At 70.7% G+C, this 230,686-nt stretch carries 187 protein-coding genes and 1 riboswitch (1 of these 188 cut by a window edge); of the genes, 84 read left to right on the forward strand and 103 right to left on the reverse strand.

Annotation, left to right across the window (positions count from 1 at the left end):
* Positions 1–579 (forward strand): aldehyde dehydrogenase family protein (locus AACH11_RS07445; protein ID WP_341373577.1); only part of this gene is annotated, 579 nt, incomplete at its 5' end.
* 61 nt (positions 580–640) lie between these two features.
* Here the strand turns inward: AACH11_RS07445 and AACH11_RS07450 are convergent.
* Positions 641–1,765, reverse strand: coding sequence for a lactonase family protein (locus AACH11_RS07450; RefSeq protein WP_341373578.1), 1,125 nt, complete (start codon positions 1,763–1,765; stop codon positions 641–643).
* Between the two features lie 159 nt (positions 1,766–1,924).
* Between AACH11_RS07450 and AACH11_RS07455 the strand changes: the two genes are divergently transcribed.
* Together AACH11_RS07455 and AACH11_RS07460 are read left to right on the forward strand one after the other, a co-directional pair.
* Positions 1,925–2,938, forward strand: coding sequence for a tripartite tricarboxylate transporter substrate binding protein (locus AACH11_RS07455; RefSeq protein WP_341373579.1), 1,014 nt, complete (start codon positions 1,925–1,927; stop codon positions 2,936–2,938).
* 124 nt (positions 2,939–3,062) lie between these two features.
* The gene (locus tag AACH11_RS07460; protein ID WP_341373580.1) at positions 3,063–4,079 is read left to right on the forward strand and encodes a Bug family tripartite tricarboxylate transporter substrate binding protein; all 1,017 of its coding nucleotides are present in this window, start codon (positions 3,063–3,065) and stop codon (positions 4,077–4,079) included.
* Positions 4,080–4,129: 50 nt separating this feature from the next.
* Here the strand turns inward: AACH11_RS07460 and AACH11_RS07465 are convergent, their stop codons facing one another.
* The 3 genes from AACH11_RS07465 to AACH11_RS07475 all read right to left on the reverse strand — a co-directional run bounded on the left by AACH11_RS07465 (position 4,130) and on the right by AACH11_RS07475 (position 6,969).
* Positions 4,130–4,801, reverse strand: coding sequence for an aspartate/glutamate racemase family protein (locus AACH11_RS07465; protein ID WP_341373581.1), 672 nt, complete (start codon positions 4,799–4,801; stop codon positions 4,130–4,132).
* Positions 4,798–5,865: an isocitrate/isopropylmalate dehydrogenase family protein gene (locus AACH11_RS07470; RefSeq protein ID WP_341373582.1), complete on the reverse strand. Its 1,068-nt coding sequence runs from the start codon at positions 5,863–5,865 to the stop codon at positions 4,798–4,800. The genes AACH11_RS07465 and AACH11_RS07470 overlap by 4 nt, the downstream gene beginning before the upstream one ends.
* Before the next feature lie 96 nt (positions 5,866–5,961).
* A complete protein-coding gene (locus AACH11_RS07475) occupies positions 5,962–6,969 on the reverse strand; it encodes a GntR family transcriptional regulator (RefSeq protein ID WP_341373583.1) in 1,008 nt (335 codons plus the stop codon).
* A gap of 172 nt (positions 6,970–7,141) precedes the next feature.
* On the opposite strand from AACH11_RS07475, the gene AACH11_RS07480 reads away from it, so the two are divergent.
* Positions 7,142–8,491 (forward strand): ferredoxin reductase family protein, encoded by a 1,350-nt coding sequence (locus tag AACH11_RS07480; RefSeq protein WP_341373584.1) that lies wholly within the window; start codon positions 7,142–7,144, stop codon positions 8,489–8,491.
* Here AACH11_RS07480 and AACH11_RS07485 read toward each other — a convergent pair.
* From AACH11_RS07485 to AACH11_RS07500, 4 genes are all read right to left on the reverse strand, one after another.
* Positions 8,467–9,852, reverse strand: a complete 1,386-nt coding sequence (locus AACH11_RS07485; protein WP_341373585.1) for a leucine-rich repeat domain-containing protein — start codon at positions 9,850–9,852, stop codon at positions 8,467–8,469. The two genes, AACH11_RS07480 and AACH11_RS07485, sit on opposite strands and share 25 nt — an antisense overlap.
* 80 nt (positions 9,853–9,932) lie before the next feature.
* The gene (locus AACH11_RS07490; protein WP_341373586.1) at positions 9,933–11,105 is read right to left on the reverse strand and encodes a Gfo/Idh/MocA family protein; all 1,173 of its coding nucleotides are present in this window, start codon (positions 11,103–11,105) and stop codon (positions 9,933–9,935) included.
* 40 nt (positions 11,106–11,145) lie between these two features.
* Positions 11,146–12,084, reverse strand: a complete 939-nt coding sequence (locus AACH11_RS07495; protein ID WP_341373587.1) for a sugar phosphate isomerase/epimerase family protein — start codon at positions 12,082–12,084, stop codon at positions 11,146–11,148.
* A 6-nt stretch (positions 12,085–12,090) separates the two neighbouring features.
* A complete protein-coding gene (locus tag AACH11_RS07500) occupies positions 12,091–13,029 on the reverse strand; it encodes a sugar phosphate isomerase/epimerase family protein (RefSeq protein ID WP_341373588.1) in 939 nt (312 codons plus the stop codon).
* Between the two features lie 188 nt (positions 13,030–13,217).
* On the opposite strand from AACH11_RS07500, the gene AACH11_RS07505 reads away from it, so the two are divergent.
* Positions 13,218–14,225 carry a LacI family DNA-binding transcriptional regulator gene (locus tag AACH11_RS07505; RefSeq protein WP_341373589.1) on the forward strand — a complete coding sequence of 336 codons (1,008 nt, stop codon included), beginning with the start codon at positions 13,218–13,220 and terminating at the stop codon, positions 14,223–14,225.
* A gap of 71 nt (positions 14,226–14,296) precedes the next feature.
* On the opposite strand, the gene AACH11_RS07510 is transcribed toward AACH11_RS07505, so the two are convergent.
* Genes AACH11_RS07510 through AACH11_RS07520 form a run of 3 tightly spaced genes read right to left on the reverse strand, consistent with a single transcriptional unit; the run spans position 14,297 to position 19,013 of the window.
* Positions 14,297–16,510: an acetyl/propionyl/methylcrotonyl-CoA carboxylase subunit alpha gene (locus tag AACH11_RS07510; protein WP_341373590.1), complete on the reverse strand. Its 2,214-nt coding sequence runs from the start codon at positions 16,508–16,510 to the stop codon at positions 14,297–14,299.
* A gap of 32 nt (positions 16,511–16,542) precedes the next feature.
* Positions 16,543–17,358, reverse strand: coding sequence for an enoyl-CoA hydratase-related protein (locus tag AACH11_RS07515; RefSeq protein ID WP_341373591.1), 816 nt, complete (start codon positions 17,356–17,358; stop codon positions 16,543–16,545).
* A gap of 47 nt (positions 17,359–17,405) precedes the next feature.
* Entirely contained in the window at positions 17,406–19,013 is a 1,608-nt protein-coding gene (locus tag AACH11_RS07520) for a carboxyl transferase domain-containing protein (RefSeq protein ID WP_341373592.1), read from the reverse strand.
* 212 nt (positions 19,014–19,225) lie between these two features.
* Here AACH11_RS07520 and AACH11_RS07525 point away from each other — a divergent pair, with 212 nt between their 5' ends.
* The 5 genes from AACH11_RS07525 (at position 19,226) to leuB (ending at position 25,387) form a co-directional block, all read left to right on the forward strand.
* The gene (locus tag AACH11_RS07525; RefSeq protein ID WP_341373593.1) at positions 19,226–20,008 is read left to right on the forward strand and encodes a TetR/AcrR family transcriptional regulator; all 783 of its coding nucleotides are present in this window, start codon (positions 19,226–19,228) and stop codon (positions 20,006–20,008) included.
* 199 nt (positions 20,009–20,207) lie between these two features.
* Positions 20,208–21,095, forward strand: coding sequence for a LysR family transcriptional regulator (locus AACH11_RS07530; protein ID WP_341373594.1), 888 nt, complete (start codon positions 20,208–20,210; stop codon positions 21,093–21,095).
* Positions 21,096–21,293: 198 nt separating this feature from the next.
* Positions 21,294–23,255, forward strand: a complete 1,962-nt coding sequence (locus AACH11_RS07535; RefSeq protein ID WP_341373595.1) for an aconitase family protein — start codon at positions 21,294–21,296, stop codon at positions 23,253–23,255.
* A 37-nt stretch (positions 23,256–23,292) separates the two neighbouring features.
* The gene (locus AACH11_RS07540; protein ID WP_341373596.1) at positions 23,293–24,276 is read left to right on the forward strand and encodes a Bug family tripartite tricarboxylate transporter substrate binding protein; all 984 of its coding nucleotides are present in this window, start codon (positions 23,293–23,295) and stop codon (positions 24,274–24,276) included.
* Positions 24,277–24,289: 13 nt separating this feature from the next.
* Complete coding sequence (leuB, locus tag AACH11_RS07545; RefSeq protein ID WP_341373597.1) at positions 24,290–25,387, forward strand: 3-isopropylmalate dehydrogenase; 1,098 nt, start codon at positions 24,290–24,292, stop codon at positions 25,385–25,387.
* Between the two features lie 7 nt (positions 25,388–25,394).
* Here the strand turns inward: leuB and AACH11_RS07550 are convergent, their stop codons facing one another.
* A complete protein-coding gene (locus AACH11_RS07550) occupies positions 25,395–26,285 on the reverse strand; it encodes a LysR substrate-binding domain-containing protein (RefSeq protein WP_341373598.1) in 891 nt (296 codons plus the stop codon).
* A gap of 113 nt (positions 26,286–26,398) precedes the next feature.
* Between AACH11_RS07550 and AACH11_RS07555 the strand changes: the two genes are divergently transcribed.
* The 9 genes from AACH11_RS07555 to AACH11_RS07595 all read left to right on the forward strand — a co-directional run bounded on the left by AACH11_RS07555 (position 26,399) and on the right by AACH11_RS07595 (position 39,071).
* Entirely contained in the window at positions 26,399–30,031 is a 3,633-nt protein-coding gene (locus tag AACH11_RS07555; RefSeq protein WP_341373599.1) for an indolepyruvate ferredoxin oxidoreductase family protein, read from the forward strand.
* Positions 30,032–30,056: 25 nt separating this feature from the next.
* Positions 30,057–31,232: an isovaleryl-CoA dehydrogenase gene (locus tag AACH11_RS07560; protein WP_341373600.1), complete on the forward strand. Its 1,176-nt coding sequence runs from the start codon at positions 30,057–30,059 to the stop codon at positions 31,230–31,232.
* A gap of 11 nt (positions 31,233–31,243) precedes the next feature.
* Positions 31,244–31,906 (forward strand): carbonate dehydratase, encoded by a 663-nt coding sequence (gene can, locus AACH11_RS07565; protein ID WP_341373601.1) that lies wholly within the window; start codon positions 31,244–31,246, stop codon positions 31,904–31,906.
* 64 nt (positions 31,907–31,970) lie between these two features.
* Positions 31,971–33,515 carry a carboxyl transferase domain-containing protein gene (locus AACH11_RS07570; RefSeq protein WP_423228709.1) on the forward strand — a complete coding sequence of 515 codons (1,545 nt, stop codon included), beginning with the start codon at positions 31,971–31,973 and terminating at the stop codon, positions 33,513–33,515.
* A gap of 7 nt (positions 33,516–33,522) precedes the next feature.
* Positions 33,523–34,317, forward strand: a complete 795-nt coding sequence (locus AACH11_RS07575) for an enoyl-CoA hydratase/isomerase family protein (RefSeq protein ID WP_341373603.1) — start codon at positions 33,523–33,525, stop codon at positions 34,315–34,317.
* 11 nt (positions 34,318–34,328) lie between these two features.
* Positions 34,329–36,329 carry an acetyl/propionyl/methylcrotonyl-CoA carboxylase subunit alpha gene (locus tag AACH11_RS07580; RefSeq protein ID WP_341373604.1) on the forward strand — a complete coding sequence of 667 codons (2,001 nt, stop codon included), beginning with the start codon at positions 34,329–34,331 and terminating at the stop codon, positions 36,327–36,329.
* Positions 36,329–37,279: a hydroxymethylglutaryl-CoA lyase gene (locus AACH11_RS07585; RefSeq protein WP_341373605.1), complete on the forward strand. Its 951-nt coding sequence runs from the start codon at positions 36,329–36,331 to the stop codon at positions 37,277–37,279. The genes AACH11_RS07580 and AACH11_RS07585 overlap by 1 nt, the downstream gene beginning before the upstream one ends.
* 101 nt (positions 37,280–37,380) lie before the next feature.
* Positions 37,381–38,130, forward strand: coding sequence for an electron transfer flavoprotein subunit beta/FixA family protein (locus tag AACH11_RS07590; protein WP_341373606.1), 750 nt, complete (start codon positions 37,381–37,383; stop codon positions 38,128–38,130).
* 2 nt (positions 38,131–38,132) lie between these two features.
* On the forward strand, positions 38,133–39,071 hold the full coding sequence (locus tag AACH11_RS07595; RefSeq protein WP_341373607.1) for an electron transfer flavoprotein subunit alpha/FixB family protein: 939 nt from the start codon (positions 38,133–38,135) through the stop codon (positions 39,069–39,071).
* Positions 39,072–39,210: 139 nt separating this feature from the next.
* On the opposite strand, the gene AACH11_RS07600 is transcribed toward AACH11_RS07595, so the two are convergent.
* Genes AACH11_RS07600 through AACH11_RS07615 form a run of 4 tightly spaced genes read right to left on the reverse strand, consistent with a single transcriptional unit; the run spans position 39,211 to position 44,026 of the window.
* A complete protein-coding gene (locus AACH11_RS07600) occupies positions 39,211–40,191 on the reverse strand; it encodes a VOC family protein (RefSeq protein WP_341373608.1) in 981 nt (326 codons plus the stop codon).
* 43 nt (positions 40,192–40,234) lie between these two features.
* The gene (locus tag AACH11_RS07605; protein ID WP_341373609.1) at positions 40,235–41,185 is read right to left on the reverse strand and encodes a fumarylacetoacetate hydrolase family protein; all 951 of its coding nucleotides are present in this window, start codon (positions 41,183–41,185) and stop codon (positions 40,235–40,237) included.
* 54 nt (positions 41,186–41,239) lie between these two features.
* Positions 41,240–42,952: an FAD-dependent monooxygenase gene (locus AACH11_RS07610; protein WP_341373610.1), complete on the reverse strand. Its 1,713-nt coding sequence runs from the start codon at positions 42,950–42,952 to the stop codon at positions 41,240–41,242.
* Between the two features lie 54 nt (positions 42,953–43,006).
* Positions 43,007–44,026 carry a Bug family tripartite tricarboxylate transporter substrate binding protein gene (locus AACH11_RS07615; RefSeq protein WP_341373611.1) on the reverse strand — a complete coding sequence of 340 codons (1,020 nt, stop codon included), beginning with the start codon at positions 44,024–44,026 and terminating at the stop codon, positions 43,007–43,009.
* A 115-nt stretch (positions 44,027–44,141) separates the two neighbouring features.
* Here AACH11_RS07615 and AACH11_RS07620 point away from each other — a divergent pair, with 115 nt between their 5' ends.
* From AACH11_RS07620 to AACH11_RS07665, 10 genes are all read left to right on the forward strand, one after another.
* Entirely contained in the window at positions 44,142–45,035 is an 894-nt protein-coding gene (locus tag AACH11_RS07620; RefSeq protein ID WP_341373612.1) for a LysR substrate-binding domain-containing protein, read from the forward strand.
* Between the two features lie 105 nt (positions 45,036–45,140).
* Positions 45,141–46,217 carry a Gfo/Idh/MocA family oxidoreductase gene (locus AACH11_RS07625; RefSeq protein ID WP_341373613.1) on the forward strand — a complete coding sequence of 359 codons (1,077 nt, stop codon included), beginning with the start codon at positions 45,141–45,143 and terminating at the stop codon, positions 46,215–46,217.
* A 147-nt stretch (positions 46,218–46,364) separates the two neighbouring features.
* On the forward strand, positions 46,365–48,698 hold the full coding sequence (locus tag AACH11_RS07630; RefSeq protein ID WP_341373614.1) for a TonB-dependent receptor domain-containing protein: 2,334 nt from the start codon (positions 46,365–46,367) through the stop codon (positions 48,696–48,698).
* 25 nt (positions 48,699–48,723) lie between these two features.
* The gene (locus AACH11_RS07635) at positions 48,724–49,293 is read left to right on the forward strand and encodes an EF-hand domain-containing protein (RefSeq protein ID WP_341373615.1); all 570 of its coding nucleotides are present in this window, start codon (positions 48,724–48,726) and stop codon (positions 49,291–49,293) included.
* Positions 49,294–49,298: 5 nt separating this feature from the next.
* On the forward strand, positions 49,299–49,943 hold the full coding sequence (locus tag AACH11_RS07640) for a PepSY-associated TM helix domain-containing protein (RefSeq protein ID WP_341373616.1): 645 nt from the start codon (positions 49,299–49,301) through the stop codon (positions 49,941–49,943).
* Between the two features lie 28 nt (positions 49,944–49,971).
* Positions 49,972–50,502 carry a DUF2271 domain-containing protein gene (locus tag AACH11_RS07645; protein WP_341373617.1) on the forward strand — a complete coding sequence of 177 codons (531 nt, stop codon included), beginning with the start codon at positions 49,972–49,974 and terminating at the stop codon, positions 50,500–50,502.
* A 47-nt stretch (positions 50,503–50,549) separates the two neighbouring features.
* Positions 50,550–51,404, forward strand: a complete 855-nt coding sequence (locus AACH11_RS07650; RefSeq protein ID WP_341373618.1) for a DUF4198 domain-containing protein — start codon at positions 50,550–50,552, stop codon at positions 51,402–51,404.
* A gap of 7 nt (positions 51,405–51,411) precedes the next feature.
* Positions 51,412–52,491, forward strand: a complete 1,080-nt coding sequence (locus AACH11_RS07655; RefSeq protein ID WP_341373619.1) for an FAD:protein FMN transferase — start codon at positions 51,412–51,414, stop codon at positions 52,489–52,491.
* A complete protein-coding gene (locus tag AACH11_RS07660; protein ID WP_341373620.1) occupies positions 52,488–53,912 on the forward strand; it encodes a sulfite reductase subunit alpha in 1,425 nt (474 codons plus the stop codon). The genes AACH11_RS07655 and AACH11_RS07660 overlap by 4 nt, the downstream gene beginning before the upstream one ends.
* A gap of 239 nt (positions 53,913–54,151) precedes the next feature.
* A complete protein-coding gene (locus AACH11_RS07665; protein WP_341373621.1) occupies positions 54,152–54,787 on the forward strand; it encodes an NAD(P)H-dependent oxidoreductase in 636 nt (211 codons plus the stop codon).
* Positions 54,788–54,817: 30 nt separating this feature from the next.
* On the opposite strand, the gene AACH11_RS07670 is transcribed toward AACH11_RS07665, so the two are convergent.
* The 8 genes from AACH11_RS07670 to AACH11_RS07705 all read right to left on the reverse strand — a co-directional run bounded on the left by AACH11_RS07670 (position 54,818) and on the right by AACH11_RS07705 (position 64,223).
* Complete coding sequence (locus AACH11_RS07670; protein WP_341373622.1) at positions 54,818–55,102, reverse strand: hypothetical protein; 285 nt, start codon at positions 55,100–55,102, stop codon at positions 54,818–54,820.
* Positions 55,103–55,141: 39 nt separating this feature from the next.
* Positions 55,142–55,654 carry a hypothetical protein gene (locus tag AACH11_RS07675; protein WP_341373623.1) on the reverse strand — a complete coding sequence of 171 codons (513 nt, stop codon included), beginning with the start codon at positions 55,652–55,654 and terminating at the stop codon, positions 55,142–55,144.
* Positions 55,636–56,343: a hypothetical protein gene (locus AACH11_RS07680; protein ID WP_341373624.1), complete on the reverse strand. Its 708-nt coding sequence runs from the start codon at positions 56,341–56,343 to the stop codon at positions 55,636–55,638. The genes AACH11_RS07675 and AACH11_RS07680 overlap by 19 nt, the downstream gene beginning before the upstream one ends.
* A gap of 488 nt (positions 56,344–56,831) precedes the next feature.
* A protein-coding gene (locus tag AACH11_RS07685) for an IS5 family transposase (RefSeq protein ID WP_341373625.1) occupies positions 56,832–57,631 on the reverse strand; the annotation gives its coding sequence in 2 pieces (ribosomal slippage) (positions 56,832–57,304 and positions 57,304–57,631; 801 coding nt in all).
* A gap of 6 nt (positions 57,632–57,637) precedes the next feature.
* Complete coding sequence (locus AACH11_RS07690; RefSeq protein WP_341373626.1) at positions 57,638–61,735, reverse strand: PIN domain-containing protein; 4,098 nt, start codon at positions 61,733–61,735, stop codon at positions 57,638–57,640.
* Positions 61,736–62,109: 374 nt separating this feature from the next.
* Complete coding sequence (locus AACH11_RS07695; RefSeq protein ID WP_341373627.1) at positions 62,110–62,721, reverse strand: DUF2145 domain-containing protein; 612 nt, start codon at positions 62,719–62,721, stop codon at positions 62,110–62,112.
* A gap of 22 nt (positions 62,722–62,743) precedes the next feature.
* Positions 62,744–63,661, reverse strand: coding sequence for an SPFH domain-containing protein (locus tag AACH11_RS07700; RefSeq protein ID WP_341373628.1), 918 nt, complete (start codon positions 63,659–63,661; stop codon positions 62,744–62,746).
* A gap of 100 nt (positions 63,662–63,761) precedes the next feature.
* Complete coding sequence (locus AACH11_RS07705) at positions 63,762–64,223, reverse strand: NfeD family protein (protein WP_341373629.1); 462 nt, start codon at positions 64,221–64,223, stop codon at positions 63,762–63,764.
* A gap of 248 nt (positions 64,224–64,471) precedes the next feature.
* Between AACH11_RS07705 and AACH11_RS07710 the strand changes: the two genes are divergently transcribed.
* Positions 64,472–64,993 (forward strand): DUF2867 domain-containing protein, encoded by a 522-nt coding sequence (locus AACH11_RS07710; RefSeq protein ID WP_341373630.1) that lies wholly within the window; start codon positions 64,472–64,474, stop codon positions 64,991–64,993.
* Between the two features lie 40 nt (positions 64,994–65,033).
* Here the strand turns inward: AACH11_RS07710 and AACH11_RS07715 are convergent, their stop codons facing one another.
* From AACH11_RS07715 to AACH11_RS07730, 4 genes are all read right to left on the reverse strand, one after another.
* A complete protein-coding gene (locus AACH11_RS07715; RefSeq protein ID WP_341373631.1) occupies positions 65,034–66,155 on the reverse strand; it encodes a substrate-binding domain-containing protein in 1,122 nt (373 codons plus the stop codon).
* A gap of 9 nt (positions 66,156–66,164) precedes the next feature.
* Positions 66,165–67,277, reverse strand: a complete 1,113-nt coding sequence (locus AACH11_RS07720) for an ABC transporter permease (RefSeq protein WP_341373632.1) — start codon at positions 67,275–67,277, stop codon at positions 66,165–66,167.
* On the reverse strand, positions 67,274–68,803 hold the full coding sequence (locus AACH11_RS07725) for a sugar ABC transporter ATP-binding protein (protein ID WP_341373633.1): 1,530 nt from the start codon (positions 68,801–68,803) through the stop codon (positions 67,274–67,276). Before AACH11_RS07725 ends, AACH11_RS07720 begins: the two co-directional genes overlap by 4 nt.
* Before the next feature lie 85 nt (positions 68,804–68,888).
* Positions 68,889–69,812, reverse strand: a complete 924-nt coding sequence (locus AACH11_RS07730; RefSeq protein WP_341373634.1) for an SMP-30/gluconolactonase/LRE family protein — start codon at positions 69,810–69,812, stop codon at positions 68,889–68,891.
* A 336-nt stretch (positions 69,813–70,148) separates the two neighbouring features.
* On the opposite strand from AACH11_RS07730, the gene AACH11_RS07735 reads away from it, so the two are divergent.
* Complete coding sequence (locus AACH11_RS07735; protein ID WP_423228710.1) at positions 70,149–71,159, forward strand: LacI family DNA-binding transcriptional regulator; 1,011 nt, start codon at positions 70,149–70,151, stop codon at positions 71,157–71,159.
* 173 nt (positions 71,160–71,332) lie between these two features.
* Here the strand turns inward: AACH11_RS07735 and AACH11_RS07740 are convergent, their stop codons facing one another.
* The 7 genes from AACH11_RS07740 to AACH11_RS07770 all read right to left on the reverse strand — a co-directional run bounded on the left by AACH11_RS07740 (position 71,333) and on the right by AACH11_RS07770 (position 79,911).
* Complete coding sequence (locus AACH11_RS07740) at positions 71,333–73,294, reverse strand: helix-hairpin-helix domain-containing protein (protein WP_341373636.1); 1,962 nt, start codon at positions 73,292–73,294, stop codon at positions 71,333–71,335.
* Complete coding sequence (locus AACH11_RS07745) at positions 73,282–74,043, reverse strand: PP2C family serine/threonine-protein phosphatase (protein ID WP_341373637.1); 762 nt, start codon at positions 74,041–74,043, stop codon at positions 73,282–73,284. The genes AACH11_RS07740 and AACH11_RS07745 overlap by 13 nt, the downstream gene beginning before the upstream one ends.
* Positions 74,040–74,699 (reverse strand): vWA domain-containing protein, encoded by a 660-nt coding sequence (locus tag AACH11_RS07750; protein ID WP_341373638.1) that lies wholly within the window; start codon positions 74,697–74,699, stop codon positions 74,040–74,042. Before AACH11_RS07750 ends, AACH11_RS07745 begins: the two co-directional genes overlap by 4 nt.
* Positions 74,700–74,927: 228 nt before the next feature.
* Entirely contained in the window at positions 74,928–76,163 is a 1,236-nt protein-coding gene (locus tag AACH11_RS07755) for a cystathionine gamma-synthase family protein (protein ID WP_341373639.1), read from the reverse strand.
* Positions 76,164–76,310: 147 nt separating this feature from the next.
* The gene (gene gndA / locus AACH11_RS07760; protein ID WP_341373640.1) at positions 76,311–77,744 is read right to left on the reverse strand and encodes an NADP-dependent phosphogluconate dehydrogenase; all 1,434 of its coding nucleotides are present in this window, start codon (positions 77,742–77,744) and stop codon (positions 76,311–76,313) included.
* Positions 77,745–77,787: 43 nt separating this feature from the next.
* On the reverse strand, positions 77,788–78,855 hold the full coding sequence (locus tag AACH11_RS07765) for an L-idonate 5-dehydrogenase (RefSeq protein ID WP_341373844.1): 1,068 nt from the start codon (positions 78,853–78,855) through the stop codon (positions 77,788–77,790).
* Positions 78,856–78,960: 105 nt separating this feature from the next.
* Positions 78,961–79,911, reverse strand: a complete 951-nt coding sequence (locus AACH11_RS07770; RefSeq protein ID WP_341373641.1) for a 2-hydroxyacid dehydrogenase — start codon at positions 79,909–79,911, stop codon at positions 78,961–78,963.
* A gap of 161 nt (positions 79,912–80,072) precedes the next feature.
* Here AACH11_RS07770 and AACH11_RS07775 point away from each other — a divergent pair, with 161 nt between their 5' ends.
* The 5 genes from AACH11_RS07775 (at position 80,073) to AACH11_RS07795 (ending at position 83,842) form a co-directional block, all read left to right on the forward strand.
* Positions 80,073–80,861 (forward strand): glucose 1-dehydrogenase, encoded by a 789-nt coding sequence (locus AACH11_RS07775; protein ID WP_341373642.1) that lies wholly within the window; start codon positions 80,073–80,075, stop codon positions 80,859–80,861.
* Positions 80,862–80,866: 5 nt separating this feature from the next.
* The gene (locus tag AACH11_RS07780) at positions 80,867–81,388 is read left to right on the forward strand and encodes a gluconokinase (RefSeq protein ID WP_341373643.1); all 522 of its coding nucleotides are present in this window, start codon (positions 80,867–80,869) and stop codon (positions 81,386–81,388) included.
* Between the two features lie 72 nt (positions 81,389–81,460).
* The gene (locus AACH11_RS07785; RefSeq protein ID WP_341373644.1) at positions 81,461–82,375 is read left to right on the forward strand and encodes an NAD(P)-dependent oxidoreductase; all 915 of its coding nucleotides are present in this window, start codon (positions 81,461–81,463) and stop codon (positions 82,373–82,375) included.
* 96 nt (positions 82,376–82,471) lie between these two features.
* The gene (locus AACH11_RS07790; RefSeq protein ID WP_341373645.1) at positions 82,472–82,813 is read left to right on the forward strand and encodes an antibiotic biosynthesis monooxygenase; all 342 of its coding nucleotides are present in this window, start codon (positions 82,472–82,474) and stop codon (positions 82,811–82,813) included.
* Positions 82,814–82,993: 180 nt separating this feature from the next.
* The gene (locus tag AACH11_RS07795; RefSeq protein WP_341373646.1) at positions 82,994–83,842 is read left to right on the forward strand and encodes an SIR2 family NAD-dependent protein deacylase; all 849 of its coding nucleotides are present in this window, start codon (positions 82,994–82,996) and stop codon (positions 83,840–83,842) included.
* An 89-nt stretch (positions 83,843–83,931) separates the two neighbouring features.
* On the opposite strand, the gene AACH11_RS07800 is transcribed toward AACH11_RS07795, so the two are convergent.
* From AACH11_RS07800 to AACH11_RS07820, 5 genes are read right to left on the reverse strand one after another with little or no spacing between them, the layout of a single operon-like run.
* Positions 83,932–85,449: an aldehyde dehydrogenase family protein gene (locus tag AACH11_RS07800; RefSeq protein WP_341373647.1), complete on the reverse strand. Its 1,518-nt coding sequence runs from the start codon at positions 85,447–85,449 to the stop codon at positions 83,932–83,934.
* A complete protein-coding gene (locus AACH11_RS07805) occupies positions 85,446–85,904 on the reverse strand; it encodes a YybH family protein (RefSeq protein WP_341373648.1) in 459 nt (152 codons plus the stop codon). Before AACH11_RS07805 ends, AACH11_RS07800 begins: the two co-directional genes overlap by 4 nt.
* A complete protein-coding gene (locus tag AACH11_RS07810; protein ID WP_341373649.1) occupies positions 85,904–87,403 on the reverse strand; it encodes a purine-cytosine permease family protein in 1,500 nt (499 codons plus the stop codon). Before AACH11_RS07810 ends, AACH11_RS07805 begins: the two co-directional genes overlap by 1 nt.
* Positions 87,403–88,428 (reverse strand): agmatinase, encoded by a 1,026-nt coding sequence (gene speB / locus AACH11_RS07815; RefSeq protein WP_341373650.1) that lies wholly within the window; start codon positions 88,426–88,428, stop codon positions 87,403–87,405. The genes AACH11_RS07810 and speB overlap by 1 nt, the downstream gene beginning before the upstream one ends.
* Positions 88,429–88,483: 55 nt before the next feature.
* On the reverse strand, positions 88,484–88,678 hold the full coding sequence (locus tag AACH11_RS07820) for a hypothetical protein (protein WP_341373651.1): 195 nt from the start codon (positions 88,676–88,678) through the stop codon (positions 88,484–88,486).
* On the opposite strand from AACH11_RS07820, the gene AACH11_RS07825 reads away from it, so the two are divergent.
* The gene (locus AACH11_RS07825) at positions 88,665–89,600 is read left to right on the forward strand and encodes a LysR family transcriptional regulator (protein ID WP_341373652.1); all 936 of its coding nucleotides are present in this window, start codon (positions 88,665–88,667) and stop codon (positions 89,598–89,600) included. The two genes, AACH11_RS07820 and AACH11_RS07825, sit on opposite strands and share 14 nt — an antisense overlap.
* Before the next feature lie 25 nt (positions 89,601–89,625).
* Here AACH11_RS07825 and AACH11_RS07830 read toward each other — a convergent pair whose 3' ends face one another.
* From AACH11_RS07830 to AACH11_RS07850, 5 genes are all read right to left on the reverse strand, one after another.
* Complete coding sequence (locus AACH11_RS07830) at positions 89,626–90,087, reverse strand: methyltransferase family protein (RefSeq protein ID WP_341373653.1); 462 nt, start codon at positions 90,085–90,087, stop codon at positions 89,626–89,628.
* 120 nt (positions 90,088–90,207) lie between these two features.
* Positions 90,208–91,971: a tannase/feruloyl esterase family alpha/beta hydrolase gene (locus AACH11_RS07835; protein ID WP_341373654.1), complete on the reverse strand. Its 1,764-nt coding sequence runs from the start codon at positions 91,969–91,971 to the stop codon at positions 90,208–90,210.
* 253 nt (positions 91,972–92,224) lie between these two features.
* A complete protein-coding gene (locus AACH11_RS07840) occupies positions 92,225–94,813 on the reverse strand; it encodes a fused MFS/spermidine synthase (RefSeq protein ID WP_341373655.1) in 2,589 nt (862 codons plus the stop codon).
* 103 nt (positions 94,814–94,916) lie between these two features.
* Entirely contained in the window at positions 94,917–95,570 is a 654-nt protein-coding gene (locus AACH11_RS07845) for a TIGR02466 family protein (RefSeq protein ID WP_341373656.1), read from the reverse strand.
* Between the two features lie 35 nt (positions 95,571–95,605).
* The gene (locus AACH11_RS07850; RefSeq protein WP_341373657.1) at positions 95,606–96,262 is read right to left on the reverse strand and encodes a hypothetical protein; all 657 of its coding nucleotides are present in this window, start codon (positions 96,260–96,262) and stop codon (positions 95,606–95,608) included.
* Between the two features lie 351 nt (positions 96,263–96,613).
* Here AACH11_RS07850 and AACH11_RS07855 point away from each other — a divergent pair, with 351 nt between their 5' ends.
* The 5 genes from AACH11_RS07855 (at position 96,614) to AACH11_RS07875 (ending at position 102,163) form a co-directional block, all read left to right on the forward strand.
* Positions 96,614–97,072 (forward strand): copper chaperone PCu(A)C, encoded by a 459-nt coding sequence (locus AACH11_RS07855; RefSeq protein WP_341373658.1) that lies wholly within the window; start codon positions 96,614–96,616, stop codon positions 97,070–97,072.
* A 67-nt stretch (positions 97,073–97,139) separates the two neighbouring features.
* On the forward strand, positions 97,140–99,398 hold the full coding sequence (locus tag AACH11_RS07860; RefSeq protein WP_341373659.1) for a hypothetical protein: 2,259 nt from the start codon (positions 97,140–97,142) through the stop codon (positions 99,396–99,398).
* Positions 99,399–99,407: 9 nt separating this feature from the next.
* On the forward strand, positions 99,408–100,391 hold the full coding sequence (locus AACH11_RS07865) for a peptidyl-prolyl cis-trans isomerase (protein WP_341373660.1): 984 nt from the start codon (positions 99,408–99,410) through the stop codon (positions 100,389–100,391).
* Positions 100,388–101,419 (forward strand): HupE/UreJ family protein, encoded by a 1,032-nt coding sequence (locus AACH11_RS07870; protein WP_341373661.1) that lies wholly within the window; start codon positions 100,388–100,390, stop codon positions 101,417–101,419. Before AACH11_RS07865 ends, AACH11_RS07870 begins: the two co-directional genes overlap by 4 nt.
* Positions 101,420–101,476: 57 nt before the next feature.
* Positions 101,477–102,163, forward strand: a complete 687-nt coding sequence (locus AACH11_RS07875; protein ID WP_341373662.1) for a DsbA family oxidoreductase — start codon at positions 101,477–101,479, stop codon at positions 102,161–102,163.
* Between the two features lie 18 nt (positions 102,164–102,181).
* Here AACH11_RS07875 and AACH11_RS07880 read toward each other — a convergent pair whose 3' ends face one another.
* Positions 102,182–105,832: a DUF6701 domain-containing protein gene (locus AACH11_RS07880; RefSeq protein ID WP_341373663.1), complete on the reverse strand. Its 3,651-nt coding sequence runs from the start codon at positions 105,830–105,832 to the stop codon at positions 102,182–102,184.
* Positions 105,833–105,977: 145 nt separating this feature from the next.
* Between AACH11_RS07880 and AACH11_RS07885 the strand changes: the two genes are divergently transcribed.
* Complete coding sequence (locus tag AACH11_RS07885) at positions 105,978–107,177, forward strand: DUF3616 domain-containing protein (protein ID WP_341373664.1); 1,200 nt, start codon at positions 105,978–105,980, stop codon at positions 107,175–107,177.
* On the opposite strand, the gene AACH11_RS07890 is transcribed toward AACH11_RS07885, so the two are convergent.
* The 4 genes from AACH11_RS07890 to AACH11_RS07905 are packed head-to-tail and all read right to left on the reverse strand — an operon-like array spanning position 107,174 to position 114,248.
* On the reverse strand, positions 107,174–108,103 hold the full coding sequence (locus tag AACH11_RS07890) for a formylglycine-generating enzyme family protein (RefSeq protein ID WP_341373665.1): 930 nt from the start codon (positions 108,101–108,103) through the stop codon (positions 107,174–107,176). The genes AACH11_RS07885 and AACH11_RS07890 overlap by 4 nt on opposite strands.
* A 30-nt stretch (positions 108,104–108,133) precedes the next feature.
* Positions 108,134–111,709 (reverse strand): SUMF1/EgtB/PvdO family nonheme iron enzyme, encoded by a 3,576-nt coding sequence (locus tag AACH11_RS07895; protein ID WP_341373666.1) that lies wholly within the window; start codon positions 111,707–111,709, stop codon positions 108,134–108,136.
* Entirely contained in the window at positions 111,706–112,716 is a 1,011-nt protein-coding gene (locus AACH11_RS07900; RefSeq protein WP_341373667.1) for an AAA family ATPase, read from the reverse strand. Before AACH11_RS07900 ends, AACH11_RS07895 begins: the two co-directional genes overlap by 4 nt.
* A 20-nt stretch (positions 112,717–112,736) precedes the next feature.
* Positions 112,737–114,248, reverse strand: coding sequence for a toll/interleukin-1 receptor domain-containing protein (locus AACH11_RS07905; RefSeq protein WP_341373668.1), 1,512 nt, complete (start codon positions 114,246–114,248; stop codon positions 112,737–112,739).
* A 106-nt stretch (positions 114,249–114,354) separates the two neighbouring features.
* Between AACH11_RS07905 and AACH11_RS07910 the strand changes: the two genes are divergently transcribed.
* Together AACH11_RS07910 and AACH11_RS07915 are read left to right on the forward strand one after the other, a co-directional pair.
* The gene (locus tag AACH11_RS07910) at positions 114,355–114,750 is read left to right on the forward strand and encodes a MerR family transcriptional regulator (RefSeq protein WP_341373669.1); all 396 of its coding nucleotides are present in this window, start codon (positions 114,355–114,357) and stop codon (positions 114,748–114,750) included.
* 89 nt (positions 114,751–114,839) lie between these two features.
* A complete protein-coding gene (locus AACH11_RS07915) occupies positions 114,840–115,268 on the forward strand; it encodes a carboxymuconolactone decarboxylase family protein (protein WP_341373670.1) in 429 nt (142 codons plus the stop codon).
* Positions 115,269–115,292: 24 nt separating this feature from the next.
* Here the strand turns inward: AACH11_RS07915 and AACH11_RS07920 are convergent, their stop codons facing one another.
* Positions 115,293–116,192, reverse strand: coding sequence for a LysR family transcriptional regulator (locus AACH11_RS07920; RefSeq protein WP_341373671.1), 900 nt, complete (start codon positions 116,190–116,192; stop codon positions 115,293–115,295).
* Between the two features lie 122 nt (positions 116,193–116,314).
* On the opposite strand from AACH11_RS07920, the gene AACH11_RS07925 reads away from it, so the two are divergent.
* From AACH11_RS07925 to AACH11_RS07940, 4 genes are all read left to right on the forward strand, one after another.
* Positions 116,315–116,947 carry an NADPH-dependent F420 reductase gene (locus tag AACH11_RS07925; protein WP_341373672.1) on the forward strand — a complete coding sequence of 211 codons (633 nt, stop codon included), beginning with the start codon at positions 116,315–116,317 and terminating at the stop codon, positions 116,945–116,947.
* A gap of 34 nt (positions 116,948–116,981) precedes the next feature.
* Positions 116,982–117,575, forward strand: a complete 594-nt coding sequence (locus AACH11_RS07930) for an ester cyclase (RefSeq protein WP_341373673.1) — start codon at positions 116,982–116,984, stop codon at positions 117,573–117,575.
* Positions 117,576–117,810: 235 nt separating this feature from the next.
* Positions 117,811–117,916, forward strand: a riboswitch (glycine riboswitch).
* Positions 117,917–118,075: 159 nt separating this feature from the next.
* Positions 118,076–119,338, forward strand: a complete 1,263-nt coding sequence (locus AACH11_RS07935; protein WP_341373674.1) for a D-amino acid dehydrogenase — start codon at positions 118,076–118,078, stop codon at positions 119,336–119,338.
* Between the two features lie 258 nt (positions 119,339–119,596).
* Entirely contained in the window at positions 119,597–121,477 is a 1,881-nt protein-coding gene (locus AACH11_RS07940) for a sensor histidine kinase (RefSeq protein ID WP_341373675.1), read from the forward strand.
* A gap of 5 nt (positions 121,478–121,482) precedes the next feature.
* Here AACH11_RS07940 and AACH11_RS07945 read toward each other — a convergent pair whose 3' ends face one another.
* The 10 genes from AACH11_RS07945 to AACH11_RS07990 all read right to left on the reverse strand — a co-directional run bounded on the left by AACH11_RS07945 (position 121,483) and on the right by AACH11_RS07990 (position 135,790).
* Complete coding sequence (locus AACH11_RS07945) at positions 121,483–122,508, reverse strand: lactonase family protein (RefSeq protein WP_341373676.1); 1,026 nt, start codon at positions 122,506–122,508, stop codon at positions 121,483–121,485.
* Between the two features lie 68 nt (positions 122,509–122,576).
* Positions 122,577–123,386 carry an SDR family NAD(P)-dependent oxidoreductase gene (locus AACH11_RS07950; protein WP_341373677.1) on the reverse strand — a complete coding sequence of 270 codons (810 nt, stop codon included), beginning with the start codon at positions 123,384–123,386 and terminating at the stop codon, positions 122,577–122,579.
* 148 nt (positions 123,387–123,534) lie between these two features.
* A complete protein-coding gene (locus tag AACH11_RS07955) occupies positions 123,535–125,001 on the reverse strand; it encodes an aldehyde dehydrogenase family protein (protein ID WP_341373678.1) in 1,467 nt (488 codons plus the stop codon).
* A gap of 38 nt (positions 125,002–125,039) precedes the next feature.
* The gene (locus AACH11_RS07960) at positions 125,040–125,783 is read right to left on the reverse strand and encodes an OmpW/AlkL family protein (RefSeq protein WP_341373679.1); all 744 of its coding nucleotides are present in this window, start codon (positions 125,781–125,783) and stop codon (positions 125,040–125,042) included.
* A gap of 223 nt (positions 125,784–126,006) precedes the next feature.
* Complete coding sequence (locus AACH11_RS07965; RefSeq protein WP_341373680.1) at positions 126,007–127,884, reverse strand: enoyl-CoA hydratase-related protein; 1,878 nt, start codon at positions 127,882–127,884, stop codon at positions 126,007–126,009.
* 10 nt (positions 127,885–127,894) lie between these two features.
* Positions 127,895–129,103, reverse strand: a complete 1,209-nt coding sequence (locus AACH11_RS07970; protein WP_341373681.1) for an acetyl-CoA C-acetyltransferase — start codon at positions 129,101–129,103, stop codon at positions 127,895–127,897.
* On the reverse strand, positions 129,100–130,197 hold the full coding sequence (locus AACH11_RS07975; protein ID WP_341373682.1) for a 2Fe-2S iron-sulfur cluster-binding protein: 1,098 nt from the start codon (positions 130,195–130,197) through the stop codon (positions 129,100–129,102). Before AACH11_RS07975 ends, AACH11_RS07970 begins: the two co-directional genes overlap by 4 nt.
* Before the next feature lie 2 nt (positions 130,198–130,199).
* Positions 130,200–131,306 (reverse strand): fatty acid desaturase, encoded by a 1,107-nt coding sequence (locus tag AACH11_RS07980; protein WP_341373683.1) that lies wholly within the window; start codon positions 131,304–131,306, stop codon positions 130,200–130,202.
* Positions 131,307–131,424: 118 nt separating this feature from the next.
* On the reverse strand, positions 131,425–134,193 hold the full coding sequence (locus tag AACH11_RS07985) for a winged helix-turn-helix domain-containing protein (protein ID WP_341373684.1): 2,769 nt from the start codon (positions 134,191–134,193) through the stop codon (positions 131,425–131,427).
* A 61-nt stretch (positions 134,194–134,254) separates the two neighbouring features.
* Positions 134,255–135,790, reverse strand: a complete 1,536-nt coding sequence (locus AACH11_RS07990; protein WP_341373685.1) for an AMP-binding protein — start codon at positions 135,788–135,790, stop codon at positions 134,255–134,257.
* Positions 135,791–136,012: 222 nt separating this feature from the next.
* Here AACH11_RS07990 and AACH11_RS07995 point away from each other — a divergent pair, with 222 nt between their 5' ends.
* The 6 genes from AACH11_RS07995 (at position 136,013) to AACH11_RS08020 (ending at position 142,059) form a co-directional block, all read left to right on the forward strand.
* Positions 136,013–136,801 (forward strand): enoyl-CoA hydratase/isomerase family protein, encoded by a 789-nt coding sequence (locus AACH11_RS07995; protein ID WP_341373686.1) that lies wholly within the window; start codon positions 136,013–136,015, stop codon positions 136,799–136,801.
* A gap of 62 nt (positions 136,802–136,863) precedes the next feature.
* On the forward strand, positions 136,864–137,637 hold the full coding sequence (locus AACH11_RS08000) for a 3-hydroxyacyl-CoA dehydrogenase (protein ID WP_341373687.1): 774 nt from the start codon (positions 136,864–136,866) through the stop codon (positions 137,635–137,637).
* A gap of 32 nt (positions 137,638–137,669) precedes the next feature.
* Positions 137,670–138,662, forward strand: a complete 993-nt coding sequence (locus AACH11_RS08005; RefSeq protein WP_341373845.1) for an NAD(P)H-dependent flavin oxidoreductase — start codon at positions 137,670–137,672, stop codon at positions 138,660–138,662.
* On the forward strand, positions 138,659–139,795 hold the full coding sequence (locus tag AACH11_RS08010; protein WP_341373688.1) for an acyl-CoA dehydrogenase family protein: 1,137 nt from the start codon (positions 138,659–138,661) through the stop codon (positions 139,793–139,795). Before AACH11_RS08005 ends, AACH11_RS08010 begins: the two co-directional genes overlap by 4 nt.
* A gap of 10 nt (positions 139,796–139,805) precedes the next feature.
* Positions 139,806–141,011, forward strand: coding sequence for an acetyl-CoA C-acyltransferase (locus AACH11_RS08015; RefSeq protein WP_341373689.1), 1,206 nt, complete (start codon positions 139,806–139,808; stop codon positions 141,009–141,011).
* A 94-nt stretch (positions 141,012–141,105) separates the two neighbouring features.
* Positions 141,106–142,059: an SGNH/GDSL hydrolase family protein gene (locus AACH11_RS08020; RefSeq protein ID WP_341373690.1), complete on the forward strand. Its 954-nt coding sequence runs from the start codon at positions 141,106–141,108 to the stop codon at positions 142,057–142,059.
* A gap of 75 nt (positions 142,060–142,134) precedes the next feature.
* Here AACH11_RS08020 and AACH11_RS08025 read toward each other — a convergent pair whose 3' ends face one another.
* The gene (locus AACH11_RS08025; protein ID WP_341373691.1) at positions 142,135–143,298 is read right to left on the reverse strand and encodes an HPP family protein; all 1,164 of its coding nucleotides are present in this window, start codon (positions 143,296–143,298) and stop codon (positions 142,135–142,137) included.
* A 151-nt stretch (positions 143,299–143,449) separates the two neighbouring features.
* Here AACH11_RS08025 and AACH11_RS08030 point away from each other — a divergent pair, with 151 nt between their 5' ends.
* Genes AACH11_RS08030 through AACH11_RS08040 form a run of 3 tightly spaced genes read left to right on the forward strand, consistent with a single transcriptional unit; the run spans position 143,450 to position 145,407 of the window.
* On the forward strand, positions 143,450–143,710 hold the full coding sequence (locus tag AACH11_RS08030; RefSeq protein WP_341373692.1) for a DUF2249 domain-containing protein: 261 nt from the start codon (positions 143,450–143,452) through the stop codon (positions 143,708–143,710).
* Between the two features lie 14 nt (positions 143,711–143,724).
* The gene (locus tag AACH11_RS08035; RefSeq protein WP_341373693.1) at positions 143,725–144,921 is read left to right on the forward strand and encodes an NnrS family protein; all 1,197 of its coding nucleotides are present in this window, start codon (positions 143,725–143,727) and stop codon (positions 144,919–144,921) included.
* Positions 144,922–144,945: 24 nt separating this feature from the next.
* On the forward strand, positions 144,946–145,407 hold the full coding sequence (locus tag AACH11_RS08040) for an RrF2 family transcriptional regulator (protein ID WP_341373694.1): 462 nt from the start codon (positions 144,946–144,948) through the stop codon (positions 145,405–145,407).
* A 27-nt stretch (positions 145,408–145,434) separates the two neighbouring features.
* Here the strand turns inward: AACH11_RS08040 and AACH11_RS08045 are convergent, their stop codons facing one another.
* On the reverse strand, positions 145,435–146,751 hold the full coding sequence (locus AACH11_RS08045; RefSeq protein ID WP_341373695.1) for a serine hydroxymethyltransferase: 1,317 nt from the start codon (positions 146,749–146,751) through the stop codon (positions 145,435–145,437).
* 152 nt (positions 146,752–146,903) lie between these two features.
* Here AACH11_RS08045 and AACH11_RS08050 point away from each other — a divergent pair, with 152 nt between their 5' ends.
* Positions 146,904–147,842: a LysR family transcriptional regulator gene (locus AACH11_RS08050; RefSeq protein WP_341373696.1), complete on the forward strand. Its 939-nt coding sequence runs from the start codon at positions 146,904–146,906 to the stop codon at positions 147,840–147,842.
* Here the strand turns inward: AACH11_RS08050 and AACH11_RS08055 are convergent.
* Positions 147,818–148,747 carry a LysR family transcriptional regulator gene (locus AACH11_RS08055; protein ID WP_341373697.1) on the reverse strand — a complete coding sequence of 310 codons (930 nt, stop codon included), beginning with the start codon at positions 148,745–148,747 and terminating at the stop codon, positions 147,818–147,820. The genes AACH11_RS08050 and AACH11_RS08055 overlap by 25 nt on opposite strands.
* A 136-nt stretch (positions 148,748–148,883) precedes the next feature.
* Here AACH11_RS08055 and AACH11_RS08060 point away from each other — a divergent pair, with 136 nt between their 5' ends.
* On the forward strand, positions 148,884–149,825 hold the full coding sequence (locus AACH11_RS08060) for an MBL fold metallo-hydrolase (protein ID WP_341373698.1): 942 nt from the start codon (positions 148,884–148,886) through the stop codon (positions 149,823–149,825).
* Positions 149,822–150,523, forward strand: a complete 702-nt coding sequence (locus tag AACH11_RS08065) for a DsbA family protein (RefSeq protein ID WP_341373699.1) — start codon at positions 149,822–149,824, stop codon at positions 150,521–150,523. The genes AACH11_RS08060 and AACH11_RS08065 overlap by 4 nt, the downstream gene beginning before the upstream one ends.
* A gap of 29 nt (positions 150,524–150,552) precedes the next feature.
* Here AACH11_RS08065 and AACH11_RS08070 read toward each other — a convergent pair whose 3' ends face one another.
* Together AACH11_RS08070 and AACH11_RS08075 are read right to left on the reverse strand one after the other, a co-directional pair.
* Complete coding sequence (locus tag AACH11_RS08070) at positions 150,553–153,828, reverse strand: DEAD/DEAH box helicase (protein ID WP_341373700.1); 3,276 nt, start codon at positions 153,826–153,828, stop codon at positions 150,553–150,555.
* Positions 153,829–153,880: 52 nt separating this feature from the next.
* Positions 153,881–154,615: a LysE family translocator gene (locus AACH11_RS08075; RefSeq protein WP_341373701.1), complete on the reverse strand. Its 735-nt coding sequence runs from the start codon at positions 154,613–154,615 to the stop codon at positions 153,881–153,883.
* 154 nt (positions 154,616–154,769) lie between these two features.
* Here AACH11_RS08075 and AACH11_RS08080 point away from each other — a divergent pair, with 154 nt between their 5' ends.
* Positions 154,770–155,225, forward strand: coding sequence for an Lrp/AsnC family transcriptional regulator (locus AACH11_RS08080; protein ID WP_341373702.1), 456 nt, complete (start codon positions 154,770–154,772; stop codon positions 155,223–155,225).
* Positions 155,226–155,244: 19 nt separating this feature from the next.
* Here AACH11_RS08080 and AACH11_RS08085 read toward each other — a convergent pair whose 3' ends face one another.
* Positions 155,245–156,261, reverse strand: a complete 1,017-nt coding sequence (locus AACH11_RS08085) for a patatin-like phospholipase family protein (RefSeq protein WP_341373703.1) — start codon at positions 156,259–156,261, stop codon at positions 155,245–155,247.
* 185 nt (positions 156,262–156,446) lie between these two features.
* Between AACH11_RS08085 and AACH11_RS08090 the strand changes: the two genes are divergently transcribed.
* Positions 156,447–158,687, forward strand: coding sequence for a PhoX family protein (locus AACH11_RS08090; protein WP_341373704.1), 2,241 nt, complete (start codon positions 156,447–156,449; stop codon positions 158,685–158,687).
* A gap of 27 nt (positions 158,688–158,714) precedes the next feature.
* Here AACH11_RS08090 and AACH11_RS08095 read toward each other — a convergent pair whose 3' ends face one another.
* The 8 genes from AACH11_RS08095 to AACH11_RS08130 form a co-directional block, all read right to left on the reverse strand.
* A complete protein-coding gene (locus AACH11_RS08095; protein WP_341373705.1) occupies positions 158,715–159,047 on the reverse strand; it encodes an SMR family transporter in 333 nt (110 codons plus the stop codon).
* Positions 159,044–159,631 (reverse strand): TetR/AcrR family transcriptional regulator, encoded by a 588-nt coding sequence (locus AACH11_RS08100; RefSeq protein WP_341373706.1) that lies wholly within the window; start codon positions 159,629–159,631, stop codon positions 159,044–159,046. Before AACH11_RS08100 ends, AACH11_RS08095 begins: the two co-directional genes overlap by 4 nt.
* Positions 159,632–159,817: 186 nt before the next feature.
* Positions 159,818–160,969: a hypothetical protein gene (locus AACH11_RS08105; protein WP_341373707.1), complete on the reverse strand. Its 1,152-nt coding sequence runs from the start codon at positions 160,967–160,969 to the stop codon at positions 159,818–159,820.
* A gap of 55 nt (positions 160,970–161,024) precedes the next feature.
* The gene (locus AACH11_RS08110; protein WP_341373708.1) at positions 161,025–164,702 is read right to left on the reverse strand and encodes an SbcC/MukB-like Walker B domain-containing protein; all 3,678 of its coding nucleotides are present in this window, start codon (positions 164,700–164,702) and stop codon (positions 161,025–161,027) included.
* Positions 164,699–165,418 (reverse strand): DUF4194 domain-containing protein, encoded by a 720-nt coding sequence (locus AACH11_RS08115; protein WP_341373709.1) that lies wholly within the window; start codon positions 165,416–165,418, stop codon positions 164,699–164,701. The genes AACH11_RS08110 and AACH11_RS08115 overlap by 4 nt, the downstream gene beginning before the upstream one ends.
* 13 nt (positions 165,419–165,431) lie before the next feature.
* A complete protein-coding gene (locus AACH11_RS08120) occupies positions 165,432–166,868 on the reverse strand; it encodes a Wadjet anti-phage system protein JetA family protein (protein ID WP_341373710.1) in 1,437 nt (478 codons plus the stop codon).
* 195 nt (positions 166,869–167,063) lie between these two features.
* Positions 167,064–168,161, reverse strand: a complete 1,098-nt coding sequence (locus AACH11_RS08125) for a 2-dehydropantoate 2-reductase (RefSeq protein ID WP_341373711.1) — start codon at positions 168,159–168,161, stop codon at positions 167,064–167,066.
* A 41-nt stretch (positions 168,162–168,202) separates the two neighbouring features.
* Entirely contained in the window at positions 168,203–168,895 is a 693-nt protein-coding gene (locus tag AACH11_RS08130) for a dienelactone hydrolase family protein (RefSeq protein WP_341373712.1), read from the reverse strand.
* Between the two features lie 387 nt (positions 168,896–169,282).
* Here AACH11_RS08130 and AACH11_RS08135 point away from each other — a divergent pair, with 387 nt between their 5' ends.
* On the forward strand, positions 169,283–171,445 hold the full coding sequence (locus AACH11_RS08135; protein WP_341373713.1) for a phage integrase family protein: 2,163 nt from the start codon (positions 169,283–169,285) through the stop codon (positions 171,443–171,445).
* A 2,678-nt stretch (positions 171,446–174,123) separates the two neighbouring features.
* Here the strand turns inward: AACH11_RS08135 and AACH11_RS08140 are convergent.
* Positions 174,124–175,221, reverse strand: coding sequence for a ParB/RepB/Spo0J family partition protein (locus AACH11_RS08140; RefSeq protein ID WP_341373714.1), 1,098 nt, complete (start codon positions 175,219–175,221; stop codon positions 174,124–174,126).
* Between the two features lie 73 nt (positions 175,222–175,294).
* Positions 175,295–176,539 carry an AAA family ATPase gene (locus AACH11_RS08145; protein ID WP_341373715.1) on the reverse strand — a complete coding sequence of 415 codons (1,245 nt, stop codon included), beginning with the start codon at positions 176,537–176,539 and terminating at the stop codon, positions 175,295–175,297.
* Positions 176,540–177,272: 733 nt separating this feature from the next.
* Here AACH11_RS08145 and AACH11_RS08150 point away from each other — a divergent pair.
* Positions 177,273–178,907 (forward strand): RepB family plasmid replication initiator protein, encoded by a 1,635-nt coding sequence (locus AACH11_RS08150; protein ID WP_341373716.1) that lies wholly within the window; start codon positions 177,273–177,275, stop codon positions 178,905–178,907.
* A gap of 9 nt (positions 178,908–178,916) precedes the next feature.
* Here AACH11_RS08150 and AACH11_RS08155 read toward each other — a convergent pair whose 3' ends face one another.
* Positions 178,917–181,295 carry a heavy metal translocating P-type ATPase gene (locus AACH11_RS08155; RefSeq protein ID WP_341373717.1) on the reverse strand — a complete coding sequence of 793 codons (2,379 nt, stop codon included), beginning with the start codon at positions 181,293–181,295 and terminating at the stop codon, positions 178,917–178,919.
* Positions 181,296–181,727: 432 nt separating this feature from the next.
* Between AACH11_RS08155 and cadR the strand changes: the two genes are divergently transcribed.
* Positions 181,728–182,267, forward strand: a complete 540-nt coding sequence (cadR, locus tag AACH11_RS08160) for a Cd(II)/Pb(II)-responsive transcriptional regulator (RefSeq protein WP_341373718.1) — start codon at positions 181,728–181,730, stop codon at positions 182,265–182,267.
* Between the two features lie 27 nt (positions 182,268–182,294).
* Here cadR and AACH11_RS08165 read toward each other — a convergent pair whose 3' ends face one another.
* On the reverse strand, positions 182,295–184,340 hold the full coding sequence (locus AACH11_RS08165) for a glycoside hydrolase family 3 protein (protein ID WP_341373719.1): 2,046 nt from the start codon (positions 184,338–184,340) through the stop codon (positions 182,295–182,297).
* Positions 184,341–184,526: 186 nt separating this feature from the next.
* On the opposite strand from AACH11_RS08165, the gene AACH11_RS08170 reads away from it, so the two are divergent.
* On the forward strand, positions 184,527–185,639 hold the full coding sequence (locus AACH11_RS08170; RefSeq protein WP_341373720.1) for a helix-turn-helix transcriptional regulator: 1,113 nt from the start codon (positions 184,527–184,529) through the stop codon (positions 185,637–185,639).
* Positions 185,640–185,671: 32 nt separating this feature from the next.
* Here the strand turns inward: AACH11_RS08170 and AACH11_RS08175 are convergent, their stop codons facing one another.
* The 7 genes from AACH11_RS08175 to AACH11_RS08205 all read right to left on the reverse strand — a co-directional run bounded on the left by AACH11_RS08175 (position 185,672) and on the right by AACH11_RS08205 (position 192,162).
* A complete protein-coding gene (locus AACH11_RS08175; RefSeq protein ID WP_341373721.1) occupies positions 185,672–186,511 on the reverse strand; it encodes a sugar phosphate isomerase/epimerase family protein in 840 nt (279 codons plus the stop codon).
* A 59-nt stretch (positions 186,512–186,570) separates the two neighbouring features.
* The gene (locus tag AACH11_RS08180; RefSeq protein ID WP_341373722.1) at positions 186,571–187,449 is read right to left on the reverse strand and encodes a shikimate dehydrogenase family protein; all 879 of its coding nucleotides are present in this window, start codon (positions 187,447–187,449) and stop codon (positions 186,571–186,573) included.
* A gap of 116 nt (positions 187,450–187,565) precedes the next feature.
* On the reverse strand, positions 187,566–188,588 hold the full coding sequence (locus tag AACH11_RS08185; RefSeq protein WP_341373723.1) for a proline racemase family protein: 1,023 nt from the start codon (positions 188,586–188,588) through the stop codon (positions 187,566–187,568).
* A gap of 45 nt (positions 188,589–188,633) precedes the next feature.
* On the reverse strand, positions 188,634–189,884 hold the full coding sequence (locus tag AACH11_RS08190) for an NAD(P)/FAD-dependent oxidoreductase (RefSeq protein ID WP_341373724.1): 1,251 nt from the start codon (positions 189,882–189,884) through the stop codon (positions 188,634–188,636).
* A 96-nt stretch (positions 189,885–189,980) separates the two neighbouring features.
* A complete protein-coding gene (locus AACH11_RS08195) occupies positions 189,981–190,646 on the reverse strand; it encodes an amino acid ABC transporter permease (protein WP_341373725.1) in 666 nt (221 codons plus the stop codon).
* 12 nt (positions 190,647–190,658) lie between these two features.
* Positions 190,659–191,330 carry an amino acid ABC transporter permease gene (locus tag AACH11_RS08200; RefSeq protein ID WP_341373726.1) on the reverse strand — a complete coding sequence of 224 codons (672 nt, stop codon included), beginning with the start codon at positions 191,328–191,330 and terminating at the stop codon, positions 190,659–190,661.
* A gap of 10 nt (positions 191,331–191,340) precedes the next feature.
* On the reverse strand, positions 191,341–192,162 hold the full coding sequence (locus AACH11_RS08205) for an amino acid ABC transporter ATP-binding protein (RefSeq protein ID WP_423228706.1): 822 nt from the start codon (positions 192,160–192,162) through the stop codon (positions 191,341–191,343).
* Positions 192,163–192,778: 616 nt separating this feature from the next.
* Between AACH11_RS08205 and AACH11_RS08210 the strand changes: the two genes are divergently transcribed.
* Positions 192,779–193,534 (forward strand): GntR family transcriptional regulator, encoded by a 756-nt coding sequence (locus AACH11_RS08210; RefSeq protein WP_341373728.1) that lies wholly within the window; start codon positions 192,779–192,781, stop codon positions 193,532–193,534.
* 135 nt (positions 193,535–193,669) lie between these two features.
* Here the strand turns inward: AACH11_RS08210 and AACH11_RS08215 are convergent, their stop codons facing one another.
* Entirely contained in the window at positions 193,670–193,870 is a 201-nt protein-coding gene (locus AACH11_RS08215; RefSeq protein WP_341373729.1) for a tautomerase family protein, read from the reverse strand.
* Positions 193,871–194,260: 390 nt separating this feature from the next.
* On the opposite strand from AACH11_RS08215, the gene AACH11_RS08220 reads away from it, so the two are divergent.
* From AACH11_RS08220 to AACH11_RS08240, 5 genes are all read left to right on the forward strand, one after another.
* A complete protein-coding gene (locus AACH11_RS08220) occupies positions 194,261–196,354 on the forward strand; it encodes a hydantoinase/oxoprolinase family protein (protein ID WP_341373730.1) in 2,094 nt (697 codons plus the stop codon).
* A gap of 19 nt (positions 196,355–196,373) precedes the next feature.
* The gene (locus AACH11_RS08225) at positions 196,374–198,101 is read left to right on the forward strand and encodes a hydantoinase B/oxoprolinase family protein (protein ID WP_341373731.1); all 1,728 of its coding nucleotides are present in this window, start codon (positions 196,374–196,376) and stop codon (positions 198,099–198,101) included.
* A 53-nt stretch (positions 198,102–198,154) separates the two neighbouring features.
* Entirely contained in the window at positions 198,155–198,940 is a 786-nt protein-coding gene (locus AACH11_RS08230) for an SDR family NAD(P)-dependent oxidoreductase (RefSeq protein ID WP_341373732.1), read from the forward strand.
* A gap of 161 nt (positions 198,941–199,101) precedes the next feature.
* Positions 199,102–199,935, forward strand: a complete 834-nt coding sequence (locus tag AACH11_RS08235) for a substrate-binding periplasmic protein (RefSeq protein ID WP_341373733.1) — start codon at positions 199,102–199,104, stop codon at positions 199,933–199,935.
* A 101-nt stretch (positions 199,936–200,036) separates the two neighbouring features.
* Positions 200,037–201,053 (forward strand): 4-hydroxyproline epimerase, encoded by a 1,017-nt coding sequence (locus AACH11_RS08240; RefSeq protein WP_341373734.1) that lies wholly within the window; start codon positions 200,037–200,039, stop codon positions 201,051–201,053.
* An 85-nt stretch (positions 201,054–201,138) separates the two neighbouring features.
* Here the strand turns inward: AACH11_RS08240 and AACH11_RS08245 are convergent, their stop codons facing one another.
* On the reverse strand, positions 201,139–202,095 hold the full coding sequence (locus AACH11_RS08245) for a LysR family transcriptional regulator (protein WP_341373735.1): 957 nt from the start codon (positions 202,093–202,095) through the stop codon (positions 201,139–201,141).
* A gap of 101 nt (positions 202,096–202,196) precedes the next feature.
* Here AACH11_RS08245 and AACH11_RS08250 point away from each other — a divergent pair, with 101 nt between their 5' ends.
* Complete coding sequence (locus AACH11_RS08250) at positions 202,197–202,688, forward strand: GNAT family N-acetyltransferase (protein WP_341373736.1); 492 nt, start codon at positions 202,197–202,199, stop codon at positions 202,686–202,688.
* Between the two features lie 67 nt (positions 202,689–202,755).
* Here AACH11_RS08250 and AACH11_RS08255 read toward each other — a convergent pair whose 3' ends face one another.
* The 7 genes from AACH11_RS08255 to AACH11_RS08285 form a co-directional block, all read right to left on the reverse strand.
* Entirely contained in the window at positions 202,756–204,099 is a 1,344-nt protein-coding gene (locus AACH11_RS08255; protein WP_341373737.1) for a type II toxin-antitoxin system HipA family toxin, read from the reverse strand.
* A 2-nt stretch (positions 204,100–204,101) separates the two neighbouring features.
* A complete protein-coding gene (locus AACH11_RS08260; RefSeq protein ID WP_341373738.1) occupies positions 204,102–204,392 on the reverse strand; it encodes a helix-turn-helix domain-containing protein in 291 nt (96 codons plus the stop codon).
* A gap of 150 nt (positions 204,393–204,542) precedes the next feature.
* Positions 204,543–205,841, reverse strand: coding sequence for a Glu/Leu/Phe/Val family dehydrogenase (locus AACH11_RS08265; protein ID WP_341373739.1), 1,299 nt, complete (start codon positions 205,839–205,841; stop codon positions 204,543–204,545).
* Between the two features lie 12 nt (positions 205,842–205,853).
* A complete protein-coding gene (locus AACH11_RS08270) occupies positions 205,854–206,975 on the reverse strand; it encodes a tyramine oxidase subunit B (protein ID WP_341373740.1) in 1,122 nt (373 codons plus the stop codon).
* Positions 206,976–207,030: 55 nt separating this feature from the next.
* Positions 207,031–208,323, reverse strand: coding sequence for a phosphopyruvate hydratase (gene eno / locus AACH11_RS08275; RefSeq protein WP_341373741.1), 1,293 nt, complete (start codon positions 208,321–208,323; stop codon positions 207,031–207,033).
* The gene (locus tag AACH11_RS08280; RefSeq protein ID WP_341373742.1) at positions 208,320–209,744 is read right to left on the reverse strand and encodes a glycerate kinase type-2 family protein; all 1,425 of its coding nucleotides are present in this window, start codon (positions 209,742–209,744) and stop codon (positions 208,320–208,322) included. Before AACH11_RS08280 ends, eno begins: the two co-directional genes overlap by 4 nt.
* A 39-nt stretch (positions 209,745–209,783) precedes the next feature.
* The gene (locus AACH11_RS08285) at positions 209,784–210,254 is read right to left on the reverse strand and encodes a RidA family protein (RefSeq protein ID WP_341373743.1); all 471 of its coding nucleotides are present in this window, start codon (positions 210,252–210,254) and stop codon (positions 209,784–209,786) included.
* A 253-nt stretch (positions 210,255–210,507) separates the two neighbouring features.
* On the opposite strand from AACH11_RS08285, the gene AACH11_RS08290 reads away from it, so the two are divergent.
* Complete coding sequence (locus AACH11_RS08290; protein WP_341373744.1) at positions 210,508–211,278, forward strand: GntR family transcriptional regulator; 771 nt, start codon at positions 210,508–210,510, stop codon at positions 211,276–211,278.
* A 22-nt stretch (positions 211,279–211,300) separates the two neighbouring features.
* Here AACH11_RS08290 and mdeB read toward each other — a convergent pair whose 3' ends face one another.
* Positions 211,301–214,042 carry an alpha-ketoglutarate dehydrogenase gene (mdeB, locus tag AACH11_RS08295; RefSeq protein WP_341373745.1) on the reverse strand — a complete coding sequence of 914 codons (2,742 nt, stop codon included), beginning with the start codon at positions 214,040–214,042 and terminating at the stop codon, positions 211,301–211,303.
* A 289-nt stretch (positions 214,043–214,331) separates the two neighbouring features.
* On the opposite strand from mdeB, the gene AACH11_RS08300 reads away from it, so the two are divergent.
* From AACH11_RS08300 to AACH11_RS08335, 8 genes are all read left to right on the forward strand, one after another.
* Positions 214,332–215,639, forward strand: coding sequence for an ABC transporter substrate-binding protein (locus tag AACH11_RS08300; protein WP_341373746.1), 1,308 nt, complete (start codon positions 214,332–214,334; stop codon positions 215,637–215,639).
* 87 nt (positions 215,640–215,726) lie between these two features.
* Positions 215,727–216,587 (forward strand): carbohydrate ABC transporter permease, encoded by an 861-nt coding sequence (locus AACH11_RS08305; protein WP_341373747.1) that lies wholly within the window; start codon positions 215,727–215,729, stop codon positions 216,585–216,587.
* 12 nt (positions 216,588–216,599) lie between these two features.
* On the forward strand, positions 216,600–217,430 hold the full coding sequence (locus AACH11_RS08310; protein WP_341373748.1) for a carbohydrate ABC transporter permease: 831 nt from the start codon (positions 216,600–216,602) through the stop codon (positions 217,428–217,430).
* A 186-nt stretch (positions 217,431–217,616) separates the two neighbouring features.
* Positions 217,617–218,657, forward strand: a complete 1,041-nt coding sequence (locus tag AACH11_RS08315) for an ABC transporter ATP-binding protein (RefSeq protein ID WP_341373749.1) — start codon at positions 217,617–217,619, stop codon at positions 218,655–218,657.
* A gap of 37 nt (positions 218,658–218,694) precedes the next feature.
* Positions 218,695–219,519, forward strand: a complete 825-nt coding sequence (locus AACH11_RS08320) for an L-iditol 2-dehydrogenase (protein ID WP_341373750.1) — start codon at positions 218,695–218,697, stop codon at positions 219,517–219,519.
* Between the two features lie 22 nt (positions 219,520–219,541).
* Positions 219,542–220,513, forward strand: coding sequence for a tagatose kinase (locus AACH11_RS08325; RefSeq protein WP_341373751.1), 972 nt, complete (start codon positions 219,542–219,544; stop codon positions 220,511–220,513).
* Complete coding sequence (locus tag AACH11_RS08330) at positions 220,510–221,799, forward strand: D-tagatose-bisphosphate aldolase, class II, non-catalytic subunit (protein ID WP_341373752.1); 1,290 nt, start codon at positions 220,510–220,512, stop codon at positions 221,797–221,799. Before AACH11_RS08325 ends, AACH11_RS08330 begins: the two co-directional genes overlap by 4 nt.
* Before the next feature lie 13 nt (positions 221,800–221,812).
* Positions 221,813–222,814, forward strand: coding sequence for an AraC family transcriptional regulator (locus AACH11_RS08335; protein WP_341373753.1), 1,002 nt, complete (start codon positions 221,813–221,815; stop codon positions 222,812–222,814).
* An 11-nt stretch (positions 222,815–222,825) separates the two neighbouring features.
* Here AACH11_RS08335 and pdxR read toward each other — a convergent pair whose 3' ends face one another.
* The gene (gene pdxR / locus AACH11_RS08340; protein WP_341373754.1) at positions 222,826–224,277 is read right to left on the reverse strand and encodes a MocR-like pyridoxine biosynthesis transcription factor PdxR; all 1,452 of its coding nucleotides are present in this window, start codon (positions 224,275–224,277) and stop codon (positions 222,826–222,828) included.
* A 119-nt stretch (positions 224,278–224,396) separates the two neighbouring features.
* Here pdxR and AACH11_RS08345 point away from each other — a divergent pair, with 119 nt between their 5' ends.
* The gene (locus AACH11_RS08345; protein WP_341373755.1) at positions 224,397–225,023 is read left to right on the forward strand and encodes an FMN-dependent NADH-azoreductase; all 627 of its coding nucleotides are present in this window, start codon (positions 224,397–224,399) and stop codon (positions 225,021–225,023) included.
* A gap of 43 nt (positions 225,024–225,066) precedes the next feature.
* Here AACH11_RS08345 and AACH11_RS08350 read toward each other — a convergent pair whose 3' ends face one another.
* From AACH11_RS08350 to AACH11_RS08375, 6 genes are all read right to left on the reverse strand, one after another.
* Positions 225,067–225,651 (reverse strand): DUF2242 domain-containing protein, encoded by a 585-nt coding sequence (locus AACH11_RS08350; protein WP_341373846.1) that lies wholly within the window; start codon positions 225,649–225,651, stop codon positions 225,067–225,069.
* A gap of 107 nt (positions 225,652–225,758) precedes the next feature.
* Positions 225,759–226,721, reverse strand: coding sequence for an Ldh family oxidoreductase (locus AACH11_RS08355; protein WP_341373756.1), 963 nt, complete (start codon positions 226,719–226,721; stop codon positions 225,759–225,761).
* 51 nt (positions 226,722–226,772) lie between these two features.
* Positions 226,773–227,825 carry a proline racemase family protein gene (locus AACH11_RS08360; RefSeq protein ID WP_341373757.1) on the reverse strand — a complete coding sequence of 351 codons (1,053 nt, stop codon included), beginning with the start codon at positions 227,823–227,825 and terminating at the stop codon, positions 226,773–226,775.
* 99 nt (positions 227,826–227,924) lie between these two features.
* Positions 227,925–228,884, reverse strand: coding sequence for a porin (locus AACH11_RS08365; protein WP_341373758.1), 960 nt, complete (start codon positions 228,882–228,884; stop codon positions 227,925–227,927).
* An 83-nt stretch (positions 228,885–228,967) separates the two neighbouring features.
* Positions 228,968–230,029, reverse strand: a complete 1,062-nt coding sequence (locus AACH11_RS08370) for an ABC transporter substrate-binding protein (protein ID WP_341373759.1) — start codon at positions 230,027–230,029, stop codon at positions 228,968–228,970.
* Between the two features lie 273 nt (positions 230,030–230,302).
* Positions 230,303–230,686, reverse strand: the end of a protein-coding gene (locus AACH11_RS08375; RefSeq protein WP_341373760.1) for a LysR family transcriptional regulator. The gene runs 633 nt beyond the window's last position; 384 of the gene's 1,017 nt are visible here — the last part of the coding sequence; its start codon lies beyond the right edge, outside the window; it ends in the stop codon at positions 230,303–230,305.

Raw genomic sequence — 230,686 nt, forward strand, 5'->3', positions numbered from 1 at the left:
AAGCGCTTCATCGTCTCGGCCGCGATCGCCGAGGCCTTCAGCGCGCGCTTCGTCGAGCGCGTGCAGGCCCTGGTCGTCGGCGACCCGACCGCGGCCACCACCCAGATCGGCCCGCTGGCGCGCGCCGACCTGCGCCAGGCGCTGCAGTCCCAGGTCGAGCGCAGCGTGGCTGCCGGTGCGCGGCTGCTGTGCGGCGGCCATCCGCTGCCCGGCCCCGGCGCCTACTACGCACCCACCGTGCTGGCCGACGTGCGCCCGGGCATGGCCGCCTTCGACGAGGAGACCTTCGGCCCCGTGGCCACGATCAGCGTGGCCCGCGACGACGCCGACGCGGTGCGCCTGGCCGATGCCACGGCCTTCGGCCTGTCGGTCAGCCTGTGGTCGGCCGCACCCGAGCGGGCCCGCCACGTGGCCCGCCAGCTGACCACCGGCGCCGTCTTCATCAACGCCGTCACCGCCTCGGATGCCCGCCTGCCCTTCGGCGGCACCCGCCAGTCCGGCCACGGCCGCGAGCTGGCCGCCGCCGGCCTGCGCGAGTTCTGCAACCAGCGCACCTGGTGGGTCTGCCGGCCGGACTGAGCGGCGGGCCTCGGCAGCCGGACCGGACGGCCGCGTTCAAACCGCCGGCTTGAGCGTCCGGTCACGGTGCCGGCGCGAACACCAGACAGGTCGGGCTGCCGGTGGCCAGCACCGGCTGTGCCGGCCCCAGACGGCCATCGTGCGGATCCACCGCCAGGCGGCTGATGCCGTGGCTGTCCTCGTGCAGCGCGTACAGCCAGCGCCCGCAGGGCGACAGGCTGAAGGCGCGCGGCGTGCGCCCGCCGCTGGCCTGGACCTGGACGCGGCGCAGGCCGCCATCGGTCACCTCGACATCGAACACGGAGATGCTGTCATGCCCCCGGTTGGACGTGTAGAGCCGCCGCCCGTCGGCCGCCACGGCGATGGCCGCCGCCCGGCTGTGGCCCATGAAGTCGTCGGGCAGGGTCGACAGGCACTGCAGCGGCTGCAAGCGCAGGCCGCCGTCGGCCGTCGGCACGCGCGCGAAGCGCACGAGCGTCGAATCCAGCTCGTTGAGCACCACCGTCCACGGCCCGTGCGGCAGATGGGCCAGATGGCGCGGGCCGCTGCCCTCGCGCAGCAGGGCCGCGGGCTCCACGGCGGCATCCGCCAGGCAGGTCGGATCGCCACGCCAGCGCCGCACGTGGATCCGGTCGCAGCCCTTGTCGGGCACCAGCAGGTGCCGGCCGTCGGGCGTCCAGGCGATGAAGTGCGGCTTGGGCTGGGTCTGCTCGCTGCGGTGCGGGCCGATCGGCCCGTCCAGCGGCCACAGCGCCTGCAGCGGCGCCAGCGCGCCATCGTCGCGCAGCGGCAGCCAGGCCAGGCTGGCGCCCAGGTGGTTGACGACGACCAGGGCCGTTTCGTCCGGCGTCAACGCCAGATGCACCGGATTGCGGCCCTGCGTCGACCGGGTGCCCAGCGGCCGCAGCCGGCCGGACGCGCCGTCGACGGCGAAGGCCGACACCTCATGTCCGTCGCCATGCACCGCATACAGGCGGCTGCCGGCGCGGTTGAGCAGCAGATACGACGGGTTGACCAGGCCGCGCAGCAGTTGCAGCGGCTGCAGGCCGCCGTCGGCGTCCTGGGCCAGCACGCTCAGGCCTTCGCCCTGCGCCTGGCGCTCACGCGTGGTGCGGCAGCCCAGATAGGCGATGCGGGTGCGCGGCGACGGCCGCCCGGGGACGGGCACCGGAAGGGGCGAGGTCATGGATCGGCAGGCCGGAAGAAGCGCCAGGGCCGCAGGTCCGGGGCGGGGCCGGACGGGCGGCGGCGGCAGGCCCGGCGCCGGGCACCGGGGGGAAACCCCAGCAATGTATCAGATGCTTTGTTAGAACAATCAAGGCCTTTCCCCAGCCGGACCCTGACCATGACGTCTGCCGTCGATCCCCGCTCCCGCCGCCGTGCCCTGCGCGGCCTGGCCGCCCTGGCGCTGCCGCCGCTGGCCCCGACCCTGTTGAGCGCGCCAGCGCGCGCCGAGGCCGTGTGGCCGACCCGGCCGGTGACGCTGGTGGTGGCCTTCGCACCCGGCGGGCCCAATGACGTGATGGCCCGCATCCTGGCGGCACGCCTGAGCACGCAGCTCGGCCAGCAGGTGCTGGTGGAGAACCGGCCCGGGGCCGGCGGCACCATCGGCACGGCGGCCGTGGCCAAGGCCCCGGCGGACGGCCACACGCTGCTGTTCAACAGCGCGCCCTTCGTCACCGCACCGGCGCTCTACGGCAGCAAGCTCACCTTCGACACGCTCAACGACTTCACCGGCATCACCCGCGTGGCCCAGTCGCCGATCGTGGCGCTGGCGCCGGTGGGCTCGCGGCACGCATCGCTCAAGGCCCTGGTGGCTGCGGCCCGGGCCGAACCGGACCGCTACAACTTCGGCAGCGGCGGCGCGGCCAGCACCTCCCATCTGGCGGCCGCGTTGCTGGAGAGCCAGGCCGGCATCCGCCTGCAGCACATCCCCTACAAGGGCGGTGGCCAGGCCATCACCGCGCTGCTGGGCGGCGAGATCGATCTGCTGATCGACAGCATCGCCACCGGCGGCAGCTTCCTGGCCGCGGGCAAGGTGCGGGCGCTCGCCGTCAGCGGCACGCGCCGCCTGGCCCGGCTGCCCGACGTGCCCACCTTCGCCGAGGCCGGCCTGCCCGACTACCTGATGGTGCACTGGGTCGGCCTGTCGGCGCCGGCCCGCACGCCGGTGGCCGTGCTCGACCGGCTGCACCGCGAGGTCACGCGTGCGCTCGGCCATGACGAGGTCAAGGCCCGCCTGGCCGACATCGGTGCCGAGCCGGCCCCCACCTCGCGCGAGCAGTTCGACGCCTTCCTGCACCAGGAGGTCGCGCGCTGGAGCCGCGTGATCCGCGACGCGCGCATCACGCCCGACTGATGCCACCGGCGCCGTGCCCCGTCGGCCGACGGGGCACCCGGACAGCCCCCCTTCCCCACCGCGGCGCCCCTGCCCACCGGGCCAGGGCACCGCGGACCTGCCCCCCGTCCTCAGGAGACACCCGATGACCCCCATCCCGACCCGTCGCGCCGCCCTGGCCCGTGCGGCCGCCCTGGCGCTGACGCTGGCCGCCACGCTGCCGGGCACGGCACGGGCCCAGGCCGCACCCGCGGCCTGGCCGACCAAGACCGTCAGCATCATCGTGCCCTACGCGGCCGGTGGCAGCTCGGACACCCGGGCCCGCCAGCTGGCCGACAAACTCAGCACCCTGCTGGGCAAGAGCGTGATCGTCGAGAACAAGCCCGGCGGCAATGGCAACGTGGGCACCGACGCGATCGCCCGCGCGACGCCGGACGGCCACACCATCGGCATCGGCAACCTGGCGCCGCTGGCCGTCAACCAGTCGCTGTTCGCCAAGCTGACCTTCGATCCGCAGCGCGACCTGATCCCGGTGGCGCTGATCGAGCGCGGCCCGCTGGTGCTGGTGGTCGGCGCCGACAAGTCGCCGCACAAGACGCTGAAGGACCTGCTGGCCGCCTCCAAGGCCGCGCCGGGCAAGCTCAGCTACGCCTCGGCCGGTTCGGGCGGCTCCTTCCACCTGGCCGCCGAGATGCTCAACGACATCAGCGGCACCGATGCCGTGCACATCCCCTACCGTGGCGGCGGCCCGGCCGCCACCGATCTGCTGGGCGGCACGGTCGACTACATGTTCGAGATGGTGCCCGCCTCGCTCGGCTATCTGAAGGCCAGCCCGCCGCGCATGCGTGCGCTGGCCATCGCGCACGACAAGCGCCTGGCCTCGCTGCCCGAGGTGCCGACCTTCGCCGAGCTGGGCTTCCCCGACATGGTGATCTCGAACTGGTTCGGCATCGTCGCGCCCAAGGGCACGCCGCCGGCCATCGTCGCCCAGCTCAACCAGGCGATCAACAAGGCGCTGCAGGAGCCGGACCTGGCCCAGCGCATCAGCAGCACGGGCAATGTGGTGGGTGGCGGCACGCCCGAGGACTTCGGCCGGCTGATCCAGAGCGAGCGGACGCGCTGGTCCAGGCTGGTCAAGGCGCGCAACATCACGCCGGACTGAGGTCCGGCCGCCGGGCCGGGGCAACCCCGGCCCGGCGGTCTCAGGCCATCTCAGGCCGGCTGCAGCCGCGTGCGCAGCGCCTGCACGGCGGCCTGAGGGGCCGCCAGCACCGGCAGATCGAGCCGGGCCTGCAGCAGCGGCTGCACCCGGGCGTTCGAGAAGTGGGCCAGCATCAGCACGTCGCAGCCGGCGGCGAAGTCCGGCACGGCCTGCAGATGACGCGCATCATGCGCCTCCATGCGCCCGGCCTGGGCATCGGCCAGGGCCTCGGGCAGACACAGCGTGCGCAGCGTGATGTCGCCACGGCCGCGGGCCGCGCACAGCGCGTGGAACTCGGCTTCCATCGGCGCGCAGGCACTGGCGAAGGTCGCCACCAGGCCCACGCGCGGGCCGGCCTGCAGCGCGGCCTCGAACATCGCCTCGTTCGGCCGCAGGACGGGCTGCGGATGCGCGGCCGCCACCTCGGCGATCGCCTCGCCGAAGGCCGAGCAGGTGTAGAGCACGCCCTCCGCGCCATTGGCCAGCGCATGCTCGGCCAGACGGCGGATGCGGGCCTTGAGCTGCGGCGTCAGCGCGCCAGCGGCGGCCAGGGCCGGGCCCAGACCGTCGTCCCACAGATGTTCGGCCCGCGCCTCGGGCCACAGCGCGCGCAGCGCGTCGGCCACCGGGGCGATGGCGACCTGCACGGCGTGGATCAGCGTGATGCGCGGGCCCGGGCTCATGCCAGTGCCTGCACCACCGCCGCGCCGAAGGCCGCGCAGCCCAGCGTGCCGCCGAGGTCGGCGGTACGGGTGGCGGGGTTCTCCAGCACACGGTCGACCGCGGCATGGATGGCGTCACCGGCCTGGGCCAGCGCCGGCCGGCCGTGGTGGCCACCCAGCCACTGCAGCAGCATGGCCACCGACAGGATCATCGACACCGGATTGGCCTTGTCCTGGCCCGCGATGTCAGGGGCCGAGCCGTGCTGGGCCTGCGCGCAGCAGTGGGTGTCGCTGGCCATCACCGAGCCGGCCAGGCCCAGGCTGCCACTCAGTTCGCTGGCCAGGTCCGACAGGATGTCGCCGTAGAAGTTGGTCGCCACCAGCACGTCGAAGCGCTCGGGGTTGCGCACCAGGTGGGCGGTGCTGGCGTCCACCAGCAGGTCATCGAGCTGCACCGCGGGGAAGTCGCGCGCCACGTGGCGCACCGCCTCCAGGAACAGCCCGTCGGTCATGTGGAAGCTGTTGGCCTTGTGGATGGCGGTGACCTTGCGGCGGCGGGTCATCGCCAGCTCGAAGGCGCGGCGGGCGATGCGCTCGCTGCAGTGGCGGGTGATCTTGCGGGTGGACAGCGCCATGTCGGGGCTGGGCATCACCTCGCCCCAGCCGCGGGCCATGTTGCGGTCGGGATAGAAGCCCTCGGTGGCCTCGCGCATGATGACCAGGTCCATGGTCTTGCCCGGCTTCATGTTCGAGCTCAGGAAGGGCCGGGTGCGCGCAGGTCGCACGTTGGCATACAGGTCCAGGCCGATGCGGAAGCCCGCCGAGACATTGCGCCCACCCTGCTCGGGCGCCGGATAGTCGGCATGGGACTGGGTGCCCAGGATCACGCCGTCGCACTGGCGGGCACGCTGCAGCACCTCGTCGCGCAGCGTGGTGCCGTGGCGGGCCAGGCTGGCGAAGCCGACCTCGTCGTGTTCGAGCGCGAGGCCCAGGCCGTGGCGGCGGTCGGCCGCCTCCAGGACGGCCAGCGCGGCCGTGACGATTTCGGGGCCGATGCCATCACCGGGCAGGACCAGGATCTTCATGCGTGTCTCCAGCACAGGGGAAAGGTTGCCGGGCGTGCACCGCCCGTGCCCGCAGTGTAGGGACAGTTATGTACTAATTCAAGTATTGGTACAAAATTAGAGGTGAACCCGGATCGGCTCCTCGCCCGGTGCGCCACGCGCCGCGGCCTGCGGCGTGCGGGACTGGGCCTGCGCCTTGATCGCGCTGACCACGTCCAGGTGCTGGCGCAGCTGGTGCGCCGCCTCCACCCGCTCGCCGGCCTCCAGCAGGTCCAGCAGTGCCAGGTGCTCCTGGCACTGGCGTTCGAGCCGGGCCACGTCCTGCGGCGCACGGGTGTGGGTGTGGTACTCGAAGATGCGCCGCTGCTGGTTCACGCTGCGCAGCGCATCCAGCAGGAAGGTGTTGTGGGCGCAGGCCACCAGCGTCTCGTGGAACTCGGCGCCGGCCAGGAAGCGCTCGCCCGGCGTCCAGCGGGCGATGCCGCCGTCCAGCAGCCGGTGCTGCTGGGCCCGCACCCGGTCGAAGGCCGGCGCATCGATGCGATAGCCCGGCTCCAGCAGCGCCGCCGGCTCGATGATCATGCGGAAGCGGTAGCTGGCGCGGTGGGATTCCAGCGTCTGCAGCACCGGGCGGAACTGCCAGCCGCGACCGGGCTTGCGCTCGGCCAGCCCCTCGCGGGCCATGCGGTTGAGCGCGCGCTGCACCTGCAGGCGGCTGATCTGGTGGCGCTCCATCAGCTCGGCCTCCGACACCTCCTGGCCGATGGCGTCGGCCAGCCGGTCCTCGACGATGCGCATGTAGACCGCCTCGTCGGAGGCGCTGTCCTCGATGCGCAGCGCCCGCAGGTCGTCACCGGCCAGCGCCAGCTGGTAGCCCCGGTTGGGCTCGGAGCGCACCGCACCCAAGGTCTCCAGGAACTGCAGCGCCTTGCGGATCGGCGAGCGCGACACGCCCAGGGCATCGGCCAGCGCCTGCTCCTTGAGCCGCTCGCCGACCGGGTGGTCCTGCCGCACGATCTGTTCGAGGAGACGGGCGGCGACGGTGGTGGTCAGACCGCCGGGCGCCTCGGCGGCAACGGGGGCGGACGGGCGGGCAGCGGCCCGACGGGCAGGCGGAGACGTCATGAACGGCAGAACCGGGCGGAGGATGCGCGACTGTAGCGGCAGCCCCACCACCGCCCGGGACGGGTCCCGCTCTTGACGGGCCTCAATCCCGGTCGGGCCGGGCTGCACACTGGCTGCACATTCCCCCCGCATCATCGGGTTTCCCCTGATCGTTTCTGTCCAGGCAAAACCCATGACACCGACCTCCGTCCGCCGCGGCCTGTGGCTCTCGCTGCTGGCCCTGACCGCCCTGTGGCTGCTGGCCGAGCCCGACTGGGCGAAGGTCCCCGGCTACTTCGCCTTCCGCACGCTCTACATGCAGTACAGCGGTGTGCTGGCCATCGGCGTGATGAGCCTGACGATGATGCTGGCCGCGCGCCCGCGCATCGTCGAGCGCGCCTTCGGCGGGCTGGACAAGATGTACCGGCTGCACAAGTGGCTGGGCATCGCCGCCCTCGTCACCTCGGTCGTGCACTGGTGGCTGGGCCAGGGCACGAAGTGGATGGTGGGCTGGGGCTGGCTGGAGCGCCCGCAGCGTGGTCCCCGTCCGCCACAGGCCGCTGTCGAGGGCTTCGACCTGGAAGCCACCTTGCATGGCCTGCGCGGGGTGGCCGAATCGGTCGGTGAATGGGCGTTCTACCTGGCGGCCATCCTGATGGTGCTGGCGCTGATCAAGCGCTTTCCCTATCGCTGGTTCGCCAAGACGCACCAGTTCATCGCGGTCGGCTATCTGGTACTGGTCTTCCACACGGTGGTGCTGTTCAAGTTCAGCTACTGGGCGCAGCCGCTGGGCCTGCTGATGGCGCTGCTGCTGGCCGGCGGCACCGTCTCGGCGGTGCTGGTGCTCACGCGCCAGGTCGGCGCGCGGCGCAAGGTGGCCGCCACGGTCGAGCGCAGCGAGGTCTTCCCGGCCATCGCCACGCTGTCGACCGAGCTGACGCTGGCCGCCGGCTGGCCCGGCCATGCCGCCGGCCAGTTCGCCTTCGTCACCGTCGACCGCGCCGAGGGCGCGCACCCGTACACGATGGCCTCGGCCTGGGACCCGGCCACGCGCCGCATCCGCTTCGTCACCAAGGCGCTCGGCGACCACACCCGGCAACTGCCGCAACTGCTGCAGCCGGGCACGGCGGTGACGGTCGAAGGCCCCTACGGCTGCTTCGACTTCGAGGACGGCCACACGCACCAGGTGTGGATCGGCGCAGGCATCGGCATCACGCCCTTCATCGCGCGGCTGGAGCAGCTGGCCCGTGCGCCGAAGCCGGTGCAGGTGGACCTGATCCACCCGACCGCGGTCGAGGAGCCGGCGGCGCTGGCCAAGCTGACGGCAGCCGCCCGCGCCGCCGGCGTGCGCCTGCACGTGCTGGTGGATGCGCGTGACGGCCGGCTGGACGCGCAGCGCCTGCAGACGCTGGTGCCGCACTGGGCCCAGGCCAGCGTCTGGTTCTGCGGGCCGGCCGGCTTCGGCCAGGCGCTGTGGGAAGGCCTCTCGCGCGCCGGTCTGGCGCGCCGGGCCTTCCATCAGGAGCTGTTCGAGATGCGATGAGCGGGCGGCCGGGCCGGGTCCGCCCCGCCCTGCACGCAGGCCTGCAGCTCGGCGCGCAGGATGTCGAGCGCCCGAGCGTCCATCGCCCGCAGCGCGGCCGCCCGGCCCGGATCCTGCGGCAGCAGCGCGGCGGCGCCCAGATCGCTCAGGCGGCAGCTGTCGGGATCACCGTCGTCGATCAGGGTGTTGTGGGCGTACAGATCGCCATGACCCAGGCCGCGGTCGTGCAGATGGGCCAGTGCCGCGGCCACCGCATCGGTGATGGCGCGGGCCCGGGCGGCCGGCAGCGTCCAGCCCGGGGCATAGACATCGCGGCTGCAACTGGCCATCGACGGCGGCCCGGCCAGCGCCCGGCAGCCGGCCGGCAGGCGGCGCATCACCAGGCCCTGGCGGCCGTCCGGATGGCCGCTGATGCGGCCGGCAACACCGACCAGATGCGGATGCTCGCCGGCGATCAGGCCGGCGGCCATCTCGCTGTCGGGCAGGCCGTCGCTGGTCATGCCGCCCTTGAACAGCTTGACGGCCACCGCGCGCGGCGGCGCATGCGCGCCAGGCCCGTCGCCCTGCGCACCGGCCTCCTGCGGCCACAGCGCCGCATGGATGTGGCCGGACGCCCCCTCGCCCAGCAGCGCGCCGATCTGCAGCGCCGCCCAGGGCACCGACGGCACGTCCGGGCGCGCCAGCGCCTGCTGCTCACGCGGTCGGTTGTACGGATTGCCGGCATGCGCCAGCCAGGCGAGTGCCGGCAGGCCCAGCACCTCGGGCGTCAGGGCCTGCGCCTCATCCTGGAAGTCATTGGCCGACAGGCGCAGCAGCTCCAGCCGCTGCAGCCGGCCGACGCCGGCCGGCAGCGTACGCAGCCGGTTGCCGGCCAGCATCAGCTTCTGCATCCTCAGGCAGCGCGTCAGCGATGCGGGCAGCGTGGCGATGCGGTTGTCGGTCAGGATCAGCCAGCGCAGGCGGGGTGACAGCGCGGCGTCCGGCACCTCGACGAGGCGGTTGCTCTTGAAGCCGAGCGTGTCGAGCCGCGGCAGCTGGCCGAGCACGGCCGGCAGGACCTCGAACGGGTTCTGCGAGGCGAAGAAGGTGTGCAGATGCTGCAGCCGCTCGAAGCCGGGCGGCAGCGCCGACAGGCCGGTGCCGGAGACGTCGAGCCGCTCCAGCGTGCCGGCCAGATCCAGCACCTCGGGCGGCAGGGCATCGAGCCGGCAGCCGCGCAGGTCCAGCGTGGTGGCGCCGTGCAGCTCGCCACGGCGCAGCGCGGCCAGCGCCGCGGGGCCGCTCAGGTTGGCGGCCGGGGGCTGCGGCGGATTCGGTACGGGCGCGCCCGCGGGCGGCGGCGGGGGAAGGGCATCGGACACGGGCGGCTCGGCGGCCGCAGCCGCAAGTGGAGAACGGGGGCGATTGTGGCGCCCGGCCGCCGCCCCGCCTCCCCACCACCTCAGACGTAATCGACCCAGACCGCGCCCGCATCGGCCGAGCGCACGCAGTGCTCGACCCAGCGCACGCCCTCGACACCCGCATCGATGCCCGGGTAGTGCAGTGCGGCCAACGCCGCGGCATCACCGCGATCGGTGGCGACCATGGCCTGGGCGTAACGCAGGTAGAGGTTGGACCAGGCCTCGAACAGGCCCTCGGGATGGCCGCCGCCGATGCGGTCGTCGGCCAGGGCCTGCGGATGCAGATAGCCCATGCCGCGCTCCAGGATGCGCACCGGCTGGCCCTGGACCTCGAAGCGCATCTGGTTGGGCTGCTCGTCCCACCATTCCAGGCTGGCCTTGCTGCCGATGACGCGGATCTTCTGGCCATGCATGGAGCCGGCATTGACCGCGCAGGACCAGACATAGCCGACCGCCCCGCCCTCGTACTCCATGAGGGTGAAGGCGTTGTCCTCCAGCGGCGCGCGGCTCGGCACGAAGCTCTGGCGCGAGCACATCAGGCGCTTGATCCGCAGCTCGGGCAGCATCACCTCGCTGAGGTAGAGCGGATGGGTGCCGATGTCGCCCAGCACATAGCTGGGGCCGGCCATCTTCGGATCGACACGCCACTTCGTGGCCGGGTTGGCGGCCTCGACCGCCTCGCTGTGGAAGCCGTGGGCGAACTGCATCTGCACGATGCGGATCTCGCCCAGCTCGCCGGCCGCGATCATCGCGCGCGCCTGCTCGATCAGCTGGTGGCCGGCATAGCCGTAGGTGACGCCGACGACGCGGCGGCGCTCGGCAGCGAGCGCGCGCAGCGCCTGCGCCTCGGCCGTGGTGAAGCACAGCGGCTTCTCGCAGACCACGTGCAGGCCGGCCTCCAGCGCCGCCCGGGTGATCGCGTAGTGGGTGCCGTTGGGCGTGGCGATCGACACCGCCTGGATGCCGTCGGGGCGTCGCGCCTCGGCCTCGAACATCGCCCGGTAGTCGGCATAACACCGATCCAGCGCGACGCCGAGAGCGGTGCCGAAATCACGCCCGCGCGCCGCATCGATGTCGAAGGCGCCGGCCACCAGCGTGAAGACCCGGTCGCGCTCGGCCGCCGAGCGGTGGATGTAGCCGATCTGGCTGCCGCGGCCGCCGCCGACCATGCCCCAGCGGATGGGGGCGGGGACGCGCTGTTCACCGTTGATCATGAAGGGTTCCTGGAGTTCGGAATGAGGGGTGGCGGCCGGCTCAGAGAAAGCCGACGCCGCGCAGGAAGTCCCGGCTGGCCTGGACATCGGCCAGCACCGAACCGGTGTGGCGCGGATCGCGCTCCTGCTCGACGGTGATGTAGCCCTGGTAGCCGATGTCGGTCAGGGTCTGGCGGATGCCGTCGTAGTCCAGCGTGCCGCGGCCGATCGGGCACATCACGCCCTGGCCGCAGGCCTCGAAGAAGCGGATGCGCTGGCCCAGCACGCGGTCGAAGACCGCCGCGTCGATGTCCTTGAAATGCACGTAGTCGATGCGATCGGCGTACTGGCGCAGCGTGGCCACCGGGTCCATGCCGGCGTAGTGGGCGTGGCCGGTGTCGATGCACAGGCCGGCGACGGCGGCCGGGATGTCGGCCGCGATGCGCGCCACCTCGTCGGCGAACTCGATGTGGCCACCGGCGTGCGGATGGATCACGGTGCGCACGCCGTAGGTCGCCCACGACAGTTCGGCGATCTCGCGGATGTGGCCGACCATCGTCCGCCAGTCGGCATCGGGCAGGCGCACGGCGCGGTCGCCATGGCCGGCCGCATAGTCGCGGGCCACGTGGCGCGCATCGCCGCCCCAGTCGATGACGACCAGGTAGGGCGCGGCATGACGCTGGCCGGTCTCGGTGGGCAGCGGCGGCAGCTGGCGCAGCAGGCCGCAGATCTCGTGCGTCTGGCGCAGCAGCGCCGGCCGGTTGGCGGGGCTGACCAGGTCATCGAAGATGGTGCCCGCCACCACGCGCAGGCCGTGGGCATCCAGCTCGGCCGAGACGGTGGCCACGTCCAATGGCAGGTAGCCATAGGGTCCGAGCTCGATGCCGCGGTAGCCGGCGGCCGCCGCCTCGCGCAGCACGGTGGTCCAGGCCGGCAGGTGCGGGTTCTTCGGGTCGTCGACGCCCCAGCTGCAGGGGGCTCCGGTGATGTGGATGGCCATCGCGGGTCAGCTCCGGTTCGAGGGGGTGCCGTGGGCCGGGCCGTGGCGCCCGATCAGCGCGCCGATCTGCGTGCGCATCGCGCGGCTGGACTCGGCCGCCCGCTCCTCCCAGGCGAACACGCAGGCCGACACCAGCCCGTCGAAGCCGATCGCCCCCATCGCCGCGAACAGCGCGTCGAAGTCCACCTCGCCCTGGCCGATGTCCAGGTGCTGGTGCACCCGCACCTGGCTGGAGCCCGGCGGGTTCACGATGTAGCGCAGCTGGCCGCTCTTGCGGTGGTCGAAGGTGTCGGCCACCCGCACATGGGCCAGCAGATCGCCCGCCTCGCGCACCATCGCCCCGATCTCGCCGCCGTAGAAGAACGCGTGCGGCGCGATGAAGCTGAGCTTGAGCGCCTGAGATCCGATGTTGCGCACGATGTCGCAGGCCGGCTGGTACTGCTCGATCCAGTCCTCCGGATGCGGCTCGACGCTGAGCGTGATCCCCTCACGTTCGAGGATGGGCAGCAGCTCGTCCATCGAGCGGAACCAGGCGGCCTCGCAGGCTTCCCGGGTGTTGAGGTTCGTCGCCAGGCCGTTGCGCTCGGCCACCGTGCGCTCGGGCGAGGCGCCGCGGCCGAACTCGCTGACCATCAACTGGCAGTCCATCTCGACGGCCACCTCGATGGCCTTCTTCCAGCAGCGCACGGCCCACTGGCGCTCGTCCTCGAAGGGGCTGGCCCAGCGGTACATCGGCTGCACCGAGGCCAGACCGACGCCGGCCGCACGCATCGCGGCCTTGAAGCCGGCCATGCGCGCTCCGGTGGCGCGCGGCATCACCCACCAGTCGAGGAAGTCGCTGCGCGGCGACAGCTCGATCTGGTCGTAGCCGAGTTCGGCCACGGCCGCCGGCAGCTCGGTCAGCGGCAGCTGCCGGATCATGTAGGGGTCGAGCGCGATCTTCATCGAGGGTCTCCTGCGGCGGACGTCTATCATTCCTGTGAGCGTTCCAGAACCCTGGAACCGGGCTGGATTCTGGAATTCCAGCCTGCAGAACCGCAATGACCGCCAGCCACCGCCCATCAGACCTATCAGGCAACGACCTCTCTTTTGATAGATCCATCATGCGCAAGACACCGCCTGCCGGCCCCACGATGACCGACGTCGCCCGCGCCGCCGGCGTGGGCGTGGCCACCGTCGACCGGGTCATCAACCGGCGCGCCCCGGTGCGCCCGGCCACGGCCCAGCGCGTGCTGGAGGCGGCCGAGGCCGTGGGCTTCCGCCGCGCCGGCCTGATCCGCCACCGGGTCGACGAGACGCTGCGGCCGGTGACCCTCGGCGTGGTGCTGCAGAGCGCGCAATCCCCGTTCTACCGCGGCCTGGCCGAGGCGCTGCGGCAGGCGGCCGCTGGCCTGGCCGCACCCGGCGCCCGCATGGTCATCGCCCACCTGGACGACCTGACCCCCCGCCACGTCGCCGCCCGCATCACCGAGCTGGGCGCCAGCTGCGACGCGGTGGCTGTGGTGGCCGCCGACCACCCGCAGATCACCCAGGCCGTCGACGGCCTGGGCGCGCAGGGCGTGCCCGTCTTCGCCCTGGTGTCCGACCTGAGCGCCCCGACGCTGGCCGGCCATGTGGGCGTGGACAACCGCAAGGTCGGCCACATGGCGGCCTGGACGCTGTCACGCCTGTGCCGCCCCGGCAAGCTGGGCCTGATCCTGGGCAGCCACCGCTACCAGTGCCAGGAACAGTGCGAGGTCAGCTTCCGCGCCTGGCTGCGCGAGAGCGCACCCGGCTTCCAGGTGCTGGAGTCCCTGGTCAGCCTGGAGGACGCCGGCCTGGCCCGCGCCACCACCGAGGAGCTGCTGCACCTGCACCCCGACCTGAAGGGCGTCTACGTCGCCGGCGGTGGCGTCGAGGGCGTGATCGAGGCGCTGCGCGAGGCGGCCCGCCCCGACCTCGTCGTCATCGCCCACGACCTGACGGACGTGACCCGCGCCGCCCTGCTCGACGGCAGCGTGACGCTGCTGCTGTCCCACCCCTGCGACTGGATGGCGCTGCGGCTGTGCGAGGCCATGACCGCGGCGGTGCGCACACCGGCCGAGGGCGGCCGGCAGCAGATGCTGCTGCCTTTCGTCAGCTATGGGGTGGCGAATGTCTGAGGCCGGCACCGCCCCATGAGCCTGCGGGCCTGCGCGCGCTGCGGCACGTCGGGCCGTGCATCGCTGCGGACTCAGCCCGGCGTGCCCCCGACCTCCACATCCACCAGCACCGCCCCCTCCGCCACCGGATCACCGACCGCCTGCGCATAGCCGCGCAGCACGCCGTCGGCCGGCGCGGTCACGCTGTGCTCCATCTTCATCGCCTCCAGCACCACCAGCGCCTGGCCACGCCGCACCGCCGTGCCCGGCGCCACCAGCTGGGCGACGATGCGGCCGGGCATCGGCGCGCGCAGGCTGCCGGGGTCGTCGGTGCGGGCGGTGGTGGCGGGGTCGTCCGTCATCCGCTCCAGCCGCCAGGAGCGGCCCTCGGCATCGACATGGCAGGCCTCATCCAGCAGGACGACACGCGCCTGCAGGCCCTGATCGCCCAGGCGCAGATGCAGATCCAGCGGCAGCGCGGCGCCGGGCCCGGACGGCAGGGCCGGGGCGGCGGCCGAGCGGCCGATGCGGACCTCGACGGACTGCGGCTGCGGCTGCGGCTGCGACCCGGCCGCCGCCGCCGGATCCTCGATCCGCAGACTGCACACCCGGCCGTCATCGGCGAAGCCGAGCACGGCGGTGCGGTCGACGGGCTCCGCGGCGTGCCCCTGAACCGGGCCGTCAGGTCCATCGGCTGCCGCGGCCTGGGCTGTGCCCTGGGGTGGCGACCACCGCAGGCGCACCCGCACGCAGGCCGGGGCGTTCAGGCGCCAGCCATCGTCGCGCTGCCAGGCACTGGTAGCCGCCACGGCAGCCGAAGCTGCGGCCGCGCCCAGGGCCGGGCCGGCAAGGCCCTGGCCGGCGCCGCGGCCGGCCGCCGCCGCCCCCGCCCGCCCGGCCTGCACCGCCACGGCGGCCAGCGCCCAGACCGCCATCGGCGGCGGATCGCACGGCGGCTGCAACGCCGCCTGCTCGCGCGGGATCAGCGCGGTGTCCAGATCGGCCTCGGTGAACGCGCGCGTGGCCACCAGGCGCTGCAGGAAGGCCACGTTGTGGCCCACGCCCAGCAACTGCCAGTCGGCCAGCGCGCGGCGCAGGCGGGCCAGCGCGCGCGGCCGGTCCTCGTCCCAGACGATGAGCTTGGCCAGCATCGGGTCGTAGTGGGCGCCGATCTCGTCGCCCAGGCCCAGGCCGTGGTCCACGCGCACGTGGGGGCCGGTCGCCGGCAGCGCCAGGTGGCGGATGCGGCCGGTGCAGGGCAGGAAGCCACGGTCCGGGTCCTCGGCGCAGATGCGCGCCTCGATCGCGTGGCCGTGCAGCCGGATCTGGTCCTGGGTCAGCGGCAGCGGCTGGCCGGCGGCCACGCGCAACTGCCATTCGACGAGGTCCAGCCCGGTCACCATCTCGGTCACCGGGTGCTCGACCTGCAGCCGGGTGTTCATCTCCATGAAGTGGAAATCACCGGCCGCATCCAGGATGAACTCGACCGTGCCCGCCCCCACATAACCGACGGCCCGCGCTGCCTCGACCGCGGCCCGGCCCATGGCCGCCCGGCGCTCGGGCGTCATGCCGGGCGCGGGGGACTCCTCCAGCACCTTCTGGTGGCGGCGCTGCACCGAGCAGTCGCGCTCGCCCAGATGGACGACATGGCCGTGGCGGTCGGCGAAGACCTGGATCTCGACATGGCGCGGGCGCGCCACGCAGCGCTCGACCAGCACCCGCGCATCGCCGAAGGACTGGGCCGCCTCACGCTGGCAGGAGGCGAGCGCGGCGGCGAAGTCCTCGGGCGCATCGACGCGGCGCATGCCCTTGCCGCCGCCACCGGCCGAGGCCTTGATCAGCACCGGCCAGCCGATGCGCCGGGCTTCCTCGGCCAGACGCTCGACCTGCTGGTCCTCACCGTGGTAGCCGGGGATCAGGGGCACGCCAGCCGCGGCCATCAGCGCCTTGGCGGCCGACTTCGATCCCATCGCCCGGATGGCCGCTGCCGGCGGGCCGATGAAGACCAGACCGGCGGCCTCGCAGGCCTCGGCGAAATCGGCGTTCTCGGACAGGAAGCCGTAGCCGGGATGCACCGCTTGCGCGCCGCTGGCCCGTGCGGCGGCGATCAGGCGGTCGATGGCCAGATAGCTCTGGCGCGCCGGCGCCGGGCCGATGGCCTGTGCGGCATCGGCCAGGCGCACATGGCGGGCGCCGGCATCGACGTCCGAGTGCACGGCCACGGTGGCGATGCCCAGGCGGCGGGCGGTGGCGATCACGCGGCAGGCGATCTCGCCGCGGTTGGCGATCAGGATGCGCTCGAACATGGGGCGGGTCCTTTCACGGGCGCGCGTGCGGCTCAGGCCCGGCCCGGCGGCAGCCAGGCGGGTGCGCGATGGTCGAGAAATGCGGTGATGCCTTCGGCGGCCTCCGCTGCGGCGCGCACGCGGGCGATGCAGCCGGCCGTCTCGTCGAGCAGGGCCGCATCGACCGCCTGTCCGGCGACCCGGCGCAGCAGCGCGATGGTGGTGGCCTGGGCCTGCGGCGCGCCGGCCAGCAGGTGCTCGACCAGCGACTGTACGGTGGCGTCCAGCGCCTCGGCCTCGCACAGCTCGTGGACCAGGCCGAGCGCCTGCGCGCGCTCGGCACTGAAGCGCTCGCCGCTGAGCGCATAACGCAGCGCCTGACGCTCACCGAGGGCGCGCGTCACCCAGGGCGAGATCACCGCCGGCACCAGACCCAGCCGCACCTCCGACATCGCGAAGCGGGCCGGGCGGCTGGCGATGCAGACCTGGCAGGCCGCCGCCAGCCCCAGCCCGCCGCCGATGGCCGCCCCCTGCACCCGCGCGACCACCGGCTTGGGGCTGTGGGCCAGGGCGTGGAACAGGCCCGCCATGCGCCGGGCCGCGGCGAGGTTGACGACAGGATCGCCCTCGCCCAGCCGGCGCATCGCCGCCAGATCCGCGCCGGCACTGAAGCTGCGGCCACGCCCGCCCAGCACGATGACGCGCAGCGCCGGGTCAGCGTGGCAGTCGGCCAGCGCCTGGATCAGCGCCTCGACCAGCCGCTCATCGAAGGCGTTGTGGGTGTCGGGCCGGTCCATCCACAGGCGGGCCACCGGGCCGTCACGCTCCAGCTGGACGGGGGCGTCATGGGGATCACGGGGATCGGTCATCGACGGGCTCTCCGTTGAACCGGGCCCGCGGGCCCGGCGGGGCGCACTCACATGCGGAAGACGCCGAAGCGCGTTGGCGGCACGCCCGCGCCCTGTGTGGCCTCCAGCGACAGCGCCAGCACGCGGCGGGTCTGTGCCGGGTCGATCACGCCGTCGTCCCACAGCCGGGCGCTGGCGTACCAGGGGTGGCCCTGGGTCTCGTACTGGGCGCGGATCGGGGCCTTGAAGGCGGCCTCCGCCTCGGCCGGCCAGTCCTGGCCGCGGGCGGCCAGCGCGTCGCGCCGCACCGTGGCCAGCACGCTGGCGGCCTGCTCGCCGCCCATCACCGAGATGCGGCTGTTGGGCCAGGTCCAGAGCAGGCGCGGGCCGTAGGCGCGGCCGCACATGCCGTAGTTGCCGGCGCCGAAGGAGCCGCCGATGATGAGCGTCAGCTTGGGCACCGCCGCCGTGGCCACGGCCGTCACCAGCTTGGCGCCGTCCTTGGCGATGCCGGCGTTCTCGTACTTGCGGCCGACCATGAAGCCGGTGATGTTCTGCAGGAACAGCAGCGCGATGCCGCGCTGGCAGCACAACTCGATGAAGTGCGCGCCCTTGAGCGCCGACTCACCGAACAGGATGCCGTTGTTGGCCACGATGCCCACGTCGCGGCCCCACAGCCGCGCGAAGCCGGTGACCAGCGTCGCGCCGTAGCGGGCCTTGAACTCGTCGAAGCGCGAGCCGTCGACCAGGCGCACGATCACCTCGCGCACATCGAAGGGCTTGCGCGGATCGACCGGCACGATGCCGTGCAGCTCGGCCGGGTCGTGGCGCGGCGGCTCGACGTCGCCGACCTCGGCCAGCGGCGGCCCGGCGCGGCCCAGCCGGGCGACGATGTCGCGCGTGATCCGCAGCGCGTGGGCATCGTCGTCGGCCAGGTGATCGGCCACGCCGGACAGGCGGGTGTGGACATCGCCGCCGCCCAGGTCCTCGACGCTGACGTCCTCGCCGGTGGCGGCCTTCACCAGCGGCGGGCCGCCGAGGAAGATGGTGCCCTGGCCCCTCACGATGACCGTCTCGTCGCACATCGCCGGCACGTAGGCGCCGCCGGCCGTGCACGAGCCCATGACGACGGCGATCTGCGCGATGCCGTCCGCGCTCATGCGGGCCTGGTTGAAGAAGATGCGGCCGAAGTGGTCGCGGTCGGGAAAGACCTCGTCCTGCAGCGGCAGGAAGGCGCCGCCGGAGTCGACCAGGTAGATGCAGGGCAGGCGGTTCTCGTGCGCGATCTCCTGCGCCCGCAGGTGCTTCTTGACGGTCAGCGGGTAGTAGGTGCCGCCCTTCACCGTGGCATCGTTGGCCACCACCATGCAGGCCCGGCCCTGCACGCGGCCGATGCCGGCCACCAGGCCGGCGCCCGGCGCCTCGTCGCCGTACAGGCCGTGGGCGGCCAGCTGACCGATCTCCAGGAAGGGCGCGCCGGGATCGAGCAGGCGCTCGACGCGCTCGCGCACCGGCAGCTTGCCGCGCGCCACGTGGCGGGCGCGGGCCTCGGCGCCGCCGCCCTCGGCCACGCGCGCGGCCTGGGCGCGCAGCGCCTCGACCAGCGCCTGCATGTGGCGCGCGTTGTCGCGGAAGTCCGCGCTGCGGGGATCGATCCTGCTCTCGAAGGCCGGCATGCCTGCGCTCCCGGATCCGCCGGCCGCCACGGGATCACCGCGGACGGCCAGCGCTGGCGGCCGCTGCGGCCGTCAGAATTGATGGTGACTCAACTTCAACACAGCCAAGGCCCGGACGACACCGGTGAATCCCGGATCCATCGCCAGGCTCAACGCTGGCTCATCCAGGCTGATTGATCGACGGTGATGCTGATCTGAGCCACACTCAAGTCATGCCCGGAAAAGACCGCCGCCCACCCACCATCCCGGCCGATGCCCCGGTCGGCACGGCAGGTGCCGCGCGGCCCGCACGCCGCACCCTGGCCGGCCCGCGGGCCGAGCAGCGGCGGCGGGATCTGCTGCGGATCGCCCGCGCCGTGTTCGCCGAACGCGGCTACGAACACACCACCACGGCCGAGATCGCCCAGCGCCTGGGCAGCTCCGAGGCCACGGTGTTCACCTACTTCCCCGGCAAGCGGGCGCTGTGCCTGCAGGTGATCGCCGACTGGTACGCCGAGGTCACCACCGCGATGGACGCCGCGCTGCAGGCCGCCCTGGCCGAGGGCCGCCCGCTGCGCGCGCAGTTCGACGCGCTGGTGCGCACCCATCTGCGGCTGTTCCTGGCGCAGGAGCCGGGCATGTGCGCACTGGTGCTGTCCGAGGGCCGCGCCAAGGACCATGTGCTGGCTGCCGCCCTGCCACCGCTGCAGCGCCGCTACACCGCCCCGCTGATGGACGTGCTGGCCCGCGGCCAGACCAGCGGCGAGCTGCGCACCGATCTGCCGCTGCGCCTGCTGCGCAACCTGGTGCTGGGCCCGATCGAGCACCTGCTGTGGGATGCGGTGGCCGCCGGCCGGCCGGTCGATCCGCAGGAGATCGGCCCGCCGCTGGTCGAGGCGCTGTGGGGGCTGGTGCGGGCACCGGAGGCCGAGCTGGCGGCGCTGCGGCGGCTGCGTGAGGAGCTGGTGGCCAGCCTGGCGCGGGTGGGGCACGGGACCGTTGACCCCGAGCCTTGAGCATGGCCCTCATCCTCAGGCGCTTGAGTCGCGCGCCGCCCGGTGACCGACCGAGGACAGGATTCGTGGGTGGACCTGTCATGCTGCGGCGCAACAGGCCAGCCTCGCATGGACACATGGCAGACCAGCCCGCTCACGATGCCTCGACTCGCGGCAGCCTTCCAGCGGCCTGCAGGACCTCGATTGGTACATTGGAGTGATGTCGCGCCGCCTTGACCCCTACAGCCTCCAGCTCTTCATCACGGCCGCGCGGGAGGGTTCCATCGCCCGTGCCGCGGCCAAGGAGAACATCGCGGCATCGGCCATCAGTCGGCGACTGGCAGACTTGGAGTTCACGTTCGGTGTGCCCTTGATCGTCCGGTCAGCTCACGGGATTTCGCTGACCGATGCCGGGCGGGCGGCATACGACCGTGCACGAGAGTTCGAGACCAGCCTGGAACATCTGCTTCGGGACGTCCAGGAGCGCGGCGGAATGGTCACGGGGCGGGTTCGCCTGTTCGCCAACGCATCGTCCGTCGTCGGTTTCCTGCCGGAAAGACTGAAGGCTTTCAACGCTGCCTATCCACGGGTGCAGATCGAACTGCAGGAGCGGCTGAGCGGCGAAGTCGTGCGCGCCTGTCTGGACGACGTGGCGGATCTGGGCGTCTGCGCGGTCGAGGACATTCCTGCAGGACTGGCCGCCTGGCATTTCGCCAGCGACCCTTTGATGGTCGTGCTGCCGGTGGGCCACGATCTCGCCGACAACGCATCCCTGTCCTTCAGCCAGGTGCTGAACTTCCCGCTCGTCTGCATCCAGACCGGGGGCTCGCTGGATCGAACCCTGCGCGAACGAGCCGCCGCGGCGAGACTGGAAATCCAGATCGCCGTCAGCGTCAACAGCTTCGACAGCGTGTGCCGGATGGTCGAGGCAGGCCTGGGCATCGCGATCGTGACCCGGAGTGCCGCCGCCGCCTATGCCGGCGCCAGCCAGTTCGCAAGACGCCCCCTCGACGAACCGTGGGCACACCGGAGCCTGCAGGTCCTGGCCTTGCACAAGACGCCACGCCCGGTCGCCGTGCAGGCCCTGATCGACGCCATCAAGGGCTAGACGCCCTCGCGCGGGCCGGGCAACTTCTGTGCCTGGCCCAAGGCATCTGGATGAGGTGCCCCTCAAGAACGGGCGCCATGCGCTACGGTTCCCGCTCCGCCGGCCATCTCGATCCGCGATGGCCCAGGTGCCGCAATAGCACTGGCGCCAGCCAGGCCGACCGCCTAGATTGCAGACAAGCTTACACACCCGCTTGTCATGCCGACGCTCGATCTCCCCGGCCGCGTACTGTTCCTCTGCGAGGATCCCGCGTCAGTCCGTGCCCAGATGGCCGGACAGGTGCTCTGCCGCGAAGCGGCAGGCAAGCTTCGCGATGACGTCTCCACGGACGAGATCACGCCGGTGCCGATCCTCACGCACTATGACGACGCACTGGGCCGGTATCCGTACACCGGATTCAAGGCCGGCGCGGAGCGGCCGATCGGCCCGGGATCGGTACAGAAGGAACGATTCTCAGTGACCGTCGCTGGACGTCGCTATGGAAAGGGCTCGTCTCGCGAACACAGCCCCACAGCGGAGAAACTGGCTGGCATCCGCCTCGTGATCGCCGAAAGCTTCGAACGCATCTATCGGCAGAACGCGGACAACATAGGCCTCTTCACGTCGACCGACTTCGGACTGCTCGAGCGGATCGAGCGCGGCGATCCGATCGACGTCGAGGAACTGGTGGCCGATCGGGAGCCGCTGGCTGCGAGGATCCTGCGCAATGGTGGTCTGCTGCGTTTCGGCCAGCGCTTCATGCGCGACGTCGTGCCGGTACCGCCACCGGCGGAGGATCGACCCCGCACGCTGTTCGAGAAGATCGTGGCGCGGCACGCGCTCTCCACGGAATTCACGCCTGCCGCACCGATGCCGGGTGAAGGTGCCTTCGTACGGGCCGACCTGCGCTTCATCCACGAGTACTACACCGGCATGTGTGCGCACATGCTGCACGCCACGTTCGGGCGTCCGCTGCTTCTGAAGGAACCTGCGTCCATCGTCGTCTTCGAGGACCACACGTCCTACGTCGAGCAAAGTCCTGCCCATGTACGCGGCGGCCTGGTGACGAACGTCGCCGCGATGTGCCGTGCCCAGCGCCAGTTCGTGGCTGAGTACGGCCTGCGCGCGCACCGCACCTTGACGGACGAGGAGGCGGCGGCTGACGGCGGAAGCAACGCCGCCGGCATCTCGCACGCGATGGTCGCCGAGCACTACGCCCTGCCAGGATCCGTGGTCGTGGGAACGGACTCGCACACACCGCACAGCGGTGCGCTGGGCTGTGTGGCCTTCGGTGTCGGAACGACCGACATGGCGAACGCCTTCATCACAGGGGCCGTCCGCATGACTCTGCCCCACGTGCTGCGTGTCCAGCTCGAGGGTGAGCTCCCACGGGGTCTCACGGCGAAGGACGTCGTGCTCCACCTGCTGGCTCTGCCGTCGATGCGCGACGGTACCGGCATGGGCAAGGTCTTCGAGTTCGGCGGACCGGTCGTACGCGGGATGTCTGTGGATGAGCGCGCCACCTTGACCAACATGACCGCGGAACTGGGGGGCTTCACCGGCATCGTCGAACCGGACGAGGAGACCGTACGCTTTCTCAGAGAGCGCCGCGGCCTGGTCTTCGAGCTGGAGTCCTGGATGCACAGCGACGCGGGCGCCGCCTACGCCGAGGTGATCTCGGTCGACTGCTCGACGCTCACGCCGATGGTCGCCCGCCCTGGCGATCCCGGCAACGGCCTGGCCATGGCCAGCCTCGCCGAGCGCCCTGTCCTGGACATCGCCTACGGTGGATCCTGCACGGCCGGCAAGCGCGAGGACTTCGACCGCTATCACGAGGTTCTGGCCTGGGCGGCCGAACGAGGCTTGCGTGTGGCCGAGGGCGTCCAGCTCTTTCTGCAGTTCGGCACCACCGCGGTCCGGGACTACTGCATCTCCAAAGGCTACCTCGATGCCTTCGAGAAGGTCGGCGCCCAGCTGCTGCAGCCGTCATGCGGCGCATGCGCGAACTGCGGCCCCGGCTCCTCGCTGACCGCACGGCAGGTGACGGTCAGCGCCATCAATCGGAACTTCCCCGGCCGTTCCGGCCCTGGTGACGTCTGGCTCGCAAGCCCGCCCACCGTTGCGGCGAGCGCCATTGCCGGTCGCCTGACATCGTTCGACGAGCTGCGGGCCGGCACGTAGACCTGCACACGCACACACGAAAGACAGGAGACAACGAATGAGGTTCAAGGACAACGGCCGCCGAGCCGCACTCGCTTCACTGGCTGCCACGATGTTCATGGCCGGCGGCCACGCACAGGCACAGGCCTCGTCCGACAAGCCGCTCCGGGTGATCGTCCCGTTGTCCGCCGGGTCGACCGTGGACGTGGTCGCACGCGCGATGAGCGCCCAGATGGCGAAAGTGATGGGCCATCCGATCGTGATCGAGAACCTGGCCGGTGCCGGCGGCATGACCGGCACGGTCCAGGTGGTCAATGCACCGAAGGACGGACTGACGATCGGCATGGTCTCCTCGAATCACGTCATCAATCCGAGCATCTACAGGAAGGTCCCGTTCGACTCGCTCAACGACATCACCCCGATCACCGTCATCGGCACCGTGCCGCTCGTGCTGGTGGGCTCCAGCGTGGTGCCGGCCCGGAGCCTGAAGGAGCTGATCGCTCTGCTCAAGTCGAAGCCGGGTACTTTGAACATCGGATCCGCAGGCAACGGGAGCGTTCTCCATCTGGCGGCCGAACTGCTGATGAGCGAGGGCGGCGTCGATGTCAAGCACATCCCTTACAAGGGCACCGGCCCGCTCGCGGCGGACCTGCTGGGCGGTCAGGTGGAACTCGGCTTCCTGTCCGTGACGGCAGCGGCACCGCACATCAAGGCCGGCAAGCTCCGCGCCTTCGGCGTCTCGACCCGGCAGCGCTCGGCGATCCTGCCGGATGTACCGACGCTTGCGGAGTCCGGTCTCCCGAACTATGTCTTCGATGCGTGGATCGCGGTCATCGGACCGGCCGGCCTCCCCAGGCCGGTCGTCCAGAAATACTACGCGGACGTGAAGACGGTGCTGTCGATGAAGGACGTGCAGGACGCGATGGCGAATCAGGGCATCGCCATCATCGCCAGCCCGCCCGAACAAGCGGCCCCCTTCTTCAAGGCGGAGTTCGACAAGCATGCTGTACTGGTGAAGAAGTCGGGCGCCACCGCCGACTGAGTTCAGATACGTCATGAACCGGATGGCCCGGATCGCGGTGCTGGCAGGAGACGGCATCGGCCCGGAAATCATTGACCAGGCACTCAAGGTCCTGGACGCGTTGCGCAGCCGAGGATTCACCTTCTCCGCGACACGGGCGCCGGTCGGCGGCGCAGCCATCGACGCTCTGGGACATCCTCTACCCGCCGAAACGCTGGCCTTGGCGCGGCAATCGGATGCGGTGCTCTTTGGTGCGGTAGGTGCACCCGAGTACGACACGCTGCCTCCCCCCTCGCGTCCGGAGCAGGCCATCCTCGGCCTGCGGCGCGAACTCGGTCTGTTCGCCGCCGTCAAGCGTGTCGCCATTCCCGCAGCACTGACGCATCTGTCGCCACTCAAGAACGGCCGGGCCTCTGGCGTGGACCTGATGGTCGTGCGAGAACTCAACGGCGACGTCTACACGGGCCAGCCCAAGGGAGAGAGACCCGCGCCCGATGGCCCGTTCGCCGGCCAGCGGGAGGGGTTCGACACGATGCGCTATGCCGAAGGCGAGGTGCGTCGCATCGCGCATGTCGCCTTCCGGATGGCCGAGAGACGATCGGGCCGTCTGTGCAGCGTCGACAAATCGAACGTGCTGGCCACCTCACGCCTGTGGCGCGAGGTGGTGACGGATGTCGGACGCGACTACCCCCGGGTGAAGCTGGAACACCTGTACGCCGACAACGCGGTCATCCGGCTGATCAGTTCGCCTGCATGCTTCGACGTGATCCTGACGGCCAACCTGTTCGGCGACATCCTGTCGGACGCGGCAGCCATCCTCACCGGATCGATCGGCCTGCCGGCATCCGCACTGCTCGGGGATGGCACCCAGGGCCTGTACGAGGCAGGGCATGGAACCGCGATGGACCTGGCCGGCCGCGACATGGCCAATCCCGTCGCTTGTATTCGAGCCGCCGCGCTCATGCTGCGTCACTCCCTGGCCAGACCTGATCTGGCCGACGTCGTGGACCAGGCAACGGATGCCGCGTTGATGGACGGGGTGCGCACACCGGATCTCGCGGGAACGCGTGCCGCGGTGGGCACGCGCGCGATGGGCGATGCGGTGGTCGCCAGACTGGGAACGCGAGCCTGAGTGGTGGTCAGTCCTCAGACCGTGCGCCGACCGCGACCTGAAGGTAGCGCCGGAAGGCATCAGCGACCGGGCTCAGCCGATGGCCCTTCCGCCAGATCAATCCGACTTCCATGGTCGGTATGGGTTGCTTCAAGGGCACGGCCCTGATGCGGCGGCCCTCGAGTGACCACGGACGAAAGACCATGTCGGACAGGATCGTGACGCCCAGGTCCAGGGCCACCATCTCCCGGACGGCCTCCATCGACGAGGTGCGGATGAAGGTGGCCGGGAGCAGGCCCGCATCCGTCCAGTAGCGCATGGCGCTGACATCTCCTTCATCGACGGCCGGCACGATGTAGGGGTAGTCCACCACATCGGCCATCGCCACCTGGCTGAGCTCCGCGAGCGGGTTGGACGCTGACACCCAGAGTTGGCGCCTGGAACGCGCAAGGACCACCCGGTGGAAGCGTCTGGGCTCGATCATGTTGGAAGTGAGTGCCACAGCCAGTTCGACCTCGCCCGAGGCCACCGCCTCTTCGATGTGCTCGCGTCCCTGCTCGACCGGCACGATCGCCGCCTGCGGATGCAGCTTGCGGAAGCTGGCGACGAAGGGCAGCAGGAAGTATCCGAGCACCGTGTAGCTGGCCGCAAGCTCCAGCGAGCCACCCACCACACTGCGCTCCCGGAACGGATGTCGTGCGGCGTCCTCCGCCGCTTCGAGCACGCGCTGCGCATGCTGAAGAAACAGGTGACCGTGATGCGTCAACGCCACACCGGTGCGCTGTCTCTCGAACAGCAGCGTGTCCAGTGCCTTCTCGAGCTCTGCGATGGCTGCGGTCATGGCCGACTGGGAGACGTTGGACTCGGCAGCGGCCAGCGAGATCTGCCCCGTGCGGGCCACCGTGGCGAAGTACTGCAACTGTCGGAGCGTGAAGCGAATGCCTGGTCCGGCCTGTACCATCGATTTCCTCGATACATTGAAGCGACTATATGCGTTTTACATGACAACGCCCCGCGCACAAACTGTCCGGCATGACAGCACATGCACACGCTCAAGGTTCCTTGACCGCGTCACCGCAGAGCACGCCGTGCGCGTCGGGCGGCGGCCCGACCGATGATGGATCCGGCGCGCAGTCCCCTCAGGTCGACGCGATGCATGTCATCGATCGTGCTCCGGTGAGCCTGGATGACAAGTATCTGAAGCCACGGGGGCGCGTCTACATGACCGGCACCCAGGCGCTGGTCCGCATGCTGCTGGCGCAGAGACAGCGCGATGCCGCGGCCGGACTCAATACCGGCGGGTTCGTCTCCGGCTATCGCGGCTCGCCCCTTGGCGCTGTCGATCAGGAGTTGTGGAAGGCGCGCAAGCACCTCGATGCGCACCAGATCCAGTTCGTCCCGGGCCTGAACGAGGAACTGGCAGCCACCGCCGTGTGGGGCTCACAGATGGTGGCGCTGGACGCCAACGCCCAGGTCGACGGCGTCTTCGGCCTCTGGTACGGCAAGGGACCTGGCGTGGACCGGTGTGGTGACGTGTTCAAGCACGGCAACATCGCCGGCTGCAGCCGGCAAGGTGGCGTGCTGCTGATCGCCGGCGATGACCACTCCTGCAAGTCATCCAGTCTGCCGCACCAGAGTGAGCACGCGTTCATCGCCGCCATGATCCCGGTGCTGAATCCGTCCGGGGTACGGGAGTTCATCGAGTTCGGACTGCATGGCTACGCCATGTCGCGCTATTCCGGATGTTGGGTCGGCTTCAAGTCGATCAGTGACACGATCGAGTCGTCCTCGTCCGTTGACATCGACCCGATGGCCGTCGAGATACGTGTGCCCGACACCTATCCCGTGCCGACCGAAGGCTTCCACATCCGCTGGCCAGACCCACCGTTGGAGCAGGAGAACCGGCTCCAGCGCGAGCGTCTGTACGCATTGCTCGAATACGTACGGCTGAACCGGCTCAACCGCCAGGACTGGTCTGCACCACAGGCCAGACTCGGCATCGTCACGACCGGCAAGAGCTATCTGGACGTCCGAGAAGCGCTGGCCATGATGGGGATCGACGAGGAAGGTGCCCGTGCACTCGGCCTGCGCCTGCTCAAGATCGGTGTGTCCTGGCCGCTCGAACCGCAGTGCATTCGAGACTTCGCAGAGGGGCTCGACGAGATCCTGGTGGTGGAGGAAAAGCGGCAGATCATCGAGTACCAGATCAAGGAGCAGCTCTACAACTCGCCGCCCGCCTCCCGTCCACGGGTCGTCGGCAAGTACGACGAGACCGGTGAGTGGGTCAAGGTTCCGCACGACGGCATCCTGCTGTCTCCCAACGGCGAACTGACGCCGGCGATCATTGCCAGTGTCATCGCCTCCCGCTTGGCCAAGGTCCTCGGCTCCCACGAGCTGCCCGAACAGGCCCGACGATTTCTGGTCGCATGTCCGGCCGCAGGCGGCCTGACGCGCATCGACGCAGCTGGCCAGCAACGTCTGCCGTACTTCTGCGCCGGCTGCCCGCACAACACCAGTACGAAGGTGCCGGAGGGGTCGCGTGCGACGGCAGGCATCGGCTGCCACTACATGGCGCAATGGATGAATCGCCATACCGAGACCTTCACCCAGATGGGCGGTGAGGGCGCGACGTGGATCGGCCAGGCAAGGTTCACGGCCACACCGCACGTCTTCGCGAATCTCGGCGACGGAACGTACATGCACTCCGGTTCGCTCGCGATCCGCGCAGCGATCGCCGCGGGCGTGAACATCACTTACAAGATCCTCGTCAACGATGCCGTCGCCATGACCGGCGGCCAACCCGTCGAAGGCTCTCCGACGGTGCCGCAGATCCTTCAGCAGCTTGCAGCAGAAGGCGTTCGGCACCTGCATCTGGTCAGCGACGAGCCGCATCTCTATGAGGGGATGCCAGGGCTTCCCGCCGGCATCAAGGCTGCCCACCGCGAGACGATGGACGATCTGCAGCGCCGTCTGCGCGAGACCCGTGGAGTCTCGGTCATCGTCTACGCACAGACCTGTGCCGCGGAGAAGAGGCGTCGCCGCAAGAAGGGCGCGCTCGTGGATCCGCCTCGCCGAGTCCTCATCAACGAAGAGGTGTGTGAAGGCTGCGGGGACTGTGGCGTTCAGAGCAACTGCGTGTCTCTGCTTCCGCTCGAGACACCCTTGGGACGCAAGCGCACGATCGACCAGAGCGCCTGCAACAAGGACTTCTCGTGCATCGGCGGCTTCTGCCCGAGCTTCGTCACGGTCGAAGGGGGAGCACTGCGCAAGCCGGCCGCGGTCAAGGGCAACGTACCTGACGACCTTCCCGAGCCCGTGCTGCCCGGGCTGGAGCAGCCGTACAACCTGATCGTCACCGGCGTGGGTGGAACGGGCGTGGTCACGATCGGGGCGCTGCTGGGCATGGCCGCACACATTGAAGGCAAGGGTGCCCTGATCCTGGACATGGCTGGCCTGGCGCAGAAGGGCGGCGCCGTGATGTCGCACGTCCGTCTGGCCGCGCGGCCTGACAGCCTGCACGCCGCACGGGTGGCAGAGCGCCAGGCCGACGTGGTGCTGGGGTGCGATCTCATGACCGGATCCGGCAAGGACGCCATCAGCGCCATGGATCCGCAGCGCACGCGGACGGTGATGAACACCGACGTCGCTCCGACCGGCGCATTCGCACAGGATCCCGATTGGCAGACCTCGCCCGAGGCCATGCTGCAGCGGGTCCGGTCCACGACGCTGACCAGCGATGCGCTGGACGCCACCTCGATCGCCGTGGCCCTGCTCGGTGACGCCGTCGCCACGAACGTCCTGATGCTCGGTTTTGCCTGGCAGCGCGGCTGGATTCCGCTCGGAGTGAGCGCGCTGCAACGGGCCATCGAGCTCAACGGCACGGCGGTCGCGATGAACAAGGCAGCCCTTGCCTGGGGTCGCCTGGCGGCGATCGATCTCGCCTCGGTACGTGAGGCGGCCGGCCTGGACCGACGCGCCGTCATCGCGATGCCGCAGCGGACGCCTTCGCTGGAGGCACTGCTGACCGATCGGACGCAGCGGCTGCGCGACTACCAGAATCAGAGCTATGCCCATCGCTATGACCGCTTTGTCCGCGAGATCGCGGCAATCGAGCAGCACCGCACGGGCAGCGACTGCTTCGCGCGCGAAGTGGCGGTGAGCCTGCACAAGCTCATGGCCTACAAGGACGAGTACGAGGTGGCACGGCTGTACGCCGAGACAGGCTTCGTCGACCGCATCGCCAGGCAGTTCGAAGGGGACTACAAGCTGCGGTTCCACCTCGCTCCACCACTGTTCTCCAGGCGCGATGCCGACGGCCACCTGGTCAAGCGCTCCTATGGGGCATGGATCCTCGGTGCGTGTCGGCTGCTGGCCCGCGCCCGACATCTGCGCGGAACGCCGCTCGACCTCTTCGGCTACACCGCCGAGCGGCGGGACGAGCGCGCCGCCATCGCAGCCTTCGAGACGCTCGCACGCCGCCTGGCCAACGAACTCGATGCGGAGCGCCTTCCGATCGCGCTGGACCTGGCACGCCTGCCGCAGACCGTGCGCGGCTTCGGCCACGTCAAGGAGCGTCATGCCGCCGCCGCGGCGGCAAGGCAGGAGGAGCTTCTGGCCCAGTTCGCACGACCGTCGTCGCCCAAGCCCTCGCTGGCTGCCGCCTGATTCCCGCTCGACAAGGAGACACACCATGAGCCCAATGCCGGGACTGACCTTCGACCTCGGAGACACCATCGACATGCTGCGCGACACCGTGCGCAGCTTCGCCGCCACGGAGATCGCGCCACGCGCCGCCCGGATCGACCACGACAACCTCTTCCCCGTCGACCTGTGGAAGAAGCTGGGCGATCTGGGCCTGCACGGAATGACCGTCGCGGAGGAGTACGGCGGCACCCAGATGGGCTATCTGGCCCACATGGTGGCGATGGAGGAGATCTCCCGCGCATCTGCCTCGGTCGGCCTGTCCTACGGCGCCCATTCCAACCTGTGCATCAACCAGCTGCACCGCAACGGCACCACGCAACAGAAGGCGACCTATCTTCCCAAGCTCGTGTCGGGTGAGCATGTCGGCGCGCTGGCGATGAGCGAACCAGGTGCCGGCTCCGACGTGGTCAGCATGCGCCTGCGCGCCGACAAGCGTGGTGACCGATACGTGCTGAACGGCTCGAAGATGTGGATCACCAACGGGGGCGACGCGGACACCCTCATCGTCTACGCCAAGACGTCGCCCGAAGCAGGATCGAAAGGCATCACGGCCTTCATTGTCGAGAAGGGATTCAAGGGTCTGTCCTTCGGATCCAAGCTGGACAAGCTGGGGATGCGTGGTTCGAACACCTATCCCCTGTTCTTCGACGACTGCGAGGTGCCCGAGGAGAACGCGCTGGGTGGCGTCGGCCACGGCGTGAAGGTCCTGATGTCCGGTCTCGACTACGAACGCGCCGTGCTCTCGGGCGGGCCGCTGGGCATCATGGCCGCCTGCATGGATGTCGTGCTGCCCTACGTGCACGAGCGCAAGCAGTTCGGACAGAGCATCGGCGAGTTCCAGCTGATGCAGGGCAAGCTGGCGGACCTCTACACGACCTGGCAGGCCTGCCGCGCCTATGTGTACGCCGTCGGTCAGGCCTGCGACCGCGCAGACCATGCGCGATCTCTTCGCAAGGATGCCGCGGCGGCGATCCTGTACGCCGCCGAGAAGGCCACCTGGATGGCCGGTGAGGCCATCCAGGTGCTGGGCGGCAACGGCTACATCAACGAGTACCCGACACCGCGACTGTGGCGCGATGCAAAGCTGTACGAGATCGGCGCGGGCACCAGCGAGATCCGTCGCATGCTGATCGGGCGCGAGCTGTACGCAGAGTCGATGTGAACGGCAGCGCCATGTGCACCCTCGACGGTCTCTTCACGAACAACCGGGCCTGGGCCCGGCAGCGCGCAGCGGCTGACCCGGACTTCTTCACGCGCATCGCGGCCCAGCAGTCACCGAAGTACCTCTGGATCGGCTGCTCGGACAGCCGCGTCCCGGCCAACGAGATCTTGGGGCTGGATCCGGGCGAGGTGTTCGTGCATCGAAACATCGCCAACGTGGTCGTGCACTCGGACCTGAACTGCCTGTCGGTCCTTCAGTACGCCGTCGAGGCGCTGAAGGTCGAGCACATCATGGTCGTCGGCCACCACGGCTGCGGGGGCGTTCGCGCGGTCTCCGATCGCAGCTCTGCCGGCCTCGCGGACAACTGGCTGCGCCACATCGAGGACGTCGCGATCAAGCATGACGCGCGTCTTGCCGGCACACAGGATGAGGAGCGGGCGCGCAGGCTCGTCGAACTCAACGTGGTCGAGCAGGTCGCCAACGTCTGCCGCACGACGATCCTGCGTCGGGCCTGGTACCGCGGACAACGGGTCGAAGTGCACGGCATGGTCTACGGACTGACCGACGGACTGCTGCGCCGTGTCGGCATGAGTGTCACAGGAAGCCAGGCCTGGGACGAGCGCTACCGGGAATCGCTGGCGTCGCTCGAACGATCGAAACAAGCAGGAGACTGACGTGGAAGTCATCAAGAGCCGGATCAACCCCCGCTCGGCCGAGTTCAAGGCCAATGCGGATGTGATGCAGGCGCTGGTTCAGGATCTGCGTACGAAGGTGGCGCAGGTGGAGCAAGGAGGCGGCGAGACGGCTCGCGCCAGGCACATCGCGCGCGGAAAGTTGCTGCCGCGTGACCGGGTGGCCCATCTGCTCGACCCCGGAGCCCCCTTCCTGGAGATCGGACAGCTCGCGGCGAACGGGATGTATGACGGTGATGCGCCATCGGCCGGTGTCATCGCCGGCATCGGCCGCATCCAGGGAGTGGACTGCATGGTGGTCGCGAACGATGCCACCGTGAAGGGCGGTACCTACTACCCGATGACGGTGAAGAAGCATCTGCGGGCACAGGAGATCGCGGCACAGAACCTCTTGCCATGCGTCTACCTCGTCGACTCTGGTGGTGCGTTCCTGCCCAGGCAGGATGAGGTGTTCCCGGACCGCGAGCACTTTGGTCGCATCTTCTACAACCAGGCCAACCTGTCGGCCCAGGGCGTTCCTCAGGTCGCCGTCGTGATGGGATCGTGCACGGCCGGTGGCGCCTATGTGCCCGCGATGAGCGACGAGACCGTCATCGTTCGCGATCAGGGTACGATCTTTCTGGGCGGGCCGCCCTTGGTGAAGGCCGCAACCGGCGAACTCGTCAGTGCGGAGGATCTGGGCGGAGGGGACGTCCACACGCGCGTCTCCGGCGTCGCTGACCATCTGGCCGACAACGACGCGCATGCGCTCCACATCGCGCGGCGCATCGTCGCCAACTTCAATCGCCGCAAGCCGGTGACCGTGACGCTGGAGGCGAGCGAGGAGCCCCTGTACGACCCGGCAGAGCTGTACGGGGTGATCCCTCAGGACACACGCAAGCCGTACGACGTGCGCGAAGTCATCGCCCGCGTGGTGGACGGCTCCCGCTTCGACGAGTTCAAGGCACGCTACGGAACCACCCTGGTCTGCGGCTTCGCCCGCGTCTTCGGCATGCCGGTGGGCATCGTCGCCAACAACGGCATCCTGTTCGGCGAGAGCGCATTGAAGGGCGCCCATTTCATCGAACTGTGTTCCCAGCGTGGCGTGCCCCTGGTCTTCCTGCAGAACATCACCGGCTTCATGGTCGGCCGCAGGTACGAGAACGAAGGCATCGCCAAGCATGGCGCCAAGCTGGTCACCGCGGTCGCGACCACCCAGGTGCCGAAGATCACGATGCTGATCGGCGGCAGCTTCGGCGCAGGCAACTACGGCATGTGCGGCCGCGCCTATTCACCCCGCTTTCTGTGGATGTGGCCCAACGCCAGGATCAGCGTGATGGGTGGCGAGCAGGCGGCAGGCGTGCTCTCGACCGTTCGCCGTGAAGGCATCGAGAGCAAGGGGGGCCACTGGAGTGCCGAGGAGGAGGAAGCGTTCAAGGCACCGATCCGGGCTCAGTACGAAGTGCAGGGCCACCCCTACTACGCGACGGCGCGACTGTGGGACGACGGCGTGGTCGACCCTGCGCAGACACGGCGTGTCCTGGGGCTGTCCTTGTCGGCTGCGCTGAACGCACCGATTCAGCCGACGAAGTTCGGCATCTTCCGGATGTGAGCGCGCGATGACCTGCACGACGCTGAAGATCGACCGCCGTGGTGCGGTGGCCTGGGTGTGGATGAACCGCCCCGAACTGCACAACGCCTTCGACGAGACGCTGATCGCGGAGCTGACCGCGGCGTTCACCACCCTGGACGACGACCCCACGGTACGCGTGATCGTGCTGGCGGGCGAAGGACGGAGCTTCTCCGCAGGCGCCGACCTGAACTGGATGAAGCGGCAAGGCGCCGCGCCACCGGAGACCAATCTGGCCGATGCGCAGGCGCTGGCCATGCTGTTCCGCACCATCTCCATGTGCCACACGCCCACGCTCGCACGGGTGCACGGCGCGGCGCTGGGGGGTGGCATGGGACTGGTGGCGGCCTGCGACATCTGTGTCGCTTCAACCCAGGCGCTGTTCGCGACGTCGGAGGTACGGCTGGGCATCATCCCGGCGGCCATCGGGCCCTATGTCGTGCGCGCCATCGGACAGCGGCAGGCCTACCGGTACTTCCAGACCGGCGAGCGGATCGATGGCGCGAGGGCCCGCGAGATCGGTCTGGCGCACGAGGTGGTGGAACCCGGGGCACTCGATGCCAAGGTCGACGACGTCGTGTCCGCACTGCAGGCCGGCGGTCCACTGGCACAGGCCGCGGCGACGTCGCTGATCCGTGCCGTGGCCCACGGGGTGATCGACGAGGCGACCGTCCAGGACACCGCCTCACGCATCGCCCTGCTGCGAGCGACCCCCGAGGCGAAGGAGGGTCTGGAGGCCTTTCTGCAGAAGCGCCCTGCCGCCTGGGTACCGGCCAAGAACTGACGGAGACGCGTATGTTCAAGAAGATCCTCATCGCCAATCGCGGCGAGATCGCCTGTCGGGTGATCAAGACCGCACGACGCATGGGCGTGTCGACGGTCGCCGTGTACTCGGAGGCCGATGCCGATGCTCGCCACGTGCGCCTCGCCGACGAAGCCGTCCTGATCGGCCCTGCTGCCGCACGGGATTCGTACCTGGTCGCCGAACGCATCCTCCAGGTCGCCCGACAGACCGGCGCCGAAGCGATCCATCCAGGCTACGGATTCCTGTCGGAGAACGAGTATTTCGCCGAAGCGTGTGCGCAGGCGGGCATCACCTTCATCGGCCCGCCGGCCTCCGCCATTCGTGCCATGGGCCTGAAGTCGGCGTCCAAGGCGCTCATGGAGAAGGCCGGTGTGCCGCTGACACCGGGCTACCACGGCGCGGACCAGGATCCGGTCCTGCTGGCACAGGAGGCGCAGCGGATCGGCTATCCGGTGCTGATCAAGGCAAGCGCTGGCGGCGGCGGCAAGGGCATGCGTCGCGTCGACACGGCGGCGGACTTCGAGGCGGCTCTGGGCTCGTGCAAGCGCGAGGCCAGGAACGCCTTCGGCGACGATGACGTGCTGATCGAGAAGTACATCCTGAAGCCGCGCCACATCGAGTTCCAGGTGTTCGGTGACACGCAGGGCAACTGCGTCTACCTGTTCGAGCGCGACTGCTCCGTACAGCGTCGCCATCAGAAGGTGCTGGAGGAGGCGCCGGCACCGGGCATGACGCCCGAGCGTCGGGCCGCGATGGGCAGGGCCGCGGTGGAGGCGGCCAAGGCGGTGGCCTACGTGGGCGCAGGAACCGTCGAGTTCATCGTGAACCAGGACGGCAGCTTCTACTTCATGGAGATGAACACGCGTCTGCAGGTCGAACACCCGGTGACGGAGATGGTCACGGGGCTCGATCTCGTCGAGTGGCAGCTGCGCATCGCCAGCGGGGAGCCGCTGCCCCTGACCCAGTCGCAGCTGCAGATCGACGGCCACGCCATCGAGGCTCGCATCTACGCGGAGGACCCGGACAAGGGCTTCCTGCCGTCGACGGGCCGGCTCGTGCGCCTGGTTCCCCCTGCACAGAGCGATCATGTACGCGTGGACACCGGGGTCGAACAGGGCGACGAGATCACGCCCCACTATGACCCGATGATCGCCAAGCTGATCGTCCACGGCGCGGACCGCCGTCAGGCGCTGTCGCGTATGCGTCAGGCGCTGTCGCAGTACCGCATCGCCGGCGTGGCGAACAACGTCGACTTCCTGACCCGTCTGGTGACGGTGCCCTCCTTCGCCGATGCGGACCTCGACACGGGCCTGATCGAACGTGAGCAGGCCCTGCTGTTCCCGGAGGAGCCACCTGTGCCCGCCGAGGTCTGGCAGCTGGTGACGCTCGCGGAGATGCTGCGTGAGCAGCGCCTGGCTGACGCGTGCGCGCGGTCGGCCGCCGATCGGCACTCACCCTGGCGGGCACTCGACGGCTGGCGGCTCAACGGGCGCAGCACGCGGACACTGACGTGGCGCGTCGGGGAGCTTGCCCAGGCGATGACCGTCGAGGTGTCCGGTGCCGGCTACCAGCTGGGCATGGACGGCGCACAGGTGCCGGCGCAAGGCACGATCGATGCCGACGATGAGCTGCATGCCCGGCTGGGTGAGCGGCGCATCAAGGCCACGGTCGTGGCCGTCGGCGACCGGCGGCAGCTCTTCTTCGCCGGCCGCTCATGGGCGTTGCGACTGGCCGATCGTCTGCCTGTCGGGCACACGGGCGACGAGGTCGAGAGTGGGCTGCGCGCGCCGATGCCTGGCAAGGTGATCGCACTCGTCGCCCCTGTCGGCGTCCCTGTCGACAAGGGGATGCCGCTGCTCGTGCTCGAGGCGATGAAGATGGAGCACACCATCACGGCCCCGAGGCAGGGCGTTGTCAAGGCATTCCGCTACGCGCCGGGAGACCAGGTGCCGGACGGCGCGGAACTGCTCGACTTCGAAGGTGCACCGTGATGGAGCCGGTACGCATCGTCGAGGTCGGGCCGCGCGACGGCCTGCAGAATGAACGACAGCTGGTTCCGACGCCGACCAAGCTGCGCCTGATCGAACGCCTGGTGATGGCCGGACTTCGTGACATCGAAGCCACCTCGTTCGTCTCGCCGAAATGGGTGCCGCAGATGGCCGACCAGGCCGAGGTCATGCGGGGGCTGACCCGCCATCCAGGCATCAGCTACCCCGTGCTGACACCGAACATGAAGGGCTTCGACGCCGCGATGGCCGTGGGCGCGACCGAAGTCGCGGTGTTCGCCGCGGCATCGGAAGCCTTCTCGCACAGGAACATCAACTGTTCCATCGCCGAGTCGATCGACCGCTTCCGGCCGGTGTTCGAGGCCGCCGCCCGCTCAGGCACGAAGGTGCGCGGCTACGTCTCCTGTGCCGTCGCATGCCCCTACGACGGTCCGACCTCACCGGAGCAGGTGGCCGCCGTGGCGCAGCGCCTGCACGAGCTCGGCTGTCACGAGGTATCGCTCGGCGACACGACGGGCGAAGGGACCCCGGACTCCGTGCGCCGCATGCTCGATGCTGTTGCAGCGAAGGTGCCCATGGCACGACTGGCCGGGCACTATCACGACACCTACGGCATGGCTGTCGCCAATGTCCACGCCTCGTACCAGGCCGGGATGCGGGTCTTTGACAGCTCGATCGCCGGCCTCGGAGGGTGCCCCTACGCCTGCGGCTCCAGCGGCAACGTCGCGACCGAGGATGTCGTGTATCTGCTGCATGGACTGGGCGCGAACACCGGAATTGACCTCCGGGCCCTGGTGGACTGTGGCGGATGGATCTCCGATGTCCTGGGCAGAGCCAACGGGTCCCGCGTCGGTCGTGCCCTACTGGCCCGGCGTGACGCGTCGCGGGAAGACCCGTCCACTTCAGGCAGGGACCGGAGCGGCCCGGCAGCCTGAGCCCTTCAGGCTGGGCCGGACGCCCCGCGACACCGCTCAAGGTCCGCCCCGAATGCATGATCCCGGATGTCCCGGGTCGGCAGAACACGATGGAAACGCTGATGAAGATCCTGGTCCCCGTCAAGCGGGTGGTCGACTACAACGTCAAGGTGCGCGTCAAGAGCGACGGCACGGGCGTGGACATCGCCAACGTGAAGATGAGCATGAACCCCTTCGACGAGATCGCCATCGAGGAGGCGGTCCGGCTGAAGGAGAAGGGCGTGGCCACCGAGGTCATCGCCGTGTCCTGCGGCGTCGCGCAGTGCCAGGAGACGCTGCGCACCGCGCTCGCCATCGGCGCCGACCGCGCGGTGCTGGTCGAGACCGATGTCGAGCTGCAGCCGCTGGCCGTGGCCAAGCTGCTCAAGGCGCTGGTCGACCAGGAGCAGCCCGGCCTCGTCATCCTCGGCAAGCAGGCCATCGATGACGACTGCAACCAGACCGGCCAGATGCTGGCCGCGCTCGCCAAGCTGCCGCAGGCCACCTTCGCCAGCAAGGTCGAGGTGGCCGATGGCGCCGTGGCCGTCACCCGCGAGATCGACGGTGGCCTGGAGACGCTCAAGCTCGCGCTGCCGGCCGTGGTCACCACCGACCTGCGCCTGAACGAGCCGCGCTACGTCACCCTGCCCAACATCATGAAGGCCAAGAAGAAGCCGCTGGCCGTGGTCAAGCCGGCGGACCTCGGCGTGGACGTGGCCCCGCGCCTGAGCACGCTGTCGGTGACCGAGCCGCCCAGGCGCGGCGCCGGCATCCAGGTGCCCGACGTCGCCACGCTGGTCGACAAGCTCAAGAACGACGCCAAGGTGATCTGAACATGCCCGTCCTCGTCATTGCCGAACACGACCACGCCAGCCTGAAGCCGGCCACGCTGAACACGGTGACGGCGGCCGCGGCCTGCGGCGCCGAGGTCCATGTGCTGGTGGCTGGATCGAACGCCGGTGCCGCCGCCGCCGCGGCCGCGCAGATCGCCGGTGTGGCCCGCGTGCTGCACGCCGACGACGCCAGCCTGGCCCACGGCCTGGCCGAGAGCGTCGCCGCCACCGTGCTGAGCGTCGCCCGCGACTACAGCCATGTGCTGTTCGCGGCGACCGCCGGCGGCAAGAACGCCGCCCCGCGCGTGGCCGCGCTGCTGGACGTCGCCCAGATCAGCGAGATCACCAAGGTGGTGGCCACCGACACCTTCGAGCGCCCGATCTATGCCGGCAACGCGATCGCCACCGTGCGCAGCGCGGATGCGGTCAAGGTCATCACCGTGCGCACGACGGCCTTCGACGCGGCGGCTGCCACCGGCGGCACCGCTGCCGTGACGACGGTGCCTGCCGCCGCGGCCGACGCCCGCTCGGCCTGGGTCAGCGCCGAGCTGGCCAAGAGCGACCGGCCCGAGCTGACGGCCGCCAAGGTCATCGTCTCCGGTGGTCGGGCGCTGGGCTCCAGCGAGCAGTTCAACGCCGTGCTCACGCCGCTGGCCGACAAGCTGGGCGCCGCACTCGGCGCCAGCCGGGCGGCGGTGGATGCCGGTTATGCACCCAACGACTGGCAGGTCGGCCAGACCGGCAAGGTCGTCGCCCCGCAGCTCTACGTGGCCGCCGGCATCTCCGGCGCCATCCAGCACCTGGCCGGCATGAAGGACTCCAAGGTGATCGTCGCGATCAACAAGGATCCCGAGGCGCCGATCTTCAGCGTCGCCGACTACGGGCTGCAGGCCGATCTGTTCGTGGCCGTGCCCGAGCTGGTGGCCGCGCTGCGGGGGTGACTGCGGCCGTGCCGGCACCGTCGGCAACGGAGTCCATCACATCCTCCAGGACGACGACAGCACGTGCCGACACGGCCATGCTCCAGCCAGAACGGGGCGGCAGGCGGACCGAGGCCAGCGATTCCACCAGGCAGGGCGGTCACCGCGCGGTGCTCGTGGCAGCCTCCGGATGGGTGACGAAGTCCGGCGGCAGCGCAGGCCCCCAGACATAGAAGGCATCCTCAGGCGCATGGTCGGCCGCCGGCCAGTCCAGGTCGGCCGGGATGTGGTCCATGTCGAAGCTGTACTCGACCCAGCCGCCCCAGGGGTCTCGCACGTAGTGGAAGTAGTTCGAGCCCAGCACGTGGCGCCCCAGCCCCCAACCGTCGACATGACCGGCCTGCCGCATGCCCTCGGCACCCAGACCCAGCTCATGGATGCTGCCGACCTCCCAGCTGCTGTGGTGCAGGCCCGGCGCCGACGAACGGGCCAGCGCGATCAGGTGGTGATCGCTGCCGTGGGCACCGTGCAGGAAGGCGATGCCGTCGCCGGCATGGTCCGACAGGCGCAGGCCCAGCACACCGGTGTAGAAGCCGCGCGCACGGCCAACGTCGGGGGTGAACAGCAGCAGATGGGACAGCCGCCGCGGCCGCACCCGGCCGGCCCGGCTGCGCGCCGGCGCGGCGCCCTGCCCCGGCGCCACGGCCACCCGGCTGGGCGGCGCCTTGACCGAGGGCGAGACCTTGTCGGCCACGCGCAGCTGCAGGTGCAGGCCGTCGGGCGCCTGCAGCCACCAGCCGCCGGCGTCGCGTGCCAGCGGATGCGGAGCGGCATGCAGCCGCCGCTCGTCGAGCCGGCGGGCGAAGGCGGCCTCATCCTCGGCGAACAGCCCCAGGCTCAGGTACTGCAGCCGCTGCGGGCCGGGCGCCTGCACCAGGCTGGCCCAGGCCTGGGGATGGCCGTGGGTGTACAGATCCAGGCAGGGCCGGCCAGCCTGCTCGCCGCAGGCCACGCGCAGGCCGAAGGCCTCGTAGAAGTCCCGCGCCTGGGCCAGGTCGGGCACGGTAAGGGTGTAGTGGTCGATCGAATGCACGGCGCACACGCCAGGGCGCTTGCTGACCGGCTCGGGTAGATGGGCCATCGCGGCAGACTCCTGCGGCAAGGCGGACACGGCGGGCACGCGCTCAGGCGACGGTCGGCCGGACATCGTCGCAGGCCTCCTCGGCCACGATCGGGTTGCGCAGCAGGCCGATGCGCTCGATCTCGACCTCGCACACGTCGCCGGGCTGCATCCACACCGGCGGCTGGCGCGCCAGGCCGACGCCGGACGGCGTCCCGGCGACGATCAGATCGCCCGGCTCCAGCGTGTGGGCCACGCTGAGCAGGCTGACCAGCGCGGCCACGTCGAAGATCATGTCGCTGGTGGTGACGCTCTGCAGCAGCTGGCCGTTCAGGCGGGTCTGCAGGCGCAGGCCACGGGCGCCGGGCGGCAGCTCATCGGCGGTCACCAGCGCCGGCCCGAAGGCGCCGCTGTCGTCGAAGTTCTTGCCCAGGGTCCATTGCGCGGACTTGAACTGGTAGTCGCGCACCGACGCGTCGTTGAACACCGAATAGCCGAGCACATGGTCCAGCGCGCGGGCCAGCGGGATGTGGCGGCCGCGCTTGCCGATGACGGCCACCAGCTCACCCTCGTAGTCGAGCTGGGGCGACACGCGGGGCCGCACGATCGGTGCTCCAGCGCCGATCAGGCTGGACGCATAACGCGAGAACACGGCCGGATAGGACGGCGGCTCGAAGCCGCTTTCCAGCGAGTGGTCGATGTAGTTCAGGCCGATGCAGATGATCTTGCCGGGCTGGCGCAGCGGCGGCAGCAGGGTCACCGCCTGCAACGGCAGCCGCTCGCCATGGGTCAGCAGACGGTCGGCGGCGCTGCGCAGGGCCGCGTCGCCCGCGGCCACCAGAACGTCGAGCGTGCCCGGGAAGGCCGCGGCATCGGCCCACAGCACGTGGGCGCTGGCGCCGTCGTCGTCGGCGCACAGCAGGCCCAGGCCGTCGACGGGCGTGGTCGGATGGGTGGCCGGATGGGTGGCGGTTGCGGGATCGTGCGCGGCGCGGCGGACGGTGATGAAACGCATCGAAGGTCTCCGTTCGGTTCGGATGGCGGGAAGAAGGGCGGCCGCCCGGGCCACTCAGGCCGGGAAGGCCGGCAAGGCCGATGGCAGGGCGGCGGGCGGCTCGGCCGCCGCCTGCACGCCAGTGGCCCGGGCCAGCACCGCGGCCGCGGGTGCATGGGCCGCACCGCGCCAGGCGATGTGGTGGTCCGGGCGCACCAGCACCGCCGGGGCGCCGTAGCGCTCGCGCGCGCCGGCATGGGGCCAGCGCAGCACCTTCAGCGGCAGGCCACAGTCCAAGGCCGCCTGCTCCCAGGGCAGCGACGGCGCGTCGTCCAGCAGCAGCAACGTGAAGTCGCGGCCGAAGTGGTCGAGCAGCGAGTTGCCGTCGGCCAGCGGCCAGTGCGGCGCCCGGGCCCCCGGATAGCCCGAGGGCTGGTAGCGGTTGGGATCGTCGGGCGGCGGCGGGCCGTCCTCGGCCGCGACGACGGGGCTGCCCGCATAGCACACGCCCAGCTGCAGGCCGGGGATGTTGAACTCGCGCGCGCCGTGGGCGGCCAAGGCCAGGGCCAGGGCCTCGCGCGCCTGCACCCCGGCGGCGCCGTCGGCCGTCACCTCGGCGGCCACCAGCAGGCGGCCGATGCTGTCGGCCATCGCCCGGGCGAAGCCGGTGTTGCGCAGCGCCATCGGGCGGCGCTCGGCCTCGTAACTGTCCAGCAGGGTCTCGGGCGCCCGGCCCTGCAGCACCAGGGCCAGCTTCCAGCCCAGGTTGACCACGTCGTCGATCGCGGTGTTGTAGCCCATGCCACCGGTGGGCGTGAACAGATGGGCCGCGTCGCCGGCCACCAGCAGACGGCCGGCGCGGTAGCGCTCGGCCACCAGCGCATAACCGGCCGTCCACGGCGTCAGGGCCAGCACTTCGGGCGCCAGGTCGTGCACCGCGGCAGCGCCGATCACGGCGGCCATTACCTGCGCCACGTCCACCCGCTCCACCGATTCGCCCTCGGCCAGCTGGATCAGCAGCACGAAGGTGTCGATGCCGTTGATCGCACACAGCAGGCCGCGCCGCTGCGGGTTGACAGCCCAGTACATCCAGGCCTGGGGCTTGCCCAGGCGGGCATACAGGCCCGGCGCCCGGAAGTAGATCGACAGCATCTGCCCGCCGAGGAACTCGCGCTTCTCGCCGCCCTGGCCGACGTAGCCCACGCCCATGGTCTGGCGCACCAGGCTGCGCGGGCCGTCACAGCCCACCACGTGGCGCGCGCGCAGGGTGAAGTCGCGGCCGTCGGCCAGCGCGCAGACGTCGACCTCGGCGCCGTGCGCCCCGTCGCGCACCGCCAGCGCCCGGTGGCCGAAGCGCACCTGCACCGACGGATGGCTCTCGGCCTGGGCCTTGAGCACCGGCTCGATGTACATCTGCTGGGCGCGGTGGGGCAGCTCGGGCGTGGCCCAGTCCTGGGCGCCGTAGTCGCCCAGCGTGGCCTGGGCAGCGGCGTCGGCCGCGCACGGGATCTGGAAGCGGGTCAGCTCGTGGCCGGCCAGCTGCGTGCAGTAGACGACGTCCTGCGGATGACGCGGCGGCAGGCCCAGTGCGCGGATCTGGTCGGCGAAGCCGCGCCGGCGGTAGTGCTCCATCGTGCGGGCTGAGGTGGCGTTGGCCTTGGGCAGCACCGGGGAGGAGGCATCCTCCTCCAGCACGGTGCAGGCCACGCCGCGGCAGCCCAGCTCGATGGCCAGCATCAGGCCGGCCGGGCCGCCGCCGATGATGGCGACGTCGGTGTCGAAGTCCATGGCAGGCTCCGGAAGATTGGAAATGACGGTGGACATGAGGTGCCGGTGCGCGCTTCAGTCGAGCGTGAGCTTGAGCCGCTTGATCACTTCGGCATAGCGCGCGCCATCGGCGCGCATCAGCTCGCTGACCTGGCTGGCCGGGCCGGGGCTGGCGACGAAGCCGAAGCCGGCATAGGCGGCCCGGGCCTCCGGCTGGGCCAGCACCTCGTTGACGGCGCGGTTGATCTCGTCGACCACCGCCGCGGGCGTGCCGGCCGGCGCCATCAAGGCCACCCAGGTCTGGGCCTCCAGGCCCTTGGGACCGCCGGCCTCCTCCAGCGTGGGCACATCGGGCTGGGCCGGTGAGCGCACCTTGTCGGCCACGGCCAGATAGCGCAGCCTGCCAGCCTTGACCAGCGGCCCGGTGGTGGCCAGCGAGCCCAGCGCCCAGTCCACCTCCTGCGTGGCCACCGCGCTGTAGAGCGCGGCCGTCTCCTTGAACGGCACATGCAGCATGCGGGTGCCGAGCGCCGCATCCAGCCGGGCCGAACCCAGCTGGATCGGCCCGCCCACCGCGTTGGAGCCGTAGCTGAAGCGCCCGCCCCGCGCCGCATCGGCCAGATCGCGCCCGCTGCGCAGCGGGCTCTGGCTGGAGACGGTGACGAAGAAGGCCGCCTTGTAGAGCACGGCCACCGGCACCAGCTCGGTCTGCGGGTCGTAGGCCAGGTTGCGGAACACCAGCGGATTGATGGCGAGGTTGCCCACATCCACCACCACCAGCTCATTGCCACTGGGCGACAGGCGCTTCATCGCGTTGATCGCCAGCACGCCGGCCGCACCGGGCTTGGGCTCGACCAGCACCGGCTGGCCCCAGCGCGCGCCCAGCCGGGCCGCCAGCAGCCGGGCCACGGCATCGGGCCCGCTGCCAGCCGGAAACGCGCTGGTGATGCGCGTCGGCGCGCTGCGCACCGTCTGGGCGCTGAGCGGCGCGGCAGCGGCCCACAGGCCGAGGGCACAGACGGCGATCCGGGTCGCCGCCCGCCGGCGGCTGGGCCGTGTGCTGCGCCGGTTCAGGGGCGGATTGAGGGCGGTCATCGTGTCTCCATCGGATGTCTCTGGCATCGGTCTGATGCGGTGACACCCATGCTAGGAAGCCGAAGCGATGACGGGGAGAATGCAGTTTTCACCCAGCGATGCCTGAGACTCATCAGTGCCCAAGCTTCACCACCTGCGCGACTTCGTTGCCATCGCCCGCACCCGCAGTGCGCGCGCCGCCGCCCGCAGCCTGGGTCTGACCCAGCCCGCCCTCACCCGCAGCCTGCAGGAACTGGAGGCCGAGATCGGCAGCCCGCTGTTCGAGCGCCATGCGCGCGGCATGCGGCTGACCCCCACCGGCGAGCGCTTCCTGCTGCGCGCCCAGACCGCACTGGAGGAGGTGAGGCGCGGCCTGGAAGAAGCCCGACAGGGTCGCGGCGAGATGGACGGCCAGGTCAGCGTGGCCCTGTCCAGCGCGCCGGTGCTCGGGGAGCTGGCCGCGGCCTGCGCCGACTTCCGGCGCGAATGCCCGCGCATCAAGCTGCGCATCGTCGAAGGCCTGTTCCCGGCGGTTGAGCCCGCGCTGCGCGACGGCCGGCTCGACTTCTACCTCGGCCCACGACCCGAGCGCGAACTCGGCCACGCCTACCGGGTGGACCTGGTCTACCGCAACGAGCGCGTGGTGATGGCCCGCCGCGGCCACCCGCTGGGTGGGACCCGCCGTCTGGCCGATCTGCTGGACGCACAGTGGATCGTCACCGGCCTGCGCGAACGGCTGGAACAGGAGTTCGAGGAGCAGTTCGCCGCCCTTGGCTTGCGCAGCCCGGCGGTGCACACGGTGGTGGAATCGATGCTGGCCTTGCTGGCTCTGCTGGAGAGCTCGGACGCGCTGGCCTTCTTGCCGCGCCAGTGGGCCGAGTCACCGTACTTCAGCAGGCTGCTGGCGCCCCTGCCGGTAGAAGACCGGCTGATGGGCCCGGACATCGTCCAGGTCAGCCGCGCTGCCCTGCCGCTGACCCCGGCGGCCGAGCGGCTGTCGCTGCTGCTGCAGCGGGCAGCCGCCACGTGATGGAAATTAATTTCCTCATATCAATCAATAGAAATCATTTTTCAACTTGGTAGACTGCCGTACGATCCACGATCAGGCTTGGCCCGACAGGCCCGAGGCATCCACATGACCGCTCTACCATTGGCTGACCCACCGGACCACCGCCCCTCTCGCCCCCTGCGCATCGGCGTCGTCGGCTACGGCGTCGGCGGGCGCCTGTTCCACACGCCCTACATCGCGGCCGTGCCGGGCTTGACGCTGGTGGGCGTGGTGACGGCCAACCCTGACCGCCAAACCGAGGTGCGCAGCGACTGGCCCGGTGTGCCGACCTTCGACGACCTGGCCGCGCTGCTGGCCCACGGGGTCGATCTCGTCACCATCACCACGCCGCCGCACACCCGCCGCGCGCTGGTGCTGCAGGCCCTGGCCGCCGGCGTCCACGTCATCGCCGACAAGCCCTTCGCGCCCAGCGCGGCCGTGGCCCACGAGATGGCCGCGGCCGCCCGCCAGGCCGGCCGCCTGCTCGGCGTCTTCCACAACCGCCGCTGGGACAGCGATGCGCGCACCGTGCAGGCCGTGCTGGCCAGCGGCCGCCTGGGCGAGATCTGGCGCGTGGAATCGCGCTTCGAGCTGGACCAGCCCGAGACGCTGGAGGCCGGCCCCGACGGCGGCCTGCTGCGCGACCTCGGCACCCACCTGGTCGACCAGATGATGTGGCTGCTGGGCCCGGTCCACAGCGTGCACGCCGAGCTGGACCATGTGGACCGGCCCGCCGGCCGCACCGACGCCGGCTTCTCGATCCATCTGCAGCACCGCAGCGGCGTGCGCTCGCACGTGAGCGCCGGCAAGCTCAACCGCCACGTCGAGAAGTCCTGGCGCGTCTACGGCAGCGGCGGCAGCTACATCGCCAGCGGCACCGACGTGCAGACCCAGGCCCTGCTCAGCGGCCGCCGCCCGGCCGACGAGGGCCCGCGCTGGGGCCACGAGGACGCCCGGCTGTGGGGCACATTGAACACCGCGGACGGCCGCGAGACCGTGCCCTCGGCCCGCGGCGCCTACCAGGACTACTACGCGGCCTTCGCCGCCGCCGTGCGGGGCGAGGGCCCGCTGCCCGTGACCGCCGAGGAGGGCGCCGCGCTGCTGGCGGTGCTGGACGCGGCGCGGGTGTCGGCACGGGAGGGACGGGTGGTCACGCTGGGCTGATGGGCTGATGGGCAGGGTCACGCCCGGCTGACCCCCCACGATCGTCGGGAGAAACCCAGGGTCTTCCTGCGGTCATTGGATGTATTGCGAATCATTCGCACTTACGATCCGCGACCTCATCCGTCACCGCATCCGACCCGCCGTCCCATGAACCAGGATCCACAAGGGCGCCTCGCCCTGGGCCGTCTCACGCTCGCCATCAGCATGGCCCTCGGCAGCACGCTGGCTGCCGCCCAGACGGAGGGCACGGCCGCGGCCGGCACCCCGGCCGCCGTGCCCGAGCAGACCCTGCCCACGCTGCAGGTGCGCGCCCGCACGGACCAGGCCGCCGCCCCCGCCGACCGCAGGACGATCGCGCTCGACGCCCAGGCCCACGCCCGCACGCTGCAGGACGTGGTCGCCGAGCAGCCGCTGGTCAGCGCGCCGGGCGTCGGCGTCGGCGCCTCGCGCAACAAGAGCCGCTTCGACCGCGGCGGCAGCACCGGCTACAACGTGCGGGGCCTCGAAGGCAACCGCGTGGGCATGGACCTCGACGGGGTCGAGCTGCCCGCGGCCAGCACCCGGCCCTACGTCAGCCGGGCCGGGCTGGGCAGCTTCGGCGTCGGCCGCGACCAGATCGATCCGGAGCTCTACACCCGCATCGAGATCGATCCCGGCGTCAGCGGCGCAGCCCGTGAGAGCGCCGGCCTGGGCGGCTCGGTGAGCTTGCGCACCAAGTCGGCCGAACCCTTCCTGCAGGGCGACCGGACGCGCCACCTCAGCGTCAAGCTGGGTGGCGACACGGTCGACGGCTCGACCCAGGCCGCCATCACCGCGGCCGGCCGCTCCGGGCCCTGGGACGGGCTGCTGGTGTACTCGCGACGTGAGGGGCGCGAGACGGACAACCACTCGGCGACCACGCCCGCCAACCCGGACGACTGGCGCTCCCATGCGCTGCTGCTCAAGGGCGGCCTGAAGGCGGGCCAGGACCACCGTCTGGTGCTGTCGGCCGATCTCTACCAGCGCGCCAACGCCTCGGCCTGGGACACGCTGGGCACCACCGGCACCGCGGTGGCCAGCCAGTCGACGCAGGACAGCGACACGCGCCGCGCCACGCTGCAGCTGCAGCACCAGTGGACGCTGCCCGAAGGCCACCTGATCGACGGCCTGCAGACCCGGCTGTACGTGCAAGGCGCCCGCACGCAGGACGCGACGGACACGCTGACGCTGTCCTCGGCCCTGAGCACGCACGATGACACCGGCACCCGGTCGCGCATGCGCGGCCTGTCGTCCACGGCGGACAAGCGCATCGGCGCGCACCGGCTCAGCATCGGCCTGAGTGCTGCCGCCGAAGATGCGGAGCGTCCCTGGACGGTCAGCGGCGTGGTCACGCCGCAGCCCGACAGCCGCACGCGCCGGGTCGGCGTCTTCGTGCAGGACGAGATCAGCCTGCTGGATGGCGGCCGCCTGCGCCTGACGCCGGGTCTGCGCGTCGACCATGTGGAGACCGAGGCCCGCAACCTGGAGGCCTTCGCGTCCAGCGGCCTGTCCGCCAGCGGCGCGCAGGCGCTCTACGGCCGTCCGTCGCGCCACACGCTGGTAAGCCCCAGCCTGAGCCTGGTCTACGACCTGACGCCCGGACTGAAGGCCCATGCCGGCATCCGCCAGAGCCACCGGGCACCGGGCGCAGGCGAGCTCTACGGCTCCTGGAACAATGGCTCCAGCACCGCCTCCTACCACCTGGTGGGCAACACGGCGCTGCAGCCCGAGAGCGGACGCACCGTCGATGTCGGCCTCGCCGGCCATCCGGCGGCCGGCGTCACGCTGTCGGCATCCGCCTTCCACAGCCAGTACGAGGACTTCATCGCCTACACCCGCTACACGCGGGCGGGCCAGCCGGCCCTGTTCACCGGCCTGCCCTCGACCATCACCATCCTGTACCAGGCCGAGAACCGCGACGAGGCCACGATCTACGGCGTGGAGACCGCGCTGCGCCTGGACCACGGCACCTGGACACCCGCACTGGCCGGCGTCTACACCACCTGGGCCATGGGCCTGAGCCGCGGCAGCTCCAGGTCCAGCTATGCCGGCGACCAGGACGTGGCCCTGGACAGCGTGCAGCCCGACAAGGCGGTGATCGGCGTCGGCTACGACGCCCCCGAGAAGACCTGGGGCCTGCGCCTGAGCGGCACGCTGGCCCGCGCCAAACAGGCCGTGGCGACCAACCGCGAAGCCTATGCCAACAGCGGCACGGACCTGACCGCATCGACCACCGCCTTGTTCCGCACGCCGGGCTACGGCGTCTTCCACCTGGCCGGCCACTGGCAGATCGACCGCCAGTGGCGGATCGATGCCTCGGTGCGCAACCTCGGCGACAAGCGCTACTGGGATTACGCCAGCGTGCGCTCCCTGCAGCCCTCGGTGGCGGCCGACCAGCGCGACATCGAGCTGCTGACGGCGCCCGGCCGCAGCGTGGCCCTGTCGCTGAGCGGCGTGTTCTGACGCCCGGACCGAGGAGACCCCCATCATGCATGAAGCCCCCCTGCGCCGGCCGGCCCGCACCGTGACCCGACCCCTGATGATGTCCGTCATGCTGGCGGCCGCCGGCCTGATGCTGGGCGCCTGCGGCACCCCGGCATCGACCGCCGGCCACACCGCCACCGCGACGGACGGCCACAGCCGCGCCGCCTTCATGGCCGCCCATGACACCGACCGCGACGGCACCGTCACGCGGGCCGAGTACGACGCGGTGCGCCACCAGCGCTTCGCCGCCGGCGACCGCGACGGCAACGGCGTGCTCGACGAAGCCGAGTACGTCGCCGAGTTCGAGGCCCGCCTCAAGCGCCAGTACCTGGACGAGCAGCGCGAGCCCGACGCGCGCTACGAACGGGCGATCCGGCAGGCCCATGTGCGCTTCGCGCTGGTCGACCGCGACCGCGACGGCCACTACACCCGCGAGGAAGACCAGGCCGCCGCCGCCCGCACCTTCCGCGGCCACGACACGAACGCCGACCAACGGGTCGACCGCCTGGACCCGCTGCCGCCGCCGCGCCGACCGGCAGCGGCCGATGCGGACGCGGACGCTGGACGCCGCTGAGCCCGATGCCTCCCTCCTCGGCCCCCGGGCGGGCGCGCTGGCTGCGCACGCTGCACCAGTGGCACTGGATCAGCTCGGCGGTGTGCCTGATCGGCATGCTGCTGTTCGCGCTGACCGGCATCACCTTGAACCATGCGGCGGACATCCCGGCGCGTGCCGACGTGCAGCTGCGCCAGGCCCGCCTGCCGGACGATCTGAGGCGCACATTGAGCCGCGCGGCCACGCAGGATGAGGGTGACGACAGCCGCCCGCTGCCACCGGCCCTGCGCGACTGGCTGGCCACGCAGCTGCAGCTGAGCGCGGAGGCGCTGTCCGCGCAGGAGGCCGACTGGTCGCCGCAGGAGATCCAGCTCTCGCTGCCGCGGCCAGGCGGGGATGCGTGGCTGCGCATCTCGCTGGACGACGGCGCCGTCGTCCACGAGCGCACCGACCGCGGCTGGATCGCGCTGCTCAACGACCTGCACAAGGGCCGCCATGCCGGGCCGGTCTGGCGCGGCTTCATCGACGTCTTCGGCGTCGCCTGCCTGGTGTTCTCGGTCAGCGGCCTGCTGATCCTGCAGCACCACGCCGGCCACCGTGCGGGCACCTGGCCGCTGGTCGGCCTGGGCCTGGTGCTGCCGCTGCTGCTCGTCATCCTGTTCATCCACTGACCTGGCGGCCTGCCGCCGCCCGACCCTCATGAGCCTTCCGACCTGGTCCCGCCGCCTTCCCGTGGCCCTGGCCGCCGCCGGCACCGCCTGGCCGGCCCTGGCTGCGGATCTGACGCTCAAGCTCGAACTGCCGCGGCTGGACGTGGCCGAATATCACCGCCCCTACGTGGCCATCTGGCTGGAGCGGCCCGACCAGAGCTTCGCCGGCAACCTGGCCGTCTGGTACGACATCAAGCTGCGCAACCAGGGCGGCACCAAGTGGCTGAAGGATCTGCGCAGCTGGTGGCGCCAGAGCGGACGCGAGCTCACCCTGCCGCTGGACGGCCTGAGCACCGCCACACGCGCCCCCGGCGAGCACAGCCTGACGTTCGCCGGCACGCGCGCGCCACTGGCCGGCCTGCCCGACGGCGACTACCAGCTGGTGGTCGAAGCGGCCCGCGAGACCGGCGGGCGCGAGCGCGTGAAAGTGCCGTTCCAGTGGCCGCCCAAGGCCGCCGCCACCGCCCAGGCCCGCGGCCGCGAGGAGCTGGGCGGCGTCAGCCTGCAGCTCAAGCCATGAGCCTGTACGCCCGCCCCGCCGCCCTTCCCTGTCCGACGCACCGATCGATGATGCCCCTGCCCGCTCCCCGACCCCGATCCCTCCGTGGCCGCCACTTCGCCCTCGCGGCCTTGCTGGCCCTCGGCCTGCCGCTGTCCGGCCACGCCCACCGCGTGTGGCTGCTGCCCTCGGCCACCGTCCACGCCGGCCAGGATCCCTGGCTGACGGTCGACGCGGCCGTCTCCAACGAGCTGTTCTCCTTCGAGCACGTGGCGCTGCGCCTGGACGGCCTGAGCATCACCGCCCCCGACGGCCGACCGCAGACCGTGACCCACACCGCCCAGGGCGCGCTGCGCAACACCTTCGACCTGAAACTCACCCAGCCCGGTACCTATCGCATCGCGGTGCTCAGCGACCAGCTGATCGCCAGCTTCAGGTCGCAGGGCGAGCCGCGCCGGCTGCGCGGCACGGCCGAGAGCCTGGCCCGCGAGATCCCCGCCGACGCCCAGCAGCTGAACGTGACGCGCTCGCTCAGCCGCGTCGAGACCTTCGTCACCGCCGGCCGGCCGTCGACCCAGGCGCTGCAGCCGGTGGCCACCGGGCTGGACCTGCAGACCCGCCCACACCCCAACGATCTGCAGGCCGGCAGCCCCGCCACGCTGCGCTTCACGCTCGATGGCCGACCGGCGGCCGGCCTGAACGTGACCGTGGCCCTGGGCGGCAAGCGCTATCGCGACCAGCCGGTCGAGATGCAGCTGACGACGGACGCCCAAGGTGAGGTGCAACTGACCTGGCCGCAGGCCGGCATGTACTGGGTGCAGGCCCTGCCGCCGCGCGACGAGAAGAACGCGCCGGTCGGCACGCTGGCCGCGCCCGTGCGCCGCGCCAGTTATGCCGCCACGCTGGAAGTCCTGCCCCCGTGACCGGCCCATGGCGCTGACCGAGACCCGGGCCGCCGCACACCGCCCGGCGGCCCCCCCCCGCGTGCTGCTGCCCCTGCAGGCCACGCCGATGGCGCCACCCGCGCTGGGCCTGGTGCGCCAGCAGCGGGGCGGCCACACCATGGGCACCCACTGGCAGGTGCAGTGGTACGGGCCGGAGCACGCACCCGCCGGCCCGCACCTGACCGCGGCCCTGCAGCAGGTGCTCGACACGGTGATCGCCCAGATGAGCCCCTGGCAGGCCGACACCGTCATCAGCCACTACAACCGCGCGCCGGCCGGCCGCTGGGTCGAGCTGCCCGAGGACTTCCTGACGGTGCTGCGCTGCGCCCTCACCATCGCCGAGGACAGCGACGGCGCCTTCGACCCCTGCGCCGGCCCGCTGGTCGATGCCTGGGGCTTCGGCCCCGGACCACGCCACGACGCCCCCGGCTTCCGCCCGCCGGATGCCCGCGACCGGGCCCGCGCACAGGCCGCCGCGCCGCACGGCAGCTGGCGCCGCCTGCGCCTGGACGGCACGCGCCTGCTGCAACCCGGCGGCATCCGGCTGGACTTCTCGGCCATCGCCAAGGGCCATGCGGTGGACCGTCTGGTGCAGACCCTGCAGGCGGCCGGCATCGCCCACGCCCTGGTGGACATCGGCGGCGAGCTGCGCGGCATCGGCCTGCGCGGCGACGGCCAGCCCTGGTGGGTCGGCCTGGAGGCACCGCCCGCGGCACACGCCGATGCCGGCGGGCCCACACCCACCCGCATCGGCCTGCACGGCCTGGCCGTGGCCACCTCGGGCGACTACCGCCGCTGCTACACCGACGCCGACGGCCGCCACCGCGCCCACACCCTCGACCTGCGCACCGGCCAGCCGGCCGACCACGGCGTGGCCTCGGTGAGCGTGGTCCATGCCTCGTGCATGCAGGCCGATGCCTGGTCGACCGCGCTGATGGCCCTGCCCTGGCCCGAAGGCCTGGCACTGGCCCGGCTGTACGGCCTGGCCGCGCTGTGGCGGCTGCGCGATCCTGCCGGCGGGCTGCATGAACAGCTCAGCCCCGCCCTGGCGGCGCTGGCCGCATGAGCCCCGACCGGCTGGCCGCCGCGGCCGCGGTCCTGGTCAGCTATGGCCTGATGTGTGCGGCCATCCTGCGGGCCCACCGACAGCGCGCCCGAGCGGCCGAGGCCCGGGCCCGATCGCTGGCCCGATCCCCAGACCCGGTGTCGACCACAGCCCCCGCGGCCCCCGTGCAGCCGCCACTGCGCGTGGCCCATGCGGGCCAGAGCGGCCAGGCCGAGGCCCTGGCCACGCAGGCCGCACAGGCCCTGCATGCGGCCGGACGACCGGTCACGCTGCTGACGCTCGGCGCGCTGCAGGCCCCGGCGTTGCGCGACGGCGGCCCGCTGCTGATCGTCGCCAGCACCGCCGGCGAGGGCGATCCACCCGACAACGCGGCAGCCTTCGCCCAGGACGTGATGGCCCACCGCCCCCGGCCCGACCTGCAGGGCCTGGACTACGCGGTACTGGCGCTCGGCGACCGCCGCTACGCCCGGTACTGCGCCTTCGGCCACGCGCTCGACACCTGGCTGGCCGAATGCGGTGCCCACCGCCTGTTCCCGCGCATCGATGTCGATGCCGGCGATCCGTCGGCGCTGGCCGCCTGGCAGCGCCAGCTGCAGACCCTGGGGGCCGCGCCGGCGGACCCGGCACACCCGTCTCCCACCGCCGCCCCCTTCCAGCCCTGGCGCATCGTGCAACGCCGGCACCTGAACCCCGGCAGCGCGGGCGGCCCCTGCTTCCACCTGGAGCTGGAGCCGGCCGAGGGCCCCCCGCCCCACTGGGAGCCCGGCGACCTGCTGCAGCTGCACGTGCCCGAAGAACCGGGCCGCCCGCGCGACTACACCATCGCCTCCGTGCCCGCGGACGGCCGCGTGCATCTGCTGGTCCGCCAGCAAGGCCGGGCGGACGGCCGCAGCGGCCTGGCCTCCGGCTGGCTGACCCGCCACACCGCCCCCGGCGACACCCTGCCGATGCGTGTGCGCGCCCATGCGGGCTTCCGCATCGGCGGCAACCGCACGCGCCCGCTGGTGCTGATCGGCAACGGCACCGGCCTGGCCGGCCTGCGCGCCCACCTCCGGGCCCGGGCCGGCCACCCGGCAAGCGGCCAGCTCGCCGCACCGGCCTGGCTGCTGTACGGCGAACGCAGCGCCGCCCATGATGACCATTACGCCGAGGAGCTGGCGCAGTGGCAGGCCAGCGGCCTGCTGCGCGAGCTCGACCGCGTCTACTCCCGCGACACGCCCCAGCAGCCCTATGTGCAGCACCGCCTGCGCGAACGCGCGCCACGGCTGCGCCAGTGGCTGGAAGCCGGGGCCGCGATCTACGTCTGCGGCAGCCGCCAGGGCATGGGCCAGGCGGTGCACGGGGTGCTGGAAGAGCTGCTCGGCCACGCCGGCCTGCAGGCCCTGAGCGCGGCCGGGCGTTACCGGAGGGATCTGTACTGAGGCCGGAAGCGCCGCTGGCTCGGCGCACCGGCCGCCGTGCCGGCCCGCGATCAGCCCTGGACCGTTCCGGTCGCGTCTGCAACACGCCCGACGGATGGCCCTTGCGCGCCAAGGTCTTGCGCGGCGACAGGACCCCGATGACGCCGGAACGAAACAATGCCGGCGAGGGCTGGCACCCATGCCGGCCCGTGGTGTTCCATCGCCCGCCGCGGCGGGCCTGCCCTTTCGATGACTGCCCCATGGATCTGCTGAACCTGCTGAACTGGCGCTACGCCACCAAGAAATTCGACCCCACCCGCGCCGTGCCCGAGGCGGCGGTGGAACGCATCACCGAGGCGGTGCGGCTGACGGCCTCGTCGTCCGGCCTGCAGCCCTACCAGCTGCTCGTGGTCACCAACCCCGAACTGCGCGAACGCATCCGCGCCGTGGCCTGGAACCAGGCGCAGGTGACCGAAGCCTCCCACCTGCTGGTCTTCGCGGCCTGGGACAACTACACCGCCGAGCGCATCAACCGCGCCTTCGACCTCGTCAACGAACAGCGGGGCTTCCGCAACGAGGGCTGGGAGGCGTATCGCCAACAGGTCCTGGCCAGCTACGTGCCGCGCGACCCCGAAGTCAACCACGCCCACGCCGCCCGCCAGGCCTACATCGGCCTGGGCAGCGCGCTGATCGCCGCCGCCGCCGAGCAGGTGGACGCCACGCCGATGGAGGGCTTCGACCCCGCACAGGTCGACGAGATCCTGGGCCTGAAGGCCGAGGGCCTGCGCAGCGTGATCCTGCTGCCGCTGGGCTACCGTGCCGCCGAAGGCGACTGGCTGGTGAACCTGAAGAAGGTGCGGCCGGCGCGGGCGGATTTCGTCAGCGAGCGGTGTTGAGGGTCAGCAGGCCCTGCCATCCGCCGCCGTTCACCGCCCGCAGCCGTCGCGCCGGCACGCGCCCAGCGCCTGCGTCTGGCTCGATGGCTGAAAGAAACTGACGGCGGTGGTCACCACGTTTCCATCGCGGGTGGTGAAGTTCAGGCCGATCTCCGCATGGACGGGGGTGACCAGGCTGGCGCCCGGCGTGAGGGCGGGCAGCTGCGCCCGGGTCGCGCCGCGGTCGGGATAGCCCCAGCGGATGCTGCCGCTGGACGGGAAGCGCCGGCCCTGCGCGTTGGCCTGGCCCTGGACGATGGCGTAGGCCTCGGACAAGCCGAGCACACCACCGTTGGGCAGGACGCCCGGAGCGGACTAGGTGGCGTCGACGGCCAGGGCCGACTTCGACCGCACGGCGCTGGCGATGTCCTCGGGCGGGCTGGACAGGGCCGTGAAGGACGGGAAGCCGGCGGCCAGCGCGGCCGCGCTGTAGGGCAGATGCTTCAAGGTGGCGGTGTAGGTGGCGATCGGCACCTTGCCGGCCTGGCCATTGACGGTCTTCCAGCCGTCATCGGCATACACCGTGAAGGTGTAGATCCCGCCGGCCACCAGTCCGATGCTGTCGAAAGCCGCATCCGCATCGCCGACCGCGAGATAGCCGTGGGCGCCCCAGGTGCTGCCTGAAGCGCCGTTGCGCACGCAATCGGCCTGGCTGGCCTCGGCATAGCCGCCAGCGGCGGTGCGACAGACCCGGAAGGCATCGGTGTCCTGCGCGTCCACCTCATGGCCGGTCTTGCCGTCCAGCAGCGGGTCATCGCGCAGGATCCGCGGCGACAGCAGCTTGAAGACCGCCGGCTGACCATTGACGGTCAGCCCGGGGCCGGACACGGTGGCATAGTGGCCACACGCCCCGGATCGGAAACCAGCAGACCGATGTACCTGGAATAGCCCACGCCCGGAGACAAGGAGGCCCCCGTGTCCAGAGCGTGGTACTCGGTCCGGACGTTGCGCGCATGGACCGACACCCGCACCACCCGGCGGTTGCCGTGGAAGCGCCACTCGGCACGGCTCTCCGGCGTGGCGCAGGGCGCGCCGTTCAGCAGCGTGCTGCCGGCGCTGCTGCCGTGGATGAGCGTCTCGCGGTTGGCCACGTTCACCGTGCCGTCGGCATGGTGGATGTCGTACTGGACATCGACCTCGTGCCGGCTGCTGCCATCGCCGTTGGTCAGCGTACGTTGGGCCAGCACCACCAGGTTGTGCCGGGTGCTGCCGATGAGGTAGCCCCGACCGTCCACCGCCTGTGGGTCGGCATCGAAACCCGCGACGAACGCGGCCTTGGTCCAGCCGTCATTCAGATAGCACGCATCGTGGTGGGCGTACATGGCCGCTCCGCTGGACGGCAAGGCCGTGGCTCGGTCCGCGTCCAGGCGGGCGATGAATGCGCTGACCTCGGCGACCAGGGCCGCGTTCTGCCCCGGGTCGACGGTCATATCGCCGGTGCCGCCCCCACCGCCGCCGCAGGCCACCAAGGCCGTGCAGACGCCCACCGTCCACAGCCGCTTCGTGTCGATCCGCATGGCTGTTCCCTCCCTGTGTCCGAGCCATTGCTGCCGCGCCCCCCGGCGCGGGTCTTCCGGCACCCTAGCATCGGGGCCCCGGAAGCCAGACGATCACGCGCAAACCGTGCGGCTCACGGCCTCGGGACGTCATCCGTCGAGAGGATGGCAGCGCCTGACCTGATGGACCTGCACCCGCCCAGCCCGGCCGCCGTTCGTCAGGGCCGCGGCGGTGGGGGGGCTGACGGCTGTCATGGGGAGAAAGACTCACGCACGGGATGTCTTTGGCTGCTTCAGACTGATGGCGGTCGCTCGCTTGCTCGGCTATCAGTGACCACTAACGACCCTGAAGCGACATCCAGATTCCAGATCGCGCAGTCTCGAACCGGACCGTCAGGCCGCTGCGCTTTGCGGCGACTCCGGTTCAGTTTTTGCCTCCTCAGCGCGTTCATCCGCTTCGTAGGCGAGGGGCAACATCAATGCTTGACTGCTGCTTAGAGCCGCTAACATTACCCAGAAAGCGAACGCATGCAGATGATGCAGCAAGCAAGCGACAGAAGCGCCACATGAGTGGCGATTTGACGCTCGAACCGGATCCGCAGCTTGCCGAAGGCTGCCAGCCAGGCATGCGTGCGTTCCACCACCCAGCGATGCTTGCCCAGTCGATCGTTGCGTTCGATACCCTTGCGGGCGATCCGCGCCTGGATGCCGATCTTGCGCAGGTGCTGCCGACATCGCATGAAGTCGTAGCCCTTGTCAGCATGCAATTTTCGCGGCCATCGCCTTGGTCGTCCGCGCTTTCCCGGGACAGCCGGTAGCGCGTCAACCAGCGGCTCGAAGACGATCGAATCGTGGCGATTGGCTCCGGTGACGCAGAACGTCAATGGGATGCCGTTGACGTCCGTGATGAGGTGCCTCTTGCTGCCGAGCTTGCCCCGATCGGTCGGGTTGCGCCCCGTGTACTGCCCCCCCGGGGGCTGGAGACCGAGGCTCCATCAATGCTGACTCGACTCAGGTCCAGTCGGTCGGCGGCCCGCAACTTGGCCAGCAACACCAGATGCAACTGGTGCCAGACACCACTGGCCTGCCACTCGCGCAGCCTTCGCCAGCAGGTCATTCCACAGCCGAAGCCCAGCTCTTGCGGCAGGTCCTCCCAGGCGATACCCGTGCGCAGGACGAACAGGATGCCGTTGAGCGCCTGCTCGTCGGACACACGGGGCCTCCCGCCTTTGGGTGAAGGTTGGTGCTTCGGCAGCAGCGGCTCGATCTGTGCCCACAGTGCTCCGCTGACTTCTTTCCTTCTGGCCATCGCCTCTCAACCGCTCAATCTGGACCTCAGATGAGAGGTAATGTTAGCCGCTCTTAGCGTGGTCGTGCCGCCTCCGACTTGAAGGTCTTCTCCTGGCGACGCTTCTACGTGCTGGATAGGTGGCTCCACCGGATCCTTCGCTTCCCCATCGAACGTGAGATACGGAGGCTGCATGCACATCAACGCACGCAGCTTTATTGCTCGTCGACGCGGCGGCGAACTGGCGAGCCGTACGGCTGCCTCAATCGCCTTCCCGAGGACCTTGGCGTAGACACGCCTACGTGCCTGCCTGTAGCCCTCGACACGAGAGTACGGTATGGAGGAACCGTTGCTCTTGAGTGCCATGCCGCTCGCAAAATCAAGCGCGACCTTCAAGAGTTCCTCCTGATTACAGTGCGGGTGTCGGAGGCTCGCTTCGACGATGTGACCCATGAGCTCCGCAAACGCCTTGAACTGAGTGGGGTGCCGCGCTTGCAGTTCGAGGAACTCGAACGCAACAGAAACCGCCGACACAAGCTCAGTGGAGCTGGAGGCCAGGTAGTCCTTGAACCGCTGAAGGCCCTCAGTTAGCGCGTAGCCTCCTTGTAAGCACATGAACACCAAGTCGTACGAGCCTAGCGAGACGAAGCTGCGATTCCGCAGAAACATTCGAACGACAGCGTAGGAGTATTGCTGGTGCGTCAGCTTCCCTCGTTCTCCGGCGTACCGGAGAACCTCCTGCGGCCACACCGACTTGAGCTTCGCCGATACGAGGCCGAACTGGGCGAGTCGCCCGTCAACGGTGAACAGGGTCGCGTTCCTCTCCGCAGTCAATAGCAGTGCAGCGAGTTCCTCGTCTTCGAGTACGTCCTGCGCTCGCTCCAGGTCTGCTGGAAGCTCTTCCGGTCCATAAGCAGGAACCATCACACAGTGCTGTCGGACCGCGTCAACCATGGTTTGAATGAACGCAGTCTGCTGCTCCCTGTCCTGGTTCGTGTACTCGACAAACCGCATCGTGCCGTTGTCATCGAACATCTGCCCGCCGGAGCGCTCGAGCTTCGCCTCTTCGAGTCGAGCTTCGAGAGTCTCAACGGCCTTCGTAGAGATGTAGACGCGAGGCAGCGCCGCCAGAGCGGCAAGGCAGTCAAGTGAAGCCAGCTCGGCAACGGTCGCAGCATCAACAACATACTCAGCGTCGGGCCGTTGGAGCAATTCGACGGCAGCCTCCCGTTGCTCCTTGGTACCAGCGCACACAAACAAGGGAGGTGCGTCAGACGGCCACCCAGCAACCATGTCGAGCACGCTTCGCCCGATCAGCTTGCCCAGAATTCCCAGCGTGATGGGGTTGTCCGCATAGCCCTGAAGCGCTCGCCGTGAGTGCTCAGACTGCCGCTTCAGCATGGCGTGCACGTGGCTAAAGTCGACGCCTTTGTCTGTCCTCGGGACAGGCACGGACATCAACGGCAGGTCCGAAGCAATCGGCGAGTTGACCCGTTCCTGCGCGATGCGAAGCAGCCGCCGGAAGATGCTTGTCACCCCTTCGACAACGAAGCGCTGTTCGGTTCCGAATGGCCCGGGCAGAGAGACTTGCTGGCCCACGGCCACGCCCAGTAGGCTGCGGGCTACGTCATCGGACGGGGCGACCATGCCTCCCCGGGCTGGGAGGTCCAGCAAACCCTCCGGGTCCAGCGAAAGTGTCACCGTCTCGCCCAATTCGTTCTTGAGCGTCACGACTGCCCCAGGCTGAACTTCCGACAGTTCCTCGTCCATGAACGGAAGCTCTTGAGGCCCGGCCACGATGGCGATGAAGTAGGCTGAGGCTGCGTCTACATCGTCGAGGTTGCGACGAAACATGCCATACAGCCGCAGCATGCCGGTCTCTTTGCGGCCGAAACGGAGCTCAAGGGACGCAACCTGAGCAAGAAGTCTTGGTGGCCCTGACAACTGGGCCGGTACCGACTCAAGCGCATAGTGGAATCGGGCCATCTTGCGCATCTTGAGGTCAAGCGCGAGACGTAGCAGCCAGCCGCCGGCCTCCTGTGGCCGCCGCTCGCAATGCAACTCAGCAAGGGGAACCAGAAACTCCCAGTCCGATGCCTGCTGCCCTAGTTCAATCGCGAGGCTCAATGCTCGCTCGTCGCTTGTCCAGGTGTCTGGAAACGACAAGACCAGTTCCTTCGCCTTGCGCAGCGCGCCTGTGCGCACATAGCAGCGAAGCAGCCGGTTGTGGAGCTCGGAGTGCTTGCCGCGTGGGGCAAGTAGCTCGTACTGACGCGCGGCAAGCTCCAGCTTGTCCGTGGCGAAGAGCAGATCCGCGAGCAAGAGTCGCTCTGCCGGAGCAGTGTCCTTTGACACAAGGGTGCAGGCCTTCTCAATCGCCGCATCGGCTGCCACTTCATCTTTACCCGCATGCAGTATCCGGGCGCCGCCACATATGACGGCGAGGCTGTCTGAGTTCGCAACATCCGCTGCCTTGACCTCCGTCAGCGCTTGCTGCTTGCGGGTGCCTGAGCGCCAAAGAGCGACCCACCGCATAGCGCGCAGAAGGTGTGGAACCTCTACCTGCTGGTAGCCGTTTCGCGTCACCAACGCCTGCACGGCCTCGACCAGCTGAACGTCGCCTACACCAGAGGCATACTCCGCGACCAGAATTAACGCCTCTTCCTCAAGGTCGTCCAGCCACTCCCGACCAAGCTGGACAAACTCGTCTGAGCGGTCCAGTCGACGATAGGCTTCTAGTGCGACGCGTTTCAGCCGAGGTGTCAGCACGCCGGCGTGTCGTGCCTCATTGACAAGGGCCAAAGTCTCATCAGGCGTACCCAGCACAAGGTAGCTGTAGCCAAGGTGCACCAGCGTGTCTTCGACTGAGCCCGGCGATTGCACCGCCCAAACACGGTCTTTTCGCGGTGTGAGCGCCTCGACGGCCCGCCTGAGCGCGGTGATTGCTGCTTCGCCCACCAAGCCATGTGCGACCTTTACGGGGTCGCTGGCAACTGCCTCGAGTGCCAGCACCAGCGCCGTGTTCCTGACAAAAAAGGCAGCGTTCGGCTTGGCCAATGCTTTAGCGCTCAGCTCGACGGCGCCAGTTAGGTCTCCGGCCTTCTTCCGCGCCCACGAAACGAGCTGCAGCACATCGCAGTTGTCGCGCATCGCGGCCGGTGCATCAGCGAGCGCTAGGATGTTCCCTTTGACCATCCTGGCATTGGCATGGGCAATCCAGACGTGCACTGATGCGGGATACCTTGCGAGTGCCTCATCCCCTGCGGCCAGTGCCTCGTCGACCTTGTCAGTGAAGAGTAGGCCTCTGACCTTCGCCGCTGCGATTATCTCGTCGTCGGGATACAGCTCGGTGGCGCGAAGGAAGTCAGGGGCGGCAGCAGCGCCGCTCTCTAGATGCCACGTGCAGACGCCCCGCTGCACGTACCAGCGCGCCTGCTGGTGAGCATCGAAGAGCGACATGTCGGCGCCGATACGCTGCAAGTCTTCAATGGCATCCTTGAACCTTGCGGCTCGAAGCACGTCGTTGACGGCGTCAAGTTGCGAAGTAAGGAACTTGTTGACCGAGTCGGCGCGGCCGCTGGGCAGGCCCGTAAGAACTTCCAGCTTGGAGTAGATGCTGAGCAGGTTCGCCTCAATCCCTGCGTTCTGCTCATCCAAGCGGTGAAAGACGGCGCCAGGTGCATTTGGAGCGTAGTCATTCTGGAGCTTCGAACTGCCGCGAATGTGCCGGCAGAGGTCCTGCCAAAACTCAATCTTGATCGGATACTGCCCCTCAGCCACCCTGGCATCGGACAGGCCCTGCACTTCCCGCAGGAGCACCGCATCACTCGTTGCAGTGGTAGCGACGATGAGGCGGACGATTGGGGTGTTTGCCTTGTCGGCTTCGGAGACCTCGTGCTCTACGTGCTTGAACTTCAGAGCACCGTCTGCGTACCTCTTGCACTGGACGCCGAGCCGGCCTTCTGGCGCGTCGATGAACACATCGATGCCGCCCTGCTTCTGGCCCCGACGCCCGTTCGTCTGCGGCAATGGGTCATTGAAGACGGTCCCGTAGATTCGGGCGCACATGTCTTCGAAGGCCCCATCGTCGGTGGGCTTCGAAATTTCGAACTGCACGTTGTGCATCTTCCTCCCAGCGGGCGTGACAACGGGTCCAGCCAGGCCCGGTCAGCGAACAGATAGTGGGAATCTTACTTTGGCAAGCCGCCCTCAACCCCACGAGCTGTCCGCGGCCGACTTCCTTGATGCAGTCTGTCGCCGGCGCCCGCTCCTGGCCGACAGCGGTCCCTTCGATGAGGTGCCGCGAATGACCGCAACCGCTGCAAAGCAGTCGCTCTTTCGGCATGGCACAAGGCGCATGTAGCGCCCTGGTAGCTTGCAGCCAACACGCAGAATCAACAGCTTCTGCAACGACCGTTCAGCAGGCCAGGAGAGCACCGCCGAGTGCAACCGCCTGCGTCGAAGCCTGCTGACCTGCCCCCAGAAAAGCCCAGCTCACCTCACCGCAGCGCCTGACTCGGCGACGGCAACTCGGCCGCCGCCGTCGGCCGCACCGTGAAGCTGTTAGCTCCCTGGTCGTACTGGCCGAGGTAGCGGGCGATGGTCTCGAAGGTGGCCGTCACCGGCTCGCCCTCCTGGTCGGCCAGCGAGACCTCGCGGGAGAACAGGCTGCCGAGGGTCAGCTTCAGCGGGCTGACATTGACCTTCTGCGCGGTGAAGTACTTGCGGTTGGCCGTCTTGATGGTCTGCACGTCGCCGGTCTGGTAGACGGCCGACTGGATCACGTCCAGCGTGAACTCGGTGCAGTTCTGCCGCCCCAGCGTGTAGGGGTTGGCGATCACCGAACAGGCGGGCTCATGCAGGGTCTGGTAGCGCGGCGAGGTGATCACGTCGAGCAGGCGCTGCTGCAGCGTCGGCGAGGGGATCAGCACGCCGGCCTCCAGCTCCACGGCGCCGGAGAAGAAGTCCACCGGGTAGTCGACCACCAGCCCGCTGACGTCGGGCCGGCCGTCGAGCTGGTAGAGGTTGTGGATGGCGTAGCCCAGATGCTTCTGGCCATCCGAGGTCTGGATCTCGGAATAGACGGCGAAGGCGATGTGGGTGTAGTGCATGCCCTCGGGCAGTTCGGATGCTTCACGGCTCGCGCGCCGCCCCACCCTTGAACAAGGCCATCGCCGTGCCGATCAGCGTCGAGACCTCGCCCATGTGGCCGGGCACGATCATCGTGTTGTTCTTCTGCGCCAGCTGGCCGTAGGCCTCGACCGCCTTCTCGGCCACCTTCAGCTGCACCGCCTGCTCGCCGCCGGGCTGCTGGATGGCCGCGGCGATCTTGCGGATGGCCTCGGCCGTCGCCTCGGCCACCGCCTCGATGGCGGCGGCCTGGCCCTGGGCCTGGTTGATGTCGGCCTGCTTCTGGCCCTCCGAGCGCGCGATGAAGGATTCGCGCTCGCCGGTGGCGATGTTGATCTGCTCCTGCTTGCGGCCCTCGGAGGCGGCGATCAGCGCGCGCTTCTCCCGCTCGGCGGTGATCTGGGCCTGCATCGCGTGCAGGATCTCGGCCGGCGGGGTCAGGTCCTTGATCTCGTAACGCAGCACCTTGACGCCCCAGTTCAGCGCCGCCTCGTCGAGCGCGCTGACGACCTGGGCGTTGATGATCTCGCGCTCCTCGAAGGTGCGGTCGAGCTCCATGCGGCCGATCACGCTGCGCAGCGTGGTCTGCGCCAGCTGGGTGATGGCCAGCTGGTAGTTGCTGGAGCCGTAACTCGCGCGTTTGGCATCCGTGACCTGGTAGTACAGGATGCCGTCGACCTGCAGCTGGGTGTTGTCCTTGGTGATGCAGACCTGGCTGGGCACGTCCAGCGGGATCTCCTTGAGCGAGTGGCGATAGGCCACCTGGTCGATGAAGGGGATCAGGATGTTGAGACCCGGCGACAGCGTGGCGTGGTACTTGCCGAGCCGTTCGACCACCCAGGCATGCTGCTGCGGCACCACCTTGAGCGAGCGGACGACGAACACACCGACGACAATCAGCAGAATGAAGGCGATTTCCATCGGAGAAGCTCCTGTTGGCGGAAGTCAGGGGACGCGGGCGGCCGGACGTGGCGCGCGCTGGCGTGCCCGCGGCGGGATCATGGGTGGCGGAATCCGGGGTTCAGGCCGGTGGCGGTACCAGCTGCAGCTCGGCGCCATGGACGGCCGCGATCACCAGCGCGCCGGGCACCGCCGCACCGAGGCCGGCCCAGCGCACGGCCCAGTCTGCGCCACGGTAGCGCACGCGCGCCGTGCCCTCGGGCGACCAGGCGGCCACGTGCACGTGCTGGCCGATGTCGGGATGGATGTCGGGATCGGCCTCGGCCGCTTCGGTCGCCAGGCCGACGGGCGCAGCCGGCGCCGTGCCGGCCCGGCGCCGGTACCAGGACCGGCAGACGGCGACACCGACGGCCGCCACCACGGCGGCGAGGCCCAGTTGCACGGCAAGGTCAGCGCCGGCATGGGCCGCCAGCGCCCCGGCGGCAGCGCCGCCGGCCAGCACCAGCAGGTAGAAGGTACCGCTGAGCATCTCGCCGATGGTCAGCGCCCCGGCCGCGATCCACCACAGGGTCGAGGTCTGCATCCTGCACGCCCTCCTGACGATCGACCGTGCGACCGGCGGGCTGCCGGCCCCTTGTTCAGCGACCGTTCACCGAAGAGTGTAGTGAGGGGTGGATGACGGTCCGATGTCGGCGATCAAGCAGAGGCCCGGATGTCCACCGGTGTGAGGATGGCGGCGGATCATGCTGGTCACCTCTCCGAGCGCCGGTGGCCGGATGGCACACTCGGACGGCCTCATGCACGGCCCGCACCACGGACACGCCCACCCCCATGCCCACCGAAGTCCCCGTTCCGCCCGGCAGCGCCGCCGAGTCCCTGGTCATCGGCACCGACTTCCACGACAGCTGGGCCGAGACTGCGGCGCAGCCCGGCCTCTCCGCACTCGGCCAGTTTCTGAGGTGCATGGCCCTGACCCCGCGCTGGGTCGAGCGCTGCATGGCGCTGCGCAACCGGGCCGTCGAACTCGTCGGGCTGCAGAACCTCGGCGGACTGGGCCATTTCGACCGCAGCCGGCCCGAATCCGGCTACCGGCCCGGCGACCGCATCGGCATCTTCACCCTGCGCTCGGTCACGTTCGAGGAAGCGGTGTTCGGCATCGACGACACGCACCTCGACGTGCGGCTCTCGGTGCATCGCCACGAGCCCGCCGCGGGCCGGGTGCAGGTCACCATCACCACGGCGGTCAAGATCCACAACCGGCTGGGCCGGCTCTACATGATCCCGGTCAAGCCCATGCACCGGATCATCGCGCCGACGGTGCTCAAGGCCGTGGCCCTGCAGCCACGGCCTTGAGCCTGCACGGACGGCCCGGGCGCCCCGGGCTGCCCGGGCCTCAACGCCCCCAGATCTTCTTGTACTGGTCCCGGTAGCCGTTGCCCGGATCGAACACGTTGCGGTCGCCGCCGTCACCACCCACATTGGCGGCCGTCACCACGTGCACGCCCGGCACGTAGCCGGACCAGGCCACCTTGGCGAAGGCGCGGTTCATCTCGTCGACGACCTGCCAGCCCTGCATGTTGAGCGGCCCTGGCACGGTGGCGCTCTGGTAGGACTTGCCGCGGATGCGCTGGTAGGCGGCCTCGCTGCCGTCACCGGCCGAGACAGCGCGCGGCAGGTCGTCGCCCTTCTTGCCGGCGGCCTTCAGCGCGCTGCCCCAGAAGTCGAAGTACAGGTCGTTGATGGCCAGCGAGTGGGTCCACTTCGATCCGAAGCGCTGCAGCAGCGAGGTGGTCAGGCCCGGCATGCGGGTGGCGCTGTCGGCGATCGGGCTGTCCTCGAAGCTCAGCACCGTGCAGCCCGGGCACTTCTTGATCACCGCCTCCATGGCCTTGGCCTTGTAGATGGCGATCGAGTACTGGCTGTCGGTGAAGATCACCACGCCGGCCTTGCCATTGCTGTCGGCCACGGCCCACAGGGCGGCGGCCTCGGCGATGTCGTCGGCGGTGGTGGTGACGTTGGCGAACAGGCCCGCGGCCGTGTCCGGGCCCGGCTTGGGGCCGGCGTTCCAGCCGACCAGCGGGATGCCGGCCTTGGCGGCGTTGCCGAAGGCGGTCTTCTGCTCGGTGGTGTCGAAGCCGCCGACGACGATGCCCGCCGGCTTGAGGGCCAGCGCCTGGTTCAGCGCCGCGGTGCGGCCGCTGACCGAGCCCTGGCCGTCGATCACGCGGATGGTCCAGCCGATGGCCTTGCCGGCCTCCTCGACGCCCTTGCTGACGCCGACGATGCCGCCGTTCTTCATGTCGGCGGCGACGAAGACCACGGTCTTGCCCGCGACCGCCTTCGGGCCGCTGGTCGGGCCGTCCCATTTCGACTTGGCGCCGGCCATCTGCGCCACCTTGGCCTTGGCCGCGGCGACGAAGTCATCGGCGGCGGCGGGCCCGGCGGCCATCAACAGGCTGGCGGCAGCGACGGCGGCGAGTGCGAACGACCGACGTGCGGGATTCTTGCGGCTCATGGTGTCTCCTCAGGTGGTGGCCGTGATCGGCTCGGTGGGAAGCGAAGTCGGGGGGGCAGCGGCCGGCGTGTCCAGCTGGCGCTGGGCGATGCGGCGGCGGATGGACGCGTTGCGGCGCTGCTGGGCCCAGCCGGCGATGCCGATCGAGATCAGCAGCGTCAGCCCGTTGAACAGCGGCTCGACGAAGAAGGCGCCGCCGAACTGCTGGATGCCGGAGATGCCGATGGCGAGAATCGCCACGCCCACCAGCGTGCCCCAGACGTTGACGCGGCCCGGGCGGATGGTGGTGCTGCCCAGGAAGGCGCCGACGAGCGCGGGCAGCAGGAACTCCAGCCCCACGCTGGCCTGGCCGATCTGCAGCCGCGAGGCCAGCAGCACGCCTGCGAAGCCGCTGAGCAGGCCCGAGGCGATGAAGGCGCCCATCACGTGGCGGCGCACCGACAGGCCGTTGAGCTCGGCCGCCTTCGGGTTGGCGCCGATCACGTACAGCCCACGGCCCAGCGGCATGAACTCGGTCACCGCCCACAGCAGCAGCGCGATGCCCAACACGTAGAACGCGGGGATGGGCAGACCGAACAGGTCCGCGCCGGCCAGCTGCAGAAAGCCCTCGGGCAGCTCGCCCACCACCTGGCGGCCGCCGCTGTGCCACATCGCCACCGCGTACAGCACGGTGCCGGTGCCCAGCGTGGCGATGAAGCTGTCGATCTGCGCCAGCTCCACCAGCAGGCCGTTGAGCATGCCGAACAGCGCCGCACAGGCCAGCACCACCAGCACCGCCACCGGCCAGGACAGGCCGAAGCGCGTCTGCAGGCTGATGGCCAGGATGTGCCACAGCACGATGCCGTAGCCCACCGTCAGGTCGATCTTGCCGGTCAGCATCGGGATCATCGCGGCCAGCGCCAGCAGCGCGATCACCGACTTGTCCGACAGGATGGCCCGCAGGTTGAACAGCGTGGGAAAGGTGTCGGGCAGCAGCACCGAGAACAGCGCCGCCAGCGCCACCATCAGCACCACCAGCCCGTAGGCCGGCATCGCCCGGGCCAGGCGACGCGCCAGCGTGTCGGCGGCGCCATCCAGGCTGGCATCGGGCTCCAGCGCGGTGGACTTGATCGAAGAACTCATGCGGACTTCCTTTCCTCGCCGGCCGAGCCGGCGGACAACGCCAGCAGGCGGGCGATGGTGATCTGGTCGCCGCGCAGCTCGGCGGCGATGCGGCCGGCGCGGAACACCAGCACGCGGTGGCAGACGGTGGCCACTTCCTCGTAATCGGTGGAGACGACGACCAGCCCGGCGCCCTGCGCGGCACGCCGGCGCAGCAAGGCATAGATCTGGCGTTTGGCGCCGACGTCGACGCCAGCGGTCGGCTCCTCCAGCACCTGCACCGGCAGGGCCAGCGCCTCCCAGCGGGCCAGCACCACCTTCTGCTGGTTGCCGCCCGACAGCTGCTGCACGATGGCCTGCGGCGCGCGCGGGTTGATGTCGAAGCGCTCGGCCAGCTGCTGCGCCTGCTGCAGCTCACGGGCGCGGCGGCGGGTGTCCAGGCCACGCTCGCCGTGCAGGCGCGGGTTGGGAAAGAGGTTCTCCTGCACCGTCATCGCGCCGGCCAGGTTCTGCTCCAGCCGCTCACCGGCGGTGTAGCCGATGCCGGCGGCGATCGCCTCGGCCGGGCCGCGCAGCGTGCGCGGCCGGCCGCCGATGTGCAGCGCACCGGCCAGCAGCGGCTCGCAGCCGAACAGCGCGCGGCCGACCGCATCGTGGCCCGCGCCGCGCAGGCCGACCAGGCCCAGGATCTCGCCGCGGTGCAGGGCCAGATCCAGCGGCCCGGCATTGCCGGCCACCGCGCCCTGCAGCGCCAGCAGCGGCACCGCCTCACGGTCGATCTCGGGGGCCGGCGGCCGGCTGTCCTGGCCCAGGTGCTGGCCGACGATCAGGCTCACCAGCTCGGCCTCGGTGGTCTCGGCGGTGCGGCGCACGCCGACCAGCCGGCCATCGCGCATCACCGCCGCACGGTCCGACAGCTGCATCACCTCGTCGAGCCGGTGCGAGACGTAGATCATGCCCACGCCCTGGGCCCGCAGGCCGCGCAGCACCTCGAACAGGCGCTGCACGTCGGCGGCCGGCAGGCTGGCGCTGGGCTCGTCGAGCACCAGCAGCCGGGCCTGCACCTCCAGCGCGCGGCCGATGGCCAGCAGCGACTTCTCGGCCCGCGTCAGCGAGAACACGCGCCGGCCCGGATCGATGTCGCAGCCCACGCGAGCCAGCACACGGCGCGCCACCGCATCGGCCGCCCGCCAGTCGACCAGACCGTGCTTCCAGCCGAACAGGCGTGGATAGCCCATGCCGAGCGCGACGTTCTCGGCCACCGTCATCCATTCGACCAGGCCGAGATCCTGGTGGATGAAGGCCACCGGCTGGCGCAGCGGATCGCGGCTGCGCCAGGCGCTCTCGGGCTGGCCGTCGACCGTCATCGTGCCGGCGTCGGGCCTGTGGATGCCGGCCAGCAGCTTGATCAGCGTGCTCTTGCCGGCGCCGTTCTCGCCCAGCAGGGCCAGCACCTCGCCGGCATGCACGTCCAGCGTCACGTCATCGACGGCCTGGGTGCCGCCGAAGCGCTTGCTGACGTGGTCGAAGCGCAATAGAGCTGTCATGTGGACCCCTCGGTCGTCGAGTACGCCGACCGGTCCCCCGAGGGGACGTGGGCCGGCTCGGGAGCGGCCCGTCGCTCGGCCCACCTCATGCCGTCGCCCCCCGGGTGTTGAGCGCGATGCGGTAGAGCGAGGTGCTGGCGCAGATGAACAGCTCGTTGCCGCCCGCGCCGCCGAAGACCAGGTTGCCGACCTTCTCCGGCACCGGGATGCGGCCGATGCGCGTGCCGTCCGGGTGGTAGACCTGCACGCTGTCGGCGCTGCTGGTGTAGACGAAGCCGTGCACATCGACCCGGAAGCCGTCGGCCAGCCCCGGCTCGATGACGGCGAAGATGCGCGGCCGCGCCAGATCCTGGCCGCCGATGACGTCGAAGGCGACGATGTGATGATGGCCCGTGCCGTCTCGGCGCAGGGCGGCCGAGGTGTCGCTGACGTAGAGCACGGACTCGTCGGGCGAGAAGGCCAGGCCGTTGGGCTCCTCGACGAAGTCGCTGGCGATGCGCAGCGCGCCGCTGGCCGGATCGAAGCGGAAGACGTAGCAGTCGCCCAGCTCGCTCTCGGCCTGGTGGCCCTCGTGGTCGGAGGCGATGCCGTAGGGCGGATCGGTGAACCAGATGGTGCCGTCGCGCTGGACGACGACATCGTTGGGCGAGTTCAGGCGCCGGCCCTGATAACGGTCGACCACCGTCTCATCGGACAGCGGCCGGCCCTGCGCGTCGAGCCGGGTGCGCTGGATCGCACGCTCACCGTGCGAGCAATGCAGCAGGCTGCCGTCGGCCTCACGCACATGGCCGTTGGTGAACTCCACCCGCTCGCGCCAGACGCGCTGGCCGTGCTGCGGATGCCAGGCCAGCATGCGGTCGTTGGGGATGTCGCTCCACAGCAGTTCGCCGCTTTCGCGCAGCCACACCGGACCTTCGCTCCAGACGGCGCCGCCGGCCAGGTGCTCCAGCGCGGAAGCCCCGTCGGCCACGGCCGCGAAGCGGGGATCAAGGACTTGGATCGAGGACATGGCCGCGAGTGTGCGCCGGTATTGGTTACCGGTAACCGGTACATACCCGCATCGCGCAGCGGCCACCGCGGGCCTCGGCGCTCTCGCGGCGATCGTTTCACAGGAGGAATGGCGACACCGGCACGGCGTCGCACCGGCTGCGACCGGATGTTCTCGGTATCACCGGCTGCCCCGGATCCGGCCCAACCGCTATGCTTGCGCCCGGAACCGCACCGTCACCGGAGAAGCGCCTTGCCCGCACGCAAGCCGACGGCCTCGAAGCCGCCGCCGCCCGCCACCACCAGCCCGTCCCCCGCCGGCGCCGCCGTACCCGCGCCGCCGGCCACCCAGGTCACCATGGCCGACATCGCCGCGCGCGTCGGCGTGTCCAAGATGACCGTCTCCAGGGCCCTCAACCGGGAAGGCAGCAGCAGCCGCTCGACCAGCGAGGCACTGCGCCAGCGCATCCTGCAGGCCTGCCAGGAGATGGGCTATGTCATCGACCAGACGGCACGCACCTTCTCGTCCAAGCGCTCCGGCTTCGTCGCCGCGCTGGTGCCGGCGCTGAACAACAGCAACTTCAGCGACACCGCCCACGGCCTGACCGCCGCGCTGGAGGCCAGCGGCCTGCAGGTGCTGCTCGGCTACACCGACTATGACGCCGCAACCGAGGAGCGCCTGCTGCGCGCCATGCTCAGCCGCCGCCCCGAGGGCGTCATCGTCACCGGCGGCACCCACACCGCGGCCGCGCGCCGCCTGCTGCAGGCCGCCGGCGTGCCGGTGGTCGAGACCTGGGATCTGCCACTGCAGCCGGTCGAGCACTGCGTGGGCTTCTCCAACGCCGAGGCCGTGGCCCAGCTGGTGCACCAGCTGCACGCCCAGGGCTACCGCCGCCTGGCCTTTCTCGGCGGCGTGCCCGAGAGCGACGCGCGCGGCGCCGACCGCCGCCGCGGCTTCGAGCAGGCGATGGCCGCCCTCGGCCTGGACGCCTCACGCCAGCTCAGCGTCGGCCAGGCGCCGGTGTCGATGGCCCACGGCGCGCAAGGCGTGGTGCAGCTGCTGCAGCGCTGGCCCGACACCGACGCGCTGGTCTGCGTCTCCGACCACCCGGCCTTCGGCGCCCTGGCCGAATGCCAGCGCCGCGGCATCGCGGTGCCGCAGCAGCTGGCCATCGCCGGCTTCGGCGGCTTCGAGGTCGGCACCAGCTGCCACCCGCGCCTGAGCACCGTGGCCGTCGACTGCACCGGCATCGGCCGCGCCGCCGGCGAGCTGCTGCTGCGCGCGATCGCCGCCGCCCGCGAGGGCACGCCGCTGGCCCCGCAGACGGTGCTGATTCCGTTCCAGGTGGAGTTGCGGGGGAGTAGCTGAGTCAGAGGCCGGTGGCTTGTAGCCAGGCCTTGGCCTGGTCGGGCCGCCCTTGATCTCGGAGATGACACCGAAGGTGTAGCCGATCACCTGCTCAGTCTGGGAGTCAGCCGCTCTAAGCCTTCGCAGGCTACGTCGACGGCGGCCCTCCAAGAATCCGCGCAGCGGGTGCACCCTTAGACAGCGTTGTAGTCCACTTCCGCCTGCGCGAGCGTCTGGGCGGCAGCCTGAAGCTGAGGCAACAAGCTGGCGGCCTGTGCGGTGGCCCGTTGTCGGAACTGCTGCAGCTCGGCCGGCGCTGCCGCCAGCATGCGCTCCAGCGAGAGTCGCTTCGCAGCGAACTTGACTCGGACCGAGTCCATGTCCGCCTGCGATACGGCTGCCGCCGGATTGAACTGGAACTGCCGTTCGCAGCTGCGCTGCCAGTCAAGGACGGAACGCGTCAGGCTCTCTCCGAAGCCGCGCACCTGCATCACCTGCCCTTTGGTCACATCGGCGGCGGTCTCTATACCGAAGGACCTCAACGCCGCCTTCCGAGCAGGGCCAACGCCTGGAATGGTCGCCCGGTCGATGAAGCAGGTACTCAAGAACTTCTGCTTCTGGCGCTCCTGGGCAGTAGCGTGAAGCTGGTTCAGATCAGCCTGCTCCGCCCGAGGCAGCGCTTCGAGTTCGTCCTTGACCCGAGCCAACTCGGCCTTACGCGCATGGAAGCCCTCCGGGCCTGCCTCCTTCTTGGCCCGTTCAACTAGGCGCTCGTATTCCTGCTTAGCTGCGTCCAGGGCGCTCTTGCGCGTGGAACGCTCGGCCGCGCGCTCAGACGAGCCCGCACCGCCGGCCATTACCCACCCGAACCCTCCACCCAGCAACGCAAAGAACCAAGCCTTCGGGGCCGAAAAGACGACAGCGATGGCGATGGCCACGACCACAAAGCGGTAGAAGGTCACCGTCCCTTCCCCCGGGATGCCGGCGGGCAGTGCCTTGGCCGTCACACTGAAGTCGCTCGGCGTCGGGAGACTCAATGGCGCCGGCGCTGGCACCGCCTGGATGAGACCCCAGGCCTGCGTCAGTACGAACCCGCTCGAAGTCGGCGTGAAGGTGGCACCGAGGTCGACGAAGTAGACAACCCCCTGCTTATCCAGCGCACACCAAGGGCAGGAACCGAGGTGATCGGGATAGACGTGCATGCTCGAAGCGCTGCACTTCTTCAACCGGCCCCGCAGCCCGTCGAGAGCTGCAACCCACTGCTGGGCGCTGGGCCTTCCGCCTGCGGCGCCCTTCTCGGTGAAAGCCACGTGGAACATGGACTCCATTGCGTCGGGGAGCATCGACACAGGGATGGAACGGGGCGGTGGGCTGAAGCCGCGCAACTGGTTGTCGCGGGCATAGGCGTACCGGAAGTTCTTGATGTCGGTCTCGAGCGCGTCACCAACGCCACTTCGCAGGGGCACGCCGGAGTACGGGTGTCGACCGCCGAAGAGCAGATGGAAAATCAGCAGCGCGAGGCCGAAGTTGTCATGGTTCGTCGACCGGGTGAACCCGTCGATGGAAGACAACGACTGCAGCTCTGGTGGCGTGAAATGGGGAACGACGACTTCGCAGAAGTGCATCGTTCCTCGGGCATTGACCTGGAACGAGTCGCTGTCGATGAGCACGACCTTGCTGTCGCGACCCACCATGAAGCTGTCCTGGTTCACGTCGCCGACGACGTGACCATGGGCGTGCACCGCCTCGAACGAGGCCGCAATGTTTCGCGCCACGAACAGCAAGAAGTCCCACGCAGCCTTCGGATGGTCCTGCCGGCGGTGCGCCGGGCTGTAGACCATGTGGATAGGGTCCTTGTTGGACACCTTCGGCATGAGAAAGCCGATGACAGGACCACCACGGCTGGGATGAAGCGTCTCCTGCGGCCAGGCGACGTAGTTCAGAAGCTGCGCGTCCGCCGTGGACGCCATGTAGCTGAGCTTCGCTTGCTTTTTCGCGTCAGGCGCCTTGTGATACAGCTTGGCGACCTGGTTTGTCAGTGCCGGCAGCTCGAACACCGAGCCTTCGCCGCCCTTGCCAAGCTCCCGGCCAACGTCGATAGCCGTTCCGCGTGAGGTGTAGAGCGTCCTCGCCATACCTTCCGTCAGGGCATCCAAAGAGCGAGAGAGAGCGTCTTGTCGTCGTCCGTGCGCTCGTTGACAGGCGCGCTGCCCAAGAACCGGACAAGCAACCCTTGCAGTTGCTCTTCCTGCTCGGCGGTTGCCTTGGCCATCCCGTTGAAGAACGGAGCAAAGAACGGCTCGTGGGGAGTGTTGATCGCAAGGTTCAACGCAAGGCGTTGGATGCCGTCCGTGAACGCGGCAACCTTCAGGGCTCGGGTTGGATACGCCTTTGTCTGCAGGACGGTGACGGCGTCTTCATCGGTCACGAAGTGCGTCATGTTGGCGTACTCGCCAGACATCGGAATGACCGCGACCTCCAGGCCGGCACCGGTATCAAGCACTACCCCGCCATCACCAATCTGGAGAACCAGGGTGCCGACGGCTGTCGACAGCACACCCAGGAACGTGCAGGCAAAGTCCCGGGCTTTCAGGCCTTCTGCCTCAGCGGCTGCGTAGATGCGGTCGCGCACTGCAACCACCAAGTCGGTGGCAAGTCCGTCACTGAGGCCAAACTCCCCTTGCTTCACCTTCCTGGCGATGAAGGCCGCTGCAGCCTCGATGGCCAGCTCCGCGCCCTCCCCGCCCTTCGCTGCGCTACCGGCACCGTCAGCGACGAAGACGGACAGCAGAGGCAGACCGTCAGCCAGCCGGTCCACTTGCGCCCAGCAACTATCTTGACAAGGGGTTCCGGTGCGGGTGTGTGATGTACCGACCTCTGACGCGTAGACCAGACGCCAAGTCACACCGACGCCCAGCCCTTCGGAGCCTCAAGAGGTACTTCGGTACCTGGCGTCGAACGCGAGACGGACCGCAGAGAGCTGGAGAGCCACTTGAAGAGCTTGTCGAACTTCAAGCCCTGCAGAGACAGCGGCTCACGCACGCTGATCTGTCGCAGCGTGTCCATATCCGCGCCCTGAACGCCGATGGCGAAGAACGCGAACTTCTTCGAAGCCTCGCCTTCGCGAATCGCCTCGGCGGCCTGCTTCCAAGAATCGGTCGGCTTGCCGTCGGTGATGAGGAACACCCAAGGCCGGTAATACGAGATGCCGTTCGCCCTGTAGTCGCGCTTGCGGTCTTCAACCATGTTCAGCGCTTGCGTGATGGCAGCCCCGGTCGGCGTGTCGCCCTGGCTTTGGAGAGTCGGCGGGTAGAACGTGGAAGCGCTCGTGAACGGAGTCTCGACCTTGACGGGGCCGAAAGTGACGATGCCAACTTCGACCCGCTTCATCGCCAGGGTGTCAGCAGACAGTTCATCCCGGAAAGTGCCAAGACCGGCGTTCAGCTCATTGAGAGGCTGCCCGTTCATCGAACCAGACACGTCGAGGAGGAGGATGCAGGGGCAGCGAGGCTCCGGATTGCTGGCGAAGTCGTTGGTTTCGAAGGAAATCTGTTCGCTCACGAGGTCTCCGAAGTTCAAAGTGGCGTGATTGTCGAAAAGTGTATCGGGGTCGTCGCACTGCCCGCGTGCACTGTCTAGGGACGCACGAAAAACGGCTTCACGGGCTTGCGCCGACGCCGTCGCGCTTAGCGCGGCGCTACTCCCTGGGAAGCGTCAGCGTGGTCTCGTAAGCCTCCCCGATCCATGGGTGGCCGCACGACACCGTCCCCACGCCGCCGGCCTGGCTCTTCAGCCCCCCAACGCCTGCGCGAAATCCGCGATCAGATCCGCCTCGTCCTCCAGCCCGACCGACAGCCGCACCAGGCCGTCGGCGATGCCCATGTCGGCGCGGCCGGCGGCGCCCATCTCCCAGAAGATCGTCGGTGCGACGGGGATGATCAGGCTGCGGGTGTCGCCCAGGCCGGTGGCGGCCACCGGCAGGCGCAGGCGGTCGATGACCGGCACCATGCGCGCGGGATCGGCCAGCTCGAAGGCCAGCAGCCAGGAGCCGTTGCGGAACAACCGGCGGGCGGTGTCGTGCTGCGGATGCTCCTCGAGCATCGGGTAATGCACGGCGGCGATCGCCGGGTGCTGGCGCAGCCAGCGGGCCAGCGCCAGCGCGGTGGCGGCGGTGCGCACCATGCGCAGCTCCAGCGTCTCGGCGCCGACCAGGATGCGGTGGGCATGGTCGGACGACAGCGAGCCGCCCATGTCGCGCAGGCCCTTCTTGCGCACCTGCTGCAGGCCCCAGCCCTTGGCGTCGCCGCGGCGGTAGGCCTCGAAGATGTTCGGGTAGGCGGACCAGTCGAACAGGCCGGTGTCGGTCACCGTGCCGCCCAGCGCGTTGCCGTGGCCGGCAATCGACTTGGTCAGCGAGTTGATGACCAGGCTGGCGCCGACGCTGGCCGGCTTGAACACCCAGGGTGAGGTGACGGTGTTGTCGACCACGAACACCAGGCCGCGCTCGCGGCACAGGCGGCCGATGCCTTCGAGATCGGGGATACGGGTGCCGGGGTTGGACAGCGTCTCGACGAACACCATGCGCGTGGCCGGCGTCAGCGCGGCTTCGACGGCCTCGGCGGTGGTGGTGTCGACCTTGCTGACCTGGATGCCCAGGTCCTGGATCGTGCCGAACAGGCTGTTGGTGTTGCCGAAGACGAACTTGCTGGCCACCAGGTGGTCACCGGCGCGCAGCAGGGTGAGGAAGACCGCGGTGATCGCCGCCATGCCGGTGGCGAAGCTGACGCTGCCGACGCCGCCTTCCATGCGGGTGATCAGCGACTCGACCGCGGCGGTGGTCGGCGTGCCCTGGCGGGCGTAGTTGAAGCCGCCCTTGATGCGGCCCTGGAAGACGCCGATCAGGTCGTCGACCTTCTCGAAGCCGTACTGGACGGAGGTGTGGATCGGCGCGTGCAGCGCACCGTGCTCGGCGCCGGACTGCCGGTCGGCATGGACCGTGGTGGTGGTGAACCCCTGATCGCTCATCGCGAGACTCCCGAAGATGCGTGGCTGCACGCGGCACGGCCCCCTCTGACGGGCACCGCACCGCGCGGACTGCGCACGATTATCGACGCGGGGGCTGCGGCCACCGGGGCCGGACCGGACCGACCCGGTCCGACGGGGGAGCCGTCCTCAGTCGATGACTTCGGGCCAGACGGTGTGGAACATCTCGCCGGCCGGCCGGTCGGTGCGCTCGTAGGTGTGGGCGCCGAAGTAGTCGCGCTGGGCCTGCAGCAGATTGGCTGGCGACCGGGCGGTGCGCAGGCCGTCGTGGTAGGCCAGCGCGGCGGCGAAGGCCGGCACGGCCACGCCGCGGGCGGCGGCATCGGCCACGGTGGCGCGCCAGGCGTCCTGGGCGCGCGCCAGCACCTGGCGGAAGCCGTCGGCCAGCAGCAGGTTGTCGAGCGCCGGGTCGGCGCGGTAGGCCTCGGTGATGCGGCCCAGGAACTGCGCGCGGATGATGCAGCCGCCGCGCCAGACCGAGGCGATGGTGCCCAGATCCAGGTTCCAGCCGTAGGCCTCGCCGGCCGCGCGCAGCAGGTCCAGGCCCTGCGCATAACTGACGATCTTGGAGGCGTAGAGCGCGTCGTGCACGCGCGCCAGCAGGGCCTCGCGCTCGGCTTCGGGCAGCGGGGCCGGGGCCGGTCCGACCAGCACCTCGGCCGCGCGCAGGCGCAGGTCGCGCCGGGCCGACAGGATGCGCGCCTCGACGGCGGCCTGCATCACGCTGACCGGCACCGCATGCTCGGCCGCCGAGATCAGCGTCCAGCGGCCGGTGCCCTTCTGGCCGGCGCGGTCGAGGATCACGTCGACCAGCGCGCGGCCGGTCAGCGGATCCTGCTGGGCCAGCGCCTGGGCGGTGATCTCGATCAGGTAGCTCTGCAGCGGGCCTTCGTTCCAGCGGGTGAAGACGGCGGCCATCTCGGCGGCGCTCAGGCCGGCCGTGCGCATCAGCTGATAGGCCTCGCCGATCAGCTGCATGTCGCCGTACTCGATGCCGTTGTGCACCATCTTGACGAAGTGACCGGCGCCGCCCGGCCCCATGTGGGCCACGCACGGCGTGCCGTCGACCCGGGCGGCGATGGCCTCCAGCATCGGCCGCATCGCCTGCCAGCCGGCCTCAGGGCCCCCGGGCATGATGCTCGGGCCCTTGCGCGCGCCCTCCTCGCCCCCGGACACGCCGATGCCCATGAAGACGAAGCCGGCAGCCGTCAGCCGGGCCTCGCGGCGCACGGTGTCGGTGTAGAGGCTGTTGCCGCAGTCGGCCACGATGTCGCCGGGCTCCAGCAGCGGCAGCAGCTCGTCGATCACGGCATCGACGGCCGCGCCGGCCTTGACCATCACCAGCACGCGGCGCGGCCGCGCCAGGCTGGCGACGAAGTCGGCCAGCGTCGGGGCGCCATGCAGGCGCTTGCCGGGATGGGCCTCGACGAAGGCGGCCGTGGTGGCGGCGGTGCGGTTGTAGGCGCTGACGCGCAGGCCACGGCTTTCCAGGTTCAGGACCAGGTTCTGGCCCATCACGGCCAGACCGATCAGGCCGATGTCGCTGAGGACGGGGGTGCTCATCTCGGGGGTCTTTCTCGGGGGACGATGGATCGGACGCGCTGGATCAGCCCGGCTGGACCTCGGGCGCCGCGAAGTCCAGCAGCACCTTCATTGCGCGCTGGCGGTCGCTGGCCAGTTCGAAGGCCTCGCGGGCGCGGTCGAGGGTGAAGCTGCCGGTGATCATCGGGCGCATGTCGACGCGGCCCTCGTTGATCAGGCGCACCGCCAGCGCGAACTCGGCATGGAAGCGGAAGCTGCCCAGCAGCGTCAGTTCCTTGGCCACGATCAGGTTCTGCGGGATGCTCACTTCGCCGCCCAGGCCCAGTTGCACGACGATGCCGCGCGGGCGCAGCACGTCGAGGCCGGCGCGCAGCGCACGCTCGTTGCCGCTGCACTCGATGACGACGTCGACCTGGCCCTTGTCGGCGCTGTAGCGCTGCACCCAGCCGCTGTCGGTGGCGCCGTTGATCGGCACGTCGGCGCCCATGGCGCGGGCCACGGCCAGCGTGCTGTCGGTCAGGTCGACGGCCAGGATCTCGGCCGCGCCGTGGATGCGGGCGGCGGCCACGGCCAGCGCGCCGATCGGCCCGCAACCCGAGACCAGCACCCGCTTGCCCAGCAGCGGCCCCGCACGGTTGACCGCGTGCAGCGCGACCGAGAAGGGCTCGGCCAGCGCGGCGTGCTGCAGCGAGACGCCGGCGGCCACCGTCTCGCACTGCACGGCGCTGCACACCAGCAGGTCGCGGAAGGCGCCCTCGATGTGCGGATCGCGCATCGCGCTGCCGTAGAAGCGCATGTCCAGGCACTGGTTGGGCAGGCCGTCCAGGCAGTAGCGGCAGGCGCCGCAGGGGCGGCTGGGGTTGACGGCGACGCGGTCGCCGACCTTCACGCGGGTCACGCCCTCGCCGACGGCCGCCACCGTGCCGGCCACCTCGTGGCCGAGGATCATCGGCCGCTTGATGCGCACGGTGCCGAAGCCGCCGTGGTGGAAGTAGTGCAGGTCGGAGCCGCAGATGCCGCCGAAGCCCACGCGCACGGCCACCTGGCCGGGGCCGAGTTCGCCGGCGTCCTGCTCGACGACCTGCAGGTCGTCGGGCGCGTTGATGACCAGGCAGGTGCAGCGCAGGCGCAGTGCGCTCAGGGGGCGGCCTTCGTCGGCCAGGGCGTCGTCACGCACGGTGTCGTTCACGGTCGGGATCCTCGGGTCGGGGGTTCGGGCAGCGGGGCGGCGGGACGCTCAGACCACCGGCGTCAGCAGCGGCTGACCGGCGAAATGCGCGGCCAGGTTCTCGCGCACCAGGCGGCCCATCGCGCGGCGGGTCTCCTCGGTGCCGCTGCCGTGGTGGGGCTGCAGCACGACGTTGTCCAGCGTCAGGAAGCGCGGGTCGATGCGCGGCTCGTTCCAGAACACGTCCAGGCCGGCACCGGCGATGCGGCGCTGCTCCAGCGCCTCCAGCAGCGCCGGCTCGTCGGCCACGCTGCCGCGCGCCACGTTGACGAGCCAGCCCTGCGGGCCGAGCGCGGCCAGCACGTCGGCGTTGATCAGGCCGCGCGTGCCCTCGCCGCCGGCCAGGGTCACGATCAGCACGTCGCACCAGTCGGCCAGCGCCACCAGCGAGCCGATGTGGCGGTGCGGGCTGCCGGCCACCGGCGTGCGGCCATAGGTCGCGATCTCGACGTCGAAGCCGCTGAGCCGGTGCGCCACCGCCTGGCCGATGCGGCCGTAGCCGGCGATGCCGACCTTCTTGCCGTACAGGCGGCTGACGAGGTCGAAGTTGCCCTGCGCCCAGGCGCCGCTGCGCACATGGGCCTCGGCCGCCGGCATGCGGCGCAGCGTGGCCAGGGCCAGGCCGATGGCGATGTCGGCCACGTCGCCGGTCAGCACGTCGGGCGTGTTGGTGACGCGGATGCCGCGTGCGCGGGCCGCGTCCAGCGCGATGGCATCGGTGCCCACGCCGTAGCAGGAGATCACCTCCAGCTGGGGCAGGCGGGCGATCAGCTCGGCCGAGGCGCCCAGCTCGCCACGGGTGGCGATGGCGCGCACCTGCGGCGCGCACTGCGCGATCAGGGCGTCACGGTCCTCGGCCAGCCACAGCTTGTGCAGCACGTAGTCGCGCTCCAGCGGCTGCAGGTCCCAGTCGGGATAGGCGCCGCACATCAGGACGTGGGGCCGCGCGTCGATCGTCATGGATGCTCCGAAAAGAAGGATACCGGTAACTTATGGGATCGTCCGTAGACCGCACATGCAGGTCTACCCTTAGACTGGTGGACCGGATTGATCATATGATACCGGTAACTTACCTGAGCGCCACCGTTCACCCACGAGATCGCATCGCCCGACCGACCGCCATGACCGATTCCCGCCTTCCCCCCGCCCTCGGCCTGTTCGACCTCAGCGGCCGCACCGCCCTCGTCACCGGCTCCAGCAAGGGCATCGGCCTGGCGCTGGCCCAGGCGCTGGCCTCGGCCGGTGCCCGCGTGGTGCTGAACGCGCGTGACACGGCACGGCTCGACACCGCCGCCCGTCTGCTGCGCGAGCACGGGCTGAGCGTCGAGACCGCCGCCTTCGACGTCACCGACCCGGCCGCCGTCGAGGCCGGCATCGCCGACATCGAGCAGCGCGTGGGCGCCATCGACATCCTGGTCAACAACGCCGGCATGCAGCACCGCACGCCCTTCGCCGATTTCCCGGTCGAGGCCTGGCAGCAGCTCAGCCGCACCAACATCGACAGCGTGTTCCTGGTCGGCCGTGCGGTGGCCCAGCGCATGATCCCGCGCGGCCGCGGCAAGATCATCAATGTCTGCTCGGTGCAGAGCGAGCTGGCCCGCCCCGGCATCGCCCCCTACACGGCGACCAAAGGGGCAGTGAAGATGCTGACCAAGGGCATGGCGGTCGATCTGGGCGCCCACGGCATCCAGGTCAACGGCCTGGGCCCGGGCTACTTCAAGACCGAGCTGACCCAGGCGCTGGTGGCCGACGAGACCTTCACCGCCTGGCTGTCCAAGCGCACGCCGGCCGGCCGCTGGGGCGATGTGCAGGAACTGGCCGGCGCGGCCATCTTCCTGGCCAGCGAGGCCTCCACCTTCGTCAACGGCCACATCCTGTACGTGGACGGCGGCATCACGGCCGGGCTGTGAACGGCATGACCCGCCTGGTGGTGATGGGCGTCAGCGGCTGCGGCAAGACCAGCGTGGCCGAGGGGCTGGCCGCCGCCCTCGGCCTGCAGGCCCTCGACGCCGACCACCTGCACAGCCCCGAGGCGGTGGCGCGCATGCGCGCCGGCATCGCGCTGACCGACGAGGACCGCTGGCCCTGGCTGGACCGCATCGGCCAGCGCCTGGCCACCCCGGCGGCCGCGGGCACGGCCGGCCTGGTGGTGGCCTGCTCGGCCCTGCGCCGCACTTACCGTGACCGCCTGCGCGCCGCCTGCCCCGGCCTGCGCTTCGTCTTCCTGGACGGCGCCGAGGCGGTGCTGGCCGAGCGCATGGCCGCCCGCCAGGGCCACTACATGCCGCCCAGCCTGCTGGCCAGCCAGTTGCGCACGCTGGAACGCCCGGGCGCCGACGAGCCCGACGTGCTGACGGTCGACCTGAGCCCCCCGCTGGCCACCGTGATCGCCCACGCGCTGCAGGCCCTGCGCGCGCCGGCCCCGCACGGCGCCTGACGCAGCGGGCACTGCCCCGCCGCCCCCCGACGCGCCGGCCATGACCGGCACGCACCCCACAGGAGAACCCGCATGACCGACGCCGCCCCCACCGCCGTGGCCTCCCCGCGCCAGACCGTCGCCGTGCTCGGCATCGGCATCATGGGCAGCGCCATCGCCGGCCGCCTGCTGGAGCGCGGCCACGCGCTGCGCCTGTACGACCCCGATCCGCTGAAGATGGCGCCCCTGGGCTCGCGCGGCGCCCATGCCGCCGCCAGCCCGGCCGAGGCCGCCCGCGGCGCGGCCTTCGTCATCACCAGCCTGAACGCGGCCGCCATCGTGCGCCGCGCGGTGCTGGGCGAAGGCGGCGCGGCCGAGAGCCTGGGCGCCGAGGCGCTGCTGATCGACATGTCGTCGATCGACCCGCCGTCGACCCGGGCGCTGGGCGACGAGCTGCGCCAGCGCTGCGGTGCCGGCTGGGTCGATGCGCCGCTGTCCGGCGGCGCACCGAAGGCCGCGACCGGCCAGCTGACGGTGATGGCCGGCGGCACCGAGGCCGACGTGGCCCGCGCCGCCACGCTGATGCAGGACCTGTGCGCCAACTTCACCCACATGGGCCCGGCCGGCGCCGGCCAGACCACCAAGCTGGTCAACCAGCTGCTGTGCGCGATCGGCTTCCAGGCCGTGGCCGAGGCCGTGCGCCTGGCCGAGGCCGGCGGCGTCGATGCCGCACGGCTGTCGCAGGCACTGGCCGGCGGCCGCGCCGACAGCCAGATCCTGCGCGAGTTCGGCCCCAAGATGGCCGCCCGCGACGAGCGCCCGACCGGCCGCATCGACAACATGCTCAAGGACCTGGAGGCCGTCCAGTCCTTCAGCCAGGCCCAGCGCCTGCCCCTGCCGCTGACGGCCCAGGTGAGCGAGCTGCACCGCGCCTTCGTCGCCGCCGGCCTCGGCCCGCTGGACACCGTGGCCATGCTGCGCCAGTTCGACGGCTGGCGCGCGGACTGAGGCGCCCGCCCGGGCCGCTCCGCCGACTTTCGCCCCCTCAACCCGTTGCGTCCGCTTCTCCACCCCGCCGGCAGCACGCCGGCCGAAAGCCCGACCATGTACATCCGCTGCGCGTTCTTCCACGGCCGGGCCAAGCCCGGGCAGGAACAGGCCTTCACCGACTACGTGCGCGAGCGCCTGGTGCCACTGTGGACACAGTTCCCCGGCGCACAGGAGGTGCGCGTGCTGCGCCAGGTCGAGGCCGACGTCGCCGATCCGCACTACGAGATGGTGCTGGCCGTGCGCTACCCGGATCAGGCCGCGATCGACCGCGCACTCGCCTCGCCCGTGCGCGCCGAGAGCCGCGAAGTCACCCGCGGCCTGCTCGAACTCTATGACGGCACGGTCTTCCACACCGTGTTCAAGGCCGACGAGTACCCGCTGGCGGGCGGGGCCTGAGGCTGGGGCCGGGCCGGCCGGCGCGAGGCCGCCCAGGGCACGGCCCAGGGCCATCGGGCCCGCCCGTCCACATCCGGTGAGCGGGCGAGGCCCACGGAATGACCCGCATCATCAGGTGCGGTCGAGCGGTAGCGGCCAGATCGGGCATCATCGCCCGGTCCCGATCACCCGCCGCCGCCGATGGATCCTGACGACATCGTCCGCGCCGCCCGGCTCGTCGCCGAGGCCGGCAGCCTCATCATCGCCGCCGGCGCCGGCATGGGCGTGGACTCCGGTCTGCCCGATTTCCGCGGCGCCCAGGGCTTCTGGCGTGCCTACCCCGCATTGGGCGCGTCCGGTCTGCGCTTCGAGCAGGTGGCCTCGCCGGCCACCTTCGCCCGCGATCCGCAGCTGGCCTGGGGCTTCTACGGCCACCGGCTGGCGCTCTACCGCGCCACGCCGCCACACGCCGGCCACCGCCTGCTGCTGGACTGGGCCGCGCGCGGCCGCCGGCCGCTGACGGTGTTCACCAGCAATGTCGACGGCGCCTTCCAGCGCGCCGGCTTCGACCCGCAGACGCTGCACGAATGCCACGGCACCATCGACTGGCTGCAGTGCACCGAGCCCTGCAGCGACGCGATCTGGCCGGCCGACGCGCTGCAGCCCGACATCGACCCCACGCGCTGCCGCTGGCGCGGCGAGGTGCCGACCTGCCCGCACTGCGGCGCCGTGGCCCGGCCCAACATCCTGATGTTCGGCGACGGCCGCTGGCTGCCGGCCCGCACCGATGCGCAGGACGCACGGCAGCGCGACTGGCTGGCCCGCCAGGCCCGCCGCCCGCTGGTCATCGAGCTGGGCGCGGGCCTGGCCGTGCCCACCGTGCGCCACTTCAGCGCGATGATGGTGCGCCGCGGCGCCACGCTGCTGCGCATCAACCTGCGCGAGCCCGAGGTCAGGCCGGGCGATGGCCTGGGCCTGGGGGCTGGCGCCCTGGAGGCGCTGCAGGCGATCGACCGGGTGCTGCGCGGGACGGCGGGGCCATCCGGCTGAGTTCTGGTCATGCAGGATGGCCCCTGAGCCCGTTGGGAAGGCGGCATCGGCGCAGCGCGCCGACGGCCAGATCGACACCTCGGCCGGCCTCAGCCCGGTGCGATCACGTGCCGAAGTTCCTGGTAGGCCTGCAGGCCCCAGGGCCCCAGTTCACGCCCCAGGCCGCTGTGCTTGAAGCCGCCCCAGCCGGTCTGCGGAAAGATCAGCTGCGGCGTGTTGATCCACACGGTGCCGACCTGCAGCGTGTCGGCCAGCCGCCGGGCACGCGTCGCATCACCACCGACCACCGTCGCCACCAGGCCGTGATCGCTGTCGTTGGCCAGCGCGGCGGCCTCGTCGTCGCGGTCGAAGGACTGCAGGCAGGCCACCGGGCCGAAGATCTCCTCATCCCACAGGGCAGGCACCGCGCGCGCATCGGTGAACACCGTGGCTGGCAAGGCCCAGCCGGTGTCGGACCCGACGCCTGCCGCGCCCTCACCGACCGCCGGCACCACGCCGCACAGCAGACGGGCGCCCGCGGCCCGGCCGGCCGCGATGCGCGCGCACACGGTCGCGTGCTGGCGCGCACTGATCAGCGGGCCCAGCGTGGTGGCCACGTCATCGGCCGGGCCGCGGCGCAGCGCCCGGGCCGCGGCGACGAAGGCCTCGGTGAAGCGCGAGACCAGCGGCCGCGCGACGCAGATGCGGGCCGTGGCCGAGCACATCTGGCCGGCGTTCCAGAAGGCACCGCCGATGGCCAGCTCGACGGCCCGGTCCAGATCGGCATCGTCCAGCACGATCAGCGAGGACTTGCCGCCCAACTCCAGGCTGACGCGCGTCATGCGCGGCCCGCAGGCCGCCAGCACCTGCTGGCCGACCGCATTGCTGCCGGTGAACGACACCTTGGCCACGCCGCGGTGGGCGACCAGGGCCCGACCGGTGGCCGCACCGCCGCACACCAGGTTGACCACACCCGGCGGCAGACCGCTGTCGGCGATCAGCCGCTGCAGCGCGCATTCGGCCAGCGGCGTCAGCTCGGACGGCTTGAGCACGACGGTGCAGCCGGCGGCCAGGGCCGGCGCCAGCTTCCAGGCCGTGGTCACCAACGGAAAATTCCAGGGCACGATCAGCGCGGCCACGCCCAGGGGCACCCGCGCCAGCCGGGCGTCGACGCCGGCCTCCGGCAAGGCCACCATCTGCTCGTCCAGCCCCTGGCCGCTGGCGCACAGACCGGCGTAGTAGCGGAAGGTGGCGATGGTGTCGGCCACATCGGCCTCGGCCTCATGGCGCGGCTTGCCGTTGTTGCGCTGCTGAAGCGCGACGAGCATCGGCTGCGCCGCGGCGACGGCCTCGGCGATGCGCGCCAGCGCCTGGCCACGCTCGGCCGCGGAGGTGGCCCGCCAGTGCGCACCGGCACGCGCCGCCGCCTGCACCGCCGCATCGACCTGGGCCGCCGAAGCCTCGGCCAGCCACGCGATCCGGGCACGGCTGACCGGGTCATGCACCGGCAGGCGGGCACCCTCGCCGAGCGACCAGACGCCATCGATCAGCACGCCCGGGATGGGCGCATCCGGATCGACGGCGAGGGCCGCGGAGCTGGGCACATCCCGTGACGGCACGGCGCTCATGGCTGCGCCTCCGCAGCCGGCGCGGCGCCCGCGGGCAGCGGCGACAGATGCTCGTGCACCGCGCGCCAGCGGCCGTCCGGAGCGCGCTGGAAGACGATGGTCTCGCGCTCGTCCAGCACGCAGGGGCCGTCGGGGCCGGCCACCCGCGTGCGCACCTGGTGGTGGAAGATCGCGACGTCGCCGAGCACCCGCACCTGGCGCGCGGTGGAGCGGCAGTCGAGGATGCGCAGGCCATCGACCTGCTCCCAGTGCGCCCACAAGCGGCGATAGGCATCGCGGTCGTCCAGCACCTCGGGATGGGCGTGGAAGATGAAGCTGGCCTGCGGGTCGAAGGCGTCGAAATAGGCCTCGGTGTCATGGGCGGCGAAGGCGCGCACCAGGCGCTCGGCGGCAGCCAGGACGGCGTGTTCCGTGGCCTGCGCCGCGGCGTGGTCGGTCGTCGGATCCGTGGACATCATTCAGCCTCGATCGGGGCGATGGGTGCGGCGCTGCAGGGCACGCCGCGCGGGCCGGCCGGCCCGTAGACAGCGCGCGGCTCGGGCCAGGCCCACAGCAGCGCCGGGTAGATCAGGGCCGGCAGCAGCAGGGCCACCGGCAGCGAGAGGTCGATTCCGCCGGCCCATTCGCCGGCCCAGCCGACGAACTGGCCCGGGATGTTGACGGTCGCCAGCGCGATGGCCGCCGACGGCAGCCAGGCCGCCATGCCGCGCAGGTTCCAGCCCCCGTGGAACCAGTAGGCGCCGCCCTTCTGACGCCGGGTGAAGACCTGCAGGTCGTCGGCCTGGTAGTGGCCGCGGCGCGTCAGGAAGCCGATCAACATGATCACCATCCACGGCGTCGTCATGACGATGATGAGGGTCACGAAGGTGGTGATGGCGCCCACCAGATCGAAGACGAAGCGGCCGATGAAGATCAGCGCGATGGCCAGCAGGCCGACCAGCAGGGTGGCGCGCGGCCGGCTCAGCCGCGGAAACACGCTGGAGAAATCCAGCCCGGTGCCATACAGCGATGTCGTGCCGGTGGACATGCCGCCGACCAGCGCCAGCAGCAGCAGCGGCACGAAGTAGCCGGCGGGCGTGATGGCCAGCAGGCCGCCGGTGTAGTTGGCCTGGGCCAGGTGATCGGGCGACTTCACCGCGACGATGCTGGCCGTCATCAGGCCGAAGACGAAGGGCACCAAGGTCAGCAGTTGGCCACCGAGCGTGGCCAGGACCAGGCGATGGCGCGGCGTGCGCGGCGGCAGGTAGCGCGACCAGTCGCCGAGAAAGGCGCCGAAGGACACCGGGTTGGACAGCGCGATCAACGCCGAACCGGTGAAAGCCGCCCAGAAGCCGGGCACGCCCGGCGCCAGAGCCGCACCGCCGGCATAGGCCGGGTCGAAGTCCGGCGCGAAGGCGACGAAGCCGGCCAGGAACAGCGGCGTGGCCGCCAGCACCGCCACCTTGTTGACCCACAGCATGAAGCGGAAGCCGTAGAGGCAGACCACCAGCACCGCGGCGGCGAACAGCGCGTAGGCGCCCGCCTGCAGCGCCGGACTCTCGGCCACGCCGGTCAGCCGGTGCAAGGTGCCCACCAGCGCGTCACCGCTGGACCAGACGCTGATCGAGAAGAAGGCCACTGCCGTCAGCAGGCTGAGAAAGGAGCCCACCACCCGCCCGACGACGCCGAAATGCGCGCCCGAGGACACCGCGTTGTTGGTGCCGGTGACGGGACCGAACAGCGCCATCGGCGACAGGATCAGCGCACCGAGCGCGACGCCCAGCACCGTGGCCGCCAGCGCGTGCCAGAACGACAGGCCGAACAGGATAGGGAAGGAGCCCAGCACCGCGGTGGCCAGGGTGTTGGCGCCGCCCCACTGCAGGCGCATGAAGTCGAACACCGACGCGTCGCGGTGCGCGAGCGGGATCGGCTCGACACCGTAGGGCTCGACCGTGGTCAGTTCGTCGCGGGCCATCACACGGCCTCCTGCGGCCGGCTGGACGTAGCCTGCGGCGCGGGCGGCACCGCCCCCGGCATCACGCACAACATCTCGTACGCCAGATTGGCCCCCAGCAGCGCGGTGATCCCGCCGCTGTCGTAGGGTGGCGAGACCTCGACCACGTCGGCGCCCACCAGCGCCAGGCCCTGGGCGCCGCGCACGATCTCGAGCGCCTGCGGCACGGTCAGGCCGCCGACCTCGGGCGTGCCGGTGCCCGGCGCGCAGGACGGGTCGACGCCGTCGATGTCGAAGCTCAGGTAGACCGGCCCCGCGCCCATCTGCGCGCGCACCTCGTTCATCAGCGGCGCCAGCGAGCGGCCCCAGCAGTCCTCGACCTGCACCACGCGGAAGCCCTGGCGGCGGCACCAGTCGAAGTCCTCGGCCGCGTAGCCGGTGCCGCGCAGGCCGATCTGCACCGTGCGCCGCGGATCGATCAGGCCCTCTTCCAGCGCGCGGCGGAAGGTGGTGCCGTGGGCGATCTTCTGGCCGAACATGGTGTCGTTGACGTCGGCATGGGCGTCGACATGGATCAGGCCGACCGGCCCGTGGCGGCGCGTGATGGCCCTCAGGATGGGCAGCGTGATGGTGTGGTCGCCGCCGAGGGTGATCGGCCGGCAGCCGGCGTCGACCACCTGGCGCAGGCCGGCCTCGATGCGGGCCACGGCGTCGGCCAGGTCGTAGGGATTGGTGGCGATGTCGCCGAGATCGGCCACGCGCAGGTGGTCGAAGGGGGCGGCACGGGTGGCCATGTTGTAGGGCCGCAGCAGCACCGATTCGGCGCGGATCTGGCGCGGGCCGAAGCGGGTGCCCGCGCGGTGCGAGGTGCCGATGTCCAGCGGCACGCCGAGGAAGCCGACATCGAGCGTGGCCGGATCGCTGACCAGCGGCAGCCGCATCATGGTGGCGATGCCGCCGAAGCGCGGCATGTCGTTGCCGCCCAGCGGCTGGTGGCGGGGCGCCGGCGCATCGGACGCAGGCGCGGTGAAGCAGGAGGGATTCATGTCGGATCCGGGCGATGGGCGGGGAAGACGGCAGGCGCGGCCGGCTCGGGCCTGTTCAGCCGTCGGTGCAGCGCATGGCCGGCATCTTGCGCAGCCCGGGCATCGGCATCCATGCCGATGTGCGCATGTCCACATCGATCCGGATCGATGTGAAATCGGGTTTGTCCGGGCGCCGATGCGGGGGACCGCCGACAGCCGATCGCCGACCATCGACCACCGCCCGCACCTGACCCACCATGCTCCAGCTCACCACCGACCTCGACCTGCGGCTGATCCGCGTCTTCCTGGCCATCGTCGATGCCGGCGGGCTGTCGGCGGCGCAGGCCACGCTGGAGGTCGGCCAGTCCACGCTCAGCGCCCAGTTGTCGACGCTGGAGACGCGGCTGGGCTTTCGCCTGTGCGAGCGCGGCCGCGGCGGCTTCCGCCTGACGCCCAAGGGCGAGCGCTTCGAGCCGCTGGCGCGCCAGCTGTGCGCAACGCTGGCCGACTTCAGCGCCCAGGCGCGCGACATGGACCGGCGGCTGGTCGGCTCGCTGGCCATCGGCCTGATCGGCCATGCGCCGATGGCGCAGAACCTGCGCGTCGGCCGTGCCATCGCGCGCTTCCGCCAGCGCGACGAGGCGGTGCGCCTGACGCTGCGCGTGGGCGCCCCGGCCGAGCTGGAGGAGCAGCTGCTGTCAGGCCAGATCCAGCTGGCCATCGGCTACTTCTGGCACCGCGTGCCCAGCCTGGTCTACACGCCGGTGTGCATCGAGCGCCAGATCGCCTGCTGCGGCGCCAGCCACGCGCTGGCGCCGCAGGCCGCCGCCGGCACGGCCGTCGACGCCCCGGCGCTGGCCGAGGCCTCCTGGGCCTGGCGCAGCTATCCGGTGGCCGAGGCCCGCGCCGCGCTGCCCGGACGCGGGCCGGCCGGCGCCTCGGCCGTGGCCGACAACATGGAGGCGATGGCGGTGCTGATCCTCTCGGGCCACCACCTGGGCTACCTGCCGGAACACGTGGCACGGCCCTACATCGAGGCCGGGCTGATGCACGCACTCAACCCGGGCACGCTGCACTACGACGTCAGCCTGCACCTGGTCAGCCGCCGCCGCGGCGCGCAGGACGAGATCACGCGGGCCTTTCTCGACGACCTGCGGGCGGTGCATCTGGAGCCCGAGGCCCGGCCGCGCTGAAGCGTGCCGACCCGGACGTGCCGGCTCAGACCCAGCGCCGCACCCGCGCGCAGTAGGCCTCGTAGTCGGCCCCGAAACGCAGACGCAGGTGCCGCTCCTCCGGCCGGATCTGGAAGCGCTGGATCCAGGCGACGAAGCCGGCCACCGCCAGCAGCGCGGCCGGCGCGCCCAGGTGCACGGCCCAGGCCGTCAGCAGCAGCGCCATGCCCACGTACATCGGGTTGCGCGTCCAGCGGTAGATGCCGCCGTCGACCAGCGCGCTGGCACGCTCGGGCCGCAGCGGGTTGACCGTGGTGCGGGCGCGGCGGAAGGCCCACACGCCGGACAGCTCGATCGCGAGGCCGGCCGCCACCAGGCCGAGGGCCAGCACCGTGCGCGCCTGCGGTGCCGCCTGCAGCACCGGCGTCCACAGGCTCAGCCACCAGCCGCCAACGCCCATCGACAAGGCCACCAGCGGTGGCGGGATCTTGAGTTCGAGCCAGGACATGGCGCCCCCTTGGTCTGCCGTGCTCTCGGGGATGAGGGCCGGATCGCGGGCAGTCTGCCATGGCCGGCCCCGGCGCCCGGGGCCACCCGGCCCGCGCACCATCGGCGCGCCAGCACCCGCTCAGCGGCAGCTGAAGCTCGCCGCGCTCTCCACGTCGCCGCTGCCTGAGTAACGCGCCACCTGGGGATACGGGCACAGCGGCCGGCTGCGGTTGGCCGACCAGCCGGCCGGCAGCTCGGTGTTGACGACGCCGCCGGCATTGCCGGCGCCACGGGCCGTGGCCACTACCGCCTCGGGCGCCCGGCCCTGCTCGACCCAGGCCACCAGCGGGCTCAGCAGATCGAACTGGTCGGTCGACGGGCCGCCGCTGCAATGGCCCATGCCGGGCACGCGGTAGAAACGGGCGAAGTCGGAGGCATCGCCGCCGTGGTTCGCGCGCAGGCCGTCGTACCAGGCCTGGGTGTCGCTGACCGAGAAGATCGCGTCGCTGACGCCGTGGTAGACCAGCACCTTGGCGCCGCGGGCGCGCACGGCGTCGAGCTTCGTCGGGTTCGGCGGCGTCATGAAGGCCATCGCCGATTCGGTGTAGGTGGCGTTGGTGGCGGTGATCTGGGCCACCATCTCGTCGACCGAGGCGGTCAGCGCCCAGCTGGCCAGATCGGTGGCCGAGCTGCTGCCGGCCAGCGGCGGCACCTTGAAGATCAGGCCGACGGCGCCCGAGTCGCGCTCCAGCGGCGCGGTGAACTCCCACGACGCGACACCGCTGGCGCCGTGGCCGGCATCCCACGGGAACGGGGCATAGATCAGCGCGCCCGCGGTGGTGCGCGGGCCGGCGAAGATCTGCGCCAGCACCGACTTCTGAGCGGTGCTCAGGCAGCTGCCGTCACGGCTGCCGCTGCAGGTGGGCACATCGGTGGCCAGGTTGAAGGCGGCCTGGCAGGCGGTGGTGTCCTGCACCAGGCCATCGGCCACGCCGTCGAGCGCATCGCACCTGGCCAGCACGGCCGAGGACACCAGCGCCCGCTCGGCGGCCGTCCAGGCGGTGGCCAGATTGGCGGCGGTGAGGCTGCCGGGGTCGTCGGAGATGCTGCGGTAGAGCTGCGCACCGGCGATGTTGGCCACCGCCGACTTCGGCAGGTTGTAGCCGGGTGCGCCGGCCAGATAACCGTCGTACTGATCGCCATAACGGGCGGCGGCCACCAGGGCGTGGCGCCCGCCGTTGGAGCAGCCGCCGTAGTACGAGCGGTCCGGCAGCTTGCCGTAGGCCGTGCGGATGACGGTCCTGGCCAGCGGCAGCAGCTTGGCCTCGGCCTGGTAGCCGTAGTCCAGACGGGCCTGCGGATCGATGCCGAAGGCCGGGCCGCCGACGGTGGCGTTGCTGTGGCCGGCGTCCGAGCTCATCACCGCGAAGCCCTGGGCCAGTGCGCCGGTCAGCGGGCCGCCGCCGAGTGCGCCGGCCGCGGCCAGCACCGAGCCATCGATGCCGCCGTTGCCCTGGTAGTAATAACGGCCATTCCAGGCCTTGGGCAGGCGCAGCTCGAAGCCGATGGCGTAGGACTTGCCGTCGACCGCGCTGGTGCGGCGGTACATCTCGCCGGTCAGGCGGCAGTGCTCGGGCGAGGTGACGCCACTGACCGCCGTGCCGGCCGCCACCGTGGTGACCGCGCTGATCGTGGTGTCGGCCAGCGTGCCCAGGCGCTCGGCCAGGGTCTCGCAGCTGCCGCTGAAGGTGGCGGGTTGGGCGGCGGACAGGCGCGGCAAGGTGGTCTCGCCATCGGCACCGCCGCAGCCGGCGAGCGCCGCGACGGTCAGCACGGACAGCGGCCAGCGATGCCGCGACAAGGGCGGACGGCACGCAGCGCGGGTTCGAACGGGCACGGACATCGGTGTCTCCAGCTGGGGTGAGGACGCCGCCGGCCGGACCCCCCGGTCCGACAGCGACGCCTCTTTTGATTAATGTTATTAACCTTAATCGCCCTGACATTCGAGCGAAAGCCGGGATTTCACCAATCCGTACATTCATGGGATTCAGCATCAGGCGGCCACGATGCGCCCGCGATCCGAGCCCGGGCCCCAGCCGGAGCACGGCCAGCCGCCTGCCGCTTCGGCGCCACAGGCGCGGGCTTCCGGCGCCGCCTCAGGGTGGATGCGGGACCGTGGCCGCGAGGGCATCCCGCAGGGCTCGCGCCGCCCCGGCATCGCGGGCCTGCAGCGCCTGGGCCATGTGCACCAGCGCACCACGGGCCGGCGAGAAGCCCGGGCTGCGCTGCAGCAGACCGAGCAGCGGCGCCTGCACCTGCGCCAGCATGCCCCTCACATCCGCGGTCGGGTGCACGTGCAGACCGAGCGCCAGATAGTCGTCGCGCACCGCCCACCAGGTGAGCAGATCCGCCGCCACTTCGGCGGGCAGGACCGCGGACGGCCGGTCCAGGGCCACGGTGCCCGAGCCCGCCGCCACATCGCCGAACAGCGCCGTCAGGCGCTGCGCACCCGCGGACTCACGCCGGGCGGACCAGTCCGTCAACCATCCCGCCAGACGTTCGCGCGGACTGGCCTGCGGCGCATAGGTCACGCGCAAGGCCTGCCAGGCCAGTTGTGGGCGATCATCGGTGTCCGGTGCCGCATCGCCGGCCAGCGCCCGCAGCGCATCGGCATCGGCCACCACCGAGCCGGCCACGTCCCAGACCGTGGTCAGGCCAGGGGCCTCGGCCGGCCGCGCTCCGGGCGCCCAGGCATCGCCCTCACGCAGGCGCTGCTGCAGGACAGCCCAGGCGGGCAGTGGCGCGGCATCCGCACCGCCGCCATCGACGCGGCCGACCAGGCCCAGCACCGGCGTGTCCAGGCTGTGGCTGGCCAGCACGGCCGCCGCGCGGGGGAACACGGTCATCCACGCCTGGACGATGCCCCTCAGGCTGTCGGTATCCAGTTGGTGCAAGGGCAGCCACTGCACGTACAGCCCGTCCGGCGCCAGCCGCGCACGCACCGCACGGAACTGCTCGACCGTGTAGAGCGCGGCGGTGCCGCTGCGCCCGGGATGCACGTTGTCGCCGATCACCAGGTCCCAACGCGTGCCGTCGTCGGTGCGCAGGCGGCGCCGGGCGTCGGCCACCTGCACCTGCAACCGGTCCTGCTGGGCGCGCTCGGCGGGCTGGGCGAACAGCGGCGCGGCAGCCACCACCTCGGGCAGCAGCTCGACCACCTCGACCCGGGCCTGCGGATCGGCCGCCGCCGCACGGGCCGTCACACCGGTGCCCAGGCCGATCATCAGCACCCGACGCGGCGCGGCATGCAGCAGCAGCGGCAACGCGGCCTGCCGGCCATCGACATGGCGGCTGACGTTGTCACCCTCCTGGGCGCGGCGGTTGATCTGCAGGCGACGCACGCCATCGGCATCCTCCAGCACACGGACCTCGCCCAGCGCGCCTTCGCGCCGCCACAGCACGGCGGTCGACTCATCGGGGCGGGGCAGGTCGGGCGCCAGCGCCACGGCCACGAGCGCGGCCAGGGCCAGTCCCGCCCAGCCCGCACGCGCCGGCCCGTGGCGCGCCAGCCAGGTCCCCGCCACCAGATAGCCCAGCAGCAGGCAGGCCGCCACGCGGCCGGCGCCGAAGGCCGGCAAGGCCCACAGGCCGATCAAGGGCGGCGCCAGCGCGGCGCCCGCCGTGTTGCAGCCAAAGACCCGGCCCAGCGACAGACCCCGCCGCTGGGCGGTCTCGGCCAGATGGCTGAACAGCGCACCCATCGCCGCCGTGGCCGGCGCGAAGGCCAGCCAGGCCGGCCAGGTCTCGGCCGCCAGCGCGGCGGCCAGCGGCTCGGCGCCACGCGCCTGCAACCAGTGCAGCGCACCGGTCTGCAGCGCATCGGCCTGCGCCAGCACGAGCGCACAGGCCAGCACGCCGGCAGCGGCCAGCAACCAGGGCGCACCGCGCAGGCGACCCTCGGCGGCAGGCGCGAACCGCTGCCACAGCACCGCGCCCGCGGCAGTGCCCATCAGGTAACAGGCCAGCAAGGCGGCCCAGGTGTAGAGCGTGTTCTCGGCCACGCGCGAGAGCACACGCACCGCCAGCACCTCGACGCCGATGCCCAGCAGGCCACTCCAGGCCAGCAGGCCGAGCAGCGCACGGTCGGCAGGCGCTGTGGCCCGCGCTGTGGCCCGCGCTGCGGATCGACGCTCCGGCAGCGGCACCTGTACGCCGGCCCGGGACCGCCAGAGCACCAGCCCCGCACAGGCCAGGTTCAACAGCGCACAGCAACGGGCCGTCTGCCGCAGTCCGAGCTCCGGCATCCACCAGCCCACGGCCAGCAGCACGCCGGCCAGCGCCCCGGCAGTGTTGGCCGCGTACAGGCCGGCCACCTGGCGGCCATCGGCCCCCAGCAGGCGGTCGAGGGCCGGCAACGCCAAGCCCATGGCCACGGTGGCCGGCAGCCACAGCAGCGTCAGCACGGCGAAGCCGCCGCCCCATTGCAGCGCCGGCGAGGCCTGCGAACCGAGGGCCTGCAGCAACCAGGGCGCCACCGCATCGACCCATCCGGGCGACAGCGCGGCCCAGAAGGCGATCAAGAGCTCGCACAGCACATAGGTGCGCAATGGACGCGCGCTGCGCGCCACCCATTCGCCGAAGGCCAGCGCACCCAGCGCCAGACCGGCCATGAAGGCGGTGACGACGGCCAGCACCGCGGCCGCCTCATGGCCCAGCAGGATGCCGGCCTGCTGGGTCCAGGCCATCTGGCAGCCCAGTGCCGAAGCGCCGGAGGCCGCACACACCCCGCGTGCGGTCCAGGCCGGCAGGCCTGACCGCGCCATCACGCTCCCCACGGCCGCGCCGACCTCACCCGGCGAAGCTGACGCGGTAGCCCCAGGAGTCCAGGTGCGTCGGGATCGCGTTGAAGGCCAGCGTGATGCGGCGCTCGCCCGCATTCGGCGGCACGGCGTGCATCAGATAGCTCGGGAACAGCAGCAGGTCCCCCGGCTGCGGCAGCGGGCTGACCCATTTGTCCGAGTGGTAGGCCCCCGTGTGCGTGGCCGCATGCTCGTTGCGGAAGATGAAGTCCGTGCCACCGGGCGACTTCATGAACACGGTGCAGCTGTCCGGATGGGTCGGCGTCAGGTAGAGCACGCCGGAGATGAAGCTGTTGGCATGGTTGTGCATCGCCTGCCGGCCACCGGCATCCAGCACATTGACCCACATTTCCTTGAGCGACCAGCCCAGCGTCTCGCCGAACATCAGCGCGCCGAACGGCGCCAGGTGGCGGGTCAGCAGACCGGCCACCTCGACGTACAGCGGGCTGTCCTGCGGGCGCAGCATCGCCGTATGTGACAGGTTGGGCGAGGAGCTGTTGGGCTGCACCGCCTGCGCACTGAAATGCGCGACCAGGGCGGCCACCAGCCCCGGCGGCAGCACACCCGGCACCCGGGCCACGGGCACCGGGAACAGGCCGTGCACCACCATCGCGGGAGCGCCCGCGCCGACCGGCACAGGCATCTCCACCGCTGCGACAGCCTGCTGCGCGTCCACGCTCAGCGGCGGCCGCGACGGGCGTGGGCCAGCGCGCCCAGCATCAGCATGCCGGCCAGCAGCGTGGCGGCGGTGGCGGGCTCGGGCACGGCGGTGATCGCGATGTCGTCGAAGGCGGCCACGTTGGCCGCGTTGGCGAAGCTCACCGAGTAGGCGGTGCCGGCGAAGGCCAGGCTGGCCGCGTCGAAGTGGCACAGCGCGCTGTCGCTGCAGCCCCCGGCCTGGGCGTTGGTGCTCAGGTCGAAACTGGCCAGCAGCGTGCCGGTGGCGCCGGCACCGCTCCAGACCTGCACCCCGCCGCTGACATCGGCCAGCGACGACCAGGCGAAGTCCACCGAGCCGGTGAAGCCCTTGGCCACGTCCATCACCGCATCGCTGCCCACGATGGTCATCACGCCCACGGCCGTCGGGGCGTTGCTGAAGTAGGTCCCCAGGCTGTCGTTGGCCAGGGCGATCACGTCGCCGCTGAAGCTCACGCCCAGGTCGGTGCCGGTCACGCCGGCCGCGTCGGCGCCGCCCGCGTAGTGCGTCAGCACCGACGAAAAGCTGGTCGCGGTCTCGAAGTCGACGGTGACGTTGGCGGCCTGGGCGGCCAGCGGCGCGGCCAGCACGAGGGCCGACAGCAGGACTCGGGGCAGAAAGGACGTGGGCGTGTGCATGGCAGGACTCCGGATCGGATCGACGCCCCTGCCGGAGCGGGGAGGACCGCGGCGGGACGGGTTCTGGTGGACGCAGGTGGCGCACGCGCCACCCACCCCTGGATGCGGCCGATTGGCGCAGACGCAGGCGACAGCGGCATGACGATGGACCGCAGCGGCCATCCGCACCCCTGATCCGCGGGGTCACCGCAGGCCGGCCATGGTGCGGGGCGGCCGGCCCGTCGCCCGGTCACGCCCGCGTCACGGGTGGCGACGAGACTGCCGCGGCTTCGCGCCCCGCTGACCGGCCTTGGAGTCGTCGCGACGTGGCCCGCCGGCCCAGGCATCCACCCTCCACCCGATCCCCGCACCATGGCCCTGCGCCCTGCCCTGCCCCGTCGCCGTCTGCTGTGCCAGGCCGTCAGCCTGCTGCCTCTGGCGCCATGGCTGGGCGCCGGCAGCGCCCGCGCCTGCGAGGTGCAGACCGACCGCTTCCTCGTGCAGCACCCCTGGTGCCGCGAGACAACGCCGGGCCAGACCGAGATCGACGTCTTCCTGAGCTTCACCGCCATCAGCGAGGACGACGCGCTGGTGGGCTTCGAGACCGCCGTCGCCGGGGGGTGCCGACTGGTGCGCATGGGCGAGCCCGGGCCGCTGCCGATGCCCATCCCCGCCGGCCGTGATCTGCACCTCAGCCCGTTCGGCAGCTGCCTGCGCCTGACGGCGCTGAACCGCCCGCTGCAGCTGGGCCGCGTCTTCCCGCTGTGGCTGCACTTCGCCCACAGCGGCGCGGTGCAGACCACGCTGAACGTTGATTACCCGGCGGCCTGAGGGGCCCGATCCGCCGTTGCCAGACCACGCCCCGATCCTCCTGACACACCCGACACCGGAGTCCCGCATGTCCCAGACCTTCCGACCGACACCGCTGGCGCTCGCCGCGGTGGCCGCGGCCAGCACGCTGGTGCTGATGTCCACCCCGCAGACCGCCGACGCCGCCAAGACGGCCGGCCGCTACGTCGCGGGTGACTTCCACAACCACTCGACCTGCTCGGACGGCGCCGTCTCGATGCAGAAGAAGGTGAAGAAGTCGATGGACCGCACCAGCGAGACGCCGTGGGGCCTCGACTGGTTCGTGCAGGCCGGCCACGGTGGCAACGGCAACCGCAACTGCACGCTGCCGGAAGACGAGAGTCTGGCCACCCCGGCCTACCCGGTGGTGCGCAACAGCGCCGGCACGGTCCAGGGCCCGACGACCACCTGGCAGAACAGCACGCCCGCGGTCAATCCGAAGGGTTCCGTCTCGGGCAGCAGCCCCAGCCAGGCGATGTGGCGCTGGCAGGCGGTCAAGGAGTACCAGTACCCGCTGATGGAGTACCTGGCGGCCTACCGCAACGAGCCGCTGTTCATCGGCACCGAATCGGTCGTCGCCGGCCACGAGCACAGCTCGATGACGGTGATCACCGGCCAGATGCCGGCCGCGGCCTTCACCAGCCCGCTGCCGACCACCCGCGGCTACACCGCCAAGGGCAATGCCGACGCGCTGGCCATGTGGCAGTACTGCTTCGACCGCGGCAACAGCGACGTCAGCCGCGGCGCCGAGAACCTGTGGAACTGCGCCGTACCTGGCAGCCAGAATGAGGGCAACGCCGACTGGAACGCCAGCGCCGCCAAGCTCAACGGCGCCAACGGCAACAACGGCCACCTCAAGACCGTCGAAGGTCTGAAGTGGATGAAGCAGTTCCACCCGGACGCCAGCTACTACGTGCCGGCCCACCTGGAGCGCGCCGGCCCCTTCAACGCCAGCGGCAACAACGGCTTCAACGTCGAGCACCTGCGCAACTTCAACAACGCCGCCCCGCGCGTGGCCTTCGGCTTCGAGAGCCAGCCCGGCCACGGTGCGGCCGACCAGCGTGGCGAGTACACGCTGCGCCGCAACACCATCAGCGGCACCAACGTCGACTCCGTCGGCGGCGTCACCTACGGCGGCACCGGCGTCTACGCGGCGCAGGTCGGCGGCGTGTGGGACGCGCTGCTGGGCGAAGGTCGCAACTGGTGGTTCTTCGCCAGCTCGGACTGGCACTCGCGCGGCTCGTTCAGCGTCGATGACCGCCGCTCGGACCAGGACTTCTGGCCCGGCGAGTACCAGCGCACCTACGCGATGGTGCGCAACGGCGGCCAGCAGCGCCTGAGCCCGCAGATGATCGTCGACGGCCTGCGCACCGGCAACGCCTTCGCCGCCAGCGGCCAGCTGATCGACCGTCTGGCCTTCGTCGCCTGCGCGTCCTACCCCGGCGTGGCCGCCCGCAGCAACGCCAGCGTCGAGGCGCTGGCCCTGCAGGCCGCACGCAACGGCACCGACACCGATGTCACCGGCTGCGCCACGATGGGCGAGAAGCTGACGCTGCGTCCGGGCGCCGAGGTGGTGGTGGCCATCGCCGTGCGCGATCCGTCGGGCATCAACCACTCGCCCTACGCCTTCCCGAACCCGTCGCTCAAGCAGGTCGGCATCACCCAGCCGCTGGACCGCCCGGTGCTCGACCACGTGGACGTGATCCGCGGCATGGTCACCGGCTTCCGCGCGCCGACAGCCGCCGACTACGCCGGCGCCTGGCCCGACAGCTGGGTCGATCTGGCCAACCCGCAGCAGCTGCGCGCGCTCGACAGCGTGCCGGCCGCCGCCAAGAACACCAGCGCCGCCCTGCTGCGCACGTTCAACAGCGGCAACTGGACCGTGGCGGCCGCCGACAGCGAGTACAAGGTGATGAGCCTGCGCGTGACCAACGTGCGCAACTCGCAGTACCTGCGCCTGCGCGGCAGCAACCTGCCGGCGGCCGTGCCCTACGAGACCGACGCCGCCGGCAACCCGCTGCCCGATGTCTGGACCAACAGCGCCGCCATCCGCGCCAAGACCGGCTCGACCGTCGAGTACGCGGCCAACGCGATGCTGCGCATCCCCTGCACCACGGTGGGCAGCAACCTGCCGGGCAGCGAGGTGTTCAACGGCACCGGCATCAACGGCTGCCCGAGCCACATGCCGGTGGTCAACGGCCAGAAGATGGTGGCCTATGACGTCGCCGCCTGGGCGGACCTGTGGTTCTACAGCAATCCGGTGTTCATCGAGGTCAGCGGCTCGACGGCGGTCGCGGGTGTGCGCTGAATGCCGGACGTGAGTCTGCCGGCCGCGGCCGGCACGTCCCGGGCGCCGGCGGCGGCCGGGGTTGCCGCTGCAGCGGCTGCCCCGCGCCGCCTGCCGGCGTGGACGCGCGAGCCCCTGCTGCACTTCCTGCTGGCCGGCGCCGCCCTGTTCGGCGCCGACCGCTGGCTGAACCCGCCGGCCGATGACCCGCACACGCTGGTCATCGACGCCGCGGTCGACGAACAGGCCCGGCGCGTCTTCCACGAGGCCCGCGGCCGCGCGCCCGATGCCGACGAGCTCTACGCACTGCGCCGCGTCTGGCTCGACAACGAGGTGCTCTACCGCGAGGGCCTGGCCCTGCGCCTGGACCAGGGCGACAAGGCCATCCAGGACCGCGTGGTGTTCAAGATGCTGAGCACCATCGAGGCCGGCCTCAAGCCGCCGCAAGCCGACGACGCCACGCTGCGCCGCTGGTTCGAGCAGCAGCGGGTCAGCCGTTATGACGAGCCGGCCCGCGTCGACTTCGACGAGGCCGTGCTGCCGCCCGACGAGACCGGCGAGGCCGCGGCGCGCGCACTGGCCGAGCGCCTGAACACCGGCGGCGGCGGCGACACCGGCGCCGGCCTGCGCGTCTACAAGGCGCGCCCGCTCCACACCGTGGCCCAGAGCTGGGGCGAGGCCTTCGCCCGGGAGCTGGCCACGCTGGCGCCCGGCACCTGGCAGGCGGTGGGCGCCGGCGGCCGCTGGCAGGTGGTGCGCGTCAACGCGCTGGCCGCGGCGCGACCGGCCCGCTTCGAGGATGTCGCCCACGCCGTGCGCCAGGACTGGATCGACGCCACGATGGCCGAGCAGCGCGCAGCGGCGGTGCGCGAGATGGCCCGCAAGTACCGCGTGCGCACGCTCGCCGGCGCACCGGTGGATCCTTCGACCGGCGCCGCGTCGGCCAGCGCGGTGACGGCGGTGACGGCCGCGCCCGCACCGGCCCCGGCCACCCCCGGCGGAGCCGCCCGATGAGGCCCCTGCCCTGGATCGGCGCGGGCTTCGACACCCGCGTCGCGCTGCCCTGGCCGCTGCGCACCGGCGCCCTGCTGCGCACGCTGCTGGCGGGCCTGCTGGCCTGGTGGCTGCTGCTGGGCCACGGCAGTGCGCGTGCGCACGAGATCAGCATGGCCGAGATGGTGGTCTGGCAGAACAGCCCGACCGAATTCAGCTGGCAGTGGACGGCCGCCCCGCGCACCGGCGGCGCCAGCCTGCGGCTGCGCTGGCCCGACGGCTGCGACAGCCCTGAACCACAACGCCTGCGCTGCGGTGCGCAGGGCCTGAGCGGCCGTGTGGCCGTCGAGGGCCTGGGCGAGGGCACATCGGCCCTGCTGCTCAAGATGCACTGGCTGGACGGCGGACTGAGGGTCTACACCTTCAGCCAGGGCCAGCGCGAACTGCTGCTCTACGGCTCAGCCGAGGACCGCCGTGATCTGGCCGAGATCGCCCGCGCCTACACCGCGCTCGGCATCGAGCACATCCTGACCGGCATCGACCACCTGCTGTTCGTCGTCGGCCTGCTGTTCCTGGTCGGCTTCCGGCGCCAGCTGGTGTGGACGATCAGCGCGTTCACCGTCGCCCACAGCCTGACGCTGGGCCTGAGTGCCCTCGGCTGGCTGAGCCTGCGTGCGCCCCCGGTGGAGGCGACCATCGCGCTGTCCATCATGCTGGTGGCCGGCGAGGCGCTGCACCGACGCCCGACGGTGGCCCGCCGCTGGCCGGCGCTGGTGGCGCTGCTGTTCGGTCTGGTGCACGGGCTGGGATTCGCGGGTGCGCTGCAGGCCATCGGCCTGCCACAGCAGCACCTGCTGGCAGCACTGCTGACCTTCAATCTCGGCGTCGAGCTGGGGCAGCTGGCCGTGGTCGGCAGCCTGTGGGCGGCCTGGCATCTGCTGTCGACACGACCCTGGCTGGCACGGGCCCGCACGCCGGTGCTCTACGCCATCGGCAGCCTGGCCGCCTGGTGGACGCTGGCCCGGGTGGCCACGCTGGCCGGCATCTGAGCGGGCGGCGGCCATGGGCCCGGTGGGGATGGGCGCATCGCGCCTAGACTGCCGGTCATGACCTCTGCTGCCTCCCCCGCCACGCCCGCCCTGCACATCGACTTCGTCTCCGACGTCGCCTGCCCCTGGTGCGCGATCGGCCTGCACGGCCTGCTGATCGCGCTCGAACGGCTGGGCGACAGCCTCGGGCCGATCACGCTGCAGTTCCAGCCCTTCCGCCTGAACCCGGACATGGGCCCGGAGGGGGAGGACATCGTCGCCTACCTGTCGGCCAAGTACGGACTGAGCGCGCAGCAGGTGATGGACAACCAGGCCGCGATCCGCGAGCGCGCGGCCACGGTCGGCTTCGACTTCGCGATGGACAAGCGCAGCCGCAGCTGGAACACCTGGGAGGCGCACCGCCTGCTGCACGAGGCCGGGCTGCAGGGCCCGGCGCAGGCGGTGGCGCTCAAGCGCGCGCTGTTCGCCGCCTACTTCACCGAGGGCGAGAACCCGACCGCGCCGGACGTGCTGCGCCGCTGCGCGCAGGTCGCCGGCCTGGACATGACAGGCGTGGAGGCCGTGTTGGCCGACCCCCGGCACCATGCCGAGGCCGTGCGCGAGGCCGAGGACTTCTGGCGTCAGGCCGGCATCCGCAGCGTGCCGGGCATCGTCATCGATCGCCAGCACCTGATTTCCGGCGGCCAACCGCCCGAGGTCTTCGAGCAGGCGCTGCGCCGGATCGCGGCCGGACGTACGGTCTGAGCGCCACGGGCGCTGCCATCACGGCAGATCCTGCACCTGCAGGGTCTTGCGGCTGTCACCGCGGTGGATGCCGAAGCTGACATGGCCGCTGGGATCCGCATCCCAGCCGTTGGCACAGTTGCCCCACTGGCTGCGCAGCCAGGGCCGCGCCGCACCGACGGTGATGCCGCGCAGGCTGTTCAGGCAGGTGCGGTCCACCGGCAGGCTGCCGAGATTGACGGCCAGGTCGAAGCTGGCGCTGCTGCCGGCCGGTGACACGGGCGCCAGCGTCAGCTCGGCCTTGCCTGCGGTGAAGGCGCTGACCGCGGTCACGCTGGTACTGGTGCCCCCCAGCAGGCCGCCGAGGGCCGAGCGCGGGTTGTTCATCAGGAAGGACGGCGCGCTCAGGCTGGTGCAGGTATCGGCCGTGTTGACCACCCAGCTGTTGCCACTGAAATACTCCAAGGTGAGCGGCACGACCAAGGGGCTGGTCGACGGGCCGTAGGCGTTGGACACCCGCAGCCGGCCGCTGCGCAGCGGCATGGCCAGATCACCCCCACCGGCGGAGCTGACGCCCTGGCTGTCGGTGGCCCTCAACTGCAGCGTCTGCGGTCCCGTCTGCTTGTTGCTGAAGCTGTAGCTGGCCGAGGTGCTGGCCACGCCAGCGGCGAAGGCATTGGCCGACACGGTCGACACCGACAGACTGCCCAGCCCCAGCGGCGTGGCCTCGGCCAGGGTGGTCAGCTTGGCGTAGTTGGGGGAGGTGGCGAGGCTGCCGTCGTAGTTGCGCGTGATGCCGCCGCCGGCCTCGCGCGCCGTCACCGTCGCCGTGAACGACTGGCCGGCGTAGCTGAAGCTGTCGCAGGCCCCGGGCGCCGTCACGTCGAAGCGGTAGGGCAGGAAGGGCCCGACGGTGCCGGCCGACAGGATGTTGACGCCGCTGGTGGGCAGGTAGAAGCAGGTCTTGATCTGGCCCGGCGCCGGGTCCCCGCCGAAGGCCAGGGCATTGCAGGCCAGCGTGCCTGTCTGCTGCGCACGGGCGATCCAGGCCGTGTTGGTGCCATAGGCCACGATGGCCACCACCCCGCTGGGCAGGATGCACAGGCCGCCATCGATCGAGCAGGTGACCGCGCTGAGGTTGCTGCCGCCGCCGGTCAGCCAGCCGGTGCCCAGATAGCTGCCGCTGCTGAGCCGGGCCGAGACATCGATCATGCCGACCTCCGAATAGCGCAGATCGCTGAGCGTGGCCTGGCCGCTGCTGAAGGCACCCACCGTGCCGCTGAAGCTGCCGGTGACGGCACCGGTGCCCAGCGGCTTGGCCCGCACGGCCTCCAGCGTCACGCCCTCGGCCGGCACCTCACGGCCGAAGTTGGGCGTCGTCTGGCTGGCGGCATTGATCGCCCGCACCGTGCCGGTGAAGGGGCTGCCGGCCGCGCGCGCACCGGCCGACAGACTCATCACCAGATACCAGGGCTGGGCGACGAAGGCATCGCTGCCCGCCAGCACCAGGCCGCTGTCGTTGTTGGCGCCGCCGGTGTAGCTGGCGCTCAGGCCCACACGGCCGACATCGGCGTACTGCACCGTGGTGCTGGCCACGCCCGAGGCGTTGAAGGCCAGGTTCACCGCCCGGCCACCGGCATCGCAGGCTGCAGCGGCGTTGTTGCCCGCGTTCAGCGCCGCCCCGCCCACCCGCACGGCCTTGGTGCCGCTGGCCGGGTTCTGGTAGGCGCAGCTGAAGGTGACCGGCCGCGTGACCGAGGCGAAGGCCGGCGTGCAGGCCAGGCTGTTGTCGGCCTTCTTCACCGCCGAGACGGTGAAGGTCCTGCTCAGCTCGGAGACGTGGTCGGGCACGTCGAACAGCAGGCCCGCATCGCTCGCCGTCCAGGTGCATGACGGTGAACCGAAGGTGCAGGTGGTGGCCGAGGTCGGCGTCGGACTGGACGTGGCCAGCGCCATGCGCACCGTGCCCGCCGTCGTCACCTGGGTGCGCAGCGTGGTCGAGCTGCTGCCGGCCGGAATGGTGAAGCCCGCCCCGTCGGGCCAGACGACCGACATGCTGCCACCACCGCTGGCGGGCACGGGCGTGTTCCAGCCCAGCGTGCCGCTGACCCCGCCGATGTAGGGCTGGGCGCAGGCCGCATCCGAGCAGGCGGCCACCGTCAACGTCGACGGCGCACAGCTCAGTCCCTGGCCACTGCCGTGGCGCAGCTCCAGATGATGCGGCGCGATGCAGGCCAGCGAGCGCGTGCGCTGGGCCTGCACCTGATCGACGCTGAGGGCCTGGTCGAACAGCTTGAACTCGTCGATGTCCCCCTGCCACGGGTAGATGGCGAAGCCGGTCGCGTCACCCGTGGTGCCTGGATTGAAGCCACCGGAGCCGATGACCAGCGGCTGGCTGTCGTTGGGCACATGACGTGCGTCCAGACGGCTGTAGACCGCCACGCCGTCACGGTAGAGCGTGAGCCGGCCGCGGTAGGCGCCCAGGCCGTCCGGACCCGATTCGGCATCGAAGGTGGCCGCCAGATGGACCCAGCTGTTCTGCACCACCGCGCCGAAGTCGCCCTGGGTGTCGGCCGTCGAGTTCTCCACCGCCAGCCAGAACTCGTAGCGATCGGTGTCATTGGCCCGCAGCGCCCAGCCCTTGTAGGGCGTGGTCTCGCCGCGCACACGCAGATTGGCCATGTCCCGGATGACGCCGCTCCCCCCCCGCGCACGCACCCAGGCCATCACGCTGAAGCTGCCCTCGGCCACGAGGGCGGTGCTGTAGGGCAGCACCACGCGGTCGGGTGCGGCCGTCGTGCCGGCGAACACGCCCCAGGGTGAGCAACCGCCACCAGCCGCCGCCCCGTACTGCGAGGTGGCCGCACGGCCGTTGCCCGAGCTGTCCGGCACATCGCCGGCCGCATGGCTCCAGTAGGCATCGTCGAAGGCATAGTGCACCGTCGGAGCGACCGGCGTGTAGGTCCACGACGTGATCTGCTGCTGCGCCGCATTGGTGCCCGTCGCCCCGGTGAAGCCGATGTACATCGAGGCGCCGAACTTCGTGTACAGGTTCACCGTCATCGTGTCGTTGACGGTGACCTCGTTGCCGCAGGCCGAGAGTTTGCCGGCCAGCCTCAGGGTCGAGGTCGTGACCTCATAACTGACGACATAGCGCCCGGTGACCGTCCCGCAACCGCCCAGATTCACGGGCACGGACGGCGGCGTCAGCACCGTGTCGCTTTCCAGACCCGCGGTGTTGTAGGTGTAGGTATGGACCGTGGCACCGACGAAGCTGGGCAGCCCCCGCATGCCGATGAAGATGCCGTTGCCCCCCAGCGCCGAGGCCGACACCGGCTGCATCGCGAACGCCACGCCGTCGGCCTGCAAGGCCCAGCCGGTCAGCGTGAAGCCGTAGGTGCTGACGAAGGACTGCTGCGTCGACACCGGCGTCGTCTTCCAGGCCGAGCCCCCGGTGGACACCGTGTTCGGCGTCATCTGCAGCCTGCCGCTGACCAGCGTGGCGGCGCCGTTGGTCTGCATGGTGTGGCCGGCGAAGCTGACGATGGCGGCGTGGGCGGGTCGCGGCAGCGCGAGAGACAGCCCCAGCGCGGACGTGATCGCGAGGCCGCCGACCCGCACGCACAGGGCGGCCAGGCGACGGCACGGGCGCGGCAGGCGGAACAGGCGGGGTGGGAGCAGCGTCGACATCCGGACATCGTGCGACGCTCCCGGCGGGCGTGATCAGACGAACAGCGTCAGGAATCCCTGCCCAACCCCACTCGGCACCACCCCATGCCATGATGGATCGGCCCGTCGCCCACCCACCCATCCGGCCCCCGGGGCCCACCCCGCCATGCCCGCCATCCGACTGCCCGCCGCCGCCCGGCTGACCTTCGCGGCCGACACCCTGGTGCGCACCAACCTCTCCGGCGCCGCCATCAGCACCCACCCACCGGCCGCGGGCGCCGCCGCCACCGACACCCCGCCGGAGCACTGGCTGTGGGTGACCGGCGACGAGGCCTGCGGCCTGGACCGGCTGCGCCTGCAGCCCGACACCGGCGACGGCCGCCTGCACTTCGGTGAAGCCCGGGACTTCCCGCTGGCCGAGGTACTGGACCTGCCTGGCGCCGCCGACGACGAGGCCGACATCGAGGGCATGGCCTGGCACGACGGCTGGCTGTGGCTGACCGGCTCCCACGGCCTCAAGCGCAAGAACGCCAAGCCCGGGCGCAGCGCCGCCGACAACGCACGCCGCCTGACCAAGACCCCGCTGGACGGCAACCGCCGCCTGATCGCCCGCATCCCCGTCGAGCGCGGCCCCGACGGCACGCCACAGCCCGTGCGCGAGACGGCGGACGGCCGCCGCGCGCTGCGCCTGAAGGGCGACGCCGAGCACAACGAGCTGACCCGCGCCCTGGCCGACGACCCGCACCTCGGCCCCTTCCTGGCCATCCCCGGCAAGGAAAACGGCTTCGACGTCGAAGGCCTGGCCGTCCTGGGCGAGCACCTGCTGCTGGGCCTGCGCGGCCCCGTGCTGCGCGGCTGGGCCTGCATCCTGCAGATCGCCCCCGAAGACCACGGCGACCACCTGCGCCTGGCCCCGCTGGACGCCGACGGCACCCGCGTGCGCAAGCACTTCCTGCCACTCGACGGCCTGGGCGTGCGCGACCTGTGCCGCGACGGTGACGACCTGCTGATCCTGGCCGGCCCCACCCTGGTGCTGGACGGCGAGATCCGCATCTACCGCTGGCGCGACGCGGCCACCGCCCTGCGAGACAACACCGAGCCCGTCACCTTCGCCACCGCCACCCCGACCTGGGCCGAACTGCCCCACGGCCGCGGCACCGACCGCGCCGAGGCCCTGTGCACCCTGCCCCCCGGCCTGGCCACCCCGCTGGGCCTGCCCCCCGAAGCCGCCGCCTGGCTGGTGCTCTACGACGCCCCGGGGCCCGAGCGGCTGCTGGCGGGGCATGGGGTGGTGGGGGATGTGGTGGTGCGGGGGCGGGAGGGAGAGGGGGGCGACCGGCCACCGGAAACCCGGACACTGGCCTAGGGCTCGTCAGTGGACTGGGTGCTGGGCCTCAGGGCAAAGCGGAAGCCCGTGCGGCCGTAGGGCCTGTCCCGCTGTCCTGCATTGCGGTAGGCCGACAAACAGAATTGGGCATCGTCCAACCACGAACCGCCCCGCAGCACACGGTGGGCCGACCGGCCCTCGCCTGGAGGCTGGATCGGATTCTCCAGAGCCTCTGCCTGTTGCTGCTTGGGATACGGCCTCAGCCCTCCATCCGCGACCACACCGTCTGCGCACCACTCCCACACATTCCCGTGCATCTCGTACAGACCCCAGCTGTTCGCGGGCAGACTCTTCACCGGGACCGTCCTTTTTCTCGGCTCGCCCCAGCTTGCCTTCTCGTCAACGAGTCTGACCTGGCCGTTGAAATTGACCCAGTCCGTTTGAATCCCGTGGCCGAAATGAAAGCGCGTGCGGGTGCCGGCCCGGCAGGCGTACTCCCACTGCGCTTCCGTAGGAAGCTCGGCCACGACGCCTTCCGTCCAGCGATTGCTCAGGGCTTTCAGAAACTCGGTGGCATCGTCCCAACTGACCTGCTCGACGGGCTGGGCCGGGTCGTCCTGAAACCCGCTCGGGTTCGCTTCACCCATCACCGCCAGCCACAAGGACTGCGTACACGCCGTGTCCGCCAGCCAGTAACCCTCGGTCAGGCGAACCCGATGGGCTGGCTTCTCATCGGGATAGGCAAGGTCGTCATCGTCGCCGGAGCCCATCGTGAACTCACCCGGCGGGATCCAGCGCATCCGCTGCATCACGCCGTTGACCTCCAGATCCGCCCAGATGCCCCAGCGGTCATCGCCCCAGGCGCTGGCCCAGGGTGGGGGGAATTCGGGGGGGAGCAAGGGCTGGATCTCTGGGCGCTCCGGGTCGGTGCCCAGAAGGCCAAGGGCATCAGGATGCGTGGTCATGCTTGGCATGTGTTGGTGCTCGGACGACGCTCATGTGCGGGAACGCGGCGGCCTCTTGGAGGGCGCCGCCGGGCCGTCCCGGCCCGAGCTGAAAGGCACGGACGCCGGCCGCTCCGCAGCCGGCGCCCTCGACCCTCCCGGCCCCTCCGGGTCCTGCCGTGACGCGTCCCGCGTCACGGTCATCACCGGGCTGCTGGACCTCAGGGCAAAACGGAAGCCCACCTCGCTGATGCGCTTGCCTCGCCCGTAGGAGCGACGGTAGGCCGACCGACAGGCCCCGGCACAGAGGAACCATGATCCACCCCGTAGCACGCGTTGAGCAGCAGGACCGGACCCTTGAGGCTGGCTCGGATTCTCCAGAACATCCCCATCTTGCTGCGCCGGATACCGCCTCAGGTCATCGCCTTTGAGCACTCCGTCTGAACACCACTCCCAAACGTTCCCGTGCATCTCGTACAGACCCCAACCGTTCGCCGGCAGGCTCCTCACCGGCACGGTCTTTCCCCGCCACTCACCCTTGCGGCCAGCCGCATACGGAAAGCTCCCCTCGTAGTTCACCTCCTCTGGCGTGACGTCCGGCCCGAAGCTGAAGGGCGTCTGCGTGCCTGCCCGACACGCGTACTCCCACTGAGCTTCGGTTGGCAGCACGGCCTCGCACCCTGCAGGCAGCAGCGGCTGCAACCGTTGCAGAAATGTCTGCACGTCGTCCCAGCTCACCTTCTCGACCGGCCGAGCCAAGTCATGCTGAAAATGGCTCGGGTTCTTACCGCCCATCACAGCGAACCACAGAGCCTGCGTGCACGCGGTATCGGCCAACCAGTAACCCTCGGTCAATCGCACACGGTGCCGTGGGCCTTCGGCTTCTTCTCGCTCAGGCTCGTCATCGGGGCTGCCCATCCAGAATTCGCCGGGGGGCATGTAGCGGAAGCGCTGGGTGACCTGCCCCAGCGAAAAGTCCAGGAACGCTCCGTAGTCACCATCGACGCCACTGGACCAAGTTGGTCCGGAATGCTCGTCAGGGGCCATCGGTGCAGCCAAGATGACATCGAGAAGCAGTTGGGATGTCTCTTCAACGTCCGCCAGACGGAGCCCCTGCGTTGAGCCGTGAGCGCTGAGTGGCGCGGTCTTGCTGAACGATACCCAAGGCTCCGGGATGCGCTCCCTCAAGCCTTCAGTAGCAGCAATCAAGACGACCTGCATTCCTTGCCGAACAGCATCGCGTAACTCGCTGGAGTTCAGGAGCTCCTCGTCGGTCTGCATCAGAAACTGACTCTTCAAACGTGAATGGGTCAGCACGAACACGCAGATGGCTTCACCGGCTGGGCAATCGCGGAGGGACTGAAGCCATGCGGCGCGATAGTCACTGAACTCGGCAGCGATGTTCGAGCCTGGAGCGGGCGCCCATGAGGGCAGCTCATCCACGAATTCAACATTCTGAGACGCCTGCATGCAGTGGAAACGAACGGTGTTTTGCAGACCCTTCCGCCACGCATCGGGCACATCGCCCCAGGATATGAAGATGGTGCGTCGCGGACGAAGCCGGGGCCTCTCGGCGCGCCACCACGGCCGCCCTGCCAGCGAGCCGCCGTCAACCCAACGCATGCGTTCAGCAGCCGGCCAGGGCAGATCCAGTGTCGCCTTCAGGCCCTCGCTGTCTCGCCCCCACTCCCGAGCCCAGGCCGGACGACTGATCGCATCGAGGGTCAGACATCCCTCGTCAAAGGTCAGCCGGACCGGCAGGCGGACCTGACGCAGAGACATCAGCGGCTCAGCGCTGTCGCCCGGGCTGACGACGGACCGTGCATCGTCTGCGCCAGACAGCACGAGATTCGCCGTTCGAAACACACCGCAGACCCATGAAGACCGGGCAGGCAGTGGCTCGGTCTCTGGCCATAGCCACAGCATCTCGCCCCGCTGAACGAGTCGCCAGCCCCGCTTGGGAGGAGTGGGGCGCGCGTTCAGAGCCTGCAGCATCGCCCTCTCTGGCAGATGCACCGGCACCGGATCTTGCTGCCCCGTCACGGCCCACAAACGCGCCAGCGGCTCACCCATGCGCGCCATCCACGCCGCATCGTCCGACTGCCGGGTCAGCAGATCCCGTGCGTACGCGGCCACCTGCTGCGCCGGTACTGCGCTGAGATCGGGCAACTGCTCGGCGTGTCGGCCGAGCTGACGCAGCCACGCATCGGCGGCATCCAGGGCCTCTGCCAGCTCCGTGTCCGCACCCACGGCCCATGCGTCGCCGTCTGCAGCTCCCGCATGCGTGCGCCACAACGACAGCTCCACCATCAGCGTCGAGCGGGGCCGGCCGGCGTGGTGCGCCAGCAGCTCGCGGGCGATCGCGCCGCGCAGATCGTCCGGCCAGATTTCCGTCGTACCCTCGGCCAGGTACTCGCGCGCGGGGCGGGCGGCGGCAGGCCGCAAGGTCCGGCTGGCCAGGCTGCTGCTGACGTGGCCGGCATCGGCCCAGTACAAGGCCTCCAGCGCGGGCTCGTGCCGCAGCGCGGGATGGACCAGGCGCAAGGCGCGCAGCAAGGGCTCGTCCAGACGGACGCAGCAGGCGACCATGGCGCGCAGCGTCGGCAGCAGCGCCTGCAGCCGGCCCGCCTCGGTGCGCTGCTGCACCTCGCCATGGCCGCGCGCCTTCTGGCGGCGCAGCGGGGTGCCGGCTTGCAGGCAGTGCACCGGCAGCACGTCGGCCAGGGCCTGCGGCACCTGGGCCGGTGACACCGGCAGCCAGGCCGAAGGCTGTGCCCCGCAGTCCACCAGGTAGGTGATGAAGGGCAACCAGTGCGACGGCGGCCGTGACAGCGCGCCCCCCAGATCGGACAGCAGCACGACGCTGCTGCCGGCCGGTGGGCGCGGCCAGCGGCCGCTCTGGGGCACTGCGCGGCCGTCGAGCGTGACCGGCCGGTCCAGCGCCTGGTCCGGAGAGCCGTCAACCACCCAGACGACCAGGCCTTCACGCCCACGCAGCCGCACCAGCTGGCGCAGCACGTCCAGCAGATCCTCGGCATAGGGCTGCAGATGCGGCGCGCGGTCGATGACGACCCAGAGCTGGCCGCCCCACACCGGGCGCCGGGCGCGGGGCAGCCGCCGCAGCGAACGGCCCTGGCTGAGCTGGCGCAGCAGCGCCGGGATGTCCAGGCCCGCATCGCGCGGATCGCGCAAGGCGCCGGCCAATGCCGGCCAGAGCTGGGTCGGACGCAGCAAGGGCGGCCGGGGCGCGACATGGCCGGGGCGCCAGGGACCGGCCTCCGGCGCATCGGCGATCTCGGCCGGAGCCTCAAGACCGTCGGCCTTCTCGGGCACCTTGAAGTCCTCGCGCGCGGTGACCACGGGCAGTCGGACCTGCGGCACCGACATCGGCGCCGCCTCCGCAGGCCGCGGCGGCACCGGTGAATCCGGTGCGGTGTCCAGCGCTCTCGAACGCGGCCCTGCCGCCAATCGCTGGGCTGGCAGCTCGGGCTGTGGGGGATCGTGCCGGAAGTCCAGCAGACCCGCCCAACGCTGCGCCTGCGCCGTGTCCTCGCCGGCCAGCGCCAGCGCCTGCAACAGATCGGCCCGCGAGACGGGTGGGGCGCCGCGCGTCCTCGCGCGCGTCATGCGGCAGTCTGGCCTGGAGCGGAGACCTTCAACGTCGCCACCGGCGACCGCGCCTGCGAAGGCTGCGTGCTGCCCTCAGGCCGCGCATTCTTGACGTAGGCAAAGGCGCTGAGCTTGATTAGCCATGCCATCTGCTCCTCCGGTTGCCCATCGGCCAACTTGTGGATGGCGTACAGCAGATCCAGATACTCCGCAGGGCCGGGCGGCGGCAGGCCGGCCCGCTTGGCCTCGTGACGATCGGCCTCCAGCTGCTCGGCCGCCACGCGCAGGACCGGCTCACCCAGCGTGGCCCGCTCGTGGCCGTCGATCGCGCCGAAATGCGCATGGCCGCGGCTGACCAGCCAGTCCACATAGCTCTGTTCCGGATCCGGCGCGAGGTTCAAGACCACGCAACGGCGCAGGAAGGCGGGCGGCAGTTCACGCTCCTCGTTGGTCGTGATGATGATGAGGGGCTCGGCCTGATCCTTGGCCAGCCCGAACTCCAGGTTCAGCCCCGGTACACGTACCCGACGCTGGCCCAGCACCTCCAGCAGGCTGTTCGGCAGATCACTGTCGGCCTTGTCGATCTCGTCGATCAGGATCACGTGGCCTGCGAGGCGATGCAGGCCGTGGCGGCAGTCGCCGTAGCGGCTCGCCTCGGCCCAGTCATAGGCCTGCCACAGCACGCCGGGCTGCCAGTAGCGCTTGTCATCCAGCGACAGGCCGGCCTGCGCATCCGCCAGCCGGCGGACGGCATCGAAGCGGTAGACCAGGTCGGTCGGCTCGAACCGTGCGTGAATGACCTCGGTCAGCAGGCGCCAGCGCAGATGCTGGGCCGCTGCCCGGGCCAGCTGGGTCTTGCCGGTGCCAGGCTCACCCCGGACCAGCAGCGGCCGGCGGGCGGCCTGGGCCAGGGTCAGGGCGTCGATTTCGGGGCGGGTCCACTGGTGGGCAGCATCGTCAAGCCCATCGACGCAATGTTCGAGCAGTTGAACGGATTGCTCTTGCAGATCTTGAAGCCGGGTCATGGTGGACATTCGTTCTGGGGTCACATGCGGGCGATCTGGGCAACAAGACGAACCAAAGCCTCGTCAGCCTCCGGCTCGGTCATCGCCGAGATCGGCCGTGCGCGTTCGTGCGCCTGCAACCACCTCAGATCCTCGTGCAGATTCCAACCGCAAGGTCTGGCCACCATCGGCAACACCGGCAGGCCCTCACTGCGCCTGCGGTTCAGCAAGGTGCGCAACTCCTCGTCGCGGATGAATTTGGACGCCAGGAACCCGGGGGTCAGGATGAGGATGGCGCAATCGGCGGCTTGCATGGCATCTGCGATCGACTGCGCCCAGTCGTCGCCCGTCTGAATGCGGGTGTCGGCCCAGGAATCGACCGCCCTGTCGTCAGGCAGTCCATCGAGATGTGTCTTCAATCGGTCGAGCCAGGGCTCGCCGTCCTTGTGGGCATAGCTGATGAAGATGCGGCAAATACGCTGCGGCGTTGGCACGTCTGGTTCCTTCTGAGCCGTTGAGCTGTCACCGGACAGCGAGCGGATGAACAGGTCTGTCAGCTCCAGGATGGCGGCCTCGGCTTCCCGGGGCTCGGGCTCAATCACTGAAGAATCACGGATATCGAACAAGCCGGTGTGAAGGTCGAGCGACTGCGCCAGCCGGCCGCGCAGGCCGACGGACGCGGCGAGACCGCGTCGTTCGGGCGCCTGCTCCGCGAGCAGGAATGGTCGTACCCCATGCCGCTTCTCGACCTTGTCGATGGCCCGTCTTGCCAGCGCCGCATTCCGGGGTTGAGCCGTGGCCTTCGGGTCAATACGGAAGGTGCGCTCCATGAGGTCCGCTGCCGTCTCCAGGCTCTTGCACCAGGACGCCACTTCGTCGAGTACGGCGTAATAGCCGTTGTCGTCGTCGCTGCCGAACTCACTGGCGGGGAGCTCACGAATGGCATTCGCGGCGAAGAACGGCGCCGCCGCCGTTGAGCGGCCGTTAACGGGCGTTGACGACCGAAGCAGCAGACCGCAGTCATGCGCGATGGCCGCCAGAACGCCCGCGGTGGCGGTGGAATAGGACGTCACCGTCAGCGCGCCATCCCCCATCACCGCCTGCGCCGCGAGCGAGCTGAGCGCGTAGCGGTGCAAGCCCAGCATGAAAAGCGCCGTCGCCAATTCCTTGTCAGCGGGCGACAGGGTCACGCCCAACGGATGGCCATTCACCGGCTCACTCAGCACGTCCGTGAGTGCCGCCAGCCCCTCTAACACCTCCTCTTCAGGCATCTGGGCCATGAAGCAGGTGTCCGCAAGATCGGCGCAGGGCCAGGACCGGTCAGCGAAGGCCTTGAGCAGCGGGGACTCCGCCCTGTGCTCGGGCGAGCAGGTCACGCGCAATGCTCGGCCAAGCTGCTCACGGATGCGCTTCCCAACACGCTCGGCGGCCAACGCCGATGCGGCCGCAAGGCCGACGGGCGGATCAGCCGCGTGCGAGGCGTCGTCGCTTGCAGTGGCGAAGTCCGCCGACGTGTCTGGGGCCACCTCTCCTCCCTTGGTTGATGGCTTCATGCCGGCCGATTCTGCCGTGCGCGGTCCGGCCGGGGCAAACCCTGGGGACGTGCGTCCGTGCCTGCCGCTTGACTTCAAGCCCACTCGAAGTCCTACCATCCGCCGCATGACGTCCCCCACCCCCGATTCGCCGGACGGTCTGAGCATCGGCGAGCTGGCGCGGCGCAGCGGCCTCAGCACCCACGCCCTGCGCTTCTACGAGCAGGCCGGCGTGTTGCAGCCGGCCGGGCGCGCCGCCAACGGCCATCGGCGCTACGGCGTGGCGGACCTGCGGTGGCTGGCCTTCGTGCTGCGGCTGAAGGAGACCGGCATGCCGCTGGCGGAGATCCGGCAGTACGCGCAGTGGCGGGCGCAGGGTGCGTCCACGCAGGTGCAGCGTCTGGTGCTGCTGCAGCGGCACCGCGAGCGACTGGCCGAGCGCCTGCAGGTGCTGGCGCGCGCCACGCAGGCGCTGGACGACAAGATCGCGATCTACCTGCGCACCCCCGACGGCCGGCCCTGACGGCCCGGCCTCTGACTGATCCCTCTTGCATCGGAGCCCATGCCATGTCCCCAGCCTTGCCCCCGGACACCGGGTCGTCAAGCCAGAGCGTGTCGATCAACAATCCGGACGTCGACCTGACCCGTTACCAGCGCGGCTGGGACAAGCTGCGCGAGATCGACGGCGAGGCCGGCGAGCGGGTGATCGCCGCGCTGCAGGACATCGCGCCGGACTTCGCCCGGCTGCTGATCGAGTTCCCCTTCGGCGACATCTACAGCCGGCCGCAGCTGGACCTGCGTGCGCGTGAGATCGCGGTGGTGGCCGCGCTGACCGCACTCGGCCACGCGGCGCCGCAGCTCAAGGTGCACCTGCACGGCGCGCTCAACGTCGGCTGCACGCGCGAGGAGGTGGTGGAGGTCATCATGCAGATGGCCGTCTACGCCGGCTTTCCGGCGGCGCTCAACGGCCTGGCGGCGGCGCGGGAGGTGTTCGCGCAGCGGGATGCCGACGCGGCAGCGGCGACGTCATCGGTCGGCTGAACACGGGCCGGCGCACCGCGGTCCTCAAGCCGCCCAGCCCGGCTGCCTGAACGCCGCCACCAGGTACTCCACCATCAGCCTCACCTTGGGCGCCAGCTGCCTGCGGCTGGGCCACACGGCGTGGATGCCCAGCTCGCGCGAGCGGTGGTCGGCCAGCAGCTCCACCAGCGCGCCGCTGGCCAGGTGCCGACCGACCATGAAGCTGGGCTGCAGCACGATGCCCTGGTGCTGCAGCGCGGCCACGCAGCAGCTGTCGCCGCTGTTGCTGCGCATGCGCGGGTTCACCTTCACCGTCAGCGGGCCGTCCGGGCCCTCGAACGGCCACTGGTCCCCTGAGGCCAGCAGTTTGTAGGCGAAGGTGGTGTGGCCGGCCAGATCGGCCGGCGTGCGCGGCGTACCGTGGCGCGCCAGGTACTCGGGCGAGGCGCACAGCACCAGCCGGGTCGAGGCCAGCCGCCGGCTGACCAGGCTGGACGCCTGCAGCTGGCCGATGCGCACGGCCAGGTCCACGCCCTCGTCGACGAGGTCGACGAAGCGGTCGGTCAGTGTCACGTCGAGCGTCAGCCGGGGGTGGCGGGCCATGAAGGCCGGCCACAGCGGCGCCAGATGATCGAGGCCGAAGGTGACGGGCGCGCTGATGCGCAGCTCGCCGATCACCTCGCCGGTGCGGGTGCTGAGCTCGGCCTCGGCATCGCGCACGCCGTCCAGCAGCTCGCGGCAGCGCTCGACGAACAGCGCGCCCTCGGGCGTCAGCGACAGGCGGCGCGTCGTGCGCTGCAGCAGCCGGGTGCCCAGACGCGTCTCCAGCGCACCGACGACGCGCGAGACCGCCGTCTTCGACATCTGCAGCGCATCGGCCGCGCCGACGAAGCTGCCGGCATCGACGACGGCGACGAAGGTCTGCATTTCGGCGTAACGGTCCATGGCCCGATTGTGCCGATTAACGGGCCAATGTGTGGCGCCAATAGCCATTTATCCGGAAAGCCGGGACTTTCAGAATTCATCCCATCGCAGCACCGCTGCACTTCCCCCGCAAAGGACCTCACATGCAAGTCACTGTCATCGGCGCCGGCAACATGGGCTCGGCCTTCGTCCAGCAACTCCACGCCGCCGGCCACACGGTGCGCGTGACGGCCCGCGATGCCGACAAGGCCGCGCGCCTGGCCGCCGCCCACCCCGGCGTGCAGGCCGTGCCGGCCGCCGGTGCCGCCCGCGGCGCCGACGTGGTGGTGCTGGCCACCGCCTATGCCGACGCTGCAGCGGCTCTGCAGGCCGCCGACGTGCAGGCGGGCCAGGCCGTCATCGACATCACCAACCCGCTGACGCCCGACTACATGGGCCTGACGCTCGGCCACGACACCTCGGCCGCCGAGGAGATCGCCCGCGCCGTGCCGCAGGCCGCACTGGTCAAGGGCTTCAACACCGTGTTCGCCCAACGCCTGGCCGCCGGCGCCCTGCTGGCCGACGGCCAGCGCATCCAGGTCTTCCTGGCCAGCGACCATGCCGAGGCCAAGCAGCAGGTCACGCAGCTGGCCGGCAGCCTGGGCTTCCAGCCGGTGGACGCCGGCGGCCTGAAGAACGCCCGCTACCTGGAGCCGCTGGCCGGGCTGAACATCTACTTCGGCTACGGCGCCGGCCGCGGCACGGGCATCGCACCGGCGTGGCTCGGCCAGGGCTGATCCCCCCGATCACACCCCCGCCACGGAGATGACCATGATCCACCGAACCCTCGGCCGGCGCGGCAGCCGGCTCACGTCGCTGCTGGGCACCGCACTGCTGGCAGCAGCAGCAGCAGCAGCAGCCCCCGCCGCCCACGCACAGAGCCTGGCCGAGCACCCGCCCACCCCGGCGCCGAAGCACGAGAAGCAGACGCCTCAGGTCGAGCGCCTGCTGAAGAAGTTCGACACCCTCGACTTCGACGTCTTCAGCAACCAGAAGTGGGACCGCCTGCACGAGAGCCACGCCAAGGACATCGTCGTCACCTGGCCTGACGGCCACGAGACCCGCGGCGTCGACCGCCACATCGATGACCTGAAGGCGATGTTCGTCTTCGCGCCCGACATCGCCATCCAGACCCACCCGGTGCGCTTCGGTTCCGGATCCTGGACCTCGGTGACCGGCGTGATGACCGGCACCTTCACGCGCCCGATGCCGCTGCCCGATGGCGGCAGCATCGCCCCCACCGGCCAGCGCTTCGCCATCGGCATGGCCACCATCGGCCACTGGAAGAACGGCCAGATGGACCACGAATGGCTGTTCTGGGACAACCAGGACTTCATGAAGCAGCTGGGGCTGGCGGGGCGGTGAGGGAGTGAGGCGAGTGGGTGACCGCCGCCTGCCTGGACCCGATGACGCTGGACGCGGCCCAGGATAGCTTCAACCTCACACCTGAGGAGACGAGGTGGCTGCAGGGGGTGCCCGGCAGGGCCTGTCGAGGCGCCGCCAGCCAATCCGGCGTTCCTGCAAGGCCTCACGGCTTGCCAGGCCGGCGGGGCCCGGGCCTATACTGCGGCCCACGCATCGAGCCGGCTCCGGTCGGCCCGTCGCAGGATCGGGAGAGCCCGGGCCGCTGGCAGACGCCACCGCCGCCCGGCGCCGAAGGAGCAACCACCCCGGAAACTCTCAGGCCCCAGGACCGGTCCCGCGCTGCGACTCTGAAGAGCGCCCGGCAGCATCGTCGGCCCGGCCGCACCGAAGGAGCAAGCGTCACCCGCCCCGGGTGGCGTGAATCTCTCAGGTTCCGAACAGAGGGGGTGTCCGCCGCACGGTCGTGCGCGGGCCCATCCCCCCGACGCCGGAGACCTGACATGTCGACTCCCCGCATCGCCATCCTCGGTGGTGGCATCACGGGCGTGACCACCGCCTACGCGCTGACCCTGCGCGGCCTGGACGTCACCTTGTTCGAGCGGCACCGCTATGCCGCGATGGAGACCTCGTTCGCCAATGGCGGGCAGCTGTCGGCCTCGAACGCCGAGGTCTGGAACCTGCCGTCCACCGTGCTCAAGGGCCTGAAGTGGATGCTGAAGGCCGATGCGCCGCTGCTGGTCTCGCCGAGGCCGGGCTGGCACAAGCTGTCGTGGTTCGCCGAGTTCCTGGCGGCGATGCCGCGCTACGAGCGCAACACCGTCGAGACCGCGCGTCTGGCGATCGCCGCACGCCAGCATCTGCTGGGCTGGGCCGCGGCCGAGGGCATCGATTTCGACCACGCGGCGCGCGGCATCCTGCACATCTACCGTGACCGGGCCGGCTTCGAGCATGCGGCCAAGGTCACGGCGCTGCTGGCGCGCGGCGGGCTGCAGCGGCGGGCGGTCACACCGTCCGAGATGAGGGGCATCGAGCCGACGCTGGCCGGCCGCTACCACGGCGGCTTCTACACCGAGAGCGACAGCACCGGCGACATCCACCGCTACACCCACGGCCTGGCCCGGGCGGCGCAGCGCCGCGGCGCGGAGCTGCTGTACGAGCACACGATCGACCAGCTGCGGCACGAGGCCGACGGCGCCATCACCGTGCTGGCGCGCGATGGCGCGGGTGCGGCGCTGCAGCGCCGCTTCGACGCGGTGGTGGTGTGTGCCGGCGTGGGCAGCCGGGCGCTGGCCGCGCAGCTGGGCGACCGCATCAACGTCTATCCGGTCAAGGGCTACTCGATCACCGTGCACCTGGACGACGCGGCCAGCCGCGCCGCCGCGCCGCAGGTCAGCCTGCTCGATGACGAGACCCAGCTGGTGTCGAGCCGGCTGGGGCCGGACCGCTTCCGCGTGGCCGGCACGGCCGAATTCGCGGGCGAGAACCGCGACATCCGCGCCGACCGCATCCGGCCGCTGGTCGACTGGGTGCGCCAGTGCTTCCCGGGCGTCGACACGCGGCGCGTCGTGCCCTGGGCCGGCCTGCGCCCGATGATGCCGGACATGATGCCGCGCGTGGGCCCCGGCCGCCGGCCCGGCGTGTTCTACAACACCGGCCACGGCCACCTGGGCTGGACGCTGTCGGCCGCCACGGCCGAGCTGGTGGCCGGCAGCGTCGAGCAGCGGCTGCGGCAGCCGGCGGGCGGGCGCTACGCACCGGCCTGAGGGGCCGCCCGCCACCCGCATCGGCGATGATGGGCCCCCATGGCCGATGTCACCGCCCCCCGCCCGTGCGATCCGCCCCGGGTGACGCCTCGGCCCGACGGACGCACCGGGCACCGCGGCGTCGGGCACCGGCGCCCGATCCTGGGTGGATCCGGCGCGGCGGCACGGCGGCTGAAGGGCACACGGCCGCGACGGCGGGGCCTGGGCCTGGGCCTGGCCCCGCTGGTTCTGCCGCTGGTCCTGCCCCTGGTTGTGCCCATGATGGCCCAGGCCGGCCCGGCGGGCTGGCAGACCGATGCGCTCTGGCTGCGCCAGGCCGAGTTCATCCCCGATGCGCCGACCGGCGCCGCCGCGCCGGCCTCGGCGTCGATCTCGACGCCCTCCTCGCTCAGGGTCAGCCTGCCCGACAGCTGGCAGGCCCGTGCGCAGCCGCGGCCGGGCAGCGGCCTGTACCGGCTGCACTGGCAGCTGCCGGCCACGGCCTCCGCCGACGGCACCTGGGCGCTGTGGTCCGCGCGCATGCCCACCCACCACCGGATCCGCATCAACGGCCAGCTGGTCAGCGACACCCTGGCCACCGCCGACGGCATGCGGCCGCGGGTCGAGCCGCTGGCCCCGCGGACCTGGCCCGCCGAGCTGCTGCGGCCGGGCCTGAACACGGTCGAGATCGAGGCGCGCTACGGCCTGCAGGCGGGGCTCGGCCCGCTGCAGATCGGCCCTCAACCGGCGGTGCAGGCCACCGCCCTGCGCCACCGCCGGCTCCACACCGACGTGCCGCGGCTGCTCAACACCGTGGTGGCCGGGGCCTGCGTCTTCATGCTGCTGCTGTGGGCCGGCCAGCGCGACGAACGGGCGCTCGGCTGGTTCGGCCTGTTCGGGCTGATGCTGATGGTGCGCAATGCGGCGATCGTCGACCCGGACGCGCACGCGCCCGCGGCCTGGGGCACCTGGCTGTACCTGGGCGGCATCGCGATCGTCACCGCCCTCGGCGGCTTCGCGCACAGCGTGGCACCACGGCCCTGGCGGCGCTATCCGGCGCTGCTGACCCTGGCCGCCGCCGGCTGCGTGCTGCATGCCCTGCTTCACCAGGGCGATCCGGCCGCCGCCGATGCAGCACGGATGCAGGGTTATGTGGCGCTGATCCCGGTGCAGCTGATGGCGCTGTGGTTCATCGGCAGCCATGTGCGCAGCCTGCCACGGGCGCAGGCCCTGGCGCTCATCCTGAGCCTGCTGGCCACCTTCATCGCCGGCCAGCATGACCGTGAGCATCACCAGGGCCGGCAGGCGCTGGAGACCACCTACTGGCTGCCCTGGGTCGCCCCCTGGCTGGTGCTGGCCTACGGCGCCATCCTGGCACGGCGGGTGGGCGTGGCCCTGCGCGACGTGCGGGTGCTCAACCGCGAGCTGGAACAGCGCGTGGCCGAACGCACCGCCCGCCTGGCCGAGGCCGATGCGGCCAAGGCCCGCTTCCTGGCCGTGGCCAGCCACGATCTGCGCCAGCCGCTGGTGGGCATCGGCCTGATGATCGGCCTGCTGCGCGAGCAGCCCGGCACGCCGACCCAGCAGCGCCTGCTCGGCCGCATCGCCGACAGCCTGAGCGCGATGGAGGCGCTGCTGCGCAGCCTGCTGGATCTGTCACGGCTGGACAGCGGGCCGCGTCGCGTGCGACTGCAGACGGTCGACCTGAGGCCTCTGCTGGACGCGCTGGTCGAGCAGGAGCGGCCGGCCGCCGACAGCCGGCAGCTGCGCCTGCGCTGGCGGGTGCCGGCCGGTGCCCGGGTGCACAGCGACGCGCTGCTGCTGGAGCAGATCGCCCGCAACCTGCTGGCCAACGCGCTGCGCTACACCGCCCGCGGCGGCGTGCTGCTGACGGTCCGCCGACGCGGTGCGCACTGGCGGCTGGCCGTCTGGGACACGGGTGCCGGCATCGCCCCCGAACGCCAGTCCGAGGTCTTCGACGACTTCGTCCAGCTGGCGCCCGCCGACGCCGGCGGCCCGCGCGAAGGCCTGGGGCTGGGGCTGTCCATCGTCCGGCGGGCCGCCGATCTGCTGCGCAGCCCGGTGCGCCTGCGCTCGGTGCCAGGGCGCGGCAGCGTGTTCTGGATCGATCTGCCGGCGGCCGAGGACCGGCCCGCCTGAGCCGGTCAGCCCGCCCGCACGACCGTCACCCAGTTCGGGTTGCGGCCGAGTGCCAGGCGCTGCACCGGTGCGCCGGGCAGACCGGTGGTGGCATCGATCGGGTGCAGGGCGAGGTGGTGCGATTCCTGGCCGACGGCGAGCAACCAGCGGCCGTCCGGGCTCAGCGCGAAGCCGCGCGGCACGGCCTCGGTGGGCGTGTGGCCGAGCGGCTGCAGCCGGCCGTCAGCCGCATCGACGCGGAAACTGGCCAGCGTGCTGGTGCTGCGCTCGGACGCGTGCAGCGTGCGGCCGTCGGCCGACAGATGCAGGTCCGAGGCCCAGGGCTTGCCGCTGAATCCGGGCGGCAGGGCGCTGACGGTCTGCCGCGGAGCCAGACGGCCGGTCTGCGCATCCCAGTCCAGCACGTCGATGCTCGCGTCCAGCTCGTTGAGCAGGTAGAGCCGGGTCTGCGCGGCATTCCACAGGAAGTGGCGCGGACCGGCACCGGCCGCGCTGCACCAGGCCGGCGGATCGTGCGGGGTGAGGGCGCCGGTGGCGGCATCGAAGCGGCAGACGTGCAGCCTGTCCGAGCCCAGGCTGCTCGACAGCACGAAGCGGTTGCCGGCCGCCGCATGGATGGCGTGGGCATGACGACCGGTGTGCAGCAGGTGCTCGATCGGGCCGGCGCGGCCATCGGCCTCGATGCGGCTGACGCTGATCTTGTGACCCTGGTAGGACGCGGCGAACAGCCACCGGCCGCTCTCGTCGAGGTCCAGGTTCGCGGTGTTGTCGGGCAGCGGGGCCTCGCCCAGCGGGCTGAGCCGGCCGCTGGCGCCGTCGATGGCCAGCGTGACGACGCGGAAGGGCTGGGCCCGCAGGGCGGCATGCAGGCGGCGGCGGTCGGCGCTGACGACCAGCGGCATCACCGGGCCGCCCAGCGGCAGCACCTGCACCGGCGTCAGAGCGCCGCGCTCGGCATCGAGCGCCAGCACGTGCAGGTCCTGGCTGTCGGCGTTGGAGACGTAGACGTGGAAATCGGCGGACGGGTGCATGGGCGGCAGGCGGAGGTCGACGGTGCCGGCGGAGCCCGGCCGGGTCATCGTACAACACCGCCCGCACCTCAGACCGCCGTGTAGCCCCCGTCCACCGCGATGGCCGCACCGGTGATGCTGCGCGACAGGTCCGAGCACAGGAACAGGATGGTCGAGGCCACGTCGTCCGGCTCCGTCAGTCGGCCGTTGGGGATCAGGCCGAGCACCATGCGGGTGGCGTCCTCGGCCGACGGTGACAGGCCCTCGCGCAGCAGCTCGGCCAGGCCATTGGCCAGCAGCGGCGTGTTGCCCGGCCCCGGATGCATCGAGTTCACCCGCACCTGACTGCCCGCCCGCGCGAACTCGGCCGCCACCGACTTGCTGAGGATGGTGACGCCACCCTTGGCCGCCGAGTACGCGGCCTGCGCCACCGAGGCCACCTGGCCGAACACCGAGGACACGTTGACGATGGCCGCCCCGCCCTCGCGCGCCGCCGTGGCCGACAGCAGCGGCCAGGCCGTCTGCATGCCCAGCCACACGCTGTCGAGGTTGACGGCCAGCAGCTGGTGCAGCTCGTCCAGCGAGGTGCGCAGGAAGGGCCGCGTCAGCATGCGGCCGGCGTTGTTGACGAGGCCGTCGAGCCGGCCGTCGGTGGCCTGGCCCGCCGCATCGAGCACCTGGCGCCAGCCGGCCTCCGAGGCCACGTCGTGGCCGTGGGCCCAGGCGGTGGCGCCGGCCTCGCGGCACAGGCGCGCCGTCTCCTGCGCGCCCGCGGCGTCCAGATCGGTGGCCACGACGCGGGCGCCGGCCCGCGCCAGTCGCACACAGGTACAGCGGCCGAAGCCGCCGGCCGCGCCGGTCACCAGGATGACCTTGTCGTTCAGGCCCATGAGATCCATGCATCCTCCTGCGGGTTGAAATCGGGGCCCCGTGCACGGCACGGCACGGTGGCCGGCCGGCGACGGAGCCCGTCGGGGTGGAGCGTCGCGATGACGCCCAGGGAAGGGAAAAGACAACGGGGAAAGAGAGCGGCAGCAGGACGGCGGCTCAGGCCGTCTTGATGATCACCGAGCGGGTCTCGGTGTAGTGGGCGAAGACCTCCTCGCCGTTCTCGCGGCCCCAGCCGGACTGCTTGAGGCCGCCGAAGGGGATGGCCGGGTCGGGCGTGAGCTGGGTGTTGACCCAGACCGTGCCGGCCTCCAGCTGCTGCGCCAGCTGGTGGGCGCGACCGAGGTCGCGGGTGTAGACATGGGCCGCCAGGCCGTAGTCGCTGTCATTGGCCAGCTCGACCAGCGCCTCAGGATCGTCGTAAGGCGTGACGGTCAGCACCGGGCCGAAGATCTCGTCGCGCACGGCCGGGTTGTGGCGGTCCTCGGTCAGCAGCACGGTGGGCGCGACGAAGTAGCCGGGGCGGTCGATGCGGTGGCCACCCAGCACGCAACGGGCGCCGGCCGCACGTCCGGCCTCGATGCGACCGAGCACATGGTCGAGCTGCCGCGCGCTGACCACCGGCCCCAGCCGCGTGGCCGGATCGCTGCCGGCGCCGATCGGGAAGGCGTCGATGACCTGGGCGATGCCGTCGAGCACCGGATCGAGCAGCGGGCGCGGCACGTACAGCCGCGTGCCGGCGAAGCAGACCTGGCCCGAGTTGAAGAACACCGCCTGCGCCGCGCCGGGGATGGCCACCGAGAGGTCGGCATCGGGCAGGATCAGCGTCGGCGACTTGCCGCCGAGTTCCAGCGTCAGGCGGGTCAAGGGCCGTGCGACGGCCGCCACCAGGCGCTGGCCGGTGGCCGTCGAGCCGGTGAAGCTGATCTTGGCCACGCCCGGATGGGTGGCCAGCGCCTGGCCGGTCGTGCCGTCGCCCAGCAGCAGATTGAACACACCGGGCGGAAAGCCGGCCTGCTCGATCAGCTGGGCCAGGCGGATCGCCGAGTACGGCGTCTGCTCGGCCGGCTTGAGCACCACGGTGCAGCCGGCGGCCAGCGCCGGGGCGATCTTCCACAGCGCGAGCACCAGCGGGAAGTTCCAGGGCACGATGGCGGCCACCACGCCCACCGGCTGGCGCAGCGTGTACGCATGGTGGCTGCCCGCGGGCTGCAGCGCCGGGGCGATGCAGCGGCCGTGCAGCTTGCTGGGCCAGCCGGCCATGTAGCGCACCCACATCGCGGCCAGCGGCAGGTCCACCGTGCTGGCGAAGGCGATCGGCTTGCCGTTGTCCAGCGCTTCGATGGCGGCCAGTTCAGCCGCGTGCGCGTCGATCAGATCGGCCAGGCGGTGCAGCAGCCGCTCGCGGGCGATCGGCGGCAGGCCGCGCCAGGCCGGATCACGGAAGGCCGTGCGGGCGGCCTGCACCGCCGCCTCGACGCTGGCCGCCCCGCTGAGCGGGATGTCGCCCAGCGGCTGCGCCGTGGCCGGATCGTGGACCGGCAGACGCGCGGCCTGAGGGTCATCCTGCCAGCGGCCGGCGATGAAGTTCAGGGCCGGGGGAAGGGTGGGTTGCGGTGTCGTCATCGGGGGCTCCAGATCATGGGAAAGCAGCGCACAGGCGCTCAGAAGCGGTGCGACAGCCCGAGGTGCAGCACCAGCGGGTCCAGCCGCACATCGGCCCGCGCGGGCGGGCCGCCGAGGGCGGGCACGGTGCCGGTGGCCCGCGTCTTGACGAAGATCTGCCGCGCATCGATGAACCAGGACCACTGCGCGCCGATCGGCAGCTCCACGCCGGCCTGCAGCGCGGTGCCGAAGGCGCTGCGCACGCGCAGGCCCGCGATGTCGCCATCGCTGCTGGAGAAGACGTGGGTGTAGTTCAGGCCGGCGCCGACGTACGGCCGCAGCGGGCCGACGGCCCCGGGCGACCAGACCAGCGACAGCACGGCCGGGCCGTACCTGACGTGGCCGAGCGTGCCGGTCAGCGGCGGCACCAGGCCGGCCAGGCTGCCGGCGGCGCTCAGCGTGGTGGTGGGCGGCACGCCGAGGGCGGTGCGCAGCGTCCAGTGCGCATCGAGCGCATAGCCGATGTCGATGCCGAGGAAGACGTTGTCCTTCAGATCGATCGCGGCGCCGAGCACCGGCGAGCCGGCCACGCTGACGCGGCTGGACGCGTGGAATGCCGCCAGGGCCGGGCCGACGCGCAGCGTCCACGGCGAGGTGGCGGGGGTGGCCGGCGCTGCGGGTGGATCCTGTGTCTGCGTCTGCGTCTGCGTCTGCGTCTGCGTCTGCGCCCGGGCCGGTGCCGCGGCCAGCACGGCGAGGGCCACCGCCCACAGCGCCAGCGCCTTGGTTCTGGCGTCAGGCACGGTACGTGTGCGGTCGCCGGAGCCGCCGAGAGCGTGGCCGGACCCGTGTCGGGACCGATGACCTGGATCTCGACCTGAGGGGCGTGCCGGATGTGGACCGATGCGGGACTTCATGCTCTGTCTCCTGGTGGATGCGCCCTGTGCCGGGCGTCGTGGGCGCCCCGGCGGCCCCTCTCAGGATCGCCAGGACGTCGATGGGATGGCGGGCCGTGCGGCCGGCCGATCAGGCCGCCGCCGCGACGGGCCGCGCCACCGGCGAGGGCGGGCAGGCGGGCCCACCCAGGTGCCGGGGGAAGCCGGCACCCAGCACGGCGGCGACGTCCAGCGCGGTGGTGGTGAGGCCTGCAGCGGTCGTGGTGGCCGCGGCGTCGTCACCCCGCCCGGCGGGCCCGGCGAGCAACGCCCGCGCCCAGCCCCGCTGGGCCTCGCACAGACGGGCGGCGACGTCGTCGGCCGGCAAGCCCCCGGGCGCCGCGGCGGTCGGAGCGCCCTCGCCGGCCGCTGGGCCTTCGGCCGCGTCGGCTGGCGCGGCCGGGGGCCAGGCCTGCCCGATGGCCGCGGCCAGCGTGACCAGCGCCGGCCAACCGCCGGCCCGCGCCAGGTTGTCGACCACCACCGGTGAATCACCGCCGGCCACGGCCTGGCGGGCCGCGCCCAGCACGGCGTCGATCGCGTCGCGCAGGGCATGGCGCGGGGCCGCGCCCGGATCGGCCGCGGGCAGCAGCAGCGGCACGGCCCGCAGCTGCCGCGCAAGGTCGAAGCCAGCGGCCAGCGTGCGCGCATCGGTGTCGGCACGCGGCGCGATCTCCAGCACCGGCGGCAGATCGCCCGGCCAGGCGGCGAACCAGCGCAGGGCCAGCGCGCCAGGGCCCTCACCGACGCACAGCCGGCCCTGCGCATCAGCACCGGCACCGGCACCGGCGTCGGCGTCAGCACCAGCGTCGGCCACGGCGGCCGCCTGGGGCCGGGCCGCTGCGGCCGCACAACCCCCATCCTGAACGCCCTCGATCGGCGCCCCGGCCTCGGCGCCGACCGCCGGCCCGGTGTCCCGCACGACCACCGGCCCGACCGTCAGCCCGGCCGCCTGCGCCGCCACCCGCAGACCGTCCAGCCATGGCGCATCGCCGGCCAGCAGCAGGCGGTCCGCCCGCTGCCGTGGCACCGCGGCCGGCCGGCCCGGCGCCTTCTCCAGCGCCTGGCGACCGAAGAACAGCGTACGGATCATGGCCTGCGCCTCGGCGCCCTGCACCAGACGCGCGAACTGCTGCTGCTCGATGCGCAGCGCGCGGTCGAAGGGCAGGCGCGAGCCCTCGTAGACACAGCTGGCGATGGCCCCCGGCGCCGGCTGCAGGCCATGGCTGCGGCCGTGGATGCCGGCGTTGACGGTCATGAACAGCGCCTGGGCGGCCGGCGTGCTGCTGTCGCCCCCCGGCAGGCGCCAGCCCTTGCGGTCCCAGGGCGCCTGGGCCGCCACCCGGCCGGCCAGCAGGGCGCGGCGGGCGGCGGGCAGCAGGTCGTCGGTGGGCACCACCGCGTCCAGCAGGCCCGCCTCGTGCGCCGCGGTCGTCGACAGAGGGCGGCCGCTGATCATCAGCGGCAGCGCGGCGGCGAGGCCCAGCAGCCGCGGCAGGCGCTGCGTGCCGCCGGCACCGGGCAACAGGCCCAGCGTCACCTCGGGCAGGCCGTAGACAGCGCCCGGGGTGTCGGCAGCGATGCGGTGGTGGCAGGCCAGCAGCAGCTCCAGGCCCCCGCCGAGCGCGGTGCCGGTCGACGCACCGACCACCGGCAGGCCCAGCGTCTCCAGCCGGCGCAGCACGGCGCCGATGCGGGCGATCAGGCGCGCCGCATCGGCCGGACCGATGCCGGGCGCGACGAAGTCGGCCATGATGGCCAGGTCGGCACCGGCGACGAAGCTGGACTTGGCGGAGGTGACGATCAGACCGCGCACCTGAGGGTCTTGGGGCCGGGCCTGGATCCGGGAGATCCGATCCAGGCAGGCCTCGAGCGCGGGCGGGAAGTCCCAGTCGATGACGTTCATCGTCCGGGGCTGGTCGATCGTCAGGGTGGCGATGCCCTGGGCATCGATGTCGAGTCGGATCATGGCGGTCCTTTCAGAGGCGTTCGATCACGGTGGCCACGCCCATGCCGGCACCCACGCACAGGGTGACCAGGGCGGTCGAGCGGCCGCTGCGCTCAAGCTCGTCGAGTGCGGTGCCGATCAGGATGGCGCCGGTGGCGCCCAACGGATGGCCCATCGCGATCGAGCCGCCGTTGACGTTGACCGCGGCCGGATCGAGGTCCATCGCCTCGGTGAAGCGCAGCGCCACCGCGGCGAAGGCCTCGTTGATCTCCCACAGGTCGATGTCGCGCGCGGTCATGCGGGCGCGGGCCAGCGCCTTCTGCGCGGCGAACGAGGGCGCGGTCAGCATCAGCGTGGGCTCGGAGCCGATCTCGGCCCAGGAGACGATGCGCGCGCGCGGCCGCAGGCCGGCGGCACGGCCGGCCTCGGCCGTGCCCAGCAGCACCGCGCAGGCCCCGTCGACGATGCCCGAGGAGTTGCCGGCATGGTGGCGGTGCTGCACCTGCGCCACATCCGGATAACGTCGCATCGCGATGGCATCGAAGCCGGCCTCGCGCCCGGCGCGCTCGAAGGCGGGCCTGAGCGCGGCCAGGTCCTCGATCCGGCAGTCCGGGCGCACCGTCTCGTCACGCGCCAGCAGCACCTCACCCACCAGGTCATGCACCGGCGCCACCGAGGCGTCGAAGCGGCCCTCGGCCCAGGCGCGCGCCGCGCGCTGGTGGCTGCCGACGGCGAAGGCGTCCAGCCGCTCGCGGCCGTAGCCCCAGCGGGTGGCGATCAGGTCGGCGCTGATGCCCTGGGGGATGAAGTGCGCCCGCAGCGCGATGCGCGGATCGGCGGCCCACGCACCACCATCGCTGAGGATGGGGACACGGGACATCGATTCCACGCCGCCACAGACGACGAAATCGGCCTGGCCGGCGATCAGCTTGGCGGCGCCCATGTGGCAGGCCTCCAGGCCCGAGCCACAGAAGCGGTTGATCTGCACACCGGCCACCGACTGGTCATAGCCGGCATCGAGCGCGGCCAGCCGCGGCAGCACCTGGCCCTGCTCACCGACGGGCGAGACGATGCCGAAGATCACGTCATCGACCCGGCGGGTGTCGAGCGCGCTGCGCTCACGCAGCGCCTGCAGCACGGTGCTGGCCAGGCGCACGGGGGTGACCTCGTGCAGCGCGCCGTCGGGCTTGCCGCGGCCGCGCGGGGTGCGCACATGGTCGAAGATGAGGGCGGAACTCATGCGGGCCTCACGGTCGGAACAAGGGGTGGGGTCGGGGCCTGCGGGGCGACAGCGGGCGTGCCGCTGGCCACGAAGGCGTCGGTGTGGATGTGCGCGTCGGACCAGCCGAGGGCGCGCAGGCGGCCCTGGCCGGCCTGCACCATGGCCGCGTTGCCGCAGAGGTAGGCGGTGCGGGCGCCGCACTCGGCCAGCAGGGCGGGCGTGATCTGGTCGGTGACCGGGCCGCGGGCACCGCGCCAGGCGCTGTCCGCGGGCTCGTCGGACAGCACGATGCGGCTGCGCACCCGGCCGCCGGAGGCGATCTCCAGCCGCTCCAGGATCGGGGCGGCGAACTGGTCCTGCGCGCGCCGCAGCCCCAGCAGGATCAGGAAGCGGGCGCGGCTGGAATGGCGCAGGCGGTCCTCGACGATCGAGACCACCGGCGCCAGACCGGTGCCGCCGGCCACGCACAGCGCATCGGCATCGTCCGCACCGCCGCGCCCGCCCATCGCACCGAAGGGGCCGCTCACGCGCATCGGCAGGCCTGGCGCGGCCTCGGCCCACAGCCGGTCGGAGAAGGCGCCGCCCGGCATGCGGCGGATCAGGAAGCCCACGCTGTCGTCACCGCCCTCACGCGGCGCATGGGCGAAGGAGTAGGCGCGCGTCAGCGTCGGCCCGTCCAGCGACAGCTCGGCATACTGGCCGGCACGGAAGGCCAGCGGCCGCTCCAGCGCCAGCTGCAGGGCCATCACGTCGCCGGGCAGGCGCTGCACGCTGGCGATGCGGGCGTGGCGGTGCTCGCGCCGGTCCTCGGGCAGGTGGATGACCAGATCGGAGCGCACCTTGCTCTGGCAGGCCAGCACATAGCCGTCGCGCAGCTCGGCGGCCGTCAGCGGCGACAGCGCGAAGTCCATCATCGGCTTGATCTGTCCGCTGATCAGCCGCGTCTTGCACTGGCCGCAGGTGCCGACCCGGCAGTTGTGCGGATAGTCGATGCCGCGGGCCAGCGCGCCGGCCAGCAGGATCTCGTCGCGCGGCAAGGCCAGCACCGGGCCGTCCGCACCGAGCCTCACCTGACAGTCGCGCGGCGCCTCGCGCTTGAACCAGGACCACATGATCAGGCCGCTCCGCTCGGACGGGCACTCACCAGCCAGTCCTCCCAGCCGGCGGCGCGGTTGGCCTGGCGGGCCAGCTCACGCTCACGCGGGGTGGCGTGGCGCTCGTCCCAGTCGCGCAGGCGGGGCTTGATGAGGGCGAACCACAGCGGCGGCAGCAGCGCGGCCAGGATGCACAGCAGGAAGTGCGGCTGGCGCGGGCCGTCGCGGTCGGGGGTCAGGCGGTAGAAGGGCTTGTACGGGTCCTCGTGGTGGCCGGCGTGGTTGGTGATCTCCAGCGCCAGGATGCGCACGAAGGGCGTCAGGTGGTTCCAGGTGTGGCGGCGCTGGAACTGGCCGGGGGTGTCCGTCACCAGGCCGTAGTGGTTGACGTAGTTGAAGAACTCCAGCATCAGCCGCGGGCCCACCAGCGAGCTGGCGATGGCCCAGGCCGCGCCGCTCCAGCCGCCCAGCCAGACCAGGGCCGCGGTGTAGGCCGCCAGGCCGGCCAGCGAGCCCACCCAGTGGTTCATCGGATGCCACCAGGCGCGGCCGCGCTTGGTCCACATCTCGCGCTCCAGCGCGACGGCGTCCTGGAACTGGCCAACGAAGCTGCGCACCAGGTAGGGGTAGACGGCCTCGCCGCGGCGGGCGGTGTCGGGATCGTCGGGCGTGGCCACCTTCAGGTGATGGGTGACGACGTGGGTGATCTCGCGCCAGGGGTCGTAGATCAGCCACAGGCCGATGCGGCCCAGCAGGTGCATGACGGGCGTCTTGCGGTGCATCAGCTCGTGCACGGCCGGCGCCGCGACGACGAAGCCGTAGAGCGCGGTGCCGGCGAAGGCGCCGGCCAGACTCAGCGGCGTGTCGAAGTGCCCTTGGCCGACCCACCAGGCGAACAGGCCGATCTGGACGAAGCCGGCCACGACGGTGGCCGTGACCTGCACGTCGTAGAGCCAGGCCGCGCGCAGGTCGCGCTCGGAGAAATCCAGCGGCAGCAGCATGTCCACGCACAGGATGGCCAGCAGCGCGACCAGGCCCAGCCAGGTCATCGGGCCGCCCTGCCACAGGCCCCAGACATGCAGCCCCAGCAGCGCCGGGGACAGCAGATACTTGAAGTAGTCGAACACACGCATCTCCTCGGTTCAGACGCTGTCAGCGTGTCAGCGTCCGTCGATGGTCGTGTGTCGTGCCCCGACCGACGCCCGACCGAAGTCGGGTCCGGGGCCCGGGTTTGCCCCGGCGAGGCTAGTGCAGCAGGTTCAGCATCCGCGCCTTGACCAGCGCGGCCGAGCGGCTCTTGACCTGCAGCTTGGCGTAGAGCTTGTAGAAGTGCCACTTCACCGTGGGCACCGACAGGTGCACGCGCTCGCCGATCTGCTGGTTGCTCAGGCCCTTGTCCAGCAGGGCCAGCAGCTCGTGCTCGCGGCGGGTCAGCGGCTCGGTCAGGCCGCCGGCCGCGGCCACCGTGCCCTCGCCGGGCAGGTCCTGGCCCGCGGCGCCGGGTGGCGCCGGGTCAGGCACCGGCGCGGCCTGGGCGGCCAGCCGGGCCAGCAGCTCGATCTCCTCGGGCTGCACCAGGCCCAGCTCCTTGCCCGAGGCCTGGGTCAAGGCGGCCGGCAGGGTGGCCGCGCGCTCCAGCAGCGGCTGCACCAGGCGCCGCCGGGCCGCGACGAAGAGGGCCTGGCCGAGGGCCATCTGCGCGCGCTTCGCATCGCCACCGCCCAGGTGCAGCCCGACCTCCAGCAGATGCAGCTCCAGCAGCTCACGCCAGCGCTGGGCGGCACGCACCGTGCGCTTGAGGCGTTCGACACGCTCGGGCAGGCCACGCTGCTGGCCGATGCGCCAGGCCCATTCAAGCGCCAGCAGGCGTTCGGGCAGCGGCCGGCCGTCGCCACCGGCCTCGTCGTCGGGCACCAGCATGTGGCGGAAGGCGAACTCCTGCGCATCATCGATGCGCCCCAGCGCCAGCAGCCGGCGCAGCTGCTGCACCGCGACCTGGCGCTGGGTGCGTGGCGCATAACACAGCACCACCGGATCCAGCGCCGCGGGGGAGAACTCGCCATCGGCCGCACCGTCCCACATCGCCACGCAGGCGGCCAGGCCGTGCTGGGCCGTCTCGTTGATGCCATGGCTGCGGGCCCGGGCCAGGCCGCGCAGCGCGCGCACCCGGGCCTCGGCGGTGCGGCCCAGGTCGTGCAGCGCGCGGGCGTGCACGAAGTCCAGGGTCGTGATCACGGCCGCATCCTCGCCCAACTGCTCGACCACCTGAGGCCGCACCCGGCACAGATGACCGTCGGCGCGCACCGGGTCGCCCTCGGTCAGCTCGATGGCGGCATGGATCAGGGCCACCCAGCCGGCGCCGTAGGCCGAGGCGGCGCGCTCGATGGCGCCGAGCGCCGTCTGCAGCCGCAGCCGCGCCACCGTGGAGCGGCCCTGGGCCAGCTCGGCCACGGCCGCGCCGGTGGCCACCGTGGCCACGCCCAGCGGATCGCGCTCGGCCGGGTCCTGCAGCCAGCGCTGGGCGTCGTCGCTGGCGGTCTCCAGCAGGTCCAGGTGGACCGAGATCACCACCCGCAGCAGGCCGGCCCGGGCGCGCAGGCCGGCCGCACGCTGGCCGCCGGGATCCAGCTCGGCCAGCCGGTGCTCCAGCGACTGCAGCGCGCTGAACGCACGCTCGTACTGCAGCAGAAAGCACAGCGACCACGCATACCAGGCATGGGCCTCGGGCGACAGCGCGGTGCCGGTGGCCAGCACCTGCTCGGACCACTGGACGAACAGCACCAGCCGGCCCTGGTCGCCGGCCACGGTGCGCGCCACCCGGTCCAGCAACTGGCCGGCCAGCGCCGGTGCGGGCGCGGCCAGGGCCGCCTCCAGCGCGGCCTCGTCGTCGCCCTGGTCGGCATGCCAGCGCGCGGCGCGCTCCAGCACCTGGCGGCGGCGCTCGCGCGGCAGATGGCGCGCGCCCTCGGCCTGCAGATGCTGGCGCAGCAGCGTGTGCAGGCGCAGCCAGCGGCGGTCGCGGTCGAGCGGGAAGATCAGCACGTGGCGGCGCAGCATGTCGTCCAGCCACTGCGCGGCCTCGGCGCAGCCGGTGGCGTCCTCGGCCAGCTCGGCACTGAACTCGCGCAGCAGCGCCATCTCCATCAGGAACTCGACCTGGCGCGCGGGAAAGCCGTGCAGCACCCGCCGCGTCAGCACCGCCGCCATGTCGTGGTCGCGTCCGCTGAAGCGCTCGACGACGGCCTCGGCGCCCTGCCCAGGCGCCGACGCGGGCTGCTGGGCGATCAGCACCTGCAGCAGCCGCGCCGCGGCCGGCCAGCCCTCGGTCAGCGCGTGCATGCGCGCCACCAGCGCGGGCGCCGGATCGGGCAGGCCCGCCTGCAGCAGCAGCGCGCGCAGGCTCTGCGGATCGAGCGCCAGATGCGCGGCCTGCAGCTCGACGGTGTTGAGCTCCAGCTTGGCGCGCAGCAGGTCCAGCGGCAGGTCCTGCGTGCTCGACAGCGCCAGGCGCAGCGCGGCACCGGTGCCGAAGACCAGGCGCTCCAGCACGTCGGCCAGCCGCGGATCGGTGCAGACGTGGAGGTTGTCGATGCACAGCACGACCGGCCGCGCCAGCCGCGCCAGCACCGTGTACAGCCGGTCGGCCGATTCCCGCGGATCGCTGGGCAGGGCGGCGAAGGCCTCGCCGGGCAGATTCCAGGACAGCGCCTCATGTTGCAGGGCAGCGGTCAGCAGCGACAGCACGGCATCGACGCTGGTGTCGCGGTCGTCCAGCGTCAGCCAGACACAGGGCACGCCACGCTGGCGCAGCAGCCGGTACAGGCGGCCCAGCACCAGCGTCTTGCCGTAACCCGGCGGCGCGCAGACGGTGACCAGCTTGGCCAGCACCGCACTGCGCAGCAGCACCTGCACCGCCTGCGGCAGCACCGCCTCGACGGCGGTCTCCGGCGGGGCCAGGCGGCCGCGCTGGACGGGGAGCGGGCTGGCCGGACTGGCTGGAATGGCCGGACTCATCGGTCACCCCGGACAGGGGCAGGATCGGGGCACCGTGCCATGACCTCGGACCTGAGGTGATTCAACGCAGCGAGGCGCGCAGCAGCTGCTTCTGCAGCTTGCCCATCGGGTTGCGGGGCAGGGCCGACAGCAGCTCCAGCCGGCGCGGCACCTTGAAGCCGGCCAGGCGGGCGCGCAGGTGGTCCTGGATCGCCGTCAGGTCGAGCGTGACGCCGGGCCGCGGCACGGCGCACAGCGTGACCACCTCGCCCCAGTGCGCATCGGGCAGGCCGATCACCGCGCATTCGGCCAGATCGGGGTGATCGGCCAGCGCGTTCTCGACCTCGGACGAATAGACGTTCTCGCCACCGGAGATGATCATGTCCTTGAGCCGGTCCATCACGTGGACGTAGCCGTCCGCATCGATGCGGCCGACGTCGCCGGTACGGTACCAGCCGTCGTGCAGCGCGTCGGCGCTGGCCTGCGGGTTGCGCCAGTAGCCGCGCAGGATGGAGCCCGAGCGCACCAGGATCTCGCCGGCCTCGCCCGGCGCCGCATCCTGGCCGTCAGGGACGACGATGCGCAGCTGCGCATCACCGCCCGGCTTGCCGGCCGAGGTCCACAGCTGCGGCCGCTGGCGACCGGCGCGGTGGTCGTCGGGCGTCAGGATGGACAGCGCGGCGGTGGTCTCGGTGGCGGCATAGATCTGCGCCAGATCGCAGCCGAAGACGTCCATCACCCGCGCCAGCAACTGCGGATCGACCGCCGAGGCGCCGTAGTGGATGCGCTGCAGCGCCGGGAACTGCCCCGGCTGCACCTTCTGCACCAGCATCGCCATCAGGGTCGGCACCATGACGGTGGTCCTGATGCGGCCGGAGGCCAGCGCCGCCATGATGCGGGCAGGATCAGCCGACCGGTGGAGGACGACCTGCGTGCCATAGGCCAGCGCGAACAGCGGGTAGGTGATGCCGGCCGCGTGGAAGCAGGGCATGAACACCAGCACCCGGTCGTCCGGCGGCAGCGGGCCCAGCCGGGCCTCCCACTGCGCGCGCTGCGACAGGTGCATCGCATGGGTCTGCGGCACGCCCTTGGGCCGGCCGGTGGTGCCGCTGGTGTAGAGCTGCAGGAAGTCGTCGTCGGCGCGCACCGGCTGCGGCGGCAGTGCCGCGGCGCCGTCGCGCCAGGCCGCGTAGTCGACCCAGCGCGCATCGGCCGGCACACCGGCATCGACGGCCACGATGCGCGTGATCTGCGGCAGGCGCTCGGCCAGCGTGCCGGCGGCCTCGATGAAGTCGGCATCGACGACGAGCACACGGGCGCCGCTGTCGAGCAGGATGTCCTGCCACTCGGTCAGGGCCAGGCGCCAGTTCAGCACCACGCAGGTGCCGCGCGCCATCGCGGCACCGAAGATCAGCTCCAGCAGGCGGTCGCAGTTCTTGCCCAGCCAGGCCACACGCTCGCCCGGCTGCAGGCCGCCGGCCACCAGCGCACCGGCCACCCGCCGCGACTGCAGACGGAAGGCGCCGAAGGTGGTCACACGCCCCTCGTATTCGCAGTAGGGGCTGTCGGGCAGACGGTCCGCGGTGGCGTCGAGCACGTCGATCATGGTGTGGGCCATTGGAAGGTCTCCGGTGGGTGCGCGCAAGGCGGCGGGGGGTCTCGGGATGCGCCGGAATCCTCAGCGCCACGCCCCCCGACCGGAGCCCGTCCAAAGTATGGACGGCGCAGCGGAGATTCCCCGACAGCGGCCGTCGGCCGCAGCCATCCGCGGGACAACCCCAGGCCCGGTCCCGACCGAGGTCGTGCGTCGGGCGGCGGGCTGCACCCTAGGCTGCAGCCCATGCCACCGGACACCGACTCCCCCCTGCTGCTGCGGCGCGACGGCGCGCTGGCCCGCATCGTCTTCAACCGGCCACGCCAGCTCAACGCGATCGACGTCGCGACGGCCGAGGCCTTCGAACAGGCCTGCGCCACGCTGGCCACCGATCCCGGGCTGCGGGTGGTGGTCGTGCAGGGCGAGGGCCGCGGCTTCGGCGCGGGCGGCGATCTGCGGGCCTTCGGCGACGATGCGCCGGCCACCGCGCTGGCCCTGATCGAGCCCATGCACCGCGGCCTGCTGCACCTGAGCCGGCTGGACGCGCCGGTGATCGCCAGCCTGCAGGGCAGCGTCTCCGGCGGCAGCCTGAGCCTGGCGCTCGGTTGCGATCTGGCCATCGCCGCCGACGACCTGCGCCTGAACCTGGCCTATGCCCAGGTGGCGGCGAGCTGCGATGTCGGCGGCTCCTGGCATCTGCCGCGCCTGGTCGGGCTGCGGCGGGCGATGGAGATCGCCCTGCTGGGCCCGAGCCTGGACGCCGCCACCGCGCTGTCCTGGGGCCTGGTCAACCAGGTGGTGCCGGCGGCCGAGCTGGCGCAGGCCACCACCGCCCTCGCCCAGCGCCTGGCGCAGGGCCCGACCGCCGCCTACGGCCGCCTCAAGCGCCTGCTGCGCGCCGCCCATGACCACGATCTGCCGACCCAGCTGGACCTGGAGCGCGACGGCTTCCACCAGAGCACGCGCACCGCCGATTTCCGCGAGGCGCTGCAGGCCTTCCGCGAGCGCCGCGCACCGCGCTTCCAGGGCCGCTGACCGCGGACCCCTGACCACGGACCGCCCGCCCGGACCCCTTCCCCCCACCCGACGACCCGACCATGAACATCCCGCACAAGACCTTCCTGATCACCGGCGGCGCCAGCGGCCTGGGTGAGGCCACCGCCCGCCTGCTGGTGGCGCACGGCGCCCGCGTGCTGCTGGCTGATCTGCATGCCGAGGCCGGCCAGCGCCTGGCGCAGGCGCTCGGCCCCGCCGCCCGCTTCTGCGCCACCGACGTGACCGACGAGGCGCAGATGCAGGCCGCCGTGCAGCAGGCCGTCGAGCACGGGGGCGCGCTGCACGGCCTGGTCTGCTGCGCCGGCATCGCCCCCGGCGAGAAGGTGCTGGGCAAGGACGGCCCGCACCGCCTGGGCGCCTTCGCCCGCGCCGTGCAGATCAACCTGGTCGGCACCTTCAACGCGATCCGCCTGGCGGCCGAGGCCATGGCCCGCAACACGCCCGAGGCCGAGGCCGACGGCGAGCGCGGCGTGATCGTCTGCACCGCCTCGGTGGCTGCCTTCGACGGCCAGATCGGCCAGGCGGCCTACAGCGCCTCGAAGGCCGGCGTGGTCGGCATGACGCTGCCGATCGCGCGCGAGCTGGCCCGCCACGGCATCCGCGTGATGACGGTGGCCCCGGGCATCTTCGAGACGCCGATGCTCCAGGGCCTGCCGCAGGCCACGCAGGACTCGCTGGGCCTGCAGGTGCCCTTCCCCTCGCGCCTGGGCCGACCGGCCGAGTACGCGCAGCTGGTGCGCAGCATCGTCGAGAACGTGATGCTCAACGGCGAGGTCATCCGCCTGGATGGCGCGATCCGGATGGCGGCCAAATGAACGATCTGAGGAGCGAATCCGTGACCGCAGCGATGCACACCCGCGTCACCGCCCTGCTGGGCACGCGCTATCCGATCATCCAGGGCGGCATGCAGTGGGTGGGCCGGGCCGAGCTGGCCGCGGCCGTCTCCAACGCAGGCGGACTCGGCGTGCTGACCGCCCTCACCCAGCCCACGCCGGACGCGCTGGCCGACGAGATCGCCCGCTGCCGGCGCCTGACCGACCAGCCCTTCGGCGTCAACCTGACCCTGCTGCCCACGGCCAGCCCGCCGCCCTACGAGGCCTATCTGGACGCCGCCATCGCCGGCGGCGTCCGGGTGCTGGAGACGGCCGGCCGCAGCCCGCGCCGCTTTATCGACAAGGCCAAGGCCGCGGGCCTGGTGGTCGTGCACAAGTGCACCTCGGTGCGCCATGCGCTGTCGGCCGAGCGCGACGGCGTGGACGCGGTGTCGATCGACGGCTTCGAGTGCGCCGGCCATCCGGGCGAGGACGACGTGGGCGGGTTGGTGCTGATCCCGGCCGCCGCACGGCAGGTCAAGATCCCCCTCGTGGCCTCCGGCGGCATCGCCGATGGCCGGGGCATGGCCGCCGCGCTGGCGCTGGGGGCCGAGGGCATCAACATGGGCACCCGCTTCTGCGCCACCGTCGAGGCACCGATCCATCCCCGCATCAAGCAGGCCCTGGTCGATGCGGGCGAGCCACAGACGCGGCTGATCTTCCGCAGCCTGCGCAACACCGGCCGCGTGCTGGACAACGCCGTCTCGCGCGAGGTCATCGCCCGCGAGACCCGCCCCGGTGGCTGCGGATATGAGGAGCTGCGCCCGCTGGTGGCCGGCGCCCGCGGCCGCGCCGCACTGGAGGCCGGCGAGGTCGACGACGGCCTGGTGTGGGCCGGCCAGGTGGTCGGCCTGATCGACGACATCCCCGACTGCGCGACGCTGATCCAGCGCATCGTCACCGACTGCCGGCAGCGGCTGCACGCCGCCGCCCAGGCCTTCGGTCTGCCCCCAGGAGCGCCCCGATGATCCTCAGCCCCGAACAGACGATGGTGCGCGACGCGATGCGCGACTTCGCCCGCGAGCGCCTGCAACCCTTCGCCGCGCAGTGGGACCGGGAGCATCACTTTCCGCGTGAGGCGCTGCAGGAGCTGGCCGGCCTGGGCGCCATGGGCATGCTGATCCCCGAGGCCTGGGGCGGCGCCGGGCTGGACTGCGTGTCGCTGGTGCTGGCGCTGGAGGAGATCGCCGCCGGTGACGGCGCCACCTCCACCATCGTCAGCGTGCAGAACTCGCTGGCCTGCGGCATCACCCACGCCTACGGCAACACCGCCCAGAAGGAGCGTTGGCTGCGGCGCCTGGCCAGCGGCGAATGGCTGGGCTGCTTCTGCCTGACCGAAGCCCAGGCCGGATCCGACGCGTCCGCGCTGCGCTGCCGCGCGGTGCGCGACGGTGACCACTGGGTGATCGACGGCGCCAAGCAGTTCATCACCAGCGGCCGCCACGCGCAGCTGGCCCTGGTGGTGGCGGTGACCGACCCGGCGGCCGGCAAGCGCGGCATGTCCTGCTTCGCGGTGCCCACCGACACGCCCGGCTACCGCGCCAGCCGGCTGGAGGAGAAGATGGGCCAGCACGCCTCGGACACCGCCACCGTCGTCTTCGAGGGCTGCCGCGTGCCGGCCGACCACCTGCTGGGCGCCGAGGGCGACGGCTACCGCATCGCGCTGTCCGGCCTGGAGGCCGGGCGCATCGGCATCGCCGCGCAGTCGGTGGGCATGGCCCGTGCCGCGCTGGAGGCCGCCGTGCGCTACGCGAAGGAGCGCGAGGCCTTCGGCATGCCGATCGCCGGCCATCAGGCCGTGGCCTTCCGCATCGCCGACATGGCCACGCAGGTGGAGGTGGCGCGCCAGATGACGCTGCACGCGGCCCAGCTGAAGGATGCCGGCCTGCCCTGTCTGAAGGAGGCCTCGATGGCCAAGCTGCAGGCCTCGACGATGGCCGAGCGCGTGTGCTCGGACGCGATCCAGATCCACGGCGGCTATGGCTACGTGGCCGACTTCCCCGTCGAGCGCATCTACCGCGACGTGCGCGTCTGCCAGATCTACGAAGGCGCGTCCGACATCCAGCGCCTGCTGATCGCGCGCGCCGTCCTGCAGGACTGAGGAGAGCCCCATGACCCCTGACCCCGATCCCGTCGTCATCGTCGGCAGCGCCCGCACGCCGCTCGGCGGCTTCCAGGGCTGCTTCGCCGGCATCGGCGCGCCCGAGCTGGGTGCGGCCGCGATCCAGGCCGCGCTGCAACGCGCCGGCCTGGCCGCCGAGGCGGTGCAGGAGGTGTTCATGGGCTGCGTGCTGCCGGCCGGGCTGGGCCAGGCCCCGGTGCGCCAGGCCACGCTGCGCGCCGGGCTGCCGCCGTCCGTTGGCGCCACCCTGGTCAGCAAGGTGTGCGGCTCCGGCATGAAGGCGGTGATGCTGGCCCACGACCAGCTGCGCGCCGGCCACGGCGAGGCCTGCATCGCCGGCGGCATGGAATCGATGACGCAGGCGCCCTACCTGCTGCCCAAGGCGCGCGGCGGCCAGCGCCTGGGCCACGGCGAGCTGATCGACCACCTGTTCTTCGACGGCCTGGAAGACCGCTACACGCCGCAGACCCGCGGCCGCCTGATGGGCACCTTCGCCGACGACTGCGCCCGCCACTTCGGCTTCAGCCGCGAGGCGCAGGACCGCTGGGCCGTGACCTCGACCGAGCGCGCCCAGGCCGCGCTGCACGACGGCGCCTTCGAGACCGAGATCGCCCCGGTGACCGTGCCCGGGCGCGGCGGCAGCCACCTGACCGTGGTGGCCGACGAGCTGCCGCCCAAGGTGCGGCTGGACAAGGTGGCCACGCTGCGCCCGGCCTTCGGCCCCGACGGCACGGTGACCGCCGCCAACGCCAGCTCGATCGCCGACGGCGCCGCCGCCCTGGTACTGATGCGCGAGCGCCGCGCCGAGGCGCTCGGCCTGCGCCCGCTGGCACGCATCGTCGGCCACGCCCAGCACGCGCAGGAGCCCTGCTGGTTCACCACCGCCCCCGTCGGCGCCGTCCAGCGCCTGCTGGCGGCCACCGGCTGGCGCACCACCGACGTCGACCTGTGGGAGATCAACGAGGCCTTCGCCGTCGTCACCCTGGCGGCAATGCGTGAACTGGCGCTGCCGCCCGAACGCGTCAACGTGCACGGCGGCGCCTGCGCGCTCGGCCACCCGATCGGCGCCACCGGCGCGCGCCTCCTGGTCACCCTGCTCGGCGCCCTGCAGCGCCACGGCCTGCGCCGCGGCGTGGCCACGCTGTGCATCGGTGGCGGGGAGGCGACGGCGGTGGCGATCGAGCGGCTGGGGTGAGGTGAGGGGGGCCACGCGACGTCAACCCAATGGCTGATGTCGCGGGCACCGGATCAGGTTCCCAATGGCACTCCCAACCTCCAAGGAGTGCGACATGCCGATCATCGACAAGAAGGCGCCGGCCCCCGTCAACACCGACCAGATGGCGCACTGGAAGCCGCTGCACCGCATCGAGAACATGGGGGCGAGCGTCCAGATCACGGCCAATGAGCTGCACGGCCTGCCCTACAGCCGGCTGCTGTACGCCGAAGGCGATTCCTGGTTCGACAAGTTCACCCCGCTGCCCAAGTCCGGCACCAACCTGATCGAGGCCCTGCGCCTGCCCGAGTTCTCGGTCGTCGTCGACGCCTCGCACATCGGCGAGACGGCCGACAAGCTGGTCAAGGGCTGGCAGCGCCGCCAGACGCAGGCCCAGTTCGACCTCTTCGGCTTCGATGCGATCCTGTTGTCGATCGGTGGCAATGACCTGATCGACCTGTTCGAGGAGATCTACCTCAAGCAGGCGGAGGCGCAGGCCGGCCAGATGCTGCGGCCCGACGACCTGCAGAAGGTGCACGCGCTGATCCGGGGCCAGGTCATCACCCCGTTCTTCGACCAGGTCATCGCGAACATCAAGCACTTTGTCGGTCAACGCGATCGGGCCAAGAACGCGAAGACGTCCAAGGCCCCGCTGATCCTGCACGGCTACGACTGGATGCAGCCACGCCCCGCGAAGTCGATCATCCTGGCCGGCACCCCGTTCGGCTCCGGCCCGTGGCTGTACGAGACGATGTCGCACGCCGGCCTGAACGACACGCAGATGACCCAGGCTGCGCAGGAGGTGGTGGACGAGTTCAACCGGCGGCTGATCCAGATGGTCAACGAGCTCGGGCCGGAGGCCAACATCTGGCTGCTGGACCAACGCGGCACCCTGGAACGCGCCGCCCCCGGCAGCACCGGCCACAGCGGCGACTGGGCCGACGAGATCCACCTGACCCAGGACGGCTACCGCAAGCTGGCCAACCGCTTCTGGAACCCCTGGCTGGCCAAGGCGCTCAACCTGATCTGAGGCCGCGCTGGCGACGCCCGTGACCCTTGGCCTGCGGTTCGTCGGGACAGGCGTCTGTCCAGCGGCCGAGGGCGCTCAGCCCCCCAGCCGGGCCAGGGCCGCGACCACGTCGGTCTGGGTCAGGATGCCCACCAGGCGCCGGTCCGGCCCCAGCACCGGCAGATGGTGGTGGCCGGCGTGCGAGAACAGCGGCAGCAGGTCGGCCAGCGGCCGGTCGGCCGAGGTCACGCGCACCTGGCGGGTCATGATCTGGCCGACCACCTCGGGCTTGCCGCTGTGCATGCCCGGCGTGGGCGTGATCAGACGGCGCAGGCGCTGGCCCAGGCCCGCGGGGCCCAGCGTGTCCAGATCGCTGGCGCGCAGGAAGTCGGCCCGCGTCACGATGCCCAGCACATGGCCGAAGCGGTCGACCACCGGCAAGGCCTTGACCGCCGAGCGCTGCAGCAGCGCCCAGGCCTCGTCCAGCGGCGTGCCATGGGAGACGGTGATCGGCGCGGGCGTCATCGCATCGCTGCAGCGCAGCGCGCCCATGCGCCGTTGCAGCGCCTGCTGCTCGGCGCCGGCCAGCAGCTCGCGCAGGTCGTCGCGCGGCAGGTCGACGATCTGGTTGTGGCGGGCCAGCACACGCTGCAGGTCCTCGTCATCGAAGTCCCAGGCCCGCACGGGGCCGGTGGCCGGCGCGCTCACGCCCTGCGGGTGCGGGTAGCGGCGGCCGCCCAGCGGATTGAGCAGCGCGCCGGCCAGCACCAGCAGCACGGAATCCAGCGCCACCGGGTCCAGCGCGAAGGTCGGCTCGTTGATCCGCCCGACCACCGTCAGCAAGGCCACGGCCCCGCCCGGCGGATGCAGGCACCGCAGGGCCAGCATGGCGGCGATGGCCCCGGCCACCGCTGCCGCCGCCACCCAGGGCCACGGACCGGGCAGCCCGTGCACGCAGGCCAGGCCCACCCAGGCCGCCACCGTGTTGCCGCCGATCACGGCCCAGGGCTGGGCCAGCGGGCTGGCCGGCAGCGCGAACACCAGCACCGCGCTGGCACCCAGCGGCGCCATCAGCCAGGGCAGCCCGGCCGCCGGTGGCCACCACCGTGCCAGCGTCGCGGCCAGGGCCACGCCCAGCGCCGCGGTCAGCACCACGCGCCAGCGCTCGCGGCGGTCGATCGACAACGGCATCGGCCGCAGCAGGGACCAGACCGACTGCAGACGGGACTTCAGCGTCGGGGCGGGATCAGATGCAGGCATGGTCAGAGCAGAGGGCACGGCGCCGGAACAAGGCCGCGGCCCAGAGCGCCAGAACAGAGGCCGACCGATCATAAGATTGATCTGGGATATGGTTTTCAGGGTCTGCCAGCATCACAATACATTCATCCAAGACTCATCTTATTGAACGGCCATGTCCTCTGTCATCGATGTCCGCCTGCTGCCCCCGGCCGAGCGTCACCCGGCCATCTTCGCCGCCTTCCAGGCCCTGCAACCCGGCGAGCATCTGGCCTTGCTGAGCGACCACGAGCCCGTGCCGCTGCGCCAGCAGATGCAGGCGCTGTGGCCCGAGCAGTTCGCCTGGGACGCCCAGGCCACCGGCCAGGGTGACTGGTCGGTGCAGATCACCCGCCGCGCCGCCGGCCGCAGCTGCTGCGGCTGCTGCAGCGGCTGAACGCCGGTCGCGCCATGGCCGCCGTCTTCATCCCCCTGACCGAGCCCATCGGCCGCGCGCCCCAGCGGGGCGGCTTCGCGCTGTGGGCGCTGGGCTTCCGGCCGTTCTATCTGCTGGCCGCCTTGCTGGCGGCGCTGTGGGTGCCGCTGTGGGCGCTGCAGTTCAGCGGTGTGCTGGGCACGCCGGTGCTGCGCGGGCCGGCCTGGCATGCGCACGAGATGGTGTTCGGCTTCACGCAGGCGGTGGTGGTGGGCTTCCTGTTCACCGCCGGGCGCAACTGGTCGGGCCAGCCCACGCCCACCGGCAAGCCGCTGATGGCGCTGGCCGCACTGTGGCTGGCCGGCCGGGCGCTGGTGCTGTCGCCCTGGCCGCTGGCCGCCCTGGTGGTGAACGTGGCGTTTCCGCTGGCGGCGGCCTGGGGGCTGTGGCGGGCCTTGCGCGCCGGCGGCAACCGGCGCAACTATTTCTTCGTCGGCCTGCTGCTGGCCCTGGCGGCGGCCTGTGGCGCACTGCATCTGTCCCAGTCGGGTGCGGGCGTGCCGGCGCGCCTGGGCACCACGGTGCCGCTGGACGTGGTGATCTTCATCATCGCGGTCATCACCGGCCGGGTGGTGCCGATGTTCAGCAACAACGGCGTGCCCGGCCTGAACGCCCAACGCCGCCCGCAGGTGGAGCGCGCCGCCCTCGGCAGCACGCTGGCCCTGCTGGCGGCCGACGTGGCCGGCCTGGGCGCCCCGCTGCTGTCGGCCGTGCTGGCCGTGGCCCTGGTGGCCCACGGTGTGCGCCTGTGGGGCTGGCAGCCCTGGGGCACGCGGCGCAACCCGCTGGTCTGGGTGCTGCACCTGGCCTGCCTGTGGCTGCCGGTGCACCTGGCCCTGCGCCTGGGCACCGAATGGGGCGCCGTGCCGCAGGGCCTGGCCACCCACGCGCTGACGGTCGGCCTGATCGGCACCCTGACGCTGGGCATGATGACCCGCACCGCCCTCGGCCACACCGGCCGGCCGCTGCGCGCCGGGCGCATCGAGATCACCGCCTACCTGGCGATCTCGCTGGCCGCTGGGGTGCGCGTGGGCCTGCCGCTGCTGCATCCGGCCGCCCTGCTGCTGGCGGTCAACCTGTCAGCGGCGCTGTGGTCGCTGGCCTGGCTGCTGTACCTGTGGCGCTACACCCCATGGCTGTGCCGCACCCGCGCCGACGGCCAGCCCGGCTGAGCATCCCCGGCGGACAATCGCACCATGCGACTCACCGCGATGACCGACTACGCCCTGCGCCTGCTGATCTACGTCGGCCGGCAGCAGCCCGATCGTCTGTGCACCATCGCGGAAGTGGCGCTGGCCCACGGCCTGTCCGAGACGCACCTGATGAAGATCACCCACCAGCTGGCCCTGGCCGGCTGGCTGCAGACGGTGCGCGGCAAAGGGGGCGGCATGCGCCTGGCGCGGCCGGCCGACCAGATCAACCTCGGCGCCGTGGTGCGCAGCATCGAGCCCGACTTCCAGCTCGTCGACTGCCTGGGCGACGACGACGATGCCTGCCGCCTGAGCGGCGGCTGCAAGCTGACCGGCGTGTTCCGCTCGGCCCTGCAGGCCTTCCTGGCCGAGCTGGACGCCCACACCCTGGCCGATGTGCTGCCGGTCAGCCGGGCGGCCTGGGCGCGGGTGACGCTGCCGGTGCGGGAGCGGGATGGGGTGCGTTGAGCTGCGGTGGCGGCCACCCGCGCCACCTCACCGCACGAAATGCAGCCGCCCGAACTCCCGCCGATACGCCGAGACCTCCCCTGCCACGTCCTCCGGCGCGCGGCGGCCGAGCAGCACGTCGGCGATGAAGTCCGCCAGCGGGGCCATGTGCTGCGGCCCCATTCCCCAACGCACCAGTTCAGGCGTACCCAGGCGCAGGCCGTTCAGGTCACCGGGGATCGCGGGCAGGGGCAGGCCGATGCCGCAGGCCAGCAGGTTGGCGCGGCGCAGGCACCGTGACATGGCCTGGCCGCCGCCGAAGGCGTGGGCCTCGATCGCGAACTGGTGGGACTGGGTGATGCCGCGGTCGCGGGCGAACACCGGCAGGCCGCGGGCCACCAGGGCCTCGGCCAGGGCGCGGGCCGTGGCCACCATCTGCGCCGCATGGTCCCGGCCGCAGCTCTGCCAGTCCAGCAGCGTCATCGCCAGCGCGGCGGACTTGGCGGCGTCGAAGTTGGCCGTCATGCCCGGATAGGCGATGGCGTCGAGCCGGCGGGCGATGTCGGCGTCGTCGGTCAGGATCAGACCGGAGGCCGGGCCGGCCAGGCTCTTGTAGGTGCTCATCGTCATCAGATGGGCGCCCTCGCGCAGCGGCTGTTGCCAGGCCTGGCCCGCGATCAGGCCGCACAGATGAGCGGCATCGAACAACACCAGCGCGTCGACCTCGTCGGCGATCGCGCGCACCTCGCGGATCGGGTGCGGGAACAGGTTCAGGCTGTTGCCCAGCGTGATCATCTTCGGCCGCAGAGCCAGCGCATCGCGTCGCAGCGCGTCCAGATCCACGGTGTAGCGCGCCGCATCGAAGGCCATGAGGTGCGGCTGCACGCCGTACAGCCCGGCCGCTCCCTGCGCGTGGTGGCTGAAGTGCCCGCCCACGGCCGCACTCGGCACGAAGACGGTGTCGCCGGGCCGCGCCGCCAGCATGTAGGCGTACAGATTGGCCAGCTGGCCGGACGGCACCCGGATCTCGGCATGGCGGGCGCCGAAGACCTCGGCGGCCAGCGTCGCGGCCAGCACCTCGATCTTCTCGATGCCTTCCAGGCCCATCTCGTACTTGTCGCCCGGATGGCCGAGCGACGGCCGGTGGCCGATGCCCGAGGCCAGCAGCGCCTCGGCCTTGGGGTTGGGCGTGTTGGTGGCCGGGTTCAGGTTGAAGCAGTCGCGCTCGTGGATGGCGCGGTTCTCCTCGACGAAGGCGAGCAGGTCGCGCTCGTTCTCGTCGGGAGTCTGACGCGCAAAACGATGGGCCAGCGTCTGCATGAAGGTCTCGGCGCCTTCCGGCACCCAGGGGCGGGGGATCGACATGTCGGTGTCCATGCCCGACCGGGGATGGGGCCGGGCCTCGAAGTGGGCATGCAGCGATTCTGGGAATCGGCTCCCGACAGGTCCACTGATCTTTCATGAGGCCATACATTAGCCGCTCTGTTCAATCAGGCGTCCGGACGGAGGGCTTCCACGTGGATCTGAATCGGCTCAAGGCGCTGCGCGAGCTGGCGCAGCGGGGCACCATGGCCGCCGCGGCCGAGGCGCTGTGCATCACCCCGTCCGCCGTGTCCCAGCAGATCGCGCAGCTGGAGGCCGAGATGGACCAGCCGCTGACCGAGCGCCAGGGCCGCGGCGTGCGCCTGACACCCGCCGGCCTGGCCCTGGTGGCGCACACGGAGCGCATCCTGGTGGTGCTGGACCAGGCCCGGTCCGAGCTGGCGCAGCTCCGGCGCGAGATCGCGGGCGAACTGCGCATCGCCGCCTTTCCGTCCTTTGCCGCGGCCGTGCTGCCGACGGTGGTGCAGACGCTGCGGTCGGCCTGGCCGCGCCTGCAGATCGTGCTGGAGGAGATGGAGCCGCCGGAGGGGCTGGCCGCGCTCGGATCGTGGCGGGCCGACGTGGCCGTGGTCGATGACCTGTCGGTGGCGCTGGCGTCCGGGCCGCACGGGCGGGACGGACCCGGTGGCCCGGCCCTCCTCGGCCACCAGGCGCTGACGACCGACACGCTGCACGTGCTGCTGCCGGCCGGCCACGCGCTGGCGGGACGTCCCGCGCTCGGCATCGCCGATCTGGCCGATGAGGACTGGGCGCTGGACTCCACCTCGTCGGCCTGGGGCGACTTCATCGCGCAGCTGTGCCGGCGCGCCGGCTACACACCGCGGCTGCGGGCCCGCTGCCGCGGCTTCGAGATGGTGTCGGCCCTGGTGGCGGCGGGCACGGCCGTGTCCATCGTGCCCGGGCTGCGGCTGGCACGGCCGGTGGCCGGCACGTGCTCGGTGCCACTGGCGCCGGCCGCCCAACGCCAGATCTCGGTGGCCTTCCGCCAGGGCGAACGCGGCCATCCTGCCGTGCAGGTGGTGGTGCAGGCGCTGGTGGACGCCTCGGCTCAGCTGCGGGCCGCGGGAGCCTGACGCCGCGGCGCCCGCGGTGCCGTCGCCTGCAGGCCGGCCGCCAGGGCGTCCAGCAGCGCGCGCAACGCCGGCGACATCTGGCGCCGTGTCACGTACAGGCCATGGATGCCCAGCACCGGTGGTCGCCAGTCCGGCAGCAGGCGCTGCAGCACGCCGCTGGCCAGATCGGCCGCCACGGCGTAGACCGGCTGCAGGCTGATGCCGATGCCCTGGCGGGTGGCCTCCAGCAGCACCTGGGATTCGTTGGCACTCAGCTTGCCGGCCACGGGCACGCTGTCCGGACGGCCCTGGCCGTCGGTGAAGGTCCACAGGCTGCGGCCGAAGTAGGAATAGGCCAGGCAGTGGTGGTGCGCCAGCTCCTGCACCTGCTGCGGCGTGCCGTGCGCCGCCAGATAGGCCGGCGACGCGCACACCACCGATTCACACGCACCCAGACGACGGGCGACGATGTTGGGATCCAGGTCGTTGGTGATGCGGATGGCCAGATCGACGCCGTCCTCCACCAGATGCACCGCGCGCGAATCGATGCGCAGATCGATGGCCACCGCCGGGTGGGCCCTCAGGAAGCCGGCCAGCACCGGCATCAGCACCGCCTGCGCCAGCGACTGGGCGCAGGCCACGCGCAGCAGGCCGCGCACCGGGTCCGCATCGTCGGCCGGAGACAGCGCCACATCGTCGGCGATCTCCAGCAACTGGCGGCAGCGCGCCAGCGCGTGCTCACCGGCCGGCGTCAGGCTCTGGCGGCGGGTGGTGCGGTGGAGCAGGCGCGCGCCGCTCCAGGCCTCCATCTGCGCCATGTAGCGGGTGACCGTCGCGCGCGACATGTCCAGCGCATCGGCCGCCGCAGCCATGCTGCCCCGCTCGACGACCTGCACGAAGACCTGCGCAGCGGTGATGCGGTCCATGGCGCCTTCCTCCCTCGGCTTGCATCGATGATTCCATCGAATGATGAAACAGTGAACGCCGATTCTGCCGCTCGATCGATCGGAAACCGAAACCTACGATGCCGGCATTCCATCCCCCACCGAACGGAGCGCCCGCATGTCCACCCCCCTGCCCCGCCGCCATCTGCTGCAGGCCGCACTCGCCACCGCCACGGCTGCCGCCGGCATCACCGCCACCGCCCTGCCCCTGGCCAGCCACGCCGCCCAACCGATCACCACAGGTGGCGCCCCGCTGACGCTGACCGTGCACAACCCGGCCGCCGACGGCATCTTCCCGGTCAACTCGGTGCTGGTCAGCGGCCCGACCGAGGCGGTGCTGATCGACGCGCAGTTCCAGCGCAAGGACGCGCAGGCGCTGGTGCGCCTGATCCAGGCCAGCGGCAAGCGCCTGACGACCATCCTCATCAGCCACGGCGACCCGGACTACTACTTCGGCCTCGACGTGCTGCAGGCGGCCTTCCCGCAGGCCCGCATCGTCGCCACGGCCGAGACGGTGGCCCACATCCAGGCCAGCAAGGACGCCAAACTCGCGTATTGGGGTCCGATCCTGAAGGACGACGCACCGCAGACGCTGGTGGTGCCGCAGGTGCTGTCCGGGCACCGCCTGACGGTGGACGGCCAGACGCTGGAGATCACCGGCCCCGAGGCCACGCGCCGCGTGGTGTGGATCCCGTCGCTGCGCGCGGTGGTGGGCGGCATCCCGGTGCTGGCCCGCATCCACGTCTGGATGGCCGACACGCAGAGCCCGGCCTCCCGCCAGGCCTGGCGCGGCACGCTGCGCGCCATCGAGGCCCTGCGCCCGGCCGTCATCGTGCCCGGCCACGAGCTGCCCGCCGCGGACGGCCGCCCCAGCCGCGACCTGTCGGCCCTGCGCTTCACCCGCGACTATCTGGACGCCTTCGAGACCGAGGCTGCCCGCGCCCGTGACGCCGCCGGCCTGATCGCCGCGATGCAGCGCCGCTACCCGGATCTGGGCGAAGTCTCGTCGCTGGAGATCAGCGCCAAGGTGATCAAGGGCGAGATGGCCTGGCCGCAATGAGCGCCGACACCCGCCCCGCGATGGACACGCCCGAGCAGCCTGCGGCACCCGCCGGGCCCACGGCCATCCTGCACGCCGTGCACGACCCGCTGTGCGGCTGGTGCTACGCCGCCGCACCGCTGCTGCGCGCCGCAGCCTCGCTGGAGGGCCTGACGCTCGAACTGCACGGCGGCGGCATGCTGGCCGGCAACCGGCGCCTGCGCATCACGCCGCAGTGGCGGACCCACGTGCTGCCGCATGACCGCCGCATCGCCGAGCTGTCCGGCCAGCCCTTCGGTGCGGCCTACCGCGACGGTCTGCTGCGCGACACCGACGCGGTGATGGACTCCGGGCCGCCGACCACCGCCCTGCTGGCCGCCGAGGCCCTGGGCGGCGACAGCCTGCAGCTGCTGGAGCGCATCCAGCAGGCCCACTATGTCGAGGGCCGACGCGTGGCCGACCGTACCGTGCTGCGCGCACTGGCCCACGACATCGGCCTGCCCGAAGCCGGTTTCGACCACCACTTCGACGCCCTGGCCGGCGAGCCGACGCGACAGCACATCGCCGACAGCCACCGCTGGCTGCAGCGCCTGGGCGGCCAGGGCTTTCCGACACTCGGGCTGGAGCGGCGCGGGCAGGTGCAGACGCTGGATGTCAGTGGCTGGGTGGGGCGGGCGGAGGTGTGGGGGGCGTGGTTGCGAGGGTTGCTGACCACCTGAACGCGCGTCCGGCTGGCGCAGCCGATCGCTCAGATCCCCCGCAGCACGCTGAACGCGCGGAACAGCCGCGCGGGCAGCGGCTGGTGCAACTGCCACTCGATCGTCATCGGCCGATCACCGTGGTGGGACAGCAGACGGACCGGACCACACGCCCGGTAGGCCTCGCCCTTGCGCGCCCGCACGAAAAGCTGGAACTGCCAGCCTTGCTGCTCGCCCTTCAGATAGCGTTGGCCGGCCTTGGTGTCAGGGCCCGCGCTGTTCTGGGTCTGCCAATGGAAACGTTCGGCGCTGATCGCGTAGTCGTGATAAGCGATGCGGTCGTGGAAGCCCGCACTCTTGTCCAGGGTGACGAAGAGCAGTTCGGTCTTGCGCGCCGCCAGCGCCAGCACACCGGCCTGGAACGGCGTACGTCGCTCGGCGGTCAACCAGCCCACCGCGGTCAGGATCTCACGGATGCCGTAGCTCGCATGCAAGACCAAGGGCAGATCCTCCAGCCCCGGCACGGCCAGAGCCGGCACCACCGGCCGCTGCAGCAACTGATCGCTGAGGGCCCTCAGTTCCAGCGCCAGCTCATCCTGCGCGTACAGGCGCCGCACGAAGTCCTGCGGTGAGCCCGTCTGCGCGTACTGCCCGTCGATCTGGTAGGCCAGCATCTGCACGGTCATCGCGTGCCGGACCGCGATCCGCTCAGCCTCGGGCCGGCCCTGCGTCAAGGCCTGGAACACCTCCAGACGGTGGACGTCGTCCACGTGCAGCAGATCGGCCAGACGTCGACTGAAATAGTCTTCTTCCGGACCCCGCTCTGTCACCAGCAGGCCGGCATCCCGGCGCAGCTGGGTCCAGCCGCTGCGGCCGGACCCGGTGGCAGACCGATAGATGTCCTCCAGCTCCACGGACTGGTCGTGCAGGAAGTGCGCGAGCAGGACCTCCGAGCGCCCCTTCAATGCCGCATAGGCTTGCAGTTCGGTGCGCAGGCGTCGCCAACCACCATCCAGCAGGCTGCGCAGATTGCGCAGCACCTGCTCGCGCGTCTGCGGCTGCAGCTGGATGTGGCAGCCCGGGGGCAGGCTGCCGAAGCCCTGCTCGACACCGGCAGCCAGCTCACGTCGGGTCAATCCGGTCAGTTGCGACAACAGCCGATCGAAGCGGAAGTCCGCATGGTGCTGCCCGACGAAGTCCAGGATCAGACAACTCTCCTTGCCGGGTGACAGGCGCAGCCCGCGACCGATCTGCTGCTGGAACAGCACCGGGCTCTGCGTCGGTCGCAGCAGGAGCAAGGTGTCGACCATCGGCAGATCCACGCCTTCGTTGTAGAGGTCGACCGTCACCAGGGCGCACAGCTCACCGCTGGCCAGCCGCTGCGGCGCCGCTCTGCGCTCGTCCTCCGGCGTGTCACCCACCACGCAGGCGGCCGGCAGTCCGGCACGGTTGAACTGCTCGGTCATGAAGCGGGCATGCGCCACCGAGACGCAGAACACCAGCGCGCGGCTGCGCTGCGGGCTTTCGGCCAGTCCGCTCCAGGCTTGGATGACCGCGCGGGCACGGACCTCATTGCCGGTCACGACACGCTCGATGGCCTGCTGCTCCCCGACCCGGCCCCAGGGCACCTGGGAAAAGTCGGTCGCGTCATCGCAGGCGTAGTACTCGAACGGTGCCAGCAGTTGCAGGTCCAGGGCGTGCCACAGCCGCAGCTCGACGGCTGGACGGCCATCCGGCCGCATGTCGAAGTACGCAGCGATCGGCTGACCATCCGATCGTTCAGGCGTTGCCGTCAGGCCCAGCAGAACGGCGGGTTGCACCTGGCGCACGAAGGCATCGAAGCGCTCCGCCGCGACACGGTGGCACTCATCGATGACCACCGTGTGCCAGTGGCTGGCGCCCAACTGCGCCACCAGCTGGCGACTGCTCACGCTGTCGATCGTGGCGAACAGATGCGTGAGATGCTGCGGCTGTGCGCCACCCGTCAGCAACTCGCCGAAGGACGGATCACGCAACACCTCGCGGTAGGTGCGCAGCGCCTGGCGCAGGATTTCCTCGCGGTGCGCCACGAAGAGCAGACGCGGCCGCCCGCCCACCTGGCTGCAGGTGCGGCGGTAGTCGAAGGCCGCCATCACCGTCTTGCCCGTGCCCGTGGCCGCAACCAGCAGATTGCGGGTACGCCCATGCGCACGCTCCAGCGCCAGCTGCTCCAGGAAATCCAGCTGATAGGTCTTGGGCTGCAGATCGAAGAAGGCCAACGGGGTGGCGCCGCTGGCGCCTGCGTCACCGTGCGCCCCCAGGCCGCGTCGCTCACGCGCCAGGGCCGCGTGCAGCTGCTGACGATGATGCGCATCCTCCGGGTCGTAGGGCTGGAACTCGGCATCGGCCCACAAGGTCTCGAAATGCGCGGTGGCGCGGTCGAACAGCGCTTGCTGCGCACGTTGCGTCAGCTTGACGGTCCACTCCAGACCGCCCGTCAACGCCGCGCCCGACAGATTGGCGCTGCCCACGTAGGCCGAGCCGAACCCGCTCTCACGCTGGAACAACCAGGCCTTGGCGTGCAGGCGGGTGCGGCGCCCGTCGAGGGACACGCGAACCTCGCAGCCCGGCAGCCGGGCCAGCTCGTCGAGCGCCCGCGCCTCGGTGGCACCGGTGTAGGTCGTCGTCAGGATGCGCAGCCGGGTCGCCACGGCGCCGTCGGCGCCCCGTGCGCTGATCTGTTGCAGCACATCACGCAACTTGCGAACACCGGAGACCGTGATGAAACTGACCAGGATGTCGACCCGGTCGGCCGAAGCCAGCTCCCGCCGGATCTCCTGCAGCAGCGACGGCGAGCCCTTGCCTGCCGTGAAGAGCCAGGGCATGGCCAGGCCCAGCTCGGGCTTCTGCACGAACACGCGATCGGCCCGTATGGCCTGCAGCACCTGGGGCGGCTGAGCGATCAGATCGATGTCCGATCCATCCGCCTTCTCGTCGGCAGGCAGGCGCTCCCGCAGGAACCTCAGCAGCCCATTGACCAGCTCGACTTGCCGACGCGCCCCATCCTTGTCGTCGGTGTCGGCAGCTTCCAGCACCTGGGCCAGTTGACGGGTCAGCAGGTCGAGCAGCAACTCGACGCGACCACCGCTGAACGCGTCAAGTTGCGCATGGGCGACATCGAGTCGGGACTGCAGCTGCTCGGTCAGCAGCTGGTCGTACAGCCCGTCAGGCCACACCATGCGAACCCTCCGGATGAGGGCTGTGCGGCAGCCTGTGGCTGGCGGCTCCTGACGGCTTGGACATGCGCCTGCTCCCGGTTCGGCGTCGTGATGGGTGCCGATTGTCACCCTGGCCTGGTGGAGACCGGGCGGCCCCCCGCGGATGAGGTCTGCCGGCGGTTCAGCCCCCCACCCAACGCCCCACCTGCTCCCCCACCAAGCCCACCCCGATCGCGATCATCAGCCCGCCCGACACCCGGGTGACGGTGCGCGCCGCCGTGGGCCGGGCGCCGAGCACGCGCTGTGAGGCCAGGCCCACGCCGAGGTAGACCACCACGCAGCTGGCCGCATGCACCGCGCCCAGCGCCAGGATCTGTCCGGCCACCGGCCAGGCGGCGGCCGGTTGGACGAACTGCGGCAACAGGGCCAGCAGCAGGAGCAGCAGTTTGGGATTCAGGCCGCTGACACCGGCGCCCTTGAGCGCACAACCCAACACCAGAAGCCGGTGTCCTGTGCGCGGACCCGGGGCCGGGCCGCGGCCGTGCTCGTCAGCGACGGCCACCGCGGGCACGGGACCCGCCGCCGCGCGGGCTCCCCCGTCGACGACAGCGCCGGGCGCCGGCACGGCCGCGGCCCCGGCGCTGCGCCACATCAACCGGCCCAGGCGCAACAGCCACAGCGCGCCGGCCAGCGTCAAGGCGCTCAGCAGCGCGGGATGGCGGGCCACCAGGGCGCCGACGCCGGCGGCCACCGCCGCCGTGGCCAGCAAGGCGCCGCAGGCCAGGCCGGCGACGGCCGGGGGCACCCAGCGGCGGCCGCGCAGGCCGGCGGCGATCACGTAGGCCCAATCGGCGCCGGGCGTCAGCACCAGCAGGAAGGACACGGCCCAGAAGGCGGCGATGGCGGTCAGCGGCATGGCGGCGGCAGGCGGGCAGGCAAGACAGGGGGAGAGGACACGGGCGGGCCACGCAGGCAACGCGCGGCCGGGGATCCGGATGCTAGGAACGATGGCCGGCAAGGTGCTGCCGGAATCTGCCCACGATCCACGGTCGCATGGAAGAATCTTCCCCATGGACGCACTCGACCGAAAGATCCTTGCCGAACTGGCCCAGGACGGCCGCCTGACGGTCACGCAGCTGGCCGAGCGGGTGGGGCTGAGCCTGTCGCCCTGCCACCGGCGAGTGCGCGCGCTGGAGGAGTCCGGCGTGATCCGCGGCTATCGGGCCGAGCTGGATGCGGCGGCGCTCGGCCTGACCTTCACCGCGCTGGTCTTCGTCACGCTGCAGGACACGCGCTCGGTGGCGGATTTCGAGCAGGCTGTGGCCGAGGTCGAGCACGTGGTGCAGGCCCAGCGCCTGTTCGGCGAGCCGGACTACCTGCTGCATGTGGTGGCGCGGGATCTGCCGGCCTTCCAGCGCCTGTACGACCAGCGGCTGACGCACCTGCCTGGCCTGCTGCGCATGACCTCGACGCTGGTGATGAAGGACGTGGTGCTGCACCGGCCGCTGACGGCGGCGATGGACTGACGGCGCCCCGCCCCGGGCCTCAGAGCCCGGGCAGTTGAGCGGTGGAGCGCTGTCCGAGGGCCGCGGCATGGGCCTGCAGCCAGCGTCCGGCCTCGCCGTGGCCGGACTGGCGCAGGCTGTCCAGCAGCGGGCCATGGGCCAGCAGGCGGCTGTCGGGGGCCAGGCGCTGCAGCGCGCTGCCGCCATCCAGCACATGCCAGCGCATGCGGTGGATGCGGCCGGCCAGGCCGCGGGGCCACCACTGGGCGCGGGCATCGGCCTGCAGGCGGGCCAGCCATTGCAGCTCGCGCTGCAGCCCGCTGGCGAAGCCGATCTCTGCCATGCGGTGGCGGATGGCGGCCGCCTCACGCGGGGCCGGCCCCATGTCGCGTGGGCTCAGGCGGATCAGCATCAGGTCGCAGGCTGGGTGAGCGTCGATCAGCGGCAACAGCGCGGGGTTGGCACTGAAGCCGCCATCCCAGCAGGTGCGCCCGTCCAGAGTCACCGCATGATGCAAGGTAGGCAGACAGGCCGAGGCCAGCAGCGCCTCGATGTCCAGCCGCGGGTTGCGCACCAGGTGCAGGGCGCCACTGCCGGCATCGGTGGTGGCGATGATCAGCGGCAGGGCCGAGGGGTGGCGCAGGCGCTCGATGTCGACGTGGCGCTCCAGCAGCTCGCGCAGCGGGTTGAGTTCCGCGGGATGCGTGTCGTAGGGCGACAGCCAGTGTGTCGCCCACTGCAGCATCCAGCGTGCGGCAGGTGCCAGGCGGGTGTCCTCGCCCTGGCCAACGGTCAGCAGGCCCAGCGGCAGCAGCTCGCCCAGGGCCTGCCAGAAGTCGGCCAGCGCCTGGCGCGCGCCATCGGCTCCGCCCTGCGCCCAGCCGCTGGCCAGCACCGCGGCATTGAGCGCACCGGCGCTGGTGCCGCTGAGGGCCGCCGGGCGGATGCCGTGCGCCAGCAGGCCGTCCAGCGCGCCCCAGGTCCAGGCGCCATGTGCGCCACCGCCCTGCAAGGCCAGCAGCACGGCGGGAGGTCGTCGGCGGAGGAACTCGGTCATGCGGCAGCGGCGGGCAGTGGCTCCGGCCGCATTCTGCGGGCACGCACGGATCGGTGCCGGACACAGGGTCATCGCCACAAGGCCCCGGCGGGCCGTGCGGTGTCCGGCAATGTCACGCGGCTTTCATCATCGGCCGACAGCATGCCGCACCCAGCAACGTTCATTCACGAAGTCAGGTGCATGTCATGACCCAGCCCGTCGATCTCAGCCATCTCGCCGCCCGCGCCGAAGAGAACAGCAACACCAGCGACAACGCGCATTTCGAGGCGGTGCTGGAGGCCCGGCTGTCGCGCCGCAGCCTGCTGCGCGGCGGTGCGGGCTCGGCGGCCGTGGCGCTGTTCGGCAGCGTGGGCCTGACGGCCTGCGGCGGTGGGGACGATGAGAGCAGCAGCGGAAGCAGCACCACGCCCGCCGTCGCGCCGCTGACGGCGCTCGGCTTCCAGGGCGTGGCCAAGACGATGGCCGATCAGGTCACGCTGGCCGCCGGCTACAGCGCCTCGGTCGTCTACGCGCTCGGCGATCCGCTGACCAGCACCACCGCCGCCTTCCGCAACGACGGCACCGACACCGACTTCGCCAACCGCGCCGGCGACCACCACGACGGCATGGAGTGGTTCGGCCTGTCGTCCGACGGCCAGGCCTCGACCAGCGCCAACGACCGCGGCCTGCTGGCCATCAACCACGAGGCGACGACCGACGAGACACTGTCGTCGTTCTTCCTGCACGCCGACGGTGGCACGAAGACCCTGCCGCGCCCGGCCAGCGAGGTGGACAAGGAGACGGCGGTGCACGGCGTGGCCGTGGTCGAGGTGCGCAAGACCGGCAGCAGCTGGTCGGCCATCACCGGCTCCGCGTTCAACCGCCGCATCACCGCGCTGACCGAGGTCGACATCGCCGGCCCGGCACGCGGCCACGCGCTGCTGAAGACGCGCTACTCGACCGACGGCACGCGCACCCGCGGCACGCTGAACAACTGCGGCACCGGCAAGACGCCCTGGGGCAGCTTCCTGAGCGGCGAGGAGAACTGGTTCGGCTACTTCACCCGCCCGGCCGGCGATGACGCGGCCCGCGGCAACGACAAGACGGTCACCGCCCTCAGGCGCTACGGCCGTGCGGCCGGCGCGGCCTCGCGCCACGGCTGGGAGAGCGCGGGCAGCGACGACATCCACGCGCGCTGGATCAACGCGAAGACCGGCACGTCCGCCGACGGCACCGACGACTACCGCCACGAGATGAACGGCATGGGCTGGATCGTCGAGCTGGACCCCTACCAGCCGGCCAGCCGCATGGTCAAGCGCACCGGCCTGGGCCGCTTCGCGCACGAGAGCGCGGTGTTCTCGCTGCCCAAGGCCGGCGAGAAGCTGGCGGTCTACATGGGCGACGACTCGCGCAACGAGTACATCTACAAGTTCGTCAGCGACACCGCCTGGTCGGCCGCGGACGCCGCACCGGCCGACCGTCTGGCCACCGGCGCCAAGTACCTGGACAGCGGCACGCTGTACGTGGCCAGGTTCGCCAGCGACGGCACCGGCCAGTGGGTGGCGCTGAACCTGGCCGCCATCCCGTCGACCTACACGGCCTATGCCTTCAGCGACGAGGCCGACATCCGCATCAACTGCCGCCTGGCCGCCGATGCGGTCGGCGCGACGAAGATGGACCGCCCGGAGTGGTGCGCCACCCACCCGACCACTGGCGAGATCTACTTCACGCTGACCAACAACAGCAACCGCCGCGTCAGCCCCACCGCCGGCAGCAGCACCCAGCTGCAGCCCGACAGCGCCAACCCGCGCGCCTACAGCGACCTCAAGGGCACCGCCACCCAGTCGGGCAACGTCAACGGCCACATCCTGCGCGTGCGCGAGACGGGCGACAGCGGCGCGGCCACCACCTTCAGCTGGGACATCTACCTGTTCGGCGCCCAGGCCGATGCCGACACCGGCCTGGTCAACCTGTCGAACCTGACGGCCGACCAGGACTTCTCCAGCCCCGACGGCCTGAAGTTCAGCCCCTCGACCGGCATCTGCTGGATCCAGACCGATGACGGCGCCTACACCGACGTCACCAACTGCATGATGCTGGCCGGCCTGCCGGGCCGCGTGGGCGATGGCGCCAAGCGCACGCTCGCGCATTCCAGCGCGCTGAGCGTGGACACCTTCGTCGGCGCCAGCCCGACGGCCGACACGCTGCGCCGCTTCCTGGTCGGTCCGAAGGACTGCGAGATCACCGGCCTGGCCGAGACGCCGGACGGCAAGACGCTGTTCATCAACATCCAGCACCCGGGCGAAGGCACGAAGATGGCCGACATCGCCGACCCGACGAAGTACACCAGCCAGTGGCCTTCGAATGCCGGTTATGGCGCCGGCCAGCGTCCGCGCTCGGCCACCATCGTGATCACCAAGAACGACGGCGGGCGCATCGGCAGCTGAGGCTCAGCGGGGGGCTTTCCCCCCGCCTCAGTGCCCGACGCTGTCGGAGAACAGGTGGATCACCAGCACGCCCAGGATGATCAGGCCCATGCCGGCGATGGCCGGGCCATCCAGGCGCTGCTTGAAGACGATCCACGACACCAGCGAGGTCAGCACGATGCCCACCGCTGACCAGATCGCGTAGGCGATACCGGTCGGCACGACCCTCATGACGAGCGTCAGCGCATACAGCGCGGTGCCGAAGCCGGCCAGGGCGCCAAGTGTCGGCCACAGGCGGGTGAAACCGTCGGACGCCTTGAGCAGCGCGGTGGCGACGACCTCGATGGCGATCGCCCCACCCAGGATCCAGTAGACGTTCATCGTGCGGCTCCTTGGCCGATGGAGGCATGCTGCAGGGCCAGCAGGTCGGCTTCCAGGCGGGTGCGGTCGTCCGCGCTGAGGCGGTAGAGACCCAGCAGATCGGACAGCCACAGGCCGTCGGCGGCCAGACGCAGGATCAGGTCCCGGCTGTCGGCCGGGCGATCCTGGCGGCGGTCTTCGTCCAGCCAGTCGGCCCAACGTCGGGCGGCCGCGCGCTCGACGACGAGCGCGGCCAGCATCGCCCGCCATTGCACCAGCCCGTCGGCCGGCGCGCCACGGAAGGTGGCGCGCACATAGGCGCGGGCGGCATCGGTCTCGCCAGCCGCACGCTCGGCCTGGAGCTGGGCGGTGAAGTCCGCCAGGCAGGCGTCCATCACCGCCTCCAGCATCGCGGCACGGGTGCCGAAGTGGTGCTGCGCCGCCCCCTTGCTGACGCCGGCACGATCGGCCACGGCGCCGATCGAGATCGCCTGACCTTCGGCCAGCAACGCGGTGACGGCATCGAGCAGCGCGCCACGCACGGCCTCGGGATCGCGGCGGCGCGGCTCGGCGGCGGCAGGACGGGGGGCGGAGGGGGAAGACATGGCGCCATCATAACAATACGATCGTATTGCTGTGCGGATCAAATGGCGTGCAGCGCCTGTCCTCGTGCAACCAGGAAGCGCTGACCGACGCCCGACCGAACAGCAAAGCTGCCTGGGGTAACGGTCGCGCTTCGCCATGTTCAATGCAGCGGCCTCCCCCATCGGGTCGTCAGCAGTACCCGCAGTTCACCGCAGCTCTGCCCCGAACGCCTCCTGGTCAACGAACCGCCCAGCACCACGAAGTGCGGTCAGAAGAACTTCGTCCGCGTAAGCACACCCCGTGGTTTCGGGATCTGCCTGCCGCTCCTTGTTCGCCGCCCCCGGGACATGCCCTCCCCCAGAAGCAAGGACGGTCAGCAGGTCTGCATAGCCCGGCTGCCAAGCCATCGCATCGGGAAACACCTCTCTCAGGCTGGCAAGGATTTGCATGCCGGCGTAGTCCAAGTCGCCGAAGAACCGCACAGGAAGATCTGCGCGATCAAACAGCCAATCGCTGACAAGCGCCAGACCTCGTGCCGAGGGCGGGTCCACCGACAGCGTCCCGGTCATCGCCGTCCGGAGGTACACCCGGCAACCACCGCGATGTCGAAGACGCTTCGCACTCCCCTTGAAACCGGCGGCATAAATCAGGAGGCTGTGCTGCCATTCGGGCGCTCTCGCGTCCGCCATCCGTTCAAAGGTCACCAGGTTCTCGATGAACAGCGCCTCGTCGAAGAAGGCGGGAACATCGATCAGCAGCTGTATGGGTGCCTCCCAAAACTGCCCGTGTGTCGCGCCCAGGAGCCGCAGCAGTTCGTCTCTGGCGTCGAGCACCTTCGATCTGCCGTGGAACACACGCGCCGATGCCTCGCGCAACGGCATGGCCGCCCCTGACAGGCACAGCTCGCGGAGTTCATGAAGGCAGCGCGCGGCCTCATCGGTGGGAACCGTTGACAGCGCAGAGAGAGGGCTGCGGCTCAGGTAGTCGATCAGCGACCGCTTCCCACCATCGCTGGAATCGACCCAGTGTTGTTCGAGATGTGCGGCGAGACGGCGCTGCCAGTGATCCGCCAGGCGAGCGAAGCCAGCCCATGCCGCCAAGGCATCGAAATCCATCAACTCCAGCTGTGGCTTGCGATCGACGAAGCCGGCAAACTCCCGTTCAGGGGCCAGGATCAACCGAACCCACCCCGTGCTGCACAACTCTCGCAGCAGCAGTTCCACACGGCCAACGGCCTCTGCATGGACTTGTCCGTGCAATTCGGGCAACTCGCGCTGATCCAGCCTCAGCCGCGTGCTGCGCGGGTCGTTTGAACGCTCAGCCTTGGCGAGCAGCCGGGAGGCGACACGCAAGAGCATCGGATCGCGTGGCGGACCAAGGTCACCGGGCGATCCCGTCGGTTGGAACCAGGCCTCAGTCATCACCGCCTGTCACCGGTCGCGGGATGTCCGAGACGTCAGACGGCGCGTTCCCTCGTTGCATGGCTTCGTGAGCCAGTCGCCCGGATTCCCGGGCTTGCTCCGCGTGCGCTGCCCAGAGCCTGGCCAAGGGCTCACGCTTGAGCGTCTTCTCCTGAACCTCACTGACGAACAACTCGGCGCCATCCCGGGAAGCCAGCACCTTGGAGAAGGTGAACTCCTTGTCGAACTCTGGCTTGACGGCCCCGGACTTTGAAGTCGGCATGGCCACCACCAGCTGCAAGCCCAGGCTCCGCGACAAGAACTGAAGCACGCTGCGGGACCGTGATTCATCCATCTTGGAGAACGCCTCATCCGACAACATCAGGCGCAGCGCCGGTGCGCCGCGGCGATCACGACCGAAGTGCCCGAGCGCGTGTGCCAACACGGCTGAGCGGATGACGTAGAACGGTGTTTCCAGCTCGCCACCCGATCCGGTGCCCCAGGTGGACAGCTTGGTCTGCCCGACAGGGCTGTGCCGGATGATGTCGTAGCGGCGGTAGTTGCGATAGTCAGCAAGTTCCTTCAGGGCACGCTCCGAGGCGCCTTGGTCATTGGCCAGCAACAAGCGACGGATGTCCTGTGCCGTCAGACGGTGCTCGTCACTCAGCCTGGGTGAGTCGAAGATGGATCCGCTGTCCTTCTCCAGACTGTCCACCAATCCTTCCATGGCCTCGAAGAACTCGAACACCTTTTGCAGCCGCGGCACCCAAGCCCATTCCAGCTCGAAGGTGTCGGTGCCGAATCGGATGTTCTTCAACTCCCGGTTGAGCTTCTGCAGCGTGGATGCCCCCTGGCGAACTTCATCGCGCACCTTGAAGCAGAAGCTGGTGGTGAACACCGTGTTGAAGCGGGTCTCGGCATCCCTCAACCTCGTCAGGTTCTCGGCCAGGCCGATGGATCGCTGACGACGAACCTGCTCGTTCACGACCTGTCGCAGGCCGATCACGGGCGGCAGCAAGGCTTCGATGCGGTCGAAGCTCTTGGGCGGGTCGGTGTACAGGAAACGTTCCTGGTCATTTCGAACACCGATCAAATAGGTCTGGACGCAGGAGGACAGCTCGCGCAGCGAGGCAGGCAGACGTTCAGCGAGACTGCTGACCCGCTGGCGCAGCGCATCCAGCGTCACTTCGGGGCTGTCGGCCAGGTCCTTGGCCTCATCCAGCAACTGCGCCTCGGTCGCGAGCTCCGGCGCGCCCTGGACGAAGCGGGTGGCCCAGACCGTGGCATTGGTACGCTCCAACTGCAGGGATGGAATGCGGTCCTGCAGGCTCTTCTCGCGTGCGCCCAGGTCCTTCAGGGTCTTGTTGTTTTCTCCGACCTGCAGAATCTCTGCGTCGTACGCCTTCCTGGACTCCTGGATGCGCGCCTCGATCTGCTGCCTTTGCGTCTCCAGACCTTCGATCGCCGACAGATCCAATGCGGCCAGGGCCTGGGCCGCATGGGCGTACTGCAGCTGACTGGTGAGGACCGCCTCCATCAACGGCGCCAAGGGCGTGAATGCCACACCGTTGAACATGCGCAGGACCAGGTTCAACGAATTCTGCAGCTGCTCGACCTTGCGGATCTCGGCGGTCAGTCGCGACAACTCCTGCTCGCACCAGGCCAGACGCCGCTTTCGCGTCGCCTCACCGAACGCCAGGTCGTGGTCGGAGGCCCGGCAAGAGAACATGCCGTAGCCCCGGCTGCCGATGCCAGCCTCCATCAGACCTTGAGGCGTGCGTGCAAGCTCGTCCTCGGAGTCCACCTTGCGCACCCTGCCGTACTGGGCCAACAGAAAGGCCTTGGCAACGGGGTGCACGCACACCAGCTCGTGCAGCACCGCTCGCGCCTCCGGCGCGCGACCTCGCGTGTCTTCGATCGCTTTGCTGCCTTGCACGACCTTCGGTGAGCGCACGGGAAACCGGCGTTTCACCAGGCGTGTGCAAGGCGCTTCGAATCCCGCCTCCACGATCAAGGCAAAGCGGTCGCCGCCCATGTAGCCCTCGATCGCGTTCTGCCAACTGCTGCCCTCCTTGGGTTCGACGAGTTGCGACAGGATGTGCGGCCGCGCCTGAGGCAGCTCTCGCTCGATCAGGTCGAGCGCTGTGCGCACATCCGGGGGCGCAGGAGGTTTGCCCGCCTGCAGTTGGCGCAATTCAGCGTCGCGCTGCGCCTTGTCATCCGCCAGGGTGGCCAGTTGCTGACCCGCGGTCGTCAAGGCCTTGACGACCGCGCCGGCCAGCGCCTCGTCATGGCCTCGAATCCCGTGCTCCAGCCGGCCAAGATCCCCGTCGAAGCTCTCCAGATCGAAAGCCGGGAACACGGCGTCCAGCCGGGCGTCCTGGCTGAGCGTCGCGAACAGCTCAGGCCAGGGCTTCAGAACGGCCAGGGCCGCCGGTCGAAGTGCGGCCACCGCAGCCTCCAGCGCGGGCGCTTGGGCAAGCGCCAATCCAAGCAGGCGTTCCAGATGCGCCACCATGCTGGCCAGGCCCTTGGCCGCCTGGCCCACGGCAGCCCAGTGGCGGCGGAACTGGTCCTGCAGCGTGCGAACCTCGCTTTCCAAGGCCGACTTGCGCTGCGCCACGTCGCTGGCGGCCAACTTGGCCTTGATGCCATCCAGCTGCTCGGTCAGCTGCGCCTGGCCCTCGCGCAAGCTCTGGAGCCGCTCCTCCAGCAACTGGTTGCGCTTGTGCTGGAACGCCATCTGCCGATGCACGGACTCCAGCTCGGACTCGGCCTCATCCAAAGCACGCATCGAGTGGGCCATGCTGTGCACGACATACCGACGTGAGTCGTCAATGACACGTGCGGCCGCGGCCTCAACCGATTCCAAGCGCTCGATGTTCTGTTGCAGTCGCTCGGCCTCCGCCTTGAGGCCGGCCATCGACCGCATCAGCTCGCGCATCTTGTCCAGGTCCCGACTGAAGTCGTGCGCGTCCAGGATCTCGTCTCGAACCAGGTCGTTGACGTTTCCCAGCTCCTTGTAGGCCATGGCCTTCACGATCGACTTCGCGGCACGGAAGGCTTCAGGCTCCGAGACCGCCGTCTTGCCCATCATGGCGCCGTACAGGTGCGTGAGGTAGCTGCTCTTGTCCTCGAAGCGCTGCACGACCTCGGGGCCCACGCGCAGTTGGTGCTGCAGATGCAGGTAGAGGTCCTTGACCGGCACCGCAACGGGGTGCATGCCCTCCGCCGTGCGCAACAGAAGCTGCTGCAAGTCGAGCGCACGGCGCACGATGAAGAAGAGACTGCGGGACAACACCGCCTTGGCAGCATCTTCGTACGCCTCGACGCCGACCAGAGCGGTCAAGGGCTGGGCCTGCTCCCCCACGCTGTCCGAAGCCTCGAACATCAGCGCGACGTAGCTCGTCGAGCGCTTGCGCAGGAAGACGCCATCGGCCTGCTGGCCGAGCGCGTAGGCGGCCAGGGTTCGGGGCTCCTTGCCACCGCGCCTGCTCTGTGTGGATTCGTCCTGGCCAATGTTGAACTGCACCAGGTGGTGGTGCGCTGCGGTGAGCAGCGTCTGGATCGAGTCCAGCAAGGTCGACTTGCCCGATCCCGACTCGCCCGTCAGCAGCACCGTGTCGGCAAATGGCCACTCCCTAGCCTCCAGCGAACCCCACTGCCAGGTGATGAGCTTGGAGATTTTCATCGTCCGGCCCTCTCGGGGGTATCGGAGGTATCGGGCCGGAGCTCTGCGGACGGCCGACCCTTCGCGCGCCCCGCAGCCGCTTGCGCGGCCAGTGCCAGCGCATCCTCCAGCGCCTCGTCGCTGACGTAGCTCATTACGGGCCGCAGCACGCTCAGCAGCATCTCCATGCTGCCGGCACCTTCACCATCGTTGAAGCGCACGATCCGGTGCTTGCGCAGGTCTCGCAGCAGCGAGAGACGGTCGGCTACCGAAGACGGAAGCTGGTGCGCCAACAGCGATACGACCGACTGGGACAACTCCTCCAGACTGATCACCAGCACTTCATTGATCAGCTCGCGCTTGCCGGTCAGCGCCTCGGTGTACAGGAAGCGCAGAGCAATGGCCGCAGCCACAAAGTCACGCGACAGACGCGCCTTCAGCCGCTTCACGCCTTCCTCGTCACCGTCACCGCCCTCGCCCGGTGGGTAGAGGCGAAAGATCGTCGCATCCGGATCGTGCGTCAGAACGAAGCCGATGGCGGCGAAGTACTCGCGCAGCAGTTGCTCGCACTGTGCGGCGTCGTCATACAGCGCAGACTCGGGGCGGGAATAGTCTCGCCACAAGACGCCCGAGGCCATCAGCCGGCCCGCGAGCTCGGCGAACCGGTCCGCCTTGACGTTGCCTGCGCCTTCGGTCTTCAGGCGCTCTTCGATGACCTGTTGGAGAGATAGCAGCATGTGGGTCCGCCCATCAAGTCTCACCACGGGCCAGCGCCGACAGGTCGGCTTCCAGCTCGAAGTTGTCTGCGGAGAAGTACGGCGTATCGAACACCTCGGCCTTCTTGTGGGCCTTCAGGAAGCGCTTGCCCTCGCTGGAGCGGGCCGCGCCCACAGCATGCATGACGCGCACGGCCTCGAGCGCATTGGTGACCGGCAGTTGGTCAAGGGACACCCGTCCTTCGCGAAGATGGGGCAGCAATCCCGTCAGCACCTCCTGGTCGCTGAAGGCGAATGCTTCGGCCTCGGCCCGGCGCATGGCCGCCTCGATACGACTGGCCTCGTCCACGATCAGGGGAGCGAGCGGGCCGTGTTCGGCCTCGCGGTCGCGCACCGTCCAACGCAACGCGGCGCCGGGCAGTCTCAGCTCGGCCGTACCCAATCGGGTCGCCAGGGCATCCAGGAAATCTTCGCGCTCCGGTTGCGGCTGCTCTTTCAGCAAGCTCATCGCCCGTCCCAGCGGTGATGTCGCGCTGTAGTCCAGGGAGAGCGCTTGCCGCAGCAGGCTGGTGAACCGACGAACATAGTTGTTCATCTCCGAGCGCAGCATGGGCAGCTTCAGGCTGCAGGCCGCCTCGACCAGGCTTTCTATGCGGTCGCAAAGCCACAAAGTGGGGCTACGGAGCTGCACCTGTGTTTCTAGCCACGACGCGCGCTGCAAAAGGTTGGCATCCACGCCCAAACGGGCCACCTCAGGTATCAAACGGATCTGGTCCAGCAGTTCCACGATCTGCCCGCGGTGCCGCTCAGCCGAGTCGGCCACGAGGCGGACGGCATACTCCTTCGCAAAGCGCTTTTCGATGAACTCGTTGAAGTCGCTCCAGGCGATCTTCTGTTCCAACGCCTCGCGCGTCAGGCTCTGGATGAGCAAGCGGAAGTACTCGATGTCGTCCTGCAGGTCTTGCACCACTCGTGCGGCAAAGTCGTAGCCATCGAGCAGTTCGTCCACGTCCTGACTGGACGCAAACGCTGCCAGCGCCTTCTTCGCGGATCGCATGTTTCTCTGGCGGGTGCGGGCGCGTGAGTTGTCAAGGTTGGAAAGAACCTCCGACACCTCCTTGCCGGCCCGGGTCATCTTCAGCGTGGGCTTGAGGTCGATCGGGTCCTTGTAGTCCTCGATCCAGCCATGCTCTTTCAGTTTGCGCAGCAGTTCACCCGCATAAGTGCGCTCTTCCGCAGCCGACACCGTGCGACCTGGCTCGAACACGACGGCCCTGAGGGCGGGATCGGACAAGACCTGGAAGACGATGGTCAACACCAGATCCCGAGTGAGTGTTTCAGAGTAGTCCGCATTCGGGCCCTGCACACGGTCGTACAGACTACGCAACACGGCGGCGCAACATTCGCGATCGGTGTGAGTCAGCGGCCGGAAGAACTGCTCTCGCTTGCCGGTGAAGAATGACGGGGTCATGGCAGGGTCACTTCAACCTCGTCGTCAAGAGGCAACGCTGTGGCCTCGGGCTGCACCAGCCCGGGGTTTCGCGCGGGATGTCTTGGCGCCGAGCAGCCATCGAATCCTGCGCCGGCTGATCGTGCGTCGACAGTTCGCTGGCGTTGCGCAGCATCATGCCCTTGGTGACCTGCAGCCTCGGCTGAAATCGTCTTGTCATCTCCGCACCTTACTGGATGGCGAGATGTTGCATTCCGGACCTGCGACCGCCGGCAAGGAGCAGGTGCTCAGTCCGATGCCCGTGTCGGGCTGCGTGGCTCGCAGCACCTCGGGATAGAGCCCCTGCACGCGGCCGAACAGCCGCGTCAGGCCCAGCAGCGCATCGACATGCGGCGTGGGGATGGCCAGTCGCAGGCCGATCTCGCGCACGGCGCCGACGATGGCATCGAGCTCGATCGGGCGGCCCGCATCCGCGTCCTGCAGCATCGAGGTGCGGAAGGCCCCGAGCCGGGCCGTGACGGCATGGCGGTCCTCCGGCGTCTGGTCGATCGGGCACGCGATGCGCGCGCCGATGGTCTGGGCCTCGGCCATGGCGGCCGAGCAGAAGTCGCGCACCAGCGGATCGGCCAGTACGCGATCGATGGTGGCGCCGGTCAGGGCCGAGACCGGATTCATCGTCAGGTTGCCCCACAGCTTGTACCAGAGGGCACTGCGGATGTCGGTCGACAGCGTGGCCTCGAAGCCGGCATGGGCCAGCAGGTCGACCGTTTGCTGCGCGCGGCCACTGCTGCCGCCGGCCGGCTCGCCGACGATCAGGCCCTGCCCCATCGCATGCTGGACCAGGCCGGGCTCGGGCTGTGCGGTGCTGGCATGCACGACACACCCCAGGACCTGCGCCAGCGGAATCGCACGGGCGATGCGGCCGCCGGGGTCCACGCTGTCCAGCGGCGCATCGGCCAGGGCCGGCACGGCGGCACCGAACCACCAGGGCACGCCGTTCATCGCCGGCAGCACGCGGGTGTGCGGTGCCAGCAGCGGAGCGATGCGTGCGGCCACCTCGCCCAGCGCCTGGCCCTTGACGGCGATGATGACCAGATCCTGCGGACCGAGAGCAGCCGGCTCGTCCGATGCGATGGCGTGCGCCTGGATCAGCTGTCCGCCCATGCGCAGGCGCCAACCGTGCTCGCGCAGCGCGGCCAGCGTCGCACCGCGGGCCAGTGCGCTGACCCGGGCCCGGCCGGCCGCAGCCAGCCGCGTACCGATGAAGCCGCCGATGGCGCCCGCACCGACGATGCACACCCGTGTCTCGCTCATGCCTGGATCCTCAGTCTTGCCGTTGTGGGTGATCGCCGCGCTCAACCGAGCGTGCGGCCGAGAAAGCGCAGCGTGCGGTCCCAGGCCATCTGCGCCCAGGTCGGGTCGTACTGGGTGATCGCGATGCGGTTGCGGCCGGTGGCCGTCTCGTTGGCGAAGGCGTGGTGGGCCATGTAGCGGTGCGGGGTGTAGTCGACACCAGCCTCGGCCAGCCGGGCGTCGAGGGCGTCCACGCTCTCGATCGGGAAGGCGCCGTCCTGCGTCGCCCAGTGGGCCATCACCGGCACCTTCAGTCGGGTGGCGTCCAGGTACTCGAGCGGCGGCAGCCCGTACCAGACCACGCCGGCATCGGCCTCGGGCACGTTGGCCAGCGCCAGCAGCGTCAGCGCGCCGCCCATGCAGAAGCCGGTCACCCCGACCTTGGCGCAACCCTGCGACTTCAGGTGCTGCACGGCGCCACGGATGTCCTGCCCCGCGGCATCGCCGAAGTTCAGGCCGGTCATCAGATGGTGCGCCTCCTCGGCCTCTACCGTGCTCTGGCCACGGTAGAGATCGGGCACGAGGGCGATGTAGCCGGCATCGGCCAGCCGGTCGGCCACGCCTCGGATCTGGTCGTTCAGGCCCCACCACTCCTGGATCACGACGATGCCAGGGCCCTGGCCACTCGCCGGCGTGGCGAGATAGCCCTGGACGGTGGCGCCATCGGGGCGGGTGAACTGGATGGTCTGTCCCATGGGAAGGTCTCCGGTGAAAGCGGGGACCGAGCGTAACGGACCCGCATGTCGGCGTGCAGGCTGGATCGGCCATGCCCTTGATCCCGGCGGGATGCAGCGCCCGCCGCAGGCGGATCCCCCACCCGGAGGCCGACGGCCCGCACAGGCCCTGTTCCGACGGCGGCGCCCGTCAGCACCACCGCACTTTCAAAAGCAGGGTGTGATGGAAAATCCGATAGAGTTCAGGCGCTGGCATGCAGTTCGACCCCCTGGGTGCTGGCCGACCCTTCGCCTTTGCCCATCATGCTTGCGTCCAGGCCCCACACACCGCCCCAGAACGCCGAAAACAAGCCTGAACCCGCGTCATCGGCACCACGCGGGCGCCCGCCGGGCCGCTCGACGCAGGTGATGCACGCCAGCGGACAGCTGGGGCGGCATCACTTCGCCTTTCTGCGCGCCCTGCTGGACGGCATCTCGCTGGAGCGGGCATGGCAGCTCTACATGGCGTTCACCGGCGGACCACAGGACCTGCGCTACTACCGGCACCGCTTGCAGCAGCTGGTGCAGGTGCTCGCCCATGACGGTGCCCGCCCGCCATCCGCTGCAGCCGACGGCGATGCCGAGCGCCTTGCACGAGCCTTGAAACCCTGGCTGACGGGCCGGATGAGCGGCACGGCGCCGCAGAGCGCGCCCCGCGCCGCATCGCCCGCACCAGAGGCCGACACCGCGGCGCCCGGCTCACCGGTCCTGTCCTACGAGGACTGGCGCCTCAGCGTGTGCGACGAAGCCGGCATCGACGACGACTTCTACAGCGAACAGGAGTGGCAGGAGCTGCATGCCGACGCCCTGACGCGCGGCGAGGTGCGCAGCCCGCCGATCACGACGAAGGGCACCTCCGGCGTCAGCCTGGCCGAGTTGCAGGCCACGACCACTGCCATCACCCGGCTGCTGCAGCAGGACGAGGCGCTGGGCGTCGCGCCGGGCCAGATCCCCGGCACCCGCCAGCAGGAGCGTCTGCAGGCCCAGAGCGCCGTCGCACGGCTCGAAACAAGGCTGGCCCAGGCGCCACAGGCCACGGACACGACGTCGCGCTGGCTGGTACCGGCGCTGTGCCGCACGCTGCGGCGCGCCGGTATCCGCACATTGGGTGATCTGACACGCCACATCCACCGGCACGGCGTGCACTGGCATCGGCCCGTCACCGGGCTGGGCATCGCACGGGCCCGGACGCTGGGCCGCTGGCTGGCCGACGCGGAGCTGGCGGGCTTGGGGAGCAGGTGCGCGGCCGTGACCGATCGCGCTGCGCGAGGCTCGGCGGGCACGGTCAGGGCCGATGCGGCGCGTGGAATGCAGGCGTCTTTCGAGGGTGCGGTCGGGGTGGGGGCGACGGGCGTGGCGGCCACCACGCGCGCCGTGTTCGACCCCACGATCAGCCCGCGCCTGGACCCCGCCCATGCATCCGTCCAGGCCTGGCTGAGCCGCTACAGCGGCCCGACGCTGCGCGACTACAGCCGCAGCGCGGACCGGCTGATGCGCTGGTGCCTGCAACGGCGTCGCATCCCCCTGGCGCGCCTGCAGCAGGCCGATCTGGACGCCTGGCTCGCCTTCATCGCCGCGCCGGATCCGGGCTGGATCCAAGCCCGACAACGGCCGCGTGAGCATGCCGACTGGCGCCCCTTCCGCGGGCCGCTGAGCCCGGCCAGCCAACGTCAGGAACGCGTCGCGCTGTCCAGCCTGCTGGCCCATCTGCACGGCACCGGCCTGCTGGCACGGCCGCTCGACCTGCAGCCGGCCGGATCCGACGCACTGCCCCCGGCCCGCAGCGACGACAGCCGCAGCCTGGATGCGCGCGACTGGGCCTTCATCCACCAGGTGCTGCAGGAGCGTCCCGACTCGCCCTGGCGCACGCGCCTGGCCCTGCTGCTGGCGCTGGCCGGGCCCGCGGGCCTGCGCCTGTCCGAACTGGCCGTGGCACGGCTGCAGGACCTGCAGCCCGGCCCCGGAGCACCGGCAGGCGGATGCTGGCTGCTGATCGGCGCGCGGCGGGCCACGGCGAACACGGTGAGCATGCCGGCGCGCCAGCGCCGGGTGCCGATCAGCGCCGAGGTGCTGGCCCTGGTGCACCGCCACCACCGCGACATGGACGCTGGCGGCCTGGGCTACGAGCCGGCCCAGTTGCGCGTGCAGGGCCTGCCCGAGCCGGTGGTGCGCTCGCCACAGGCGCTCGCCGGCCCCCACCGCGACGAGACCGTGCTGGACGACTGGCGGCCACTGATCGGCATTCTCAAACGGCCACCACCACGTGCCCGCCGCGATGCGGGCATCGCCCCCGCCCCCCGCTTCGACAGCGAGGACGGGTACGCGCAGGACGACACCGGGCAATCCGACCGCCACGGCGCCCTGGAGCGCTCGGCCTTGTACCAGGCGCTCAAGCGCTTCTTCCGCGACGTGGCACGCCAGGCGGCCGGACGGCCGGGCGCGCCCGATCCGGTGCGCTTTCTGCGCGCCTCCACGCACTGGCTGCGCGGTGCGGAGCAAGCCGCGGGGCCGATCACCGAGCGTTCCCCGTGACGGATCGGCCAATGTGAGGGGATTTGGGGATGTCCGTGGCATCTCCCGATGTGCCTGTTTTTCTGGCGTTCCCCTCGGTGGATGCACGATGTGTGAGGGGATTTGGGGTTCTGAATCGGGCGTTTGCGGCCTCTGGCACGCGCTTTCCACCGTTCAGAGCGGGCGCCGGACCGGCCCTTGCCCTGAAATGTGAGTGGATTTGGGGTTTATCGCGGGCGTTGGAGGGGATTTGGGAATCTTCTGTGGCGTGATCGGAGGGTGGCCCTCCGTTCGCTGACCTTTGCCGAGGGCTGGATTGACTGCCTGCGGTCTTCCGAAACTGTTGACCGGCGTGAGGCTCGGGTCATCAGGGGCTGAAACCGTCTAATCGAGGTGTTCCAGCCCTGGGGGATGCTTGCTGCGTCACGAGGGAATGGGACGCTGGCAACCGGGTTGCCAGTCCGGGGACGTTGAACCGGATGATGGATGGCTTGGCGGCCGGCCATTGCCAATGGCAATGGCACACACCGGTCGTGTGGCGACGTGGATGGCGGCATCCATCGGCGGAGCGTCCACCGATGGCCGCAGAAGGATGTCGCAGCTTCGCTGCGGATCTCGGCCGTCGTCTTCTTCCTCGCGCTGGAGATGAGGCATCGGCCTGTTGTCGGGATTCGGGGCGGGCCGACCGGGGGACATGACGATGCAAAGCTCAACGAACGTTGCATCCTGGCCGATTCAACATGGCTTCGCTTCGACCAAAAGCTCGCCGGCACCAGCCGGATAGGCGGAGAGCGCCGCCTGTTCGGGCGCTCTTGATGTGCAGCACCAGAACCGCTCTCGCCTTCTGCCCGAGGCGGCCCGATGGCAAGCGCCCTTGAATTTCTTTTGACTGGACAAGGCCTTGCCAGCTGATCCGCCCCAGAGAACGCCGCCATCTGCATGCGTACGTGGCTCGGATCGAGATGTGGCGACTGCGGCACGCCTGCTACTTTGTGAAGCGGGAGCACGGGCACTGACGGATTCAGTCACAGCGATGAGCCAACCAGTGCCTGCCACGGAACGCGCTCCAGGGATCGGCGCGATCTCTCGCTCCGTGTTGCCCTGCAGCTGTCGCCTGGCGTCCGTGCGATCCGTCGTTTAAGCGTGGGAAGTTAAACGGCACGACGAATGGGCGTAGCTGGTCAGGAATCCTCGCCGAGGAATCGGGCATCCCCTGAGGGATCAGATCTCAGCAATTGTTGGCTGACGACGCCTAGCGGCCTGTGTCGTGTCCCGCAGGCATGGTCGGGATGACAGTGTTTGCCCGGTTCCGCAGAAGGTGTTGCCCACGTGGTCCGTGGTCCGTGGTCCGTGGTCCGTGGTCCGTGGTCCGCGACCATAAGTGCTTGCTGCGGGAAGAGATTTCCCACTAGCTTCGGCAGTCGCAGAGGTCACCTTCAGGCCATCGCAAGCGATGCATGCCGAACCGTGGCAACCCGGTTGCCACGATGGCGAAGCACCCTGCGAGCTCATCGCTGTGCATCGAGCGGGTTCTCCCTGCGCCACTGGCAACCGGGTTGCCAGGAAGACTGCCGGCACCTCCGGTGCAGCGTCACGCCATCGCTGCCGGGGGTAGCCCAGCCGATGCAAATGCAGACACGACGCCTCTTGCACGCAGGGACTGCCAAGCGGCCGCATCTGTACCTGGACAGCCGCCCATAGATCCGGACCACAGCGCTGCGGACGCAGTCATCGCGCCCAGGTCGTCCGGAGCAAGAATCAGGTTCTGGCAACCCGGTTGCCACCTCTGCACCAAGTGACGATGGTCTCATCACCCTCTCAGACGAGACGTTCCCCGTTGGCAACCCGGTTGCCACCGAACCCCGTGATTCGACCGCCGAACGTTGTGAACCGTCCATCCGCGGACGCACCACCGACGTCCATCGAGATCGAGCGCGGCCCGTACTGAGCGAACCGAGCAGCAGAGCGTCTGCGCCACGCTGGCAGAAGCAGGCCGAATGTGCTCAACGACGGACCTGGCCAAGCTGACCTGATCAGACCCAGTCCAAGGCACGCGCCTGCTGGTCCTTGCCAAGAACCTTCAGCCCCACCCCGCCAAAACATCAGCCGTTCAGCCGCAAGGGCGCTCTGGCAACCGGGTTGCCACAGGATCGGTACTCACTCCAGCCCCCTGTCGCAGACGATCTGCGACCTCGATGCATCGCGGCGTCGCACCTAGCACGCAAGCAACAGAAACGGCTCACGAAACGAGATCCACCACTGCTGGATGAACAGAGGGCCGACTCAGCACAACCGACGACCATTCCGATCGCACACCGACCGCGAAGGCCGTCCCCGTGAACGACATGCCCCGGCGGATGAACCCGTCAAACCGCGGGCACAGCACACAGGTTCGGAAGCACGGCCTACAGACGGACAAGAACGTGGGCTGGCGCGTAGACAGCGACCCCCTGGGGATACCTCTGGGCCGCGGGATCGGAAGCTCGCGCCGAGCGACTCCACGGCCGGAGGAACCCGGCACACCCACAGCAACAGCAACAGCAACAGCCTCGACCATCACCCTGGCTGTCGGCCACACCGCACCACCGAGGCACCACCGAGGCAGCACCGCGGATCACCGAGGATCCGCCAGCTCACGCTTCAAGCCGAGTCTGGCGCCCGGCCTCCCCGGGTCCACGCCAGCCCTCGCCGATCCGGCATCAGGCCGCCGAGGTGTCCTCACCCACTTGCTGCAGCGCACGGACCAGCGCCTGCGCGATGAGTCCGCCGTCCACCGTGCCGACGACACCCGGCTTGAGCTCGATGCTCAGCGCACCGGTGACGGCCTGACTCCAGCGGCCGACGCTGCGGCCGTCGAGCTCCAGCGGCCCGCCGATCGAGGTGCCGATGACGGCGGCGGCCGTCGGCGGTGCCAGCAACGCGCCCACCACCGCCGACGCGGACAAGGTGCGGCTGGCCTGGCGCAGCTTCTCGGCTCGCTTGAGCACGCCCTTGCGGTCGCGCTCCAGCGCCTGGTTGATCTGCCGTGCATGGCGATGCTGGATCTCCAGCGGCGAGGCGAAGCACTCGACGATGGGCTGTGGCAGGTCGGCCACCGCCAGCACATTGGAGACCCAGGTGTGCGAGACGCCGAGCGCCTCGGCCAGCCGCCGGTTCGACGGATAAAGGCTCTCGTCCAGCGCACGGCGGTACATCTGGCCTTGCTCGAAGGGCGACAGATCGGCACGCTCGCGGTTCTCGCGGTCCATCGCCGCGAAAACGTCCGCGTCGCTCATCGGCCCGGAATCGATGACCGCCGTCACCGCGATGCCCAGCTCCAGACAGGCGCGATGGCGACGATGACCGAAGACCACCTCGTACTGCCCCGGCTCGATCGGGTGCGGGCGCACCAGGATGGGCTGCACGTTGCCGCCGGCCTGGGCGATGTCCTGCTTCAGGCTCTCGAATGCCGCGCTGCGGAAGGCGGCATCGTGGCGATTGGCCCAGTGGCCGGGGTGGATGGTCGCCGGGTCGAGCTTGCGGGTGGGCAGCGCGCCCTCGTGCTCGCGCAGGCGCTCACGCAACTTGCCCAGCTCGCCTTCGGCGGCCAGCATCTGGTTGCGGAACTGGGCCATCTGGCCCGGGCCGGTCCGTGGTGCCGGTGAGCCGCCGGGCATGGCGGGGGCGAAGCGGGCGGGCTCGGCCAGCGCGGCCGGCGGCGCGACGAAGCCCGCCGCGGGCGCCGCCGCCGGAGGCAGGTTGACGGGCGTGGCCGTCAGATCGCCGGTCATCGCCAGCAGCTTGTTCTTGATGCTCATCTCTTGCTCCTCTTGCTGGGGGAGACCGCGTCTGGCAACCCGGTTGCCAGCAGTGGCCTGCCCCGACCGGCGATCAACCGCCGGCGGCCACGCGCTTGCGCCAGGTCTCGACGATCGATTCCTCGACCAGGTCGACGAAACGGTCGTAGGCGTCGACCGCCCGCTTGTAGGTCTTGGCCGAGCCGTCGTACTTCTGGACGTCGTACACGGTGGCGAACTCGGCGGCCTTGTTGCTGGTCACCGTGGTCTTCGGAATCTCGACCGGCAGCACATATTCGCCATAGGTGGCCTGGATCCACTGCCGCACCGCCGGCGCAGCGGCATCGACATGGTCGACCCGGCTGAGCAGGATGTGCAGGAAGTCGAAGGTCTTGCGCATGCCCGCTGCCGCATCCTGATGATCGAGGTTGCTGCCCAGATCCGCGAGCAACGACCAGAACTGAGCCGAACTGGCGAAATCCAGGCCGGACGGCGGCACCGGCACCACCAGACCATCGGCCGCCCACAGCCCGTTGATCGTCACATAGGACAGCGACGGCGGCGTGTCCATGATGATGACGTCGTAGAAGTCGCGGATCGGCTCCATCGCCTGATTCAACACGTCCCAGAAACGGGCCTGCGGGTTGTTCATCTGGCGCGCCGGCAGCGCGAACTCGGCACCGAACAGGAAGGGGGCGGCCGCCACCAGATCCAGACCGTCCCAGTAGGTGGAGCGGATGGCCGGCGTGATGTCGTCGCTGGTGCCCTGGCAGATCAGCGAGATGGTCATCTCCTCGCTCACCTCGGCCTCGGGCAGGAGGCCGTGCAGCGTGGTCAACGAGCCCTGCGGATCGATGTCGATGGCCAGCACGCGGTGGCCACGCATGCTCAGGCCCTGGGCCAGCACCATGGCACTGGTCGTCTTGGAGACACCGCCCTTGAAATTGGCCACCGCCACGCAGATCGCGCGCTGGTCGGCCGGGCGCATGCGCTCGTGACGGTAGGTGCGAGCCCACTGACGGGTCTCGGCCAGCGTGAACTCGCGCTTGCCGCCGCTGGGCGTCAGTTGCCCGACCGGCAGATCCCCCTTGGTGACGCGATAGTTGACATGGGCCTTGTCGACGCCGCACAGCGCAGCGACCTGGGCCGTGCTGAACATCGGCGCCAGCTTGCGCGCCTCTGGCGCGAGCAGGCGACCGCGGATCTGCTCGACCATGCTGCCGGCCTTGGTGGCCAGGCCGAGGATGCGCTGCATGTCGATGGCCGAATCGGCCGGATCCGGAGCCGCCGCGGTCGTAGCGGGAACAGGGGCGGGAGGCGTGGCAGCCGGCGCGGACATGGCAACCGGGTTGCCAACGGTTTTCTTCGAGGACGGTGGCATCTTGAAAAACGTCGATGAACGACGATTAGACGGTTCTCGTCGAGTCTACCGTCAAGCATCGAATCAGACAGGAAAAGTGCAGTTCAATGTGGAGAGATTTTGGGGATCCACGGTCGAGCCCTCGCATCAGGCACCGGCCAGATCGGGCGCCAGCGGCTGCAGGTCCGCCATCCTTTGTCCCGAGCGCCCTGACGACGCCCGCCAGAACCCCAAAAGACCTCCAGTTGAGCTCCCGTTCGACGCCGCGGATCGCGCGCGATCGACCAGGATCCCCAAATCCACTCACATCATCCCCAAATCCTCTCACAGAGAACCCCAAAAGCTCTCCGCACAACGGCTCCAGAACCCCATGTCCACACACGGAGATCCCCAAATCCGCTCACCCGGCAACCCATATCCACTCCGGAAAACGAGATCAAACCCTTGTCAGAACTGGACTTTCGGGCCGTTCAACTATTCAACATCCTCAAGTGTTCCTTTCAACTCTTCAACCGCGCGCGGTCGTCGATGAACAAACACATCCCCAAATCCTCTCCGGGACCCGCACAGACCATGCGCGGTGATGGCGCACCGGTGTGGCGCCGACGATGCGTCCACAGGCCTGCGCACCATCGGCAGCGAACGGTGAGTTGACCGTTTCACCGTCGGCCCCTATCGTGTGAGGCCATCCACCTCCCCGATTGCCATCGCCGTGAGCCGGCCGACCCGCACCCGCAAGGCCGCTCCGGCCGCCGCGCCTGTCGATGACCCCTCCGACGCGCCAGCCCAGACTCCCGCCCACGGCCTCATGCCGGAGGCCGGACGCGCCAACCCCCACGGTCTGGCCGCCTTCGAGCCGCGGGACCTGCGCGACCCCCGCCGCGAGGACCAGACCGTCTCCAAGGCGAACGAGGCCATCGCGATCCGCCCCAAACGGGGCAAGCTGACGTTGCTGTCACGCCGCATCTACAACGCACTGCTGTATCACGCACAGCGCAACGGCGTCGAACAGCCCAGCTACACGATCAACCTGTCGGAGCTGATCGGCGACGCGCGCTTCACCTCCAACAACACCGAACTGCTCAAGACCCACATCCGGGACATGCAGGCCACCACCATCGAGTGGCACACCAGCATCGGCGAGCAGCGCCAATGGACCTCGACCCAGTTGTTGGGCACGGTACAGATCCATGAGCGCGGGCGGGGCGTGCCCTGCACCATCACCTGGTCCTATCCGGAGGCCATCCGCGAGCGTCTGGTCAAGCCCGCGCACTACACCAAGGTGTTTCTCGAGATCAGCGCGCAGATGCGCACCTATGCGGCCTCCGTGCTCTACGAGCTGGGCAACCGCTACCTGACCTCACCGGGCCGGCTGACGATGCGCGAGGACCTGGTGTGGTGGGCCTCCGTGCTGACCGGCCGCAGCGACATCGAGACGGTCGACTACCGCATCCTGCGGCGCGACGTGATCAAGAAGGCACTGGTCGAGCTCGACACGCTCAACGACGGCTTCAGCATGGAGGTGGTCGAGCACAAGCGCGGGCGCAAGGTCGAGCAGCTGCAGTTCCGCGTCGTCCCGAAGGCCCAGGCCTCGCTGGCCGGCATGGAGCAGGGCAACCGCAATGTCTTCGACCTGCAGCTGGTCGAGCGCATCGTGGCCCTCGGCCTGCGGCGCACCGATGCGCAGGACCTGTATGCATCGACCGACGAGGGTGCGCTGCGCGCGGCCGTCGAGCATGTGGAGGCCCGCATGCGCAACACCGGCCAGTCACCGCTGGAGTCGCCTCCGGCCTATCTGCGTGACGCGCTGCGCAAGGGCTATGCGGGGCAGGGCGGCCAGGCGGCGTCTTCCGGTGGTGCATCGGCGACGATGGCACAGACGACCTCCGTACGGCCGTCCCATGCACCTCAGATGGCAAGTCAGGCTGCTGGCACAGGCTCATCCACGCAGATTCCGGATGGATCCTCTGCGCGGCCGGCTACGGCTCAGGGTTCCTATCCCGGCACCGTGGCGGGCGCATCCGCTGAGCCGGTCGCTGTCGCCGAGGAGATCCCGTTCCAGGAGAAGCTGCGCCGCCTGCGCGACGACTGGGAGACCAGCCGTGCCCAGGAGGCGCGTGAGCGCTTCGATGCGGTGGACGAGGCGCGTCGTCAGGTGCTGATGCAGCGCTTCACCGACGAGCGTGCCCACGAGCTGCCGGCACCCGTGGCCCGCAGCTGGCACAAGAGCGGGCTGCGCAGCCGCATCGCCATCGGTTCCTTCCACAAGTGGCTGGCGACCGAGTTCTGGCCCGATCCGGTGACCGACGTGCAGCTGCTGGAGTTCGCGCTGCGGCGCAGCCGCTGAGCCCCGCCCTCAGCGGGCCGAGCCCCTACTCTGGCCCGGCACCGCATCCGCGCCCCGCAACAGGCGCAGGCCGTTGGCCACCACCAGCAGGCTGGCGCCCATGTCGGCGAAGACGGCCATCCACATCGTGGCCTGGTCGGCCAGCGCCAGGCCCAGGAAGACGGCCTTGATGCCGAGCGCCAGCGCGATGTTCTGCCACAGCACCGCGTGCAGGCGCCGCGACAGCCGCACCGTGCGTGCGACCTGGCGCAGGTCGTCGTTCATCACCAGCACGTCGGCGGCCTCCATCGCCAGATCGGTGCCGCCGCCGGCCATGCCGAAGCCGAGTGCGGCCGCGCTCAGCGCCGGGCCGTCGTTGATGCCGTCGCCGACCATGGCCGTCGGCGCCCGGGCCTGCAGCGCCTGCACGGCCTGCAGCTTGTCCTGCGGCATGAGGCCGGCGCGCACGTCGTCGATGCCGACCTCGCGCGCCACGGCCTGGGCGCTGGCGGCCTGGTCGCCGGTCAGCATCACGGTGCGGATGCCGAGCGCGGCCAGCTCGGCCACGGCCTGGCGGCTGTCCGGCCGCACGGTGTCGGCCACCGCCAGCACGGCCTGCACCCGGCCGTCGGCCGCCAGCACGGTCAGGCTGCGGCCTTCGGCCTGCCAGGTGCGGTAACGCTCGACCCAGATGGCCTCCTGCGGCCCGCCAGCCGGGTCAGCGGCCGGCGGTGCCTGCGTGTGCGGCTGCTGTTCCTCCACCTCCACCGCTGCCTGTGGCGTCCCCCAGCCCAGCTGCCCCAGCCGCCAGAGCCGGCCGCCGACGCGGCCCTCGACCCCCCGCCCCGGCTCGGCGCGGAAGTCCTCGACCTCGATGTCGACCGGCGGCGCCGTCGCCCCGCCCCGCGCGGCCAGGCCCTGCGCGATTGCGCGCGAGACCGGATGGTCGGAGCGGGCGGCCAGCGCGCGGGCGATGGCCAGCACCGGCGCCGCGTCCGTCGCCACACCCACCAGCTGCGGCCGGCCGGTCGTCAGCGTGCCGGTCTTGTCCAGCGCCACGCACCGCAGGTGCCGGGCCTGCTCCAGGAACTCGCCGCCCTTGACCAGGATGCCGCGGCGGGCGGCGGCCGCCAGCGCGCTGACCACCGTCACCGGCGTCGACAGCACCAGCGCGCAGGGGCAGGCGATGACCAGCAGCACCAGGGCCTTGTAGACGGCCTGCAACGGGCTCAGGCCGGCCAGCAGCGGCCCGCCCAGGGCCACCCCCAGCGCCAGCACGAAGACGGCCGGCGTGTAGCGCGCGGCAAAGCGGTCGATGAAGCGCTGGATCGGCGCCTGGCGCGACTGCGCGTCCTCGACCACCTGGACGATGCGCGCCAGCACCGTCTCGTCGGCCGCGCAACCGACCTCGAACTCCAGCGTGCCCTGCTGGTTGATGGTGCCGGCCCAGACCTCGTCGCCCACGGTCTTGTCGACGGGGATGCTCTCGCCGGTGACCGGCGACTGGTCGACCGCGCTGCGCCCGGCCACCACCCGGCCGTCGAGCGCCAGGCGCTCGCCCGGCCGCACGCGCACGCGGGCGCCGCGCGCCACGCTGGCGGCCGGCTGGGTCTGCCAGCGGCCGTCGGCCTGGCGCACCTCGGCCTGCGGCGGTGCCAGGTCCAGCAGGCCCTGGATGGCCTGGCGGGCCCGTGTGACCGAGCGCGCCTCGATCAGCTCGGCCAGCGTGTAGAGCGCCATCACCATCGCGGCCTCGGGCCACTGGCCGATCAGGAAGGCGCCGGTGACAGCCACGCTCATCAGCGCGCTGATGTCCAGGCGGCCGTGGCGCAGCGCCCGCAGCCCCTTGGCGAAGACCGCCAGCCCCGACAGGCCGATGGCCAGCGCGGCCACCGCCATGCCGGCCGCGCGCCAGGGCAGGGTCTCGGGCGTCAGCAGGTGCAGCAGCTCGGCCCCGGCGGCGATGACGAGGGCGGCCAGGGCCTGCTGCCAGGCACGGCGATCGCGCCGGGCGATGGCGGCGGCGTCCAGGGGCAGGGTGGCCGGGGCGGGCGCAACGGCCTCGCCGTGGGGGTGGGCTGCGTCGTGGTCGTGATGGGCGTGGGCGGGGTGGGCATGACCGTGGTCGTGCCCATGCCCATGCCCATCGTCGTCATGGCCGTGGCAGCCGCAGCCGGAGGAGGGCAAGGCCGAGGCCGCCGCGCCGGGGTGGTCCGTCGGCGCGTGGCCGGCATCCAGCACCTGCACCTGGAAGCCGGCGCCGGTGAGGACCGACAGGATGGTCGCGTGCGCCGATGCCGGCGCATCGACGTCGAGCCGGCGCGCCGGCAGGTCGAAGCGCAGGCGGCCGATGCCGGGCAGCGGCTGCAGCAGGCGCCGGATCTGCCCCTCCTCGACCATGCAGTCCATGGCCGGGATCTGCAGCGGCAGCCGGGTCCGGACCGCTCCGGCAGACGCAGCGCGGCCCATGACCGCGGCTGACGTTCCCGGCCCATCGGCGGCTGACGGGGGATGATCAACGGCATTGGCGTCGATTGGGCGAAGATGAAGATGCGCGTGATCGTGGCCGCAGCAGGCCTCCACGGCATCGCTGGCCTCGACGGATTCGGCCGCCGCAGACGGTGCCGGGCCGGCGGGCGGTGCCGGCGGAGCAGAGACGACAGGGATCGGGAAGGCGCGGCGCATGGGCAGGGTCTCGTGGGCGGTGAGGTCGCCGGAAGGGCGATGCCGCCATTGCAATCCCTGAAGTGGCTACAGGGTCAAGCCCCGCAGGTCACCGACAGCACCGCGGTGCGCCGCCTAGACTGCCCCCATCCCGACCCCGCAGCGAGCCCGCACCCCATGAAGATCGGCGCCCTGGCCGCGGCCTCCGCCACCCCGGTGGAGACCATCCGCTACTACGAACGCGAGGGCCTGCTGCCCGCACCCGCCCGCAGCGAGGGCAACTTCCGCCTGTACGAGGCCCCGCATCTGGAGCGCCTGCAGTTCATCCGCCACTGCCGCGGCCTGGACATGTCGCTCGACGAGATCCGCGTGCTGCTGCGCGTGCGCGACGCGCCCGCCGCCGATTGCGCCGAGGCCAATGCGGTGCTGGACGCCCACATCGGCCACGTCAGCCGGCGCATCGACGAACTGCGCCAGCTCCAGGCCCAGCTGACCGCGCTGCGCCAGCGCTGCGGCCAGGCCAGCGATGCGGCGCATTGCGGCATCCTGGCGGGGTTGAGCGAGGCCCTGCCGGCCGCCGCCGCGACCGGGTCGGTGGCCGCGGTCGATCCGGCCCTGGCACCCGGGCCGGCTTCGGCCGGCGCAGCGGCGGGGTGCGGCCATGAGCGCCACGGCCCGCTGCATGCCGTCCACGGGCACGGCCGACGCGGGGGATGAGGCCGCGCGGCCCGCCCCGGGGGGTGCTCAGTAGCCCAGCCCGTGGCCGAACGGGAACAGCGGCTGCGCCGAGTCGTGCGGCAGATCGGACTTCTGCGCGGCCACGGCCTCCATCGAGCGCGGCAGCTCGACCGGCAGCTTGCCGCGCGGGCTGGCCCGGCCGGTCAGCACGTCGAACAGGGCGGTGTCACTGACGCCGAAGTTGGCCAGCAGGGCGTCCACGCGGTCGACCAACGTCGTCAGCACGGCCGGCCGGTCCATGTAGACGGTGACGATGGTGGGCACCACCGCGGCCGCGGCCTTGATCACCTCGACGTCCGTCTGGCCGTCGGCGAAGGCCAGCGTGCCCTCGTGCTGCAGCAGGCCGAAGACGTGGCCCGGGTGCAGCACCTCGTAGGGCGTGGCGGTGCGCACCAGGGCCACGTCGGCCTCGGCGGGCGTGGCCACCACCGTGTAGCCGTAGCTGCTCGCCACGTCGGCGCTGATGCCGTGCAGCCAGACCTTGCGCACGCTGGCGGCCAGCGGCAGGCGCTGGTTGCGGTTCTGCAGCAGCACGATGGAGCGGCGCTGGGCTTCCAGGGCCTGCGCGTGATGGGCGCTGGTGGCCGCCACGGTGCTGGCCGTCTGCACGTCGACATAAGGGTTCTCGAACAGGCCCTGGCGGAACTTCTGCAGCAGGATGCGGCGCACCGACACGTCGAGCCGGGCCTGCGTCAGTTCACCGGCCTGCACGGCCTCCACCAGAAAGCCGCTCTCCTCCGTGCCGCCGAACTGGTCCATGCCGGCGTCCACGGCCTTGACGAAGCGGGCGCGCCGGCTGAGCGTCTCCACGCCCCAGGACGTGCCGAACGAGGACCAGAACGCGAAGGGGCTCACGCCGGCGGGGGCGCCGTCCACGCAGGGGCCGCTGCAGTCCGACGTGATGCCCCAGTCGCTGAGGATCACGCCGTCGTAGCCGCGTCGCGTGCGCAGCAGATCGGTCAGCAGCGGCTTGTTGAAGCCGCCACCGACGTTCTCCAGCGTCACGCCTTCGACCGTCACCACGCCGTCGGGCATCGAGTAGGTCGGCATCACCGAGCCCACGCCGGCCGCGAAGGCGCCGTCGAAGGCCCTCAGGTGGTTGGCCAGGTTGGCGCCCGGAAAGGTCATCAGCTTGCCGTAGGGGTTGTGGCTGTCCCAGCCATCCTTGGCCGCGCCGTAGCCCCCCCAGTGCTTGACGACGGCGACCACGCCCTCGGCCCCGAGGCCGTCACCGCGCCCCTGGAAGCCCCGCACATAGGCCTGGACCTGTCGGCTGACCACGTCCACATCCTCACCGAAGGTGCCGAAGACCCGGCCCCAGCGGGGCTCGGTGGCCAGATCGGCCATCGGCGACAGCGCGATGTGCAGGCCGACGGCACGGTATTCCTGCCGTGCGATGTCGCCGAAGTTGCGGGTCAGCTCGGCATCGTCGATGGCGGCCAGGCCGAGCGCTTCCGGCCACTGGCTGAAGCCACCGGCCGACACGCTCTGGCCGACGGTGTACTGGAAGTGGTTGCGCGGATCGGTGCTGATCGACACCGGGACCGCCAGCCGCGTGGTCTCGGCCAGGGCCTGCAAGCGGTTGTGCTGGGTGGCCAGCGTCGCCGCGTCCGCGCTCATCCGGGTGATGAAGGTGGTGACCTGGTTGCCGGTCAGCAAGGCACCGGTCGCGGCCAGATCGATGGCCGCACCGCTGCCGTCCAGGATGAGCGTGCCATGCATCATCGTCCCGGCCTTCTCGGCCAGCGTCATGCGCGCGGTCAGGTCGGCGGCCCGTGCGTCGGCGCTCTGGCGCCAGTCCTCGAAGGGTTCCAGGCGGCCGTTGCGGTTGAAGTCCTTGAACTGGTAGCCGTCCTGGCTGATCAGCGGCAGGCTGTCGCGGCCCAGCGTGGCCTGGCGCGGCGCGTCATCGTCGCTGATGCAGGCACCCAGCCACGGTGTCACACCCAGCAGCAGCCCCGCGAGGGCGGTGCGGCGCAGGGGCTGCATGGCGGGGCGCGCCGTGCGCACGGGGTGTCGGCGCGTGGGTCCGGGATGGGCGAGGGTGGGCATGGGTCATCTCCTGTGTCTGTCCGTCAGCTACCGTGACGCCGGCAGCCGATGCAGGCGCATCCTGCCCAGGAGCGCCCACCGGCGTCGTGCCGGCCGGAGCACGGACTTGACCTGCGGGAGCAGAAGCGGCGCTCTTCAGGGTTAACACGGGATGAACGAGCATGAGGATTCGTTAATCCTGCGCTCATGTCTTGTTTCTCTTCCGATGCACCGCCGTCGGTCTCGGTGGTGCTCGGCCGCGTGCTGCGTGACGTCCTGACCGGCCAGGGCATGCCGGTGGCCGAGTTCCAGCGCCGCAGCGGCCTGAGCGCCCATGAGCTGAGCCAGGACGGGCTGCGCCTCGGCCTCGATCGCCATGAGCGGCTGCGCACCCTGCTGCCGTTGATCGATCCGGCCGAGATCGACCGCGCACCGATCGACCGGGACGGGCTCGCGCGCTACTGGCCCGACCTCGCGGCCCTGTGGTTCAACGAGCCGGACGCGGCCCGTGCCGTGCGGGAATGGGTGATGTTCCGGCCCCTGATCGGCAGCATCGATGCGGTCGAGCTGCACGAGCAGCCCGACCAGCTGGTGGTCACCTACCGCCCCGTGTGTGCGGGCGCAGCGGCCCGGCAGAGCGTGATGGCCAACTTCGCCATGCTGCGCGAGCTGTTGCGGGAACACCAGACCGCGGCCGGGACCGGCGCCTTGAGACTGCAGGCCGAGATCGCCGACATCGGGCTGTCGCGGCACCGGCTGGCCGCCCAGCATCAGCTGCAGATGCCGGTGCGGTGCAGCGGCCAGGCCGACGTGCACCGGCTGATCGTGCGCGGGCCGGCGCTGCGGCTGGCCGCCGCGCCCAGCAATCCCTGGCTGGCCGAGCGCAGCCGGGCCCACCTGTCCGCCCGGCTGCGGCAGCTGCTGATGCAGCCGGTGTGCGACGACCTCGCGGCGCGGGTGGAGCAGGTGCTGGCCGCGCGCTGGGATGCCCCTGACGGCCTGTGGCCGGGCGACACCGGCGGATCGGACGCTGCGGAGGTCGACGATGCCGCGGCGCTGCAGCGTGCGGTGGCCCAGGCCCTGGGGCTGTCCCGCTGGACCTTGCGCCGGCAGCTCGACGCCTCAGGTCTGGCATTTGCCGACGTGGTCGAGCGTCTGCGGGGCCGGCGGCTGCAGGCCCTGTTGCCACGCACGGACCTGAGCCTTCTGGACGTGGCCTGGCGGACCGGCTTCCGGTCGGCCAGCGCGTTCAGCCGCTACCACCGGCGCCGCTACGGGGAGGCCCCGTCCCAGCGGCGGCGGAGCCTGGTCGAGGTCTGAGCGCGGCCGCGGGGGCGATCCGCGACGACGTCTCAGCGTGCGCCCAGCGGCTGCACGTACGGCCCGCAACGCTCGATCGCCACGCGCACCGTCTCCTCGGGCGGGCGCTGCCACCAGTCCAGCTCGGAGAAGATCTCCAGCTCGAACGGGCCCGTGTAGCCGATGTCGTCCAGCCAGCCGCGGATGCGCGGGATGTCGACCACGCCGTCGCCCGGCATGCCGCGGTCGCGCAGGTTGCGGGTGTTTGCCAGCCAGTCGCAGTAGTGGAAGCTCAGGATGCGGTCTGGGCCGGCGCGGCGCAGCTCGGCCTCGAACACCGGATCCCACCAGCAGTGGTAGACGTCGGGCACCAGGCCGGCGCCGTCGCCCAGTTCGTCGCACAGGTCGTTGGCGACCTTGATCGAGTTCAGCACGCTGCGGTCGCCGGCATACATCGGGTGCAGCGGCTCCAGGCCCAGCTTCACGCCCACCTGACGTGCGTGTGGCAGCAGCGCGAACAGCGCCTCGCGCACACGGGCCCGTTGGCCGGCGATGTCCTTGCTGTCCGGCGGCATGCCGCCCACCACCATCATCAGGCAGCCGGCCCCGATCTCGGCGGCGGCGTCCAGCAGGCGCTTGTTGGTGTCGATGGCGGCCTGCAGGCTGGCGTTGACCGACACGTTCAGCCATTCGCTGGTGCACAGCGAGGGCACGAACAGGCCCGCCTCGCGCAGGTGGCGGCGGGTGTTGGCCACGCCATAGGCCTCCATGAAATGGCGCCAGACGGCGATGCCGCGCACGCCCTGGCGGGCATAGCCGTCGATCGCCTCGGGCATCGACCACGTGGGCGTGGTGATCTGGTTGATGGCGAACCGGGAAAGGTCGAAGGACATGGGATCGATCGTCGTTCGGAGGGTGGGGCAGGGCAGGGCTGGACGGGTGGCCGCGGTGCTCAGCGGGCGTCCGTGACGAGGTGGCGCAGCGCTTCGGGGAACAGCATGTCGCGCACCGCCGAGTCGTCGCGGCGCAGGACGTCCGCCACTTCGGTCAGGCCGAAATAATCGAGGAACAACGGGGTCTGCAGGATCAGCATGTCGAAGCCCGGCAGCACCGGCAGGCCCTGGACCATGGCCGAACGCAACAGCGGCGTGGGCATGTTCTTCATCAGGATGTCGGCCACCACCATGCCGGGCGCCAGCTTGTCGACGGGCACCGGCACCGGGTCATCGAGCCGCAGGCCCATCGGCGAGCAGTTGATGACGACGTCGAAGCCGGTGGGGTCGTTGTCGGCCTGCGCCTGGGTGGACAGGCCGTAGTGCAGGTGGATGGCCTGGGCCAGCAGGTGGCTGCGGGTGCCGTCGATGTCGAAGATGCCCAGGTGCGCGGCTTCGCCCTCGGCCAGGGCGGTGGCGATCGCGCAGGCCGCACCGCCCGCGCCGATCAGCAGCACGCGGCGGCCGCGGTAGGGCAGCCGGTAGCGGTCCATCGACTGGGCGAAGCCGAAGCCGTCGAACATCTCGCCTTCCAGCTGACCTGAGGCGTTGCGGCGGATGGCGTTGACGGCGTTGGCGGTGCGGGCGCGCTTGGAGCACACGTCCACCAGTTCGGCTGCGGCAGCCTTGTGCGGGATCGACAGCACCATGCCGCGTGTGCTGGGCGACTTGAAGACGGCGCGCACCGTCTCCACCAGGTTGTCCGGCGTGACGTGCAGCGGCACCATCACCGCGTCGACGCCGCACAGCGGCAGCACCGTGTTGAAGATCTCGGGGGTGCGGACCTGGAAGATCGGGTCCGCCACCATGAAGAAGACGCCTGTCTTGCCGGTGATCATGGGGTTCGCAAGGGTTGCAGGGTGAGCTCCGCCCGCGTGGGCCCATGGCGAGCCCACGACCAGCGGGGTTGGGTGTGGCTGAGGAGGGGGGCGGCGCGAAGGCCGCCGGGCCAGGGTCAGCGGCCTTCGCCCCAGGTGTCGCTGAGCATGAAGCCGCCGGCCAGCGGATCGTCGGGGTCGACGCCCATCTGCTCGATGCTGTAGATCCAGGCGCGGCCGGTGATGCGCGGCAGCACGGCCGGCCGGTCACCCACGGTGGTGCGGCCCAGCATCTCCACCGCGAACTCGCTGCCGATGGTGGAGCGCGAGGTCAGCTTGCTGCCGGTCTCCACCAGGTTGCGCGCGGCCAGCGTGGCCAGGTTGGCCGCGCTGCCGGTGCCGCAGGGCGAGCGGTCCACGCGGCCGGGCGGCAGCGTGGTGCAGGTCTGCACGGTGCTGCCGTCCAGCCGGTTGCGGAACATCACGTAGGCCAGCTGGTTGAGTGCCGGTTGGGTGGGGTGGTTCAGCCTGACCTGATCGTTGACCAGGCTGCGCAGTTGGACGCCCAGATCGGCCAGCTGGCGCGCGTTCTCAGGGGCGATGCTCAGGCCCACCTGGTCCACATCGACCAGGGCGTAGTAGACGCCGCCGAAGGCGATGTCGACCTTGATCTCGCCGTGCTTCGGCGTCTGGATGGGAACGTCCAGCGCTTCGACGAAGGCCGGCACCATGTCCAGCGACACGCCCGTGCAGCGGCCGTCCTTGCAGGTGGCGCGCGCGGTCACCAGGCCCGCCGGGGTGTCCAGCACCACGGTGGTCTCGGGTTCCTTCATCTTCACCATGCCCAACTCCAGCAATGCGGTGACCACGCAGATCGAGTTGCTGCCCGACATCGGATGCGCGCGGTCGGACTGCAGCACGATGAAGCCGGCGTCGGCCTCGGGCCGGGTGGGGGCCAGCACCAGGTTGACCGACATCTGCAGGCAGCCGCGCGGCTCCAGCGTGACCAGGCGGCGCAGGCTGTCGTCCACCTCGTTGAGGTGGTTCATCTTGTCGAGCATGGTCTTGCCGGGGATGTCGAGCACGCCACCGGTGATGACCTTGCCGATCTCGCCCTCGCAATGCACGCCCACCAGCTGCAGGGTCTTGTTCCAACGCATGAGTCGCCTTCCTTTGATTCGGGGTTCGTGGTTCGCGTCTGGCGCTCAGTACCGGTAGGCGCTGAAGGCCGAGATGTCCTGGGTGGCGCCGCCGTGCGTGGCCAGCTCGGTGATCAGCCGGCCGGTGGTCGCGCCCAGCGTCAGGCCGAGCTGGCCGTGGCCGACGGCCAGCAGCACGTTGGGCAGGCGGCGGCAGCGGTCGATGATGGGCTTGGTGTCGGGCAGCAGCGGACGGTGGCCGACGCCGAACTCCACGCCCCGGGTGTTGAGCTGCGGCAGCAGGGCCTTGGCCTTGGCCAGGATGATCTCCGCACGCTTGAAGTTGGGCTCGGCATCGTGGCCGGCGAACTCGATCGTGCCGCCGATCTGCAGGCCGCGTGACATCGGCGTGAAGCAGAAGCCGCCCTGGGCGTGGATCACCGAGTGGCGGATGTCCACGCCTGGATCGGGCAGCAGCGCCTGGTAGCCGGCCACGCCCTGCAGCGGCACGTTCAGGCCCAGTTGGCGGAAGAAGCGGCGGGCACCGGCGCCCGCCGCCAGCACCAGCTGATCGGCCGAGAAGGTGGCGCCACCGCTCAGGCGCACACCGCTGGCGCGGCCGCCGTCCTCCAGGATCTGGTGCACGTCGCCGCGCACGCGCTGGCCGCCGGCCGCCTCGAAGCAGCGGGTCATCGCCTGGATGAAGCCTTCGGTGTCGCTGACGAAGCGCCACTGGGGCAGCAGCAGGCCGTGCTGGAAGCGGCCGGCCAGCGCGGGCTCCAGCTCGGCGATCTCGGCCGCCCCCACCGGCTCGCTGGCGAATCCCAGCTCGCGGCGGCGCGCGATGTACGCGTGTTCACGCGCGACGGCCTCGGCGCTGCCGAAGAGGTGCAGCACGGGGCGTTGACCGATCAGGCGGCTGTCGCCGGCGGCTTCGATCAGCGGCGCGTAGTCGGCGAACACATGGCGCGTCAGCGAGGCCAGCGCGGCCGAGATCTCGTGGATGCGCGGCTTGCGTGCGTTCGAGGCGAAGCGCAGGAACCACGGCAGGATGCCGGGCAGCGCGCCCACGCGCATGGCCAGCGGGCCGGTCTGGTCCATCAGCCAGCCGGGCGCGGCCTGGATGATGGCGGGCTTGGACAGCGGGATGATCTCGCCCACCGAGATCTGGCCGCAGCTCCACTTGGCCGTGCTGTCGCCGGGCTCGGCCGGATCGATCATCACCACCGCATGGCCGGCGCGCTGCAGCGACAGCGCGCAGCAGGTGCCGACGATGCCGCCGCCGATCACCAGCATCCGCTGGCGGGTTTGCGTCACGGGAAATCCCGTGCCGGGATCACGCAGGACTGCATTCATCTCAAGACTCCAGACATTCCATCCGAGGGGTCGCCAGGATCAGGGCGACGGCGTGCCTCAACAGGCATAGCGCTTCAGGTAGCGCGACTCGATCAGGGTGACCCCACGTGTCAGCGGGAAGGCGATCAGGAAATAGATCAGGCCCACCGTGGTCAGGAACTCCAGCGGCTTGGCCGTGCTGTTGGAGATGCTCTGGCCGACGAACATCAGGTCGGCCACACCGACCGCCGAGATCAGCGAGCTCTCCTTGAACAGGCTCACGCAGTTCGACAGCAGCGGCGGGACCGAGCGCAGCAGCGCCTGCGGGAAGATCACGTGCAGCATCTTCACGTGCGGCGACAGGCCGAGCGCCACGCAGGCGTCGTGCTGGTCGGACGAGATCGACTTCATCGAGCCACGGAAGGTCTCGCAGGTGATGGCCGCCATGTAGAGCACCAGCGCCAGCACCACCGAGGCGTAGGGCGAGACCTGGATGTCGAACACCGCCGGAAAGCAGAAGTACACCCAGAACAGCTGGATCAGCAGCGGCGTGCCGCGGAAGAACTCGACATAGGCCGTGGTGGCCGTGCGCAGCCAGCCCTTGGGCGACTGTCGCAGCAGGCTCAGCACGAAGCCCGCCAGGCTGCCGAGCACCGCGCAGCTGAGGGTGAAGGCCAGGGTCAGTCCCAGGCCCTTGAGCAGGACGAACCAGTAGGGGATGACGGCCGAGAAATCGACGTGCATGGTGGGCGCTCCTCAGCGTGTCATCGCCGCGTCCTGGCGACGCTCGACGAGATGGGCGATGCGTGCGATCGGCAGCGACACCGCGAAGTAGATGAGCGCCACGACCGAGTAGGTCTCCAGCGGGCGGTAGGCCTCGGTGGCCAGGGTCTTGGCGACGTACATCAGGTCGGCAATGGCGACGATGGCCACCAGCGCGCTCTGCTGCAGCGTGCCGATGCCGTTGGTCATCAGCACCGGCGTGGCGTTGCGCAGCGCCTGCGGCAGCACCACGTGCAGGGTGCGTTGCCAGGGCTTGAGTCCGAGCGCCGTGCTGGCATCCAGATGTTCGCGGGGGACCGCCTGCACGCCGGCCCGGTACGCTTCGGCGTTGAAGGCCGTCAGGTTCAGGCCGAGCGCCAGCACGCCCAGCGGGATGGGGTCGATGAAGACATCGAACACCATCGGGATGCAGTAGAAGAACCAGACGATCTGCAGCAGCGCCGGTGTGCAGCGGAAGAACTCGATGAACAGCTGCGCCGGCCAGCGCAGCAGGGCCCACGGGCTCATCACCGCCAGGCACAGCAGGAAGCCCAGGACCAGGCCCATCACGTTGGCGGCCACCGCCAGCTGGAGGGTGACGCCGAGGCCTTCCAGCAGCCGGGGCGCGCTGTTCTCGAGGAAGCTGAAGTCGAAGGTGTAGCTCATGACATGCGCCTCAGTCGAGATGGAGGACCTTTTCCAGGAACTCGCGGGTGCGCGCTTCCTTCGGGCACTTGAAGATCTGGGCCGGTGGTCCCTGCTCGACCACCTTGCCGGCGGTGCAGAACACCACCCGTGTGGCGATGTCGCGGGCGAAGTGCATGTCGTGGGTGACGATGATCATGGCCATCTTCTGTTCGGCCAGCTGCAGCATCACGTTCTGCACCTCGATCACCATCTCGGGGTCGAGCGCCGAGGTCACCTCGTCGAACAGCATCAGGCTGGGCTCCAGCATGAGGGCACGGGCGATCGCCACGCGCTGCTTCTGGCCACCCGAGAGCTGGCTGGGCCAGGCGTGCAGCTTGTTTTCCAGCCCCAGGCGCGCCAGGTACATGCGGGCACGCTCGGTGGCCTCGGCCTTGCCCAGGCCGCGCACCTTCATCGGCGCCAGGATCAGGTTGCCCAGCACCGACAGGTGCGGAAACAGCGTGTAGTGCTGGAACACCATGCCGATCTGCTTCTGCAGCGGCGCATCGATCTGCTTGCCACCCTGGCCCTCGGGCGAGATGTAGGGCTTGCCCTGGAAGCTGATGTGGCCGCCCTGGATGCTCTCCAGGCCCATCATCACGCGCAGCAGCGAGCTCTTGCCGCTGCCGCTGGGGCCGATCATCACCAGGCGGTCGTCGGCGCGCATGTCCAGGCTCAGCCGGTCCATCACGACGATGTGCTCACCGTAGGACTTCACCACGTCGCGGAACTGGACGAAGTCGCCAGGGGCGGGCGCGGCGGCCGCCGTACTGAGAGGCGTCACGGGGGCAATGCTGAGGCGAGAGGACATGGCGGATGTTTCCTGGGCTGAGAACCGGTCGATCGCGGTGACCTGCGCCTGACGGGGGCTCCTGCACCGCGTCGACGCCGGGCCCTCACCGGGGGGTGTGCGTCGCGCCCTGACGGCGCGGCGCATGCACTCGGTGGAAGGGTCAGGGGCGGCGCGCGGGCATGGGCACCGCAGGGGGCCGATCACGGGAGGCCGGGCCGTGGCGTGGACCGGGTCGGTGTGGCGGGCGGACGGGGCACCGTGCGCTTCGCTGACCGGCTGTTCGCAATCTTCGGGCCAAGCTCGACATTTTGTCGACAGAATCCATTATTGAAGATTGCCGCCCATCCTGCAATGCGCGTTGCCGCCTCTTCCCATGCTCGCTTTCCCTGAAAACCGACGCTGCGAGCCTGATCCAGGCGGGTCGGCGCCGGTCTGGTGCGGCCGTGCGCCACGATGAGGCCCGCTGCGCCATCCGGTGCACCAGAGCGGGTGATTCCGGGCTGCATACGGCAGATGATCGGCATAATGTCGACATCGTTGTCGCATGCAGGAAGCCCTGTCCGAGCCCCTCCGCTCATTCCGGCCGACAGGGCGGTCCGGTGCGCACACGTCATCCGTCAACAAGGGAACAGGCATGGCGAAGCCGGCAGCAGAGGACAGTGGTCAGGACAAGGTCAGGGAGACCAGCGCGACGCGCGTCTACGTGGTGCTCAGGAACGAGATCCTGACGATGAAGCTGCCGCCCGGTGCGGCGCTGGACGAGGCCGGCCTGGCCGAGCGCTTCGACATGTCGCGCTCGCCGATCCGCGAGGCGCTGGCGCGCCTGTCGGCCGAGGGCCTGATCACCACGCTGGCCAACCGCACCACGATGGTCGCGCCGATGGACTTCGCGCGGGTGCCCGAATTCCTCGATGCCCTCGATCTGCTGCAGCGGGTGACCACGCGCCTGGCCGCCCTGCACCGCACGCAGGACGATCTGGTGCGCATCCGGGAGGCGCAGAAGGCCTATGAGCGCGGCATCGCCACCAGCCTGAAGACCGGTGACAGCCTGCCGATGATCGAGATGAACTACGAGTTCCACATGACCATCGCGCGCACCGGACGCAACGCCTATTTCGAGGAGCTCTACCGCCGCCTGCTGGAGGAGGGGCGCCGCATGCTGCACCTGCACTTCGAGTACAAGGCGAGCGAGCCTGACGTCAATGTCCAGGAGATGGCCAGCGACCACACCGAGATCGTGCGCGCCATCGAGATGCGCGATGCCGATCGCGCAGAGCGCTTCGCCCACGAGCATGCCGAGCAGTTCAAGGGGCGCTTCATGGAGTTCCTGGACCGCAACATCACCGCAGGCATTCCGCTCACCTACTCGCCGGGCTCACGCGAGCGCTGACGCGCAGCGCCGGACCCGGCGCCGCGGCCCTCCCGCGGTGATCCTCATGCCGACGGCCCGCCACCCTGCAAGGGGTGGCGGGCCGTTTGTCTTGGGCGACGCGGATCCTGGTCTGCGCCTCGGGGGCGCGGGGTGTCAGCCCGCCGGTTGTGCGGCCGGCTCGCCCAGCTTGCCGCCGAGGGCCCAGTTGGCACGCGGCACCTCGGTGATGACGATCTGGATGTCCTCGGCCGCGCAGCGGGTGATCCGCGCGGTCTCGCGGGTCAGGACGTCGGAGAGCTCCTGCTTCTGGGCGTGGCTGCGGCCGGTCAGCATCTGGACCTGGATGATGGGCATGGCGGGGTGCGGGGCTGGGGGTGAAGGGGCTGGCCCGGTGTGGGCCGGAGTCGCCGACCGATAGGGTCGACTCAATGTCGACAAGCTTATGGGCATCGTGCGTTCACGGTCAAGAAGAGTGACCATGGCTCCTGTACGGATTCGTTGGATGCAGCCAAAAAACCCTTGCAGCAAGGGAGAACCCCGAATCGATGGCCTGTTGACTTGGTCGTTCGTTTGTCGACAATATGTGCAGGCTGATCGGCAAGAACAGGTCCGGGTGGACCGGATGCAGATCTGCGGAGGCGCGGCGCACGGGATGTGCGAGCCGGGCCGGGCCAGCTCTCGCTCCCGGGATGGGCCTGTCAATCGACCGAAGTCGCACGGCGACTCACTGAACGGAACACACACATGGCAAGCGCGCGCATTGGCGTCGACATCGGCGGCACCTTCACCGACCTCGTTCTGCTCGACGACCGCGGTCAGGTCAGCTTCACCAAGGTCTCGTCGACCCCGGCCGCCCCGGAGGAGGCCGTGCTCACCGGCGTGCAGCGCATCCTCGACATGGCCGGCCTGACCACGGCCGATGTGGCCGAGGTGCTGCACGGCACCACGGTGGGCTCGAACACCATGCTGCAGAAGGTGGGCGCCAAGTGCGGCCTGCTCACCACCCAGGGCTTCCGAGACGTGCTGGAGATCGGCCGCGTGCGCACGCCGTCGATGTTCGATCTCACCTGGGACAAGCCCGTGCCGCTGGCCGAGCGCCGCTACCGCATCGAGATCAACGAGCGCGTGAAGGCCGACGGCGAGGTGCTCGTGCCCACCCCGATTGACGAGGTGCTGAAGGCCGGCGAGTTCTTCCGCGCCGAGGGCATCGAATCTGTGGCCATCTGCTTCCTGAACTCGTACAAGAACGGCGCCAATGAGGCGGCCGCGCTGAAGGCCTTTGAAGAGGCCTTCCCCGAGATCAGCGTCACCGCGTCGATCCAGGTGCTGCCCGAGATGCGCGAATACGAGCGCACCTCCACCACCGTGGTCAATGCCTATGTGCTGCCCGCCCTGCGCACCTACCTGACCCGCCTGGAGTCGGGCCTCAAGAGCATTGGCGTGCAGGCGCCGCTGCTGGTGAGCAACTCCAACGGCGGCCTGTCGAGCGCCCGCATGGCGCAGGACGTGCCGGTGTTCTTCATCTCCTCAGGTCGCTCGGCAGGCGTGGTCGGTGCCGGCCGCCTGGGCGAGGCGCAGAACGACAAGGAACTGGTGGTGTTCGACATGGGCGGCACCACGGCCTCGGCCTCGCTGATCCATGAGGGCCAGCTGGCCCGCACCAACGAGTACGAGTTCCGCGCCGGCATCTCCACGCCCAGCCGCTTCATCAAGGCCGGCGGCTACATGATGCGCGTGCCCACGGTGGACGTGGCCGAGGTCGGCAGCGGCGCCGGCTCCATCGCCTGGCTGGACGCCGGCGGCCTGCTCAATGTGGGCCCGGTCTCGGCTGGCGCCTTCCCCGGCCCGGTGTGCTACGGCATCGGCGGCGAGCGCCCCACGGTGACCGATGCCAACGCCGTGCTGGGCTTCCTGCCGCAGAAGCTGGCCGGCGGCACCATGGAACTCAAGATCGACGCCGCCCGCGCCGCCATCGATGCCCAGTTGGCCCGGCCGCTGAAGATCGGCATCGAGGAAGCCGCCGTCGGCATCCGCGAGATCGTCAACGTCAACATGGCCCGCACCATCAAGGCCGTGACGGTGGAACGTGGCGTGGACCCGCGCGACTTCACCCTGGTGGCCTTTGGCGGCTCAGGCCCGGTGCATGCCTGTGACCTGGCCCGCGCACTCGACATGAAGCGCGTGGTGTTCCCGGCCGCACCGGGCGTGTTCACCGCCATGGGCATGCTGGCCGGCGCGGTGGAGCGCTACTTCGTGCGCCCCTCGCTGGACCTGCTGGACACGCTGGACGTGGCCGCGCTGTCGGCCAAGGTGCAAGCCATGCGCGAGGACGCCCGCGCCGCGCTGGCCGACGAAGGCTATTCGGCCGACCGCATCGAGTACCAGTTCCACCTGGACATGCGCTTCAAGGGCCAGGACTACGAGATCCCCGTGCGCCTGCCCGAGGTGGTGGACGCCTCGGCCAAGGAGGCGCTGCGCCAAGGCTTTGTCGCGGCCTACACCGCGATGTACGGCTACGCATCCCAGGATGCGGTGGAGTGCGCCAACCTGCGCCTGCTGGCCCGCGGCATCGCCACCAAGACGCTGGACTTCAAGGACATCCGCAGCACCGCCGCCAAGACCGCCCAGCACCAGCGCGGCACGCGCCGCGTGTACTTCAACCGCCAGAGCGGCTGGGTGGACACGCCGGTGATCTCGCGTGCCCTGCTGGACAACGAGATGAACGGCCCGGTGATCCTGGAGAGCACCGACACCACCATCGTGATCCCGCCGGGCTGGCGCGTCAGCGCCGATGCGCTGGGCTGCGTGATTGCCACCTCGACCGCCACCACCGCCTGAGATTCCCGGAGCTGATCCCATGACCCAACGCACCGTCGATCCCATCACCTTCGCGGTGGTGAAGAACGCCCTCGACACCATCGTCGACGACATGGCCTTCGCGGTGATGCGCACCGCGCGCTCGCCCATCATCCGTGACGTGCTCGACTACTCGGTCACCATGTGCGACGCCAAGGGCCGCATCCTGGCCCAGGCCAAGACCGTGGCCCTGCACCTGGGCGCCGTGCCCGATGCCATCGACGTGATCATCAGCCAATACGCCGCCGGCTGCCGCCCGGGCGACGTGATCATCCTGAACGATCCGTACGAAGGCGGCATGCACCTGCCGGACATCTTCATGTTCAAGCCCATCTTCCATGAAGAGCGGCTGCAGGGCTTCTCGGTGGTCATCGCCCACCATTGCGACGTGGGCGGCCGCGTGCCGGGCTCCAACGCCGCCGACTCGACCGAGATCTTCCAGGAAGGCCTGCGCATTCCGCCCACCAAGCTCTACAGCCGCGGCGAGCCCAACGAGACGCTGATCAACATCATCCGCAAGAACGTGCGCCTGCCCGACCTGGTGCTGGGCGACCTGGATGCGCAGCTGGCCACCTGCAACATCGGCGAGCGCGAGCTGCTGCGCCTGATCAAGCGCTATGGCGAGCAGGACCTGCACCTGTACTTCGACGAGCTGCTGGACTACGGCGAGCGCCTGACCCGCCAGGCCATCGCCGCCTGGCCCGATGGCACCTACAGCTTCACCGACTACATCGACAACGACGGCTTCAGCCCCGAGCCCATCCCCATCCAGTGCGCCATCACCGTCAAGGGTGACCAGCTGAGCGTGGACTTCGTCGGCTCGTCGCCGCAGGTCAAGGGCGCCATCAACTCCACGCTGTCGTTCGTGAAGTCGGCCACCTACCTCAGCGTGCGCTGCGTGCTGCAGGCCGATGTGCCCAACAACGCCGGCGTCTACCGCTGCATCGACATCACCGCGCCCGAAGGCTCCATCCTGAACCCGCGTTTGCCGGCCCCGGTGGCGGCCCGCGCACTCACCGGCTACCGCGTGGTGGACTGCGTGTTCGGCGCGCTGTCCAAGATCACGCCCGACAAGGTGATGGCGGCCGGCGAAGGCGGCAACACCGTGATCGCGCTCAGCGGCTATGCGCCCGGCGCCAGCGAGCCCTTCATCCTGGTGGACATGATCAACGGCTGCTGGGGCGGCCGCGCCAACAAGGACGGCGTGGAAGGCGTGACCAACCCGTCGCAGAACATGTCCAACATGCCCATCGAGACGCTGGAGGCGCGCTACCCCATCCTGATGGAGGAGTACGGCTTCCGCAACGACTCGGGCGGCGCCGGCCGCTACCGCGGCGGCATGGGCCTGGTGCGCCAGTACAAGCTGCTGGCCGACAACGTGGTGGCCCAGGTGCGCTCTGACCGCGCCGACCACGCGCCCTATGGCCTGTTCGGCGGCCAGAACGGTGCGCCGTCGCGCAACGTGCTGAACCCCGCGGCCGAGGCCACCGTGGCGCCCAGCAAGTTCACGATGAACCTGGAGCGCGGCGCCGTCATCCGCCACGAGCAGGCCGGCGGCGGCGGCTACGGCCAGCCGCTGGAACGCGACCTGGACCTGCTGGAAGGTGACCTGCGCAACGGCAAGGTCAGCGCCGCCTTCGCCCAGGCCCGGCACGGTGTGGTGATGGCGGCCGATGGCCGCATCGACCGCGAGGCCACGGCCCGCCGCCGCCAGCAACTGGCGGCCTGAGCGGATCACCGGACGGCCGCGCCAGAGCGGGCGGCCCCACTGCAAGGAACATCATGAGCAACACCCCACGCCTGGCCGTGGTCACGGGCGGCGCCAGCGGCATCGGCGAAGCCGCGGTGCGCCGCCTGGCCGGCGACGGCTGCGCCGTGGTCATCGTCGACCTCAATGACGAACGGGGCACGGCCATCGAGGCCGAGCTCCGCAGTTCGGGCGTCAGCGCCCATTTCCACCGCGTCGACGTGTCACAGGAAGCCGCCGTGGAGGCCTTCGTGGCCGAGGTGCTGACGTGCCACGGCACGCCCGACATCCTGGTCAACTCCGGCGGCATCCTGCAGAACGCGGTGCGCGTGCTGCAGGCCGACGTGAAGGAGGTTGACCGGCTCTACGAGGTCAATGTGCGTGGCACGCTGCTGATGTCCAAGGCCATCGGCCGGGCCATGTGCGAGGCCGGCCGCGGCGCCATCGTCAACCTGTGCTCGCTGACCACCTTCCGCGCCTCGGCGCAGATCGGCTACGCCCTGTCGAAGGTCGGCGTGAAGACGCTGACCGAGGTGATGGCCGCCGAATGCGGCGCCCAGGGCGTGCGCGTCAATGCCGTGGCCCCGGGCTACACGCTGACGCCGGCCATGCAGGCCCGCATCGACAGCGGCCAGCGTGATCCGCAGGCGGTCTACCGCCAGTCGGCGCTGCCGCGCTTCGTGCAGCCGGCCGAGGTGGCCGCCGCCATCGCCTTCCTGTGCTCGGACCAGGCCGCCGCCATCACCGGCGTGGTCCTGCCCATCGACTGTGGCTGGCTGGCGCGTTCGGCCTACCTGGCCTATGCCTCGCAACCGGATTGATCTTCAACATGCCGGCGCACCGGCGGGGAGGGGCATCGTGCAGAGGAGGGGATCAGACCGGTAGCGCAGGGCTCCGGCGTGGAAGCGGTGGGCGCCGACCGGTGCGCACCGATGGTCAGATGAAGTGCTTGTCTTGAAAACATTCCATTGAGGTTCGATCAATGTCCGCAGTTTCGAAGTTCATGCAACGCGCCATCCTCGGCGCTGCCACCGTCACCACCCTGCTGATGGCCACCCAGGTCCAGGCCCAGAACGCCACCACCTGGCAGGACGTGCGCAAGGCCGGCGTCCTGCGCTGTGGCTTCGCCGCCTCGCCGCCCTGGACCATCCACGATCCCAAGACCGATTCCCACGACGGCCTGTTCGCCGACCTGTGCCGCAACTTCGGCGAGAAGGTGCTGAAGGTCAAGGTCGAGTTCGTCAACACCACCTGGGACAACATCGTCGCCGGCCTGCAGTCCAACAAGTGGGACCTGTCGCTGTCGCTGAACGACACGCCCGAGCGCCGCAAGGCGATCTCGTTCTCGCAGGGCGCAGTCGAGTACAGCGTCAACTTCGTCTACAACAAGAAGAACCCGAAGTTCAAGACCGTGCCCAAGAGCCTGGCCGACATCGACAAGCCGGGCGTCACGGTGGCGGTGATGTCGGGCACGGTGCAGGACAAGTCGGCGACCGCGGCACTGAAGAACGCGACCATCATGCGCCTGCCGGGCTTCGACGAGACCCGTCTGGCCCTGATGTCCAAGCGCGCGGACCTGCTGGCGGACGACACCGGCACCAACGCCCTGCTGCTGGCTGCCCAGCCGGACTGGGCGGTCGCGATGAACCCGGAGCCCAAGCTGGCGCCGCAGTGGATCGCCTTCGGCGTGCGCAAGGAGCAGCCCGAGGCCGATGTCGCCCAGTTCAACGCCTATCTGGCCGATCAGCTCAAGAGCGGCGAGGTCGATCGCCTGGTGAAGGCCGCGGTCAAGCTGTCGCTGAAGCAGACCCAGTAAGACGCTGATTCCTCGGGTCAGGCATCTCGCATGCAGCCCGCGCGGGCGCAGACAGGTTCTGCGCCCGCCACGCCTTCCATCGCAACGTTTCCACGACATCCATGGCTGAATTCACCTTCTCCTGCATCGAGGGCCACACCGAAGGCATGCCGGTGCGCATGGTGATCGGCGGCGCGCCCGATCTGGTCGGCGAGACCCTGAACGACCGGCGCCTGCATTTCACCGAACAGTTCGACTGGATGCGACGCTCCCTGGCGCTCGAACCGAGGGGCCACGGCCAGATGTCGGGCACCATGCTGTACCCGCCGCTGAACGACAACGCCGACTTCGCCCTGCTGTTCTGGGAGACCACCGGCAACCTGCCGATGTGCGGCCATGCCACCATCGGCTCGGTCACCTTCGCCATCGAGAGCGGCCTGGTCCAGCCCCGCACGCCCGGCACCGTGGTGGTGGACGTGCCCGCCGGCCAGGTGGTGGCCCGCTACACCCAGACGGCCAAGCGCGTGACATCAGTGCGCTTCACCAACGTGCCCAGCTTCCTGCTGCACAGGGACTTCGAACTGCAGCACCCTCAACTGGGCCGTCTGGTGGTCGACATCGCCTACGGCGGCAACTTCTACCCCATCGTCGAGGTGCAGGAGAACTTCCCCGGCGCCGAGCACTTCAGCACCGCCCAGCTGCTGGACATGGGCCGCACCGTGCAGCGCATCGTCAACGAGACGCTGGACGTGGTGCATCCCGACAACGCCAAGATCCGCGGCGTCAAGCACTGCATGTGGTCCGGCAAGCCCACGGCGGCCGACTCGCATGCCCGCGGCGTGGTCATCTCGGGCGACCAGATCGTCGACCGCTCACCCTGCGGTACCGGCACCTCGGCCCGCGTGGCCCAGCGCCATGCGCGCGGCCTGCTGAAGCCCGGCGAGATCTTCAAGCACGAGAGCATCATCGACAGCTTCTTCATCGGCCGCGTGGAAGACGTGACGCGCCTGAAGAGCGGTCTGGACGCCGTGCTGCCCAGCGTGGAAGGCCGTGCGTGGATCACCGGCCGTGGCGAGCACTACGTGGACGACACGCAGCCGTATGCGCACGGGTTCACGTTGGAGGAGTTCTCGCGCTGACGCGATCGCGGATGGGGCGGGGCGCGCCATCCCCATACCAGGTGCGGCCGCCCGGCGCCGCGCGTCCGGCGGGTGGCCACGCCCCTCATTTCGTCGATCTTGGGCGTGATCGCGCGAGCGGAGCGGCTTCGCCGCTGAGCACCGCTCTCAAGAGCTCACGCATCCAGCGATGCCACCCTGCATTCATGTGCCTGCTGTGGAAGCACGCGGTCGGGGTGTAGGTCGGTGAGGTGATCGGCAGCTCGTGGAGATCCACGCGGGCTGAGTCCGCCAGGCGCATCGCGGCCAGACGAGGCAAGGTGATGAGCAGGTCGGAGTGGCCGACGATGAACGGGGCGGCCATCACGCTGGGCAGTTCAACCGCGACGTCGCGCGTCAATGCCCGGGTGGCCAAGGCCGTATCGATGACGCTGCGCGTGCCTTTCCAGGGCCGGACGACGACATGCCGTTCCCGAAGATACGTCTCCAGGTCCAGCCTGGCGCCGATCCGGGGATGCCCCCTTCTCGCGGCGACGACATAGTCGGCGACAGGGCCCGTCAGGCAGGCCACACCGGCCGACGGCAGCTCCCCATCGTCCGAGAACCCCAGGAAAAAATGGGCGCCGGCCGCCAGGTCATCCAGCGCGTTGCCGCTCAGCGACGGGAGGACCTGGAGCCTGACCCCGGGCGCCAGTCGCTCCACCCGGGCGATCAGCTCTGGCAACAGGGCGAAGCTGGTGAAGTCGGTGGCCGCGAAGACAAAGGTCTGGGCCGAGGAGCCCGGGTCGAACGTTCTCGCATCGCCGATGTGGTCGGTCAGCAGCTGCAAGGCTTGCGCAATGCCGGCGGCCAGCGCCTCGGCCCGTGCCGTCGGGCGCATCACACTTCCATCCCGGACGAACAACTCGTCGCTCAAGGCGCCACGCAGCCGTGTCAGCGCATGACTGAACGCGGAGGCACTCATCGACAGGTCCGCGGCCGCGGTGACCACGCTCCCACACCGGTGGAGGGCCTCGAACACCAGGAGAAGATTGAGGTCCAGCCGGCGAAGATGGGCGTGCATGGTGTGCAGTATGCAATGAAGCAAATGCACGATATGCATGGCGCGCGTTGCGTAGCATGCGCCCGTTCACCACTCACCGGGCGCCCTGGCGCCTCTCGACGATGCCCGATCCGATCCATCGCCTTGCCGTACCCCAGGATGCCGAGCGCTGCTTCGAGATCGAAAGCACGGCCTACGAGGGCGATGAGGCCGCCACCTTGCCCAAGATCCGCAAACGCATTGCCGAGTATCCGGCGGGCTTCCTGGTGATGGAGCTGGATGGCCGGGTCATCGGCTTCATCAACAGCGGATGTGCGGACACCGTTGTCCTGTCCGACGAGGCGTTCAAGGAGCTCGTCGGGCACGATCCCGCGGCGCCGAACGTCGTCATCATGTCGGTCGTCATCGATCCGGCCTTCCAGGGGCGAGGCCATGCCGGCACGTTGATGCGGCACTTCGTCGCCCAGATGCGGCAGGCTGGAAAGAAGACCATCCACCTGATGTGCAAGGAGCGTCACGTCGGGCTGTATGCCCGCCAAGGCTTCCGTTATGTGAAGCCCTCCGACTCCGATCACGGCGGCATGGCATGGCACGACATGGTGATGCCGCTCTGATGCCACGGGTCCATCACCACGGCCCGACCTGCCCGCCGTGTGCGTCCGCGTGGCAGGCCGGGGCGGATCAGGCCGTCTGACCCAGCAACTGCGCCGTCCGCCGCAGCCCCTTGAAGACGGTCGTCGCCACCCGTTCCGGATAGCCGGCAGGCAGTCGGGCGGTGACGGCGGTGATGGCGTGCTCCAGGCTGTTCAGCACGTCCTCGATGACATCCTCCGCACTGTCGCGCTGGAAGAACCGGGCAGCTGTGGCGTTGAAGTGGCGGCGCTGGACGTCCTTGAACCGGTCATGCCGGTTCTTGCCGTGCAGCGCCATGGCCAGCCTGGCCTTGTGCCAGGAGAACTGAGCGGCGCCCTTGCCTTCCACGGGCCAGATCGACATCACGTCGTACAGCGGCGTGAGCGCGTAACGGCCGCGCGGCAGGATGCGCAGGCTGAAGTTCTTGGCGTGGCCGTCCGGGGCCGCCATCATCCAGAACAGCAGCTGCGACTTGAGAAAGGTCTTGAGGTCGGCCTCCGCATTCACCGAGCCGGCGAGCACCCGGGTGATGTCGGCGATGCCGGGCCCGCCATCCGATTCGTACTTGCGGTGCGGCGCCGTGCCGGTGGCCTGGCAGAAGTCCTCCTGCGGAAGCCGCAGCAGCCAGGTGCCGGACGAGTGCAACTGCCGGTCGAAGCGCTCGACCGCGAGCACCTTCTGCCCGCCGAACTGCAGCATGGCGGTCCGGGCCACCGGCAGGCCCAGCTCGCGCAGCAGCTCCATGCACAGCCACTCGTTTTCCACCGAGGAGCCGAAATCAGCCTGGCGCGCGCCGATGAGCCCCATGGGCAGCTTCAGGATGTGCGTGGTGGGCGTGGCGCCGTGGGGGCGCATCCACTGGCCCTGGTGCCACAGCAGCGCCGTCTTTTCCTGCGCACCGGCCAGCGAGAGGCGGAAGTTGTCGTCATCGTCCATCCCCGGGGGCGTGCCTGGGCCTGCGCCCTGGCCGGTTGCCAGCAGCAGCAACGCCTCCACCTCGTTCTCGGTCAGCGCCGCGCCCTCGATGCGCTGCACGTTGATCGGCGACTCGTCAGCCCCCAGGAGCTGGATGGCACCCACGCAATCGCGGCCGACGGCCTGCAGCAGGTCGAAGGCCTCCAGCGTGTCGGTCTTGAACCGGGTGGCCAGGCGCCTGCGGATCGGTTCGCTGTCGGGCAGCAGGTTCTCGAAGTAGTGACTGACCGGAGCACCGCGCAAGGCCTGTGCGCCCGTGAAGGGCAGCGACAGCGACAAGGGCCGCCCGGCATCGGAGGCCATCCACTGCGCGTCATAGACGAACGCCATGTCACCGCGCGCGGGCAGCGTCCAGGTACCCACCCGCTCACCGTTGGCCCAGACGGAGAGTGCACGGGTGCGAGTGGGGCGGCCCATGCTCACCACTCCTGCTTGTCAGTGGTCGGCGAGCCCTCCGCCCCGCCAGCACCATCACCGCGGGCCGCCTGCTCGCCGCCCCGCGGCTGCACCTGCAATTCCATACCCAGCGCGGCCAGAACGGCCAGAAGCTGGTCAACCCGCATCGTGCCCGGATCGGTCTCCAACTCGGACAGGCGGTTCTGGCTGAGGCCCAGCCGGGCGGCCAGATCCTTCTGGCTGAGCTTGGCGGCTTTGCGCGTAGCGCGAAGGACCTGGCCCACCTGGCTGGGCACGGAGAGCAGTTGCTTCATGGCTGGGGCGGCAGAGTGGCACGATCGCCAATGCACGACACATGCATCGTATCGGCTTTGGCGATATCTTGATTTGATCGCCATCAGCGATAAAGACATATTATCGCCCTTGGCGATAATATCCTGACCGCCGCTCAGCCCCGGCCTCACTCAGGGATAGATCCCCCGCTCCGCCCGCGCCATCAGGATGCGCTCACACGCCACGATGAAGGTGGCGGTGCGCAGGCTGACCCGGTGCTGGGCTGCCGTGTTCCAGATGTGCACGAAGGCTTCGCGCATGATCTTTTCCAGGCGGGCGTTGATCTCGTCCTCGGTCCAGAAGAAGCTGGAGAAGTCCTGCACCCACTCGAAGTAGCTCACGGTCACGCCGCCGGCGTTGCAGATCACGTCGGGCACCACCATCACGCCGCGCTCGGCCAGCACGTCGTCTGCACCTGACAGCGTGGGGCCGTTGGCGCCTTCCAGCACCAGCTTGGCGCGGATGCGGCGGGCGCGGGCCTCGTCGATCTGGCCTTCCAGGGCGGCCGGGATCAGGATGTCGACATCGGCGTCCCAGAAGCGCTCGTTGTCCACCCGCTCGGCGCCCGGCAGCTTGGCGTAGCCGGCGATGCCCCCTTCACGCTGCACGATGGCCAGGGCCTGCTCGATGTTGAAGCCCTCGGGCGCAAACACCGTGCCGGTGTGGTCTTGCACGGCCACCACCACGCTGCCGGCATGCGTGAACAGCTCGGCCGCCGTGCCGCCCACATTGCCCAAACCCTGCACGGCCACGCGGGCGCCTACGATGTCCAGGCCGATGCGGCGCGCGGCCTCGGTGCCGGTGACGAACACGCCGCGGCCGGTGGCCTTGACGCGGCCCAGGCTGCCACCCAGATGCACCGGCTTGCCGGTGACCACGCCGGTGGCGGTGGCGCCGGTGTTCATCGAGTAGGTGTCCATCATCCAGGCCATGATCTGCCCGTTGGTGTTCACGTCCGGCGCCGGGATGTCGCGCTGTGGCCCGATGATGACGCCGATCTCGCTGGTGTAGCGGCGGGTCATGCGCTCCAGCTCGCCCTGCGACAACTGCTTGGGATCGACGCGGATGCCGCCCTTGGCGCCGCCGAAGGGCAGGCCCACGGCGGCGGTCTTGATCGTCATCCAGGCCGACAGCGCCATCACCTCGTCGAGCGTGACCTGCGGATGAAAGCGGATGCCGCCCTTACCCGGCCCGCGCGACAGGCTGTGCTGCACGCGATAGCCCTCGAAGTGCCGCACGCTGCCATCGTCCATCTCGATCGGCACGTCGACGATCAGCGTGCGCTTGGGGCGCTTGAGCGAGTCGATCCACTTCGACAGGTGGCCCAGGTACGGTGTGACCCGGTCCACCTGCTTGAGGTAGGTGGACCAGGCGCTGTCGGCGTCTTGGCCCACGTACGACAGCGCATCGGCGGCGGGGAGTTGTTCCATCGTCATGGTGTGTCAGCCTTGCGCGGGCTGGTCCCAGAGGTTCAGGCTCTGGCCGATGCCCTTCTCGCGGGCGGTCTGCAGCACCTCGAAGCCCCAGCTGATGTCGAACACCGACATGCCGCAGGCGATGAAGATCACGCGGTCGCTGGGGCTGGTGCGGCCTTGCTTCACGCCGTTGACCACGTCGCCCAGGCCGGTGGAGTCCTTCAGCGCCGGCAGCTTGCCCGCGTCAATCAGGCGATAGAGCGGACCGCCGATCACGCTGCTGTAGTAGCCGTCCTTGTTGCCGGAGGCGATGGCGTCTTCCACGTAGTTCTCGTGCAGCGGCGTGTGGTCGTAGACGATGCGGCAGTTGGTGAGGAACGCGTCCTCGGGCTGCACCGGGCCCGACACCAGCAGCGTGGCGCCGGGCTTGATCCACTCGTCCTTGAAGGTCAGCGGCTTGCCGCGCGACACGCAGAGGGTGATGACATCCATGTCGCGGAAAGCCGCTTCGGCATCGACCGTGCCGATGGCGGCAATGCCGTGGCTGTCCCGGACCCAGTCAGCAAAGGCGTCGGCCTGCTCCTGGTGCAACGCCAGGCACACCACCTTCTCGATGGCCGGCAGCTGCGTGATGATGGCCTCGAAACAGGCCTTGTTGATCGGGCCGCAGCCCACCACCGACAGGGTCTTGGAGTTCTTGTTGGCCAGGTGCTTGGCCGCGGCACCCGGCACGGCGCCGGTGCGCGCCGCGCTCAGCAGGTTGGCCGACATCAGGGCCAGCGGCGCGCCGGTGTCCTTGTCGTTGAGCATCATGGTCAGGATGGAGCGCGGCAGGCCCTTCGGGATGTTGCCGTGGTTCGACCCGTACCACTTGTTGCCGCACACATCGAAGCGGCCGCCCAGGTAGCCGGGCATGGCGGCAAAGCGGCGGTCGGGGCCGGCCACCGGCATGTTGGGGAACTTCGTTTCCTTGGGGAACACGATGTTCATGCCGTGGCTGTTGTGGTTGGCGCCGCCCATCAGGTAGTCGCCCTTGCCCAGCAGGCTGAAGGTTTCCTCGCACACCTCGACGCAGCGGGCGGCGTCCATCACGCCGGCGGCAATCATGTCGGGCTCGGACAGGTAGGTGAAATCGATCTTGGTGCTCATGGTCTGGGGTCCTCGGTCGTGATGTTGGGGTCGTGGGATCCGTGCCGCGCAGCCCTCAGGCAAAGCGCAACAGCGGCCGGATGTCGTGGAGCCGGCAGCCGGGGTACTGCGCGCTGGCGCGCATCAGGAAATTGAGCTTCTCGATGCGCTCGCCCGAGCGCGGCGCGCCGTTCTTCTGGAACGGCACCTGCAGGCCCACCGAGAGGTCCATCACCACGTCGTCCACCACGCCGCCTGAGCGGCCCGAGGGCACGGCGATCAACTGGTGGCTGTTTGCAAAGGCGTAGGCGTCCAGCGCCTCGGTGATGGTGCCCACCTGGTTGGGCTTGAGCACGAAGCCGTGCACGGCCTTCATCGTGTGCGCCTTCTCCAGGAAGGCCAGCTTCGTGACCGTGAGGTCATCGCCCAGGATCAGCGTGCGCGGGATGGCCTTGACCGCGGTCTGGTAGCCGTCCCAGTCGTTCTCATCCAGCAGGTCTTCGATGAAGACCATGGGGTACTTCTCGGTCAGCTGGCGCGCGTAGTCGATCAGCTGGGCGCTGCTGACGCGCTGGCCCTTGAGCAGGTAGGTGCGCGTGGCGGCGTCGTAGAACTCACTCGATGCGCAGTCCAACGCGAAAGCGACGCGTCCGCTCAGGCCGCATTGATCGATGGCGCGCTGCATCAGGTCCAGCAACACCTCGGGGTCATCCGACGGCGCGGCATAGCCATACGAGCTGGCCACCTCGGGCTTCTTGCCGGTGTGGGCGGTGATCACCTCACTGAGCTTGTGGAAGATGGCCACGGCCATTTCCACCGCGTGGTCCACGGTGTCGGTGCCATAGGGCACGATCAGGAATTCATTGAACGCCTGCGTGTGGCCCGCGTACTTGCCGCCGTTGATGACGTTGAAGCACGGCACCGGCACGGTGGCGATGGGGCCGCCGGCCAGGTGCTCATACAGCGGGATGCGCCGCGCATCGGCCGCCGCGCGAAACACCGCGATGGATGCCGAGTAGATCGCGTTGCCACCCAGGCGGCGCTTGTCGGGCGTGCCGTCCAGCTCGATCATGCGCTGGTCAATGCCGCGCTGGTCAAACACGTTCAGGCCAGTGATGGCCTGGGCGATGTCCTCGTTCACATGGCGCACGGCCTTGTGAACGCTCAGGCCCTGGTAGCTGCTGGGGTCGCCATCGCGCAGCACATAGGCCTCGTGCATGCCCACCGAGGTGCCGGTGGGCGCCGCACCGCGGCCCACCGCGCCGCTGGCGGTGCGCACCACCACCTCCACCGCCGGGCGGCACTTGCAGTCAATGATCTGCTGGGCGCGCACCGAGACGATGGCGTCGTTCTGCGTGGGCGTGCTCACTTGGCGGCCCCTTCCAGCACCGGCACGAGGGCTGGGACATAAAGGATGTTCAGGTCACACAGGTTGGTGCCCGTGTTGCCGGTGAACACCGTGGCGCCTATGGCGTCCAGCGCCTCGAAGCAGCTGTGCTCGCGCAGCGCCTGGTGCAGGTTGATGCCCTTGGCGGTGGCGGCCTTCAGGCTGGTGGAATCGGTGATGCCACCGGCCACGCGGGTGGTGCCGTCGGTGCCCTCGCTGTCGATGGACAGCAGGCAGGCGCCCGGCGCCTTGGCCGCAGCAATGGCAAAGCTGGCCGCCATCTCCTGGCCGGGGCCGCCATGGCCCTTGATGACGGCGTTGTCCTCGATCAGCGTGGTGACCTCGCCCGCGCTCAGCAGCACGCAGGGCGGCTTGATCGGGTTGCCGTAGGCCTGGATCTCGCGCGCCAGTGAGGCCATGAAGGTGCCCGCATCGCGGCTCTCACCTTCCAGGAAGGACGTGAGCACCAGCGCCGGCAGGCCCAGCGCCTCACAGGCCTGCTTGGCATAGCTGCACGAATCGGGCAGCGTGTTCAGCAGGAAGTAGGTGTTGTTGGGAAAGGCCTTGGGCGTCTCGGCCTCTGGGCCGGCGTTGCGCAGGTAGCTCACCACGCGCTGGGGCAGCCGGTCGGCCAGGTTGAAGTTGACGATCACCGCGCGGGCGTCGTCCAGCGTGGTGGCATCGGGGCCGATGGGCGTGCTCTTGTAGGCTGTGTACGGCACACCGATGTCGCCGGTGGCCGGCGTGGCCACCGCGTCGCTGATGCCGATGCCGATCAGCTCGGCGCCCACATCCTGGATGCGCTGGGCCAGCATGCCGCCGTTCAGCGCCGAGATGTGACGGCGCACCGCGTTCACCTCGTAGATGCCGGCGCCGGATTTCAGCAGCACATCGGTGGCGTCAATCTCGTCCTGCAGCGTGATGCCCTCGCGCGGGCAAGACATCAGCGCCGAGCTGCCGCCGCTGATGACCACGATGAACAGGTCTTCAGGCCCCGCCTGCTCGACCACGCGGATGATCTCCTGCGAGGCGCGGTGGCCTTCTGCATTGGGCAGCGGATGGCCGCCCACAAAGACCTCGGTCTTGTTGAAGCGGTCAGACGCCTCAGGGACCTTGACGATGGCGATGCCGCGCGTGAGCCGGTCACCCAGCACATGGTCCACCGCCATGGCCATGTGGTTGCAGGCCTTGCCGGCGCCAAACAGGTAGATGTTGCGCTTCTCGCGCAGGTTCCAGTGGCGCTGGCCGATGTGCAGCACATCGCCTTCCAGCCGCATGATGCTCTTGATGCGTTCGTAGCTGTCCAGCCGCTGCAGCGTGGCGTCAGCGATGTCGAGCACCAGCTGGCGCGAGGCGGCGTGGCCGGCGTCGATGATCTGCGGGGCGTTGCGTATCTTCTTCATGAGGGGACTCCGGTCAGGGGCCGAGGCGCGTGCGGCCGCTCAGGCGGCCGGGTCGATCTCGAACAGGGCCTCGATCTCGACGGCCAGGTTGCGCGGCAGCGAGTTGCAGCCCACGGCCACGCGCACATGGCGGCCGGCCTCGCCCATCACCTGGCCGATCAGGTCGGACGCGCCGTTGATCACCTTCGGATGCTGGTCAAAGTCAGGGGCCGCGTTGACGAAGCCGCCCAGGCGGATGCACGAGCGCAGGCGCTGCAGATCGCCGCCGAGTGCCGCCTTGGCCTGCGCCAGGATGTTGATCGCGCACAGGCGTGCGGCGTCCTGTGCCTGCTCCAGCGTGATGCCGGCGCCCACCTTGCCGGTGTGGAAGTCCTGGCCATTGATGGCCGGCACCTGACCGGAGATGTAGAGGAAGGGGCCGACGATGCGGGCCGGCACGAAGTTGCCGCCCGGCACGGGCGGACGGGGCAGGTCGATGCCGAGCTGGCTCAGCGTCTGTTCGATGGTCATCGGGTGGGCGCGTCTGCGGCCGCGGACAGGGCGCGCATGCCCTGCAGGCCGATCGGTGATTCGGTGACGCCACCGGGGCGGCGTCGCGCTGCGGTGGGACGAAGGTCCTGGCGCGCCGTCATCTTCGCCGATTGTCGACAATTATGTCCAGGGGTCTTTTGCAGAATCGTCGACAATGATGGTCAGGCCGTCGGGGCGCGTCCGTCAGAATCCGTACCGCGCCGCGGGGTCGGTGCGCACAGGAGAGAACTGGATGACGTCGCTGGGAATCGCTCCCGTCAGCAAGAAGCCGATCGAAGCGCAGGCTGCCGATGCCCTGCGCGACGCGATCGTGGAGGGCCGGATCGCGCCGGGCAGCCGCATCACCGAGACCCAGCTGGCCGCCGAGATGGACCTCTCTCGGGCGACGGTGCGCGCGGCGCTGCACCAGCTGCTGCAGGAGGGGCTGACCGTGCTCATCCCCTACACGGGCTGGACCGTCGTCGCGCTGAGTGCCGACGATGTGTGGGAGCTCTACAGCCTGCGTTCGGCGCTGGAGCGGCTGGCCGCCGGCGTGCTGGCCGTCCATCCGCAGGCCCAGCGCCGCCAGCGCTTCGGCGTGGCTTTCGAGGCGCTGGTGCAGGCCTGCGCCCAGGGGCAGGCGGCCCGCATCGCGCAGGCCGACTTCGCGCTGCACAAGGCGCTGATCGACCAGTGCGGCAACGGCCGGCTGCGGACGCAGTACGAGACCATCGAGCGCCAGATCCGCCTGTGCATCGGCTCCAGCGATGCGCTGGTCGAGAGCCCGGCCGCCATCCTGGAGCAGCACCGCCCGCTGGCCGAGGCTGTGCTGGCCGGTGACGCCGCGCGGGCCGCCGAGCTGGCCGAGGCCCACAACCTGACCGAGGGCGCCAAGCTGCGCGAGCACTTCGCCCGCCAGCAGCCGGTGGCCGAGCCGGCGCTGCGGGCCAGCCGCGGCAGCACCCGGCTGCGCAACCAGAAGCGCCGGGCGCCGGCCGCCGCGGTGGGCGACGAGGTGTCCTGAGGCCGCGCGCCGCAGCGCGTCCTCAGACGGTCCAGGCCGCCGGCGCCTCCGCCGTGATGCCGTGGCGGGCGATGGCCGCGGCGCAGTCCTCGGCGCGGGCCTGACCACGCGCGCGCAGCGCGGTCAGTGCCGCCAGCACGATGTGGCCGCGGTCGACCTCGAAGAAGCGGCGCAGCTCGGCGCGGGTGTCGCTGCGGCCGAAGCCGTCGGTGCCGAGGGCGGTGAAGGGCGCGCGCAGGTGCACGCCGCTGAGCTGCGGCCAGGCGCGCACGTAGTCGCTGGCGGCGATCACCGGGGCGTCGCCGTCCAGGCAGCGCGCGAGGTGGCTGCGGCGCGGCTCGGCCGCCGGGTGCAGGCGGTTCCAGCGCTCGGTCTCGCGGGCGTCGCGGTCGAGCTCGGCATGGCTGGTGGCGCTCCAGACCTCGGCCGTCACGCCCCAGTGCGCGGCCAGCTCCTGGCCGGCGGCGATCACCTCACGCAGGATGGCCCCGCTGCCGACGAGGCGCACGCGGGGCGCCTGCGCGGCCATAGTCTCACGCGCCTCAGGATCGGCGTCAGGCCCGTAGGCCGCCCAGCGGTAGAGCCCACGCACCAGATCGGCCTCGCAGCCCGCCGGCAGGCTGGGGTGCTCGTGGCTCTCGTTGACCAGCGTCAGGTAGTGGAAGACGTCCTCCTGGTCCTCCAGCATCTGGCGCATGCCATGGTCGAGGATGACGGCCACCTCACCGGCGAAGCAAGGGTCCCAGGCGCGGCAGTTGGGCACGGCCGCGGCCTGCAGCAGGCTGGAGCCGTCCTGGTGCTGCAGGCCCTCGCCGCCGAGCGTGGTGCGCCCGGCAGTCGCGCCCAGCAGGAAGCCGCGGGCGCGCTGGTCGGCGGCGGCCCAGATCAGGTCGCCGATGCGCTGGAAGCCGAACATCGCGTAGTAGATGTAGAACGGCAGCATCGGCAGCCCGTGCACCGCGTGGCTGGTGGCCGCGGCCGTCCAGCTGCTGATGGCACCGGCCTCGCTGATGCCTTCCTCCAGGATCTGGCCGTCGGTGGCCTCGCGGTAGCTCATCATCGAGCCGATGTCCTCGGGCTCGTAGTGCTGGCCGTTGAAGGCGTAGATGCCGATCTGGCGGAACAGGTTGGCCATGCCGAAGGTGCGCGCCTCGTCGGCCACGATGGGCACGATGCGCGGGCCCAGCACCGGGTCCTTCAGCAAGCCGGTCAGCAGGCGCACGAAGGCCATGGTGGTGCTCATCACCTTGCCCTCGGCCGCGGTGGCGAACTGGCCGTAGCCGGCCAGCGGCGGCACGGGCAGGCGCTCGGTGCCGGCCGCGCGCTGCGGCACGCTGCCGCCGAGGGCGGCACGGCGCGCGTGCAGATGGCGCATCTCGGGGCTGTCGGCTTCCGGGCGCAGGAAGGCCAGGCCCGCGGCCTGCTCGTCGCTCAGCGGCAGCGCGAAGCGGTCACGGAAGGCCAGCAGGTCCTCGCGTTCGAGCTTCTTCTGCTGGTGCGTGGTCATGCGGCCCTGGCCGGCCTGGCCCATGCCGTAGCCCTTCTTGGTCTGCGCCAGGATCACCACCGGCTGGCCGCGGGTGTGGATGGCCGCGTGGTAGGCGGCGTGGATCTTGACCAGATCATGGCCGCCGCGCTTGAGGCGGTCGATCTGCTCGTCGCTCAGGCCCTCGACGAGGGCGGCCAGCGCCGGATCCTGGCCGAAGAAGTGCTGGCGGTTGTAACGTCCATCCTTGGCGGCAAAGGTCTGCAGCTGGCCATCGACGGTGCGGGCGAAGGCCCGGGCCAGCGCGTCGGTGGTGTCGCGTGCGAACAGCCCGTCCCAGTCCGAGCCCCAGACCAGCTTGATCACCCGCCAGCCCGCACCGGCGAACAGCGTCTCCAGCTCGTCGATGATGCGGCCGTTGCCGCGCACCGGGCCGTCCAGCCGCTGCAGATTGCAGTTGACCACCCACACCAGGTTGTCCAGGCCCTCGCGCGCGGCCAGGGTCAGCGCGCTCATGCTCTCGGGCTCGTCCATCTCGCCGTCGCCGAACACGCCCCAGACCCGGCGCCCGGCCGTCTGCAGCAACCCGCGGTGCTGCAGATAACGCATGAAGCGCGCCTGGTAGATCGAGCTGATCGGCCCCAGCCCCATCGAGCCGGTCGGGAACTGCCAGAAGTCCGGCATCAGCCAGGGATGCGGATAGCTGGACAGGCCGCGCGCGCCCTGGCGCGGGCCGGCCAGCTCCTGCCGGTAGTGGGCCAGATCGGCCTCGCTCAGCCGGCCTTCGAGGAAGGCGCGGGCATAGACCCCGGGCGCCGAGTGCGGCTGGTAGAACACCAGATCGCTGCGCGGTGCCGGCCCGCCGCGGAAGAAGTGGTTGAAGCCGACCTCGAACAGATCGGCCGCACTCGCATAACTGGCGATGTGGCCGCCCAGCTCGCCATGCGCCTGGTTGGCCCGCACCACCATCGCCAGCGCGTTCCAGCGCATCAGCGAGGCCAGGCGCTCCTCCAGCGCCAGATCGCCCGGAAACGGCGGCTGCTGCCCGACCGGGATGGTGTTGACGTAGGGGCTGCCGAGCGCCGGCTGCCAGCCGATGGCCGGGCCGCGCGCCTCGGCGGCCAGCAGGTCCAGCAGCTCGCGCACGCGCTGCGGCCCGGCCGCCGCGCACAGCGAGGCCAGCGCATCGCGCCATTCGGCGGTCTCCTGCGGATCGCTGTCGGGCAGGCGGTGCGGGGCGGGATCGGGCGGGGTCAGGGGGGTGGACAGGTCGGTCATGGCGGGGGCTCCTGAGCGACCACTCTAGGCCGCTGCGTGCGGCAGATTCAGCTGGATGTGCTGGTCTGTTGGAGGTGGTTCGGAATGACGTGCCGTGAATCCGGAGATCGACGGCTGAATCTTCCGCGGACCGGCAGGGCATCCGTCTGCCCCGTGGAAACCCCCGGGCGGCCGCGGCGAAAAAGTACAAGCAAACGGCGAGGACCGATCGGCCCGCGACAGGGCGCTCCACAGAATTCCGTCTCACCGATGAGACCCGCATCGGATCCGACATTTCCAGGAGACATCCATGAATCGCCCTACCGCGATCGCCTGTGTTTGCGCGTTGCTGTCCTGCGGCGCCGCACAGGCCGCCACCGAGATCGTCATCGCCACGGTGAACAACCGGCAGATGATCGAGATGCAGAAGCTCACCCCGGTCTTCGAGAAGGCCAACCCCGAGATCAAGGTGAAGTGGGTGACGCTGGAGGAGACGGTGCTGCGTCAGCGTCTGACGACGGACATCGCCACCCAGGGTGGCCAGTTCGACATCATGACGATCGGCATGTACGAGACCCCGCTGTGGGCCAAGCGCGGCTGGCTCAAGCCCTTCCAGCCGGATGCCGCCTACGACATCGACGACCTGCTGCCCGGCATCCGTGGCGGCATGTCGCACGAGGGCAAGCTGTACTCGGCGCCGTTCTACGGCGAGAGCTCGTTCACCATGTACCGCAGTGATCTGGCCAAGGCCGCCGGCATCACGCTGCCCGAGCAGCCCACCTACCAGGACATCGCGCACTTCGCGGCCAAGGTGCATGACCCGGCCAAGGGCCTCTACGGGATCTGCCTGCGTGGCAAGCCGAGCTGGGGCGAGAACATGGCCTTCCTGACCACGCTGGTCAACGTGCACGGCGGCCAGTGGTTCGACATGGGCTGGAAGCCGCAGGTCGACAGCAAGCCCTGGCATGACGCCATCGGCTTCTATGTCGATCTGATGAAGAAGTACGGCCCGCCCGGAGCCTCGGCCAACGGCTTCAACGAGAACCTGACCCTCATGTCGGCCGGCAAGTGCGGCATGTGGATCGACGCCACCAGCGCGGCCGGCTCGCTGTCGGATCCGAAGTTCAGCAAGGTGGCCGACACGATCGCCTTCGTGCGCGCACCGATCGCCGTCACCCACAAGGGCGCGGGCTTCTCGTGGTCCTGGGGGCTGGCGATCCCCTCCAGCACGAAGAAGGAGGCCGCGGCGCAGAAGTTCATCAACTGGGCCACGTCCAAGGACTACGTGAAGCTGGTGGCCGAGACCGACGGCTGGATCGTGGTGCCCACCGGCAACCGCAAGTCCACCTACGCCTATCCGGAGTTCCAGAAGGTGTCGAAGTTCGGCGCGATGGAGCTCAAGGCGATCGAGGCGGTCGACGTCAGGGATGCCACGCTGCCCAAGTCGCCGTACCAGGGCGTGCAGTTCGCGGCGATTCCCGAGTTCCAGGCCATCGGCACCGAGGTCGGCCAGCAGATCAGCGCGGCCCTGGCCGGCAAGACCCGTGTGGCCGATGCGCTGAAGGCCGGCCAGCGCCTGGCCGAGCGCGAGATGAAGAAGGCCGGCTACACCCGCTGATGAATCGGGCTGCGGGCACCGGCGGCCCGCAGCCGCCGGTCGAGCCGCCGCTTGCCTGCTGCACGCACTCGCCTGCGTGATCCTCCGATGACCCGTCTGCTTCCCCGTGCGCTCATGGCGCCCGCGGTGGTCACGCTCTTCCTGTGGATGATCGTGCCACTGTGCATGACGCTGTACTTCAGCGTCATCCAGTTCAACCTCCTGCAGCCCGACCAGCGTGCGTTCGTCGGTCTGGAGAACTTCCTCTACTTCGCCACCGATCCGTCGTTCACCACGGCGGTGCTCAACACCCTGCTGCTGCTGGGCAGCGTGATCGGGATCACCGTCGTCGGTGGCACCGCGATCGCCTTGCTGACCCACGAGCCGTTCGCCGGCCGCGGCATCGTGCGCGTGCTGCTGATCTCGCCCTTCTTCGTCATGCCCACGGTCAACGCGCTGCTGTGGAAGAACATGATGATGAATCCGATCTACGGCGTGCTGGCCCAGGTGTGGCAGGCCTTCGGTGCCGCCCCGGTCGACTGGCTGACCGACCATCCGCTGGCCTCGGTCGTGGTGATGGTGAGCTGGCAGTGGTTGCCCTTCGCCACGCTGATCCTGATGACCGCGCTGCAGAGCCTGGATCGCGAGCAGATGGAGGCCGCGCGCATGGACGGTGCCCGCTGGCTGCAGCAGCAGCGCCACCTGGTGCTGCCGCACCTGGCACGGCCGATCACGGTGGTGGTGATGATCGAGATGATCTTCCTGCTGAGCGTGTTCGCCGAGATCCACACCACCACCGGCGGCGGGCCGGGTGATGCCAGCACCAACGTGGCCTACCTGATCTTCAAGCAGGCCTTGCTGAAGTTCGATGCCGGCGTGGCCTCGGCCGGAGCGCTGTTCGCGGTGGTGCTGGCCAACATCGCGGCGGTCTTCCTGATCCGCATGGCCGGCAACAGCCTGGAGCGCTGAGGCGAGACGATCATGACCCTGTCCCGAACCCTGATCGTGCTGCACGCCGTGCGCACGCTGGCCGCCTGGGCGGTGGCCCTGCTGCTGTTCTTCCCGCTGGGCTGGATGCTGCTGACGGCCTTCAAGACCGAGCTGCAGGCGATCGCGGTGCCGCCGGTGCTGCTGTTTCCCCCCACGCTGGAGAACTTCCACGAGATCCACGTGCGCAGCGACTACCTGCTGTATGCACGCAACTCGGTGATCACCAGCGTGGCCTCGACGCTGCTGGGCCTGCTGATCGCCGCCCCCGCCGCCTACGCGATGGCCTTCTTCCGCAGCCGCCGGACCCAGGACGTGCTGATGTGGATGCTGTCGACCAAGATGATGCCGGCCGTCGGCGCGCTGGTGCCGGTCTATGTGCTGGCCCAGTCCTCGGGTCTGCTGGACACGCGCACCGGCCTGGTCATCGTCTTCACGCTCAGCAACCTGCCGATCATGGTGTGGATGCTGTATGCCGGTCTGCGCGAGATCCCGCCGGAGATCCTGGAGGCCGCGCGCATGGACGGCGCCACGCTGTGGCAGGAGGCGCGCCGCGTGCTGCTGCCGCTGTCGATGGGCAGTCTGGCCTCGACCAGCCTGCTCTGCCTGGTGCTCAGCTGGAACGAGGCCTTCTGGAGCCTGAACCTGAGCAGTGCCCATGCCGGCACGTTGACCACGCTGATCGCCACCTATTCGAGCCCCGAGGGCCTGTTCTGGGCCCGGCTGTCGGCGGCCTCGCTGCTGGCCATCGCCCCCATCGTCGTCTTCGGCTGGTTCAGCCAGAAGCAGCTGGTGCAGGGACTCACGTTCGGTGCGGTGAAGTAGCCCTCCCCCTACGCGCTTCGCGCGCCAAGGATCAGGCCCTCCCCCCTACGCGCTTCGCGCGCCCCCTCAAGGGGGCACCGCTGGCGGCCCGGCAGAGCCGGTTCCGCGGCGGTCGCTGGCTTCGGTCGGTGGCTGCGCGACGGGTACGTGACTGTCGGCAATGTCTGAATTCAAGAGGTTTTCATCATGGCTTACCTTCAACTAAAGGGTATCGAGAAGTTCTTCGGTGGCCACCGTGCGATCAAGGGCGTGGACCTGACGATCGAGCGCGGCGAGTTCGTCGTCTTCGTCGGGCCGTCGGGCTGCGGCAAGTCCACGCTGCTGCGGCTGATCGCGGGGCTGGAGTCGACCGACGGCGGCTCGTTGGTGCTCGATGCACGCGACATCACCCAGGCGCCGTCGTCCAAGCGCGATCTGGCGATGGTGTTCCAGAGCTATGCGCTGTACCCGCACATGAGCGTCCACCAGAACATGAGCTTCGCGCTGCAGCTGGCCAAGGAGGACCCGGCCATCGTGCGGCAGAAGGTCGAGCGCGCCGCGTCCATCCTCAACCTCGGCAGCTACCTGGAGCGCACGCCGCGGGCCCTGTCCGGCGGCCAGCGCCAGCGGGTGGCCATCGGCCGCGCCATCGTGCGGGCGCCCAAGGTCTTCCTGTTCGACGAACCGCTGTCCAACCTGGATGCCGCGCTGCGCGGCCAGACCCGGGTCGAGATCGCCAAGCTGCACCGCGAGCTGGGCGCCACCACGATCTACGTCACCCACGACCAGGTCGAGGCGATGACGCTGGCCGACCGCATCGTCGTGCTGCGTGACGGTCAGATCGAGCAGGTGGGCTCGCCGCTGGAGCTCTATGACCGCCCGGCCAACCAGTTCGTCGCCCAGTTCATCGGCTCGCCGCAGATGAACGTGGTGGCGGCCGACCAGTGGGCCGCCGTCTGGCGCCCGCAGGCTCCGGCCGCGGCCCGCGACGGCGCGATGGGCCTGCGCCCCGAAGCGGTGTCCGTCGTCGCCCCCGGCCTGCATCCGGTCGAGGCCCGCATCGAGCTGGTCGAGGCGCTGGGCGCCGAGACGCTGATCTATGCCCGCACCGTCGATGGCGCCGCGCTGGTCGCCCGCCAGAGCGCGCGCTGCGCCTGGCATGCCGGCGATGCCGTGTCGCTGAGCGTCGACCTGGCCCAGGCGCACTGGTTCGATGCGGCCGGCCGCACCGTGCGGACCGTCCACTGATCCCCTGTCCCATCCCCTTGCCCACAGGACCCGCCCCATGTCCGATCTGAGCCCTGCCGCCGTTCCGGCGGCCCCTTCCTTCGACCGCCTGCGCGGCCACCATGCGCTGCTGACCGGCGTGGCCGGTGGCATCGGCCTGTCGGTGCTGGCCGCCTATCTGCGTGAAGGCGCGTGCTGTAGCGCGGCGGATCTGGGCCGCCAGCCCTCTGCCGGTCTGCAGGCCCTGCTGGCGCAGTACCCCGCGCAGCTGCACTACCTGCCCACCGATGTCACCCGTCAGGACAGCATCGACGCGCTGGTGGTCGCGGCCCGTGCGCGCTTCGGCGCCGTGACCGTGCTGTTCAACAACGCCGCCACCTTCACCGCCGGTCCGCTGCTGGAGCAGACGCGCGAGGACTACGACCGGGTCTTCGACGTCAACGTGAGGGGCCTGTTCTTCGTCATGCAGGCCGTGCTGCGCCAGATGGTGGCCGATGGCGTGAAGGGCCGTGTCATCAACATGGCCTCGCAGGCCGGCCGCCGGGGCGAGGCGCTGGTGGCCCACTACTGCGCCACCAAGGCCGCCGTCATCAGCTACACCCAGAGCGCGGCGCTGGCGATGGCGCCGCACGGCATCCGCGTCAACGGCATCGCGCCGGGCGTGATCGACACGCCGATGTGGACCCAGGTCGACGCACTGTTCGCGCGACATGAGGGGCTGGCCCTCGGCGAGAAGAAGCGCCAGGTGGGGATGGCCGTGCCACTGGGCCGCATGGGCGACCCGGCCGATCTGGACGGCGCCGCGGTCTTCCTGGCCAGCGAAGAATCCCGCTACATCACCGCCCAGACGCTCAATGTCGACGGCGGCAACTGGATGAGCTGACCGCGGCCGGAGCCAGACACCCATGCCACGCATCCTCACCCTCGGCGAGATCGTCGTCGAGATCATGGCCCGCGACGTCGGCCAGAGCCTGGGCGCGCCCGGCGTGCTGCTCGGCCCCTATCCGAGCGGCGCCCCGGCCATCTTCATCGACCAGGTCGCCCGGCTGGGCGTGCCGGCGGCCCTCGTCGGCTGCGTCGGCGATGATGCCTTCGGTCGCCTGGTCACCGCGCGCCTGGCGGCCGACGGCGTCGATGTCTCGGCCGTGGCCGTGCTGCCCGACGCGACCACCGGCGCGGCCTTCGTCACCTACCGCGGCGATGGGGGCCGGGACTTCGTCTTCCACATCGCCGACAGTGCCAGCGGCCGGCTGGGGGCGGCCCAGCTGAGCCCGCAGGCGCTGCAGGGCTGCACCCATCTGCACGTGATGGGCTCGTCGCTGTTCGCGCCCGGCATCGTCGAGGCCGCGCTGCGCGCCGTCGCCCAGGTGCGCGCGGCCGGCGGCACGGTGTCCTTCGATCCCAACCTGCGCCAGGAGATGCTCGCGCGAGCCGGCCTGAAGGCGGCGCTGCGCCAGGTACTGGCCCAGACCGACATCTTCCTGCCCAGCGGCGATGAGCTGACGCTGCTGGTCGATGCCGAGGACGAGGCCACCGCACTGCAGCGCCTGCAGGCGCTGGGCGTGCGCGAGGTGGTGATCAAGCGCGGCGCGGCGGGCGCCAGTTGCATCCACGCGGGTGGCCGCAGCGATGTCGCGCCGCTGGCGGTCGAGGAGATCGACCCGACCGGCGCCGGCGACTGCTTCGGCGGCGCCTACGTGGCCTGCCGACTGCTCGGCCATCCGCCCGAAGAGGCGCTGCGCTGGGCGAATGCGGCGGGCGCGCGCGCCGTCACCCGGCGCGGCCCGATGGAGGGCGCATCGACCTTCACCGAACTGGCGGCCCTGCTGGGCCGCGTGCCGGCCCCCGCGGCCGCCCCTCAGGAGTGCCGCCCATGAGCGCCGATGCCTTCTGGTCCGATCTCATCCAGCGCCGCGCCAGCGGGCGTGCGCGCGGCATCTGGTCGGTCTGTTCCGCCCATCCGCTGGTCATCGAGGCGGCGCTGCGCCAGGCGCTGGCCGACGGCGGTCCGGCGCTGATCGAGGCCACCTGCAACCAGGTCAACCCGCAGGGCGGCTACACCGGCCTGCAACCGGCCGATTTCGTCGGCTTCGTGCGTGGCATCGCCGGGGCGGTGGGCTTTCCGGTCGAGCGCCTGATCCTCGGCGGCGACCACCTGGGGCCCAATCCCTGGCGCGACCGCCCCGCCGCCGAGGCCATGGCCCTGGCCGACGCCATGGTGCAGGCCTATGCCGAGGCCGGCTTCACCAAGCTGCACCTGGACGCCAGCATGGCCTGCGCGGACGACCCGCCCGTGGTGCCCGACACGGTGATCGCCGAGCGGGCGGCCCGCCTGTGCGCCGCGGCCGAGCGGGTGGCGCCGGGCCGTTGCGTCTACGTCGTCGGCACCGAGGTGCCGGTGCCCGGCGGTGCCGCGGAGTCGCTGGACCACCTGCAGGTCACCACGCCGGCCTCCGCCCGCCGCACGCTGGACCTGCACCGCACTGCCTGGACGGCGCGCGGACTGGACGCCGCCTGGCCGCGCGTCATCGCGCTGGTGGTGCAGCCCGGCGTGGAGTTCGACCACACCCGCATCATCGACTACCGGCCCGAAGCCGCGCAGGCGCTCTCGGCCTGCCTGCCGGATCTGGGCGCGCATGTGTTCGAGGCCCATTCGACCGACTACCAGACGCCGGCGGCACTCGCCCGCCTGGTGCGCGACGGCTTCGCCATCCTGAAGGTGGGCCCGGGGCTGACCTTCGCGCTGCGCGAGGCGCTGTACGCGCTGGAGCTGATCGAGCGGGAACTGCTGCCGCCGGCCCTGTGCAGCCAGCTGCGCCTGAGCGTCGAGCGTGACATGCTGCTGGCGCCGGACGACTGGGCGCGCTACTACGCCGGCGATGCGCCGCAGCAGCAGGTGCTGCGGGCCTTCAGCTACAGCGACCGCGTGCGATATTACTGGGGCAAGCCCGCCATCGCCGCCGCCCAGGCGCGGCTGCTGGCCAACCTGGAGGGCCGCGACATGCCCGAGAACCTCGTCAGCCAGTACCTGCCGCAGCAGTATGACGCCCATCGTCAGGGGCTGATCGCCCTCGCGGCCCGGGCGCTGCTGCTGGACAAGGTGCAGGCCGCCCTGCGTCCCTATGCGCGGGCCTGCGGGGCCGGCGCGGACGGTGAGGCCTGACGGCCGCGGCCCCATGGCCGCTGACGCGGTGCCGGGCGACCCGGTGCGCGACGCCCGGCCTGGTGCCGTGCCCGCCGCGGTGCGGCCGCGCCGGCGCACCCACGCGCCGGCGCTGGAGAACGATGCCGAGCGGGCGCTCTTCCCCGGTTTCGAGCCGACCTCGACCTGCGGCATCGTGCGCTGCCTGGCCCACGGCTTCCCGACGCTGCTCAACCGCTGGCACTACCACCCCGAGTACGAGCTGCACCTGATCGTCGCCACCCGCGGCCGGGCCTTCGTCGGTGACCACGTCGGCGCCTACGAGCCCGGCCACCTGGTGCTGTGCGGACCCGGGCTGCCGCACAACTGGCTGGTCGACGACCTGCCGCCCGGCGGCATCGACGCCCCCATCCACCGCGTGCTGCAGTTCCGTGACGAGCCGCTGCGCGAGGCGGCGCGCGCGCTGGATGCCGTCGAGGAGATCTTCCCGATGCTCGATCGGGCCCGCCACGGCATCGAGTTCTTCGGCCTGGCGGCCCAGGCCGAGGCCCGCTTCGAGGCCATCCGCGCCAGCCACGGGCTGCAGCGTGTCGCGCTCTTCCTGGGCTGGCTGGCCGAGCTGGGCCGCTGCACCGACCATCGCCTGCTGTCGGCCGCCGCCGTCCAGGGCCAGGCCGATGCCGGCACCCGCCAGGCCTCGGAGATGATCGCCTTCGTCGCCCGCCACGCCTTCGATGACCTGTCGCTGCAGGACGCCGCCGGGCGCTTCGGCATGAGCGCCAAGTACTTCTCCAAGCGCTTCCGTCAGGTCACCGGCAACGCCTTCATCGACTTCGTCGTGCGCCTGCGCATCGAGCAGGCCGCGCGCCTGCTGGCCGAGACCGACCAGTACGTGGCCGGCATCTGTCTGGCCGTGGGCTTCAACAACGTGGCCAACTTCAACCGGCACTTCATGCGCCTCAAGGGCATGACGCCGACGGCCTTCCGGCGGCAGGCGGGGGACCGGTTCGGCGATGACTTCCTGGGCCGGGCTTGAGCCGCTGCGGCTCAGCCGATCGCCACCCCCAGCCCCTCCACCAGCTGCCGCGCCACCGTCGCCGAGGTGATGTTGGTGAAGCCGGCCAGCAGTGCCGGCGGCCCCGTGCCCTGGCCGCGCCAGGCCGACAGCGGCAGCACCCCCAGGCCCGCGGCCTGGGCACGGCGGGCGCAGGCCCGGTCATCGCTGCCGGCGGGCAGCTCGATCAGCAGGTGCATGCCGCCGTCGCCCAGCACCGTGCGCACGCCCCGCGGGGCGAGGGGGGCGAGGGCCTCGGCCAGCCAGGCGCGGCGCTGGGCGTAGAGCGTGCGCATCCGGCGCACGTGGCGGCCGAGGTGGCCCTGCTCGATGAAGTCGGCGACCACCGCCTGTGTCAGCGACGGGCAGCCGCCGTGGGCCGTCGTGCGGGCCGCGGCCTCGAAGGCGGGCACGCAGGCCGGTGGCACCACCACGTAGGCCAGGCGCAGCCCCGGGAACAGCACCTTGCTGAAGGTGCCGGCATGGATGACGCGGCCGTCGCGGTCCAGGCTCTTGAGGGCCGGCAGCGGCGGTCCGCGGAAGTGGTATTCGCCGTCGTAGTCGTCCTCGACGATCCAGGGGCCGTCGTGCGCCGCCCAGTCCAGCAGCGCCCGGCGGCGCGCCAGCGTCAGCGCCATGCCGCCCGGGCTCTGGTGGGTGGGCGTGACCACCACCAGCCGGGCCCCGGGCGCCTGCTGCCGCACCGGCCCGACCTGCAGCCCTTCGCCGTCCACCGGCGCGTGCACCACCTGCAGCCCCAGCCGGCCGAGCAGGCGCGGGGTCGGCGGAAAGCCCGGGCACTCCACCACGGCGGTGTCGCCGGCGCGCAGCAGGGCGGCCACCGTCAGCGCCAGTCCGGCCTCGTAGCCCGGCACGATGAACACCTGCCCGGCCTGCGCCGCCACCCCGCGTGCGCGGTGCAGGTGCACCGCGATCGCCTCGCGCAGGCGCGGCAGGCCGGCCGGCTCCGGCTTGAGCAGCGCGGCCGTGCCCATGGCGCGGGCCTGGCGGCCCACCAGCCGGCTCCACAGCTTGCGGGGAAAGGCGTCCAGCGCGGGCAGGCCCATGCGCAGCGCGGGCGGATGCGGGGCGTCGAGGTCGAGCAGCGGATCCGCGTCCGGGGCCGCCGACGGGCTCGCCCGCAGGGCCTGGGTCCTGGCGGGGGCGGAGCCGGTCGTCACGGCGGCGACGAAGGTGCCCGCCGGCCCGCGCGCCTCCAGCAGGCCTTCGCCCACCAGCCGGTCGTAGGCCGCCTGCACCGTGCCGCGGGCCACGCCCAGCTCCGTGGCCAGCGTGCGCAGCGAGGGCACGCGCGCGCCCGCCGGCAGGCGTCCGCTGGTGATCAGGGCGGTGAAGCGCGCGACGATCTGCGCCTGCAGCGGCGTGCGGGCCGGCGCATCGAGCGGCCGCGAGGTCGCCGGTCTGTCGGGGGGGACGGAAGCCATCGGGTCGGATGTCCAGCAGCGGATGGACCAGTGCGTTCTTCGAAAACTGTGTCTGTCGCGTCCGGCGGGCGGCGACCAGACTGCCGTCCTCCGCAGTCCTCACCCTGTTCGAACGCTTGATGAAACCCGTCCAGATTCTCCATCTCGAATGCAGCCCGCGCCCCGAGGCCTGCAGCAGCCGCCTGGGCCGTCATCTGTCGGCCGCGCTCCAGGCCGAGACCACGGCGCCGGTGCAGGTGCGCCTGCGCGCCCTCGGCGTCGAGCCCCTGCCCGCGCTGTCGGCCGCCTATGCGGGCTCGCTGATCCTGCCGATCGCGCAGGCCCGGGCCCGCTACGGCGAGCAGTTGGCGCTGTCCGACGCGCTGTGTGAGGAGCTGGCCGCGTCCGACGTGCTGCTGATCTCGGCGCCGGTCCACAACTTCGGCATCCCGGCGGTGCTCAAGAACTGGATCGACTGGGTGGTGCGCCGCGACGTCACCTTCGCCCTCACCGCCGAGGGCAAGATCGGCCTGCTGGCCGACCGGCCGGTGCTGGTGGCCGTGACCTCCGGCGGCGCCATGTTCCGCGATCCGCCGGCCCAGCCGGACTTCTTCCGCCCCTATCTGCGGGCGGCGCTCGGTGGGGTGGGCCTGACCCGCATCGAGTTCGTCGAGGCGCCGGGCCTGGCCTTCAGCGCCGCGCCCGAGGAGGCCGTCGACGCCCTGGCCCGCGACTGGATCCGCCGCCGCGCGCGGCCGGCCGCCTGACGCCGGGCCTGCGGGGCCCGGACCGCCGGGGCCTGGCCCGCCCTCAATCCACCGCCGCATCCATCTGCAACTCCTTCAGATGGCTGGCCATCAGCGCGAAGAAGCGGTCGTAGAAGACGCCGGCGGGGATGGTCTCGCTGGCGACCTTGACCAGCGAATCGTCGGTCGAGGCGAAGGGAATCGACAGCGAGCCGATGGCCGAGACACCGACGCTGGCCGAGTTCGGGCTCTTCTTGAGCGTGTAGCGGTCCTGCGTCGCGCTGACGTAGGCCGAGGACAGCTTGCCCTGGTTGCCATCGTCGGTGCAGACGATGTTGAAGGTGATCTGCACGTGGGCCTCACCGCCGGGCTGGAAGTTCTTGCTGCCGTTGATCGCGTCCGGCCGCAGCACGGTGACGATGTAGCCCTGGCTGAGCAGCGCGCGCCGCGCGGCCTCGCAGGTCTGGCTGACCGAGGCGTCGAACATCCGCGAGAAGGTCTCGCCGGGCTCGAACTGCTCCTGCTGGTAGACCTTGAGGTTGCCGGACGACGACGTCGTGCCGCAGCCGCCGACCAGCGTCAGGGCCACGGCCAGGGCCGCGGCCACACCGAGGCGGCGCGGCCGGGGGGAGGGGGTGGGGCGGGGCATCACGGGCGGCATTATCGGGGGCCGCCGTGAAGCGCGTGTGCCGGTGTCCGTGGGGTGACCGACGTCATGCCGGTGCGGCGGGCGCCGCACCGTGGCCGCGGCCGGCCTCAGGCGCCGGCCCGCAGCGCCGCGACCAGCGCCTCCGGGATGTCGAGCGCGGTGATGTCCAGATGGCTGCCCGGGATGCGCACGCCGAGGGCGGCCAGGCGCTCGATCTGGGCCGTCAGCCGGGCCGCGAAGCCGGGCACCAGGCGCTCGGGGTCGAAGGCGGTGACGAACAGGCCGACGGCCGGTGAGGTCGTGCCCTCGGCATAGTGCGGCGCGTCGATCGACCAGTGGCCGCCGGTCAGGCCCGCGCCCAGGATCTCGACGATCATCGCGATGTGGGCGCCGCGGGCGCCGCCGAAGGGCAGCAGCAGGCCCGACAGCGCGGCCAGCGCGCTGGTGGTGGGCTCGCCGCGGGCGTCGACGGCCCAGCCCTCGGGGATGGCCGCGCCTTCGGCCGCGGCCTGGCGCAGGCGCACGAAGGCGGTGGCGCTGCTGGCCTGGTCGATGACGAAGGGCCGCGCGCCGGTGGTCGGTGCGGCGAAGGACAGCGGGTTGGTGCCGAACACCGGCCGGCCGCTCTCCAGCGTGGTGACCTGGGCCGTGGCGTTGCAGGCGGCCAGGGCCACCAGGCCCTGCTGCGCCAGCCGGCGCGTGTAGTAGCCGAGCTCGCCCACGGTGTAGCTGTCGTGCAGGGTCAGCACGGCGACGCCACCGCTGCGGGTGCGTTCGACGAAGGCGTCGAAGGCCTCGTCGAAGCCGCGCTGGGCGATGCCCCGTCGCACGTCCACCCGCACGGCCGCCGGTGCCGGAAACGAGATCTCCGGGGCGGCGTGGCCGTCGATGCGGCCGCTGCGCAGACCGTCCAGGTAGTCGGGCAGGTGGGCGAAGCCGACGGCGCGGCTGCCAGCCCATTCCGCGGCCACCGTGGCCTCGGCCAGTGCGCGGGCGGTGGCCTCGCCCGCACCGGCGGCGCGGGCGGCCGCGGTGGCGAGATCGAGGGCTTCGTCGTGGGTCAGTCGCATGCCGGGTGTCCTGTGGTCGGGCGTCAGGGGGCGGGCGGCGGCGCGTGGGCCTCAGGCCCAGATGTCGCCGATGCGGAAGCCTTCGGGGAAGGGATCCTCCGGATCGAGCACGTGCGAGCTGAAGCCCGAGATCCAGGCGCGGCCCGAGATCGTCGGCACCACGGCCGGATGGGTGCCGATGGCCGTGGTCTCCAGCAGGCGGCCGGTGTAGACGATGCCCAGCACGCCCTCGTGGCGGAAGTCCTGGTCGAGGGCCAGCTGGCCCTTGGCATGCAGCGTGGCCATCTTGGCGCAGGTGCCGGTGCCGCAGGGGCAGCGGTCGAGGGCGCCGGTCCAGGTCTCGGGCCGCTCGAAGTCGATCTCGCCGCTGGCCATGGTGACGGCGTTCTTCCAGTCGGCCGCCGGGTTGTCGGTCGGCCCGGAGAGCTGGGCGATGGTGATGCCGTAACCCGGATAGTCAGGGTGCGAGACCGGCAGCTGATCCTGCGCGGCCTTGAGGATCAGCGCCGAGATGCGGGCGATCTCGTGGCCCTGCTCGGGCACCAGGCGCAGGTGCGGGAACTGGCGCACGTCGGCGATGACGTAGAACATGCCGCCCCAGGCGACATCGACCGTGACCTTGCCGAGGTGGGGCACGTCGATGGTGCGCTCCAGGTGCACGGCGAAGGCCGGCACGTTGCGGAAGGTGACCTGCGTCACCTTGCCCCGCTCGCACTGGGCACGGATGCCGATCAGGCCGGCCGGGGCCTCCAGCTGGAACTCGGTGACCGGCTCCTGCATCGCGATCATGCCGGTCTCCAGCAGCGCGGTGGCCACGGCGATCGTGTTGCCGCCGCTCATCAGCGGGTACTCGACCTGTTCCATGATGATGTAGCCGGCCGCCGCGTCCGGGTGCTTGGCCGGCACCACCAGGTTGCAGCACAGGGCCGGATAGCCGCGCGGCTCGCGCAGCATCAGCTTGCGCAGGCCGTCGTCATGGGCTTCGAGCCACTTCATCTGCTCGTAGACGCTGTGGCCCGGGATGTGGGGGACGCCACCGGTGATCACGCGCATCGGGATGCCCGAATGCGTTTCCACGGCCTGCAGCATGCGTTTGAAGGTCATCGGTGCGGGGCGCCCTCGCGGGGCGCAGGTCAGGGATCTCGGGTTGCGGATGCGGCCGGCGGCGCGCCGGCCCGGGGCAGGCCCGGGCCGTGCCTGGCGTCAGAAGCTGTGGTTGATGCCCACGCCGTAGACCGTCGCCGAATCGCCCGGGTAGGTCTTGTGCGCCAGGTCGCCATAGACGCTGGTGCGCTTGGACAGCGCGTGGGACGCGCCGACCGACACCATCTTCTCGGCCTTGCTGCCGTCGACGTCGACCTGGCCCCAGCCGGCCTGCAGCGTGGTGGCGCCGATGCCGTAGCTGGCGCCCAGCGTCGTGGCCTTGGCCTTCGAGGCGCCGGCCTTGCTGACGTCGTAGGCGCCCATCAGGCCGATGCCGGCCACGCGGGTGTTCAGGCCGATGAAGGTGTCGGTGTGGCCGGCGCTGTTCTTGCCGTGGGCGACGAAGGCGCCGAAGCCCGCGCCCTTGTACTGCACGCCGGCGCTCAGGGCCTTGTCGGTGTCACCGGTGCGCTCCTCCGGCGAGCCGCTCAGGTGCAGCGTCAGGCCGTTGAAGCTGGGCGAGTCGTAGAAGATGCCGTTGTTCAGGCGTCCGTACTCGGCCGAGCCGCCGTTGCCCTTGGGGTCCGACGGGAAGTTGTAGTGCCACAGGTCCCAGGCCGGCGAGGCCAGGCGGTCGAAGTTGTACCAGGGGTCGAAGGCCCAGTCGTTGTTCGAGATGACGTCCAGCCGGCGGCCCAGCTGCAGCGAGCCGAACGCGCCCTTGAGGCCGACCGTCGCCTCGCCGTGCCAGAAGGGCTTGCTGGCGCTCTCGGTGCTGCCGTCGTCGGAGTTGAAGCGGTGGCTGAGGGCGAAGGTGGCGCTCAGGCCGCTGCCCAGATCCTCGCTGCCGCTGAACTTCAGGTGGCTGCGGCTGATCGGGCCGACGTTCCAGTGCTTGCCGGCATCCTTGTAGACGCCGATGTCGATCGTGCCGGAGACGGTGACGGTGGATTGGGCCTGCGCGCAGGGCAGCAGGGCGGCGAGCAGCAGCGCGCCGCAGGTCGTGGGAAGGAACTGCATGGTGAAGACTTCCGGTGTGTGCGGAGGGATGGCCGGCCCGCGGGCCGGCGTGCCGAGGGCGCGGGGCCCCGGGCGTCAGGCCGTCACTTCTGGCCGAGCCAGGCCGCGAACTTCTGGTTCAGGTCATCGCCGTGGTCGGCCCAGAACGCGAAGTCCACGCCGAGCGCGCCGGCCAGGTTCTTCGGGTTGGTCGGCATGTAGGGCTGGACCTTGGGATCGACCAGACCGGCCGCCGACTTGCGCACCGGACCCATGCCGGTCAGCGAGCCGAGGGCGGCCTGCTGCGTCGCCTCGGTGGCGAAGCGCACGAAGGCCTTGGCCTCCTTCAGGTTGCGGCTGCCCTTGACGATCGCATAACCCTCGACATTGGTGAGCTGGGCGTCCCAGATGAAGTCGAAGGGCTTCTTGTAGACCGCGATCGAGTCGTAGATGCGGTTGGCATAGGCGCTGGTCATCACCACCTCGCCATCGGCCAGCAGCTGCGGTGGCTGCGCACCGGCCTCCCACCAGACGATCGACGCCTTGATGGTGTCGAGCTTCTTGAACGCCCGGGCGACGCCGGCCGGCGTGCCCAGCACCTTGTAGACCTCGGCCGGCTTGACGCCGTCGGCCACCAGCGCCCACTCCATCGCGCCTTCGGGCGACTTGCGAAGCGCCCGCTTGCCCGGGTACTTCTTCAGGTCGAAGAAGTCGGCGACCTTGGTCGGCGCCTGCGCGCCCACCTTGGTCTTGTCGTAGGACAGCACGGTCGACCAGACGGCCAGGCCGGCCATGCAGTCGTTCAGGCTGTTGGGCATGAAGTCCTGCGCCGGGGCCGAGCCGTCCTTGCCCGCGGCCAGGTCGGCCGGGCTGATCTTCTCCAGCAGGCCTTCGTCGCAGGCGCGGATTGCGTCGGCCAGCTGGATGTCGACCACGTCCCAGCTCACGCTGCCGGTCTGCACCTGGGCGCGGATCTGGGCGATGCCGCCGTTGTAGGTGCTGGACTTGACGTTGACCTTCTCCTTGGCGCCGAACGGCTTGACGGCCGTCTTCTCCTGCACTTCCTGGTAGGCCCCTCCCCAGCTGGTGAAGCTGAGTTCGGCCGCCAGGGCCGGTGTCGTCAGCGACGCAGCAGCCAGCGCTGCGATGAAGAACTTGCGATTCATCTCGACCCTCGATCCTTGGACTGCGAAACCGGCGCCGTACCGGGTGCCGGACTGTCAGAGTGGGCCGGGGCCAGGGGTGCCGGCCGGGGCGCGTCACGGGTGGTGCGCGCCCCGGTCGCCGCGCGTCGCCGTGGTCGGATCGACTGCGGCGACCGGGTCTGGCCTCGGGTGCTGCAAGCCTAGGGCGGGTGCGCGGTGTCGCCCGTGTGACAAGCCGGCGTGATGCTCAAGTTCAGGCGCTGCGATGCAAGGCCGTGCGGCGTCCCGGGCGCTTCAGGCCGCCGGATCGCGCGGGCCCTCGTGGGTCCACAGCATGTCGCGCGGGATGCCCAGCGTCGCCACCATCTCCGCGCTCACCGGGCCGGCCATCGCCACCCGCAGCAGCCCCTCGATCTCCTTGGGCACGCGGCCGAGCTCGCCCTCGCGGCAGCTGAGGAAGAAGGTGCGGCCGAAGTGGCCGTAGGGCCGCCCGCGCGAGCGCAGCACGTCCAGCGGCAGCAGCCGCAGCTGTGGCACGAAGTGGCGTGACTGCCAGACGCACATCGGCGTGGTGATCGCGAAGCCGATGCCGGCGGCCACCAGGCTGAGCATCGGGTCCGTGGTGTCGAACTCGCAGGTGCGCTCCAGGTGGTCACCGTGCTGGGTCAGGAAGCGGTC

This window comes from Pseudaquabacterium rugosum, assembly GCF_038066575.1.
GTDB classification, from domain to species: domain Bacteria; phylum Pseudomonadota; class Gammaproteobacteria; order Burkholderiales; family Burkholderiaceae_C; genus Pseudaquabacterium; species Pseudaquabacterium rugosum.

Coding starts and splice junctions, on each gene's coding strand:
- AACH11_RS07515 (WP_341373591.1), bottom strand. CDS start 17,358: ATGACCGATCCCCGTGATCCCCATGACGCCCCCGTCCAGCTGGAGCGT.
- AACH11_RS07870 (WP_341373661.1), top strand. CDS start 100,388: ATGAGGCCCCTGCCCTGGATCGGCGCGGGCTTCGACACCCGCGTCGCG.
- AACH11_RS08210 (WP_341373728.1), top strand. CDS start 192,779: ATGGCGAAGCCGGCAGCAGAGGACAGTGGTCAGGACAAGGTCAGGGAG.
- AACH11_RS07575 (WP_341373603.1), top strand. CDS start 33,523: ATGACCTGCACGACGCTGAAGATCGACCGCCGTGGTGCGGTGGCCTGG.
- AACH11_RS07450 (WP_341373578.1), bottom strand. CDS start 1,765: ATGACCTCGCCCCTTCCGGTGCCCGTCCCCGGGCGGCCGTCGCCGCGC.
- AACH11_RS08260 (WP_341373738.1), bottom strand. CDS start 204,392: ATGAAGCAACTGCTCTCCGTGCCCAGCCAGGTGGGCCAGGTCCTTCGC.
- AACH11_RS07855 (WP_341373658.1), top strand. CDS start 96,614: ATGGCCCTGCGCCCTGCCCTGCCCCGTCGCCGTCTGCTGTGCCAGGCC.
- AACH11_RS07690 (WP_341373626.1), bottom strand. CDS start 61,735: ATGCACAACGTGCAGTTCGAAATTTCGAAGCCCACCGACGATGGGGCC.
- AACH11_RS08110 (WP_341373708.1), bottom strand. CDS start 164,702: ATGAAAATCTCCAAGCTCATCACCTGGCAGTGGGGTTCGCTGGAGGCT.
- AACH11_RS08175 (WP_341373721.1), bottom strand. CDS start 186,511: ATGTCCTTCGACCTTTCCCGGTTCGCCATCAACCAGATCACCACGCCC.
- AACH11_RS08000 (WP_341373687.1), top strand. CDS start 136,864: ATGAACATCCCGCACAAGACCTTCCTGATCACCGGCGGCGCCAGCGGC.
- mdeB (WP_341373745.1), bottom strand. CDS start 214,042: ATGACCGACCTGTCCACCCCCCTGACCCCGCCCGATCCCGCCCCGCAC.
- AACH11_RS08320 (WP_341373750.1), top strand. CDS start 218,695: ATGTCCGATCTGAGCCCTGCCGCCGTTCCGGCGGCCCCTTCCTTCGAC.
- AACH11_RS08310 (WP_341373748.1), top strand. CDS start 216,600: ATGACCCTGTCCCGAACCCTGATCGTGCTGCACGCCGTGCGCACGCTG.
- AACH11_RS07775 (WP_341373642.1), top strand. CDS start 80,073: ATGACCGATTCCCGCCTTCCCCCCGCCCTCGGCCTGTTCGACCTCAGC.
- AACH11_RS07755 (WP_341373639.1), bottom strand. CDS start 76,163: ATGAGCGATCAGGGGTTCACCACCACCACGGTCCATGCCGACCGGCAG.
- AACH11_RS07925 (WP_341373672.1), top strand. CDS start 116,315: ATGCAAGTCACTGTCATCGGCGCCGGCAACATGGGCTCGGCCTTCGTC.
- AACH11_RS07660 (WP_341373620.1), top strand. CDS start 52,488: ATGAGCCCCGACCGGCTGGCCGCCGCGGCCGCGGTCCTGGTCAGCTAT.
- AACH11_RS07900 (WP_341373667.1), bottom strand. CDS start 112,716: ATGACCCGGCTTCAAGATCTGCAAGAGCAATCCGTTCAACTGCTCGAA.
- AACH11_RS07735 (WP_423228710.1), top strand. CDS start 70,149: ATGGCCGACATCGCCGCGCGCGTCGGCGTGTCCAAGATGACCGTCTCC.
- AACH11_RS07935 (WP_341373674.1), top strand. CDS start 118,076: ATGTCGACTCCCCGCATCGCCATCCTCGGTGGTGGCATCACGGGCGTG.
- AACH11_RS07785 (WP_341373644.1), top strand. CDS start 81,461: ATGACCGACGCCGCCCCCACCGCCGTGGCCTCCCCGCGCCAGACCGTC.
- AACH11_RS08265 (WP_341373739.1), bottom strand. CDS start 205,841: ATGGAACAACTCCCCGCCGCCGATGCGCTGTCGTACGTGGGCCAAGAC.
- AACH11_RS07835 (WP_341373654.1), bottom strand. CDS start 91,971: ATGTCCGTGCCCGTTCGAACCCGCGCTGCGTGCCGTCCGCCCTTGTCG.
- AACH11_RS08090 (WP_341373704.1), top strand. CDS start 156,447: ATGACCCAGCCCGTCGATCTCAGCCATCTCGCCGCCCGCGCCGAAGAG.
- AACH11_RS07680 (WP_341373624.1), bottom strand. CDS start 56,343: ATGCGGATCGACACGAAGCGGCTGTGGACGGTGGGCGTCTGCACGGCC.
- AACH11_RS07585 (WP_341373605.1), top strand. CDS start 36,329: ATGGAGCCGGTACGCATCGTCGAGGTCGGGCCGCGCGACGGCCTGCAG.
- AACH11_RS08105 (WP_341373707.1), bottom strand. CDS start 160,969: ATGCTCTTGCGTGTCGCCTCCCGGCTGCTCGCCAAGGCTGAGCGTTCA.
- AACH11_RS07845 (WP_341373656.1), bottom strand. CDS start 95,570: ATGCCTGTGCCGGTCGGCGCGGGCGCTCCCGCGATGGTGGTGCACGGC.
- AACH11_RS07920 (WP_341373671.1), bottom strand. CDS start 116,192: ATGGACCGTTACGCCGAAATGCAGACCTTCGTCGCCGTCGTCGATGCC.
- AACH11_RS07500 (WP_341373588.1), bottom strand. CDS start 13,029: ATGAAGATCGCGCTCGACCCCTACATGATCCGGCAGCTGCCGCTGACC.
- AACH11_RS08085 (WP_341373703.1), bottom strand. CDS start 156,261: ATGACCGAGTTCCTCCGCCGACGACCTCCCGCCGTGCTGCTGGCCTTG.
- AACH11_RS08115 (WP_341373709.1), bottom strand. CDS start 165,418: ATGCTGCTATCTCTCCAACAGGTCATCGAAGAGCGCCTGAAGACCGAA.
- AACH11_RS08330 (WP_341373752.1), top strand. CDS start 220,510: ATGAGCGCCGATGCCTTCTGGTCCGATCTCATCCAGCGCCGCGCCAGC.
- AACH11_RS08145 (WP_341373715.1), bottom strand. CDS start 176,539: ATGTCCGCGCCGGCTGCCACGCCTCCCGCCCCTGTTCCCGCTACGACC.
- AACH11_RS07645 (WP_341373617.1), top strand. CDS start 49,972: ATGAGCCTTCCGACCTGGTCCCGCCGCCTTCCCGTGGCCCTGGCCGCC.
- AACH11_RS08305 (WP_341373747.1), top strand. CDS start 215,727: ATGACCCGTCTGCTTCCCCGTGCGCTCATGGCGCCCGCGGTGGTCACG.
- AACH11_RS07525 (WP_341373593.1), top strand. CDS start 19,226: ATGCCCGGAAAAGACCGCCGCCCACCCACCATCCCGGCCGATGCCCCG.
- can (WP_341373601.1), top strand. CDS start 31,244: ATGTGCACCCTCGACGGTCTCTTCACGAACAACCGGGCCTGGGCCCGG.
- AACH11_RS08215 (WP_341373729.1), bottom strand. CDS start 193,870: ATGCCCATCATCCAGGTCCAGATGCTGACCGGCCGCAGCCACGCCCAG.
- AACH11_RS08300 (WP_341373746.1), top strand. CDS start 214,332: ATGAATCGCCCTACCGCGATCGCCTGTGTTTGCGCGTTGCTGTCCTGC.
- AACH11_RS08255 (WP_341373737.1), bottom strand. CDS start 204,099: ATGGGCCGCCCCACTCGCACCCGTGCACTCTCCGTCTGGGCCAACGGT.
- AACH11_RS08325 (WP_341373751.1), top strand. CDS start 219,542: ATGCCACGCATCCTCACCCTCGGCGAGATCGTCGTCGAGATCATGGCC.
- pdxR (WP_341373754.1), bottom strand. CDS start 224,277: ATGGCTTCCGTCCCCCCCGACAGACCGGCGACCTCGCGGCCGCTCGAT.
- AACH11_RS08245 (WP_341373735.1), bottom strand. CDS start 202,095: ATGCACGCCCATCTTCGCCGGCTGGACCTCAATCTTCTCCTGGTGTTC.
- AACH11_RS08350 (WP_341373846.1), bottom strand. CDS start 225,651: ATGCCCCGCCCCACCCCCTCCCCCCGGCCGCGCCGCCTCGGTGTGGCC.
- AACH11_RS08315 (WP_341373749.1), top strand. CDS start 217,617: ATGGCTTACCTTCAACTAAAGGGTATCGAGAAGTTCTTCGGTGGCCAC.
- AACH11_RS07630 (WP_341373614.1), top strand. CDS start 46,365: ATGAACCAGGATCCACAAGGGCGCCTCGCCCTGGGCCGTCTCACGCTC.
- AACH11_RS07560 (WP_341373600.1), top strand. CDS start 30,057: ATGAGCCCAATGCCGGGACTGACCTTCGACCTCGGAGACACCATCGAC.
- AACH11_RS07790 (WP_341373645.1), top strand. CDS start 82,472: ATGTACATCCGCTGCGCGTTCTTCCACGGCCGGGCCAAGCCCGGGCAG.
- AACH11_RS08195 (WP_341373725.1), bottom strand. CDS start 190,646: ATGCACGTCGATTTCTCGGCCGTCATCCCCTACTGGTTCGTCCTGCTC.
- AACH11_RS08290 (WP_341373744.1), top strand. CDS start 210,508: ATGACGTCGCTGGGAATCGCTCCCGTCAGCAAGAAGCCGATCGAAGCG.
- AACH11_RS07640 (WP_341373616.1), top strand. CDS start 49,299: ATGCCTCCCTCCTCGGCCCCCGGGCGGGCGCGCTGGCTGCGCACGCTG.
- AACH11_RS08030 (WP_341373692.1), top strand. CDS start 143,450: ATGTCCTCTGTCATCGATGTCCGCCTGCTGCCCCCGGCCGAGCGTCAC.
- AACH11_RS07990 (WP_341373685.1), bottom strand. CDS start 135,790: ATGGCCCACACCATGATCGACGTGCTCGACGCCACCGCGGACCGTCTG.
- AACH11_RS07510 (WP_341373590.1), bottom strand. CDS start 16,510: ATGTTCGAGCGCATCCTGATCGCCAACCGCGGCGAGATCGCCTGCCGC.
- AACH11_RS08285 (WP_341373743.1), bottom strand. CDS start 210,254: ATGACCATCGAACAGACGCTGAGCCAGCTCGGCATCGACCTGCCCCGT.
- AACH11_RS08015 (WP_341373689.1), top strand. CDS start 139,806: ATGACCCCTGACCCCGATCCCGTCGTCATCGTCGGCAGCGCCCGCACG.
- cadR (WP_341373718.1), top strand. CDS start 181,728: ATGAAGATCGGCGCCCTGGCCGCGGCCTCCGCCACCCCGGTGGAGACC.
- AACH11_RS07475 (WP_341373583.1), bottom strand. CDS start 6,969: ATGACGTCTCCGCCTGCCCGTCGGGCCGCTGCCCGCCCGTCCGCCCCC.
- AACH11_RS08370 (WP_341373759.1), bottom strand. CDS start 230,029: ATGAATCGCAAGTTCTTCATCGCAGCGCTGGCTGCTGCGTCGCTGACG.
- AACH11_RS08240 (WP_341373734.1), top strand. CDS start 200,037: ATGGCTGAATTCACCTTCTCCTGCATCGAGGGCCACACCGAAGGCATG.
- AACH11_RS08200 (WP_341373726.1), bottom strand. CDS start 191,330: ATGAGCTACACCTTCGACTTCAGCTTCCTCGAGAACAGCGCGCCCCGG.
- AACH11_RS08060 (WP_341373698.1), top strand. CDS start 148,884: ATGTCCACCCCCCTGCCCCGCCGCCATCTGCTGCAGGCCGCACTCGCC.
- AACH11_RS08125 (WP_341373711.1), bottom strand. CDS start 168,161: ATGAGCGAGACACGGGTGTGCATCGTCGGTGCGGGCGCCATCGGCGGC.
- AACH11_RS08140 (WP_341373714.1), bottom strand. CDS start 175,221: ATGAGCATCAAGAACAAGCTGCTGGCGATGACCGGCGATCTGACGGCC.
- AACH11_RS07730 (WP_341373634.1), bottom strand. CDS start 69,812: ATGTCCTCGATCCAAGTCCTTGATCCCCGCTTCGCGGCCGTGGCCGAC.
- AACH11_RS07885 (WP_341373664.1), top strand. CDS start 105,978: ATGCCCGCCATCCGACTGCCCGCCGCCGCCCGGCTGACCTTCGCGGCC.
- AACH11_RS08120 (WP_341373710.1), bottom strand. CDS start 166,868: ATGACCCCGTCATTCTTCACCGGCAAGCGAGAGCAGTTCTTCCGGCCG.
- AACH11_RS08205 (WP_423228706.1), bottom strand. CDS start 192,162: ATGTCCTCTCGCCTCAGCATTGCCCCCGTGACGCCTCTCAGTACGGCG.
- AACH11_RS07975 (WP_341373682.1), bottom strand. CDS start 130,197: ATGTGGTCCTGGTTCAAGCGCGAGGCGCCGCGCGACTGTCAGGTGAGG.
- AACH11_RS07520 (WP_341373592.1), bottom strand. CDS start 19,013: ATGCCGGCCTTCGAGAGCAGGATCGATCCCCGCAGCGCGGACTTCCGC.
- gndA (WP_341373640.1), bottom strand. CDS start 77,744: ATGAGCACCCCCGTCCTCAGCGACATCGGCCTGATCGGTCTGGCCGTG.
- AACH11_RS07800 (WP_341373647.1), bottom strand. CDS start 85,449: ATGAGCGCCGTGCCGTCACGGGATGTGCCCAGCTCCGCGGCCCTCGCC.
- AACH11_RS08040 (WP_341373694.1), top strand. CDS start 144,946: ATGCGACTCACCGCGATGACCGACTACGCCCTGCGCCTGCTGATCTAC.
- AACH11_RS07995 (WP_341373686.1), top strand. CDS start 136,013: ATGCCACCGGACACCGACTCCCCCCTGCTGCTGCGGCGCGACGGCGCG.
- AACH11_RS07590 (WP_341373606.1), top strand. CDS start 37,381: ATGAAGATCCTGGTCCCCGTCAAGCGGGTGGTCGACTACAACGTCAAG.
- AACH11_RS08355 (WP_341373756.1), bottom strand. CDS start 226,721: ATGCGACTGACCCACGACGAAGCCCTCGATCTCGCCACCGCGGCCGCC.
- AACH11_RS07530 (WP_341373594.1), top strand. CDS start 20,208: ATGTCGCGCCGCCTTGACCCCTACAGCCTCCAGCTCTTCATCACGGCC.
- AACH11_RS08235 (WP_341373733.1), top strand. CDS start 199,102: ATGTCCGCAGTTTCGAAGTTCATGCAACGCGCCATCCTCGGCGCTGCC.
- AACH11_RS08165 (WP_341373719.1), bottom strand. CDS start 184,340: ATGCCCACCCTCGCCCATCCCGGACCCACGCGCCGACACCCCGTGCGC.
- AACH11_RS08365 (WP_341373758.1), bottom strand. CDS start 228,884: ATGCAGTTCCTTCCCACGACCTGCGGCGCGCTGCTGCTCGCCGCCCTG.
- AACH11_RS08135 (WP_341373713.1), top strand. CDS start 169,283: ATGCACGCCAGCGGACAGCTGGGGCGGCATCACTTCGCCTTTCTGCGC.
- AACH11_RS08185 (WP_341373723.1), bottom strand. CDS start 188,588: ATGCGTTGGAACAAGACCCTGCAGCTGGTGGGCGTGCATTGCGAGGGC.
- AACH11_RS07695 (WP_341373627.1), bottom strand. CDS start 62,721: ATGCACTACACCCACATCGCCTTCGCCGTCTATTCCGAGATCCAGACC.
- AACH11_RS07830 (WP_341373653.1), bottom strand. CDS start 90,087: ATGTCCTGGCTCGAACTCAAGATCCCGCCACCGCTGGTGGCCTTGTCG.
- AACH11_RS07705 (WP_341373629.1), bottom strand. CDS start 64,223: ATGCAGACCTCGACCCTGTGGTGGATCGCGGCCGGGGCGCTGACCATC.
- AACH11_RS07810 (WP_341373649.1), bottom strand. CDS start 87,403: ATGGCCCGCGACGAACTGACCACGGTCGAGCCCTACGGTGTCGAGCCG.
- AACH11_RS07795 (WP_341373646.1), top strand. CDS start 82,994: ATGGATCCTGACGACATCGTCCGCGCCGCCCGGCTCGTCGCCGAGGCC.
- AACH11_RS08170 (WP_341373720.1), top strand. CDS start 184,527: ATGTCTTGTTTCTCTTCCGATGCACCGCCGTCGGTCTCGGTGGTGCTC.
- AACH11_RS07940 (WP_341373675.1), top strand. CDS start 119,597: ATGATGGCCCAGGCCGGCCCGGCGGGCTGGCAGACCGATGCGCTCTGG.
- AACH11_RS08130 (WP_341373712.1), bottom strand. CDS start 168,895: ATGGGACAGACCATCCAGTTCACCCGCCCCGATGGCGCCACCGTCCAG.
- AACH11_RS07535 (WP_341373595.1), top strand. CDS start 21,294: ATGCCGACGCTCGATCTCCCCGGCCGCGTACTGTTCCTCTGCGAGGAT.
- AACH11_RS07905 (WP_341373668.1), bottom strand. CDS start 114,248: ATGAAGCCATCAACCAAGGGAGGAGAGGTGGCCCCAGACACGTCGGCG.
- AACH11_RS07650 (WP_341373618.1), top strand. CDS start 50,550: ATGATGCCCCTGCCCGCTCCCCGACCCCGATCCCTCCGTGGCCGCCAC.
- AACH11_RS07710 (WP_341373630.1), top strand. CDS start 64,472: ATGCCCACCGAAGTCCCCGTTCCGCCCGGCAGCGCCGCCGAGTCCCTG.
- AACH11_RS08230 (WP_341373732.1), top strand. CDS start 198,155: ATGAGCAACACCCCACGCCTGGCCGTGGTCACGGGCGGCGCCAGCGGC.
- AACH11_RS07910 (WP_341373669.1), top strand. CDS start 114,355: ATGACGTCCCCCACCCCCGATTCGCCGGACGGTCTGAGCATCGGCGAG.
- AACH11_RS08065 (WP_341373699.1), top strand. CDS start 149,822: ATGAGCGCCGACACCCGCCCCGCGATGGACACGCCCGAGCAGCCTGCG.
- AACH11_RS07470 (WP_341373582.1), bottom strand. CDS start 5,865: ATGAAGATCCTGGTCCTGCCCGGTGATGGCATCGGCCCCGAAATCGTC.
- AACH11_RS08080 (WP_341373702.1), top strand. CDS start 154,770: ATGGACGCACTCGACCGAAAGATCCTTGCCGAACTGGCCCAGGACGGC.
- AACH11_RS07770 (WP_341373641.1), bottom strand. CDS start 79,911: ATGACGATCGACGCGCGGCCCCACGTCCTGATGTGCGGCGCCTATCCC.
- AACH11_RS07715 (WP_341373631.1), bottom strand. CDS start 66,155: ATGAGCCGCAAGAATCCCGCACGTCGGTCGTTCGCACTCGCCGCCGTC.
- AACH11_RS08020 (WP_341373690.1), top strand. CDS start 141,106: ATGCCGATCATCGACAAGAAGGCGCCGGCCCCCGTCAACACCGACCAG.
- AACH11_RS07725 (WP_341373633.1), bottom strand. CDS start 68,803: ATGACAGCTCTATTGCGCTTCGACCACGTCAGCAAGCGCTTCGGCGGC.
- leuB (WP_341373597.1), top strand. CDS start 24,290: ATGAACCGGATGGCCCGGATCGCGGTGCTGGCAGGAGACGGCATCGGC.
- AACH11_RS08345 (WP_341373755.1), top strand. CDS start 224,397: ATGAAACCCGTCCAGATTCTCCATCTCGAATGCAGCCCGCGCCCCGAG.
- AACH11_RS08155 (WP_341373717.1), bottom strand. CDS start 181,295: ATGGACTGCATGGTCGAGGAGGGGCAGATCCGGCGCCTGCTGCAGCCG.
- AACH11_RS08225 (WP_341373731.1), top strand. CDS start 196,374: ATGACCCAACGCACCGTCGATCCCATCACCTTCGCGGTGGTGAAGAAC.
- AACH11_RS08045 (WP_341373695.1), bottom strand. CDS start 146,751: ATGTCGATCCCCCGCCCCTGGGTGCCGGAAGGCGCCGAGACCTTCATG.
- AACH11_RS07805 (WP_341373648.1), bottom strand. CDS start 85,904: ATGTCCACGGATCCGACGACCGACCACGCCGCGGCGCAGGCCACGGAA.
- AACH11_RS07880 (WP_341373663.1), bottom strand. CDS start 105,832: ATGTCGACGCTGCTCCCACCCCGCCTGTTCCGCCTGCCGCGCCCGTGC.
- AACH11_RS08005 (WP_341373845.1), top strand. CDS start 137,670: ATGCACACCCGCGTCACCGCCCTGCTGGGCACGCGCTATCCGATCATC.
- AACH11_RS07825 (WP_341373652.1), top strand. CDS start 88,665: ATGCTCCAGCTCACCACCGACCTCGACCTGCGGCTGATCCGCGTCTTC.
- AACH11_RS07860 (WP_341373659.1), top strand. CDS start 97,140: ATGTCCCAGACCTTCCGACCGACACCGCTGGCGCTCGCCGCGGTGGCC.
- AACH11_RS08055 (WP_341373697.1), bottom strand. CDS start 148,747: ATGGACCGCATCACCGCTGCGCAGGTCTTCGTGCAGGTCGTCGAGCGG.
- AACH11_RS07465 (WP_341373581.1), bottom strand. CDS start 4,801: ATGAGCCCGGGCCCGCGCATCACGCTGATCCACGCCGTGCAGGTCGCC.
- AACH11_RS07540 (WP_341373596.1), top strand. CDS start 23,293: ATGAGGTTCAAGGACAACGGCCGCCGAGCCGCACTCGCTTCACTGGCT.
- AACH11_RS07605 (WP_341373609.1), bottom strand. CDS start 41,185: ATGCGTTTCATCACCGTCCGCCGCGCCGCGCACGATCCCGCAACCGCC.
- AACH11_RS08335 (WP_341373753.1), top strand. CDS start 221,813: ATGGCCGCTGACGCGGTGCCGGGCGACCCGGTGCGCGACGCCCGGCCT.
- AACH11_RS08035 (WP_341373693.1), top strand. CDS start 143,725: ATGGCCGCCGTCTTCATCCCCCTGACCGAGCCCATCGGCCGCGCGCCC.
- AACH11_RS07985 (WP_341373684.1), bottom strand. CDS start 134,193: ATGAGTCCGGCCATTCCAGCCAGTCCGGCCAGCCCGCTCCCCGTCCAG.
- AACH11_RS08180 (WP_341373722.1), bottom strand. CDS start 187,449: ATGATCACCGGCAAGACAGGCGTCTTCTTCATGGTGGCGGACCCGATC.
- AACH11_RS07970 (WP_341373681.1), bottom strand. CDS start 129,103: ATGAGTTCCGCCCTCATCTTCGACCATGTGCGCACCCCGCGCGGCCGC.
- AACH11_RS07595 (WP_341373607.1), top strand. CDS start 38,133: ATGCCCGTCCTCGTCATTGCCGAACACGACCACGCCAGCCTGAAGCCG.
- AACH11_RS08360 (WP_341373757.1), bottom strand. CDS start 227,825: ATGACCTTCAAACGCATGCTGCAGGCCGTGGAAACGCATTCGGGCATC.
- speB (WP_341373650.1), bottom strand. CDS start 88,428: ATGAATCCCTCCTGCTTCACCGCGCCTGCGTCCGATGCGCCGGCGCCC.
- AACH11_RS07875 (WP_341373662.1), top strand. CDS start 101,477: ATGACCTCTGCTGCCTCCCCCGCCACGCCCGCCCTGCACATCGACTTC.
- AACH11_RS07480 (WP_341373584.1), top strand. CDS start 7,142: ATGACACCGACCTCCGTCCGCCGCGGCCTGTGGCTCTCGCTGCTGGCC.
- AACH11_RS07625 (WP_341373613.1), top strand. CDS start 45,141: ATGACCGCTCTACCATTGGCTGACCCACCGGACCACCGCCCCTCTCGC.
- AACH11_RS08220 (WP_341373730.1), top strand. CDS start 194,261: ATGGCAAGCGCGCGCATTGGCGTCGACATCGGCGGCACCTTCACCGAC.
- AACH11_RS08100 (WP_341373706.1), bottom strand. CDS start 159,631: ATGTCTTCCCCCTCCGCCCCCCGTCCTGCCGCCGCCGAGCCGCGCCGC.
- AACH11_RS07490 (WP_341373586.1), bottom strand. CDS start 11,105: ATGATCAACGGTGAACAGCGCGTCCCCGCCCCCATCCGCTGGGGCATG.
- AACH11_RS07495 (WP_341373587.1), bottom strand. CDS start 12,084: ATGGCCATCCACATCACCGGAGCCCCCTGCAGCTGGGGCGTCGACGAC.
- AACH11_RS07945 (WP_341373676.1), bottom strand. CDS start 122,508: ATGCACCCGTCCGCCGATTTCCACGTCTACGTCTCCAACGCCGACAGC.
- AACH11_RS07455 (WP_341373579.1), top strand. CDS start 1,925: ATGACGTCTGCCGTCGATCCCCGCTCCCGCCGCCGTGCCCTGCGCGGC.
- AACH11_RS07955 (WP_341373678.1), bottom strand. CDS start 125,001: ATGACGACACCGCAACCCACCCTTCCCCCGGCCCTGAACTTCATCGCC.
- AACH11_RS07635 (WP_341373615.1), top strand. CDS start 48,724: ATGCATGAAGCCCCCCTGCGCCGGCCGGCCCGCACCGTGACCCGACCC.
- AACH11_RS07895 (WP_341373666.1), bottom strand. CDS start 111,709: ATGACGCGCGCGAGGACGCGCGGCGCCCCACCCGTCTCGCGGGCCGAT.
- AACH11_RS08095 (WP_341373705.1), bottom strand. CDS start 159,047: ATGAACGTCTACTGGATCCTGGGTGGGGCGATCGCCATCGAGGTCGTC.
- AACH11_RS08250 (WP_341373736.1), top strand. CDS start 202,197: ATGCCCGATCCGATCCATCGCCTTGCCGTACCCCAGGATGCCGAGCGC.
- AACH11_RS07890 (WP_341373665.1), bottom strand. CDS start 108,103: ATGACCACGCATCCTGATGCCCTTGGCCTTCTGGGCACCGACCCGGAG.
- AACH11_RS07950 (WP_341373677.1), bottom strand. CDS start 123,386: ATGGATCTCATGGGCCTGAACGACAAGGTCATCCTGGTGACCGGCGCG.
- AACH11_RS07505 (WP_341373589.1), top strand. CDS start 13,218: ATGACCGACGTCGCCCGCGCCGCCGGCGTGGGCGTGGCCACCGTCGAC.
- AACH11_RS08010 (WP_341373688.1), top strand. CDS start 138,659: ATGATCCTCAGCCCCGAACAGACGATGGTGCGCGACGCGATGCGCGAC.
- AACH11_RS07570 (WP_423228709.1), top strand. CDS start 31,971: ATGCAGGCGCTGGTTCAGGATCTGCGTACGAAGGTGGCGCAGGTGGAG.
- AACH11_RS07460 (WP_341373580.1), top strand. CDS start 3,063: ATGACCCCCATCCCGACCCGTCGCGCCGCCCTGGCCCGTGCGGCCGCC.
- AACH11_RS07850 (WP_341373657.1), bottom strand. CDS start 96,262: ATGCACACGCCCACGTCCTTTCTGCCCCGAGTCCTGCTGTCGGCCCTC.
- AACH11_RS07700 (WP_341373628.1), bottom strand. CDS start 63,661: ATGGAAATCGCCTTCATTCTGCTGATTGTCGTCGGTGTGTTCGTCGTC.
- AACH11_RS07655 (WP_341373619.1), top strand. CDS start 51,412: ATGGCGCTGACCGAGACCCGGGCCGCCGCACACCGCCCGGCGGCCCCC.
- AACH11_RS08270 (WP_341373740.1), bottom strand. CDS start 206,975: ATGAGCACCAAGATCGATTTCACCTACCTGTCCGAGCCCGACATGATT.
- AACH11_RS07580 (WP_341373604.1), top strand. CDS start 34,329: ATGTTCAAGAAGATCCTCATCGCCAATCGCGGCGAGATCGCCTGTCGG.
- AACH11_RS08075 (WP_341373701.1), bottom strand. CDS start 154,615: ATGCCGCTGACCGCCATCGCCGCCTTCTGGGCCGTGTCCTTCCTGCTG.
- AACH11_RS08280 (WP_341373742.1), bottom strand. CDS start 209,744: ATGAAGAAGATACGCAACGCCCCGCAGATCATCGACGCCGGCCACGCC.
- AACH11_RS07965 (WP_341373680.1), bottom strand. CDS start 127,884: ATGATCCGACTCGACATCGATGCCCAGGGCATCGCCACCCTGACGATC.
- AACH11_RS07555 (WP_341373599.1), top strand. CDS start 26,399: ATGACAGCACATGCACACGCTCAAGGTTCCTTGACCGCGTCACCGCAG.
- AACH11_RS07720 (WP_341373632.1), bottom strand. CDS start 67,277: ATGAGTTCTTCGATCAAGTCCACCGCGCTGGAGCCCGATGCCAGCCTG.
- AACH11_RS07610 (WP_341373610.1), bottom strand. CDS start 42,952: ATGGACTTCGACACCGACGTCGCCATCATCGGCGGCGGCCCGGCCGGC.
- AACH11_RS07615 (WP_341373611.1), bottom strand. CDS start 44,026: ATGACCGCCCTCAATCCGCCCCTGAACCGGCGCAGCACACGGCCCAGC.
- AACH11_RS07930 (WP_341373673.1), top strand. CDS start 116,982: ATGATCCACCGAACCCTCGGCCGGCGCGGCAGCCGGCTCACGTCGCTG.
- AACH11_RS07600 (WP_341373608.1), bottom strand. CDS start 40,191: ATGGCCCATCTACCCGAGCCGGTCAGCAAGCGCCCTGGCGTGTGCGCC.
- AACH11_RS07780 (WP_341373643.1), top strand. CDS start 80,867: ATGACCCGCCTGGTGGTGATGGGCGTCAGCGGCTGCGGCAAGACCAGC.
- AACH11_RS08025 (WP_341373691.1), bottom strand. CDS start 143,298: ATGCCTGCATCTGATCCCGCCCCGACGCTGAAGTCCCGTCTGCAGTCG.
- AACH11_RS07840 (WP_341373655.1), bottom strand. CDS start 94,813: ATGGCCTGGACCCAGCAGGCCGGCATCCTGCTGGGCCATGAGGCGGCC.
- AACH11_RS07665 (WP_341373621.1), top strand. CDS start 54,152: ATGGATCTGCTGAACCTGCTGAACTGGCGCTACGCCACCAAGAAATTC.